The 224846-nt window shown below is 68.4% G+C and carries 223 protein-coding genes and 3 tRNA genes (1 of these 226 running past the window's edge); 135 read left to right on the top strand and 91 right to left on the bottom strand.

From position 1 onward, the window contains the following. Nucleotides 1–91, top strand: the 3' portion of a protein-coding gene (locus tag ACFCYE_RS10510) for an ABC transporter permease (RefSeq protein ID WP_376178520.1). Its footprint begins 644 nt before the window's first position; 91 of the gene's 735 nt are visible here — the last part of the coding sequence; the start codon falls outside the window, past its left edge; its stop codon occupies nucleotides 89–91. A 46-nt stretch (nucleotides 92–137) separates the two neighbouring features. Here the strand turns inward: ACFCYE_RS10510 and ACFCYE_RS10505 are convergent, their stop codons facing one another. From ACFCYE_RS10505 to ACFCYE_RS10490, 4 genes are all read right to left on the bottom strand, one after another. Next, nucleotides 138–1760, bottom strand: a complete 1623-nt coding sequence (locus ACFCYE_RS10505) for an SPFH domain-containing protein (protein ID WP_376178519.1) — start codon at nucleotides 1758–1760, stop codon at nucleotides 138–140. A 137-nt stretch (nucleotides 1761–1897) separates the two neighbouring features. Beyond that, a complete protein-coding gene (locus tag ACFCYE_RS10500; RefSeq protein WP_376178517.1) occupies nucleotides 1898–3247 on the bottom strand; it encodes a DUF222 domain-containing protein in 1350 nt (449 codons plus the stop codon). Between the two features lie 73 nt (nucleotides 3248–3320). Further along, nucleotides 3321–3749, bottom strand: a complete 429-nt coding sequence (locus ACFCYE_RS10495; RefSeq protein WP_376178516.1) for a MarR family winged helix-turn-helix transcriptional regulator — start codon at nucleotides 3747–3749, stop codon at nucleotides 3321–3323. A gap of 222 nt (nucleotides 3750–3971) precedes the next feature. After that, nucleotides 3972–4526, bottom strand: coding sequence for a TetR family transcriptional regulator (locus ACFCYE_RS10490; RefSeq protein ID WP_376178515.1), 555 nt, complete (start codon nucleotides 4524–4526; stop codon nucleotides 3972–3974). Between the two features lie 83 nt (nucleotides 4527–4609). Between ACFCYE_RS10490 and ACFCYE_RS10485 the strand changes: the two genes are divergently transcribed. After that, nucleotides 4610–5368, top strand: coding sequence for an SDR family NAD(P)-dependent oxidoreductase (locus tag ACFCYE_RS10485; protein ID WP_376178513.1), 759 nt, complete (start codon nucleotides 4610–4612; stop codon nucleotides 5366–5368). Next, the gene (locus tag ACFCYE_RS10480; RefSeq protein WP_376178511.1) at nucleotides 5365–6015 is read left to right on the top strand and encodes an NAD(P)H-binding protein; all 651 of its coding nucleotides are present in this window, start codon (nucleotides 5365–5367) and stop codon (nucleotides 6013–6015) included. The genes ACFCYE_RS10485 and ACFCYE_RS10480 overlap by 4 nt, the downstream gene beginning before the upstream one ends. A 6-nt stretch (nucleotides 6016–6021) precedes the next feature. Here ACFCYE_RS10480 and ACFCYE_RS10475 read toward each other — a convergent pair whose 3' ends face one another. Then, entirely contained in the window at nucleotides 6022–6726 is a 705-nt protein-coding gene (locus ACFCYE_RS10475; protein WP_376178510.1) for a GDSL-type esterase/lipase family protein, read from the bottom strand. A gap of 106 nt (nucleotides 6727–6832) precedes the next feature. Here ACFCYE_RS10475 and ACFCYE_RS10470 point away from each other — a divergent pair, with 106 nt between their 5' ends. Both ACFCYE_RS10470 and ACFCYE_RS10465 read left to right on the top strand, forming a co-directional pair. Continuing rightward, nucleotides 6833–7408 carry a TetR family transcriptional regulator gene (locus ACFCYE_RS10470; protein WP_376178508.1) on the top strand — a complete coding sequence of 192 codons (576 nt, stop codon included), beginning with the start codon at nucleotides 6833–6835 and terminating at the stop codon, nucleotides 7406–7408. Nucleotides 7409–7426: 18 nt separating this feature from the next. After that, on the top strand, nucleotides 7427–7777 hold the full coding sequence (locus tag ACFCYE_RS10465; RefSeq protein WP_376178506.1) for a MarR family winged helix-turn-helix transcriptional regulator: 351 nt from the start codon (nucleotides 7427–7429) through the stop codon (nucleotides 7775–7777). Nucleotides 7778–7892: 115 nt separating this feature from the next. Here ACFCYE_RS10465 and ACFCYE_RS10460 read toward each other — a convergent pair whose 3' ends face one another. After that, the gene (locus ACFCYE_RS10460; protein WP_376178504.1) at nucleotides 7893–8270 is read right to left on the bottom strand and encodes a hypothetical protein; all 378 of its coding nucleotides are present in this window, start codon (nucleotides 8268–8270) and stop codon (nucleotides 7893–7895) included. A 32-nt stretch (nucleotides 8271–8302) separates the two neighbouring features. On the opposite strand from ACFCYE_RS10460, the gene ACFCYE_RS10455 reads away from it, so the two are divergent. Next, on the top strand, nucleotides 8303–9535 hold the full coding sequence (locus ACFCYE_RS10455) for a winged helix DNA-binding domain-containing protein (RefSeq protein ID WP_376178502.1): 1233 nt from the start codon (nucleotides 8303–8305) through the stop codon (nucleotides 9533–9535). 86 nt (nucleotides 9536–9621) lie between these two features. Further along, nucleotides 9622–10656, top strand: coding sequence for a MerR family transcriptional regulator (locus tag ACFCYE_RS10450; RefSeq protein ID WP_376178500.1), 1035 nt, complete (start codon nucleotides 9622–9624; stop codon nucleotides 10654–10656). Nucleotides 10657–10707: 51 nt separating this feature from the next. On the opposite strand, the gene ACFCYE_RS10445 is transcribed toward ACFCYE_RS10450, so the two are convergent. Beyond that, nucleotides 10708–11445: a phosphotransferase family protein gene (locus ACFCYE_RS10445; RefSeq protein ID WP_376178499.1), complete on the bottom strand. Its 738-nt coding sequence runs from the start codon at nucleotides 11443–11445 to the stop codon at nucleotides 10708–10710. A gap of 75 nt (nucleotides 11446–11520) precedes the next feature. On the opposite strand from ACFCYE_RS10445, the gene ACFCYE_RS10440 reads away from it, so the two are divergent. Next, the gene (locus ACFCYE_RS10440; RefSeq protein ID WP_376178497.1) at nucleotides 11521–12252 is read left to right on the top strand and encodes an alpha/beta fold hydrolase; all 732 of its coding nucleotides are present in this window, start codon (nucleotides 11521–11523) and stop codon (nucleotides 12250–12252) included. A gap of 92 nt (nucleotides 12253–12344) precedes the next feature. On the opposite strand, the gene ACFCYE_RS10435 is transcribed toward ACFCYE_RS10440, so the two are convergent. Then, entirely contained in the window at nucleotides 12345–13946 is a 1602-nt protein-coding gene (locus ACFCYE_RS10435) for a DUF5060 domain-containing protein (protein ID WP_376178495.1), read from the bottom strand. Nucleotides 13947–14165: 219 nt separating this feature from the next. On the opposite strand from ACFCYE_RS10435, the gene ACFCYE_RS10430 reads away from it, so the two are divergent. Further along, on the top strand, nucleotides 14166–15368 hold the full coding sequence (locus tag ACFCYE_RS10430) for a phosphatase PAP2 family protein (RefSeq protein ID WP_376178494.1): 1203 nt from the start codon (nucleotides 14166–14168) through the stop codon (nucleotides 15366–15368). 57 nt (nucleotides 15369–15425) lie between these two features. Here the strand turns inward: ACFCYE_RS10430 and ACFCYE_RS10425 are convergent, their stop codons facing one another. Beyond that, complete coding sequence (locus ACFCYE_RS10425; RefSeq protein ID WP_376178492.1) at nucleotides 15426–16958, bottom strand: alpha-N-arabinofuranosidase; 1533 nt, start codon at nucleotides 16956–16958, stop codon at nucleotides 15426–15428. 16 nt (nucleotides 16959–16974) lie between these two features. After that, nucleotides 16975–19809: a glycoside hydrolase family 2 TIM barrel-domain containing protein gene (locus tag ACFCYE_RS10420; protein WP_376178490.1), complete on the bottom strand. Its 2835-nt coding sequence runs from the start codon at nucleotides 19807–19809 to the stop codon at nucleotides 16975–16977. Between the two features lie 253 nt (nucleotides 19810–20062). On the opposite strand from ACFCYE_RS10420, the gene ACFCYE_RS10415 reads away from it, so the two are divergent. The 4 genes from ACFCYE_RS10415 to ACFCYE_RS10400 are packed head-to-tail and all read left to right on the top strand — an operon-like array spanning nucleotide 20063 to nucleotide 24822. Then, complete coding sequence (locus tag ACFCYE_RS10415; RefSeq protein WP_376178488.1) at nucleotides 20063–21337, top strand: ABC transporter substrate-binding protein; 1275 nt, start codon at nucleotides 20063–20065, stop codon at nucleotides 21335–21337. Between the two features lie 2 nt (nucleotides 21338–21339). Continuing rightward, complete coding sequence (locus ACFCYE_RS10410) at nucleotides 21340–22305, top strand: carbohydrate ABC transporter permease (RefSeq protein ID WP_376178486.1); 966 nt, start codon at nucleotides 21340–21342, stop codon at nucleotides 22303–22305. Next, on the top strand, nucleotides 22302–23123 hold the full coding sequence (locus ACFCYE_RS10405; protein WP_376178485.1) for a carbohydrate ABC transporter permease: 822 nt from the start codon (nucleotides 22302–22304) through the stop codon (nucleotides 23121–23123). Before ACFCYE_RS10410 ends, ACFCYE_RS10405 begins: the two co-directional genes overlap by 4 nt. A gap of 1 nt (nucleotide 23124) precedes the next feature. Next, entirely contained in the window at nucleotides 23125–24822 is a 1698-nt protein-coding gene (locus ACFCYE_RS10400; protein WP_376178483.1) for a hypothetical protein, read from the top strand. Between the two features lie 7 nt (nucleotides 24823–24829). Here the strand turns inward: ACFCYE_RS10400 and ACFCYE_RS10395 are convergent, their stop codons facing one another. Continuing rightward, complete coding sequence (locus ACFCYE_RS10395; protein WP_376178995.1) at nucleotides 24830–25594, bottom strand: GntR family transcriptional regulator; 765 nt, start codon at nucleotides 25592–25594, stop codon at nucleotides 24830–24832. A gap of 104 nt (nucleotides 25595–25698) precedes the next feature. Here ACFCYE_RS10395 and iolC point away from each other — a divergent pair, with 104 nt between their 5' ends. From iolC to ACFCYE_RS10335, 12 genes are all read left to right on the top strand, one after another. Beyond that, nucleotides 25699–26646 carry a 5-dehydro-2-deoxygluconokinase gene (gene iolC, locus ACFCYE_RS10390; RefSeq protein WP_376178993.1) on the top strand — a complete coding sequence of 316 codons (948 nt, stop codon included), beginning with the start codon at nucleotides 25699–25701 and terminating at the stop codon, nucleotides 26644–26646. Nucleotide 26647: 1 nt separating this feature from the next. Continuing rightward, nucleotides 26648–27538: a deoxyribose-phosphate aldolase gene (locus ACFCYE_RS10385; protein WP_376178481.1), complete on the top strand. Its 891-nt coding sequence runs from the start codon at nucleotides 26648–26650 to the stop codon at nucleotides 27536–27538. Between the two features lie 22 nt (nucleotides 27539–27560). After that, entirely contained in the window at nucleotides 27561–29129 is a 1569-nt protein-coding gene (locus ACFCYE_RS10380; RefSeq protein ID WP_376178479.1) for a CoA-acylating methylmalonate-semialdehyde dehydrogenase, read from the top strand. Continuing rightward, the gene (gene iolB / locus ACFCYE_RS10375) at nucleotides 29129–30046 is read left to right on the top strand and encodes a 5-deoxy-glucuronate isomerase (RefSeq protein WP_376178477.1); all 918 of its coding nucleotides are present in this window, start codon (nucleotides 29129–29131) and stop codon (nucleotides 30044–30046) included. The genes ACFCYE_RS10380 and iolB overlap by 1 nt, the downstream gene beginning before the upstream one ends. Next, complete coding sequence (iolD, locus tag ACFCYE_RS10370) at nucleotides 30043–31965, top strand: 3D-(3,5/4)-trihydroxycyclohexane-1,2-dione acylhydrolase (decyclizing) (protein WP_376178475.1); 1923 nt, start codon at nucleotides 30043–30045, stop codon at nucleotides 31963–31965. The genes iolB and iolD overlap by 4 nt, the downstream gene beginning before the upstream one ends. A gap of 2 nt (nucleotides 31966–31967) precedes the next feature. Beyond that, entirely contained in the window at nucleotides 31968–32885 is a 918-nt protein-coding gene (locus ACFCYE_RS10365; protein WP_376178474.1) for a sugar phosphate isomerase/epimerase family protein, read from the top strand. 27 nt (nucleotides 32886–32912) lie between these two features. Further along, entirely contained in the window at nucleotides 32913–33923 is a 1011-nt protein-coding gene (gene iolG / locus ACFCYE_RS10360; protein ID WP_376178472.1) for an inositol 2-dehydrogenase, read from the top strand. 33 nt (nucleotides 33924–33956) lie between these two features. Then, complete coding sequence (locus tag ACFCYE_RS10355) at nucleotides 33957–35432, top strand: deoxyguanosinetriphosphate triphosphohydrolase family protein (RefSeq protein ID WP_376178470.1); 1476 nt, start codon at nucleotides 33957–33959, stop codon at nucleotides 35430–35432. Between the two features lie 18 nt (nucleotides 35433–35450). Continuing rightward, nucleotides 35451–35945 carry a methylated-DNA--[protein]-cysteine S-methyltransferase gene (locus ACFCYE_RS10350; RefSeq protein WP_376178468.1) on the top strand — a complete coding sequence of 165 codons (495 nt, stop codon included), beginning with the start codon at nucleotides 35451–35453 and terminating at the stop codon, nucleotides 35943–35945. A 71-nt stretch (nucleotides 35946–36016) separates the two neighbouring features. Then, nucleotides 36017–37420 carry a threonine synthase gene (gene thrC / locus ACFCYE_RS10345; RefSeq protein WP_376178467.1) on the top strand — a complete coding sequence of 468 codons (1404 nt, stop codon included), beginning with the start codon at nucleotides 36017–36019 and terminating at the stop codon, nucleotides 37418–37420. A gap of 38 nt (nucleotides 37421–37458) precedes the next feature. Further along, nucleotides 37459–37914: an NUDIX hydrolase gene (locus ACFCYE_RS10340; protein ID WP_376178466.1), complete on the top strand. Its 456-nt coding sequence runs from the start codon at nucleotides 37459–37461 to the stop codon at nucleotides 37912–37914. A gap of 55 nt (nucleotides 37915–37969) precedes the next feature. Then, complete coding sequence (locus tag ACFCYE_RS10335; protein WP_376178464.1) at nucleotides 37970–38353, top strand: VOC family protein; 384 nt, start codon at nucleotides 37970–37972, stop codon at nucleotides 38351–38353. Nucleotides 38354–38395: 42 nt separating this feature from the next. On the opposite strand, the gene ACFCYE_RS10330 is transcribed toward ACFCYE_RS10335, so the two are convergent. Next, entirely contained in the window at nucleotides 38396–40126 is a 1731-nt protein-coding gene (locus tag ACFCYE_RS10330) for an L-aspartate oxidase (protein WP_376178462.1), read from the bottom strand. A 71-nt stretch (nucleotides 40127–40197) separates the two neighbouring features. Here ACFCYE_RS10330 and ACFCYE_RS10325 point away from each other — a divergent pair, with 71 nt between their 5' ends. Next, nucleotides 40198–41127: a LysR family transcriptional regulator gene (locus tag ACFCYE_RS10325; protein WP_376178461.1), complete on the top strand. Its 930-nt coding sequence runs from the start codon at nucleotides 40198–40200 to the stop codon at nucleotides 41125–41127. Here the strand turns inward: ACFCYE_RS10325 and ACFCYE_RS10320 are convergent, their stop codons facing one another. The 8 genes from ACFCYE_RS10320 to ACFCYE_RS10285 form a co-directional block, all read right to left on the bottom strand. Continuing rightward, entirely contained in the window at nucleotides 41128–41394 is a 267-nt protein-coding gene (locus ACFCYE_RS10320; protein WP_376178460.1) for a glutaredoxin family protein, read from the bottom strand. A 38-nt stretch (nucleotides 41395–41432) separates the two neighbouring features. Next, nucleotides 41433–41831 (bottom strand): DUF1801 domain-containing protein, encoded by a 399-nt coding sequence (locus ACFCYE_RS10315; protein ID WP_376178458.1) that lies wholly within the window; start codon nucleotides 41829–41831, stop codon nucleotides 41433–41435. Between the two features lie 43 nt (nucleotides 41832–41874). Continuing rightward, nucleotides 41875–42888: an FUSC family protein gene (locus ACFCYE_RS10310; RefSeq protein WP_376178457.1), complete on the bottom strand. Its 1014-nt coding sequence runs from the start codon at nucleotides 42886–42888 to the stop codon at nucleotides 41875–41877. Nucleotides 42889–42892: 4 nt separating this feature from the next. Further along, on the bottom strand, nucleotides 42893–43678 hold the full coding sequence (gene erm / locus ACFCYE_RS10305) for a 23S ribosomal RNA methyltransferase Erm (protein ID WP_376178456.1): 786 nt from the start codon (nucleotides 43676–43678) through the stop codon (nucleotides 42893–42895). Nucleotides 43679–43892: 214 nt separating this feature from the next. Continuing rightward, on the bottom strand, nucleotides 43893–44711 hold the full coding sequence (locus ACFCYE_RS10300; protein WP_376178455.1) for an acyl-CoA thioester hydrolase/BAAT C-terminal domain-containing protein: 819 nt from the start codon (nucleotides 44709–44711) through the stop codon (nucleotides 43893–43895). A 4-nt stretch (nucleotides 44712–44715) separates the two neighbouring features. After that, complete coding sequence (locus ACFCYE_RS10295) at nucleotides 44716–45456, bottom strand: SDR family oxidoreductase (protein ID WP_376178453.1); 741 nt, start codon at nucleotides 45454–45456, stop codon at nucleotides 44716–44718. A 12-nt stretch (nucleotides 45457–45468) separates the two neighbouring features. After that, entirely contained in the window at nucleotides 45469–45873 is a 405-nt protein-coding gene (locus ACFCYE_RS10290; RefSeq protein ID WP_376178452.1) for a VOC family protein, read from the bottom strand. 39 nt (nucleotides 45874–45912) lie between these two features. Beyond that, a complete protein-coding gene (locus tag ACFCYE_RS10285) occupies nucleotides 45913–46677 on the bottom strand; it encodes a siderophore-interacting protein (RefSeq protein WP_376178451.1) in 765 nt (254 codons plus the stop codon). An 81-nt stretch (nucleotides 46678–46758) separates the two neighbouring features. Here ACFCYE_RS10285 and ACFCYE_RS10280 point away from each other — a divergent pair, with 81 nt between their 5' ends. From ACFCYE_RS10280 to ACFCYE_RS10265, 4 genes are read left to right on the top strand one after another with little or no spacing between them, the layout of a single operon-like run. Further along, a complete protein-coding gene (locus tag ACFCYE_RS10280; RefSeq protein WP_376178450.1) occupies nucleotides 46759–47775 on the top strand; it encodes a siderophore ABC transporter substrate-binding protein in 1017 nt (338 codons plus the stop codon). A 16-nt stretch (nucleotides 47776–47791) separates the two neighbouring features. Continuing rightward, complete coding sequence (locus tag ACFCYE_RS10275; protein ID WP_376178449.1) at nucleotides 47792–48811, top strand: ABC transporter permease; 1020 nt, start codon at nucleotides 47792–47794, stop codon at nucleotides 48809–48811. Continuing rightward, on the top strand, nucleotides 48801–49793 hold the full coding sequence (locus ACFCYE_RS10270; RefSeq protein WP_376178447.1) for an iron chelate uptake ABC transporter family permease subunit: 993 nt from the start codon (nucleotides 48801–48803) through the stop codon (nucleotides 49791–49793). Before ACFCYE_RS10275 ends, ACFCYE_RS10270 begins: the two co-directional genes overlap by 11 nt. Then, nucleotides 49790–50545, top strand: coding sequence for an ABC transporter ATP-binding protein (locus tag ACFCYE_RS10265; protein WP_376178445.1), 756 nt, complete (start codon nucleotides 49790–49792; stop codon nucleotides 50543–50545). The genes ACFCYE_RS10270 and ACFCYE_RS10265 overlap by 4 nt, the downstream gene beginning before the upstream one ends. A 4-nt stretch (nucleotides 50546–50549) precedes the next feature. On the opposite strand, the gene ACFCYE_RS10260 is transcribed toward ACFCYE_RS10265, so the two are convergent. Further along, a complete protein-coding gene (locus ACFCYE_RS10260; protein ID WP_376178444.1) occupies nucleotides 50550–50762 on the bottom strand; it encodes a hypothetical protein in 213 nt (70 codons plus the stop codon). A 45-nt stretch (nucleotides 50763–50807) separates the two neighbouring features. Then, nucleotides 50808–51617, bottom strand: a complete 810-nt coding sequence (locus tag ACFCYE_RS10255) for a class I SAM-dependent methyltransferase (protein ID WP_376178442.1) — start codon at nucleotides 51615–51617, stop codon at nucleotides 50808–50810. Nucleotides 51618–51665: 48 nt separating this feature from the next. Between ACFCYE_RS10255 and ACFCYE_RS10250 the strand changes: the two genes are divergently transcribed. Beyond that, nucleotides 51666–52259, top strand: a complete 594-nt coding sequence (locus ACFCYE_RS10250) for a helix-turn-helix domain-containing protein (protein ID WP_376178991.1) — start codon at nucleotides 51666–51668, stop codon at nucleotides 52257–52259. Between the two features lie 4 nt (nucleotides 52260–52263). Here the strand turns inward: ACFCYE_RS10250 and ACFCYE_RS10245 are convergent, their stop codons facing one another. Together ACFCYE_RS10245 and ACFCYE_RS10240 are read right to left on the bottom strand one after the other, a co-directional pair. Then, nucleotides 52264–53208: a DNA-3-methyladenine glycosylase family protein gene (locus ACFCYE_RS10245; protein ID WP_376178441.1), complete on the bottom strand. Its 945-nt coding sequence runs from the start codon at nucleotides 53206–53208 to the stop codon at nucleotides 52264–52266. A gap of 50 nt (nucleotides 53209–53258) precedes the next feature. Beyond that, nucleotides 53259–53945, bottom strand: a complete 687-nt coding sequence (locus ACFCYE_RS10240) for a winged helix-turn-helix domain-containing protein (protein WP_376178440.1) — start codon at nucleotides 53943–53945, stop codon at nucleotides 53259–53261. Nucleotides 53946–54271: 326 nt separating this feature from the next. Between ACFCYE_RS10240 and ACFCYE_RS10235 the strand changes: the two genes are divergently transcribed. From ACFCYE_RS10235 to ACFCYE_RS10220, 4 genes are all read left to right on the top strand, one after another. After that, nucleotides 54272–54580 carry a GNAT family N-acetyltransferase gene (locus tag ACFCYE_RS10235; RefSeq protein ID WP_376178439.1) on the top strand — a complete coding sequence of 103 codons (309 nt, stop codon included), beginning with the start codon at nucleotides 54272–54274 and terminating at the stop codon, nucleotides 54578–54580. A gap of 86 nt (nucleotides 54581–54666) precedes the next feature. Next, the gene (locus ACFCYE_RS10230) at nucleotides 54667–55134 is read left to right on the top strand and encodes a DIP1984 family protein (protein ID WP_376178437.1); all 468 of its coding nucleotides are present in this window, start codon (nucleotides 54667–54669) and stop codon (nucleotides 55132–55134) included. A gap of 255 nt (nucleotides 55135–55389) precedes the next feature. Beyond that, nucleotides 55390–56544 carry an exonuclease SbcCD subunit D gene (locus ACFCYE_RS10225; protein ID WP_376178436.1) on the top strand — a complete coding sequence of 385 codons (1155 nt, stop codon included), beginning with the start codon at nucleotides 55390–55392 and terminating at the stop codon, nucleotides 56542–56544. Beyond that, nucleotides 56544–59564 (top strand): AAA family ATPase, encoded by a 3021-nt coding sequence (locus tag ACFCYE_RS10220; protein WP_376178435.1) that lies wholly within the window; start codon nucleotides 56544–56546, stop codon nucleotides 59562–59564. Before ACFCYE_RS10225 ends, ACFCYE_RS10220 begins: the two co-directional genes overlap by 1 nt. A gap of 3 nt (nucleotides 59565–59567) precedes the next feature. On the opposite strand, the gene ACFCYE_RS10215 is transcribed toward ACFCYE_RS10220, so the two are convergent. After that, nucleotides 59568–60518, bottom strand: coding sequence for an aldo/keto reductase (locus tag ACFCYE_RS10215; protein WP_376178433.1), 951 nt, complete (start codon nucleotides 60516–60518; stop codon nucleotides 59568–59570). Nucleotides 60519–60639: 121 nt separating this feature from the next. Here ACFCYE_RS10215 and nadE point away from each other — a divergent pair, with 121 nt between their 5' ends. Together nadE and ACFCYE_RS10205 are read left to right on the top strand one after the other, a co-directional pair. Next, on the top strand, nucleotides 60640–61458 hold the full coding sequence (nadE, locus tag ACFCYE_RS10210) for an ammonia-dependent NAD(+) synthetase (protein WP_376178432.1): 819 nt from the start codon (nucleotides 60640–60642) through the stop codon (nucleotides 61456–61458). Nucleotides 61459–61519: 61 nt separating this feature from the next. Continuing rightward, nucleotides 61520–64999 carry a TM0106 family RecB-like putative nuclease gene (locus tag ACFCYE_RS10205; RefSeq protein ID WP_376178430.1) on the top strand — a complete coding sequence of 1160 codons (3480 nt, stop codon included), beginning with the start codon at nucleotides 61520–61522 and terminating at the stop codon, nucleotides 64997–64999. Between the two features lie 24 nt (nucleotides 65000–65023). Here the strand turns inward: ACFCYE_RS10205 and upp are convergent, their stop codons facing one another. Then, nucleotides 65024–65656: a uracil phosphoribosyltransferase gene (upp, locus tag ACFCYE_RS10200; RefSeq protein ID WP_376178429.1), complete on the bottom strand. Its 633-nt coding sequence runs from the start codon at nucleotides 65654–65656 to the stop codon at nucleotides 65024–65026. A 44-nt stretch (nucleotides 65657–65700) separates the two neighbouring features. On the opposite strand from upp, the gene tadA reads away from it, so the two are divergent. Further along, entirely contained in the window at nucleotides 65701–66156 is a 456-nt protein-coding gene (tadA, locus tag ACFCYE_RS10195; RefSeq protein ID WP_376178427.1) for a tRNA adenosine(34) deaminase TadA, read from the top strand. 16 nt (nucleotides 66157–66172) lie between these two features. On the opposite strand, the gene ACFCYE_RS10190 is transcribed toward tadA, so the two are convergent. After that, nucleotides 66173–67144 (bottom strand): cation diffusion facilitator family transporter, encoded by a 972-nt coding sequence (locus tag ACFCYE_RS10190; RefSeq protein WP_376178425.1) that lies wholly within the window; start codon nucleotides 67142–67144, stop codon nucleotides 66173–66175. A gap of 80 nt (nucleotides 67145–67224) precedes the next feature. On the opposite strand from ACFCYE_RS10190, the gene proC reads away from it, so the two are divergent. Both proC and ACFCYE_RS10180 read left to right on the top strand, forming a co-directional pair. Continuing rightward, entirely contained in the window at nucleotides 67225–68064 is an 840-nt protein-coding gene (gene proC, locus ACFCYE_RS10185) for a pyrroline-5-carboxylate reductase (protein WP_376178423.1), read from the top strand. 1 nt (nucleotide 68065) lies between these two features. Continuing rightward, a complete protein-coding gene (locus ACFCYE_RS10180) occupies nucleotides 68066–68353 on the top strand; it encodes a DUF1905 domain-containing protein (RefSeq protein ID WP_376178421.1) in 288 nt (95 codons plus the stop codon). A gap of 21 nt (nucleotides 68354–68374) precedes the next feature. Here the strand turns inward: ACFCYE_RS10180 and ACFCYE_RS10175 are convergent, their stop codons facing one another. Both ACFCYE_RS10175 and ACFCYE_RS10170 read right to left on the bottom strand, forming a co-directional pair. Next, nucleotides 68375–69046: a TrkA family potassium uptake protein gene (locus tag ACFCYE_RS10175; RefSeq protein WP_243232707.1), complete on the bottom strand. Its 672-nt coding sequence runs from the start codon at nucleotides 69044–69046 to the stop codon at nucleotides 68375–68377. Next, nucleotides 69039–70469, bottom strand: a complete 1431-nt coding sequence (locus tag ACFCYE_RS10170) for a TrkH family potassium uptake protein (protein WP_376178419.1) — start codon at nucleotides 70467–70469, stop codon at nucleotides 69039–69041. The genes ACFCYE_RS10175 and ACFCYE_RS10170 overlap by 8 nt, the downstream gene beginning before the upstream one ends. 86 nt (nucleotides 70470–70555) lie before the next feature. On the opposite strand from ACFCYE_RS10170, the gene ACFCYE_RS10165 reads away from it, so the two are divergent. After that, entirely contained in the window at nucleotides 70556–70963 is a 408-nt protein-coding gene (locus tag ACFCYE_RS10165; RefSeq protein ID WP_376178417.1) for an ArsR/SmtB family transcription factor, read from the top strand. A gap of 57 nt (nucleotides 70964–71020) precedes the next feature. Here the strand turns inward: ACFCYE_RS10165 and ACFCYE_RS10160 are convergent, their stop codons facing one another. Both ACFCYE_RS10160 and ACFCYE_RS10155 read right to left on the bottom strand, forming a co-directional pair. After that, nucleotides 71021–71836, bottom strand: coding sequence for an ABC transporter permease (locus ACFCYE_RS10160; protein WP_376178416.1), 816 nt, complete (start codon nucleotides 71834–71836; stop codon nucleotides 71021–71023). Then, nucleotides 71833–72753 carry an ATP-binding cassette domain-containing protein gene (locus tag ACFCYE_RS10155; RefSeq protein WP_376178415.1) on the bottom strand — a complete coding sequence of 307 codons (921 nt, stop codon included), beginning with the start codon at nucleotides 72751–72753 and terminating at the stop codon, nucleotides 71833–71835. The genes ACFCYE_RS10160 and ACFCYE_RS10155 overlap by 4 nt, the downstream gene beginning before the upstream one ends. A 104-nt stretch (nucleotides 72754–72857) precedes the next feature. On the opposite strand from ACFCYE_RS10155, the gene ACFCYE_RS10150 reads away from it, so the two are divergent. The 9 genes from ACFCYE_RS10150 (at nucleotide 72858) to ACFCYE_RS10110 (ending at nucleotide 77790) form a co-directional block, all read left to right on the top strand. Then, nucleotides 72858–73778, top strand: coding sequence for a TetR/AcrR family transcriptional regulator (locus ACFCYE_RS10150; protein ID WP_376178413.1), 921 nt, complete (start codon nucleotides 72858–72860; stop codon nucleotides 73776–73778). Nucleotides 73779–73874: 96 nt separating this feature from the next. After that, nucleotides 73875–74066, top strand: coding sequence for a helix-turn-helix domain-containing protein (locus ACFCYE_RS10145; RefSeq protein ID WP_376178412.1), 192 nt, complete (start codon nucleotides 73875–73877; stop codon nucleotides 74064–74066). Between the two features lie 123 nt (nucleotides 74067–74189). Beyond that, the gene (locus ACFCYE_RS10140; protein WP_003792170.1) at nucleotides 74190–74288 is read left to right on the top strand and encodes a 30S ribosomal protein bS22; all 99 of its coding nucleotides are present in this window, start codon (nucleotides 74190–74192) and stop codon (nucleotides 74286–74288) included. Nucleotides 74289–74396: 108 nt separating this feature from the next. Continuing rightward, nucleotides 74397–74699 (top strand): rhodanese-like domain-containing protein, encoded by a 303-nt coding sequence (locus tag ACFCYE_RS10135; protein ID WP_376178410.1) that lies wholly within the window; start codon nucleotides 74397–74399, stop codon nucleotides 74697–74699. After that, on the top strand, nucleotides 74696–74953 hold the full coding sequence (locus tag ACFCYE_RS10130) for a glutaredoxin family protein (protein ID WP_376178409.1): 258 nt from the start codon (nucleotides 74696–74698) through the stop codon (nucleotides 74951–74953). The genes ACFCYE_RS10135 and ACFCYE_RS10130 overlap by 4 nt, the downstream gene beginning before the upstream one ends. Further along, nucleotides 74950–75252 (top strand): Dabb family protein, encoded by a 303-nt coding sequence (locus ACFCYE_RS10125; protein WP_376178407.1) that lies wholly within the window; start codon nucleotides 74950–74952, stop codon nucleotides 75250–75252. The genes ACFCYE_RS10130 and ACFCYE_RS10125 overlap by 4 nt, the downstream gene beginning before the upstream one ends. A 144-nt stretch (nucleotides 75253–75396) precedes the next feature. Next, entirely contained in the window at nucleotides 75397–76215 is an 819-nt protein-coding gene (locus ACFCYE_RS10120) for a transporter substrate-binding domain-containing protein (RefSeq protein WP_376178406.1), read from the top strand. 31 nt (nucleotides 76216–76246) lie between these two features. After that, nucleotides 76247–77038: an amino acid ABC transporter permease gene (locus ACFCYE_RS10115; RefSeq protein ID WP_376178404.1), complete on the top strand. Its 792-nt coding sequence runs from the start codon at nucleotides 76247–76249 to the stop codon at nucleotides 77036–77038. After that, complete coding sequence (locus tag ACFCYE_RS10110) at nucleotides 77035–77790, top strand: amino acid ABC transporter ATP-binding protein (protein WP_376178403.1); 756 nt, start codon at nucleotides 77035–77037, stop codon at nucleotides 77788–77790. Before ACFCYE_RS10115 ends, ACFCYE_RS10110 begins: the two co-directional genes overlap by 4 nt. A gap of 25 nt (nucleotides 77791–77815) precedes the next feature. Here ACFCYE_RS10110 and ACFCYE_RS10105 read toward each other — a convergent pair whose 3' ends face one another. The 6 genes from ACFCYE_RS10105 to ACFCYE_RS10080 form a co-directional block, all read right to left on the bottom strand. Beyond that, nucleotides 77816–78850: a LacI family DNA-binding transcriptional regulator gene (locus ACFCYE_RS10105; RefSeq protein WP_376178401.1), complete on the bottom strand. Its 1035-nt coding sequence runs from the start codon at nucleotides 78848–78850 to the stop codon at nucleotides 77816–77818. Continuing rightward, a complete protein-coding gene (locus ACFCYE_RS10100; protein WP_376178399.1) occupies nucleotides 78829–80844 on the bottom strand; it encodes an aldo/keto reductase in 2016 nt (671 codons plus the stop codon). The genes ACFCYE_RS10105 and ACFCYE_RS10100 overlap by 22 nt, the downstream gene beginning before the upstream one ends. Before the next feature lie 163 nt (nucleotides 80845–81007). After that, entirely contained in the window at nucleotides 81008–82099 is a 1092-nt protein-coding gene (locus ACFCYE_RS10095) for an ABC transporter ATP-binding protein (protein WP_376178398.1), read from the bottom strand. Next, entirely contained in the window at nucleotides 82096–82890 is a 795-nt protein-coding gene (locus ACFCYE_RS10090) for an ABC transporter permease (protein ID WP_376178396.1), read from the bottom strand. Before ACFCYE_RS10090 ends, ACFCYE_RS10095 begins: the two co-directional genes overlap by 4 nt. After that, nucleotides 82887–83813, bottom strand: coding sequence for an ABC transporter permease (locus ACFCYE_RS10085; protein WP_376178395.1), 927 nt, complete (start codon nucleotides 83811–83813; stop codon nucleotides 82887–82889). Before ACFCYE_RS10085 ends, ACFCYE_RS10090 begins: the two co-directional genes overlap by 4 nt. After that, nucleotides 83810–84952 (bottom strand): ABC transporter substrate-binding protein, encoded by a 1143-nt coding sequence (locus ACFCYE_RS10080; protein ID WP_376178393.1) that lies wholly within the window; start codon nucleotides 84950–84952, stop codon nucleotides 83810–83812. Before ACFCYE_RS10080 ends, ACFCYE_RS10085 begins: the two co-directional genes overlap by 4 nt. 248 nt (nucleotides 84953–85200) lie before the next feature. On the opposite strand from ACFCYE_RS10080, the gene ACFCYE_RS10075 reads away from it, so the two are divergent. Further along, nucleotides 85201–85650 (top strand): hypothetical protein, encoded by a 450-nt coding sequence (locus tag ACFCYE_RS10075; protein ID WP_376178392.1) that lies wholly within the window; start codon nucleotides 85201–85203, stop codon nucleotides 85648–85650. Between the two features lie 84 nt (nucleotides 85651–85734). Here the strand turns inward: ACFCYE_RS10075 and aspS are convergent, their stop codons facing one another. Then, on the bottom strand, nucleotides 85735–87516 hold the full coding sequence (aspS, locus tag ACFCYE_RS10070) for an aspartate--tRNA ligase (protein ID WP_376178390.1): 1782 nt from the start codon (nucleotides 87514–87516) through the stop codon (nucleotides 85735–85737). Between the two features lie 108 nt (nucleotides 87517–87624). Between aspS and ACFCYE_RS10065 the strand changes: the two genes are divergently transcribed. The 4 genes from ACFCYE_RS10065 to ACFCYE_RS10050 are packed head-to-tail and all read left to right on the top strand — an operon-like array spanning nucleotide 87625 to nucleotide 89778. After that, nucleotides 87625–88485, top strand: coding sequence for a hypothetical protein (locus ACFCYE_RS10065; RefSeq protein WP_376178389.1), 861 nt, complete (start codon nucleotides 87625–87627; stop codon nucleotides 88483–88485). After that, the gene (locus ACFCYE_RS10060) at nucleotides 88466–88762 is read left to right on the top strand and encodes a winged helix-turn-helix domain-containing protein (protein WP_376178387.1); all 297 of its coding nucleotides are present in this window, start codon (nucleotides 88466–88468) and stop codon (nucleotides 88760–88762) included. Before ACFCYE_RS10065 ends, ACFCYE_RS10060 begins: the two co-directional genes overlap by 20 nt. A gap of 22 nt (nucleotides 88763–88784) precedes the next feature. Continuing rightward, nucleotides 88785–89150 (top strand): DUF5684 domain-containing protein, encoded by a 366-nt coding sequence (locus tag ACFCYE_RS10055; RefSeq protein ID WP_376178386.1) that lies wholly within the window; start codon nucleotides 88785–88787, stop codon nucleotides 89148–89150. Nucleotides 89151–89154: 4 nt separating this feature from the next. Further along, nucleotides 89155–89778: a histidine phosphatase family protein gene (locus tag ACFCYE_RS10050; protein ID WP_376178385.1), complete on the top strand. Its 624-nt coding sequence runs from the start codon at nucleotides 89155–89157 to the stop codon at nucleotides 89776–89778. Between the two features lie 16 nt (nucleotides 89779–89794). Here the strand turns inward: ACFCYE_RS10050 and ACFCYE_RS10045 are convergent, their stop codons facing one another. Beyond that, on the bottom strand, nucleotides 89795–90700 hold the full coding sequence (locus ACFCYE_RS10045) for an NAD(P)/FAD-dependent oxidoreductase (RefSeq protein ID WP_376178383.1): 906 nt from the start codon (nucleotides 90698–90700) through the stop codon (nucleotides 89795–89797). A gap of 52 nt (nucleotides 90701–90752) precedes the next feature. Between ACFCYE_RS10045 and ACFCYE_RS10040 the strand changes: the two genes are divergently transcribed. The 5 genes from ACFCYE_RS10040 to ccsB all read left to right on the top strand — a co-directional run bounded on the left by ACFCYE_RS10040 (nucleotide 90753) and on the right by ccsB (nucleotide 95328). Further along, nucleotides 90753–91157, top strand: a complete 405-nt coding sequence (locus tag ACFCYE_RS10040) for a MerR family transcriptional regulator (protein ID WP_376178382.1) — start codon at nucleotides 90753–90755, stop codon at nucleotides 91155–91157. 115 nt (nucleotides 91158–91272) lie between these two features. Further along, nucleotides 91273–91857: a TlpA family protein disulfide reductase gene (locus ACFCYE_RS10035; RefSeq protein WP_376178989.1), complete on the top strand. Its 585-nt coding sequence runs from the start codon at nucleotides 91273–91275 to the stop codon at nucleotides 91855–91857. Further along, complete coding sequence (locus ACFCYE_RS10030; protein WP_376178381.1) at nucleotides 91854–92627, top strand: cytochrome c biogenesis CcdA family protein; 774 nt, start codon at nucleotides 91854–91856, stop codon at nucleotides 92625–92627. The genes ACFCYE_RS10035 and ACFCYE_RS10030 overlap by 4 nt, the downstream gene beginning before the upstream one ends. Then, nucleotides 92608–94338, top strand: a complete 1731-nt coding sequence (locus ACFCYE_RS10025; protein ID WP_376178380.1) for a cytochrome c biogenesis protein ResB — start codon at nucleotides 92608–92610, stop codon at nucleotides 94336–94338. The genes ACFCYE_RS10030 and ACFCYE_RS10025 overlap by 20 nt, the downstream gene beginning before the upstream one ends. Nucleotides 94339–94347: 9 nt before the next feature. Continuing rightward, nucleotides 94348–95328 carry a c-type cytochrome biogenesis protein CcsB gene (gene ccsB / locus ACFCYE_RS10020; RefSeq protein ID WP_376178379.1) on the top strand — a complete coding sequence of 327 codons (981 nt, stop codon included), beginning with the start codon at nucleotides 94348–94350 and terminating at the stop codon, nucleotides 95326–95328. Between the two features lie 12 nt (nucleotides 95329–95340). On the opposite strand, the gene ACFCYE_RS10015 is transcribed toward ccsB, so the two are convergent. The 3 genes from ACFCYE_RS10015 to ACFCYE_RS10005 all read right to left on the bottom strand — a co-directional run bounded on the left by ACFCYE_RS10015 (nucleotide 95341) and on the right by ACFCYE_RS10005 (nucleotide 100947). Further along, on the bottom strand, nucleotides 95341–95928 hold the full coding sequence (locus ACFCYE_RS10015; RefSeq protein ID WP_376178378.1) for a 2'-5' RNA ligase family protein: 588 nt from the start codon (nucleotides 95926–95928) through the stop codon (nucleotides 95341–95343). A 109-nt stretch (nucleotides 95929–96037) separates the two neighbouring features. Beyond that, nucleotides 96038–98194: a YhgE/Pip family protein gene (locus tag ACFCYE_RS10010; RefSeq protein WP_376178377.1), complete on the bottom strand. Its 2157-nt coding sequence runs from the start codon at nucleotides 98192–98194 to the stop codon at nucleotides 96038–96040. Then, nucleotides 98191–100947: an efflux RND transporter permease subunit gene (locus ACFCYE_RS10005; protein WP_376178376.1), complete on the bottom strand. Its 2757-nt coding sequence runs from the start codon at nucleotides 100945–100947 to the stop codon at nucleotides 98191–98193. Before ACFCYE_RS10005 ends, ACFCYE_RS10010 begins: the two co-directional genes overlap by 4 nt. Before the next feature lie 127 nt (nucleotides 100948–101074). Between ACFCYE_RS10005 and ACFCYE_RS10000 the strand changes: the two genes are divergently transcribed. After that, a complete protein-coding gene (locus tag ACFCYE_RS10000) occupies nucleotides 101075–101704 on the top strand; it encodes a TetR/AcrR family transcriptional regulator (protein ID WP_376178374.1) in 630 nt (209 codons plus the stop codon). A 9-nt stretch (nucleotides 101705–101713) separates the two neighbouring features. Here the strand turns inward: ACFCYE_RS10000 and ACFCYE_RS09995 are convergent, their stop codons facing one another. Both ACFCYE_RS09995 and ACFCYE_RS09990 read right to left on the bottom strand, forming a co-directional pair. After that, complete coding sequence (locus tag ACFCYE_RS09995) at nucleotides 101714–102694, bottom strand: o-succinylbenzoate synthase (protein WP_376178372.1); 981 nt, start codon at nucleotides 102692–102694, stop codon at nucleotides 101714–101716. Between the two features lie 93 nt (nucleotides 102695–102787). Continuing rightward, nucleotides 102788–103807 carry a GNAT family N-acetyltransferase gene (locus ACFCYE_RS09990; protein WP_376178371.1) on the bottom strand — a complete coding sequence of 340 codons (1020 nt, stop codon included), beginning with the start codon at nucleotides 103805–103807 and terminating at the stop codon, nucleotides 102788–102790. A 76-nt stretch (nucleotides 103808–103883) separates the two neighbouring features. Here ACFCYE_RS09990 and ACFCYE_RS09985 point away from each other — a divergent pair, with 76 nt between their 5' ends. The 10 genes from ACFCYE_RS09985 (at nucleotide 103884) to ACFCYE_RS09940 (ending at nucleotide 113180) form a co-directional block, all read left to right on the top strand. Continuing rightward, nucleotides 103884–104216, top strand: a complete 333-nt coding sequence (locus ACFCYE_RS09985) for a PadR family transcriptional regulator (protein ID WP_376178369.1) — start codon at nucleotides 103884–103886, stop codon at nucleotides 104214–104216. Between the two features lies 1 nt (nucleotide 104217). Beyond that, entirely contained in the window at nucleotides 104218–105213 is a 996-nt protein-coding gene (locus ACFCYE_RS09980; protein WP_376178367.1) for a permease prefix domain 1-containing protein, read from the top strand. A gap of 70 nt (nucleotides 105214–105283) precedes the next feature. Then, complete coding sequence (locus ACFCYE_RS09975; protein ID WP_376178365.1) at nucleotides 105284–106195, top strand: 1,4-dihydroxy-2-naphthoyl-CoA synthase; 912 nt, start codon at nucleotides 105284–105286, stop codon at nucleotides 106193–106195. Nucleotides 106196–106231: 36 nt separating this feature from the next. Then, nucleotides 106232–107377: an AMP-binding protein gene (locus ACFCYE_RS09970; RefSeq protein ID WP_376178364.1), complete on the top strand. Its 1146-nt coding sequence runs from the start codon at nucleotides 106232–106234 to the stop codon at nucleotides 107375–107377. Between the two features lie 19 nt (nucleotides 107378–107396). Beyond that, entirely contained in the window at nucleotides 107397–108188 is a 792-nt protein-coding gene (locus tag ACFCYE_RS09965) for a class I SAM-dependent methyltransferase (protein ID WP_376178363.1), read from the top strand. Nucleotides 108189–108255: 67 nt separating this feature from the next. Continuing rightward, nucleotides 108256–109488 (top strand): histidine kinase, encoded by a 1233-nt coding sequence (locus tag ACFCYE_RS09960; protein WP_376178361.1) that lies wholly within the window; start codon nucleotides 108256–108258, stop codon nucleotides 109486–109488. Continuing rightward, nucleotides 109485–110120, top strand: coding sequence for a response regulator (locus ACFCYE_RS09955; protein ID WP_376178360.1), 636 nt, complete (start codon nucleotides 109485–109487; stop codon nucleotides 110118–110120). Before ACFCYE_RS09960 ends, ACFCYE_RS09955 begins: the two co-directional genes overlap by 4 nt. 82 nt (nucleotides 110121–110202) lie before the next feature. Next, complete coding sequence (locus ACFCYE_RS09950; protein ID WP_376178358.1) at nucleotides 110203–110964, top strand: ABC transporter ATP-binding protein; 762 nt, start codon at nucleotides 110203–110205, stop codon at nucleotides 110962–110964. Next, nucleotides 110961–112415 (top strand): FtsX-like permease family protein, encoded by a 1455-nt coding sequence (locus ACFCYE_RS09945; RefSeq protein WP_376178357.1) that lies wholly within the window; start codon nucleotides 110961–110963, stop codon nucleotides 112413–112415. The genes ACFCYE_RS09950 and ACFCYE_RS09945 overlap by 4 nt, the downstream gene beginning before the upstream one ends. 108 nt (nucleotides 112416–112523) lie before the next feature. Next, on the top strand, nucleotides 112524–113180 hold the full coding sequence (locus ACFCYE_RS09940) for a 2-phosphosulfolactate phosphatase (protein WP_376178355.1): 657 nt from the start codon (nucleotides 112524–112526) through the stop codon (nucleotides 113178–113180). Between the two features lie 7 nt (nucleotides 113181–113187). Here ACFCYE_RS09940 and ACFCYE_RS09935 read toward each other — a convergent pair whose 3' ends face one another. The 3 genes from ACFCYE_RS09935 to ACFCYE_RS09925 all read right to left on the bottom strand — a co-directional run bounded on the left by ACFCYE_RS09935 (nucleotide 113188) and on the right by ACFCYE_RS09925 (nucleotide 115215). Further along, nucleotides 113188–113676 carry a SprT-like domain-containing protein gene (locus tag ACFCYE_RS09935; RefSeq protein WP_376178354.1) on the bottom strand — a complete coding sequence of 163 codons (489 nt, stop codon included), beginning with the start codon at nucleotides 113674–113676 and terminating at the stop codon, nucleotides 113188–113190. 47 nt (nucleotides 113677–113723) lie between these two features. Beyond that, nucleotides 113724–114251, bottom strand: coding sequence for a hypothetical protein (locus ACFCYE_RS09930; RefSeq protein WP_376178353.1), 528 nt, complete (start codon nucleotides 114249–114251; stop codon nucleotides 113724–113726). A gap of 103 nt (nucleotides 114252–114354) precedes the next feature. Next, on the bottom strand, nucleotides 114355–115215 hold the full coding sequence (locus tag ACFCYE_RS09925) for a spermidine synthase (protein WP_376178351.1): 861 nt from the start codon (nucleotides 115213–115215) through the stop codon (nucleotides 114355–114357). Between the two features lie 137 nt (nucleotides 115216–115352). Here ACFCYE_RS09925 and ACFCYE_RS09920 point away from each other — a divergent pair, with 137 nt between their 5' ends. From ACFCYE_RS09920 to ACFCYE_RS09905, 4 genes are read left to right on the top strand one after another with little or no spacing between them, the layout of a single operon-like run. Then, nucleotides 115353–116648 (top strand): sugar ABC transporter substrate-binding protein, encoded by a 1296-nt coding sequence (locus ACFCYE_RS09920; protein ID WP_376178349.1) that lies wholly within the window; start codon nucleotides 115353–115355, stop codon nucleotides 116646–116648. A 24-nt stretch (nucleotides 116649–116672) separates the two neighbouring features. Continuing rightward, complete coding sequence (locus tag ACFCYE_RS09915) at nucleotides 116673–117650, top strand: carbohydrate ABC transporter permease (RefSeq protein ID WP_376178347.1); 978 nt, start codon at nucleotides 116673–116675, stop codon at nucleotides 117648–117650. Then, nucleotides 117647–118480 (top strand): carbohydrate ABC transporter permease, encoded by an 834-nt coding sequence (locus tag ACFCYE_RS09910; protein ID WP_376178345.1) that lies wholly within the window; start codon nucleotides 117647–117649, stop codon nucleotides 118478–118480. Before ACFCYE_RS09915 ends, ACFCYE_RS09910 begins: the two co-directional genes overlap by 4 nt. After that, nucleotides 118477–119943 carry a glycoside hydrolase family 3 protein gene (locus ACFCYE_RS09905; protein ID WP_376178343.1) on the top strand — a complete coding sequence of 489 codons (1467 nt, stop codon included), beginning with the start codon at nucleotides 118477–118479 and terminating at the stop codon, nucleotides 119941–119943. Before ACFCYE_RS09910 ends, ACFCYE_RS09905 begins: the two co-directional genes overlap by 4 nt. Here ACFCYE_RS09905 and ACFCYE_RS09900 read toward each other — a convergent pair. Further along, nucleotides 119933–120820 carry a TIGR01777 family oxidoreductase gene (locus ACFCYE_RS09900; protein ID WP_376178342.1) on the bottom strand — a complete coding sequence of 296 codons (888 nt, stop codon included), beginning with the start codon at nucleotides 120818–120820 and terminating at the stop codon, nucleotides 119933–119935. The genes ACFCYE_RS09905 and ACFCYE_RS09900 overlap by 11 nt on opposite strands. 186 nt (nucleotides 120821–121006) lie before the next feature. On the opposite strand from ACFCYE_RS09900, the gene ACFCYE_RS09895 reads away from it, so the two are divergent. From ACFCYE_RS09895 to rpoC, 6 genes are all read left to right on the top strand, one after another. After that, nucleotides 121007–122680 (top strand): ABC transporter substrate-binding protein, encoded by a 1674-nt coding sequence (locus ACFCYE_RS09895; protein ID WP_376178340.1) that lies wholly within the window; start codon nucleotides 121007–121009, stop codon nucleotides 122678–122680. Nucleotides 122681–122768: 88 nt separating this feature from the next. Next, nucleotides 122769–123773: an ABC transporter permease gene (locus tag ACFCYE_RS09890; RefSeq protein ID WP_376178338.1), complete on the top strand. Its 1005-nt coding sequence runs from the start codon at nucleotides 122769–122771 to the stop codon at nucleotides 123771–123773. Continuing rightward, nucleotides 123770–124720, top strand: a complete 951-nt coding sequence (locus tag ACFCYE_RS09885; RefSeq protein ID WP_376178336.1) for an ABC transporter permease — start codon at nucleotides 123770–123772, stop codon at nucleotides 124718–124720. The genes ACFCYE_RS09890 and ACFCYE_RS09885 overlap by 4 nt, the downstream gene beginning before the upstream one ends. 5 nt (nucleotides 124721–124725) lie before the next feature. Beyond that, complete coding sequence (locus tag ACFCYE_RS09880; protein WP_376178335.1) at nucleotides 124726–126420, top strand: ABC transporter ATP-binding protein; 1695 nt, start codon at nucleotides 124726–124728, stop codon at nucleotides 126418–126420. Between the two features lie 209 nt (nucleotides 126421–126629). Beyond that, a complete protein-coding gene (locus ACFCYE_RS09875; protein WP_376178333.1) occupies nucleotides 126630–130127 on the top strand; it encodes a DNA-directed RNA polymerase subunit beta in 3498 nt (1165 codons plus the stop codon). 48 nt (nucleotides 130128–130175) lie between these two features. After that, nucleotides 130176–134051 (top strand): DNA-directed RNA polymerase subunit beta', encoded by a 3876-nt coding sequence (gene rpoC, locus ACFCYE_RS09870; RefSeq protein WP_376178331.1) that lies wholly within the window; start codon nucleotides 130176–130178, stop codon nucleotides 134049–134051. Between the two features lie 150 nt (nucleotides 134052–134201). On the opposite strand, the gene ACFCYE_RS09865 is transcribed toward rpoC, so the two are convergent. Continuing rightward, a complete protein-coding gene (locus ACFCYE_RS09865) occupies nucleotides 134202–134849 on the bottom strand; it encodes a hypothetical protein (RefSeq protein ID WP_376178330.1) in 648 nt (215 codons plus the stop codon). A gap of 72 nt (nucleotides 134850–134921) precedes the next feature. On the opposite strand from ACFCYE_RS09865, the gene ACFCYE_RS09860 reads away from it, so the two are divergent. The 3 genes from ACFCYE_RS09860 (at nucleotide 134922) to ACFCYE_RS09850 (ending at nucleotide 136715) form a co-directional block, all read left to right on the top strand. Further along, nucleotides 134922–135845 (top strand): PfkB family carbohydrate kinase, encoded by a 924-nt coding sequence (locus ACFCYE_RS09860; RefSeq protein ID WP_376178329.1) that lies wholly within the window; start codon nucleotides 134922–134924, stop codon nucleotides 135843–135845. Nucleotides 135846–135931: 86 nt separating this feature from the next. Beyond that, a tRNA-Tyr gene (locus tag ACFCYE_RS09855) sits at nucleotides 135932–136013 on the top strand. Nucleotides 136014–136109: 96 nt separating this feature from the next. Continuing rightward, nucleotides 136110–136715, top strand: coding sequence for a hypothetical protein (locus ACFCYE_RS09850; RefSeq protein WP_376178327.1), 606 nt, complete (start codon nucleotides 136110–136112; stop codon nucleotides 136713–136715). A 23-nt stretch (nucleotides 136716–136738) separates the two neighbouring features. Here ACFCYE_RS09850 and ACFCYE_RS09845 read toward each other — a convergent pair whose 3' ends face one another. Continuing rightward, entirely contained in the window at nucleotides 136739–137401 is a 663-nt protein-coding gene (locus tag ACFCYE_RS09845; RefSeq protein WP_376178325.1) for a cation transporter, read from the bottom strand. Then, a complete protein-coding gene (locus ACFCYE_RS09840) occupies nucleotides 137398–137751 on the bottom strand; it encodes an ArsR/SmtB family transcription factor (protein ID WP_376178323.1) in 354 nt (117 codons plus the stop codon). The genes ACFCYE_RS09845 and ACFCYE_RS09840 overlap by 4 nt, the downstream gene beginning before the upstream one ends. Nucleotides 137752–137823: 72 nt before the next feature. Between ACFCYE_RS09840 and ACFCYE_RS09835 the strand changes: the two genes are divergently transcribed. From ACFCYE_RS09835 to ACFCYE_RS09805, 7 genes are all read left to right on the top strand, one after another. Next, on the top strand, nucleotides 137824–138315 hold the full coding sequence (locus ACFCYE_RS09835; RefSeq protein ID WP_376178321.1) for an FBP domain-containing protein: 492 nt from the start codon (nucleotides 137824–137826) through the stop codon (nucleotides 138313–138315). 63 nt (nucleotides 138316–138378) lie between these two features. After that, entirely contained in the window at nucleotides 138379–139173 is a 795-nt protein-coding gene (locus ACFCYE_RS09830) for an enoyl-CoA hydratase/isomerase family protein (RefSeq protein WP_376178319.1), read from the top strand. Nucleotides 139174–139261: 88 nt separating this feature from the next. Continuing rightward, nucleotides 139262–140410: a hypothetical protein gene (locus ACFCYE_RS09825; protein WP_376178317.1), complete on the top strand. Its 1149-nt coding sequence runs from the start codon at nucleotides 139262–139264 to the stop codon at nucleotides 140408–140410. An 11-nt stretch (nucleotides 140411–140421) separates the two neighbouring features. Then, nucleotides 140422–141204, top strand: coding sequence for an inositol monophosphatase family protein (locus ACFCYE_RS09820; RefSeq protein ID WP_376178988.1), 783 nt, complete (start codon nucleotides 140422–140424; stop codon nucleotides 141202–141204). Between the two features lie 154 nt (nucleotides 141205–141358). Then, nucleotides 141359–142687, top strand: a complete 1329-nt coding sequence (locus ACFCYE_RS09815; protein ID WP_376178316.1) for a M23 family metallopeptidase — start codon at nucleotides 141359–141361, stop codon at nucleotides 142685–142687. Nucleotides 142688–142738: 51 nt separating this feature from the next. After that, nucleotides 142739–142810: transfer RNA gene (locus ACFCYE_RS09810), tRNA-Thr, on the top strand. A 34-nt stretch (nucleotides 142811–142844) separates the two neighbouring features. Continuing rightward, a tRNA-Met gene (locus tag ACFCYE_RS09805) sits at nucleotides 142845–142918 on the top strand. A gap of 54 nt (nucleotides 142919–142972) precedes the next feature. On the opposite strand, the gene ACFCYE_RS09800 is transcribed toward ACFCYE_RS09805, so the two are convergent. Beyond that, complete coding sequence (locus ACFCYE_RS09800) at nucleotides 142973–143710, bottom strand: hypothetical protein (RefSeq protein ID WP_376178314.1); 738 nt, start codon at nucleotides 143708–143710, stop codon at nucleotides 142973–142975. A 101-nt stretch (nucleotides 143711–143811) separates the two neighbouring features. Here ACFCYE_RS09800 and ACFCYE_RS09795 point away from each other — a divergent pair, with 101 nt between their 5' ends. Then, nucleotides 143812–144786, top strand: a complete 975-nt coding sequence (locus ACFCYE_RS09795) for an NAD-dependent epimerase/dehydratase family protein (RefSeq protein ID WP_376178312.1) — start codon at nucleotides 143812–143814, stop codon at nucleotides 144784–144786. Nucleotides 144787–144838: 52 nt separating this feature from the next. Here ACFCYE_RS09795 and hxlA read toward each other — a convergent pair whose 3' ends face one another. Together hxlA and hxlB are read right to left on the bottom strand one after the other, a co-directional pair. Continuing rightward, the gene (gene hxlA, locus ACFCYE_RS09790; RefSeq protein WP_376178311.1) at nucleotides 144839–145462 is read right to left on the bottom strand and encodes a 3-hexulose-6-phosphate synthase; all 624 of its coding nucleotides are present in this window, start codon (nucleotides 145460–145462) and stop codon (nucleotides 144839–144841) included. 22 nt (nucleotides 145463–145484) lie between these two features. After that, nucleotides 145485–146066 carry a 6-phospho-3-hexuloisomerase gene (hxlB, locus tag ACFCYE_RS09785; RefSeq protein ID WP_376178309.1) on the bottom strand — a complete coding sequence of 194 codons (582 nt, stop codon included), beginning with the start codon at nucleotides 146064–146066 and terminating at the stop codon, nucleotides 145485–145487. A 91-nt stretch (nucleotides 146067–146157) separates the two neighbouring features. On the opposite strand from hxlB, the gene ACFCYE_RS09780 reads away from it, so the two are divergent. The 8 genes from ACFCYE_RS09780 to ACFCYE_RS09745 all read left to right on the top strand — a co-directional run bounded on the left by ACFCYE_RS09780 (nucleotide 146158) and on the right by ACFCYE_RS09745 (nucleotide 154823). Further along, nucleotides 146158–146991 carry a LuxR C-terminal-related transcriptional regulator gene (locus ACFCYE_RS09780; protein WP_376178307.1) on the top strand — a complete coding sequence of 278 codons (834 nt, stop codon included), beginning with the start codon at nucleotides 146158–146160 and terminating at the stop codon, nucleotides 146989–146991. 139 nt (nucleotides 146992–147130) lie between these two features. Beyond that, nucleotides 147131–148795 (top strand): extracellular solute-binding protein, encoded by a 1665-nt coding sequence (locus ACFCYE_RS09775; protein ID WP_376178305.1) that lies wholly within the window; start codon nucleotides 147131–147133, stop codon nucleotides 148793–148795. 58 nt (nucleotides 148796–148853) lie between these two features. Next, nucleotides 148854–149882: an ABC transporter permease gene (locus tag ACFCYE_RS09770; RefSeq protein ID WP_376178304.1), complete on the top strand. Its 1029-nt coding sequence runs from the start codon at nucleotides 148854–148856 to the stop codon at nucleotides 149880–149882. A 2-nt stretch (nucleotides 149883–149884) separates the two neighbouring features. Next, nucleotides 149885–150796: a carbohydrate ABC transporter permease gene (locus tag ACFCYE_RS09765; RefSeq protein ID WP_376178986.1), complete on the top strand. Its 912-nt coding sequence runs from the start codon at nucleotides 149885–149887 to the stop codon at nucleotides 150794–150796. Beyond that, nucleotides 150793–151482 carry a hypothetical protein gene (locus tag ACFCYE_RS09760; protein WP_376178303.1) on the top strand — a complete coding sequence of 230 codons (690 nt, stop codon included), beginning with the start codon at nucleotides 150793–150795 and terminating at the stop codon, nucleotides 151480–151482. Before ACFCYE_RS09765 ends, ACFCYE_RS09760 begins: the two co-directional genes overlap by 4 nt. Then, a complete protein-coding gene (locus ACFCYE_RS09755) occupies nucleotides 151479–152693 on the top strand; it encodes an endo-1,4-beta-xylanase (protein WP_376178302.1) in 1215 nt (404 codons plus the stop codon). Before ACFCYE_RS09760 ends, ACFCYE_RS09755 begins: the two co-directional genes overlap by 4 nt. A gap of 68 nt (nucleotides 152694–152761) precedes the next feature. After that, on the top strand, nucleotides 152762–153784 hold the full coding sequence (locus ACFCYE_RS09750; protein WP_376178300.1) for a LacI family DNA-binding transcriptional regulator: 1023 nt from the start codon (nucleotides 152762–152764) through the stop codon (nucleotides 153782–153784). A gap of 34 nt (nucleotides 153785–153818) precedes the next feature. Then, a complete protein-coding gene (locus ACFCYE_RS09745; protein ID WP_376178298.1) occupies nucleotides 153819–154823 on the top strand; it encodes a sugar phosphate isomerase/epimerase family protein in 1005 nt (334 codons plus the stop codon). Nucleotides 154824–154865: 42 nt separating this feature from the next. Here the strand turns inward: ACFCYE_RS09745 and ACFCYE_RS09740 are convergent, their stop codons facing one another. Next, nucleotides 154866–155684, bottom strand: a complete 819-nt coding sequence (locus tag ACFCYE_RS09740) for an SDR family oxidoreductase (protein ID WP_376178296.1) — start codon at nucleotides 155682–155684, stop codon at nucleotides 154866–154868. A gap of 134 nt (nucleotides 155685–155818) precedes the next feature. Here ACFCYE_RS09740 and ACFCYE_RS09735 point away from each other — a divergent pair, with 134 nt between their 5' ends. Beyond that, on the top strand, nucleotides 155819–158260 hold the full coding sequence (locus tag ACFCYE_RS09735; protein ID WP_376178295.1) for a beta-L-arabinofuranosidase domain-containing protein: 2442 nt from the start codon (nucleotides 155819–155821) through the stop codon (nucleotides 158258–158260). An 11-nt stretch (nucleotides 158261–158271) separates the two neighbouring features. Here the strand turns inward: ACFCYE_RS09735 and ACFCYE_RS09730 are convergent, their stop codons facing one another. Beyond that, nucleotides 158272–159126, bottom strand: a complete 855-nt coding sequence (locus ACFCYE_RS09730) for an SDR family oxidoreductase (protein WP_376178293.1) — start codon at nucleotides 159124–159126, stop codon at nucleotides 158272–158274. 92 nt (nucleotides 159127–159218) lie between these two features. Here ACFCYE_RS09730 and ACFCYE_RS09725 point away from each other — a divergent pair, with 92 nt between their 5' ends. From ACFCYE_RS09725 to glmM, 9 genes are all read left to right on the top strand, one after another. Beyond that, nucleotides 159219–159584, top strand: coding sequence for a winged helix-turn-helix transcriptional regulator (locus ACFCYE_RS09725; protein ID WP_376178292.1), 366 nt, complete (start codon nucleotides 159219–159221; stop codon nucleotides 159582–159584). Between the two features lie 91 nt (nucleotides 159585–159675). Beyond that, the gene (locus tag ACFCYE_RS09720) at nucleotides 159676–160596 is read left to right on the top strand and encodes a MetQ/NlpA family ABC transporter substrate-binding protein (RefSeq protein ID WP_376178291.1); all 921 of its coding nucleotides are present in this window, start codon (nucleotides 159676–159678) and stop codon (nucleotides 160594–160596) included. 52 nt (nucleotides 160597–160648) lie between these two features. Then, entirely contained in the window at nucleotides 160649–161698 is a 1050-nt protein-coding gene (locus ACFCYE_RS09715) for a methionine ABC transporter ATP-binding protein (protein ID WP_376178289.1), read from the top strand. Next, nucleotides 161695–162372 carry a methionine ABC transporter permease gene (locus ACFCYE_RS09710; protein ID WP_376178287.1) on the top strand — a complete coding sequence of 226 codons (678 nt, stop codon included), beginning with the start codon at nucleotides 161695–161697 and terminating at the stop codon, nucleotides 162370–162372. The genes ACFCYE_RS09715 and ACFCYE_RS09710 overlap by 4 nt, the downstream gene beginning before the upstream one ends. Before the next feature lie 50 nt (nucleotides 162373–162422). Beyond that, a complete protein-coding gene (truA, locus tag ACFCYE_RS09705; RefSeq protein WP_376178285.1) occupies nucleotides 162423–163298 on the top strand; it encodes a tRNA pseudouridine(38-40) synthase TruA in 876 nt (291 codons plus the stop codon). A gap of 70 nt (nucleotides 163299–163368) precedes the next feature. Beyond that, nucleotides 163369–164037, top strand: a complete 669-nt coding sequence (locus tag ACFCYE_RS09700; protein ID WP_376178283.1) for an endonuclease/exonuclease/phosphatase family protein — start codon at nucleotides 163369–163371, stop codon at nucleotides 164035–164037. A gap of 171 nt (nucleotides 164038–164208) precedes the next feature. Further along, on the top strand, nucleotides 164209–164655 hold the full coding sequence (gene rplM, locus ACFCYE_RS09695; RefSeq protein ID WP_264155549.1) for a 50S ribosomal protein L13: 447 nt from the start codon (nucleotides 164209–164211) through the stop codon (nucleotides 164653–164655). A gap of 26 nt (nucleotides 164656–164681) precedes the next feature. Further along, nucleotides 164682–165170, top strand: coding sequence for a 30S ribosomal protein S9 (gene rpsI / locus ACFCYE_RS09690; protein ID WP_376178281.1), 489 nt, complete (start codon nucleotides 164682–164684; stop codon nucleotides 165168–165170). 15 nt (nucleotides 165171–165185) lie between these two features. After that, entirely contained in the window at nucleotides 165186–166544 is a 1359-nt protein-coding gene (gene glmM / locus ACFCYE_RS09685) for a phosphoglucosamine mutase (RefSeq protein WP_376178279.1), read from the top strand. A gap of 19 nt (nucleotides 166545–166563) precedes the next feature. Here the strand turns inward: glmM and ACFCYE_RS09680 are convergent, their stop codons facing one another. Both ACFCYE_RS09680 and ACFCYE_RS09675 read right to left on the bottom strand, forming a co-directional pair. Further along, the gene (locus tag ACFCYE_RS09680; RefSeq protein ID WP_376178277.1) at nucleotides 166564–167508 is read right to left on the bottom strand and encodes a Ppx/GppA phosphatase family protein; all 945 of its coding nucleotides are present in this window, start codon (nucleotides 167506–167508) and stop codon (nucleotides 166564–166566) included. A gap of 41 nt (nucleotides 167509–167549) precedes the next feature. After that, nucleotides 167550–168515, bottom strand: coding sequence for an acetylxylan esterase (locus ACFCYE_RS09675; protein ID WP_376178275.1), 966 nt, complete (start codon nucleotides 168513–168515; stop codon nucleotides 167550–167552). Nucleotides 168516–168831: 316 nt separating this feature from the next. Here ACFCYE_RS09675 and ACFCYE_RS09670 point away from each other — a divergent pair, with 316 nt between their 5' ends. Genes ACFCYE_RS09670 through ACFCYE_RS09660 form a run of 3 tightly spaced genes read left to right on the top strand, consistent with a single transcriptional unit; the run spans nucleotide 168832 to nucleotide 172604 of the window. Continuing rightward, a complete protein-coding gene (locus ACFCYE_RS09670) occupies nucleotides 168832–169830 on the top strand; it encodes an ABC transporter permease (RefSeq protein WP_376178273.1) in 999 nt (332 codons plus the stop codon). Nucleotides 169831–169840: 10 nt separating this feature from the next. Then, nucleotides 169841–170806 carry a carbohydrate ABC transporter permease gene (locus ACFCYE_RS09665; protein ID WP_376178272.1) on the top strand — a complete coding sequence of 322 codons (966 nt, stop codon included), beginning with the start codon at nucleotides 169841–169843 and terminating at the stop codon, nucleotides 170804–170806. Nucleotides 170807–170849: 43 nt separating this feature from the next. After that, nucleotides 170850–172604 (top strand): ABC transporter substrate-binding protein, encoded by a 1755-nt coding sequence (locus tag ACFCYE_RS09660; RefSeq protein ID WP_376178270.1) that lies wholly within the window; start codon nucleotides 170850–170852, stop codon nucleotides 172602–172604. A 185-nt stretch (nucleotides 172605–172789) separates the two neighbouring features. Here ACFCYE_RS09660 and ACFCYE_RS09655 read toward each other — a convergent pair whose 3' ends face one another. The 3 genes from ACFCYE_RS09655 to ACFCYE_RS09645 are packed head-to-tail and all read right to left on the bottom strand — an operon-like array spanning nucleotide 172790 to nucleotide 176741. Next, nucleotides 172790–173356 carry a YesL family protein gene (locus ACFCYE_RS09655; RefSeq protein WP_376178268.1) on the bottom strand — a complete coding sequence of 189 codons (567 nt, stop codon included), beginning with the start codon at nucleotides 173354–173356 and terminating at the stop codon, nucleotides 172790–172792. 32 nt (nucleotides 173357–173388) lie between these two features. Then, entirely contained in the window at nucleotides 173389–174390 is a 1002-nt protein-coding gene (locus tag ACFCYE_RS09650; RefSeq protein ID WP_376178266.1) for a LacI family DNA-binding transcriptional regulator, read from the bottom strand. After that, nucleotides 174384–176741: a glycoside hydrolase N-terminal domain-containing protein gene (locus tag ACFCYE_RS09645; protein WP_376178264.1), complete on the bottom strand. Its 2358-nt coding sequence runs from the start codon at nucleotides 176739–176741 to the stop codon at nucleotides 174384–174386. Before ACFCYE_RS09645 ends, ACFCYE_RS09650 begins: the two co-directional genes overlap by 7 nt. A gap of 68 nt (nucleotides 176742–176809) precedes the next feature. On the opposite strand from ACFCYE_RS09645, the gene ACFCYE_RS09640 reads away from it, so the two are divergent. The 8 genes from ACFCYE_RS09640 (at nucleotide 176810) to tsaE (ending at nucleotide 188684) form a co-directional block, all read left to right on the top strand. After that, entirely contained in the window at nucleotides 176810–178858 is a 2049-nt protein-coding gene (locus ACFCYE_RS09640) for a beta-galactosidase (protein WP_376178262.1), read from the top strand. Further along, nucleotides 178855–181176 (top strand): alpha-xylosidase, encoded by a 2322-nt coding sequence (gene yicI / locus ACFCYE_RS09635; protein WP_376178260.1) that lies wholly within the window; start codon nucleotides 178855–178857, stop codon nucleotides 181174–181176. Before ACFCYE_RS09640 ends, yicI begins: the two co-directional genes overlap by 4 nt. Further along, nucleotides 181176–183665, top strand: a complete 2490-nt coding sequence (locus ACFCYE_RS09630; RefSeq protein WP_376178258.1) for a glycoside hydrolase family 3 C-terminal domain-containing protein — start codon at nucleotides 181176–181178, stop codon at nucleotides 183663–183665. The genes yicI and ACFCYE_RS09630 overlap by 1 nt, the downstream gene beginning before the upstream one ends. A gap of 26 nt (nucleotides 183666–183691) precedes the next feature. Beyond that, a complete protein-coding gene (gene coaA, locus ACFCYE_RS09625; RefSeq protein ID WP_376178256.1) occupies nucleotides 183692–184645 on the top strand; it encodes a type I pantothenate kinase in 954 nt (317 codons plus the stop codon). A gap of 77 nt (nucleotides 184646–184722) precedes the next feature. Then, nucleotides 184723–186570 (top strand): glutamine--fructose-6-phosphate transaminase (isomerizing), encoded by a 1848-nt coding sequence (glmS, locus tag ACFCYE_RS09620; RefSeq protein ID WP_376178254.1) that lies wholly within the window; start codon nucleotides 184723–184725, stop codon nucleotides 186568–186570. A 169-nt stretch (nucleotides 186571–186739) separates the two neighbouring features. Then, nucleotides 186740–187099 (top strand): holo-ACP synthase, encoded by a 360-nt coding sequence (locus tag ACFCYE_RS09615; RefSeq protein ID WP_376178253.1) that lies wholly within the window; start codon nucleotides 186740–186742, stop codon nucleotides 187097–187099. Further along, a complete protein-coding gene (gene alr, locus ACFCYE_RS09610; RefSeq protein WP_376178251.1) occupies nucleotides 187096–188202 on the top strand; it encodes an alanine racemase in 1107 nt (368 codons plus the stop codon). Before ACFCYE_RS09615 ends, alr begins: the two co-directional genes overlap by 4 nt. Continuing rightward, complete coding sequence (gene tsaE, locus ACFCYE_RS09605) at nucleotides 188199–188684, top strand: tRNA (adenosine(37)-N6)-threonylcarbamoyltransferase complex ATPase subunit type 1 TsaE (protein WP_376178250.1); 486 nt, start codon at nucleotides 188199–188201, stop codon at nucleotides 188682–188684. Before alr ends, tsaE begins: the two co-directional genes overlap by 4 nt. Here the strand turns inward: tsaE and csrA are convergent. From csrA to ACFCYE_RS09460, 29 genes are all read right to left on the bottom strand, one after another. Next, a complete protein-coding gene (csrA, locus tag ACFCYE_RS09600) occupies nucleotides 188662–188907 on the bottom strand; it encodes a carbon storage regulator CsrA (protein WP_376178249.1) in 246 nt (81 codons plus the stop codon). The two genes, tsaE and csrA, sit on opposite strands and share 23 nt — an antisense overlap. Nucleotides 188908–188916: 9 nt before the next feature. Next, nucleotides 188917–190998 (bottom strand): flagellar biosynthesis protein FlhA, encoded by a 2082-nt coding sequence (locus ACFCYE_RS09595; protein ID WP_376178247.1) that lies wholly within the window; start codon nucleotides 190996–190998, stop codon nucleotides 188917–188919. Then, nucleotides 190995–192086 carry a flagellar biosynthesis protein FlhB gene (locus ACFCYE_RS09590; RefSeq protein WP_376178245.1) on the bottom strand — a complete coding sequence of 364 codons (1092 nt, stop codon included), beginning with the start codon at nucleotides 192084–192086 and terminating at the stop codon, nucleotides 190995–190997. The genes ACFCYE_RS09595 and ACFCYE_RS09590 overlap by 4 nt, the downstream gene beginning before the upstream one ends. Then, the gene (locus ACFCYE_RS09585; RefSeq protein ID WP_376178244.1) at nucleotides 192083–192844 is read right to left on the bottom strand and encodes a flagellar biosynthetic protein FliR; all 762 of its coding nucleotides are present in this window, start codon (nucleotides 192842–192844) and stop codon (nucleotides 192083–192085) included. Before ACFCYE_RS09585 ends, ACFCYE_RS09590 begins: the two co-directional genes overlap by 4 nt. 1 nt (nucleotide 192845) lies before the next feature. Further along, nucleotides 192846–193121 carry a flagellar biosynthesis protein FliQ gene (gene fliQ / locus ACFCYE_RS09580; protein ID WP_376178242.1) on the bottom strand — a complete coding sequence of 92 codons (276 nt, stop codon included), beginning with the start codon at nucleotides 193119–193121 and terminating at the stop codon, nucleotides 192846–192848. After that, complete coding sequence (gene fliP, locus ACFCYE_RS09575; protein WP_376178240.1) at nucleotides 193118–193948, bottom strand: flagellar type III secretion system pore protein FliP; 831 nt, start codon at nucleotides 193946–193948, stop codon at nucleotides 193118–193120. Before fliP ends, fliQ begins: the two co-directional genes overlap by 4 nt. Nucleotides 193949–193977: 29 nt before the next feature. Further along, complete coding sequence (locus tag ACFCYE_RS09570) at nucleotides 193978–194448, bottom strand: FliO/MopB family protein (RefSeq protein ID WP_376178239.1); 471 nt, start codon at nucleotides 194446–194448, stop codon at nucleotides 193978–193980. Between the two features lie 20 nt (nucleotides 194449–194468). Then, nucleotides 194469–195128: a flagellar motor switch protein FliN gene (gene fliN / locus ACFCYE_RS09565; RefSeq protein WP_376178237.1), complete on the bottom strand. Its 660-nt coding sequence runs from the start codon at nucleotides 195126–195128 to the stop codon at nucleotides 194469–194471. Continuing rightward, the gene (locus tag ACFCYE_RS09560; RefSeq protein WP_376178236.1) at nucleotides 195125–196045 is read right to left on the bottom strand and encodes a flagellar motor switch protein FliM; all 921 of its coding nucleotides are present in this window, start codon (nucleotides 196043–196045) and stop codon (nucleotides 195125–195127) included. Before ACFCYE_RS09560 ends, fliN begins: the two co-directional genes overlap by 4 nt. Nucleotides 196046–196093: 48 nt before the next feature. Next, nucleotides 196094–196906, bottom strand: coding sequence for a flagellar motor protein MotB (locus ACFCYE_RS09555; protein ID WP_376178234.1), 813 nt, complete (start codon nucleotides 196904–196906; stop codon nucleotides 196094–196096). Further along, nucleotides 196903–197700, bottom strand: coding sequence for a motility protein A (locus ACFCYE_RS09550; protein WP_376178232.1), 798 nt, complete (start codon nucleotides 197698–197700; stop codon nucleotides 196903–196905). The genes ACFCYE_RS09555 and ACFCYE_RS09550 overlap by 4 nt, the downstream gene beginning before the upstream one ends. Beyond that, nucleotides 197700–197957 carry a flagellar FlbD family protein gene (locus ACFCYE_RS09545; protein WP_376178231.1) on the bottom strand — a complete coding sequence of 86 codons (258 nt, stop codon included), beginning with the start codon at nucleotides 197955–197957 and terminating at the stop codon, nucleotides 197700–197702. Before ACFCYE_RS09545 ends, ACFCYE_RS09550 begins: the two co-directional genes overlap by 1 nt. A 135-nt stretch (nucleotides 197958–198092) precedes the next feature. After that, nucleotides 198093–198785: a GntR family transcriptional regulator gene (locus ACFCYE_RS09540; protein WP_376178229.1), complete on the bottom strand. Its 693-nt coding sequence runs from the start codon at nucleotides 198783–198785 to the stop codon at nucleotides 198093–198095. A gap of 200 nt (nucleotides 198786–198985) precedes the next feature. Beyond that, nucleotides 198986–200143, bottom strand: coding sequence for a flagellar hook protein FlgE (locus tag ACFCYE_RS09535; protein ID WP_376178227.1), 1158 nt, complete (start codon nucleotides 200141–200143; stop codon nucleotides 198986–198988). A 21-nt stretch (nucleotides 200144–200164) separates the two neighbouring features. Then, complete coding sequence (locus ACFCYE_RS09530) at nucleotides 200165–200587, bottom strand: flagellar hook assembly protein FlgD (RefSeq protein ID WP_376178225.1); 423 nt, start codon at nucleotides 200585–200587, stop codon at nucleotides 200165–200167. A 15-nt stretch (nucleotides 200588–200602) separates the two neighbouring features. Continuing rightward, a complete protein-coding gene (locus tag ACFCYE_RS09525; RefSeq protein ID WP_376178223.1) occupies nucleotides 200603–202006 on the bottom strand; it encodes a flagellar hook-length control protein FliK in 1404 nt (467 codons plus the stop codon). Beyond that, a complete protein-coding gene (locus tag ACFCYE_RS09520) occupies nucleotides 202003–202425 on the bottom strand; it encodes a hypothetical protein (RefSeq protein ID WP_376178221.1) in 423 nt (140 codons plus the stop codon). The genes ACFCYE_RS09525 and ACFCYE_RS09520 overlap by 4 nt, the downstream gene beginning before the upstream one ends. Further along, nucleotides 202422–203717, bottom strand: coding sequence for a FliI/YscN family ATPase (locus tag ACFCYE_RS09515; protein ID WP_376178219.1), 1296 nt, complete (start codon nucleotides 203715–203717; stop codon nucleotides 202422–202424). The genes ACFCYE_RS09520 and ACFCYE_RS09515 overlap by 4 nt, the downstream gene beginning before the upstream one ends. Beyond that, nucleotides 203714–204319, bottom strand: coding sequence for a FliH/SctL family protein (locus ACFCYE_RS09510; protein ID WP_376178218.1), 606 nt, complete (start codon nucleotides 204317–204319; stop codon nucleotides 203714–203716). The genes ACFCYE_RS09515 and ACFCYE_RS09510 overlap by 4 nt, the downstream gene beginning before the upstream one ends. Then, the gene (gene fliG, locus ACFCYE_RS09505; protein WP_376178217.1) at nucleotides 204309–205313 is read right to left on the bottom strand and encodes a flagellar motor switch protein FliG; all 1005 of its coding nucleotides are present in this window, start codon (nucleotides 205311–205313) and stop codon (nucleotides 204309–204311) included. Before fliG ends, ACFCYE_RS09510 begins: the two co-directional genes overlap by 11 nt. Next, nucleotides 205310–206953 (bottom strand): flagellar basal-body MS-ring/collar protein FliF, encoded by a 1644-nt coding sequence (gene fliF / locus ACFCYE_RS09500; protein ID WP_376178216.1) that lies wholly within the window; start codon nucleotides 206951–206953, stop codon nucleotides 205310–205312. Before fliF ends, fliG begins: the two co-directional genes overlap by 4 nt. Then, nucleotides 206953–207276 carry a flagellar hook-basal body complex protein FliE gene (gene fliE, locus ACFCYE_RS09495; protein WP_376178215.1) on the bottom strand — a complete coding sequence of 108 codons (324 nt, stop codon included), beginning with the start codon at nucleotides 207274–207276 and terminating at the stop codon, nucleotides 206953–206955. The genes fliF and fliE overlap by 1 nt, the downstream gene beginning before the upstream one ends. After that, a complete protein-coding gene (locus ACFCYE_RS09490; protein WP_376178213.1) occupies nucleotides 207276–207668 on the bottom strand; it encodes a flagellar basal body rod protein FlgC in 393 nt (130 codons plus the stop codon). The genes fliE and ACFCYE_RS09490 overlap by 1 nt, the downstream gene beginning before the upstream one ends. Further along, nucleotides 207665–208009: a flagellar basal body rod protein FlgB gene (locus ACFCYE_RS09485; RefSeq protein WP_376178212.1), complete on the bottom strand. Its 345-nt coding sequence runs from the start codon at nucleotides 208007–208009 to the stop codon at nucleotides 207665–207667. Before ACFCYE_RS09485 ends, ACFCYE_RS09490 begins: the two co-directional genes overlap by 4 nt. 109 nt (nucleotides 208010–208118) lie before the next feature. Further along, nucleotides 208119–208406: a hypothetical protein gene (locus ACFCYE_RS09480; RefSeq protein ID WP_376178210.1), complete on the bottom strand. Its 288-nt coding sequence runs from the start codon at nucleotides 208404–208406 to the stop codon at nucleotides 208119–208121. Next, on the bottom strand, nucleotides 208403–208795 hold the full coding sequence (gene fliS / locus ACFCYE_RS09475; protein WP_376178209.1) for a flagellar export chaperone FliS: 393 nt from the start codon (nucleotides 208793–208795) through the stop codon (nucleotides 208403–208405). The genes ACFCYE_RS09480 and fliS overlap by 4 nt, the downstream gene beginning before the upstream one ends. 2 nt (nucleotides 208796–208797) lie before the next feature. Next, nucleotides 208798–210183, bottom strand: coding sequence for a flagellar filament capping protein FliD (fliD, locus tag ACFCYE_RS09470; protein WP_376178208.1), 1386 nt, complete (start codon nucleotides 210181–210183; stop codon nucleotides 208798–208800). A 65-nt stretch (nucleotides 210184–210248) separates the two neighbouring features. Next, nucleotides 210249–211124 carry a flagellin gene (locus tag ACFCYE_RS09465; protein ID WP_376178206.1) on the bottom strand — a complete coding sequence of 292 codons (876 nt, stop codon included), beginning with the start codon at nucleotides 211122–211124 and terminating at the stop codon, nucleotides 210249–210251. Between the two features lie 97 nt (nucleotides 211125–211221). After that, nucleotides 211222–212046, bottom strand: a complete 825-nt coding sequence (locus tag ACFCYE_RS09460) for a sigma-70 family RNA polymerase sigma factor (protein ID WP_376178204.1) — start codon at nucleotides 212044–212046, stop codon at nucleotides 211222–211224. A gap of 195 nt (nucleotides 212047–212241) precedes the next feature. Here ACFCYE_RS09460 and flgN point away from each other — a divergent pair, with 195 nt between their 5' ends. The 11 genes from flgN to ACFCYE_RS09405 are packed head-to-tail and all read left to right on the top strand — an operon-like array spanning nucleotide 212242 to nucleotide 220510. Continuing rightward, nucleotides 212242–212724, top strand: a complete 483-nt coding sequence (gene flgN, locus ACFCYE_RS09455) for a flagellar export chaperone FlgN (RefSeq protein WP_376178202.1) — start codon at nucleotides 212242–212244, stop codon at nucleotides 212722–212724. 11 nt (nucleotides 212725–212735) lie between these two features. After that, entirely contained in the window at nucleotides 212736–214142 is a 1407-nt protein-coding gene (gene flgK / locus ACFCYE_RS09450) for a flagellar hook-associated protein FlgK (RefSeq protein ID WP_376178201.1), read from the top strand. A gap of 26 nt (nucleotides 214143–214168) precedes the next feature. Next, complete coding sequence (flgL, locus tag ACFCYE_RS09445) at nucleotides 214169–215038, top strand: flagellar hook-associated protein FlgL (protein ID WP_376178200.1); 870 nt, start codon at nucleotides 214169–214171, stop codon at nucleotides 215036–215038. Further along, nucleotides 215035–215406 carry a flagellar assembly protein FliW gene (gene fliW / locus ACFCYE_RS09440; protein WP_376178199.1) on the top strand — a complete coding sequence of 124 codons (372 nt, stop codon included), beginning with the start codon at nucleotides 215035–215037 and terminating at the stop codon, nucleotides 215404–215406. The genes flgL and fliW overlap by 4 nt, the downstream gene beginning before the upstream one ends. Nucleotides 215407–215430: 24 nt before the next feature. After that, nucleotides 215431–216054: a tRNA (adenosine(37)-N6)-threonylcarbamoyltransferase complex dimerization subunit type 1 TsaB gene (tsaB, locus tag ACFCYE_RS09435; protein ID WP_376178198.1), complete on the top strand. Its 624-nt coding sequence runs from the start codon at nucleotides 215431–215433 to the stop codon at nucleotides 216052–216054. Next, nucleotides 216051–216626, top strand: coding sequence for a ribosomal protein S18-alanine N-acetyltransferase (gene rimI / locus ACFCYE_RS09430; protein WP_376178196.1), 576 nt, complete (start codon nucleotides 216051–216053; stop codon nucleotides 216624–216626). Before tsaB ends, rimI begins: the two co-directional genes overlap by 4 nt. After that, the gene (gene tsaD / locus ACFCYE_RS09425; protein WP_376178194.1) at nucleotides 216623–217696 is read left to right on the top strand and encodes a tRNA (adenosine(37)-N6)-threonylcarbamoyltransferase complex transferase subunit TsaD; all 1074 of its coding nucleotides are present in this window, start codon (nucleotides 216623–216625) and stop codon (nucleotides 217694–217696) included. The genes rimI and tsaD overlap by 4 nt, the downstream gene beginning before the upstream one ends. Next, entirely contained in the window at nucleotides 217693–218145 is a 453-nt protein-coding gene (locus tag ACFCYE_RS09420; RefSeq protein WP_376178193.1) for a hypothetical protein, read from the top strand. Before tsaD ends, ACFCYE_RS09420 begins: the two co-directional genes overlap by 4 nt. Nucleotides 218146–218149: 4 nt before the next feature. Further along, complete coding sequence (locus tag ACFCYE_RS09415) at nucleotides 218150–218299, top strand: hypothetical protein (protein WP_376178191.1); 150 nt, start codon at nucleotides 218150–218152, stop codon at nucleotides 218297–218299. Nucleotides 218300–218312: 13 nt separating this feature from the next. Beyond that, complete coding sequence (locus ACFCYE_RS09410; protein ID WP_376178189.1) at nucleotides 218313–219425, top strand: hypothetical protein; 1113 nt, start codon at nucleotides 218313–218315, stop codon at nucleotides 219423–219425. Beyond that, nucleotides 219422–220510, top strand: coding sequence for a hypothetical protein (locus ACFCYE_RS09405; protein ID WP_376178187.1), 1089 nt, complete (start codon nucleotides 219422–219424; stop codon nucleotides 220508–220510). Before ACFCYE_RS09410 ends, ACFCYE_RS09405 begins: the two co-directional genes overlap by 4 nt. Nucleotides 220511–220516: 6 nt before the next feature. Here ACFCYE_RS09405 and ACFCYE_RS09400 read toward each other — a convergent pair whose 3' ends face one another. Continuing rightward, nucleotides 220517–221728, bottom strand: a complete 1212-nt coding sequence (locus tag ACFCYE_RS09400; RefSeq protein WP_376178186.1) for an SAM-dependent methyltransferase — start codon at nucleotides 221726–221728, stop codon at nucleotides 220517–220519. A 159-nt stretch (nucleotides 221729–221887) separates the two neighbouring features. Here ACFCYE_RS09400 and groES point away from each other — a divergent pair, with 159 nt between their 5' ends. From groES to ACFCYE_RS09385, 3 genes are all read left to right on the top strand, one after another. Then, nucleotides 221888–222184, top strand: a complete 297-nt coding sequence (gene groES, locus ACFCYE_RS09395) for a co-chaperone GroES (protein WP_017203655.1) — start codon at nucleotides 221888–221890, stop codon at nucleotides 222182–222184. 184 nt (nucleotides 222185–222368) lie between these two features. Continuing rightward, entirely contained in the window at nucleotides 222369–223256 is an 888-nt protein-coding gene (gene rarD, locus ACFCYE_RS09390) for an EamA family transporter RarD (protein WP_376178984.1), read from the top strand. A 133-nt stretch (nucleotides 223257–223389) separates the two neighbouring features. After that, entirely contained in the window at nucleotides 223390–224646 is a 1257-nt protein-coding gene (locus ACFCYE_RS09385) for an ABC transporter substrate-binding protein (protein ID WP_376178184.1), read from the top strand. Nucleotides 224647–224846: the final 200 nt, after the last annotated feature.

The following is a 224846-nucleotide window of genomic DNA, read 5'->3' as shown; positions in this document are numbered from 1 at the left end:
GGATGTGTTCGCTCCGCTGCTGATCGTCGTGGCGTTCGCCGTCGGAGCGCTGGTGCTGGCATCCCTCACGCTCCGTCGCCGGACGCCGTGAGACGACGGAGGCGCCGGCCGCTTTCGCGACCGGCGCCTCCGGATGCTCACTCCGCCGACGCGGGCGGCGGGGGAGTGACGGGCGAATCGACCGCCTTCACCCTCTTCTTGGTCGCGGTGGGTGCGGTGGCGGGGGCCTGCGCTTGCGCCTGGGCGACGCCTTCGCCGATGCCGCGACCGACGGCCTGGCCCTGGATGATCGCGGCGAGATCGAGGCCGGTGGCCGCGCTCACGCTGTCGAACACGGACTTCAGCGCCTTGGCGCTGTCGCCGCCGATGACGCTGGATGCGCCGTCTTCGCCCGAGGTGCCGCCGATGATCGAGACGTTGCCGATCGCCGCGTAGCCCTTGGAGAACTCGCCCATGATGGTCGGCAGCACGTCGATCACGCGCTGCGAGAGGAACGCGTCCTGGTTGGAGGCGATGGCCTTCGCTTCGGCCTCGACCGCGGCCGCGCGGGCTTCACCCTCGGCGCGGATGGCGTCGGCTTCCGCGTTGGCGCGCAGACGGCGGGCCTCTGCCTCAGCTTCGGCGAGGGCGCGAAGCGCGGCTGCTTCACCCTCTGCCTTGGCCTGGGCCGCGGTCGCTTCACCCTGGGCGCGGGCCTCGTCGGCCTGCGCCTGCTGCTCGGCGATGCGCGTTCGTGCCTCGGCCTGCTTGACCTGCTCGATCGCGGCGGCCTCCGCGGCGCGTTCACGTGTGTAGAGCTCGGCCTGCGCGCGGGTCTCGGCCTCGTAGCGCTGCGCGTCGGCGACGCGCTTGACGTCGGCATCCAGCTGGGCCTGCTTGTTCTCGGCCTGCTGCTGCAGGACGGCCTGTTCCGCCTGAGCCCTGGCCAGGTACTCTGCCTGCTCGGCTTCGGCGCGGGCGCGGCCGATGCCGGCGTCCGCGTTGGCGGTGTTCGTGTCGAGCGCGGTCTGCTCGATCAGGTTGGCTTCCTTGTTGGCGATGTTCTTCTGGTTGATCGCGCGGTCGGCGTTGGTCTGCGAGATCTCGGCGGCCTGGCGCTTGGCCTGGATCTCGGGGGCGCCGAGGGACTGGATGTAGCCGACGGCGTCGGTGATGCCCTTGATCTGGAAAGAATCGAGGATCAGCCCCTGCTCGGCGAGCTCCTGCGAGACGTCGGCTGCGATCTGGTCGGAGAACTTCTTTCGCTCTCGCATGAGCTCCACGACCGACAGGGTGGCGACGATACCGCGGAGGGCGCCCTCGAGCTGCTCCGTGGTGAACTGCTCGATCGCGGCATCCTGCGATGCGAAGCGTTCGGCGGCGCGGCGGACGTAGAGGGGGTCGGAGCCGATCTTCACGATCGCGACGCCGTCGACGTTGAGCGTGACGCTGTCGAGCGACTGCGCTTCGGCGTTGAGCGAGACCTGGCGCGAGCGCAGCGAGATGATCTCGTGGCGCTGGGTGATCGGGTTGACCAGCGACTTTCCGTTCACGATGACCGTGACGGGGGACTCGGACATCTCCGAGCTGCTGGTGCCGTCGGCGGCGACGACCGCGCGCTGCACCTTCTGCTTGCGTCCCGAGATGACGAGCGCTTCGTCGGCGCGTGCGACCTTGATCCAGCTGCGTGCGAACAGCAGCGCGATCAGCGCGAAGACGATCAGGATCACAACCCCGATGCCGACGAGAACGAGGATGCCGACGATTCCGGCGAGCTCCATGTTGTATGTCCCTCCCAGCCGATCGCGGTCGTCGCGATGGCTACATATGGTGTCGACTATGCCAGATGGCTCGTCGGGGTGTTGCCTTCGGGCTGCTGCCAGCTGTCGCATGCGGGTGCACGCGTGCGGGTGTGTGGTCAGGCGGCGAGGGTGTAGCGGGCGGTGCCGCCGAGGCGTGGGGTGCGGGTGGGGTCGACGTGTGGGGGTGGGATGAACCAGACGCGCGCGGCCGCGCCGGTGCCGGTGGTGCGGATGTCCCATCCGTTGTCGTGGATGCGGTGGTGGCAGTTTTCGCAGAGCAGCACGCCGCGATTGAGGTCGGTGGTGCCGTTGTCTCGGTGCCACCAGTCGATGTGGTGGGCGCGGGTCATGGAGGGTGGGAGGGTGCACATGGCGCATCCGCCGTCTCGTTCGACGAGGGCGAGGCGTTGCGCCCGGGTGAAGAAGCGTTTCTCGCGTCCCCAGTCGAGGGGTTCGCTGTCGGTGCCGAGGACGGCGGGGATGACGCCACCGGAGGCGGCCATCCGCCTCACGGTGCCGATGCTGATGGGCTGATCGACCCCGTCGATGGTGGCGTATCCGGTGCCGGTGGTGAGGTCGTCGAGTCCGACCCGGACGATGACGGTCGCTCCGGCGAGGGCGGGGGCGTTGTTATCGCAGCCGAGGCCGTGTGCGCAGAGGGCGGCGAGTCCGTCGGCCTGGAGTTGCGCGATCGTGCGCCGGTCGGCGTCGGGGGCGTCGGGGTCGAGTGCCCGCGCGCGGGCGTTGAACACGGCGGTGACGTACCCCTCGAGCGCTGCTTTGATGGGGGCCCCGGTGGCGATGTCGATGTCGCCGTCGAGGTGCAGGCGTCCGTCGCGCTCGTACATCACGAGGGAATTCTGCGCCCTGGCGGCTTCTTCCCGCGGGGCGACACCGTCCGGATCCAGGAAAGCTTCCGCACGGGTGGTGAGGGTGCGCACCTCGTTGAGCGACAACCCCGCCGCTTTCTCCGCCAGCAATGCTTCGGCCTGACCGATCCGGTCGGCGTCGATCTTCATCCGGACCCGGTCCAGCAGGTCGATGATCAGCCCGGCCGCGGGTGCTCCGATCGAGCCCGCACCCAATGCCGCCTGCACGGCGGGGTACTTCGCCGGCAAAGGGGCCCCGAGCAGATCGCTGCGCGGCGCGGTCGCCTCCCCGACTTTCACCAGCCGCGACGCGTCCCCGGCCGAACGTCCTGTCACGGTCGCGACAAGCTGGGTGGCGTTGCGGAACCCCTGCTCCTTCGCCAATGACTCCGCGCCGAGCTCACGGCGCGACTCGTACGCGATCCGGGCGGCGACCTCCGCCTCCAGCCCGTCCACGACCCGGTGAAGAACCCCGAGCATGGTGTTCGCCGCGACCAGCCCCGCCCGGTCGAGATCCCCCGCATGCCCAGCATCCGCCCACACTCCATCGAGGCGGGAAACAGCCTCGTGCAGAGCATCCAGATGCGTCGTCGACATGCCTCCAGAATACCAACCCGCCGTCGGAAAGGGAAGATATGTTCGAAAGAAATCTTCGAAGCCGAAGCTGGTCTCACTGGCGTCGCAAGCGCTCCGTCAGTTCGAGGAGGGTGCGCAGCTCGTCTTCGTCGAGCGTGGACATGCGCTCTGCGATGGATCGTCCATGGATGGTGGCGATGCGGCGGAACGCCCGTGCGCCGGCATCCGTCGCGCGGATCAGGGCGCCGCGTCCGTCCTCGGGGTCGGGGTGCTTGGTCACGAGGCCTCTGGTCACCATGCGGTCGATCAGCCGAGACACGCTGGGCTGGCTGATGAGCATGTTCTGCGTGACGTCGCGCAGCCGCGCCGTCATCTCGGGCCCGCGGGTGACGGTGAGGAGCACGTCGTACTCACCCTGGGCGAGATCCGATCCATCGAAGTCCGCGGCCATCTCGGAGAACAGTTCGTGCTGGGCGCGAAAGAGGCTCTCCCACGCGGCGATGGCGAGGTTCCGGTCGGTCACGATCTCAGCGTAGCGGCAACGTGAAGGGCCGGTCGGAGAGGCTTCCGACCGGCCCTTGTCCCTTGCACCAAGAGTGTCCTGCAATCACATGCGGTGGATGCCACAGCAAACATTCACCGTGTGATCACTGTATAACGGGGCGGTAACGAATGCAACGGTTTGATTACGGAAATCTTGTGGCGTATTCGGTGGGAGGTGCGTCAAGCTCTGCAGCTCAGGACATCATGCGCAGTGCAGGATCCCCTGCACCGCGGCGACAACCGCGCGCCGGTGGGCGGCGATTCTGCGCGGGTCTTCGCTGTCGCCCTCCAAGCCCGTGAGACCGGTGGGTGACAGTTGCCAGGCTTGGGCGATCGCGTAGATGAAGATGAGGATGTCGACGGGCGTCAGCGGTTCGGGTGTGGCCGCTCGGACACCGGCGACCTTGTCGGCGTATACGTCGACCGGCTCGCCCAGGGCCGACGGTCGCTCGAGTCTCGCCCACATGCTCAAGCGAAGGATGTCGGGGTGACGTTGGTGATGGTCGAAGACTTCGCCCGCCCACCCGGGAAGGTCATCCGGGTTCGGCGGTGCGTCGTGCGCGAGCTTGCGCAGTGCTGTCTCGAGTGCGGCGTCGAACAGGCCGCTTTTGCCACCGAAGTAGGCGTAGATCATCCGCACGTTGCTCTTCGCGTTCTGGGCGATGCGATCCACCCGCGATCCCGCGAGGCCGTGTTCTGCGAACTCGCTCACCGCTGCCGCGAGAATCCGCGCCCGCGTCGCCTCGGCATCCCTCATGCGCGTTCCTTTCCGACTTGACGGCTCAGTGCTGCCTCTCTAGCTTAAAAGTAAGTAGTTATTTACTTAGAAAGGACGACACCATGGGCGGTCCAGGTATCGCGATCGTCACGGGCGCCGGGCGGGGATTGGGGCACGCGACTGCCCTCGCTCTCGCCGAGCGCGGATATCGCGTGGTCGCGGCAGCTCGGTCCGCAGAGGCGGGCGAAGCTGCGGTCGGCCTCATCGAGGATGCCGGGGGTGAGGCGCTGGCTCTGCATCTGGACGTCAGCGATCCGCGGTCGATCAGCGAAGGGTGTGCGGGACTACTTCCCGCAATCGCCGAGAAATGGGCGGGCTCCACCATTGATGTTCTGGTCAATAACGCCGGTGTGGGACAGTTCGCGCCATTACACGAGGTGAGCGCGGCCGACTTCGATCTCACGTTCGCGGTGAACGTCAGGGGCCTGCTCCTGCTGATCCAGGCCCTCGCCCCCCACCTTTCGGACGGTGCCCGCATCGTCAACGTCTCGAGCTCGCTGAGCCGACACGTCAGCCCGGCCACCGCCGTATACGCGGCCTCGAAAGCGGCGATCGAGGCACTCTCGCGCAGCCTCGCCGTCGAGCTCGGTCCACGCGGAATCCGGATCAACACGATCGCGCCAGGACCGACAGCCACGGACTTCAACGGCGGTGCGATGCGCGACGATGCGGAACTCAGGCACGGGTTGGGCCAGCAGACAGCACTTGGACGAGTCGGAGAGCCGTCCGAGATCGCCGATGCCGTTGTGGCTCTCGTCTCACCCGGCATGCGATGGGTCACGGGTGAGCGGATTGAAGTATCCGGCGGAGTGCTCCTGTGAGCGTGGTCGCAGTCTTCGGAGCCTCCGGGCAAACCGGCCGGTGCATCGTCGAGCGACTCGCGACACAGGGCAAGAAAGTGCTTGCGATCGGCCGTCGTGCAGGCATCGAGAACGCGAATCCCGGTGTGATGTCCGCTATTGCGGACCTCACGCTATCGACCGTGAGCGAGCTGGAACTTCTGCTCAAGGGCGTGGATGCGGTGGTGTTCGCCGCAGCCGGAGACCCCATTCGTGTCGATCGTGACGGCGCGTTGCGCGTGATGGCAGCCGCGGAGGGCGCCGGCGTGAGACGTTTCGTGCTCATCACGGGGATGGGCGTCGGGCGGGCCCGTCCGCCCGAGTTGCATGGCGGTTTCTGGGACACGTATTTCGGTGCGAAGGAGGCCTCGGAACGAGGCCTGCGGGCAAGCGGCCTTGTGTGGACGATTCTGCAACCCGGCGAGCTCCTCAACGCCGCGGGGACGAACCAGGTGCAACTCGCTCCCACCGGGACACTTCCCATCGGGAGGATCGCGCGCGACGATGTCTCCGCGGTGGTCGCCGCTGTTCTCGAACGAGACCGGTCAGCGGGGCACACCTGGGAGCTCGTCGAAGGTCGTTCGACCGCTGACGACGCGGTCGATGACGCGGTACTCGCAGGTGCCTGAGATGACTCATCTGCTCGTGTGGTTCCGTTCGCTGATGATGGTGGCCGCGATCGTTTCCGCGACCAGTCTGCTCGCGGCGGCGTCAAGGTGGATGCCGTCGCGGTGACCCGTGACGCCTCGTTCCGTGACGTCGAAGATATCGATGAGCGGGAGGTTCTCCTGTTCGGCGACGCGACGCACGACCGGTGCGACTTCTTCCGCAACGATGCGCTCGGAAACTCCGCGGCGGTTGGGGAACGCGACCGGCGGTGTCAGGAGGTAGACGGTCGATGTGTCGTCCGCGCTGTAGTGGGCGGCGAAATCGGCGAGTTCGGACTCGTACGCCTCTGCGTTCCAGTCGTCGCCTCGGGCGTCGTTCGTTCCCAGCATGATGAGCACGATGTCAGCGCGTGCCCGGACGGACGCCTCGGCGAATCGGTTCGCGGCATACGGCCAATCGCCGTCGCGCTGAAGCGTGCGCCGATTCAGTCCGTAGTTGAGCACCTGGTACCGGTCGCCGAGCATGAGGGCGAGCTGGGCGGGATATGACCACCTGCTGCGGCCCCTGAGCAGTACACCTGCGCCATAGGTGTTGCTGTCACCGATCGCGGCGACGGTGATCTTGCCGGGGACCGGGCGCGGGACAGGAGGATGCATCGTCCGCCGGGCGACGACGGCGATGCCCCCGACGAGGAGGAGGAGTACGGCGACAACGGTGATGAAGATGGGCATGAGGCTCCCGGTGGTGTGTGTCATTCACGATACTGGCAGTCACTGTCAATTGCCAGTAACTGTCAAAAAGCTGTCGCACCCATGCAGATCCCGCTACATTGGAGAGGTGGCAACCGGTCTGCGGGCTCTCAAACGGACGCGAACACGTATGGCGATTGCCGATTCCGCATTGCGCTTGTTCATCGAGCGCGGATTCGACGCCGTCACCGTTGCCCAGGTGGCTGCTTCGGCGGAGGTCAGCGAGCGCACTGTCTTCCGCTACTTCATCGGTAAAGAGGACCTCCTCTTCGCTGAGGATGATGATTTCCGCGAGCTCCTCACTCGAGAACTCGCGGCACGAGACCTGACGAAGGATCCCATCGTCGCCCTGTGCGAAGCGACGACCGCTATAGCGTTGAGTGTCGAGGATCGCCGTGCGGAGTTGATCGAACGCTGGAAACTGGTGGAATCGTCTTCGGCCCTGCAGGCCCGAGAGCGAGCGCGGCATCAGGAGTACGAGAAGTCGATTTATTCCGCGTATGTCGAGGCGGGTGTCGCGGTGCCCACTGCCCGTCTGACGGCACGATTCGGAATGGTCGGATACGCCGAGTCGCTCCAGCGATGGTTGGAGGGGAACTCGAAGGCGCACTTCCGGACTCACGTCGAGGCCACCTACGCAGAGATGCGCCAGCTCTTGTCCTGACGGCGACGAGGCGGACGGATGGGGCGTCGCTGCGGCTCACCGGTGTGGGGGAGATCCGCCCTCCGCCCCACGGATCTCGCCGAACGGCTCGAGACTGGACGACCCAACGCCACCAAGATCGTGGAGCGCCTCCAGGATGAGGGACTCGCGCTCCGACTCGCCGACCCAGACGACGCCCATGGCGTGATCGTCGCGCTGTCCGACGCGGGCAGAGAAGTCGCTCAGCGGCTCCTGCACACGCACGAAGCGTGGATTGCGAGATTGAGCACCGAATGGGCGCCTGAGGACGTCCCCGCGCTCGTGCGCCTGCTCTCTCAACTCATCACGGCGTACGAGGGGTCGCGTGGCGACCTTCCTGAGATGCGATGAAGAATCCTGACCTCCGCAGTCGACGCTCCCGCATCGGGCGACTCTGTGGATGGGGTCGGGCGACGACGGAGGCCAGGACGACGGGGTAGCAGTCGTCCTCTTCCTCCGTCGGCCGTCATTCGGCGGGGCCGGTCCCGTCCGCTCCGCGGGTGCGGGCGATGGCGGCGTCGAGGCCCTCACCGATACTGGTCATCGTCTCGCCGTACGCCTCGTCCAGGTCGATGCCGAGCCTGTCGGCGAGGACGAACGCCCACCACACCGACTCGGCGAGCTTGTGCGTGAGCTCGGCGCGCGGATCGCCATCGATATCCCAGGTTCCGTCGTGAGCGAGCAGAAGGCGGCCGATGTGGCCGACGTCGTTGGAGAACCCGATCATCAGCTCATGCAGCGACCAGGTCCGCCCGTTGAGGCGCTCTTCGAGCACCTCGTACCGGGCACGGACCGCGAGGGCCTGCTCGCGAGCGGTGGAAAGTGAGGGTGTGTGCTCAGGCATGATCGGATTCCTTCGAGTCGGCGGTTCGGTGATTGCTGCGGGCGAGGGATGGGGGAAAGCCGGACGTCGCGCGCTGCACGAGGGCCAGCTGCGATCTCATAGTGAACGTACCCCGGGCGTCCGTTCTTCCACGGTCTGCAAGACTGACGCCCATGATGGAGATGCTCGGCCAGCGCGCGCTCAATCGCGCCACACTGACGCGACAGCTGTTGATGCAGAGATCGGACCGAACCGTTCAGGACGCGGTGGAGCACCTGGTCGGGCTGCAGGCGCAGACCCCGCACAGCTGGTACGTCGGGTTGTGGAGTCGTCTGGCTGATTTTCGCCCCGAGCATGCGGCTGAGTTGCTCATCGACCGACGGCTGGTGCGCATCGCACTGATGCGTTCCACCATCCACCTGGTCACGGCGCCCGACGCGATGGCGCTGCGCCCGCTGGTGCAACCCGCCCTCGACCGCGACCTGTACGCCAACGGTACGCACGGTCGTCCGATACGCGGGGTGGACGTCGCATCGCTCACCGCCGCCGGGCGTGCGGTACTCGCCGAGCGGCCGATGACCGCGAAGGAAGTCGGCGAACGGCTGGGCACGCGATGGCCGGACGTGCCGCCTGCCACGCTCGCGTACGCCCTGCGCAACCTGGTTCCACTGGTGCAGGTGCCTCCCCGCGGCTTGTGGGGTCGCAGCGGTCCGATCGCGCATACGACGGCTGAGGCATGGCTCGGCTCGATCTCCGCGCCCGAACTGACGCTGCCCCAGCTGGTCCTGCGCTACCTGGCATCGTTCGGACCCGCGACGGTCGCCGACATGCAACGGTGGTCCGGTCTGACCCGCCTGCGCGAAATCGTCGACGGGATGCCGCAGCTGAAGGTCTTCCGTGGTGAAGAAGGTCAGGAGCTGTTCGATCTGCCGGACGCGCCCCGGCCCGATCCGGAGACGCCAGTGCCGCCGCGCTTCCTCTACGACTTCGACAATCTTCTCCTCTCGCACGCCGACCGCACCCGCATCATCACCGACGACTTCCATCGTCATTCCCATCGACCGCACGGACCGGTGCCCTCCGTTCTGCTCATCGACGGCGTCACCGGCGGTGACTGGACGATCACCCGCAGTTCCGGCGCGGCCACTCTGCGCATCCGCACCTATGCGCAGCCATCCGAATCGCTCGCCTCACAGATCGCAGCCGAGGGCCGCCGACTTCTCGCGTTCACCGATCCCGAAGCGGAGGACCCACGAGTCGAGTTCGCTCGAGACCTGTTCGATTAGACGCGGCGGAGGACGCGGTCACGTCTGCGGATCCCGTTTGCGAGAGGGCTTGCATCTCAAGCCGCTTGAGGTCGCAAGGTGGGGACATGAACACTTCAGAAGACACGCTCTACTCCATCGGCGACGTCGCGCATCGCACCGGACTCAGCGTCAGCGCCATCCGCTACTACTCCGATGAAGGACTCGTCCGCCCGACGGACGCGACCGATGGTGGCCATCGGCTCTACGACCTGGATGCGATCGCTCGCCTGGAGTTCGTCCGCACGCTGCGCGACCTGGAGACCGGTCTGGATCAGGTGCGCCGTGTCCTCTCAGGCACGACCTCGCTGAGCGACATCCTCGCCGAGCATCTCGATGTCATCGAGACACGCACGACGGATCTGCAGGCGAAGCGAGCAGTGCTCCGTGCGCTCGTGCGGCAGGAAAGCACGGTAGAGCGTGCGAATCTCCTCAGGAAACTGGTGACGATGTCCGACATGGAACGACAGCGACTGGTGGATGACTTCCTCGACGAGGTCACCGCAGATCTTCCGAGCGAGGCGATCAGACGGATCGGTGAAGACCGGCCGGTGCTCGCTGCTGACCCCGCGCCGGAGCAGCTCGACGCCTGGGTCAGCTTGGCGGAGCTGCTGCGGGACGACCGGTTCCGCGACGCTACTCGCTCGTATCTGCACGCGACCTATGCCGCGTTCCCGGGCTCGGAGATATCAACGCCTCGCGTGCAGGAGTTCATCCAGTCGCCCGGTGCGGATCTGACCCGCAGACTGATGGCTGCGCATCAGGCGGGATTCTCCGCTGACGACGCCCAGGTGGTCGGCCTCGCCGCACAGCTGGTCGAACAGCTCGCGCAGGTCTTCGGAGTCGCGGCCGACGCCGATCTCAGGCAGCGACTCGCCGCTCGCTATCGCGATGCGGACAGCCTCACCCTCGAGGCATTCGAGGATGCGGAGTACAACGCGACCGAAGGGCGGTACCTCGAACTGGTCTCCGTCATCAACGACCGGCCGCATCCGGATGCGGCCCTGCTGGCCAGCGCTCGCCGGGAGACGGGCGATGCGGACGGGCCCGCTTTCGGACAGCTCGGACCCTGGCTGGCCGCCGCGATCCTCGCCTCGCAGTGATGCTCGCGGGAGCGGGCGGTCACACGTGCGCAACGACCTGGCACCGCGCGCTCACATCCGAGCTCGGAGCACGTCGAACTCGGCCCCCGGAGAGTCCGGATCGAACCCGTGCTCGATCAGCCAGCGCGAGGCGACCAGGCTGCGCAGCGACCACCACGCCCTGATCACGTCCCGGTCCACGTCGGCGCCGTATCCGACGAGCAGGTCCTCCAGACGCTCTTCATGACCGAGCGTGAGGATGGCGAGATCGAACATGGCGTCGCCCGGGGCGGCTTCGGACCAATCGATCACGCCGGTCACCTCGTCGCCGTCGACGAACACGTGAGTGATCTGCAGGTCGCCATGCGTGAACACCGGCTTCCACGGCCGAAGCGCGACCTCGGCGATGGCACGGTTATGCGCGATCACGTCGGCGGACAGCGGAGCGTGGGCGAGCAGCCAGGCGCATTCGGTCTCGAGTTCCGCCCGCAGATCCTCGACGCGAGGGCCCGGCCATGGCGGCAGTGGCGCATCGTGCAGCTTTCGAATCGCGGCGCCCGCCGCCGCCCAGGCCGCAGCGGATGCCGTGGAAGGCTCGCCCAGGACGCCGAGCGCTCTGCCGGGGACAGCGGATATCGCGAGCACAGGCGGCTCATGCCAGCGGATCGCCGGGGTCGGTATCGGAGCCAGGGCCATCGCCTTCATCTCGATGTCGGCGTGCGCTCGGTCGCCATCGACCTTGAGGAAGACGTCGCCGACGCGCAGCGTCGCGCGTTGGCTGTGAGCGACGATGACTTCGACGGCGTCCATGGCGCCGAATCTAACAGGCCGACGGCGTCTCGGCACTGGCGCTGAATCGACGCGCGCGTCCTGCAGAATGTCCAGATGCGACTCCACACCAGCACGACCGGTTCCGGCCCTGTCCACGTCGGATTGATCCATGGACTCGGTGCGGCCGGCACCACGTGGCAGCCGCTCGTCGATCGGATGCGGGATGCCGGCCGTTACACCGTGACGACGGTCGACATGCGCGGGCACGGCGAGAGCGAACGCGCATCGTCCTACCTGCTCGAGGACCTCGCAGCCGACGTCGCGGAGACGCTCCCTCGCGGGCTGCACAGCGTCGTCGGGCACTCGCTCGGAGGATCGGTGCTGGTGCGAGCCGTCGGACGCCTTCAGCCGGAGCACGCGATCTACCTCGACCCGGGTTTCGGGCTCTCCCTCCCGACCACGGGCTTCGCGGGACGGGCATTCTGGGCGGTCCCGCCCCTTTCGCTGGGCGTGATGGGACTGCTCCAGGCCCGCCGAAGCTCCGCGCAGCGCGCTGCTTACGACCCGAGCGTCCGCGACCTCTTGACCCAGAGCCGCCAGCAGTTCGACGCCACGATGGCCACGGGCGTCTTCCGTGAGGTGGCCTTCCATCCGATCTCCATCGCGCCGCCGGAGGTCCCGTCGACCATCGTCCTCTCCGACGACTCGCCTGCCGTGCTGTCGGACTCGATGGCAGCAGCTCTCGAACGCGAAGGGTGGGGGATCCGCCGCCTCGCCGGCATCCATCACGATATGCACCTCGAGGACCCGGACCGGACGTTCGCGACGATCGCCGACGTGCTGTAGCACGGCACGCGAGCCGGCTGCACCCGAGGTCTCTGACGCCGCGCGCCGGGACGCCGGGGCGGGCCCTCCGGGCGACCCACCCCGACGGTCGATCAGATCCGAGTGAATCTCACCGCGATCCAAGGACTTCCTGGCAGTTGGATCTTCGGACGCGCCGGATCCTGCGCGCCACCGGTGGCCTTGGCCAGCGAGAAGACGCCGATCGGGGTGACGGTCATGTTCCAGGTGTCGATGACGTCCACGTTGTAGGACGCCCCGGCACCGCTCGGCAGCAACGCGTTCCATTCCGTCGGGGTGCTCGCGCCGAAGTACTTCATGTAGTACTGACTGTCGACACCGCCGATGTCGTAGCCCCAATCCGGCTGGAGCGCGTTGATCCCCGTGGCCGGTCCGTCGGCCATGATCTGTTTCAGGAAGGCGAGACGCGGAGCGCTGGTGCCGTTCAGGGTGCCGCCCTGCCCGAGCCACGAGGTGCTCGGGCTCTGGGCCTCGTTGAGCGTCTCGCCGTGGCCGCAGTACGTGCCGCCGACGAACGTGTTCCAGAACCGACTCGTCATCACCTCGCCCGACAGCTGGCCCCAGCGCGCGTCGATGTTGCCCTCGTAGGCGACTTCGTCGAACACCACCGGCTTGAGCGCGAACTGGCGGTGCAGATGCGCCCGGATGCCGTCCATGGCAGCACCTGAGCTCTGAATGCTGGCGTGCGTGACCCAGTCCTTGCGGGCGTCGTAGTAGATGTTCTTGTTGTGGATCGAGCGCAGGCGCCCGTGCGGATCGACGCTCTTGAGGAAGTCGCCCAGGTGATTCCAGTCGTCCAGCGTCTTGGTCTCGTTGTCGTCGTATTCGTTGGCCATCGACCACCACACGTTCCGGAATGCGCCGAAACGCGCTGTGATGTAGCGGATGTACCTCTCGTCGTCCGCGCGGGCCATATCGGAGAACCCGATGTCGGCCTTGTAGGGCTGGAAGAGGACGACGTCGGCCTGGATGCCGAGCTGCAGCAGGCTCGCGATCCGGCTCTCGTACCGGCGGAAGTATGCGGGGTCGAAGCGTGTCGGGTCCCAGTCCCTCGGCCCGGGGCCGGTGCGCACGAACGGGTCGACCGATTCGGAGGGGACGTTCGGGAAGAACAGCATCCGGATCTTGTTGAACGGCGACGTGCTCAGCGTCTCGAGCGTCTTCTGGACCTTGTCCTCGGGTTGCTGCGCCCAGGAGTACGAGGTGGTGCCGATCTGGTGGTAGGCAGAGCCGTCCGCATGGATGAAGTGGTATCCGTCCTGCGACACCTGCACCGGGCCGTGGTTGCCTTCCGAAGGGTCGACGACCGTGACCTTGCCGGACTTGCGCATCGCGCGGACGTTGCTCTCGATGCTCCACTTCCACTCGCCGGTCTCGGGCGGTGAGAACCGGATGCGGTACGTGCCACCGCCGTCGTAGAAGCCGGGCACCGTGATCGCCTGGTCCGCTCGGCGGAAGACGGCAGCGAGTGTGACATCGACGAAGGGGTTCCCCTTGTCGGGGCCGCTGAGCACGATCTCGTGCATTCCCCAGCGTTCGACCGGTGCCGGCTTCTCCGCCGGCTGCGCCTGCCCGGCGGTCGTCGTGGATGCCTGCGCGCCGGTCGGGATTCCCACCGCAGCCGCGGCGCTGAGCACTGCGGCTCCGGTCAGTACGGTTCGTCGTGTGATCTCCATCGATCATCCTCCAGATGATTTCTGCGTCGGTGACTTCTGTCCCGGACACCCTACAAAGCGCTGACTATTCTCGCTAGGCCGAATGGATATGCACGAATAGCCTCCTGCGCAACAGTGTCTCGATCTTGCCCGTTCTATGTATGGACAATAAGATGTGCAAGCAATTTAAGGATCTACGGGCCGATGCCCCATGAAAGGCAGGACATGCAGCACTCGAAGATGAGGACCACCGCCCGCAACCGCCCCGCCACGGCGCTGGCCGTCGTGCTCGCGGCATCCGTCGCGCTGACGGGATGCGCACCGTGGAACGAGCAAGGCACGGGCGGGCGTCCGCCCGTGACGGCATCTCCCGTCCCTGAGGCATTCACTGCCGAGCAGCTCGAGACGGCGTACGAATCGGATCGCACCGTCGACTACGTTCCGCTCCTCGCCGGATTCGCCACGCTGGAGTCGAGCCACCCCGAGGTGCTCGAAGAGAATCTCGCCCAGACGCTCGATATCAATCAGAACGCGGGCCAGGAGGAATCTGCCGCAGCGATCATCGATGAGTACGGCGACATGTCGTACACCATGGGCGATGCGCTCGGGGAGCACCTCGGTGCGATCTACCAAGCAGCCTGGGAGGAGGGGCGCCTCCCCAAGACCGTGGAATTGATCCACAAGGACGGCGGCCGCGCACAGAGCGAGTCGACGAATCCGTCAAAGGAATACTTCGACTACGACCGCCCGTACATCGTCGCGCCGGATGAGGTCGTCTACCGGGACAAGGAAGGCGGTGACGCCTACAGCTCGACCAGCGGCTCCTATCCGAGTGGTCACACGAACCAGGCGTACTGGCAGGGGACCCTGCTCGCGACGCTGCTTCCCGAGCTCTCGGCGCAGATCCTGGCGCGCACGTCCGAGTCAGGCAACTATCGCGTCGTCATGGCGATGCACTATCCGCTCGACGTCATCGGCGGACGGATGATGGGCCAAGCGGCCATCGCCAAGCGATGGGCCGATCCGGAGTTCCGCGAGTTGCTGGAGGCGGCGAGTCTCGAGCTCCACTCAGTGCTCGAGGACGAGTGCGGGGCCGCGCTGAAGACCTGCATCGCCAGGGACACTCCCTACCTGAAGGCGAAGGACGCGAAGGAGCTCTACCGCGATCGCCTCACCTACGGCTTCGAGCAGATCGGTCAGGGCGGTGTGGACATGGATGTACCGCGCGTCGCGGCCGCCCTGCTCATCTCCAGTCATCCGACCCTCACCGAGGGGCAGCGCATCCAGGTGCTCGAGCAGACCGCGATCGACTCCGGCTATCCGCTCGACCTCAGCGTGCATTCGACGGCATCGTGGCAGCGTATCGACCTCGCGGCGGCGATGAACGCCAAGGTCGCCATCGACGGCAAGGGCGGCGTGCACGTGAACGGGGGCAAGGGCTGAGGTGATCCGCGCACGATGGGGGGCCGCGGGCAGTGTCCGCGGCCCCTCATCGTCCTCTCACGCCAGACGGATCGCGATCCAGGACACGGCGGGCAGATCGATCGTCAGGATGCCGTCGGCGACTGCCGCATCGGCTGCCCGGACGCCGACGCGCTCGACATCGCCCAGGACGTTGCGCGCGTACATGTCGTCCTCATGGAGCAGGTGGGACTCGATGATCGACACGTCCCTGCCCAATTGGGGCGAGAGGGGCGCAAGATCCACGCGCAGGGCGGCCGCCGTCGTCAGCGAACGGTTCACCGCGAACAGCGAGACGCCATCGCCGTCGATCGTCGCCACGGCATTCACCGCGGCCACGTCGCCGAGCTTCTTCGAAGCGACGGTGCCGCACTCCACCGGCACGTGCACGGCTGTCCCGTCGGCGAGGCGAGAGGTGATCGAGAAGGGGTAGAACGTCGTCTGTCGCCACGCCGGTCCGCCCGGTTCGGTCATGATGGGCGCGATGACGTTCACCAGCTGCGCGAGCGACGCGCTGCGCACCCGGTCGGCGTGCTGCAGCAGCGTGATGAGCAGATCGCCGAAGACCACGGCATCCAGCGCGCTGTACTGATCTTCGAGCAGACGAGGGGCGACCGGCCACGCACCGCCCTTGAACTCGTGCCCCGACTCCGTGCCGTCCTCCTTGAAGAGATACCAGACGTTCCATTCGTCGAAGGAGATCATGATGCGCTTGTCGCTCTTCTTCGTGGCCGCGACGCTGTCCACGATGGCGACGACGGATTCGATGAACAGCGCCATGTCGGCACCGGACGTGAGGAACTCCTGTGCATCGCCCCCGCGCTCCTGGTAATAGGAGTGGCAGGAGATGAAGTCGACATCGTCGAACGTGTGATCCAGAACCTGGCGCTCCCACGAGCCGAACGTCGGCATGTCGCGTCCTGATGAGCCGCAGGCGACCAGTTCGACTCCCGGATCCAGCATGCGCATCGCCTTCGCCGTGCGCGAGGCGAGTTTGCCGTAGTCGTCGGCGTTGCGGTGGCCGACCTGCCACGGCCCGTCCATCTCATTGCCGAGGCACCACATCTTCACGCCGAACGGCGTCGAGCGTCCGTTCCGGGCGCGCTGCTCCGTCCAGCGGGTCCTGGTGTCCGCGTTCGCGTATTCGAGCAGGTCCAGCGCCTCCTCCGTGCCCCGAGTCCCGAGGTTGACGGCGAGCATCAGATCGCTGCCGACACGATCCAACCACGCTTGGAATTCGTGAAGTCCGACCTCGTTCGTCTCGGTCGAGTGCCATGCGAGATCGAGGCGGGTGGGGCGTTGATCCTTCGGGCCGATCCCGTCCTCCCACCGATACGCCGAAACGAAGTTGCCTCCGGGGTAGCGGATCGTCGAGACGCCGAGCTCCTTGACGAGGTCGATCACGTCGGTGCGGAAGCCCTCCTCGTCGGCACTCGGGTGCTCCGGCTCGAAGATGCCGTCGTAGATGTGGCGTCCGAGGTGTTCGACGAAGCCGCCGAACAGGCGACGATCGATGTCGGCGATCTCGCGGCTCGGGTCGAGGCGCGCTTGGGCGGTGTTCTCAGCGGTCATGGCGTGTCCTTCGAGATCAGGCCGGTTCGTGGCGAAGCAGAAGCGAGAGCCTCCCCGACCGGGCGGGCAGGCGGTAGTGGGGCAGCACGCCCGGCCCGCAGGTCGCGGTGCCGACGCCCGATTGGGCGAGGTCGAGCGACACGAAAGTGCGATGCTCGTCCGGCAGCTCCCAGTTGTGCGCGGTGCGGGCCAGAGTCTCGCGGCTGTGCTTCGACACGGTGAGCGCGAACGGCTGATCCAGCGTCGACATGTGCAGGATGCCGTGGTCGGTGCGGATCCGCGCCTCGCGAACGCCCATGCGCGACCCGCTCTCCTGCGGACGCACGTTGTCGACGGTGAGCTCGTCGGCGCCGATGCTCCACCACCCGAACCGCGCGCCCGAGCGCAGGTCCGGATAGCTGGGCATCGGTCCGTACCCGGCTATCTCCGCGCCGAGCGGCCTGGCGGCGAGCACGAGATCGAGGCCCAACCGTGCCCACTCGGTCGTCCAGGTCCTGTTCGGATCGATCTGCACGTCCAGTCGTACGGCGTCCCCGGCAGCGGTCCAGGAGAACACGGTATCGACGGAGCTGTCCAGGATCGGCGTGCCCGTCCGTGCGCGCACGACCAAGGCGGACCCCGACACGTCGACATCCTGCAGCCGCGTCATGAGGCGGTCGATGCCCGCGGCGCGCCATCGCTCGGCGTACGGGGGGAGGTCGGGTTCGTCATCGCCGAGGTCGCGATCGTTGTCCGTCGGCGCGCGCCAGAGCCCGACCGTGGGGCCGCTGAGCTCGAGTGCGCCGAGGCGGATCAACTGCCCCGTGTGCGGATCGAAACGAGCGGACCCCACTCGGTCCGTCCTGGCCGCGTCCGTCACCACGACAGCCGCCGGTCGTCCAGCTCGCACGTCCTGGCCGCTCGCGAGCACGTGGCCGGCCGCGGCCCAGGGGGAATCCGCTCGCGTCACAGCCTCCACAGTGATGACGTCCGCGACGAGGGAAGCCTCGTCCGCACGGCATGCATCGGGAAGATCGACGACGACGCTCGTCCTGGCGGGGCAGGCGACGATATCCAGCGAGCCGGACGCTCGCACGTCGCCGTCGACGACACGGGAGAAGCGCACTGAGACATGATCGAGACCGAGCACGTCGTACCTGTTCTCGATGCGAACCGTTCGCCGCTGCGCATCGATCGTGAACACCACCGGCGCGATCACAGCGGCGTAATGCAGCAACCCCGGACGAGGGTTTCTCTCGGCATCAACCAGCCCGTCGATCACGAAGTTGCCGTCGTGGACGATCTCGCCGAAGTCGCCGCCGTACAGGATGCGACTCGTGCCGTCCGGGTCGTCGACCGCGATTCCGTGCTCGATCCACTCCCACACGAACCCGCCCGCCAGACGCGGGTACTCCTCGAAGAGATCCCAGTACTCCTGCAGGCCACCGGGTCCCGTTCCCATGGCGTGCGCGAACTCGCACTGGAGGAACGGCAGCGAGCGGCGGTGGAGCTCCGACGCCGTCGCGTTCAGAGGAGCGGGCTCGAGCGTCTCCTCGCCGATCTCGCGGACCTCGTCGTGCGGGGCGTACATGCGCGAGTACACGTCGACGTAGCGGCTGTCCCGGTCGCCCTCGTAGTGGATCAACCGGCTCGGGTCAGCAGCCTTGGCCCAGCCGGCCATCGCCTCGAGGTTCTCGCCGACGTGCGCTTCGTTGCCCAGCGACCACATGATCACGCTCGGGTGGTTCTGGTCGCGCCGGACAGTCCGCACGATCCGGTCGAGGAACGCCTCTTTCCAGATCGGGTTCGCGCTCGGGTTGGCCCGCCAGCCGACGTGCTCGAAGCCGTGCGTCTCGAGGTCGCACTCGTCGATGATCCAGAATCCGAGTTCATCGAACAGGTCGAGCACTTCGGGGTGCGGCGGGTAGTGCGAGGTGCGGACAGCGTTGATGTTGTGCCGCTTCATCAGCAGCAGTTCCTCGCGTGCGACGTCGTGATCGAACACGCGGCCGTGACGCGCGCGGTGCTCATGACGGTTGACGCCGCGCAGCATGATCGGCACTCCGTTCACGAGCAGCTCGGCGTCGCGCACCTCCACCCGTCGGAATCCCAGACGCAGCGCCACCGATTCGGCCTCCGTGGCGATGACCGCGTCGTAGAGGCGCGGCTGCTCGGCGGACCACGGGTGGACCGCGCCGACCGGGATGGCTCCGGCTGCCGCCTGATCGATCCCCAGCTCAGGGATGCTCAAGCGGGCGCTCGCGGTGGCATCCACGTCCAGCATCACCGTGCCCGTCCCCGTCAGCGGGTCGAAGTCGGCGCGGGCGAACACATCGCGGATGCCGCCGGCGGGACGGGCGAGCAGGGTGACGTCGCGGAAGATCCCGGGCAGCCACCACATGTCCTGGTTCTCGAGGTAGGTGGCGTCACTGAACTGTGCCACCCGGATCGCCAGTCTGTTCGTCTCCGGTGTCAGGATGCCGGTGACATCGAACTCGTGCGTCAGGCGGCTTCCTCGGGTCGTGCCGAGCAGTACGTCGTTCAGCCAGATCTCCGCGGCCGACTCGATACCGTCGAACCGCAGCCACTGCACCGGGTGCGCCAGTACTTCGGCAGAGGCTGCGAACTCCCGCCGGTAGTCGCCGATGGGGTTCTTGTCAGGCGCGAACGGCGGATCGACAGGGAACGGCATCTGCACGTTGGAGTAGGCGGGGGAGCCGTATCCCTGCAGGTTCCAGTGCCCGGGAACCTCGATGTTCCCCCACGCGTCGGTGTCGGCCGTGCGCCAGTCGTCCGGTGCACTGCGCAGCGACGGCGAGACCCGGAAGCGCCAGACGCCCGCGAGAGACTGCTGCGGCGCGTCAGAGTGCATCCGCGCTCGTGCGGGCAACGATCCGGCCCCGGGCCGAGTGGTCGAGATGTCCATGGTCTCCTCGTCAGAGAGCGGGGGACGAGCGTCATTGGAGAACGCTCTCCAAGATGTCGTTGTCAACTTTGCATTAATGTCCTAACATCATATCAGCGCCGGTTGCCGAACCCGTTGCATCGGGCGCCTTCACAGCACCCGAAACGTTCGTGAACTCGACGATGACGTTGGCCCGGTCGTCCGGGCGAAAGGAACCACAATGAAGCGTTCAGGAAAGACCCCCTTGCGGTCCGCCGTCGCACTCGCCGCTGTGGCCGCGGCAGCGGTCTCGCTCGCGGGCTGCAGCAGCTCGACGGACGCCGGCTCATCGGATGAGCCGATCCAGTTCTTCCTCTCGGGAGATGCGAACCAGGGCGGCGGATACGCCCATATGGCTGAGAAGTACGAGGAGGAGACCGGAGTCGAGGTCGAGATCGTCGACATCGCCAACGACGACCTCGCCACCAAGCTCCGCAACTCCGCGCAGGCGAACGATCTCCCGGCCATCGCCAGGGTCGGTGCCGTCGATCCTGTGTGGCGCGGCGCCACGGTGGATCTGACCGACATCACCGAGGGCAGCGAGATCCGAACCGAGTTGAGCGATTGGGACGGCGACAAGGTCATCTCCCTCCCGTCGGACATCACCGCGGTCGGCCTGTTCATCAACAAGACCCTCTTCGACGAGGCGGGCGTGGCGTATCCGACCAGCGAGGACGACATCTGGACCTGGGAGGAGTACGTCGCAGCGGTCAAGCAGGTGCAGGCGGCGACCGGTACCAGCTACGGCATGGTGATGGACAAGTCGTCGCACCGCCTGAAGGCGCTGATGTACGAGTTCGGCTCGGACTACTTCCAGCCGAACGATGACGGCGAATTCAGCACGAACGACGACACCACGCGCGCCCTGGAGTTCTTCAACGATCTGAACGACGATTCGTTCATGCCGCGCTCCGTCTGGCTGTCGGATGCCGACGGCAACGCACTGTTCAAGAGCGGTGATGTCGTGTCGTACGTGTCGGGCTCCTGGCAGATCGCCGACTTCGCGGTCAACATCGCCGACTTCGAGTGGGCATCCGTCTACATGCCGACCGAGAAGGAGCGGGCGACGAACTACGGCAATGCAGCGTCGATCGTCGTCTTCGAAGGGCCGCAGCAGGAAGCGGCGCACGACTTCATCGAGTGGCTGTACGAGCCGGAGAACTACACGGAGCTCTCCGAGACGTCGTCGTTCATCCCTGCGATCGATGGGCTGGACATCGAATACGCGGCGCATGCCGATGCGTTCGACATCTACAACCAGGACATCGCGGCATCTCCCGCCATCGTCGGGGACATCAAGGCCATGGAGCTGCAGTACGGCGCCCAGGGAGTGACCACCGAAGGTGACCCGGTCCGCGACGAGACGGTCAAGTACCTCAACGGCGAGCAGGACGTGACCGCGACGATCGACAGCATCAACGCGCAGTTCAGCGACCAGCTGGGCGCTCTGGAGTGACCGTGTCCACCACCAAGACCGTCGATGGGCGCAGCGCCGAGACCTCTGCGCTCATCACCCCGGGGCGGCGAACGCGACGCGTTCGCCGCCCCGGGCGGCGCTCCACGACGTTCATCGTGGCTCCGCTCTCCTTCATCGCGATCGCGGTGGTGCTGTTCGCGCTCTTCTTCGTCTGGCCGGGCGCATTGGGCCTCTGGTACTCCTTCACGGACTACACCGGTGTCGGGACGCCGGAGTTCATCGGCGCCGACAACTATGTCGAGCTCGCACAGGATCCCGATTTCTATGCCGTCCTCGGGCGGACATTCCTGTACACCGTGCTCTCGGTTCCGCTCCATTTCATCGCGGCGCTCGGCATCGCCGTTCTGCTGACGAGCACGCTCGCCAAGGGCAAGTCCGTCGCCCGGATCATCTTCTTCCTCCCGTGGCTGATCTCGCCGATCGTCGCAGGTGTCATCTGGAAGTGGCTGTTCGGCGAGAACTTCGGGATGGTCAACTTCCTCATCGAGGCGTTCGGCGGCAACGGACTCAACTGGGAGACCGATCCGACCCTCGCGCTCCTGCTGATCCTCGTCGTCAGCACCTGGGGCGGAACGGCATTCAACATGCTGCTGTTCATCGCGGCGATCCGGAACATCCCGCAGTCCTACCTCGAGGCGGCTCAGCTCGACGGCGCCAATGGCTGGCAGCGGTTCTACCGCATCGTCCTGCCGCTGCTGCGCCCGACCTCGTTCATGGTGATCCTTCTGACGACCATCGGCTCGATGAAGGAGTTCGCCATGGTGCAGGCGCTGAACGGCGGAGGGCCAGGCACGTCGAACATGTTCATGGTCCAGTACATCTATCGCACCGGATTCGAACGGGCCGATGTCGGCTACGCCAGTGCGGCGTCCATGGTCCTCATGGTGATCCTCATCATCATCGCGATCATCCAGTTGCGCTTCGACAAGAGGAACGATCTCGCATGAAAGCGAAACGACTCGGCATCACCAGCACGGTGGTGCTCTGGCTCCTGGCGCTCGGCTTCCTCATCCCCGTGGCCTGGTTCCTGCTCAGTTCCTTCAAGCCGGGGTCCGAGCTCTTCAGCCTTCCGCTCACCCTGTTCCCCGAGAACTGGACGGTGAGCGGATACGTGACGGCGTGGAATCGCTTCGATTTCGCGCGGTACTTCCTGAACACGTCGATCGTCGCGGTCGTGACGACCGCGCTCACGGTGGCCGTCAGCGCCATGACCGGCTACGCGTTCGCGAAGTATCACTCCTGGTGGCTGAAGGCGTTCTTCATCTGCGTCCTCGCAACGACCATGCTCCCCACCGAGGTGATCATGCCGAGCTCGTTCGCTGTCGTGCGCGACCTCGGTCTGTACAACACCCTTGCCGGCATCATCGTGCCGTCGATCATCACCGCGACCGGCATCTTCATGTTCCGGCAGTACTTCAAGACGATCCCCGACGAACTGCTGGAAGCGGCGCGTATCGACGGCGTGAGCGAGTTCGGCGCATTCTGGCGGATCATGCTTCCGCTGGCGAAGCCGATCGCCGTGGTTCTGGCCATCTTCTCCTTCCAGTGGCGGTGGAACGACTACATCTGGCCGTTGATCGTGCTGCGCGATCCGTCGCAGTACACCCTGCAGGTGGCACTGCGTTCGATCGTCGGTGCGGACAACGTCGACTGGTCGGTGCTGCTCTCCGCCTCCGTCATCTCCCTCATCCCGATGGTGATCCTGTTCGCGATCTTCCAGCGGCAGATCATGAATGCCGACATCAACTCGGGTCTGAAGGACTGACATGGCGGCGGACATCATCTTCGAGGAAGAGTTGCGCCGGGCCGTGGATGCCGAGGTGAACCGCGCGCTCGCGAGCGGGCTCGACGCGGACCTCACCCACCGGCAACTGATGGATCGCGCCAAACTCCTCGTCGTGGCGGCGCTCTGGTCGCGTTCGTCGCGGGCGGGTGACCTGAAGCTCATCGAGACGGCGACCGAGAGCGTCCTCGCCTTGCGACGTCGGCAGGGCCCGCGCGGACTGTTCATCGGTGGGGGCAACGTCGACTCGCCACCGGACTCCGCTTTCACGGTCAACGATCTGTGCGACACGCTCCACCTGTTGCGGTCCACCCGGTCTGCCATGTCGATCGCCGGGGCCTCGGCACTGGCGGGCGAGCTGGACGCGATCGCTGATGCGGTCGAGCCGGCACTGCTCGTCGGCGGCGTCCATACGCCCAACCATCGCTGGGAGATCACGGCGGCGCTGGCACGACTGCACCGGCGTCGACCATCGCCGGCGCTGGCCGCACGCGCATCGGAATGGCTCGCCGAGGGAGTGGACCTCACAGCCGACGGCGTCTACTCCGAGCGCAGCGCGAATTACGCCGCGTACGTCTCCAATCCGTCGTTGACGGTGATCGCAGACGTGTTCGACAGTGCGGAGGCGCGGGCTGCGGTCGTCCGCAATCTCGAGAGCACGCTGGGGCTCATCCACCCGGACGGCACGGTGGAGACCGTGCATTCACGACGTCAGGATCAGCTCTCGCGCTTCGCGCTGTCGCCGTACCTGATGATGTATCGCCGATTCGCGGTTCTGCTCGACCGTGGAGACTTCGCCTGGGCGGCCGAGCGCGCCAGGGAACAGGGCATCGTGCACCCGGCATCCGTGCTGGCCGATCTCCTGCTGGAGCCGCGCAGCGGCGAACAGCTCCCTGAAGCGATCGAACCAGAGGCGGCTGCGGATTGGGCCCAGAGTGCGCTCGCGATCGATGCGACCCCGCGACGGCGACTCGTCGTCTTCGGAGGTTCCGACTACCCGCGGTTCCGGCGCGTCCGTTCGGGGCTGTCGACCAATCCGACCTTCCTGCGACTGTTCGCCGGCGCAGCGGTCCTCGACTCGATGCGGCTCTCGAGGGACTTCTTCGGACTCGGTCCGTTCCGTGCCGACCGAGCGGCGGCGGATCACGTCGATGGTGTCCGCCACTATCGGCTGAGCGAGACCGCATCCGCCAACTATTACCAGCCCATGGACCCCGTGCGGCGCAACGCATCGGGGGAGTACGCCCTGACCGACGACGGCCGTTTCTTCGGGTCTATGTCGTTCGCGGACCGCGCCGCGGACGCCGTGGCACTGCGGACCGACGTGGACGTGGTCGCCACGGATGACGGTGCTTCGGTCGCCATCGCATTCGACGGGCCGGAGTGCACATGGGCGCTGGAGCTGTCGTTCCGTGGTGGCGCCTTCGAAGGCGTCGATCTGCAGAGCGACGGAACAGCCCTCCTCACGGCCGGCGCCGGTTCGTATCGCTGCGGTGACAGCCGGATCGTGTTCGAGGCCGACGCGGACTATCGGGCGGACGGGGTGGGCCGATATCGGCCGGGGGAGGACTACACGTTCCTCGGTGCGACGGATGCCGCGACCGGCGACCGGGTCTACCTCACGGGACGATCGCCTGGGCGGGTGACGCTCACGCTGCGCGCGGAGAGCGCGCGCTCGTGATCCGTCGTCACTTCGCGACGAGCGTGGTCTCGAAGCTGTACATGTCCGGTCGGTAGCAGTGCAGGCCGTATTCGAACGCCCGACCGGAGTCGTCGAAAGCGATGCGCTCGACCGTGAGAACGGGGCCGCCCTTGTCGATGTCGAGGAGTGTGTTCTCGTCTCCAGCGGCTCGGCGGGCGCCGATCTTCTGTTTGGCGACCCGGATCGCCACGCCCCGTGCTCGCAGCACCTGGTAGAGGCCGCGTGTCTCGAGCAGTTCGGTCGTGATGTCGGCGAAGTCCGACGGCAGGTAGTTCTCGAGCACGGCGACCGGGATCCCATCGGTCGAGCGTTGGCGGCGGATGTAGACGACATCGGTGCCGGGGTCGACGCCGAGCCCGGCGGCGACCGCGTCCGTCGCGGGGACGATCTCATGTGCCAGCACCCGGGTGCCCGGGGTGTGATGCGTGCTGGCGAGGTCCTCGTAGAGGCTGGTGAGTTCGACCTGACGCGTCACCGCCTGGCCTTGGACGACCTGCGTCCCGATGCCGCGCCGGCGGACGAGCAGTCCCTTGTCCACGAGCTCCTGGATGGCGCGCCGGATCGTGGGTCGGGACAAGCCGAGCTTCTGCGCGATGGCGATCTCGTTCTCGAGGCGAGCGCCGGCGGGAATCGTGCCGGACTGGATGGCCTTCTCCAGACGGGTCGACACCTGGTAATACAGGGGCACCGGGCCCGTCCGGTCCAGATCGGCGAACAGCTCTGCCGGCCAGTAGGTCTCGTCGCCGGCCATCGTTCCTCTTCCCATGCGTCATCGCTTCCGTGTCGCCAATGCTACATATCCTCTACACAGTCTAAAGCCAAAACATCTGTATGTGTTATTGTTAGGACATGGCAATGATCTCGGCACCAGAAGTGCTCGCGATGGGGCGGCTCGGTGTGGACCTCTACCCCTTGCAGGACGGCGTCGGCCTCGAGGACGTCTCGACGTTCGGCAAGTATCTCGGCGGAAGCGCCGCCAATGTGACGGTGGCGGCAGCTCGTCACGGTCGTCGAGCTGGGCTGGTGTCGAGGGTCGGCGACGATCCGTTCGGGCGGTATCTTCTGCGAGAGCTCGACCGTTTGGGCGTGTCCACCGGCCTCGTCGCCACGGACCCGGAGCTTCCGACGCCGATCACGTTCTGCGAGATCTTCCCGCCCGACGACTTTCCTCTCTACTTCTATCGCGCGCCCAAAGCCCCCGATCTGAATGTGGACACGGCGCAGCTCGACCTCGACGCCGTCCGACGAGCCGATCTGCTCTGGCTCACGGTCACAGGGCTGAGCCAGGAGCCCAGCCGGGCCGCGCATCATGCCGCGCTCGAAGCGCGCGCAGGGCGCAGGCACACCGTTCTCGATCTCGACTACCGTCCGATGTTCTGGGAGTCGGCCGAGGAAGCCTCTGCGCAGATCCGGCCTCTGCTCGAATCGGTGACGGTCGTCGTCGGAAATCGCGAGGAGTGCGAGGTCGCTGTGGGCGAGACGGATCCGCGCGCGGCGGCGGATGCGCTGCTGGAGCGCGGAGCCGAGCTGGCGATCGTCAAGCAGGGGCCGAAGGGGGTGCTGGCGAAGACCCGCGATGAAGAGGTCGAATTGCCGCCGCACCCGGTCGATGTCGTCAATGGGCTGGGGGCAGGCGACGCCTTCGGCGGGGCGCTCTGCCACGGCCTTCTCGCCGGGTGGGATCTCGATCGCACGCTGCGCTTCGCCAACGTCGCGGGTGCCATCGTCGCTTCGCGGCGCGAATGCTCCACGGCCATGCCGACGACGGCAGAGGTCGTTCACGCTCTCGGATCGGATGCCTGAGATGCCTGCGCCCGCTCTGGACTTCACCGAACTGCGACGTGTTCGTGCGGAGGACCCGCAGTCGGTCGCGGCCGCCTACGCCGCGCGAGTCCGCCGTCCGCTTGTGCGCGGGGACGGCCGGCTGTTCATCATCGCGGCTGATCATCCGGCCCGCGGCGCCCTCGCCGTCAGCGACCGGAAAGATGCGATGGCCGATCGCTACCGGCTGCTGGAGCGGCTCGCCATCGCGCTCAGCCATCCAGGGGTGGATGGTGTGCTCGGCACGCCGGACATCCTCGACGATCTCGCGCTGCTCGGGCTCCTGGACGACAAGGTTCTCGTCGGATCGATGAACCGAGGCGGTCTGCGTGCATCGACGTTCGAGATGGACGACCGCTTCACGGGCTTCGACGTGCCGTCGATCAACGCCGCCGGCATCGACTTCGCCAAGGTGCTGCTCCGCCTGAACCTGGATGACCCGGCGACCGTGCGCACGATGGAATCCACGGCACGAGCGGTCTCGCAGGCGGCGTCGTCCCAACTGCCGATCATGCTCGAGCCGTTCATGAGCCGATGGGTCGATGGGCGCGTCGTCAACGATCTGACGCCGGAGGCGGTCGTTCTCTCCGTCGCGATCGCCGCCGGCATCGGGGGCAGCAGCGCATACACCTGGATGAAGCTGCCTGTCGTCCCGGACATGGAGCGGGTGATGGCGGCCACGACGATGCCGACTCTGCTGCTGGGCGGCGACGGCGGCGACGACCAGGAGGAGACCTTCGCCTCCTGGGAGGACGCGCTCGCTCTCCCCGGGGTGCGCGGGCTGACCGTCGGGCGAACCCTGCTGTACCCCCAGGACGACGATGTTGCCGGTGCCGTAGACACCGCGGCGCGACTGGTTCACCTCGATCTCTGATCCCCTGACGAAAGAGACCCTCATGAGCGTTGCCGACACCGAGGCAAACCCCCGCACCATCGACTCCGGTGCGCGATCGATCTCGCACTGGATCGACGGCGCCGAGCACCCGTCCACGAGCGGACGCACGGCGCCGGTGTTCAACCCGGCGACAGGTGAGATCACCGCGCACGTCGCGCTCGCGGACGAGGACGAGATCGCACGGGCGATCGCCTCGGCCGAACGCGGATTCCGCGTGTGGTCGGCGTACTCGGCCGCCAAGCGTCAGGCCGTGCTGTTCTCATTCCGCGAGCTGCTGAACGCCCGCAAGCAGGAGCTGGCGGAGATCATCACCGCGGAGCACGGAAAGGTCGTCTCGGACGCACTCGGCGAGATCCTGCGCGGTCAGGAGGTCGTCGAGCTCGCCTGCGGGTTCCCGACCCTCATCAAGGGCGCGTACTCCGAGTCCGTGTCGACGGGTGTCGACGTCTACTCGATCAAGCAGCCCCTGGGCGTCGTCGGCATCATCAGCCCGTTCAACTTCCCCGCCATGGTGCCGATGTGGTTCTTCCCGATCGCGATCGCCGCCGGCAACGCCGTGATTCTCAAGCCCAGTGAGAAGGATCCTTCTGCGGCACTGTGGATGGCGGCGCTGTGGAGGGAAGCAGGGCTTCCGGATGGCGTGTTCACGGTGCTGCAGGGCGACAAGGCGGCTGTGGACGGTCTGCTGACCTCGCCGGTGGTCGAGTCGATCAGTTTCGTCGGGTCGACGCCGATCGCCCAGTACATCTACGAGTCCGCTTCGCGGCACGGCAAGCGCGTGCAGGCGCTGGGGGGCGCGAAGAATCACATGCTCGTGCTGCCCGACGCGGACTTGGATCTCGTCGCGGATTCCGCGATCAACGCCGGATACGGCGCGGCGGGTGAACGCTGCATGGCCGTCTCGGTGGTCCTGGCAGTCGAGCCGGTCGCGGACGACCTCGTCGCGAAGGTCCGTGAGCGCATCGGCCGCCTGCGCGTCGGCGACGGCGCGGGCGCCGACGGCGTGGAGCCCGACATGGGGCCGCTGATCTCCCAGGCGCACAGGGACAAGGTCTCGCAGTACGTCGACATCGCCGAGGCCGACGGCGCCGAGGTCGTCGTCGACGGGCGCGGGTTCTGCGTCGACGGACGAGAAGAGGGCTTCTTCTTCGGCCCGACGCTGCTCGACCGGGTACCCACCGACAGCCGCGCGTACACCGAGGAGATCTTCGGCCCTGTGCTGTCGGTCGTGCGCGTCGAGACCTACGATGAAGGACTCGCGCTGATCAACTCCGGACAGTTCGGCAACGGCACCGCGATCTTCACCAACGACGGCGGGGCGGCCCGCCGCTTCCAGAGCGAGGTCCAGGTCGGGATGGTCGGCATCAATGTGCCGATCCCCGTGCCGGTCGCGTACCACTCGTTCGGTGGCTGGAAGAAGTCGCTGTTCGGCGACGCGAAGGCCTACGGTGTGCACGGCTTCGACTTCTTCACGCGGGAGAAGGCGGTCACGGCGCGCTGGATCGACCCGGCCAAGCGCGACTCCGGCGAGCACGGCGGCATCAACCTCGGCTTCCCCCGGAACGCCTGATGTCCACCGGGTCCGGATCGCAGTGGTTCCACCGCCGCGGCGCCCTCGCCGCCGACGGCTGGGAGAGCATCGTCGACGATCGGATGCCTGGGTGGCAGCACACCGGCATCCGCATCGCCGAACTCGCCGACGGCGAGACGCTCGTTCTGCCGTACGGTGGCGTCGAGCAGCTCATCGTGCCGCTCTCCGGGGCCTTCGCGGTGAGGTACGACACCGGAAAGGGCGAGGGCACGATTGCGCTGACCGGGCGATCCTCTGTCTTCGCCGGACCGACAGATGTGCTCTACCTCCCGCCGCGTGCCAGGGCGACGATCACCGGTCTCGGCCGGTTCGCGGTGGCGACCTCTCCGTCGGGGGTCGCCCGTCCGGTGCAGCACATCCTCGCGGATGCTGCACCGGCCGAACTGCGCGGCGGCGGTGCAGCCAGCCGCGAGGTGCACAACTTCGGCACACCCGGCGTGCTGGACGCGGCCCGGCTGATCGTGTGCGAGGTCATCACGCCGGCTTCGAACTGGTCCTCGTATCCGCCGCACAAGCACGACGAGCACGTTCCGGGCGCGGAGACGCGACTCGAGGAGATCTACTACTTCGAATCCGCGCCGACGCGCGGCGCGGCCGGTGGCACGGCTGATGGAGCGTTCGGCCTGTTCAGCGCGTACTCGTCGCCTGCGGGGGAGATCGACATTGATGCGATGGTGCGCACGGGTGACATCGCGCTGATCCCCTACGGGTACCATGGTCCGGCCGTAGCCGCCCCCGGTTACGACCTGTACTACCTCAACGTGATGGCAGGACCCGACCCGGAACGTGCGTGGCTCATCACCGACGACCCTGCGCACACATGGACCAGGGCGTCCTGGCCGAGTGAAGGCATCGACCCGCGGCTGCCCCTCGCGGACGAAGGAGCGAACCGATGACAGCGACGAAGCGCATGACGGTGAGCCAGGCGCTCATCGAGTTCCTCGCGCATCAGTGGACCGTCGACGGCGATATCCGCGAGCGCACCATCCCCGGAGTCTTCGGCATCTTCGGGCACGGCAACGTCGCAGGCATCGGCCAGGCGCTGCGGCAGCTCAACGTGCAGCAGCCCGATCTCATGCCGTACCACCAGGCCCGCAACGAACAGGCCATGGTGCACCAGTCCGTCGGATACGCGCGAATCCACCGTCGCCGGTCCACGTTCGCGTCCGCCGCATCCGTCGGGCCGGGCGCGACCAACATGCTCACCGGCGCCGCGCTCGCGACGACGAATCGCCTTCCGGCGCTGCTTCTCCCCAGCGACACCTTCGCCACGCGGGTCGCCGACCCCGTGCTGCAGCAGCTGGAGCAGCCGTGGGATACCGGGCTGACGGTCAACGACGCCTTCCGGCCGCTGTCGAAGTTCTTCGACCGCGTGCAGCGGCCCGAACAGCTCTTCTCCACGGCGCTGGCCGCGATGCGTGTGCTCACGGATCCGGTCGAGACCGGCGCGGTGACGATCGCGCTGCCCGAGGACGTCCAGGCCGAGAGCATCGAAGTCCCGCTCGCGTTCCTGGAAGAGCGCGAATGGCACATCCGCCGTCCTGTGCCGGAGCGCCAGGCGCTCGGACGCGCCGTCGCGGCGATCCGCACGGCTGAGCGTCCGCTGCTCGTCGCCGGCGGCGGAGTCATCTACTCCGGGGCCGAGGATGCGCTGCGCACCCTCGTTGAGGCCACCGGCATCCCGGTCGGCACGACGCAGGCCGGAGGCGGCGCCCTGCCGTGGGACCACCCGCAGAACGTGGGCGCCGTCGGGGCGACCGGCACGGCCGCCGCGAACCGATTGGCAGCCGAAGCGGACCTCGTGATCGGCATCGGCACACGCTACAGCGACTTCACGACCGCATCCCGCACGGCGTTCCAGGACCCTGCGGTCCGCTTCGTCAACGTCAACATCGCGCCCTTCGACGCCTATAAGCACGGCACGCAGATCCCGGTGATCGCCGATGCGCGCGAGACCGTCGACGCGCTGAGGGCGGGCCTGGACGGGTGGTCGGTGCGCCCCGCGCACGCCGAACGCGTGGCCAGGGAGAAGTCGGAATGGGATGCCGTGGTCGACGCGGCCTTCGCGCCGTCCGGCCTCGATCGACCAGGGCAGTCCGAGATCATCGGGGCCGTGCAGTCGACCACGGCCCCCGAGGACGTCATCGTCCAGGCAGCGGGGTCGCTGCCCGGCGACCTGCACAAGCTGTGGAGGGTTCGCGACGCGCTCGGCTACCACGTGGAGTACGCGTTCTCCTGCATGGGCTACGAGATCGCCGGCGGGCTCGGCGTCAAGCGCGGCCTGGAAGCGCTCGGCGATGACCGGGACGTCGTCGTCATGGTCGGCGACGGTTCATATCTGATGCTGAACTCCGAACTCGTCACGGCGGTCGCCGAGGGCATCAAGATCATCGTGATCCTGATCCAGAACCACGGCTACGCGTCGATCGGCCACCTCTCGGAGACCGTCGGGTCCGATCGATTCGGCACCGCGTACCGCTCCTATGACCCCGCAGCCCGCAGTTTCCGGGGCGACGTGCTGCCGGTCGACCTCGCCATGAACGCGCGCAGCTACGGAATCGATGTCATCGAGGTCGCGCCCGGGACCGGGGCGATCGACGATCTGAAAGCCGCGGTCGCTGCGGCGAAGGCCTCCGACAGTGCGACCTTGATCCACATCGAGAGCGATCCGCTGCTGTACTCGCCGGACGGCGAGGGGTGGTGGGATGTGCCGGTTCCCGCCGTATCGGAGTTGGAGTCCACGCAACGCGCGCGAGTGGCATACGAGCAGGAGCGTGCGGCTCAGCGACCGCTCCTCGGCGACGAAGAGGAGTGACGATGAAGGCCACGATCGCCGGTGCGCCGGTCAGCTACGGAGTCTTCGAGATGACACCGGAGGGAGCAACGACGGTCTCCGCCGACGAGATGCTCGTCTCACTCGCCGACGCAGGCTACGCCGGAGTCGATCTCGGACCGGTCGGATTCCTCGGTCGGGACGGCGCGCTGCGCGCACGGCTTGCCGCGCACGGGCTCGAGCTCGCCGGGGGCTGGGTACAGCTTCCGCTGTCCGACGATGAGGCCTTCGCAGCGTCGCTTCCGGTGCTGGAGGACGCGCTACGCGTATTCTCGGATGCTGCCGAAGCAGGCCCGGCGCGACTGCCGCTCCCGACGCTCGCCGATGACGGCTCTCTCGTGCGTCGTGCCCACCCCGGGCGCGGAGCCGAGGTCGACCCGCTCGACGCCGACGCCTGGAAGCGGCTGATGGCCAACACGGAGCGCTCGGCGGCGCTGATCCGCGCCGCAGGCTTCGAGCCGACCTTCCACCACCATGCAGGCACGTTCGTGGAGTCGCCCGACGAAGTGGACCGATTCCTCGCCGGTGTCGACGTGGACCTCACCCTCGACACCGGGCACCTGCTCATCGCGGGTGGGGACCCGGTCGATGCGGTGACCCGGTGGGGCGACAGGATCAACCACCTCCACCTCAAGGACGTGAATCGAGCGGAACTGGCTCGCGTGCTGGCGAGCGGTGGCGGCATGGCGGAGGTATGGATGTCCGGGGCGTTCGTCGCTTTCGGCGAGGGCGATCTCGAGCTCGACCGTGTCATGTCGACGATCGACGAGCGCGGCTTCGATGGCTGGATCGTCGTCGAGCAGGACGTTCTGAACGCTCCGGACGTCGCGATCGATGCGTTCCGCCGAGCTCGCAGCGCTGACCAGAAGACCAACCGTGAGGCGCTGCGCGCCTGGGCGTGAGCGGACCCGTCAGACAAGGAATCCAGAGTGACCGAGAACTCCCTGCGCATCGGCCTGATCGGCACCGGCCGGATCGGCCAGGTCCATGCCGCGAACATCGCAGCGAATCCCGATGCGTCGCTGTCCAGAGTCGCCGATCCGTTCATCGATGGAGCCCGCGGCGTCGCGGAGCGTTTCGGCGGCCGTGCCACGGCCGATCCGGACGAGATCTTCGCGGCGGACGACGTGGATGCTGTGCTCATCGCCTCTCCTACTCCGACGCACGTCGGTCTGATCGAGAAGGCGGTCGACCGCGGCATCCCCGTCCTGTGCGAGAAGCCGATCGACCTGGACATCGCGCGCGTCGAGGCCCTGCGACCGAAGATCACCGCTGCCGGCGTCCCCGTCGCCCTCGGCTTCAACCGCCGATTCGACCCGGCCTTCGCCGAGGTCCGCGCGCGCGTCGCCGCCGGTGAGATCGGTGCCCTGGAGCAGCTCACGATCATCAGCAGGGACCCCGCGGCGCCGCCTGCCGACTACATCGCGCTGTCCGGCGGCATCTTCCGCGACATGACGATCCACGATTTCGACATGGCGCGGTTCTTCCTCCCAGACATCGTCGAGGTGTCCGCTGTCGGAACCACCATGTTCGACGCCGGTGCCCGCGCGCACGGCGACTTCGACACCGCGGTCGTCACGCTCACGGCCGCAACCGGAGCCGTGGTCACGATCATCAATTCGCGTCACAGCGCCGTCGGATACGACCAGCGGATCGAGGCCTTCGGCAGCGGCGGTTCCCTGCAGGTCGCGAACCGCTCGACGAGCCTGGTCAGCCACTCGTCTGCCGCCAGGGTCGAGGCGCGGGCGCCGTATGAGGATTTCTTCCTGCAGCGCTACGCCGAGGCTTACGCCGCTGAGCTCACCAGCTTCATCGCCCTGGCGCGCGGCGGGGCGTCGGACAGTTCGAGCTTCGAGGACGGGCGCGCCGCCCTGATCCTCGCTGACGCCGCACAGCGCTCTGCGCAGGAGCACGCCGCGGTCACGGTGCGGTTCGCCTGAGCCGGCGCACGCGTCCCGTGCCACACTGGGCCTATGCCGCAGACGACCGAGGATCCACGACAGCTGCGCCGGGTCCCCGAGACGCTCAACGCCTTTCAACTGACGGAAGGGCACCCACACTTCCGCGTCGACGTGGAGCGCCTTCGGTTCTCCCCGTACTATTCTCGTCTCTCGGCTGTCACGCAGGTGATCTCGCAGACCGGCGCGGGGCTGGCGGTGCACAACCGGCTCACGCATTCCATCAAGGTCGCCGCCATCGCACGGGCGATCGCCAGCCAGCTGTCCACCCGCACCGATGAGGCCGGCCGCATCGTTGAGGAGCTCGGCGGCGCGCATCCGGTCGTCGTGCAGGCTGCGGCGGCTGCCCACGATCTGGGGCATCCGCCGTTCGGACACCTCGGCGAGCAGACCCTGGATCGCGTGGCGCGCAGCCGATTCGGCCTGACGGAGGGTTTCGAGGGGAACGCGCAGACTTTCCGCATCATCACTCGCCTCGATGAGCACGACCGACCCGGCGTGGGGCTCAACCTCACTGCCGCGGTGCGCTCAGCCGTGCTGAAGTACCCGTGGCGGCGCGGCGAGGGCGGACCCAGCCGCGGGGGCGCGAGCAAGTTCAACTTCTACGCGATCGACGAGTCGGATGCCAGGGAGGCTCTGTCCGCGTACCCGCTGATCGAACGCGGGCAGCAGACGGTCGAGTGTTCGATCATGGACATTTCCGATGACATCGCGTACTCGCTGCACGATCTCGACGATTTCTACCGGGCCGGGCTCCTCAACGCCGCGACGTTGTCGGCCGAGTTTCGCAATTGGCATCGCGATCTCGCGCACCTCCGGACGCTCGACGATGACGTGCTGATGACCGACACCCGGACACCGGGGCATTCGCTCGAGCTGCTCTGGCGTCGGCTGCAGAGCAAGGATGCCTGGATCGCCGATGCGGACGCTTTCGGAGAGGCTGTCGCCCGCGTCAAGGCGGAGGTGATCGACGGACTGCTCGCCGAACCGTTCGACGGCTCTCTCGCCAGTGAGCGCGCGCTGGCCGGGTTCACCACGGCCTGGATCTCTCGGCTGCAGTCGTCCGTGGAAGTGCGCAGGCATCCTGACACCCGTTCCGGTCACGTCAATCTCGATCGCCGGGCATGGCACGAAGTCGCTGTGCTGAAGTTCCTGCACGAGAGGTTCATCCTCGAGCGCCCGGATCTCACGGTCTACCAGCGCGGGCAGGCCAGCGTGCTGGAACGGCTCGTCGATGGTTTCGCCGACTGGCTCGATGACCCGCGCGATGCCCGTCGCGCCCCGCGTCGGCTCATCGATCTGGTCGAGCTCGCGACCGACGACCACCGCCGCCTGGGTGGCGCCTGGTCGAATGCCGATCGGGACCGGCTGGCTCGCGGCCGCGGGATCATCGACTACGTGGCGTCGCTCACCGACGCCCAGGCCGGATCGCTCGACGCCCTGCTCGCCGGCCAGACCGAACGACTGTGGGAAGCCGGACAGGGCCTCTAGTCGCGATAACCTCGCCCCATGGTCGCCTTCGGAACGCTGAGCACCCCGGTCGGGACCATCGGTGTCGTCAGCGACGGCACGGCGATCACCCGGGTCGCGTGGCGCTCGGCGCCGCCGGACGGAGTGGATGCCGCGCCGGACCCGCTCCTGGAGGAGGCACTGGCACAGCTGAGCGCCTACTTCGACGGCATCCTGACCCGATTCGACCTGCCGGTGGATCTCGGGCGACAGACGGAGACGACCCGCGCCGTTCTGCTGACGCTTCGCCGGACGGTGGCTCACGGCGAGACCATCACCTACGGCGGACTCGCCGCCCGCAGCGGCACCGACGTCCCCGCTCGCGGGATAGGAGCGATCATGGGCGCGAACCCCGTCCCGATCATCGTGCCCTGCCATCGCGTGGTGGCCGGCGACGGGCTCGGCGGTTACTCCGGCGGAGACCACGGGCAGGGCCTGGCGACCAAGCGCCGGCTGCTCGAGCACGAGGGGGCTCTGCCGACAAGCCTGTTCTGACTCGTGCGTCATCTGCTCCGACGCACCTGCGAGAATGGAGGCCCGTGCCGAATCCAGACCGAGGAGCCGAAGTGCAGTACATCTCCACCCGAGGCGGCATGCAGCCGCTGCCGTACTGCGAGACGTTGCTCGAAGGCCTCGCGCCGGACGGCGGACTCGCCGTCCCCGAGACGATGCCGACGGTCGACGGGGAGACGCTCGAGCGCTGGCGCGCGCTGACGTACCCGCAGCTCGCGACCGAGGTGCTCGGCCTCTTCGCCACGGACATCCCGCGCGAGGACCTCGCACGCATGACGGATGCCGCCTACGCCGATTTCCCCGGCGAAGTCGTGCCGCTGCGCCGGATCGATGACGAGCTCACGCTCGTCGGCCTGTCGGAAGGGCCGACGCTGGCCTTCAAGGACATGGCGATGCAGTTCCTCGGCCAGGTCGTCGAATACGCGCTGGAGCGCAAGGGATCGGTCCTCAACATCCTCGGCGCCACGTCGGGCGACACCGGCTCGGCCGCCGAGCACGCCCTCCGCGGCAAGGAGCGCATCTCGGTCTTCATGCTGTCGCCGCAAGGGCGGATGAGCGCGTTCCAGCGTGCGCAGATGTTCTCGCTCGACGACGCGAACGTCCACAACATCACCGTGGACGGCGTCTTCGACGACTGCCAGAACCTGGTCAAGGCGCTCGCCGGGGATCTCGACTTCAAGCGCGCACAGCACCTGGGCGCGGTCAACTCGATCAACCTCGCCCGCATCACCGCTCAGGTCGTGTACTACTTCTGGGCCTGGCTGCGCGCGACGGATGCCGGGGGCTGGGCCGAGCTCAGCTTCACCGTGCCGTCTGGCAACTTCGGCAACATCCTTTCCGGCTTCTATGCGAAGCAGATGGGGTTGCCGATCCACCGTCTCGTGCTCGCGGCCAATGAGAACAACGTGCTGGACGAGTTCTTCCGCACGGGCATCTACCGGCCCCGCAGCGCCGCTCAGACTCTCGCGACCTCGAGCCCGTCGATGGACATCTCGAAGGCGTCGAACCTCGAGCGCTTCATCTTCGAGCTCGTCGGCCGCGATGCCTCCCGCGTCGTCGGCGCCTGGAACGAACTCGGCGAGCAGGGCTTCTTCGACTTCTCCGCCGACCTGTCGCGGTTCACGGAGGAGTTCGGCATCGTCAGCGGCACCTCGACGCACGCGGATCGACTGGAGACCATCCGGGGCGTGTACGAGGCATCCGGCGACATCATCGACCCGCACACCGCGGACGGCGTGAGAGTCGCCAGGGACTTCGTCGAGTCCGGCGTGCCGATGCTCGTGCTCGAGACCGCCAAGCCGCAGAAGTTCGCCGAGACGATCCTCGAGGCCATCGGCGTACAGCTCGAGTACTCGCCCGAGCTGCAGGCGATGCTCGACGCGCCGCAGCACGTGACCGAGCTGCCCGACGACGCTCAGGCTCTCCGCGCCTTCATCGAGCAGCACGCGCTGCGCTGAGCATCCGTCGCCGAGGCTGCTTTCGCTATGGTGGCCGGGTGAGCGGAAGCATCAGGAACATCGCCGTCGGATTGCTGATCCGTGAGGGGCGGGTTCTCGCCGAGGAATATCGCGAGACCGAACGTCATCCACACTTCCTGCGCGCCATCGGCGGCGGGATCGACTTCGGCGAGCGCGCCGAGGATGCCGTCCGACGAGAATTCCTGGAAGAGCTCGGCGTGACTCTCACCGAAGTCCGGCTGCTGGCCGTCACGGAGAACCTGTTCGCGCTCGCGGGGAAGGCAGGCCACGAAGTGGTCCATGTCTTCGCGGTGCGTTCACCCGAGCTCGAGGAGACGGCGTTCGACGCACGGATGCCGATCCTCGACAACACCACGACGGCCGGCTGGTTCCCGCTGTCGGATCTCGGGATGCCGTTCAACCCGGACGGCATCGTCGCGATCGCCGCCGAACTCGCGGACGATCCCGCTTCGCTCGCCGATCCTCTGCACTGACCCTTGTCCCCGGCACCGCCCGGTGGAAGGGTGGGGTTCGACCGAAGGGGCAATGATGTTCGAGAACTCCGATGCGTTCAGCGGCATGTCATCCAACGACCTGGCGGCCTCCCGTGCCTTCTACGAGGGCGTGCTCGGCCTCACCGTCGAGGAAGGCGGGGGAGGCCTGATCTCGGTGCAGCTGCCGAAGGGCGGCGCCGTGCTCATCTATCCGAAGGACGACCACCAGCCCGCGACGTTCACCATCCTGAACTTCCCGGTCGCGGACATCGACGCCGTCGTGGACGAGCTCGTCGCGAAGGGCGTCACGATGCAGCGCTACGACGGCATGGGCCAGGACGACAAGGGCATCCTGCGTGGCAAGGCCTCCGGCCAGGGACCTGACATCGCCTGGTTCACGGACCCGGCGGGGAACATCCTCTCGGTGCTCTCGGACTGACGCAGCGCGTCAGTCCTCCTCGCGCGGCGGGGTGACGCCCCCTCACTCCACGAGCTTGCCGGCCGTGTCGACGTCCCGCATGAGGGCGGCGATCTCGGCGGGGACTTCAGAGATCTCCTCGCGGGTCACGCCGGTCGACGGCGACCAGACGAGATTCACCTGAAGCGTGGGGTCCATGTCCGGGAAATCGCTGCGGTTGTGGCATCCGCGGGTCTCGCGGCGCTCGCGCGCGGCCTCCAGCGTCGCGCGCGCCGCCAGTGCCGAAGCCTTCAGATCGAAGGCGTGGGCGAGATCCTGGAATCCCGCGATATCCGGATGGATGCCGATGTCCGCCATCCGCCCCTCGATCATGTCGAGCTCGGCGAGTCCGGCGCGCAGACCCTCTTCCGAGCGGACCACGCCGGCGTGCTCGGTCATGGTGTTGCGGATCGCGCGCTGCAGGGCCCGCACGTTCTCCCGTCCATCGGCGGCGAGCAGGTCGTCGATCTCCGCGCGTGCGTGCGCCACGGCATCCGACGACCGGCGCTGCGCGTCCAGACCGACCGCGTGCGCGATCGCGGCCTGACCGACCAGCCGGCCGTAGACGAGCAGCTCGATCAGCGAGTTGCCGCCGAGTCGGTTCGCGCCGTGCAGGCCGCTGGACGCCTCGCCGATCGCGTACAGGCCGTCGACGTCGGTGCTGTGATCGTCGGGCCGCACCCAGACGCCGCCCATCGAGTAGTGGGCGGTCGGTGCGATCTCGATCGGCTCCGTGGTGATGTCGAGCATCTGCAGCTCGAGCATCGTCTGGTAGACGCGGGGCAGGCGCGTCATGATCGTCTCGCGCGGAAGGTGCGAGACATCCAGCCATACGCCTCCGTTCGGAGTGCCCCGGCCCTCCTGGATCTCGGTGTAGGCGGCCAGAGCGACGCGGTCCCGCGTCGACAGCTCCATGCGCTCGGGGTCGTAGGTCGCCATGAAGCGCTCGCCGAGGGCGTTGCGGAGGATTCCGCCCTCGCCTCGTGCCGCCTCGGAGATGAGGGTCCCCGCGGCGTTCTCCGGCTCGATGATGCCGGACGGGTGGAACTGCACGAGCTCCGGGTCGCGCAGGCGCGCGCCGGCATCGACCGCGAGGCGGAAGGAATCGCCGGTGTTCTCATCGCGGCGCGATGACGTGCGCCGCCAGATGCGATTGTGGCCGCCGGCGGCCAGGATCACGGCATCCGCGTGGATCAGGTAGCGAGTGCCGTCGGCCTGATCGAAACCGTAGGCGCCGAAGACCACGTTGTCCTTCACGAGGATGCGGGTGATGTAGATGCCGTCCAGGATCGGGACGTCCAGTTGTTCGGCGCGGCGCACGAGCGTGCGCTGGATCTCGAGCCCGGTGTAGTCGCCGGCGAACGCCGTGCGTCGGAAGGTGTGCGCGCCGAAGAAGCGCTGCGAGATACGGCCGTCGTCCTCGCGCGCGAAGTCCATGCCCCAGCGCTCCAGATCCCGGATGCCGCGCTCCGCGCCGCGCGTGACGACCTCGACCGTGTGCGGGTTGGCGAGCAGGTAGCTCTCGGTGATCGTGTCGGCCGCGTGCTGCTGCCAGCTGTCCTCGGCATCCATCGTTCTGAGGGCCGCGTTGATCCCGCCGGCCGCCAGCGACGTGTGCGCATCGCTACGAGGGCGCTTGCCGACCGCGAGGACGTCGACGCCCTGTTCGGCGACCTCGATCGCGGCGCGCAGGCCGGAGCCGCCGGTGCCGATGACGAGGACGGTGGTGGAGATCTGGCGTTCGCGAGTGCTCATGCCTTCCACGCTAAGAACTCAGCGTCGATAACTCCAATGAATAGTTTTCATGATCGCGATAGCCTGAGTACATGAAACTGGAGCAGCTGCGCGGCTTCGTCGCGATCGCCGAGATCGGCCACTTCACCAGGGCGGCCGAGACGCTCCACGTCGCCCAGCCGTCGTTGAGCCGCCAGATCGCGACCCTCGAGCACGAGGTGGGCAGCGAGCTGTTCCACCGCGCCCGTGGCAACATCACCCTGACGGCCGCCGGCGAGACGCTGCTTCCTCGCGCTCGCCGGATGCTGGCCGATGCCGACGCGATCCGCGTCGAGATGGGCGAGATCGCCGGGCTGCAACGTGGACGGGTGCGCCTCGGGGCGACGCCGACGCTGTGCGTGAGTCTGGTCGCCGAGGCGATGAGCGCGTTCCACCCCGCGCACCCAGGCATCGGCCTGCAGCTAACAGAGGCCGGTTCGCGCCTGCTCATCGAACGCCTCGCGGCCGGAGAGCTCGACATGGCGCTCATCACACTGTCCGAAGGGCTTCCGGCCGGAGAGCCGACGCTCGTGCGCACGCCGCTGCTCACGGAGGAGCTCGTCGTGGCCTCTGCATCCGCCGCGCCGCCGGTCGCCGACGCCGCGATCGACCTCGCACGGCTGGCGACCCTGCCGTTGGTCGCGTTCGCGGAGAGCTACGATCTGCGCGCCGCGACGGATGCCGCGTTCCGCGCGGCCGGCCTGGCGCCGACGATCGTCGTCGAAGGCGCCGAGATGGATGCCGTCCTGCGCTTCGTCGAACGAGGACTCGGCGTCGCGGTCGTCCCGGCGACCGTTCTCGTGGATCGGCCGAACCTGCGCGCCGTCCGGCTGACCGACCCGCAGCTGACGCGGACGATCAGCCTCGCGCATCGATCGGATGTGAATCCGACCAGAGCCGCGGCGGCGATGCGCGAGGTGATCGTGTCCACCGCCGCCGCTCTCGCGTCGGCGTCTCCGGAGACCCTGCGGCTGGTGCGCTGATCAGGAGGGCAGCGCGGTGACGGCAGCGGCGAGCATCTGAGGCACGGTCGGCACGCCCTCCGCACGGAACGTCTGCTCGCCGGACGCATTGCGGACGATCACGGTCGGGGTGAACGTGATGTCGAGCGCCTCTGCGGCATCCGGATCGGTCGCGACGTCGATCTCGGTCACCGTCGCATCCGGCAGGAAACGCGCGGCGTCGGCGATCACCGCCCTGGTGCGCGCGCAGGCACCGCAGAAGGCGGAGGTGACGAGCGTGATCTCCATGCTGGAGCGAACCGCGAACGAGGCCGCGCTGTTCCCGATCAGAAGTCGGTGCGCGTGACCAGGCCGCGATTCGTGCGGATGTGCTCGTAATCCCACTGCACGTCGCGCGCGGCCGCCAGCCAGCGCACGAGGTCGTCGACGTCGACCTGCTCGACATCGGTGTACCGCACCTCGCCGGCCTGGAACGTCCCGGTCGGGGTGAGGCCCGGCTCGTCGAAGGATCGACCGCTCCAGAACATCAGACGAACGGCGTCCTTCAGCCGGTTGTATCCGACGATCGGGTTGCCGTCGAGGAACCACACGGGGTGCGCATGCCAGATCCTTCCGACGGCTTCGGGCAGCCCGCGTTCGATCACCTCGGCCAGCGCGACGAAGATCGCGCGATCCGATGCGGGATGCCGTGCGTGGAAGTCGTCGATCTCTCGGGCGCGTGCCATGCAGCGAGTATCGCCGATCTGCGCGAACCGGTCCAGGCCAGGGCTAGGAAACCGCGCGAGGAATCCGGCGCGGATGCAGGAAGCCCGATGCCGCGCCCAGCGCAGCGCCGACGATGGTGTCGACGATCCGCTCGAGCGCGATCGACATGTCGCCGATGTCTCCCGTCGCCGCTCCTGTGAGCAGCAGCACGAGCGGTGTGATGAACACCAGTGCCAGGGCGTAATGACGAACGACGACGAGTTCGATGAGGAACTGCAGGATGCCGAGCAGCAGCGCCAGCCACAGCCCCGCAGGATGCAGCAGCGCCAGCAGCGCGTACAGGCCGGCACCGACGATCGTGCCGAGCATCCGATGCAGACCGCGCTGCAGCGCGGCCGCGCGGTCGGCGGCGACGCCGATCACGGCGACCGCCGCTCCCACCACCCAGTAGCTGCGCGCCGGGTCGACGACGAGCGCCGACAGCACGCCGATCACCGAGACGATCGCGACCCGCAGCAGGAGCATCCTTCCGTCCGCATCCAGGGCGGGGCCGGGGAGCAGATCCCGCAGCGGCCGTGCCGTGACCGATCGCGGACGCGGCAGCAGCAGGGGCGAGACGGCGACGAGGTACGAGAACGCGCAGCCGGCCGCGAACGCCGCAAGATAGACGGGGCTCGCGATCGGCGCGCTCGTGACGACGTGCGCCGACAATCCGAAGACGAGCACGAAGAACAGCGGCCCCGGTGGACCGAGCCGGAAACCGAACGACAGCGCGGCGCTGCCGATGGCCACGATCACGACGCCCTCGAGCACGAGCCACGTACTCGGCGCCGCCAGCACGCCCAGGGCCGCGCTGACGATGAGCCCCGCCGCGACGAACGGCAGGACTCTGGCGCGTTCGACGACGGGCGATGAGCCGACGAAGAGCACCGTGAACGCACCCGAGGCGGCGATGTACCCGAGAGCGGGCAGCCCGAGCAGGGTCATGACGGCGATCGGCCCCGCGAGGCCGATCGCCGCCTGCAGCCCGATCGGCCACCGCGGACCACGCGACGGGCCGAACGCGAACAGACTCACCCGACTATTGTCTCGCGCGGCGTCGCTCCTCCGCGCTGAGCCTCGCCCACAGGGTCGCCCACTGCTCGGGTCGCAGATCCCGCGGAAGCGCCCGGTGTGCGACACCTGCATCGCTCAGGGCGCCCTGCGCGTGCGAGGGCGGATGCCCCGTGTTCCGCAGCACCTGGAGCATGCCGTGCCCACGGCCGCGGAACACCGCGGAGATGAATGACTCGTACCGTCGCCTGTCCCGCGTCGCGACGAGCGCGCGCCGACGGCGGGACACCGTGAGGATGCCGCCGTCCACGGCGGGCATGGGCCGGAAATGGGCGGCCGGGACCCGATCGTGCAGCCGGAACGTGAACCACGGCGCGGCCTGAGCGGTCATCATGGTCGCCCCGCCGACGCCCGCCCGCTTGCGCGCGACCTCCCACTGCGTGAGGAGCACGGCGTGCTGCCATCCGTCCTGCTCGAGCAGTCGACGCAGGATCGGCGTCGTGAGGTGGAACGGGATGTTCCCCACGACGACCGGTCGATCCAGCGGCTCGTGCAGGGCGTCGGCCAGCTGGACGGATGCCGCGGGCAGACGCGCCCTGAGCCGGTCGACGCGGCGTGCATCGATGTCGATCGCTCGCAGGTCGCGGCCGAGGGGGATGAGGTGCTCGGTGAGGGCGCCGTCACCGGCGCCGAGCTCGAGGATCGGTCCGTCGGTGTCGGCGACGAGGTCGGCGATCCGTCTCAGGGTCGGGCGATGGGTGAGGAAGTTCTGGCCGAGTTCGTGGCGGCCGCCGGTGTGGGAATGAGGTCGCATGGTGCGCTCCGGTCGAAGGAAGGGAGCACCCGCGAGCGGGCGTGCGAAGGCACGGCGAACGCGCTACCGGGTGCAGGACATCCGGGAACGACGCGCAGAGCGAAGGCGAAGAGAGCGACCGTCAGCGCGCCGTCAGGCGCGGCGGTCGCGGAAGGTGAAGCAGCGCGCGTCGAACGTCGCGCCAGAAATGATCGAACCCATGTCGGTGAGCTTATCAGCTCGGGCGTGTCGCCTTGAGGGTCAGCGCGAGGACGGCATCCCAGGCCAGTGCGCCCAGCTCGGCATCCGCCTCTGGCGAGCCGCCGCGCGCCATCCGATGCCCACCCGACGCGATGGCCTCCCCGGGGAACGGCACGCGGTGGCCCGCACGGGAGTGCCGCAGCACGTCCGTCGGCAGGCCCGCGGACGATCGGCGCCCGACGATCTCGTCCGCGAAGCGGCCGCTCGGCCATACCCGGTCGTCCTCACCGACCACGAGAAGCAGTTCGCCCGTGATCCGCTCGACGGGGATCGCGGCGGCCTCGGCCTCGAGGGGATGCCGATCGAGACTCTCCGCGTACAGCCCCCGGAACTCGGGCGGGTCCGTGGGGGCTGTCCAGTCTTCGACGAACGGCACCCACGGCAGCGCCGCACCGGCCTCGGTCCAGTGCGAAGACCAGGAGCCGTCGAGGATGCCCGGCCACACCACGCTCGTCGGTGCGATCGCGATCACGGCATCCACGGGGGTCCTGGTGGCGGTCAGCAGCGCCGCTTCCGCACCGAACGATGTGCCGAGGATCGCGACCCGGTCGCAGGAATCGCGCAGCAGGGCGACCTCGTCGACGAACAGCTCCAGCGGCACCTCATGCGGAACCGGGCGCTGCCCCTGTCCGCCGAACCAGCGGATCGCGTGCGCGCGCACCCCATGCCGAGCGAGCAGGTCGGCGCGCTCCGACTCGATCCGTCCGCTCGATCCGGCGAGCACGAGGATCCCGGAACCCGTCGGGTTCGCCGGCGCGGCGACATGCCGGTCCGTCTCGTCGATCCGTGTCATCGCGTCAACGCTGGCCGAGCCAGTCGGCGAAGGTCTGCGTCGTGAGCTCGGCATCCGGACCCGGCAGCGCCAAACCGGCGCGCATGCCCTTCATCTGTGCGGTCGGCATGCTCACCCGAGGGATCCAGCCGTGGTGGCCGTTCGCGCGCGCGAACGCGATGATCATGTCGTCCAGCGCCTCCTCGCGCGGGCCGGCGAGATCGCGCGCCCGGCCCTGCGCGGGTCCCGTGGCCAGGGCGGTCAGGCGCTCTGCGACGTCCCGTGCGGCGACGGGCTGGGTGCGTGCGCGCAGGGCGAGATGCAGCGGACCCAGTTTCGCTCGATCGTAGATCTGGCCCGCGAATTCGTGGAACTGCGTGGCGCGCTGGATCGTCCACGGCACGGCCGATGTCTCGACGATCTTCTCCTGAGCGAGCTTGCCGGCGTAGTAGTCGACCGGCATGCGGTCGATGCCGACGATCGACAGCAGCACGACGTGCGCGACGCCCGCGTCAGCGGCCGCGGTGATGAGATTGCCCGTCGCCGCGGTGAAGAACTCCACAGCCTCGGTGGCCTTCACCGTCGTGATGTTCGCGACGTCGATCACGGCGTCGGCGCCCGCCAGCGCGGCATCCAGTCCGCGGGCGCTCACGAGATCGACACCGGCCGCGCGGCTCAGAACGACGGCCTCGTGCCCGGCTCGCTGCACGGCATCGACCGTGTGACGTCCGACGACTCCCGTGCCTCCTGCGACGGCGATCCTCATGCGGACATCTTCTCAGTCCCACCCCGCCGGGTTGTGCATGAACTCGAGACGGATGCCGTTGTCGTCCTCCACGAATGAAGCGTAGTAGCGCTCGGTGAAGCGGGGGTACTCCTTCGGCTCGCGAACGGCGACCCAGCCGGCTTCGAGAGCGACCGCGTGCAGACGATCGACCTCGTCACGGGAGTCGACCGCGAAGGCGAGGTGCTGCCACCCGACCCGCCCGTGCTCGTGGGGTTCGGTGCCGTCGGCGCGAGCGGGATACAGCAGCACCTCCGGCTGCCCCGACTGCCGCCAGTAGGCGCAGTCGTCGGCATCGTGCGAGCGGATGTAGCCGAGCGCCTCCATCACCGGATTGAACTGCGCCGACGCCCGCGGGACGCTGTCGACGGTGATGCCGAGGTGGTCGAGTATCGCCATGCGCCCAGTGTGGCAGGCGGCACCGACACCCCGCGAGGGTCAATGCGGCGCGTGGTACTCGGCCTCGCCACGCTTCCAATAGCCCTTGACCACGGCCTGCGCCGTGTCGACGCCCCACCGCTCGAGCAGCGCACGGCCGGGCTTGACGATGGCCTGCTCGGCGGCGATGAAGACGAAGGGGTGCTCGCCCACGGCATCCTCCGCCCGCAGCGATTCCAGGAAGGCGATCAACGCCGATCCGGACGATGCATCCCCCCGATGCAGCCACTCGACGTCGACGGGGGCGTCGATCGTGATCTCGTCCTCGCGAGTGCGGACCTCGATCACGATGCGAGCCGGGGCCTCGTCGATGCGTGCGGCGAACCGGCGGATCGCCGGGATCGCGGTCTCGTCCCCCACCAGCATCCAGCTGCCGGGGGTACCTGTCAGCACGGCGGACCCCCGAGGACCGCCGACGCCGATCCGTGCGCCGAGCGGCGCTGTCGCGGCCCACGGGGCGGCGACCCCCTCACCGCCGTGCACGGCGAACTCGACCTCGAGCCAGCCATCGCCCCAGAACAGCGGCGTGTACTCGCGGCTCGGAGCCGCACGGAGCTCCTCGACCGTGTCGGGGATCTCCGCGGGGAAGAACAGACGCATGTGGTCATCGGCGCCGGGGGATTCGAACCCCGCCAGATCCTCGCCTTCCAGCCGCACCCGCACGTAGTTCGGTGCCAACCGCTCCCGGGATGCGAGGGCGACGGTGCGGAAGCGCAGGTCGTTCATGCGGCGCTCGATGGTGAAGGGCGGGTTCGACGAGGTCATGAAGTTAGGCTAGCCTACATCTGAACAGGTGAGGCTTACCTTACCTTCACTCTATTTTCGTCCATCGTCTCAGGGAGAACCATGTCCTCGCGCCGGCCGTTCGCCGCAGCATCCTTCGTCCTCATCTCAGCGCTCGCGCTCGCCGGCTGCGCGAGTGCGGAATCCGCACCGGCGGCCGAGGAGGAATCGTCCGAGACGAGCACCGTCACCTACTCGTGGGAGCGCAACACCGCAGGCGAGGACGAGGACCCGGCGTATGAGACCGAGACCGTCGAGGTGCCGAAGGATCCGCAGAAGATCGTCGCCTTCGAGATGGCCACGGTCGACACGATCGGCGCACTGGGGGGCGAGGTGGCGGGTGCGCCGCTGGACTTCGTCCCGGCGTACCTGCAGGACAGCCTCGCCGAGGATGCGTTCAACTCCGGCACCCTGTTCGAGGCGGACCTCATCGCGATCGAGGCGCAGCAACCGGATCTGATCGTCATCGGCGGCCGGTCATCGGCGCTTTACGACGACCTCAGCCAGATCGCTCCGACGATCGACCTCGGCATCAGCGGCAGCTACCTCGAGACGCTCGAACGCAACGTGACGTTCCTCGGCGAGGTGCTCGGCGCCGAGGACAAGGCCGCCGAAGCGCTCGCCGACCTCGAAGTCGGCATCGACGAGGCCAAGGAGGCCACCGCCGCGGCAGGCAACGGCCTGGCGGTGATCGTCTCCGGCGGCGAGCTCAGCGCGATGGCGCCGACCGGTGCCGAGGCCGGCAGCTCCAACGTGCGCGGCGGTCTCATCTACGACGTGTTCGGCGTCGAGCCGGTCGTCCAGGACGTCGCATCCGCGACGCACGGTGAGCCGATCTCGTTCGAGTTCCTGCTCGAGCACGACCCCGACACGCTCTGGATCGTCGACCGGGACGCGGCCACGGGCGAAGGGGAGGCCGGCGCCGCAGCGCAGGTCCTCGACAACGACATCGTGAAGCAGACCACCGCGTCGGAGAACGACGCGATCGTCTACCTCGACCCGGTGGCGTGGTACATCGTGTACGGCGGCATCGAGACGACCCGACTGCTCATCGACGACGTGATGCAGATCACGGAGTGACCTCCCCCGCGCACGCGTGACACTCACCGCAACCGCCTCGACGAGCGCCCCCGCTCCGGCCCGCCATCGGTGCAGCCGGGTGGGGGTCCTCATCGGCGTCCTCTTCGTGCTGCTCGCCGTCGCGAGCCTGTTCATCGGCGCCTCGGACGTGTCGCCGGTCGCGCTGTTCGCCGGAGGGCCGGACAGCGCGGCATCATTCCTCCTGCTGGCCAGTCGCGTGCCCCGCACGATCGCCGTGATCCTCGTCGGCGCTTCGCTGGGCATCGCGGGTCTGATCATGCAGATGCTGGTGCGCAACCGCTTCGTCGAACCGTCGACGACGGGCGTCAGCGAGTTCGCCACGCTCGGGATGCTGGTGACGACCGTCGTGTGGCCAGGACTCGCCGTGGTCGGCAAGATGGGCGTCGCGGCCGTGTTCGGGCTCGCCGGCACCTGGGTGTTCCTGCGGATCGTGCGCGCGATCCCGGTGCGCCAGCTCGTGCTCGTGCCGCTGGTCGGCATCATGCTGGGGGGGATCGTGGCGTCCGTCACGACGTTCTTCGCCTACCGGCTCGACCTGCTGCAGTCGCTCGGCCAGTGGTCCCAGGGCAGTTTCGCGACGGTCATGCAGGGTCGTTACGAGTTCCTGTGGATCGCGGCCGCCATGGTCGTCATCGCGTGGATCGCGGCCGACCGGTTCAGCGTGATCGGGCTCGGCGAGGAGTTCGCCACGAACCTCGGGCTGAACTACCGCCGCGTCGTCGCGATCGGGATGGTCATCATCGCGATGATCACGGCGGCGGTGCTCGTGACCGCAGGCATGATCCCATTCCTCGGCCTCGTGGTCCCGAACATCGTCAGCCTGATCATCGGCGACAACGTGCGCCGGTCGATCCCGTGGGTCGCCGGGCTCGGCGCCGTCGTCGTGCTCGGGTGCGACATCCTCGCGCGCGTGGTGCGCTTCCCGTACGAGATCCCGCTGTCGGTCATCGTCGGGATCGTCGGCGCTGCCCTGTTCCTCTGGCTGCTGCTGCGAAGGGGGAGCCGTGCCCACTGACACCCTCACCCGTACTCGGCTGCAGGCGCTGCGCAGCCGTCCGTCGGTGCGACTGAGCGCACTGGGCGTTGCTGTGCTCGTCCTCGTGGCCGTCTATCTCCTCACCGACGTGCCCGGTTCGCTCGCCTTCGCGCTGCGGATCCGCTCTCTGACCGTCCTCGCGATGCTCGTCGTCGCGGTCGCGGTCGGCGTCTCGACGGTCGTCTTCCACACGATCACGCAGAACCGCATCCTGACGCCGTCGATCATGGGGTTCGACGCGTTCTACGTGCTGATCGCGACGACGATCGTGTTCTTCTTCGGATCGGCATCCTTCCTGCGGACGAACGAGTTGCTGCTGTGGGCGGTGCAGGTGGTGGTCATGGTCGCGTTCAGCGTCTTCCTGTTCACCTGGATGTTCGGCGGCAGGCGACGATCCCTGCACCTCATGCTGCTGGTCGGCATCGTGCTGGGGACGTTCTTCCGCAGCTTCTCGGAGTGGATGCAGCGGATGCTGGATCCCCTCGACTTCCAGGTGCTCACCGACGCCATGTTCGCATCCCTCACCCGCCCCGATCCGGCGCTTCTGGTCTTCACAGGCGTGCTGGTGGCGGCATCCTGCATCGCGATCGTCCCGCTGGTGCGCAAGCTGGATGTCCTGACCCTCGGCGAGCCTGCGGCGATCGGACTCGGCATCGACCATCGTCGCCTGGTCATGCTGCTGTTCACCCTGATCTCGGTGATGATCGCGGCCTCCACCGCGCTGGTCGGACCCATCCTGTTCTTCGGTCTCATCGTCGCCAACCTCGCCTACTCGTGGGCCGGGACATTCCGGCACGTGTGGACGCTGCCGACGGCGGCCCTCATCGGCATGCTGTGCCTGCTGGGCGGGCAGGTCGTCCTTGAGCAGATCCTCGGGTTCGGGGGGAGCATCTCGATGATCATCGAGTTCGCCGGCGGCCTCTTCTTCCTGTTCCTCGTCCTCAGAAAGGGGGCGCGATGATCGCGCTCGAGAAGGTCACGAAACGCTACGGGAAGACGGTCGTGCTCGATGACGTCTCGATCGAGTTCGGCGGCGAAGGGGTGACGGCGCTGATCGGGCCGAACGGGGCGGGCAAATCCACCCTGTTCGGCCTCGTCGGAAGGCTCATCGCCGCCGATGAGGGGAGGGTCACCGTCGACGGCGCTGATGTCACCACGGCGTCATCGAGCGAGCTGGCCAAGGTCCTGGCGGTGCTCCGGCAGGACAACCACATCGCGGCGCGCCTCACCGTCCACGATCTGGTCGAGTTCGGACGCTTCCCGCACTCGAGGGGCCGCTTCACGATCGACGACCGTGCGCACATCGATCGAGCGATCGAGTACCTCGACCTGACACCGTTTCGGAAGCGCTTCCTGGACGAGCTGTCCGGCGGCCAACGGCAACGGGCATTCATCGCGATGGTGCTCGCACAGGACACCCGTTACGTGCTGCTGGATGAACCGCTCAACAACCTCGACCTCCGCCACGCCGCCGAGATCATGCAGCTGATCCGCCGCATGGCCGACGAACTGGGCAAGAAGGTCATCGTCGTCCTGCACGACATCAACGTCGCCGGACATCACGCGGATCGGATCGTCGCGATGCGCGGCGGACGGGTCGTCGCCGATGCCGAACCGGGCGACATCGTCCGCACCGATGTGCTGCGCGAGATCTACGACCATCCGGTGGACGTCAGGATGATCGACGGACGACCGGTCGCCCTGACGTTCTGAGGACTCAGATCTCGATGCCGTGGGTCTCGTCGTTGACGCCGGTGTTGTTGTTGCCCTTGCGGGACTCGACGAGCATGAGCCAGCCGATCGAGACGATCGCCGCCAGCAGGATGCCGAGCCACACGTTCTGCAGGATCAGACCGATCACCACTCCCAGCACGAGCAGCAGAATCGTGCCGCCGAGCCAGGTCCACCGCTGCTTCTTCGTCGCTGCCATGCGCTCCAGCGTACGGTGATGCGCCGGTCGCCGCTGGTCGATCCCTCAGATGCGGCGCCCGAGCCAGACCGTTCGGGCGCTGCGGACGACGAGATCGTCGCGTGCGACCAGCGATCCGTGAGCATCGCCGTCGAGCAGCCGGTCGATCGCGTCGAGGTCCTGCGAATCCAGCATGTCGGTCAGATGCGTGCGCACGTTGGCGAAGATCTGTCGCGCGTAGCGGCGCGCATCGGAGGAGGGCTCCCTCCGATAGGTGAACGTGCGCTCGTCCTCGAGCACGAAACCGGCGGCCTGCAGGTGCGGTCCCCAGTCCGGATGGGCGTTCCAGCCGCGCGCGTCCATGGCCTCGTGGCACCGCTGCTCCAGTCCGGGACGCCCGAACCCGAGGTCGGTCGGGAGGAATCGGGGGAGGCCGTCCATCTCGACGGCGGCGATCACGCCGCCCTGTCTCAGCACCGTGCGCGCCGCACGCAGGACTCGGGCGGGATCCTGCATGTGGTGAAGCGATGAGGACGCCCACACCAGATCGAACGCGCCGATCTCCGGCCAGTCCTCCTCCGCGTCGGCGTGCACCGGGGTCACGCGATCACCGAGACCCGCCGCTCGTGCGGCATCCGCCAGATGGGCGAGCATCTCCGGGGACTGATCCAGCGCGACGACCGAGGCCCGAGGGAAGCGGCGAGCCAACGCGAGCGTGCCCGTTCCACCTCCGGATCCGAGATCGAGCACCGTCGACGGTTCGGTACGAAGGCGGGTGCCCACCCACTGCGTCAGTTCATCGAGGTGCCCGACGACGTGGGCGTCGAGATCGAGAACGTCCGCGTGGCCCGTACCGTGTGCGTGGTGATGATCCATGAGGATCACGGTATCCTCGCCATGCGTTATGCGCATACCATTTTGCCTATGGAGCAAAAATACGATGTGGATCGTCTCGTCGGGCAGCGGATCCGCGCTCTGCGCCTCGCCAGAGACTGGACTCTCGACGCGCTGGCACGGCGCTGCCACCTGAGTCCGTCCAACCTGAGCCGCATCGAGACCGGCGAGCGCCGCATCGCTCTGGACCAGCTCGTGTCGATCGCGCGGGCGCTGGGAACAACGCTGGACGAGCTGATCGAATCGGAAGAGGATGAGGACGTCGTCATCCGTCCTCAGGCCACCGCCGCCGGTGACGTCACGATCTGGCTCCTGTCGCATGAGCGCGGGATGAACGGCGTCACAGTGGCGAAGATGCGCATCACCCCGGGTCGCGGCACGCGACCGGAGGACATGGTCGTGCATCCGGGCCGCGACTGGTTCACGGTCCTGTCCGGAACCGCGCGTCTTCATCTCGGCGACCGCACCATCCTGGTCGCGGAAGGCGAGGCTGCGGAGTTCGCCACCACTACTCCGCACGTCATCGGCGCGCACGGCGGACCGGTGGAGATCCTCACCATCGTCACTCACGACGGTGAGCGCAGCCACCTGCCGAACGGCGGCATCACGCATTCGGCGGCGTGACGCGTCAGTGGCGACGGTGGTCCTGGGGAGCGAGCCTCGGACCTCGACGCGCTTCGCGAGGACCGCCGGCGAGGATCAGGCGGATCACGCGCTGGCGGTGACCGGTCCACGGGGCCAGGAGCTCCAGCATCCCGTCGTCGTCGACGCGCGAGCCGGTCAGCGCATACCCGACCTGATGGGCGAGGTGGTAGTCGCCGACGCTCACGGCGTCGGGGTCGCCGAGCGCCCTGATGCGCGTCTCGGAGGCCGTCCAGGCGCCGATCCCGGGCAGGCTGGTGAGGATGCGGTCACGGTCGGACCCGGTCGGCGCCGCCAGCAACGCATCGGCGATGCGCTGTCCGCGTGCGGCTGCTGTCACGATGGCGCGCGACTGGGGAGGCTCCAGTCCTGCACGATGCCACGCCCAGGACGGTATGCCGCGCCATCCGTCGACGGTCGGCGGCGCGAACATCGGCCGCGGCGTCGGGCCGGGAGCCGGCTCGCCGAAGCGGCTCACCAGGACGCGCCACGCACCGAACGCCTGGAACGAGGTGACCTTCTGCTCGATCACGGAGCTCGCCAGCGCGTCGAACACCAGGTCGGTGCGGGTGAGGCGGGTACCGGCCGTTCGGCGGGCGATCTCGGCGAGCATCGGGACCGCCGTGACGTCGAAGCCCGTGGCGTCGTCATCGGCTCCGCATAACGACGGCAGCTGCTCGAGCGCCCAGCCGGCGCCTGGGCCCCATGCGCTCGCGTGCACGCCTCCGGATGCGGCGCGCAGTGCGAGCGTCGCGACGCCGTGCGGGGTGCGGCTCGCGCGCCACAGGGTGGTGCCGTCGACCAGCATGGTCGGGTCCTTCGGGCCTCGCATCAGCACGCGGACCGTTCGGATCGCATCGAGCGGATGCGCAGGGCGGTAGACGGTCGACAGCGGCACGGCCGGAGCCGCGGCATCCGCTGTCATGGTCATGCGAACACCCTACGCCGCGAGGCTGACATCGACCGCGGAAGGGCCGCGGGTCAGAAGCGGTCGGGCGACGGGGTGCCGTGGCCGTAGCGGATCACGACGTCCGCGTGACGGTCGAAGCGGTAGCCGACGCCGCGCACGGTGCGCACGATGTCCTCGTAGCGGCCGAGCTTGGCCCGGAGCCGTCGCACGTGCACATCGATCGTGCGCTCGCCGGGTGTCTCGTCCTCCGGCGACTGCCACAGCGCGCCGACGAGTTCAGTCCGCTCGATCGTGCGGCCCTCGCGGAGCACGAGGTACTGCAGCAGTTCGAATTCCTTGTAGGTGAAAGCGGCCGAGTCGCCATCGATGAGCACGCGCTTGCGCGAGATGTCGACGACCACGCCCTCGTCCTCTTCGGAGGCCTCTTCCTCGGCTGCCCTGGTGCGGGCGATGGCGCCGGGCTCCTGAAGGGCGAGGCGGACGACGTCGAGGTCGCGGCCGCCGGCGCCGTGCGGCGAGAGCGCGACGGTGGCGTGGGTCTCGGCGCCGGGCGCGAGTTCGGCCAGTGTGCGCCGCAGGGCGTCGACGAGCAGCGGCAGGCTGACTCCGGCCTCAGCGGCCTTGATCTCGTCGAGTCCGACGTAGAGGGCGAAGCCGCGGGGCGACCGGGTGGCCGGCAGATCGGCGGCCGGCGCGTCTGCGACGGGGCGGAGACGGGCGGCGGTGGCGGGGCGGTCGAGGGTAGCGGTGTTCGACATGATGATGAAGTCCTTGGGAGGGTGAGCCGACGGGCTCTGATGCGTTGCGAGAGTGACCTTGAGGGCCGGTGGCGAGCACGCAGGTGGGTGCTCGGGAGCTCAGGCGTCGCAGATCGCGAAGGCCGAGCCGGGCAGGGTGGGCTGAAGTGTCAGCTGCACATTCGGCAACACATGGCAACGCGGCCGGGCATCATCATCCCGGCAGTCCCGTTCGCCTCCTGGGCGGACAAAGGGCGTGCGTTGGTGGTCATGGGTGGATTATGTCGGATCGTGTCGCTCCGTGTCAAAACGGAGCCTTTGTCCGTCGCCGGGCGTAACGTGGGGACGTGACCGATTCGACCCTCGCAGACGGCTTCGTCCTCACCGATGAGAAGGACGCGTCCCGCTACACGCTGCTGCACGACGGGCAGCTGGTCAGCGTCCTCGACTACCGGGATGACGGCAGCACGATCGCCCTGACGAGAGCGTTCACAGTCCCGACTTTCCGGGGGCAGGGGCACGCCGCGCGCGTCGTCGAGGGAGCCGTCGCCGACATCCTCGAGCGGGGCGATCGAAAGGTCGACGCGGTCTGCTGGTACGTCTCGGATTGGTTCGAAGCGCACCCGGAGCACCACGCTCTGCTGCGCCGTCGCTGACGTCTAGCAGATTTCGGCGCGTGTGACGCTTTGTTACGGCGCGGATCGGCCACCGCGGTCGCGCGTCGGTCTGCAAGGATGGCGCTATGAGACTCGCCGAGGCACTCGCGGCCCGCGCTGACCTGCAACGACGGATCGAGCAGTTGCGCGCACGGATCACCGCGAGCGCGCGCTACCAGGAGGGCGAGGAGCCGGCAGAGGATCCCGCGGCGCTGCTGGTCGAAGCGGAGGCGGCCTTCGCCCAGCTGCGCGACCTCATCCGCCGCATCAACAGGACCAACGCCGGGCTCGACCTCGGCGACGACGGCACCATGACCGACGCTCTCGCCAGCCGTGACGTGCTGCGACTGCAGCACTCCGTGCTGACGGATGCCGCCGCGGCGGCATCCGGGGCGAATCAGGTCGGGCTGCGCCAGATGCGCTCGGAGCTGCGGCAGATCGCGGCGCTGCCGGTGGCACCGCTGCGCGCGGCGGCGGATGACGTCGCCCACCGCCTGCGCGAGCTGGACAACCGGATCCAGCAGGCCAACTGGACTCACGATCTGGAGGGATGACGCGGAAGTCGGTAGTCAGGCGAGGCGGACACAACCCCTGCCGGAGGGGCAATTCCGGCACTGTCGGGTGGTGGGCAGCCCTGATCCTGCATCGCGCAGCCCCGCACACCGCACAGGAGACCGCGCACAACGCATCGTGCATCACCGCGTGTCGATCGTCCTGACGAGGGTGGGAACGGGGACCTTCCGCAGGCGCTCACGCACAATGCGGCACGCCTCTCGGGCGATGTCGGAGGCCATCCGTAGCGTGTGAGTATGCGCATCCTGCACACCTCCGACTGGCACATCGGTCGCACGTTCCACGGGAACTCCACCCTGGACGCACTGGCCGACGTGCTCACGGCGCTGGTCGCACAGGTGCGCGAGCACGGGGTCGACGCGGTCGTCGTCGCCGGCGACGTCTTCGACTCGGCCACCCCGGCCGGCCCGGCCTATACGCTTCTGGGCGACACGCTCGCGGCGCTGCACGACGTCGGCGCCGCCGTCATCGTCACGAGCGGCAACCACGATTCCGCGGCCCGGCTCGGCTTCCAGGCGCGGCTGCTGCGCGAGGGCATCCACGTGCTCACGGATCCGGTCGCGGTCGGTCAGCCCATCACGATCGCGGATGTCGATGGTCCGGTGCACTTCTACGGCATCCCGTACCTCGAGCCTGCGATCGTCCGGCAGCACTGGCCGGAAGCCGTGCTCCGCACGCAGGCACAGACCATGGCCCACGCCATGGGGCTTGTACGGGAGGGCATGGCTGCGAACGCCGGCCGCTCCGTCGCCATCGCGCACTGCTTCGCGGCCGGAGTGGATGCGACCGCGGGGCTCGAGCGCGAGGTCCGTCAGGGCGGGTTGGACGTCGTGCCGCTGTCGGTGTTCGACGGGCCGGACTACGTCGCGCTCGGGCACATCCACGGCCGCCAGCGGCTGAGCGATCGCGTCCGCTACGCCGGGGCGCCGCTGCACTACAGCTTCGGAGAGCAGGACAAGCCGCGCGGCTCCTGGCTCGTCGACCTCGACGCCGATGGACTCGCCGCCGTCGAGTGGCTCGAGCTTCCCGTGCCGCGCCGGCTCGTGACGCTCACCGGCGCGCTGGATGACATCCTCGCGGCCGACAACGTCGCAGCCCACAGCGCCGACTGGGTCTGCGCTGTCTACACCGATGCCCTGCCCCAGGCCGAGCCCATGCGCCGCCTGAAGGAGCGGTTCCCGTTCTGCGCGATGGTGCAGCACGAGCCCGAGAACACGGTCGCGCGCATCGAGAGCTCGTATGCGCAGCGCCTGCGCTCGGCGGTCACGGACACCGATCGCATCGAGGCGTTCCTCGTGCACGTCCGCGAGGGGCAGGGACCGACCGACGATGAGCGCGAGCTGATCCGCGAGGTGCTCGACGAGCGGGTGGCCGCAGAGGCACTGGTCTAGTGCGCCTGCATCGCCTCGAGGTCGAGGGGTTCGGCCCGTTCCGCGAACGACAGACGGTCGACTTCGATGCGTTCGCGGCAGACGGGATCTTCCTCATCGCCGGCCGCACCGGGGCGGGCAAGTCCAGCATCCTCGACGCCGTATGCTTCGGTCTCTACGGGGCGGTGCCGCGTTACGACGGCGGCGAGAAGCGGCTGCGCAGCGACCACTGCGAGCCCGACGATCCCAGCGAGGTGGTCGTCGAGTTCAGCACGACGGCCGGACGCTTCCGGGTCACGCGGTCACCCGAGTATCCGAGGCCGGCCAAGCGCGGCGGAGGCATGACCAAGCAGCCGGCGGCTGTCGCGCTCGACGAGTGGAGCGGTGAGGGGTGGGTCGGGCGCGCGGCGCGAGCGGTCGACGTGGCGCACGAGCTGGAAGCGATCCTGCAGCTGAGCCAGTCGCAGTTCCTCCAGGTGATTCTGCTGGCGCAGAACCGGTTCGCCCGCTTCCTGCTGGCCGACAGCAGAGAGCGGCAGGCGCTGCTGCGCCGGCTGTTCGGCACCGAGCGCTTCGAGGACATCCAGACCCGCTTCGAGGAGCGTCGGAAGGTTTCGGACGATCGGTTGAGCGCGAGCCTCATGACTGTCACGACTCGACTGGAAGAGGCCGAGTCCGTCGTCGTGGCCGCGGCGTTGGCAGGGTCGCCGTCGGAGGCCGCTGATGCCGACGGCGAGGTGTCTGCGCGAGGGGACGCACCCGCCGGCTCGCCGGACGAGCGGCTGGCGGCGCTGCGGCGTGCGCTCGCACGGGCGCAGTACCGCGCCGAGCGCGCGCAGGCGGATCGCGACGACGCCGAGCGGCTGTCGACGACAGCGGACGCCGCGCTCGCCACGTGCCGCGAGGATCAGGCGGCGCAGCGCGAGCGGGATCGCGCCCGCGCCGCGCTGAACGTTCTCGACGCGGAGGAGCCGCAGATCTCGGCGGCCAGGGGCGAGCTCGAGCGCGCCCGCAGCGCGGAAGCGCTCCGGCCAGCCCTCGCCGCAGCGGTGAAGGCGCAGCGCGCGCTGGACGCAGCCGTCGAGAGCGAAACGGAGGCGCGCGAACGGTGGGAGGCCCTCGGGATCTCTCTGCCGGAGATCACCGCGACGACCCTCGAACGATGGGCCGCCGAGCGCATCGAAGAGCGCGGAGGCTGGCAGCACGCAGCGGCGCACGAGGCGCAGAGGGCGGAGCGCGCCGCGGAGCTGGCGGACGCACGGGAGCGGGTCGCGACGGCATCCGCGCGGATCCAGGCCGACGAGGCCGAGCACGCGTCACTTCCGGCGCTGCGCACCGAATCGACGACCGAACGGGATGCGGCGCGTCGGATCGCAGACCGGGCCGACGACCTCGCCCGCGATCGTGATCGCGCGGCGGCTCGCCGCGCCGCGGCCGCCGAGGTCGAGCGGCTCACCGCTTCCGTCACGACGGGCGACGCCGAATTCGCCGCGGCCAATGCGGCGCTCACGCAGACGCAGACGCGGCTGTCCGATCTTCTGCAGCGCCGACTCGACGGCATGGCCGGCGAGCTCGCCGGGGCGCTGGTGCCGGGCGAGCCCTGCGCGGTGTGCGGCTCCACCGCGCATCCGGCGCCCGCCGCGCACATCGACCCGGTGTCCGCGGACGACGTCGCCGAGGCGCAGCAGGAGCGCGACGCCGCCGCTCGCACCGAGCGCGACGCCGCCGAACGGTTGACGGGCCTGAGGGCTCAGCTCGCCACTGCCACCGCGCTGGCGGAAGGACGCAGCCTCGCGCAGGCCGAGACGGAACTCTCCGAGGCGGATTCCGCGTACGCAGAGGCTGCGGCAGCGGGCAGCCGGGTTGCGGAGGCGGAGGCACGGCTGGCCGAGCTCGACGAGCGCGTCACCGAGCTGGAACGCGAACGGGCCGAATCCGGCCAGGCGCTCGCATCGGCCAGGGAAGCCCTTGCGGTTATCGAGGAGCGCGAACGGGAGGCTGTCGCCCTCATCGCAGAGGCTCGTGGCAGCTTCGACTCGGTCGCCGAACGGGTCGAAGCTGCGGCCGCCGGGATCAGCGCTGCCCAGAGCCTCGCTGAGGCGCTCGCAGAGATCGCGCGTCGTGCCGACGCCGTCGAAGAAGCTTCCACGGAACGCGATGCCGCGATCGAGCGCTCCGATTTCGACGAGCCGGATGCGGTGGAGACCGCCCTGCGATCCGCGAGCGAGCAGGATCAGCTCGACACGCGGATCACCGCGCACGCCGTCCAGCGCGAGAAGGAGAAGTCGATCCTCCTGCCGCTCGAGATGCGCGCGTTCCCCGAGGAGCCGATCGACCTCGCGCCGGTCGAAGACGCGGCCGTTCGTGCGCGCGCGGCGTGGAAGGAGCAGATGGATTCCGCGGCGCGCGCCGCCGGCGTCGCCGAGCGTCTCGGCGGCCTGATCGACAAGGCTGCGGCCGTGCACGCTCGCAGCGCCGATCAGGCGCACGAGCACGAGGTGCTCAAGGGCCTCGCCGACGCGATCGCGGGCCGCGCGGGCAACACCCACCGGATGACGCTGGAGACGTTCGTGCTCGCCGCCGAGCTCGAGGAGATCGTCGATGCCGCGAACCGGCGCCTCAGCGACATGTCGACCGGGCGCTATCAGCTGCGCCACTCCGACGCGCTCGCCGCTCGCGGCGCCGCATCCGGCCTCGGCATCGTCGTCTTCGACGCCTTCACCGGCCAGACCCGGCCTGCGCAGTCGCTCTCCGGCGGGGAGACGTTCCTCTCCTCACTCGCCCTCGCTCTCGGGCTCGCGGAGGTCGTCACGGCCCGCGCCGGGGGTATCACTCTCGACACGCTGTTCATCGACGAGGGGTTCGGCTCGCTCGACGCCGACACGCTCGACGTCGCGATGCGCACGCTCGACGAACTGCGCGCGGGCGGGCGCACGGTCGGAGTGATCAGTCACGTCGAGGCGATGCAGGAGCAGATCCCCGCTCAGCTGCGCGTCGAGCAGACCGATGCCGGGCCGAGCCGGATCATCGCGCCGGCGTGACGCTCAGTTCGCGTACGACCAGGCCGACACGGCGCTGAGCGACGCGATCTCCTCCGCGCTCAGCTGCACCCGTGCGCTCGCCAGCAGATCCGGCACCTGCTCCACGCGCGACGCGCTGGCGATGGGGGCGACGACCGTGGGCTGCGACCGCAGCCAGGCGAGCGCGACGGACGCGATCGATGCGCCGTGCGCCGTGCCGATGCGCTCTAGTTCGTCGATGATGCGCAGGCCATGAGACGTGGCGTACTTCGACGCTCCGCCGGCGCGAGCGGACGCCACCGCCGAAGCATCCTCCGACCGGTACTTCCCCGTGAGGAAGCCGCTGGCCAGCGCGTAGTACGGAACGAGGTCGAGGCCGAACTCCTCGGCGACCGGGATGATGTCGTCCTCGACGTCGTTGCGATGCACGAGGTTGTAGTGCGGCTGCACAGCCACGGGCAGCGCCGTCCCGGCATCCTGTGCGATCGATATCCAGGACCGGATGCGGTCGGCGGAGTAATTCGAGACCGCCGTGTGGCGCACGAGGCCGTCCGTCACAAGCTGCCCGAAGGCTGCGACGGTCTCCTCCAGCGGAACGGATTCGTCGTCGAAGTGCGCGTAGTAGAGATCGATCGTCTCGAGGCCCAGACGCTTCAGCGAGGCCTCGGCGGCGGCGCGGATGTTCTTCGCCGACAGACCGCGGAATTCGGGATGCGTGCTCACCTTCGTCGCGACGACGACATCGCGCGGCTTGCGTGACGCCAGCCATTCGCCGATGATCGTCTCGCTCTCGCCGCCCGAGTTCCCCGGAACCCACGCGCTGTACCCGTCCGCCGTGTCGATGAAATCGCCGCCGCCGTCCGTGAAGGCGTCGAGGATCGCGAACGAGGCATCGCGATCGGCGGTCCAGCCGAAGACGTTGCCACCGAGGGCGAGGGGGAACACGTCGAGGTCGCTGCGGCCGATCAGGGTCATGGGGTCTCACTTTCGTCGTCTGCTGAAGACAAGTCCGCCGTGTGGCGGGGTATTCCGCCGCGATGTCATCCGCTCGTAATGAGTGCGCGCGATACTGGACGCAGACAGAGTGGAGGATTCCGTGTCGCTTCAGCATCAGATCGCCGCCGCCCTCGGTGTGCAGCCCGAGATCGACCCGAGGGCGGAGATCGACCGACGGGTGCAGTTCCTCGTGAACTATCTCGTGACCACGGGTGCGCACGGGTTCGTGCTCGGCATCTCGGGCGGGCAGGACTCGACGCTCGCGGGTCGGCTCGCCCAGCTCGCCGTCGAGAAGGCGCGCGCGCAGGGGGCCAGAGCATCGTTCATCGCGGTGCGGCTCCCGTATCGGGTCCAGCTGGACGCGGATGACGCGGCCGCCGCCCTGCAGTTCATCGCGGCTGATCGCGCCATCGAGGTCAACATCCAGCACGGCGTCGACGGTGTGGAGAAGGACATCGAGCAGGCCGCCGGAGCCGACATCTCCGACTTCAACCGCGGCAACATCAAGGCCCGCGTCCGCATGGTCACGCAGTACGCACTGGCCGGACACGACAGGATGCTGGTCATCGGAACCGACCACGCGGCCGAGGCGGTCACCGGCTTCTACACGAAGTTCGGCGATGGTGCGGCTGATCTGCTTCCCCTCTCCGGCCTGACCAAGCGCCAGGGAAAGACGTTGCTGCGCGAGCTCGGCGCTCCGGACCGGCTGTGGCTCAAGGTGCCGACCGCCGATCTGCTGGACGGTCAGCCCGGTCGTGCAGACGAGGACGAGCTCGGTCTCACCTACGAGCAGATCGACGACTACCTGGAAGGCGTGCCGGTGGATGCCGAGGTCGCAGCGCGCATCGAGGGCAAGTACCTCGCCAGCGAGCACAAGCGACAACTGCCTGTGACTCCGACCGACACCTGGTGGCGCTGACCGCTTCCGCCCTGCGGGGTGCACGGGATGCCGTGTCCGACCCCGGAACTAGTCTCGAAGCATGAGGATCGACACCGAGGCGCAGCGCGTCATCTGGAGCGCCAGCGACCTGAAGCTGGCCGCCGAGTGCGAGTTCGCCTGGTGCCGTGCGATCGACGCGAAGCTCGGTCGGATCCCGGCTGTGGAAGAACCGGAAGACGCCACGCTGCGCCGTGCCGCCGAGCTCGGAGACGTGCACGAGCAGAACGTGCTGCAGGCGTATCGCGACCGCTACGGCGCCGCCGTCCACGAGGTGGCCAAAGTGTCCTCCCGCGACGCAGCCGCTCTCACTGCGGCCGTCGTCGAGACGAACGAAGCGCTCCGTTCCGACGCGCTGGTGCTGTTCCAGGCGGCGTTCTCGACGGATGAGTTCGTCGGGTTCGCCGACTTCCTGCTGCGTGAGGATGACGGGCGCTGGCGTGTGCAGGATTCGAAGCTCGCCCGTACGGCCAGGGTCACCGCGCTCATGCAGCTCGCGGCATATGTCGATCAGCTGGACGGGCTCGGTGTCCCTCGCTCGCACCACGTCGATCTCATCCTCGGTGACGGCACGCTCAGCACGCACGCGGTCGATGACCTCCTGCCGCTGTTCCGAGTCCGCAGGGCGAGACTGCGCGCGCTCATCGCCGATCGCCGTGTCGGCGACGGCGGCACCGGCTCGCCGCTCGCGTGGGGCGACGACCGTGGCGATCTGCAGGTGAGGGCCTGCGGCCGGTGCGCGACCTGCGACGAACAGGTTCTCGCGCACCGCGACCTGCTGATGGTGGCGCGGATGCGCCCGGTGCAACGGCAGAAGCTGCGGGCAGCCGGAATCCGGACCATAGACGATCTCGCGCTCGCTGACGAGGTCCCGGAGGGCATGAACGCGGACGTTTTCGCCGGACTGCGCGCCCAGGCGCGTCTGCAGGCCGGTGCGCCGCTCGATGCGGCCGATGCGCCGCCTTTCGAACTCGTCTCGGCGCATGCGATCGGGCTCATGCCGCGCCCGAGCCATGGTGACATCTTCTTCGACTTCGAGGGGGATCCGCTGTACACGGAGCCAGTCGATGACGCCGTGCGAAGCGGCAGGCCCGACTGGGGCATCGACTACCTGTTCGGCTGGATCGACAACGCTGAGCAGTACACCGCGCTGTGGGCGCACACCTTCGCCGACGAGAAGCAGGCGCTGCTCGACTTCCTGGCGTTCGTGAAGCTGCGCCGTCAGACGCATCCCGACATGCACATCTATCACTACGCACCGTACGAGACCTCGCACCTGTCAGCGATGGCGGCCCGGCACGGGGTGGGGGAGGCCGACGTCGACCGGCTCCTCCGCGAAGGCGTGTTCGTGGACCTCTACCCGCTGGTCCTGCGTTCCGTGCGCGTCGGCTCGCGATCGTACTCCATCAAGAAGCTCGAGCCGCTCTACATGGGCGACCAGGTCCGCACGAGCGACGTGCAGAAGGGCGACGATTCGATCGTCCAGTACGTGCAGGCACGCGAGCTGAGAGCCGCCGGCCAGGTGTCGGAGGCCGAGGCGGTCCTGACCGACCTCGCCGACTACAACCGCTATGACTGCGTCTCCACGCGTCGACTGCGCGACTGGCTGATCGGGCTCGCGAAGCAGGAGGGCGTGCTCCCCGCGCCGCCCGATGAGCTGCAGACACGCGCGTACGAGCCGTCCGCCCTCTCGTTGGCGCTCCTCGCAGATGGCGAGGCGGCGGTCCGTGGCGGGGGAGACGGCGAGGTGCATCGGGTCGCCGCGGCCGCGATCGATTACTACCCGCGTGAGGCGAAGAGCTTCTGGCAGGGGCACTTCCAGCGACTGCGTGAACCGGTCTCGGTCTGGGAGCAGACCCGTGATGTTCTGCGCATCGACATCGGCCGCTGCCGAACGCTCGAGGACTGGGGCGTCGCCGAGGGGAACCGCAGCCTGACCCGGCTCCTCGAGCTGCGCGGAGAGGTGGCACCCGGCAGCACCCTCGGTGCGGGAGGGCGCCCGTTCGCGCTCTACGAGACGCCGGCGCCATTCCAGGTCGACAATCTGTCGCGGGTCATCCACGTCCCGCATGAGGTCGAGATCGTCGAAGTGCTGGACGACGGCTACATCGTGCGCGAGCGCGCCGTGCAGGGGGAGACGTGGCATGATCTGCCGCTCGCGCTCGCGCCGGCGTCCCCGCCGAACGTCGTATCCCAGCAGAAGGCGATCGAGGAATGGGCGCAGTCGGTGCATCTCGCTGCTCCCGACTTCCCGCGAGACGCTGCGAGCGACATCCTCCGACGAGCGGTGCCGCGCACGACATCGGGTGCGGCGCTGCCGCAGGCCGGCGACGACACGATCGACGCGATCATCCACGGGATCCTCGACCTCGACCGCAGCTATATCGCGGTTCAGGGCCCGCCTGGCACAGGCAAGACCTTCACCGGCTCCCAGGTGATCTCGCGCCTGGTCCGCGATCACGGTTTCAAGATCGGCGTCGTCGCGCAATCGCACGCGATCGTCGAGACGCTCCTCGGCCGCGTCATCGAGGACGGTGTGCCATCGGCCCAGGTCGCCAAGCATCCGAAGGATCCCGGCGTCGAGCCGCCCTACACGGTGATCCCCAAGGACGGCATGGCGTCGTTCATCGGCGAGCATCCCGAGGGCTTCGTCGTCGGCGGCACCGCGTGGGACTTCAGCAATACGCGACGCGTCGACCGAGACGGTCTCGATCTGCTCGTGATCGACGAGGCGGGGCAGTTCTCGCTCGCCTCCACGATCGCGGTGGCGGCCGGAGCGAAGAACCTCCTTCTGCTGGGCGACCCGCAGCAGCTGCCGCAGGTGAGTCAGGGCACCCACCCTGAGCCGGTCGACACATCAGCGCTGGGGTGGGTCATGGCCGGACAGCAGGTGCTGGATCCGGCGTACGGCTACTTCCTCGCGACATCCTGGCGGATGCATCCCGCCGTCGCGGAACCCGTCTCGCAACTGGCGTACGCAGGACGACTGGCGTCGGCACCGGGCACGGAAGGGCGCCTTGTCGAGGGCAGGGAACCCGGCCTGCACGTCGTACCCGTCCGTCACCGCGGCAACGCGACGCAATCGCCTGAAGAGGCGGCCGAGGTGCTGCGGATCGTGCGCGACCTGCTCGGCCGCACCTACTCCGATGCCATGGCGGGGGCGTCGCCGCGCCCCCTCGATCAGGAGGACATCATCGTGGTCGCGCCGTACAACGCGCAGAAGCAACTGATCCACGAGATCCTGACGGATGCCGGCTTCGACCGGGTCCCGGTCGGCACGGTCGACAACTTCCAGGGGAAGGAGGCGGTCGTCTCGATCACCTCGCTCGCGGCATCCAGCGGGAGGGACGCGCCGCGCGGTCCGGAGTTCCTGCTGCTGCAGAACCGGCTCAACGTCGCGATCTCCCGCGCCAAGAGCGTCGCCTACCTCGTGCATTCGCCGGCGCTGCTCGACGATCTCCCGTGGTCGGCCGAGGGCGTCGCCCGTCTCAGCGCGTTCGCGCGGCTGGTCGATGCAGCCTGAGCGCGCAACCCCGCGCGTCGGCGGTCAGACCGTGCCGTAGAGCCGGTCGCCGGCGTCGCCGAGACCGGGCACGATGTAGCCCTTCTCATTGAGGCGCTCGTCGAGCGCACCCAGCACGAGGGTCACGTCCTGGTCGCCGACGAGCTTCTCGATCGCGGCGACGCCCTCAGGGGTGCCGAGCAGGCAGATCGCCGTGACGTCCTTGGCCCCACGGTCGAACAGGAACTGGATCGCCGCCCCCAGAGAGCCGCCGGTGGCGAGCATCGGGTCGATCGCGAAGCACTGGCGGTCGCTGAGGTCGTCCGGAAGACGCTCGGCGTACGTGGTCGGCTCGAACGTCTCCTCATCGCGGACCATGCCGAGGAACCCGACCTCGGCGGTCGGAAGCAGCTTGACCATGCCCTCGAGCATCCCGAGTCCGGCGCGCAGGATGGGCACGACGATCGGCCGAGGCTCGGAGATCTTCACACCCATCGTGGTCGTCACAGGGGTGGTGATCTCGATGGGGGACACCCGCACGTTCCGCGTCGCTTCGTAGGCGAGCAGCGTCACGAGTTCCTCGGTGAGCTGGCGGAAAACCGGCGAGGGCGTGCGCGCGTCGCGCAGCACCGAGAGCTTGTGGGTGATGAGGGGGTGGTCTGCCACGTGAACACGCATGGATCAAGGGTAATGCCCACAGCCCTCGGCAATAGAGTCGAGATATGTCCGGATCCGATGAGCAGGGGATGCTGCGTGCGCTCGACCTCGCTCGAGACGCGGCGGCGACCGGCGACGTGCCCGTCGGCGCGGTCGTGCTGGACTCGTCAGGCCGCATCGTCGCGGAGGGCCGGAACACCCGTGAGGAGACGCACGATCCCACCGGGCACGCCGAGATCGTGGCGCTGCGCGGCGCCGCGGCATCCCTGGGCTCCTGGAACCTGGAGGGTCACACACTCGTGGTGACGCTCGAGCCGTGCGTGATGTGCGCCGGAGCGATCCTGCAGGCGCGGATCGGGCGGGTCGTGTTCGGCGCGTGGGACGAGAAGGCCGGCGCCGCGGGCTCCATGTACGACGTGCTGCGCGACCGGCGACTGCCGTACCGGGCCGAGGTCGTCGGCGGTCTCCTCGAGGAGGACGCCTCCGGCCTGCTGCGCGACTTCTTCGAAGCTCGGCGCTGAACTCGGTACCGGCGGGTCAGTCCGCTGACTTCAGCACGAACACATCGGTCGACGGCTCTGGATCGAGCGAGGGACGGTAGATGTCGGGCTCGATGTAGATCGCGCGGGCGACGGGCACGGCCTCGCGGATCCGCTTCTCGATGTCATTGATGTCGTCTGCGGCCTCGCGGACGGTCTTGTCCGAAGGCAGCGCGATCTTCGCCGCGACCAGCAGCTCGTCGGGGCCCAGGTACAGCGTCTTGAGGTGGATGAGCTTCTCGACCTCCGGGCCGTAGACGATCGCGTCGACGATGCGGTCGTGATCGGCCTGGTTCGCCCCCTCGCCGACGAGCAGACTCTTCGTCTCCGCACCGAGGATGATCGCGATCAGCACGAGCAGCGTGCCGATCATGAGCGTGCCGAGGGCATCGAACAGCGGGTCTCCGGTGATCACGGTCAGCCCGACGCCGAGCAGGGCGAAGGTCAGACCCGTCAGGGCCCCGATGTCCTCGAGCAGGACGACGGGCAACTCCGGTGCCTTCGCTCGACGCACGAACGACACCCATGACTGGCCCTTCTCACGCACCAGGTTGCTCTCGCGCACGGCCGTGCGCAGCGAGAAGGACTCCAACCCGATCGCGACGACCAGGACGACGATCGGCAGCCACCACCACGTATCGTCGAGCGCGTGCGGATGCGTGAGCTTGTCGATGCCCTCGTAGATGGCGAACACGCCACCGACGGAGAACAGGATGATCGAGACGACGAAAGCGTAGACGTAGCGCTCCCGGCCATAGCCGAACGGATGCTCGCGGTCGGCGACGCGCTTCGCCTTGCGTCCGCCGAGCATGAGCAGCAGCTGATTGCCGGAGTCGGCGACCGAGTGGATGGCCTCGGCGAGCATGGATGCCGAGCCCGATAGCGCCCATGCGATGAACTTCGCCAGAGCGATGCCCAGGTTCGCCAGGAACGCCGCGAGGATGGCCTTGCCGCCGCCGGTTGCACTCATGGCCCGAGTCTAGTTCCGGCGTTCGGCCGGCGCAGGAGCCGCGTCGGGGCGTCCGCCATCGGCCGCCATAGGATGACGTCATGGCTGACTCCCTTCCTTCTCTGGCGTTCCTCGGTGCGGGTTCGATGGGGGGTGCGATCCTGCAGGGCGTGGTCGCCTCCGGCATCCCCGTCGAGGGTGGGATCGTCGCGACGAACCGCACGAAGGAGAAGGCCGCCGGCCTCGCGGACTTCGCCGGCGTCACCGCGATCGCGCTCGACGAACGGCCGGACGGGAACACGGATGCCGCGGCAGACGCACGCGTCATCCTCGTCGGCGTGAAGCCGGCGATGGTGCCCGACCTGCTCCGGGAGATCGCCCCTGTGCTGCGCCAGGACGCGATCATCGTCAGCCTCGCGGCCGGCGTCACCCTGGCCACGTTCGCCGAGCACCTCGGCGACGGCGTGCGCGTGATCCGGTCGATGCCGAACACCCCGGCGACGGTCGGGAAGGCGGTCACCGGACTCGCGCCCGGCGCTGCGGTCTCCACGGAGGACCTGGCCGTCGTGCGTCGTCTGTTCGAACTCGTCGGCGCGGTCGTCGAGGTCCCAGAGGACAGGATCGACGCCCTCTCGACGATCTCAGGTTCCGGCCCCGCCTACGTGTTCCTCCTCATCGAGGAGCTCACCAAGGCGGCGATCGGCAAGGGGTTCAGCGAGTCGGATGCGCGCCTCATGGCGGAGCAGACGTTCATCGGCGCAGCGGCGCTGCTGGATGCGTCCGGCGAGAACCCCGTGGAGCTCCGCCGCCGCGTGACGAGCCCGAAGGGCACCACCGAGCGGGCGGTCGCCGTGCTGCAGGACGCGCACCTCGAAACGGTCTTCGCCGAAGCGACCGATGCGGCACTGGCGCGCGCCAGGGAGATCGCCGCCGGGGCCTGACATGGAGCTGCGCTTCGCGGGGAAGGTCTGGTACTGGCGGGGGCCCGCGCCCTTCCATTTCGTCACAGTGCCGCCCGTCGAGAGCGAGATGATCCACGACGTGTCCGGCATCGTGACGTACGGCTGGGGAATGATCCCGGTCCGGGTCACGGTCGGCGGCACGACTCTGCCGACGTCGCTGTGGCCGAAGGACGGCGGCTACATCGTGCCGATAAAGAAGGCGCTGCAGGATGCCGAGTCCATCGCCGTCGACGACGAGATCGAGATCGCGCTCGACATCGACGCCTGAGCGGCGGCTCCGGGCCGGACTTCAGCGGTCGAGGCTGGCGAAGCGCTCGATGTCGACGTTCGTGCCCGAGACGATGATGAGGTCGTGGTTCGTCACGACCGTGTCCGCCTCGGCGTAGCGGAACGGCTTGCCGGGGCTCTTCACGCCGACCACGGTGACGTTGTACTTCGTCCGGACTCCCGACTGATTCAGGCCGACGCCGCGGATGAACTTCGGCGGGTACATCTTCGCCAGTACGAAGTCGTCGTCGAAGCGGATGAAGTCCAGCATCCGGCCGCTGACGAGGTGCGCGACGCGCTCGCCGGCCTCGCGTTCGGGATAGATGACGTGGTTGGCGCCCACGCGGGCGAGGATCTTGCCGTGCGACTGGGAGACGGCCTTCGCCCAGATCTGCGGGACCTTGAGGTCGACGAGGTTCGCGGTGATGAGCACCGATGCCTCGATGAGCGATCCGACGGCGACGACCGCGACCTGGAAGTCCTGCGCGCCGATCTGGCGCAGCGCGTCGATGTTGCGCGCATCCGCCTGCACGGTGTGGGTGACCCGATCGGACCACTTCTGCACGAGCTCGAGGCTCTCGTCGATCGCGAGCACTTCGCGGTCCAGTCGATCCAGTTCGCCCGCGCACGCGGCGCCGAAGCGTCCGAGCCCGATCACGAGAACGGGGGCATCGCCCCGGATGACGTCAACCAACGATCGGCCTTTCCACGGGCAGCGAGTAGAGCTGCGTGCGCGATGTCGCGGCGACCGCCGCGGCGAGAGTCACTGTACCAACGCGCCCCATGAAGATCGTCAATGCCATGACGTAGGACGCGGAATCCGGGAGCTCCCCGGTGAGGCCGGTCGACAATCCGACCGTGCCGAACGCGGAGATCACATCGAACAGGACGTGACTGATGTCCGCCTTGGTGATCTGCGCGATCACGATGGTCGACAGGGCGACGATGGTCGCGCCCCAGGCGACGACCGAGAGCGCGACGCGCTGCACATCGCTCGGGATGCGGCGGCCGAAGACCTCGACCGACTGACGTCCCTTGGCCTCCGACCAGACGGCGATCGCGAGGACGGCGAGCGTGGTCACCTTGATGCCGCCTGCGGTGGACGCAGAGCCGCCGCCGACGAACATCAGCATGGAGCCGGCGACCAGCGACGAGCCGTTGAGCTCGCCGATCTCTACGACGCTGAACCCGCCGGAGCGGGTCATGGCGGACAGGAAGAACGCCTGGAACGTCGTGTCCACGGCATCCATCGACCCGAACGTTCCCGGGTTGTCGTACTCCAGGATCAGGAAGACGGCCGCACCGGAGAAGAACAGGATGACCGTCGTGATGAGCGTCAGCTTGGCGTGCAGCGACCACCGGGCGACATGCCAGTGATGCTTGGCGAGCGTGTAGATCACGGGGAACCCGATGCTGCCGAGGAAGACGCTCACCATCAGGACGGTCAGGACGAAGTAGTCGTCCGCGAAGACGCCGACGCCGCCGACATTCGGGGTGAAGCCGGTGTTCGTGAACGACATCGCGGCGTAATACGGGGCCTCCCACAGGGCCACCAGCGGGTCGATGCCCGCCATGACGAGGCCGGGGTAGAGAAGGATCGCCACGACCCCCTCGATGACCAGGGTGGACAGTGCCACGGTCGTCAGCAGCTGGCCGACCTCACCGAGGCGGACGGTCTGCCCTTCGTTGACGGGGCCGCCGTGCGCGCGCAGGGGATTCGTGTCGCCGGCGGCGATGAGCTTGGCGCGCAGACCGAGGCGCTTCGAGATCACCATCCCCATCAGCGAAGCGAGCGTCAGCACGCCCATGCCGCCGATGTTGACGCCGATGAAGATGACGACGTGCCCGAACCCGGACCAGTGCGTCGCCATGTCGACGGTCGCGAGTCCGGTGACGCAGATCGTGGACACCGCGGTGAACAGCGCGTCGGCGAGCGGAGTGACCGTCCGGGACGCCGAGGCGATCGGCAACGACAGCAGCGCGGTGAACACGAGGATCAGCGAAGCGAAGATGACGATCGCGAATCGCGACGGCGATGAGGTGATCACGTGCTTCACGAACTGGAGAGCGCGCTGCAGCCCACGTCGGGGAGAGACGACAGAGCGGATTGCCGACATCGTTCCCTTCCTGTTCGACCGCTGGACTCGCTCGTTGCGAAGCCTTCGTCATGGTACTCCGCGCGGCGGACGACTACCCTGATCACATGACCGACATCTTCGACGTGATCGCGGACGGCACGAGGCGAGACATCCTCCAGCTCCTGCTCCGGCGGTCCTCCGATGGGGATGCCGGCACCAGCGTGACCCAGATCGTCAGCGAGCTGGGCATCAGCCAGCCGACCGTCTCGAAGCACCTCAAGGTGCTGCGCGAGGCGGATCTCGTCACGGTGCGAGAAGACGGCCAGCGCCGGTACTACAGCCTGGCCATCGAGCCGCTCGAGGTCGTGGACGACTGGCTCATGCCGTTCCTCGTCGACGCGTTCGACGAGCGCACGGATCTGGACCTCGTCCCGCTGCCGGACAGCGCAGCGCACGCGGCCGAAGCGGTCGGTCGCGCCGCAGCATCCGCAAAGCACGTGGTTCAGAGCGCGCTCAAGCGACTCGGCGGCTGAGACGGCGAACCCGCCCGACGCCTGATGCGCCGGACGGGTTCGGATCGGATGCCGAGGTCAGCGGCGTCCGGCCTTGCGACGGAACAGCCACGCGCCCCAGGCCACGGCGATCGCGAGGATCACGAGGCACCAGATCACGGCCCAGATCGGTTCCGAGCCGACCGACGTGCCCATGAGCAGCGACCGGATGGTCTCGATGATCGGGGTGATCGGCTGATACTGCGCGATCGGCTGCAGCCACTCGGGCATGCTCGCGACCGGTACGAACGCACTCGACAGGTAGGGCAGGAACAGCAGGATGAATCCGTAGCCGTTCGCGCCTTCAGGGGAGCCGGCGGCCAGCCCGATCGCGGCGAACAGGTAGGTGATGGCGAGGATGTAGAGCGCGATGAGTGCCGCGGTCGCGATCCAGTCGCCGAGGTCGGCGGTCGGCCGGAAGCCGACGAGCACACCGACCCCGATGACGAGGGCAGTCGCGACGAGGTTGCGGATAAGGCTCGCCACCACATGACCGGTGAGCACGGCTCCGGCACGCAGCGGCATTGTCCGGAACCGGTCGATGATGCCGGTGCGCATGTCGTTCGCGACGTACACGGCGGTCGACGACGCGCCGAATCCGGCGCACGTCAGGATGATGCCGGGGACGACGTAGTCGACGTAGGCCCCTGACGGATCGATCGCGCCGCCGAACACCCACGTGAACATCAGCATGAGGATGACGGGGAGCATGATCGCCATGAGCAGCGACTCCCCGTCGCGCAGGGAATGACGCATGCTGCGTCCGACGAAGATCAACTCGGCGGTCGCGCCGCGCAGGCGGGGGCGCAGAGCGGGCGCGGTGGGTGCCGCAGGCGCGGCGGTCAGGCTGGTCATGCGGACTCCTTCGTGGATGCGGCGTCGACGAGCGCGTCGGCACCCCGGACGGTGGCGGCTCCTGTGAGGGCGAGGAAGACATCGTCGAGGGTCGGACGGCGCAGCGTCACCGTGCCCTCGGCACCCTGCTCGTCCAGCTGATCCAGAGCGCGGCGAAGCCCGGGCAGCGTGCCGTCGGTCGCGATCTCGCGGATCAGTTCTCCGTGCGCGTCGTGCACCTCCACGGTGTCGCCGCCGACCCGGGACTTCAGCTGGTCGGCGGTGCCGAGCGCGGCGATGCGTCCGTCGTTCAGGACGGCGATCCGATCGGCGAGCTGATCGGCCTCTTCCAGGTACTGCGTGGTGAGGAACACGGTGGTCCCGGCATCCGCCATCGCACGGATGATGTCCCACAGATCGCGCCGGCTGCGGGTGTCGAGCCCGGTCGTCGGCTCGTCGAGGAAGAGGATCTCAGGGGTGATGACGAAGCTCAGCGCCAGGTCGAGTCGTCGGCGCATGCCGCCGGAGTACGTCCGGACGGTGCGCGAGGCGGCATCCGTCAGGCCGAACCGCTCGAGAAGCTCGGCGCAGCGGCGGCGGGCGGCGGATCGGCTGAGGCCGGAGAGCCGACCGAACATGACGACGTTCTCGGTGGCCGTGAGGGCGTCGTCGACGGCGGCGGACTGCCCGGTCAGGCTGATGCGCTGCTGGACGGCGATCGGCTGGGAGCGGACGTCGAATCCGCCGACGACGACGCGACCGGTGTCCGGCTTCGTGAGGGTCGTGAGGATGTTGATCGCCGTCGTCTTGCCGGCGCCGTTTGGTCCGAGCAGAGCGAACACCTCACCGCGTTGGACGGAGAGATCGATGCCGTCGAGGACGACGTGATCGCCGAAGCGCTTATGCAGAGCTTCGACCTCGATCGCGGGTGCGGTCATGATCGTGATTCCTTTCTGTGCAGCACGTAAACTGTGTATGTCCGATACAACCGTGTATGACCATAACACACGGTTTAGTAAATAAACAGAAGTAGGATGGCGGCATGACGGACGAGGAACTGCCAGAGCTGCCTCGCGGCATCGCACTCGCGTGGGGCGTCGCTGCGAACCCGCAACGCGGGCCGAAACGCGAGATGAGCGTCGAGCGGATCGTGGAAGCCGCGGTCGAACTGGCCGACGCCGAAGGGATCGGTGCCGTCTCGATGGCCGCCGTGGCGGCCAAGCTCGGGTTCACGCCGATGTCGCTGTACCGGTACGTGAGCGCGAAGGACGATCTCCTGCTGCTCATGCAGGAGGAGGCGACCGGCGTTCCGCCGGAGGATGCGCGGGAGCACGAGGGCTGGCGGAACACGCTCCGTGCGTTGTTCGAGGCGCAGGTGCTCATCTATCTGCGCCACCCGTGGATCCTGTCGCTGCCCATCACGGGGTCGCCGATCACCCCGAACAGCTCGGCGTGGATCGAGGCGGGGCTCGAGGCGCTCGCCGAGACGCCGCTGAGCGAGACGGAGCGACTGGCCGTCGCGCTGGCGATGACCGGTCAGGCGCGGTGGTACGGGATGGTCATCGCCGGCTACTCCGAGCAGGCGCGCAGCACCGGACTCACGCCGGATGAAGTGACGGCCAGAGAGGCGGCGCTGTTCGATCGGGTCATCGCTGCGGAGGAGTACCCCCATCTTCGCCGGGCGATCGATGCCGGTGTCTTCATGGATGAGCGGGATCCGTTCCGATTCGCGACGGAACGTGTTCTCGACGGCATCGGGATGTACATCGAGGGTCTCGCGAACGGACAGGAGCCCGGCCCCGCGCAGGATTGGCTCGGTATCGACCCGGCCGAAGCCGCGGGGGACAAGCGGTATCGCGAGGCGCAGAAGACGGTGCGCGAGGCCGAGAAGGCGCTTCGCGCGGCGCGCAAGGTGGAACGGCAGGCGTTGCGCGATGCTCACGAGCGCATCGCCAGGGGCTGACGATCACAGGCGTCCCAGGGGTCACAGCAGTCACGCGGGTTTACAGGCGTGACACCTTCGGCCTAGAGTGTGCTTCAGCAGAAAGGGGTACAGGGGATGCCCGAAGTTCCAGACGTTCGCTTCCTGACGGTCGCCGAGGTCGCCGAGATCATGCGCGTTTCGAAGATGACCGTGTACCGGCTCGTGCACTCCGGAGAGCTTCCGGCGATCCGGTTCGGCCGCAGTTATCGCGTACCCGAGTCGGCCGTGGCCGAGGCGCTGCGGCGTCCGATCGCCGACGCTGGCTGATCCACCGCCGCGTGATCAGCGCGGCCCCAACCGTTTGCTAGACTGATCCGAGGCATTTTTCCGTGCCCGTACCCGGGTGTCCCGAATTGTGCGACATCCAGCCCCTGACGTAGTGAGGTTTCCGTGGGTTCTGTCATCAAGAAGCGCCGCAAGCGCATGGCGAAGAAGAAGCACCGCAAGCTGCTTCGCAAGACTCGCCACCAGCGCCGCAACAAGAAGTAAGCGGCCCAGACACGAGCGCCCCCGACTGCTCCTCGAGCGAGTCGACAGGGGGCGCTTTGTGTCTCTCCCGTGAGCCCTGATCTCTGCGATCCTGCCCGTGAGGAAGCAATGAAGTCAATCACCGTCGCCGAACTCGCCGCGCGTTCCGGCACTCCGCTCATCGACGTCCGTGAACGCGATGAGTTCGCCCGCGGGTACGTTCCCGGTGCCGTGAACATCCCGATGTCCGAGATCGGAAGCCGCTTGGACGAGCTGCCGGACGAGGCGTTCGATGTGATCTGCCAGGTCGGCGGACGCTCTGCGCGCGTCGTCGAGGCGCTCGAGTCGCGCGGCTACGACGTCACGAACGTCGACGGGGGCACGGGGGAGTGGATCGCGCAGGGGCGCGAGATCGAGACCCCGGCAGCGTGACCGCGCTCACCCTCATCGGCAAATCCGACTGCCACTTGTGCGATGTCGCGCGTGACGTCGTCGAAGCCGTGATCGCCGAGCTCCCCGACGACGCCGCCGACCGCATCGAGGTCACCGAGGCCTCGATCAACGACGATCCCGCCCTGTACGAGCTGTGGTGGGAGAAGATCCCCGTCGTCCTCATCGACGGCGAACTCCACGCGCACTGGCGGGTCTCTCCCGACCGGCTGCGCGAGAGGCTGGAGAGAGCATGACCGTCCGTCACGTCGTCACATGGAAGCTCGCGAGCGAGGATGCTGCAGAGCGCGCCGGCCAGGCCGCCGAGGTCGCGCGGCGACTGAACGCCCTCGACGGCGTCGTCCCCGGGCTGCTGACGATCTCAGCCGGGGCGAACACTCTGTATCCGGACGCGAACTGGGACGTCACGCTCGTCGCCGACTTCGCGGACGCCGCGGCACTCGAGACGTATCAGGTGCATCCGGCGCACGAAGAGGCGGCCGGCTACATCCGATCGGTCGTGTCCGGACGCGTCGCTGTCGACTTCGAGGTCTGAACCCGGTACCCGGTACCACGACTGCTGAAACCGAAACGTAACCTCGTGACGGCGATTATCCACGGTCGTCGGCGCCGCGACGTGTTTAGATGTGTTCACCCACCCCGTCAGAGGGCGCCATCGCCCCGGAACACAGGAGCGATCATGACCCGTCGTCGCACCATCGCCACCGGACTCGCCCTCGCGGCGACGTCCGTGCTCGTCCTCACCGGCTGCGCCGGCGGCTCAGATCCCGGAGCGGAAGCACCAGAGGGCGGCGCGGATTACGGCCTCGTCGAAGCGGGCACGCTGACCGTCTGCTCGGACGTGCCTTACCCGCCGTTCGAGGACTTCGACGACAGCACCGAGAGCGGATTCACGGGCTTCGACATCGACCTGCTGACGGCGATCGCTGAGAAGCTCGACCTGAAGATCGCGGTGCAGGACACCGGCTTCGACGCGCTGCAGTCCGGCACGACCCTGCTCGCGGGCACGTGCGACATCGGCGCCTCCGCCATGACCATCACGGACGAGCGCAAGGCGAACATCGACTTCTCCGACCCGTACTACGACTCGCTGCAGTCGCTGATGGTTCCGGCCGATTCGGGCATCGAGTCGATCGACGACCTGGCGGGCAAGACGGTGGGCGTCCAGCAGGGCACGACGGGCGAGGCCTACACGACCGAGAACGCGCCGGAGGGCACCGAGATCCTCCGTCTGCCGTCCGACGGTGAGCTGTGGCCGGCCATCCAGGCGGGACAGATCGACGCGATCCTGCAGGACCTGCCGGTGAACGTCGAGCACGTGCGCGCCGATGACACGTACACGATCGTCGAGGAGTACGAGACGGATGAGTCCTACGGCTTCGCCTTCGCGAAGGACGAGAAGGCCGAGCTCCTCGAGGCCGTGAACGGCGCACTCGCCGAGCTGCAGGAGGATGGCACCTACCAGGAGATCTACGACTCCTACTTCGCCGCCGAGTGACCCGTATCTTCCCGTACGACGAGGTGCGACGATGGCGATGAAACGCAGAACACGGCAGCGGTTGTACCGGGTCGCGATGTACGCGATCTTCATCATCATCTTCGGGTGGGCGATCCTGGCGACCGACTGGCCACGGTTCAGCAAGCAGTTCCTGAACCCCGAGGTCGCTGCCGGCCTGTTCCCTGACATCATCACGGTCGCGCTGGCGAACACCCTGATGTACACCCTGATCGGATTCGCGGGCGGTGCGCTGCTCGGCATCCTGCTGGCGATCCTCAAGCTCTCCAGCATCCTGCCGTTCCGCTGGTTCGCCACCGCGTGGATCGAGCTCTTCCGTGGGCTGCCCGCCCTGCTGACGATCTTCGCCGTGGCGTTCATGCTGCCCATCGGGCTCGGGATCAAGATTCCCGGCGGCCCGGCGGCGCAGGGCGTGGTCGGGCTGATCATGGTCGCCTCGGCGTACATGGCCGAGGTCATCCGCGCCGGCATCCAGGCGGTTCCGAAGGGCCAGACCGAGGCATCCCGATCGCTGGGCATGTCGCCGACCAAGACGATGTTCTGGATCGTGCTGCCGCAGGGGTTCCGCATCATCATCCCGCCGCTGACCAACGAGTTCGTCCTGCTGCTCAAGGACACATCGCTGGTCTACATCGCCGGCACGACGATCATGTCGCGCGAGCTGACCACGTTCGCCCGCGACAGCTCGTCGGCGACAGCGAACGGCACGGCTCTCGTCGTGGCGGCGGCGCTCTACCTGATCGTGACCATCCCGCTCACGCGCTTGGCCGCGTGGCTCGAACGACGACTGGCGAGGCAGCGATGAGCACGGATCTGATCGACATCCACGCTCCGGCGATCGAGGCCCGCGGCCTGGTGAAGTCGTTCGGAGACAACGAGGTGCTCAAGGGCATCGACCTGACCGTGTCCGCAGGCGAGGTCGTCTGCGTGATCGGGCCCTCCGGCTCCGGCAAGTCGACGCTGCTGCGATCGGTGAACCTGCTCGAGGAGCCGACCGGCGGCCAGATCCTCATCGAGGGGATCGACATCCTCGATGAGGACACCGACATCGACAGGGTCCGCACGCGGATCGGCATGGTGTTCCAGAGCTTCAATCTCTTTCCGCATCTGAGCGTGCTCGGGAACCTCACGCTCGCGCAGCGTCGGGTGCTGAAGAGGTCCAAGACGGATGCCGAGAAGGTCGCCCGCGAGATGCTGGCTCGGGTCGGCCTGGCCGAGAAGGTCGACGCGTATCCCGGGCACCTGTCCGGCGGTCAGCAGCAGCGCGTGGCGATCGCCAGGGCGCTGTGCATGAATCCGGACATGATGCTGTTCGACGAGCCGACGTCCGCGCTCGACCCCGAACTGGTCGGCGAAGTGCTGCAGGTCATGCGCTCGCTCGCCGAGGAGGGCATGACGATGCTCGTCGTGACCCACGAGATGGGCTTCGCGCGCGAGGTCGGATCTCGATTGATCTTCATGGACGGCGGCGTCATCGTCGAAGAGGGCGACCCGAGGGCCGTGCTCGCCGACCCGCAGCATCAGCGCACGAAGGACTTCCTTTCGCGCGTGCTGTAGCGGACCGTCTCGGCCGGGAGCGTTCCTAGGCGGACTCGCGCAGGACGAGGCGATGGGTCGCGATGCGGTGCCGATCGACCGCGGAGTCGCCGTCACGCAGCGCCACGGACAGTTCGAGCGCGTGCCGGGCGACCTCGTCGAAGTCGACCGCGAGCGTCGTGAGCGTCGGCGCCACGAGGGTGCCGATCGCGAGGCCGTCGACGCCTGCGACGCGGATGTCGTTCGGAACGTCGAGGCCCGCGTGACGACACGCGGACAGGATGCCGAACGCCATGAGGTCATTGAACGCCACGATCGCGTCCGGCGGAGTCGCCCTGCGGATGATCTGGGCGGCGACGGCCGAGGCGTGCTCCGGGGTGGAGGCTTCGGCGTGGACCAGCTCGGGTGCCAGGCCGTGGCGCTCGAGGGCCGCCATCATCGAGCGCCCCCGCGCGCTGGTCGCGTGCCGTGCCGAAGCATCCAGTACGACCGGGCGACGGGTGCCGACGGCGACGAGGTGGGCGGCGAGATCCTCGATCGCGACCGACGGATCCAGACGCACGCCGGGGTGCGCCGTGTCGTCATCGGCATCCAGAAGGATGAGCGGAGTGGCACCGAACCGGCTCTCCCATTCGAGCGCCCACTCGCCGAGGTAGCCGACGACGACGTCCACCTGGGCGTGCAGCGAGTGCAGGAGTCGATCCGCGGCGCCCGCCAGCCGGATGTCGACAAGGGAGACGCTCCATCCCTCGATGGCCGCGCGGCGGACGATGGCCGCCGCGAGCTCCGGGGAGTACGGATTGCGCAGGTCATCGACGACGAGGCCGAGCTGCGGGTCGCCGCCGGTGACCAGGCCTCGTCCGAAGCGCGACGGGCGGTAGGAGAGCGCGCCGGCGGCGTCGAGCACTCTGCGTCGGGTCTCGACGCTGATACCGGGCATGTCGTTGATCGCCCGCGTCACTGTCTGGCGCGAGACACCGGCTGCGGCGGCGACGTCGTGGATGGTCGCGCGTCGGCGACCGGCGGGTGCCCCCGGGGTGTCGGGGGCACCCGTGCCGCTCAGCTTCGCAGATTCAGCCATGCCACCTCTTCGGGCGTCAGATCGACGGTGAGTCCCCGCATCGACGAGCGGGTCTCCTCGATCGTACGGGGTCCGAAGAGCGGGAATGTGGGGAACGGCTGCGCCAGAACGTACGCGAGTGCGATCGCCGTGGTCGGCACGCCGCGGTCCTTGCCGAGGTGCTCTGCACGGCGGAGTCGCTCGAAGTTGTCGTCGCTGTAGTAGCAGCGCACGAGCTCCTCGTCGCTGCGGTCGTCAGGGCGGGCACGACCGGTGAAGAAGCCGCGCGCCTGCGATGACCAGGGCAGCAGGGGGATCTGCCGCTCTTCGAGCCAGCGTCGGGATGCTTCGTCGGTCACGTGCACGCATCCCGCCCAGGGCACGTCGTACGCCTCGGCGAGCCCGAAGTGATCGCTGACGACGCCGAACCCCTGGCGTCCGTTCGCGGCCGCGTAGGCGTTCGCCTCATCGATGCGCTCGGGAGTCCAGTTCGATCCTCCGAAGACCCGGATGCGGCCGGCACGCGCGTGCTCGTCCAGGACGTCCACGAATTCGCCGACGGGGATGTCCGGGTTGTCTCGATGGAGCATGTAGATGTCGGCGTAGTCGGTGCCCTGCCGCTCCAGGCTCTCGAGCAACTGGCGCGAAACGGACTCGGGATCGCAGTGCGGGGTGTGCCCGCCCTTCGTGATGACGACCACCTCCTCGCGGATGCCGCGGTTCGCGATCCACCGTCCGAGGCGCTTCTCGAGATCGCCGTCGCCGTAGATGTACGCCGTGTCGAAGACGTTTCCGCCCGCCTCGGCGTAGGCGTCGAAGACCGCAGAGGCATGCGCGAGATCGGGCTGGTTGTCCACGCCCATCACGAGGCGGGAGACGCGCTTGTCGATTCCGGCGATCTCCCCGTATCGCATCTGACTGCGATCGCCTCCGGACGATCCGCTCCGCACCGGCGGAATGTTCGCGTCCTCGGCTTCGAAGGCGTAGCGCAGACCGACCGCAGCCCGCCAGCGGTCGAGGGTCCTCGCGGTCGCGAGCGTCTCCGCCGAGGTCATCTCCGCCGCATCCGCACGGCCGTCGCGCACCGTCGCGATGGTCGCGTCGGCCTCCAGCCCGTAGGCGTCGGTGGACTCGATCGTGATGTTCTGCACGCCGTCGGTCGTCGTGACCTCGATCGTCGTGTCGCCGGAGGGGATCCACGGATCGACGATCCGGATGCTTCCCTTCTCGCCGAGGATCGTCACGGAGTTCTCCGCAGGCGCCATGATGCCGGTCGTCAGCGTCGCGGTGATTCCGCTGCGGTAGGTCGCCGTGGCGACCGTCCACTCGTCGACGCCCGTCGGTCCGAGCACGCCGCCCGCGGTCAGCTCGACCGGCTCGGAGGCGTGCACGCCGTCTGCCGCGTCGACGATCGCCGCCACCATCGTGACGGGGTAGCCGCCGACGTCGAGGATGCCGCCACCGGCGACGGCCGGGTCGAAGAGGCGTCCTCGACGCTCACCGACGCGGAAGGCGAACGACGCATCGATGTGGAGGACGCGGCCGATGGCTCCGTCGCGGACGAGAGCGAGCACCGTCCTCGTCTGCGGGTGGAAGCGGTACATGTACGCCTCGACCAGCGGCACCCCCGCCTGTCGGGCGGCGTCGACCAGCGCCATCGCGGTGCCGTGGTTCACCGCGAGCGGCTTCTCGCACAGGACGGCCTTGCCGGCGGCGATGGCCGCGAGCACGAGGTCCGCGTGGGCGGTGTGCACGCTGGAGACGTAGACCGCGTCGACGCGCGGGTCGGCGAGCGCCCCCGCGTAGTCGTCCGCCGTGACGTCGGTGGCGCCCTGCTGCTGGGCCTCATCGGCGAACGCGCGGGCGCGTGAGGCGTCGGAGCTGCCGACCGCGACGAGTTCTCCAGTGCTGGAGCCGAGTCCGGCGAGGAAGCGCCGGGCGATGTTCCCCGGGCCGAGCACGGCCCATCCGCCGGTACGGGTCTGTGTCTCTTCGACTGCGAGCTGAGGGGTCACCATCGTCCTTTCGAGCAGGTCCGTGAACGTTCACGAGCTTGTCACGTTAGTCTCGTCGCGAGAAGCCGTCAAGCCCTTCGTGAACGCTCACGATGATGGTCCGAGCATCGCCTCCAGCCAGGAGGCCTCCCGCAGCCGGGACAGGGCATCGGGCGGCCGGTGCTCAGCCTCGCGCGTCCACGGCGACGGGTTCCGGTGCGATGCTGATGAGCACGCGCTCGCCGAAGAAGGGACGAATGTCGGGGGAGTGCTGGAGCCGCACGAGCTCTCCGGACTCCGTGCGTACGAGCGTTCGACGTATGCTGCCGAGGAACGTGCTCTCCTCGACATGCGCTGTCGTGGCGGCAGCCGCGTCAGAGGCGAAACGGATGTTCTCCGGACGCAGATACACGTCGACCGGGCCGTCAGCCGGCGACTGCAGCGGCAGTCGCTGTCCCCAGACGACGACATGATCGCCTTCCGCGACGCCCGAGACCACGCTGGAGAGGCCGACGAACGCGGCGACTCCGGCTGTCGCGGGCGTCGTGTACAGCTGCTCGGGAGAGCCGATCTGCTCGATGCGACCGGCATTCATCACCGCGATTCGGTCGGACACCGCGAGGGCCTCCTCCTGATCGTGAGTCACGAACACCGTCGTGATGCCCAGGCGCAGCTGAATACGGCGGATCTCGTCCCGCAGCTGCACGCGCACCTTCGCGTCGAGAGCTGAAAGCGGTTCGTCCAGCAGCAGCACCTTCGGCTCGGTGACGAGCGCACGGGCCAGCGCGACGCGCTGCTGCTGTCCGCCGGAGAGTTCGTGAGGGTACCGGTCGGAGAAGCCGTCGAGTCCGACGAGGGCCAGGGCGTCGAGCGCGCGCCGTGCGGATGCTGCCTTGCCGACGCCTCGCCTGCGCAGACCGAAAGCGGCGTTCTCGACGATCCGCAGATGCGGGAACAGCGAATACGACTGGAACACCATGCCGATGTCTCGCTTGTTCGTCGGCACGCGGGATACATCCTGACCGCCCAGCAGCACCGCACCGGCGTCGGCGCGCTCGAGTCCGGCGAGCACTCGCAGCGCCGTGGTCTTGCCGCATCCGGACGGGCCCAGCAGCGAGACGAACTCGCCGGGGGCGATGTCGAGGTCGACGCCGTGCAGCACGCGGTTCGACCCGTAGTCCTTCACGACGCTCTGGAGCTGAACGCGAGTGCCATCGCCGGCCTCCGCGAGCAGGAGGTTGTCGGCAGTGGCCGGCAGAGCGTTGTCGGTGGTCATGAGTGCGCCTTTCGGGTGCCGCGGGCGAGGCGGCCGATGACGAGCAGAAGCAGGAAGCAGAACAGCAGGGCGAGGAGCGTGAAGATGGCCGGCGCGTACGGGTCCTGCTTCTGCACGACGACCATGGCCGTCTGGAACACCTGCCGGTTCAGCAAGGAGGCGATGGTGAACTCGCCGAGGACGACGGCGATCGAGATGAGGGACGCCGCCAGCAGCCCCTGCCGGATGTTCGGCATGAGGGCCTTCAGCACGACGGCGGTCCATCCCGCGCCGAGCGAGCGGGCGGCTTCGGCGAGGGTGCGCAGGTCGACGGCATCCATCGACGCCTGGATCGAGCGGTAGGCGAACGGCAGCACCGTGACCCCGTACGCGAATGCGAGCGTCCACGCGCCGGTGCCGAGCATCCGCCCGACCTGCAGATAGATCGGGGCGAGCCCGACGACCAGGACGATCGCGGGGATCGAGATCGGCAGCAGCACCACGAACTCGAAGAGCGGCTTCAGACGCTCGAAACGCAGGTTGACCAGGATCATGGTGGGCGTCAGCACGAGCAGGACGATGGCGACCGTGACGACGGCGAGGAGCAGCGAGTTGCCCAGGCCGGTCCAGATCGGTCGGAGCGTCGCGGTCATGCTCGGATCGGCGAGGCCGGCCCAGCGTTCGAACGAGTACGTGCCGTCCGGCATCCGCAGGGTGTAGAGCAGGGTCGAGATCAGCGGGATCGCGAAGAACCCGCCCACGAGGATGCCGAGGATCCATCGTGTCGCGCCTCGGGGCGCCAGCGAGTTCACGACTGCCACCGCGCCGCGCGCCGCTGGATCAGGGAGTACAGGAACATCACGACGCCGACGACGACGATCATGCCGAGCGCGAGTGCTCCGGCGAGATTCTCGCGGCCGAGCACGGTCTCGCTGGTCAGGGCCGCGCGGATCTGCAGCGGCACGATCTGCGAACCCTGGCTGGCCAGCGCAGCGGCAGTGGCGTAGGACGAGAAGGCGTTCGCGAACAGCAGGAGGAGGCTGGCGAGGAACGACGGCGCGAGCACGGGGAGGCCGACGCGCATCCAGAAACTGGCGCGGGTCCCGCCGAGGGTGAGATTCGCCTCCGCCCACTGCGGCTTGAGCCCGGCGAGTGCGGGCATGAACGTGATGACCATGAGAGGCACCTGGAAGTAGATGTACGGGAGGATGAGCCCGGGCAGCGCGTAGAGCCAGTTGCCGTTCGCGAAGATGTCGAGCCCGAAGGCGTCACGCAGGAACACGGTGACGACGCCCTGGGTGCCGATCGTCGCGATGAACGCGAACGCCAGCATGACGCCGCCGAATTGAGCGAGGACGCCGGCCGCGGCATCCACTGTCGTGCGGATACCCCCCTGTGGATTCATGCCGAGCAGGGCGTAGCAGACGAGCGCGCCGACGACGGCGCCGACGACCGCGGTCAGCAGCGACAGCCAGGCCGAGTTCGCGAAGGTGGTCAGCACGACCGGATCGCCGAGCGCGGCGACGTTCGCCCACGTGAAGGAGCCGTCGTCGGTGAAGAATCCGGAACCGATCGCGAGCACGGTCGGCACGGCGAGGAACAGCAGCACGTAGGCGGTGAAGGGGACCAGCCCCAGCCACGACAACGACATGCCAGGACGCTTGCGTCCCGGCGTCGGAGCGGGCGCGGGGGCGGATGCCGCGGCATCCGCCCCCGCCGTGGCGACGAGCGTCACTGGACGGCCGCTGCCCACTTCTCGCCGAGCAGCGTGCCGGCGTTCTCGGACTGCTCCTCGGTCGGGACGACCGTCTCGGCGGGCGCCTCGGGCAGCGCATCGGCGAGGTCGGTGTCGATGGTGCCGGCCTCGATCATGGCCTCCATGCGCACCGGGCGCGCACCGCCCTTCAGCCACAGGTTCTGCACCTCGTCGCTGTAGAGGAACTCCTGCCACAGTCGTGCTGCCGCCGGGTGCGGGGCGTCCACGTTGATGGCCTGGTTGTAATAGCCGGCGTAGCCGACGCCGTCGAGGACGACGACCTCCCAGTTCTCGTTGTCGGCGGTGTGCGCGGCGTTGAGGTAGTCCCAGTCGAAGACGACCGGGGTCTCGCCGCTGGCGACCGTCGCCGTGGTCACGTCGACCTTGAGGAGGTTGCCTGCGGTCTGCAGCTCGCCGAAGAAGTCGATGCCGGGCTGGAAGTCGTCCAGGGTGCCGTCGGACTGCACTGTCGCGAGGCCGACGGCCGCGAAGGCGGCGCCGGCCTGCGTCGGGTCGCCGTTGATCGCGACGGATCCCTTGTAGTCCGCGCCGAGCAGGTCGTCCAGCGCGGCCGGTGCCGGGAACTTCGACGAGTCGTATCCGATGGACATGTACCCGCCGTAGTCGCCGACGAACAGGCCGGTGGGCTCCTTGAGCTCCTCGGGGATGTCGTCCCACGTCTCCACCTGGTAGGGCGCGAACTGGTCGGTGCTCTGCAGCGCGACGGTCAGGCCGAGGTCGAACACATCCGGAGCGGTGTCCAGGCCCTTGTTGGTCTCGGCGGCCTGGATCTCCTCCGCGCTGGACACATCCGGCGACTGCTCGTTGATCGTGATCTCGGGGTACTTCTCGGCGAACAGGTCGAGGATCTCGCCGTAGTTCGCCCAGTCGCGGGGGAGCGCGATGACGTTGAGCTGACCTTCCGCCTTCGCGGCGGTCTCGAGGTCGGCCAGGGTTCCGAAGTCCGCGAGCGACGTGGCCGTCGCGGCGTCGGTCGAGTCGCCGGAACCTTCTGAGGTTCCGGATGCCTCCGCGGCGCAGGAAGTGAGCATCAGCGCCGCGGCGGCGGTCAGGGCGATGCCGGTAGCGAAGCGGGCGCGACGGATGACGGGTGCCATGGGGGTTCCTCTCGGGTGTCCGGCGCAGGGTTGCCGGGTTCGCGAGGAACGTACTCGCGCTCGATGACGCACAGAGGCGAGCCGAATGAACACGAAGTGTCGCGTTGGTGGCGGCGCTGCGTCCCGACGACGAGACCCCCGGCTGCGGATATCGACAGCGGGGGTCTGGGAGAGCACATCGGCCCTCGACTTCGACGACCTCGCCGTTGCCCGACTCGAGGCCGAGCAGGACCTGCTTGACTGTGCCCATGACACAACTGCCGCAGACGATCGACGTGACGGGAATCTCCCTCGACCGGCTGGACGCACCCGAAAACATCGCCTGCTGGAGCGGCACGTTCGACGGCGGCGAGATCACCCTGCTGATCGAGCCGGCGGCCGAGCCGTCCGCTCAGGCTCTGGATGCCGCGGTCGGCGCCATCTCGGACTTCGATGAGCTTCGGGCCGCCGCCGAGCAGTTCCTCGCCAGCGAGCTCGCCGGGGACTCTTGGGGGCTCGCGGACGATCAGCGTGCGCTGCTCGCCAGGCGACCGGCGCCGTTCGACGAGCCGGAGGTCGTCGTGTGGCAGGACGGCACCTGGATGATCCGGTTCGCCGAGAGCCCGCTCGCGATGGCAGAGGAGTACGGCATCGGCGTGCTCTTCGCCGGTCACGTGCCGGTCTCGGTGGAGGACCTGTCCGACGCCGACGAGGCATGACCTCCGGCCTGCGAAGCCTCTCCTGAACGACGAGACCCCGTCGTATCCACCTGGATACGACGGGGTCTCGCAGACAGGACGGGGTCAGGCCTCGGCATCCTCCGGGACGAAGTCGACGCCGGCCTCGGCGCGCTGCTGATCCGTGATGGGTGCCGGAGCCGAGGTCAGCGGGTCGAAGCCGTTGCCGGTCTTCGGGAACGCGATGACCTCGCGGATCGACTCGGTCTTGGTGAGGTGCTGCAGCACGCGGTCCATGCCGAGTGCGATCCCGCCGTGCGGCGGAGCGCCGAACTTGAATGCGTCCAGCAGGAAGCCGAACTGCTCGTCGGCCACCTCATCGCTGATGCCCATGACCTCGAACACGCGCTTCTGCACGTCCTCGCGGTGGATGCGGATCGAGCCGCCGCCCAGCTCGGAGCCGTTGCAGACGATGTCGTACGCATACGCGAGCGCCGACCCGGGATCGGTGTCGAAGGTGTCCTCGAACTCCGGCTTCGGGCCGGTGAACGCGTGGTGCACGGCCGTCCAGGCTCCGGCTCCGACGGCGACGTCACCGGATGCCACGGCATCCGCTGCCGGCTCGAACATCGGGGCGTCGACCACCCAGGTGAAGGCGAACGTGTCGGGGTCCAGCAGGCCGAGGCGGCGTCCGATTTCGACACGCGCGGCGCCGAGCAGCGCACGGGAGTCCTTCGCCGAGCCGGCGGCGAAGAACGCGCAGTCGCCGGCTTTCGCGCCCACGAGCTCGGCGAGTCCGGCCTGCTCGGCCTCGGACAGGTTCTTGGCGACGGGGCCGCCCAGCGTGCCGTCCTCGTTGAACAGGACGTACGCGAGGCCGCGTGCGCCGCGCTGCTTGGCCCAGTCCTGCCAGGCGTCCAGCACCTTGCGCGGCTGCGATGCGCCACCGGGCATGAGCACGGCGCCGACGTAGTCGGACTGGAACACGCGGAACGGGGTCTCTGCGAAGTACTCCGTCGCCTCGACGAGCTCCAGGCCGAAGCGGAGGTCCGGCTTGTCGGAGCCGTACTTCGCCATGGCGTCGGCGTAGGTGATGCGCGGCAGCGGCGTCTGCACCTCGACGCCGATGGTGGCCCACATCGCCGGGATGAGCTCCTCCATCAGGGAGATGACGTCCTCCTGGTCGACGAAGCTCATCTCGATGTCGAGCTGCGTGAACTCGGGCTGACGGTCGGCGCGGAAGTCCTCATCGCGGTAGCAGCGAGCCATCTGGTAGTACTTCTCGACGCCGCCGACCATGAGCAGCTGCTTGAACAGCTGCGGGCTCTGCGGCAGCGCGTACCAGCTGCCCGGGTGCAGGCGCGCGGGCACGACGAAGTCGCGGGCGCCCTCCGGGGTCGACTTCGTCAGCGTCGGGGTCTCGACCTCGAGGAAGTCGCGCGTGTGCAGCACGTCGCGGATCGCCTTGTTCACGTCGGAGCGCAGACGAAGAGCGGATGCCGACGACGGGCGCCGCAGGTCGAGGTAGCGGTGCTTGAAGCGCACGTCCTCGCCGATCGGGTCGCCGCCTTCGAGGCCGGTGGACACCTGGAACGGCAGGGGAGCGGACTCGTTGAGGACGATCACCTCGGCGGCGATGACCTCGACCTCTCCGGTCGGCAGGTTCGGGTTCTCGTTCCCGGCCGGACGCGCAGAGACGGTGCCGGTGACCTTGAGGACGAACTCGCTGCGCAGCGGGTGCGCGATCTCCTCGTCGCGGATGACCACCTGGGCGATGCCGGACGCATCGCGGAGATCGATGAACGCGACTCCTCCGTGATCACGACGACGATCGACCCAACCCGTGAGGGTGACGGTCTGACCGATGTGCTCGGCTCGCAGGGAGCCGGTCGTGTGAGTGCGAAGCACGGAAGATTCCTCCAGTTCGGAAAAGGGAACCCGCCCATTCTACGGGCGCGCGCGGGAAGCGCCGGCGGAGGGGTTGCAGACGCTTGACATCTGGCAGATACTTTCCAGATGGAAAGTGGACAAGAAGCGCAGGAGCTGCGTCGCATCGACGAACTTCGCGCGCAGGTGAAGCGGATGCCGCGCGAGCACGCTGTGCTGCAAATCGCGATCGCCGCGCTGTTCGCCGGCTACATCGGGGTGTTCGCCTTCACCGGTTCCGCCGAGGGAGGAGTACAGGCGTTCGGCGGGACGACGGCGACCCTCATCCTGCCGCCCGTGATCATCTCCTCCGCACTCGTGAGCGGCGCGAACGAGCGTTTCGGGAAGAGGGTTCTCCTCACGCGGGCGGATTGGATCGCGGTGGCGCTGTTCGTCGTCATGGTCGCCGCCGTCTTCGTCTGGGGCATCGTTGCAGATCGCCACCCCGACACGATCGACCGCTACCCGTGGTGGGTCGCGCTCGTGCTCGCGGTCGTGGCGCTGGTGGTGTTCAGCGCGCGACCACTCGCTGTCATTCTGCGCACCGATGCGCCGACCGCTGACCGTGCGGAAGAACGATCGGTCGGATTGTCCCTTCCTGTGCGCCTCACCACGGCATTCCTCGGAGTGTTCTTCGGTCTGGTCTGCGCGGTCGTGTTCGTGCCGGCGCTCGGCTGGCTCGTAATGATGCTCGGCATGATGATCGTCGTGATCGGACTGGCGGTCCGGAACGAGCCGTGGGGCTTCGCCAACGTCGGCTACGAGTGGCGGTTCCCCCAGTGGATCGCCTTCGGCATCGCGTCGATGATCATGTTCCTGCTTTCCGTGCTGATCGCAGCGACCCACGTCGTCACCCCCGGCATCGCCGTCGGCGCCGGTGCGCTCGTCGCAGCATCCCTCGTCATCTCCGCTTTGCTCCCCGGGCGCAGCCGTGGCTCATCCGCGGCATGACCTCGACGAGGCGCTCCTCACGCCGGTGCGCCTCTCGGCCATGGCGGCGCTCAGCGGCGACGTCGAACTCGATTTCGCGAGCCTGCGCGACCTGATCGAGGCCGACGACTCGGCGCTGAGCAAGGGCATCTCCCACCTGGAGAAGCTCGGGTACGTGAAGGTGACGAAGGGGTACGTCGGCGCGCGCCCTCGCACCTGGGTGCGCTCCACGGTCAAAGGCCGGCGCGCGCTCGAGCGTCACGTCGCGGCGCTGCGAGCGATCACGGGGCACGCGTGACGGACTCGCTAGACTCGCGGCCATGGACTCGAATCTGATCACCGAGCAGCTCTTCTCAACCGGTTCGGTGGTGACGGGCATCGTGCTGTACGTGCTGTACGCGGTGACGATGTGGAAGGTGTTCGTCAAGGCCGGGTATCCCGGCATCCTGGCGCTGATCCCGATCGTCAACTGGGTCTTCCTGGTCAAGATCGCCGGCATGTCCGGATGGCTCGCGCTGCTCTACCTCGTCCCGGTCGTGAACTTCGTCTTCGCGATCGTCGTGGCCATCAAGGAGGGTGCGAACTTCGGCAAGGGCGGCGCCTTCTCCTTCTTCCTGCTCTGGCTGTTCCCCTTCATCGGACACCTGATCATCGGGTTCGGGTCAGCCCAGTACCGGAAGGTCTGACCGGGTGCCGGCCGAGCGACTGCATCTCGTTCGCCATGGCGAGGTGCACAACCCCGACCGCGTGCTCTACGGGCGGCTGCCGAATTTCCGCCTGAGCGACGCAGGGCGTGCCATGGCGCGCGCCGCCGCGGAGTACGTCGTCGGCCTCGACCACCCCGTGGTCGACCTGCGCTGCTCACCGCTGCAGCGCGCCCGCGAGTCGGCTGAGCCGTTCACCGAGATGCTCGGTCTTCCCGCCGCGAAGGACGAGCGGATCATCGAGCCGACGAACGTCTTCGAAGGAACCCGCATGCGCCGGGCGCTCCGCGACCCGCGCAACTGGTGGCACCTGCGCCGGCCGTCCGCGCCCAGTTGGGGGGAGGCGTACGTCTCGATCGCCGAGCGCATGCGCCAGGCCATGAACGACGCCTGGGACGGGACGGATGCCGGTGACATCGTGTTCGTCTCGCACCAGGCGCCGATCTGGATCACGCATCTGTCGGTCGCCGGCCTGCGGCTTCAGCACGACCCGCGGACGCGGCGCTGCTCGCTCTCCAGCGTCACCTCGTTCGAGCGCGTCGGTGACGTCTGGCGCGAGGTCGGCTATGCGGAGCCCGCTGCGGCCGGTGTCGACCTCGGTGCGGTCTGACGCGCCGACTCGACTGTCAGCGCGGTGACGCCATGAGCTCCTGGATCACGCCGACGGCGGCGAGCTGACCCGCTGCCGCCGCTGCGACGACCGACGCCATGATCCCTGGCAGTGCTGCGCGGTGGGCGAGGTCGCCTGCGGCGCTCACACCAGGAAGCGAGGTGCGCCCGAAGTCGTCGACCTCGATCGCACCAGACGGCAGCATCCGCAGACCCAACTGATCGGAGAACGGTGCCCGCTGGCTCGCGGAGCCCGCAGCCACGAAGAGCCCGGCGACGGTGACGTCACCGTCGGCGGTGCGCACGGTGATCTCGGCATCCGCTCCGCTCACGCTCGCGACGGGAGCCGAGTGCACGACCGCACCGGCCTGGGCGAGCTGGGCCGCCGCAGCGGGGTCGGCCGGGACGTCGAGCGGGAACACGACGATCTCATCCGCGATGCGTCCCAGCAGGCCGATGAGATGCGAGGTGCGCTCGGCGGCGCCGAGGATGCCGATGCGCGCGCCGCTGAACTCGTGACCGTCGCAGAACGGGCAGGTGTAGGCGCCTCGACCCCACAGCTCGTCGAGCCCTGGCACGGCGGGCAGCACGTCGGCCATGCCTGTCGCCAGGACGATCCGGCGGGCGCTCTCGGAGCTGCCGTCGGCGAACTCGACCGTGAAGTCGTCGGCGGCACCGACGATGCGGGTCGCGGTGGCATCCCGCGTCTCCACATCGGAGTAGGCGGCCAGCTGGCCACTGGCGGTGGTGCGGAACTCCGCCGGCGGTGTGCCGTCGTTGGCGATGACGTTGTGCATGTGGGCCACCGGCCCGTTGCGGTATTCGCCCGAGTCGAGCACCAGTGCGGAGCGGTGCATCCTGCCCAGTGTCAGAGCAGCCTGCAGGCCGGCGGGGCCTGCGCCGATCACGATGACGTCGTACATGAGATCTCCTCCCGATCTTGCTTTCGGGATCAGTCTGTGACTTCATGTCAACATGAAGTCAAGTCCTTCGCGCCCGTGGTCCGTCGGCGAGGTCGCCGAGCGCTTCGATCTCCCCACGAACGTCCTCCGTCATTGGGAGAGCGTCGGCCTGCTCCGGCCCGAGCGCGATGACGCCGGCCGCCGACGGTACGGCCAGGACGACATCGTCCGCATCGCGGTGATCCAGCGCAGCAAGGCTGCCGGCATGACTCTCGAGCAGATCGCCGTGCTGCTGGATGACGGACGCTCGGGTCGGCACGAGGTTCTGCATGCGCATCTGGATGACCTGGATCAGCGCATGGAGGAGATGCGCCGATCCCGCGAGATGACCGAGCACGCCCTGCGCTGCACCGCCCACGACATCACCACCTGCCCGAGGTTCCGGGCCGGCGTCGAAGACGTTCTGGCGCGGTTCTGAGACTGGCAGAAGGCTCAGAGTACCCATAGAATCCGCCACGTAGACTGGGGCCGTGCCCGATCACACGGTTCTCTCCGACCGCGCCGGCCAGATCTCCCGTTCCCGCTCGCGGGGAATGCTCGGAGCCGCGCTCGCCGCGGTGCTCGCCGTCGGCCTCGTCGCGTGTGCGCCGGATCCTGTCGCAGAGCAGTATCTGAACGGCGAGGACAAGGGCTACATCGCCGCCAACGGGTTTACCGTGCTCGAGATCGCGCCCGAAGACCGGGAAGATCCGATCGAGTTCGCCGGTGTCACGGAAGACGGCGAGGAGTTCGACAGCGCCGACCTCGCCGGCGATGTCACGGTCGTCAACTTCTGGTACGCGGGCTGCCCGCCGTGCCGGGTGGAGGCGCCGGATCTCGAGGCGGTCTGGCAGGACTATCAGGACGAGGGCGTGGCGTTCATCGGCGTGAACACGCTGGACGAGCCCGATACGGCCAAGGCTTTCGCGGAGACCTACGGCATCACCTACCCGAGCCTGATGGACGCGCAGACGGGCGAGGCCAAGCTCGCGTTCGCGCGCGTCATCTCCATCCAGGCGACCCCGACGACACTCGTGCTCGACAAGCAGGGGCGGGTCGCCGCACGAGTCCTCGGCGAGCTCGAGAGCGCATCGATCCTGGAGACGCTGGTCAAGGACGCGCTCGCGGAGAGCGCGTGAACATCCAAGCGCTGATCGGGGACGGCAGCCTGCTGCTCGCGATTCCGGTCGCGATGCTCGCCGGGCTCATCTCGTTCCTCTCCCCGTGCGTGCTGCCGCTCGTGCCCGGGTATCTCGGATTCCTCGGTGCGGCCGTGCCGCAGCGGGCAGGCTCGACGTCTGCGCCGGGGGCGACGACGACGGCCGTGACCACCCGCAGCCGTCTCGTGCTCGGCGTGCTCCTCTTCATCCTCGGTTTCACGGTCGTCTTCGTCGCGTTCACCGTGCTCGGCGGCGCGGCCGGCGTCTTCTTCCTGCAGTGGGGCGACCTGCTCACCCGCATCCTCGGCGTCGTGATCATCCTGATGGGGCTGGTCTTCCTCGGCCTGTTCGGGTTCGCGCAGCGCGAGTGGCGCTTCCACGTCGACTCCAGGGCCGGCATCATCGGCGCTCCGCTGCTCGGCGTCGCTCTCGGCATCGGGTGGGCGCCGTGCATGGGCCCGACCCTCGCCGCGATCGTCGCGCTCTCGATCAACGTCGGCGATCCTGTGCGCGCCGGATTCCTCGGCATCGCGTATTCGATCGGCCTCGGCATCCCCTTCCTGCTCGCGGCACTCGGATTCGGCTGGGCGGCCCGCACCATCGGGTTCCTCCGGCGCCACATCCGCACGCTCAACATCATCGGCGGCGCGATGCTCATCGTCCTCGGCATCCTGATGGTGTCGGGCGTCTGGACGACCATCATGTCGCGACTGCAGGCGGTGATGGGCAGTGTCTACCTCCCGCTCTAGTTCGACCGAGAAGGATGCCGTGAGCTCCGAGTCCGCAGACCCCTTGCGCCCGTCCGACCACATCGACGGCGACGACTCCGCCGTCAACCAACCCAAGCTCGGCTTCGTCGGCTGGCTGCGCTGGGGCTGGCGGCAGCTGACGTCGATGCGCACCGCGCTCGTGCTGCTGCTGATCCTCGCGATCGCAGCGATCCCCGGTTCGGTGTTCCCGCAGCGCATGGCCGATCCGAACGGCGTGACGCAGTGGCAGGCCGACAACCCCGACATGTTCCCCGTGCTCGACGCGATGAGCATGTTCGACGTGTATCTGTCGCCGTGGTTCTCGGCGATCTATCTGCTGCTGTTCACGTCGCTCGTCGGCTGCGTCATCCCACGGATCAGGCACCATGCCAAGGCGCTGCGCACCCGCCCGCCCCGGACGCCGGCGCGACTGAAGCGCCTGGCCGACCACGCCGAGGTCGACCGCGCGGTCGCCGGATCAGCCGAGGATGCCGAGACCGAAGCATCCCGTGCCGCAGATGTGGCGCAGAAGCAGCTGAAGGCACTCGGCTACCGGGTCGAGCGCTACGACGCAGGCAGGACGTTCTCCGTTTCCGCCGAGCGCGGCTACTGGCGCGAGACAGGCAATCTGCTGTTCCACATCGCGCTGGTCGGAGTGCTCGTGACGGTGGGCATCGGCGGCGGATTCGCGTACACGGGGCAGAAGGTCGTCGTCGAGGGAGAGACGTTCGTCAACTCCCTGGTCGATTACAACTCCATGAACCGCGGCCGTTTCGTCGGCGACGACGCCCTGGCGCCGTACGCGATGACCCTGGACTCCTTCGACGTCACCTACCAGGAGTTCGGTTCGACCGCCTCCGGGCAGGCGGGCGATTTCGCCGCCAACGTGTCCGTGCGCGACACGAACGGCACCGAGTGGGATGGTGCGGTCCGGGTGAACCACCCGCTGGAGATCTCCGGCGACAAGATCTACCTGCTCGGCAACGGCTACGCTCCCACGATCACCGTGCGCGATGCGGAAGGCACCGTGGTGTTCCGTGACTCGGTCGAGTTCCTGCCGCAGGACACGAACATGACCTCGTTGGGGGTCGTCAAGGTGACGGACGGGATGCCAGAGCAGCTGGGCATGCTCGGGTTCTTCTACCCGACCCAGGTCCAGCTCGAATCCGGTGCCTACTCGTCCGTATACGGAGACACCTACTCGCCGCTGCTGACGCTGCGGGTGTACCAGGGCGACCTCGGAATCGACGACGGAACGCCGCGGTCGGTCTACACGCTGGACACCACGGATCTCACCGAGATCGCCGGTGGCGACTCCGGCGTCGAATCGCTCGAGCTCATGCCCGGCGAGACCGCCGACCTGCCGAACGGCCTCGGAACCGTCACGTTCGAGGACGAATCGCCGGCGGGAACGGCCGAGGGGGACTTCACGCAGTCGGTCAAGCGCTTCGCGTCGCTGCAGGTCCACCACGATGCCTCGGCGGTCTGGGTGCTCGTGTTCGCACTGCTCGCCCTCGGCGGCCTCGGGCTGGCGCTCTTCGTGCCTCGTCGACGCATGTGGGTGAAGGCGACCGCGAGCGACGGCGCCGTCCACCTGGAGTACGCCGGTCTCGCGCGCGGCGAGGACCCGACGCTCGCCAAGGCCGTCGCCGATCTCGCGGCCGGGCACGAACGACTGCTCGACGATTCCCGTAACGACTCCCGAAAGTAGACTGACACCATGGAAGCGCTGGCGCTCGACGATTACTCGCTGCTGTGCATCTGGACAGCCATCGCGATCTACGCTGCGGCGTTCGTCGCGTACGCCTTCGACCTCGCCGGTCGTTCTGCGGCCACCGCTGATGCGAAGGCGGAGCGAGAGCTCGTTCATGCGGGCGCCGGTGCGTCGGCGGATGCGGTCGCCGCGGCATCAGCGGCCGAGGCGCCGAAGAAGCCCCGCTTCGTCATGGCGCGGATCGGAACGGCGCTGACCGTCCTCGCGTTCCTGCTCCACGTCGCGGCCCTCGTCATGCGCGGCGTCGCGGCCGGACGTGTTCCGTGGGCGAACCTCTACGAGTTCGCGATGATCGGCACGGCGCTGATCGTCCTCGTCTACCTCGTCGTGCTGACCCGCGTCGATCTGCGCTACCTGGGCACATTCATCATCGGTCTCGTCGTCGTGCTGCTGGGACTCGCCGCCACGAACTTCTACGTCGAGGTCGTCCCGCTGATGGATCCCCTCAAGAGCGTGTGGCTCGTCATCCACGTGTTCGTCGCCTCGCTCTCCACGGCGTTCCTGGCGCTGGCGTGCTCGCTGTCCGTGCTGCAGCTGCTGCAGGCACGGCGCGAGCGCAAGATCGTGGAGCAGGCGGAGAAGACCGGTCCGCGCTTCCTCGGGACCCTGCCGACGGCGGAGCGCCTGGAAGGGCTCGCCTACCGGTTCGCGATCATCGGCTTCATCTTCTGGACGTTCACCCTCATCGCCGGTGCGATCTGGGCACAGGACGCGTGGGGCCGCTACTGGGGCTTCGACGTCAAGGAGACCTGGACGTTCATCATCTGGGTGCTCTACGCGGGCTACATCCACGCCCGCGCGACCCGAGGTTGGCGCGGAAGCCCGTCCGCGTGGTTGTCGATCGTCGGCTTCGCCGCGGTGATCTTCAACTTCACGATCGTCAACGTGTTCTTCAAGGGCCTGCACGCCTACTCCGGCCTGAGCTGAGCTGAGGGCGTCTCAACCGAGCGGGATGACCTCGGCGTGCTCCGCGCCGTTCTCGTACCAGACGAACTCGACCTCGGAGACCGTCTCGGTCACGCCAGCGGGCAGGCCCCGCACTGACGCGCGCTCAAGGTCGGACCAGGCGTCTTCGTCGAGGTGCTTGCCGTAGACGACGGACAGGTGGAAGGTCCAGTCGTCCAGTGCCAGTTCGCCCAGTCGCCGGAAGTCCGTCGCGTCGAGAGCCGCCGTCAGACCCGCGTAGGCCGTCACGAGAGCAGGCGTGCGGGCCAGACGGAGGATGACGATCTGCCACGGCGCAGGGAAGACGTCTACCGCCTCGACGGTCAGCTCGATCGGGTGCTGGTCGGCGGCCCACTCGCGGATCAGCGCATGCAGCAGGTGACGCCGTTCCGGCTCGGAGAAGCCGCGCAGCGTGACGTGCCCGGTATGCGGATGCGTGACGGCATCGCGGAGTCCGCCGAGCGCCGCGACCTGCACCTCGCTGTAGGCATCGGCCACCACCGCGGTCGGGCGCAGCACGAGGTACTGCTGCCCCTCCAACGAGGTGAGCTGGGCGGGCGTACTCATGAACGGACGGCGCATCGACCGAGCGTATCCGCGTTCGCGTCGCCGTCGCGAGAAATGACGAACGCGGGTTCTCTCGAAGGCGAGAACCCGCGTTCGTCTTCCTGCTCGGCGCAGGGCGCGCGCCTCAGCTGGCGAGCACAGCCTTCGCGGACGTCGTCCGGCGCAGTGCGACCGTGAGCGTCGTGACGCCCAGCGCCAGGACACCCCACACGATCAGCCCCGCGAGAGCAGCCCCGTTCCCGGCGATCAGGCCGGTGTACGCCGGCTGTGTCGGCAGCGCCGCCCCGAGCGAGGCGAGCCACGCGGGCACGGTCGAGATGAGTCCGGTCGCGATGGCCAGTACACCGACGAGCGCACTGATCCAGCGCCCGGCACCGCCGAGCACCGCCACCAGCGCCTGATTCACCGCCGTGAACGAGACACCGGCGAGCACGGCGGTACCGGCGAACACCCACCAGCTCGCGGCGTCGTACTGCGCCACGATCTGGACGATGACCGAGACGAGCACGCCCTGCCCCGCGCCGATGAGCGCCGCAGGCGCGAACGCCCGCAGCGCGAGCGAGATCGAGGGCCGCCGTGAGGTGAGGGTGCGCGCCGTGTGCGGCCGCAGCACGAGGAAGGTCGCGAGAGCGCCGAACCACAGCACGACGGCCGTGAGCAGCGGAATCGCCGTCGGCCCGAAGATCGTCGAGGCGGAGCCGTTCGACGATACAGGGTCGGCGATGACCGAGGCCAGCGACGAGGATTCGTCCTCCGTGAAGGACGGGATCGAATCGACGGCGGTATCGAGACCGCCTGCGAGCTCATCGGTACCGGTGGCGAGTTCGCCGAGTCCATCGACGAGCTCGGTCGCGCCGTCGGCGAGTTGGGTCGCGCCGTCGCCGAGCTGTCCTGCACCCGAACTCAGCTCGTCGGCGCCGGCTGCGAGCTGCCCTGCTCCCTCGCCGAGGCCCGATGCGCCGGTCGAGAGGCCCGTTGCGCCGTTCGCGAGCTCACGCGCGCCGGCAGCGGACTGGTCGACGCCTCCGGCGAGCTGACCCAGTCCGTCGCCCAGCGCGACCGCGCCGTTGCCGGCTTCGGAGAGCTGAGCGGAGAGGGTCTGCGGCAATGCGCCGATGCCGTCGGCGAGCCCCGCGGCGTAGCCCGATGCCGTGCCGGCCGCCGTTGCGGCGTCGCCGGCCGAAGCGGCGGCAGTCCCGGCATCCGCCGCGGCCGTAGCGAGCTGTGCGCAGAGATCGCCGGACACTGCCGGATCGCACTGTCCGGCCAGAGCGCCCAGCGTCGCCGCGAGTTCACCGACCCGCGTCGCCGTCGCGACGGTCGACTCGGCGGCGGCGCCGGACTCCGAGGCGACGGTCCCGGCCGCACCGACGAGCTGACTCAGCTCGCCGGCCGGGTCCGTCATCGCAGCGGCACCGGCGAGAAGCCCCTGTCCGAGGGTGGTCGCGCCTGCGCCTGCTTCACGGGTCTGGGCGGCGATCGTGTCCAGCCCTGTCCCGAGCGAGTTCGCGCCGCCGCTCAGCTGGGTCGCCCCGTCGGCCAGCTGCGTCGCCCCGTTCGAGATCTCGGATGCGCCGTCTCCGAGCTGGGAGGCGCCGTCGCCGAGCTGGCTCACCCCGTCTGCGAGTTGCGTCGCACCGTCGGGCAGAGCGGTCGCGCCGTCGGCGGCCTGCGATGCTCCGTCGGCCAGCTGCGTCGCGCCATCAGCTGCTTCGCCGAGCTGCTCGCCGAGGGTCGAGAATCCGACCAGCACATTCTCCATGGTCGCTTCGCTGAGCATTGTGCCCATCGTCGAGGTCGCGGCGGCCGCGATCTGCGAGGTGATGAGGTCATCCGCCACACGCCCGTCCTCTGGCGTGGTGACGCTGATCATCGCCTGCTCGGCCTCCCCGCCGCCGTCCGCGATGGCCTGGCCGGATGAGGTCGCCGCAGACGAGAAGTTCTCCGGGATCGTGATGACGGCCTGGTAGGTGCCGTCCTCGAGGCCCTCGGTGGCGTCGTCTTCGTTGGAGATGACCCACGTCAGGTTGGAATCCAGCTCATCCGAGCCCTCGACGAGTCCGGAGGCGAGCTGACGGCCGAGCGGGGTGTACTGGTCGTCGATCGTGACCGGTTCGTCGAGATTGACGATCGCCGCGGTCATGGTGTCGAGCCGCTCGGTCGGGTTCTGCAGCGCCGCCACCAGCAGACCGCCGATGATCGCGGGCAGCAGCAGCACACCCAGCACCGTCAGCCAGGTGACCGACCTGCGCGAGCGCGTCCGTTCGAAGGAGAGGGTCATGCGGTCACCTCGGTGCTCTCGGTGCGGTGGGGGAAGCGGGTGTCGATCACGTCGGCGTCCGGCCATCCGGCGTCCGCCAGGATCGCGCGGGCGACGTACGCATCGGATGCCGTGGCGAACACGGCCAGCGGCCGGGATGCCGCGGCATCCCTGAGCATCGCCGTCGCCTGGTCGCGCTGAGCGCCGGCCAGCAGGTCGATGCCGTCGATGACGACGAGTTCAGACCGACCGCGCAGTGCCTCGCGCAGGTCGGTGAGGGCGGCATCCGCGTCGTCGACGAGGACGCAGCCGACGTGGGCTCGCACCCAGGCCGCCCGCCCTGGCAGCAGGTGCCCGGCGACGCGCAGGCGTCCGCCGTCGGGATTCACGCGGCCGGCGATGGCGAGCGCCAGCGCCCGGCGAACGCGGGCGTCGGGAGCCGTGGCGACCAGTGCCTCACCCGGTGCGACGCGCAGGGTGATGTCTTCCAGGATCGGCGCGTCCGCGACGAGAGACAGATCATCCGCCGCGACGACCGAGTCATCGCCCGGCCAGGAAGCGAGGTGCCGCTCGCGTTCGACGGCCTCGCCCTCGATGTCGACGCTGGGCAGGATCCGCTCCAGCCAGCGCGGCAGCTCCCACGCGCGCTGGCCCAGGATGGCCATGAGCGCGGGGATGAGCGTCATCCGCACGAGGAACGCGTCGATCGCGATGCCGGCGGCGAGGCCGAGCGCGATCGGCTTGAGAGACGAATCGCCCTCGGGGACGAATGCGACGAAGACGGCGAACATGATGAGTCCTGCGGCGGTGACGACCTTCGCCGACCCGCTGAACCCGGTGCGGACGGCGCGGATCGCCGCGTCCCGACGCTCGGCGCGGTCCGTGCTCTTGGAGGCCTTGTCATGCACGAAGTCTTCGCGCATGCGGGAGACCAGGAACACCTGGTAGTCCATCGCCAGACCGAACAGCACGCCCATCAGAACGATGGGCATGAAGCTGATGATGGGTCCCACCTTCGCCACGTGCAGCGCATCGGCGAACCAGCCCCATTCGAAGACCGCGCCCACGACGCCGAACGCGGCGATGATCGACAGCAGATAGCCGAGCGCGGCGGTGATCGGCACCCACAGCGAGCGGAACACGATCGTCAGCAGGATGAGCGACAGCCCGATCACGAAGATCCCGAACGGCAGCAGCGCGGCGCCGAGCTGGTCGGAGATGTCGATCGCGACCGCGGTGAACCCGGTGACTTTCACGTCGATGCCGAATTCGTCCAGCCACTCGTCGTGGTGCGAGCGCAGCTCGCGCACGAGATCGCTCGTGGCGGGGTCGTCCGGAGCGGTCTCGGGGATCACCTGGACGATACCGGTGTCGGCGGTCTCGTTGGGGGTCGCGAGAGCGACCTCCTTGACGCCGTCGATGTCCGCCACGGCATCGCCCAGGTCCTCCATCAGCGTCAGCGGGTCCGTCGAGGTGACGATCGTGCTGGTGAGGATGAGGGGCCCGTTGAAGCCGGGGCCGAACTCTTCGGCGACGAGATCGTAGCTGTGGCGGGCCTCGGAGTCCTTGGGCAGTACGCCGGCGTTGGGGAGCGCGAGATTCAGGCTGAGTGCCGGGATGGCGATGACGCCGAGCCCGACGATGACCGCGAGCGAGGTGAGGACGGGCCGCTTCGTGATGCCGCCGACCCAGCGCTGGCTGAACGTGCGGGCCGGCTCGCTCGAGGCCTTCGCGGGGCGCGGCCTGCGCTTCCAGCCGATCACGCGCCCCTTCATGAATCCGAGCAGCGCCGGCGTCAGGGTCACGGCGATCGCGACGGCGACGGCGACGGCCACGGATGCCGCGATGCCCATGGTCGTCAGGAACGGGATGCCGGCGAAGCCGAGACCGATCAGGGCGATGAGCACGGTGATGCCGGCGAACACCACGGCGGACCCCGCCGTCCCGACCGCGCGGGCGGCCGACTCCTCCGGTTCGACGCCGTCGCGCACCTGATCCTGATGCCTGGCCATGATGAACAGCGCGTAGTCGATGCCGACGGCGAGGCCGAGCATGAGCGCCAGCAGCGGGGTGGTCGAGGACACCGTGGCGAAGGCGGTCGCCGCGAAGATGCCGGCCATCGAGATCCCGACGCCGAGGATCGCCGTCGCCAGCGGCAGACCGGCGAGGGCGAAGGAGCGGAATGTGACGACCAGCACAGCCAGTGCGATGAGCAGACCGATCGCCTCGGTGATCGTGACCCCGGGAATCGACGTCGCGAAGAGGTCGCCGCCGAGCGCGGTCTCGGCACCCTCGGGCAGCGCGGCCGACAGCTCGTCCACGACTGCCGCGAGCTCGTCCTTGGTCTCCTCCGAGACGTCCGTGGACTGCCCGTCGAACTGCAGCTGGACGATCGCGGCGGTCTCATCGTCGTTGATCATGCCGTCGACCATCTCGTCGTACGGGGAAGTGGCGGCGAGCACGCCCTCGAGGCCCTCGAGATCGCCCACCGCATCCTCGATGTCGTTGCGATACGCGTCATCCGTGATGCTGTCGCCGTCCGCCGCCACGACGATGAATTGCGCATTCGTCCCGCTGACCTGGGGGAACGAGCGAGACAGTTGCTCCAGACCGGCCTGGGATTCGGTGCCAGGGATCGAGAAGGTGTTGTCCGTGCCGCTGCCGAGGACCAGCGCGCCTCCGCCCGCGATGCCGAGAACCAGCAGCCACGAGACGAGCACCCGCCACGGGTGGCGGAACGACCAGCGTCCGAGGGACGACAGGAGTGTGGACACGAGGATCCTCCGTGGGTGCCGACGCGGATTGGATACACAAGTGTATCCGATACAACTCTGTATCCTACGGTGAGTCGACGGTGCGAAACTGTGCGCAGGATGTGAGAGTGGGAGCAAGGAGGGTCCGATGACGATTCCGGTGACCAGACGCCGCGAGAACACCAGGGCGCGCCTGCTGGATGCGGCGGCGCAGGTGTTCGCGGAGGTCGGCCTCGAGGGGGCCAGCGTCGAGGCGATCTGCGAGCGCGCCGGCTTCACCCGGGGGGCGTTCTACTCGAACTTCGAGTCCAAGGATCAGCTGTTCCTGGCGCTCGCATCCTCGGTCGCCGAGCAGCGGCTCTCCTCGGTCAGGGGGCGCATCGACGAGTTCGTCGCATCCGGTGTGCTCGCCGGCGACGCGGAGCCGACCGCATTGGTGCAGCGGATCATGGACTCGGGGCTCGATGACCGCCTCGGCGTGCTCATGATGAGCGAGATCCGCATCCGTGCGCTGCGCGACGAGGCGTTCGGCACGGCCTACCTCGAACAGGACCGCGCGATGGTCGCGAGCATCGAGGCGATCATTCAGGGCCTCATCGACACCGGGCTCTTCGCCCTGCGGATCGATGTTCCGTCGGCTGCGCGGATGCTGATGATCCAGTGGGAGGGGTGCATGGCGCGCGCCGCGCTCGACGGGCTGGACGGCGAGCGTCTGCATCACGTGGGGGCCGAGGCGCTCGGTCAGCTCGTCGACCTCATCATCGCGCCCGCCGAGTGATCCGCTCGGTCAGTCGGATGCCGACAGCAGCGCGTGGCAGCGCGTGAGCCGGTCGATCCACCACTGCGTGCGCTCGGGGGATGCGGCGAACCGATCGAGTCGTTCGGCGTCGGGGCTGATGCGGCCCACCGGGATCCCGCCGTCGCGCGGGACGAGCTCGGCGACGTCCTCGACGAAGAGTGCTCCGGTGCCCAGGCCGCAGTCGTAGTCCAGCTCCGGGAGGGATGCCGCGAGCAGCGCCCCCTGGGCGAGGCCGACCGCGGTGTCCAGCGCGCTGGAGACGACGGCGGGCAGCCCCGCCTCTGCCACGATGTCGAGCGCCCGGCGAATGCCGCCCAGCGGTTGCGCCTTGATCACCAGAAGATCGGCGGCGCCCGCGCGGGCGACCGCGATCGGGTCAGAGGCCTTGCGGACGCTCTCGTCCGCGGCGATCGGGATGCCCATGTACTTCACGCGGGTGCGCAGCTCGGCGAGTTCGTCGACGCTCGCGCACGGCTGCTCGACGTACTCGAGATCGAACTCGGCCAAGGCATGGATCGCGTGTTCGGCCTCGTCGATGTTGCAGGCACCGTTCGCATCGATCCGGATGCGTCCCTCCGGGCCCATCGCCTCCCGAACGGCGCGCACCCGGGCGACATCGTCCGCGAGCAGCTGCCCCGGCTCGGCCACCTTCACCTTCGCGGTGCGGCAGCCGGGGAAGCGCGCCAGGACGGCTGCGACCTGCGCAGGGGGAACGGCCGGCACCGTCGCGTTCACGCCGATGGTCGTTCGTCGTGGCGTCGGCTGCGGCATCCACCCGAAGTCGATCGCTGCGGCGAGCCAGACGGATGCCTCGGCATCCGAATACTCGACGAACGGCGAGAACTCCGCCCAGCCCTCAGGCCCCTCCAGCAGCAGCGCCTCTCGGACGTCGACGCCGCGGAACCGGGTCGTCATCGGGAGTGCGACCACCCTGGCGGTGGAGAGGATGTCGGCAAGCGGCGGCGTCATCCCCCCATCATGCCCGCGAGAAACCATCTCCGGCGCGAGAATCACCTCGCGAGTGGTTTCTCTTCACGAAGTGGTTTCTCGATGGGCGAGCACTCAGCCCAGCCGCTTCTGGAGCTCGGCCATGAGAGCGGTCGTGCGGAAACCCAGGCGCGTGTTGACGGCGAGCATGTGCGCGTTCGAGTCCGCGTTGAACGTGTAGATGCGCGTGGTGTCAGGGGAGTGCTGCTGCAGCATCCGCAGGTTCTCGAGCTTGACCCGCAGTCCGAGTCGGTGACCGCGGTCTTCGCGGCGGACCAGCGTGCCCCACTGATAGGCGTTGCCGTCATCGCGTGACACGACGATCTGCGTGTACGCCGCGACATGCCCGTCTGCCGTGAGCGCGGCGGTCCCGAACGAGGTGCGTCCCTGCCGCGCGACGAGCTCTTCGTCGGCGCGGAAGTCCGCGACGTCGGCGGATGCCGCCTCGATGTCGAGGTCGCCGGTGGGAGCTTCGGTGTCGAGCACGGCATCCAGCGCCGCCCACTCGGCGACGATGTCCTCGGGCACAGCACCGTTCCAGCTGCGGATCGTGTAGCCGGGAGCGGGCGCTTCGGCGACGAGTTCTTCGATCACGGCATCCGTGACCGGCAGATCGAGGCGCCCCTGCAGGTCTCCCAGGGCGACGGAGTAGCCGTGACGGCGCGCGAACTCGCGACCCGGTTCGCCGGAGCCGTCGGCCGGGGCGGATGCCGGCCAGAAGATGTCCGCCCGGATCGTCGTGCGTCCGGCGGCCGCCGCCTCCGCCTCCACATGAGCGAGCAGGGCGGACCCGACCCCGCGGCGGCGATGCTGCGGAGGCACGTTCACGCCGATCCCGGCGAGATGCACGTTGTCTTTGAGGGACAGGCCGATCGAGGCGGATCCGACGACTATGCCGTCCTCGACTGCGACGAACGCGCGGCGTTCGGTGGTCGCCGACGGCTGCTGCAACTCCGCTCGACTCTCATCGCGGGACCAGATCACGGCGTTCTCGCCCATGCCGACCCGGCGGGCCGCGGCGTACGCCTCCCACCAGGCGTCGTAGGCGGAATCGTCGAACGGGTCGACGCGAGAGATCGTGAGCGGTCCTGGCATCTTCCCAACCTATCTCCCACGTGCAACATCGATGCGTGATTGACAATAGTGTGCGTCACACAGTAATGTGGTCGACATGGACGAGACGTTCGACACACACCTGCAGGAGCTGCGGCGCGGCACCATCGTGCTCGCCTGCCTGCAGTTGCTGCGCCATGCCGGGTACGGCTACAGCCTGCTCGAGCAGCTCGAAGGGCACGGCTTCACCACCGATGCCAACACCCTGTATCCGCTGCTGCGGCGGCTGGAGAAGCAGGGATACCTCACCAGCGAGTGGAACACCGAGGAGGCGAGGCCCCGCAAGTTCTATCGGACCTCGGACGCCGGAATCCGTCTCGCTGACACCCTGACCCTGGAATGGCGATCGCTCACCGCGGCGATCACATCGCTCACCGAAGAGGAGCACTGACATGACCGCCACACTGACCGAGCGCTACATCTCGGCCACGATCCGCAGCCTCAAGCCCGAGACGCAGGACGACGTCCGCGCCGAGCTCGAGGCCTCCATCGCCGACGCCGTGGAGGCGCGCGTGGAACAGGGCGAGTCGCCGGCCGACGCCGAGCGCGCCGTCCTGACCGAACTCGGCGACCCCGGCATTCTGGCCGCCGGCTATGCCGATCGCCCATTGCACCTGATCGGGCCGAAGTACTACCTGACGTGGTGGCGACTGCTGAAGCTGCTGCTGTGGATCGTGCCGGTGAGCGTCGTCGGCGCCATGGTTCTCGGGCTGCTGCTCTCCGGTGCGACGGTCGGCGAGACGATCGGGCAGTCGGTGGCGGTCGGGATGACGGTGCTCGTGCACCTGGGATTCTGGACCACCCTCGTCTTCGTCGTGCTGGAGCGCACCGGAGCGGACACCGGCATGAAGTGGGATGTCGACCAGCTCCCCGAGGTCCAGGAGGACGGGGCCGGGCGCAGCGAGCTGATCGCCTCGCTCGTGTTCCTGGGCATCGCGGCCATCGCCGTGATCTGGGATCGCGTCCGCGGATTCTTCCCCACCGGCGGCGACCCGATCCCGATCCTCAACCCGGAGCTGTGGCCGTGGGGGATCGGAGCGCTGTTCGTGCTCATCGTCCTTGAGGCGGGCTTCGCCATCGCGCTGTTCCGCCAGCGCCGCTGGACGACCACGATGGCGGTGGTGAACACCGTGCTCGCGCTGGCGTTCGCGGCCTGGGTGCTGGTGCTGATGCTGCGTGGTGAACTGGTCAACCCGGACTTCCTCGCACACATCGTCCAGGCTGGTGGCGACGGCTTCGCCGCCGGAGATGCCGAGGCGGCGGAGAACGGCGGCATCTTCCGCATCCTCGCCGTGCTGCTCGGATTCGGCATCGCGGTCGGCGTCGTCTGGGACATCGTCGACGGATGGCGCAAGGCCGGACGAGCGCGGCACGCGATTCAGGTCTGATCGTCCGCACTTCCCCGGGGAGCAGCGTGCTCCTCGGGGAAGTGCGTTGCCGGGGAATAGGCTGGATGCCGTGGACAACGCATTCGTCTCCGACCTTTTCGACCCCGCCGAGTGGACGCTCGCACCGGGTGCCGAGGCCTACACCGACATCACCGCGCACGTGTCGGTGGACGGCGGTGTCGCTCGCATCGCGTTCAACCGTCCGGAGGTGCGCAACGCCTTCCGCCCGCACACGGTCGATGAGCTCTACCGCGCGCTCGACCTCGCACGTCAGGACCCGCGGATCGGTGCCGTGCTGCTCACCGGCAACGGTCCGAGCGCGAAGGACGGAGGCTGGGCGTTCTGCTCCGGCGGAGACCAGCGCATCCGCGGCCGCGACGGCTACAAGTACTCCGACTCCGAGGCCGTCGTGGCGGACCCGGCGCGCGCCGGGCGCCTGCACATCCTCGAGGTCCAACGGCTCATCCGGTTCATGCCGAAGGTCGTCATCGCCGTCGTTCCTGGCTGGGCGGCCGGTGGGGGGCACTCGCTGCACGTCGTGTGCGACCTGACCATCGCGTCTGCGGAGCACGGGAAGTTCAAGCAGACCGATGCCGACGTCGGCTCGTTCGACGCCGGATACGGTTCGGCGTACATGGCGCGTCAGACCGGACAGAAGTTCGCCCGCGAAGTGTTCTTCCTCGCCGAGGAGTACTCCGCGCAGCGCGCCTACGAGATGGGTGCCGTGAACCGCGTCGTGCCGCATGCCGAGCTCGAGCGCGAGGCGCTGAAGATGGCGCGGACCGTCCTGACCAAATCGCCGACGGCCATCCGGATGCTGAAGTTCGCGTTCAATGCGGTCGACGACGGGCTCGTCGGTCAGCAGGTGTTCGCCGGAGAGGCCACGCGGCTCGCCTACGGGACGGACGAGGCCGTCGAAGGGCGCGATTCGTTCCTCGAGAAGCGCGAACCGAACTGGAGCTCATTCCCATGGCACTTCTGAGCCTCCCGCTCCCCGGGCACGACTGAGCGCCGACGCATGACACGCCTGGTCCCCACCCCCGCGGATGACCCCGTCGTCCTCAGCGAGCAGCTCCGGCGCGCGCTCGACGCCGGTCCGGCTCTCGGTCTCGGGATGCTGGGGGACGAGCCGGATGAGGTCCCCGACGGCACGGCGGTGGTGATCGGGACCTCCGGATCCACCGGCATCCCGAAACGGGTCGCGCTCAGCGGCGAGGCGCTGCGCGCCGGCGCCGAGGCGACGGCCGCGCGCATCGGTGAGGGGCGCTGGCTGCTCGCACTGCCGGGTGGGTACGTCGCCGGACTCCAGGTCCTCGTGCGCTCGATCCTCGCGGGGACGGAGCCCGTGGTGCTCTCCGGCGCATTCTCGCCGACCGCATTCGCCGAGGCGACGCTGACGAATCTGCGCACCGGTTCGGTCGATCAGCTGTACACCTCGTTGGTCCCGGCGCAGATCGCCGCCCTGCTCGGAGCGATCGACGAGCCGGGTGTGCGCGCCGCGCTGCAGGTGTACCGCGCGATCCTCGTCGGTGGTCAGGCGCTTCCCGAGGTGCTGCGCGAACGCGCTGCGGATGCCGGGGCGAACCTCGTGCGCACCTACGGGTCGACCGAGACGAGCGGAGGGTGCGTGTACGACGGCGTCCCGCTGGACACCGTGAACGTCCACGCGGTCGACGGCGAACTGCGCATCGCCGGGCCCATGCTCGCCGACGGATACCTCGGCGACCCGACACTCACGGATCTCACGTTCGAACGGGACGAGCGCGGCATCCGCTGGTATCGGACCGGAGATCTCGGCATCGTCGAGAACGGCGTCGTCCGCGTGCACGGTCGAGCCGACAACGTCATCGTGTCCGGCGGGATCAACGTCTCTCTGGACCGCGTCGAGACCATCGTGCGACGAGTGCCGGGGCTGACATCGGCCGTCGTCGTGGGCGTCGACGACGAGCGCTGGGGCGAAGCCTCGGTCATCGTCGCGGTCCGAGGAGAGGCGCTGCGGCGCAGCGAGGCCGAGCAGCTCGAGCACGCGCGGGAGGCGGTCGCCGCGGAGATCGGCAAGCATGCGCGCCCCGCGCGGCTGGTGCTGGTCGATGAACTGGCGACGCTGCCGAGCGGCAAGCCGGACCGTGACGCGATCGGTCATCTGGCGGCGCTGCTGCGCTGAGCGGTGCCACACTGGGGCGATGGCGACCTACACCCACGGGCATCACGAATCGGTGCTGCGCTCCCACAACAACAGGACCATCGCGAACTCCGCCGAGTACCTGCGGACGCACCTCGCCGCCGACGCCTCGCTGCTCGACGTCGGGGCCGGTCCTGGAACGATCACGGTCGAGTTCGCCGAGCGGGTCGCGCACGTCACCGCCACCGAGATCGGCGAGACGGAGCTCGCCCTCTCGCGGCGCGCGGCGGCCGATCGCGGACTGACGAACCTCGACTTCTCGGTCGAGGACGTGCACGCGCTGAGCTTCGCCGACGACAGCTTCGATGTCGTGCACGCGCACCAGGTGCTGCAGCACGTCGCCGACCCCGTGCAGGCGCTGCGCGAGATGGGCCGCGTCGCGAAACCCGGCGGAATCGTCGCGGCACGCGATGCCGACTACGCCGGCTTCCTCTGGTTCCCTCTGATCCCCGAACTGGATGAGTGGCTGCGCCTGTACCGCAGCGCGGCCCGCGCCAACGGCGGGGAACCCGATGCCGGGCGCCGGCTGCTGTCGTGGGCGAAGGCCGCCGGGTTCGAGGACGTCGCGGCCACGGCATCGACGTGGTGCTACGCGAACGCGGAGGACCGTGCCTGGTGGGGCGGCATGTGGGCTGACCGCATCCTGGAATCCGCGCTCGCCCGGCAGGCCGTCGACTCGGGGCTCGCCACGCGGGCGGATCTCGAACGCATGAGCGCCGGCTGGCGGCAGTGGGCTGATGCCGAGGACGGCTGGTACCTCGTGCCGCACGGCGAGATCATCGCCCGCGCCTGACGCCGCCCGCGGACGGATACATCCCGCGACGGATGCCCTGGTGGACGCCCTCGCGTAGCGTGAGAGGGTGATCCGTCCGCTGTCCCGCACCGCACTCGTCCTCGACATCGCCGGGGCCGCGCTGCTGTTCGTGACCCTGATGCCGATGTCGTTGGCGTTCTACGGGCCGGGGACGCTGAGCTTCATCGGCATATCCGAAGCCGCCGGCATCGCCGCGATGGTGATCGCCGGACTGATCCAGTGCGGCGCGGTGGCGATCGGGCGCCTCGCGCCGGGCATCGCGCTCGCTGCGGCGTGGGTCGGTGCGATCGTGCAGATGGTCGCGGGGCTGTCGCCGCTGCCGTTCAACATCGCGATCCTCATGGTGCTGTACGCCACGGCGGCCTGGGGTTCGCGGCGCGTCATGTGGGCCGGGCTCATCTCCGCCGGTGCCGGCGCCGTCGTCGCAGGGCTCTACATCTCGTTCTTCAACGGTGCCTCATACGGCGGGTTCGGCATCACCTTCGCTGCGGCGACGCTGCTCGTGCTGGCATCGGTGCTCGCGCTGGGGTTCGCGTGGGTCGCCGGGTTCGGCTGGCGCATGGTGCTGCGGTCCCGTCGCATCCGTGCGGCGCAGATGCGGGCCGAAGCGGCCACGGCGGAGGAGCAGGAGCGCGTGCGCATCGCCCGCGACATGCACGATATCGTCGCGCACTCGCTCGCCGTCGTGATCGCGCAGGCAGACGGCGCCCGGTACGCGTCGGCGGTGGACCCGGATGCCGCACCCGCGGCGCTCACCACGATCGCGCAGACCGCCCGTGGCGCCCTGTCGGACGTCCGGATGCTGCTCACCCAACTGCGCCACCGGCAGGGCGACGGCCCTCAACCCACGCTCGCGGACCTCGAGACACTGTTCGCCCAGGTGCGACAGGCGGGCATCGAGCCGCGCGTGACGGTCGACCCGATGCCGCCGGGCGACATACCGGGCGGGCTCCAACTCGCGGTGTACCGGATCCTCCAGGAGGCGTTGACCAATGCGCTGCGCCACGGCGACCGGCAGTCGGTAGAGATCCATCTGGCCTGGCATCCGGCGTTCGTCGATGTCACCGTCGCGAACCTCGTCGACGAGTCGTCGCCGCCGGGTCCCGGCGGCGGGCACGGGATCATCGGGATGCGTGAGCGCGCCCAGTTGGTCGGCGGCGTCCTGCGCGCCGAACGAGAGGGCGGACAGTTCGTCGTCCGGGCGCGCTTGCCGATCGATGCGGACCACGAAGGGCAGGATGGGATGGGCGGATCCGCCGCCGGGGGAGGGGACGCATGATCCGCGTCGTGCTGGTCGACGATCAGTCGCTGTTCCGCGCAGGGATCCGCATGCTCATCGACTCGCAGCCCGACCTCGAGGTGGCAGGCGAAGCCGGAGACGGACGGGAGGCGCTGGCCGTCATCGCCTCGACCCGCCCGGACGTGGTCCTGATGGACATCCGGATGCCGGTGATGGACGGTCTCACGGCCACGGGCGAGCTGCTCGCCCAGCCGGACCCGCCCAAGGTCGTCATGCTCACGACCTTCGACCTCGACGAGGCCGCCGCTCGCGCGATCCGACAGGGCGCCAGCGGGTTCCTGCTCAAGGACGCCGATCCGGAGTTCCTGCTCGCGGCGATCCGGACCGTGCACGCCGGATCCAGTGTGATCGCGGCATCCGCCACGCGCGACCTGTTCGCGCACTTCGCCGACGAGACCAAGCCCGTCCCGGCATCGTACGGCGGGCTGACCGACCGCGAGCGCGAGATCTTCGCGCTCGCCGCCCGCGGACTGTCCAACGCCGAGATCGCGGCGCGCGAGTTCCTCAGCGAGGCGACCGTGAAAACGCACATCAGCCGCATCCTCACCAAGCTCGGCCTCCGTGACCGCGTGCAGCTGGTCGTGTTCGCCTTCGAGCACGGACTCAACTGAGCCCAGATCATCCTCCCGATGTACGGAGGATGATCCTGGTGGGCGATGCTTCCGACGTGCCGGCGGAAATAGCGTCGAAGGCATGGAGATCACGACCACCGACCTGGGGCTCGCCGCCCGCGTCCAGCATCTGAAGAAGTCCTACGGATCCGGCGACGCCGCGGTCCACGCGCTCGACAACGTGAGCGTCGGAATCCGCCGTGGCCAGTTCACGGCCATCATGGGGCCCTCTGGTTCGGGCAAGTCGACCCTGATGCACATCATGGCCGGACTCGACGCCCCGACCGAGGGGCGCGCGTGGATCGGCGACACCGAGATCACGGGACTCGGCGACCTCGAGCTGACGATCCTGCGCCGCCGTCGCGTGGGCTTCATCTTCCAGGCCTTCAACCTCGTCCCGACGCTCGACGCGATCGGCAACATCATGCTGCCGTTCGAACTCGACGGTCGGCGCCCGAGCGCGATCGAGCGCGCTCGTATCGACGGGCTGGTCCAGACGCTCGGACTCGGCTCGCGCCTGCGCCACCGACCGCACGAGCTCTCCGGTGGCCAGCAGCAGCGCGTCGCGATCGCGCGAGCGCTCGCCACCGCTCCGGACCTCGTCTTCGCCGACGAGCCGACCGGCAACCTCGACTCCAGGACCGGGCGCGAGGTGCTGCAGCTGCTCTCGGACGCGAGCCGCGAGCACGGACAGTCGATCGCGATGGTGACGCACGACGCGATCGCGGCCAGCCACGCCGACCGCGTGCTCTACCTCGGGGACGGCCGGATCGTCGCCGATCACCCCCGCCAGAGCGCCGAGCAGATCGCGGCCTACATGCTGGCCGCCGAGGTGGCGGCATGAGCGCCGCCGTCGCGATCGCCGACACGGCGAGGACCGGCCCTCGCCTGGCCTGGCTGCGCGACAGGGGGATGGGGGCAAGCGTCCTGGTCGCCGGCCTCGCCTCGGCGTTCGGCGTCGTCCTGGTGGAAGCCACCGCCTACATCGGCGTCATGCTGAAGGCGGACCCGTACATCGGAGACAGCGGCACGCTCGCCGTCGTGGTCGCGATCCTCACGGTCCTGCTGATCGGTGTCGCGCTCTACGTCGCCGCCATCGTGACGGCCAACACGTTCTCGACGATCATCGCCGGACGCACCCGCCGGATCGCGCTCATGCGGCTGATCGGCGCCTCGGCGCGTTCGCAGCGCGCCGAGGTCGCCAGGCAGGGACTCATCGTCGGCGTCATCGGCGCCGTGATCGGGCTCGCTGCCGGGATGCTGGTGTGCGTGCTCGGACTCGTCGTCGCCGACCGCCTGCTCGGGGCTCTGCCGGAGTTCTCCCTCGCCCAGTACGCGATCATCGTGCCGGCCGTCGGAGTCGCGCTCACGACGTGGGCGGCTGCGTGGGCAGGTTCGCGGCGCGTGCTGTCCGTGACGCCGCTGCAGGCGATCGGCGGCTCGATCGAGCGGACCCATGAGGATGCCGCGGCACGCCCTGCGCGCCACGTCGGCGCCCTGATCCTGCTGATCGTCGGCGTCGCGCTCCTCGTCTTCGGCGTCCTGGTGGGCCTGGTGAGTCCGCTCGGCGTGGTCATCGCCTTCTTCGGCGGGCTGCTGTCGTTCACCGGGCTGTCACTGGGCGCCGTGCTGTTCATGCCGCCGCTGCTGCGCGTGGTCGGTCGTCTGTTCGGCGAGTCGGCCACGGCGCGGCTCGCCGCCGAGAACGCGCTGCGCTACCCGGAGCGATCCAGCCGCATGTCGATCGGCGTCGTGATGGGGGTCACCCTGGTGACGATGTTCGCCGTGGCGCTGGAATCGGTGAAGGCACTGCTGATCAAGGCCGCCGGCGGCGCACTGGACGCCCAGTTCACGATCATCATGGACAGCTTCGCCGCCGTCATGATGGTGCTGGTGGGCATCTCGGCGGTCATCGCCGCCGTCGGGCTGGTGAACCTGCTGACGATCGGCGTCGTGCAGCGCCGACGTGAGTTGGGCCTGCTGCGGGCGATCGGACTGTCGAACCGACAGGTGCGGCGGATGATCCTGCTCGAGGCCGCGCACATCACGATCACGGCGACGCTGACGGGGCTGGTGCTCGGTGTGCTGTACGGCTGGATCGCCGCGCAGTCGCTCCTTGCTTCGGTGCGGATGCCGCCCGACTTCGGAACGGCCGGTCTCGTCGCTCCTGCGGTGCCGTGGATCCCGCTGGTCGTGATCGTCGTCGCGACCGCCGTCCTCACACTCGTGGCCGCAGCGACACCCACGCGCCTCGCGACGCGTGTCGCGCCGGTGGAGGCGCTCGCCGTCGAGTGAGGCGCCCGTTCACCCCTCCGCGAGACGTGCTCTGCAGCGTGAGACGCGGCCTGCCCAGGTCGGTCTCATCCCGCAGAGTACGTCTCGCGGCGCGCATAGGCTGGAGGGATGCCTCAGCCGTTCGACCAGTCCACGTATCAGGTCCGCCTCGAGTGGGGAGTCGCCGGTCTCGAGCGGCTGGCTCCGGCGGATGTCGTCGTGGTGGTCGACGTGCTGCGCTTCTCGTCCACGGTCACGGACACCGTGGCGGCCGGAGAGTCCGTCGATCTCGAGACGGCGATCGGCTGGTCGGCCAACGGCGCAGCAGTGACAAGGGCTGCGGGCGCCGAGACAGTGCTGATCGGCTGTCTGCGCAACGCCTCGGCTGTGGCGCGCGCCGTGGCCGCACTTCAGGATCGCCGACAGCGGCGCACGTCCGTCGCGGTGATCGCGGCGGGGGAGCGCGCATCGGATGGCGGTCTGCGCTTCGCCGTCGAGGATCATCTCGGCGCCGGCGCGATCATCGCCGCACTCAGCGACCTCGGCATCGATCACACGTCGCCCGAGGCCGCCGCGGCCTGCGAGTCGGCCCGAGGACTGCGCCGCGCCCTGCGCCACCTGTTGGCGGCATCGGGCTCGGGGCGGGAGCTGACGGACGGCGTCGCCGTCACGGCGCGTATTGCAGCATCCGGGCTCACACCGACGACCACGCAGCAGGCCGCCGAGATCGACGCGACCGACGTCGTCCCTGTGCTCCGCGACGGCGGGTTCGTCCCGTTCGTCTGAAGGCGCGTCAGCGCGGCGTCTGCGCGGCGAGCTTCGTCGCCGCCGTGATCTCGCGGCGCGTCCATTCGAACTGGAACCGCGGGTCGTAGCTGCGCGAGCACTTCGCGCAGCTCGTGGCACGGGACGGGCGGCGATGCCGGTAGGTCACGTGTCCGGCAGGGCAGCGTCCGACCCAGGGGGCCAGCTCGGTGGCCGTCTCGCCGTGATGCGTGGTGCCGCCGACGTAGCCCAGCTCGCGTGCGACGCGCTGCCATCCGGCGCCGTGACCGGCCTGGTGGCCTGCGAGAGCGTGCGCGACCTCGTGCAGCAGCACCTGATGGACTTCGTCGTCGTCGAAGCGGGCCGCGAGGTAGCGCGATACCGAGATGCGCTTGGTGCGGTAGTCGCACTGCCCTGCACGGCGCTTGGCATTGTCGAATCCGAACGTCCAGCTCTCATCCAGATGCATTCGGATCAGCGCCTCGCCCCAGATGCGCACACGGTCCAATTCGGCCATACGATCAGGCTAGATCACCCCGCCGACATCGGCGTGGGCGCAACGCGTCAGATCGCGACCGGGGACTCCACGCGACGTCGCTCGACCGTCTCGATGGCGAGCAGCACGGTCTCCAGATCGCGATCCTCGGCTCCGGTCTCACGGCGCAGGAACAACGATCGCTTGAAGCTCTCCTTGGCCTGCTCGAAGTCGCCGGCATCGAGCGCATTCTTGCCCCGGTGCTGATGGGCGAACGCCGCGATCGACGCCCAGCGCTGGCCCTCGGCCTCATCCGCGCAGGTCGCCAGCTCCTGATCCGCAGCGGCGTGCGCCCCGCGGTACTGCAGGACCGTGGCGTGGAGCACTCGGGCTCGCAGCACATCCTTGCGGGTGCCGGCCATACGCGCCTGACGCACGGTCTCGTCCGCCAGGGAGAGTGATTCGTCCAGGCGATCGAGCACTTTCAGCAGCCAGACCCGCTCCAGCATCGCCGGCAGACTCCGTTGCGATTCGATCTCCGCGAGCCGGCGTGCGCACTCGGTCTCATCGACCAGTTCCCGAAGGGTGTCGGAGTCATAACCCCGGATGTAACTCATGTGATCTCCCTTCCGCAGCGCCGCCATCCAGTCTGCCCGGAGGTCGCGATACCGGCGAGGCGGCACGCCCCGGATGCTCAGATCGGAACCCGATCGGGGCGGATCAGCGCAGGAAGATGGACGCGTCCGGCTTCGGGGACGCGGTCGCATCGGCATCCGTGACGATCCGGGCACCCTGTGCGAACGCCGACACCTCTGCGCCCTGCGCGATCTTGGCCGGATGCGGGCCGGCCGCCAGCATCCTCGGCAGCCATTCCGTCGGCAGACGGGCAGCGGATGCCGCGATCACCAGGTTCCCGAACCGGCGTCCCTTGAGCACCTGGGTGTCGGCGAGGAGCGCCACTTCCGGCAGGACAGCAGCGATCGTGGCGACCTGCCGCCGCGCGAACGCGAGCCCTGGGCCGTCCGCCACGTTCACGAGCAGGACACCGGCCGGCGCCAGCAGGGTCGACAGTTCGCGGTAGAACTCGACGCTCGTCAGGTGCGCCGGTGTCTGCGCACCGGAGTAGACGTCGGAGACGACCAGGTCGCAGGCTCCGGTCAGAGCGGGCGGCAGGCGCTTCGCCCCGTCGCGCGCATCGCCGATCCGGATGCGGATCGAGGCGCCCCGGGGGAGCGGGAGGCGTTCACGGACCAGAGCGGCCAGCGGTGCTTCGAGCTCGATCACCTGCTGTCGCGACCCTGGCCGCGTTGCCTCGATGTAACGCGGTATCGTCAGCGCACCAGCGCCCAGGTGCACAGCCGTCAGCGCCGAACCGGGGAGCTGATCGATCACGGCGCCCATGCGCACGATGTACTCGAAATGCAGGTGCGTCGGGTCGTCCAGATCGACGTGCGATTGCGGCGTCCCGTCGACGATGAGTTCGAATCCGCTGGTGAACTCACTGGGCTCGATCGTGGCGATCCCGCCGTGGTCGAGGCGCGCCGTCGGATGCTCCACATCCCGTGCGCGCGACCGTCCCATGTGTCCCAGCGTACGTGTTACGTCTCTATGACGATCTCGGCGAGAAGTTGCAGGGAGTTTGTTAGTCGTGAATACTTTTTCCTGATCGACATGCATCCCGGCGTGGCGAGGAAGTTTTCAATGAGGAGATTCACCCGATGAAGAAGCGCATTCTTCCCGTCGTGGCGCTGGGCGTCACGGCGACGCTGGGCCTGGCGGCCTGCTCCGGCGACAGCGGCAATGGCGGCGGTGGCAGCGCCGACGGCGAGGGCAAGACCCTCACCGTCTGGATCATGCAGGGCACGAACCCGGATTCCACCGCGTTCCTCGATGGGGTCGCCGCGGAGTTCAAGGATGAGACCGGCGCGACCGTCGAGTTCGAAGAGGTCCAGTGGGCCGACGCGCACGACCGCTTCGTGACGTCGATCGCCGGTGGCACCACCCCCGACATCGCCGAGACGGGCACCACCTGGACGGCCGAGTTCGCCGACGCCGGCGCTCTGCTGCCGATCGACGAGTACGTCGACGCCGAGGACGGCCTGCGCGACGACCTCGTCGAGGGCCTCGAGGTCGCAGGCACGTACGACGACGAGCTGTACGGCATGCCCTGGTACGCCGGTGTCCGCTCGATCATCTACCGCGCCGACATCTTCGAGGAGCTCGGACTCGAGGCCCCGAAGACGTGGGATGACATCATCACCGCCGGCGAGGCGATCAAGGCCGCGCACCCGGAGATCATGCCGTTCCCGGTTCCCGGTGACGCCGAGTTCCAGGTCTACCCCTGGGTCTGGGGCGCAGACGGTGAGATCGCCACGCTCGACGGCGACACCTGGACCAGTGAGCTGGACAGCGCCGAGTCCCAGGAGGGCATCCAGTTCTACACGGACCTGGCCACGAAGCACGCGTTCTCGTCCGCGGGCGCCACGACGTGGAAGGAGACGGACCTGCGTGACGCGTTCGTCGCCGGCAACGTCGCCATGATGCTCTCGGGCTCGTGGACCCCGAACGCCATCCTCGAGGCCAACCCCGACCTCGAGGGCAAGCTCGGCGCGGCGGTCATCCCCGGCAAGGACGGCGGCATCGCGCCCTCGGTCCTGGGCGGATCGCACCTGTCGGTCTTCAACACGACCGAGAACGCCGACCTGGCGTGGCAGCTGGTCGAGCTCATGACCACCGGTGAGTTCGCCGAGCAGTGGGCCGACGAGACCGGCTACTTCCCCGGCGTCCAGTCCGCGATGGAGGAGGCTCTCGCCTCGACCGACCCGCTGGTCGCTCCGTTCGCCGAGCAGATGGTCGAAGGCGGCGCATCCGTGCCGGTGACGCCGAACTTCGGCGCCGTCCAGGCGAAGAAGACCACCAACGCGATGATGCAGTCGATCCTCAGCGGACAGAAGGACGTCGAGACCGCGGCGAAGGATGCCGCGGCCGAGATGACCGAACTGCTCAACCAGTAATAGCAACTAAGGACGTATTCCTTCATGTCGATGGTGCAAGCACCAGTGCCGACCACCACGGAGGCGGGGCACACCCCCGCCTCCGTGGCCGGCGGCCGAAAGAGCCGAGTCCTCACCTGGGCGAAAGCGCGACCGTGGGTGCTGCTGGCGCCCGGGTTGATCATCCTGGCCGGACTGATGCTCTGGCCGCTGGTGCAGGTGTTCCTGTACTCGCTGCAGGACTACGGCCTTCGCGAGATCAACACCGGTGAGCCGAACTTCATCGGGTTCGACAACTACATCGAGGCCCTGACGAACTCCACGCTGTGGAGCGTCGTCCTTCCGAACACGGTCGGTTTCGCTGCCGTCGCCGTGTTCACCACCGTCGCCCTCGGCACGCTCGTCGCCCTTCTGCTGGCCCGCCTCGGCACACTCTGGCGCACCATCGTCTCCAGCTGCATCATGATCGCGTGGGCGATGCCCGCCGTGACCGGAACGTACGTCTGGACCTTCATCTTCGATGCCGACAAGGGCATCTTCAACGCCATGCTTCTGGACCTGGGCCTCATCGACGGCCCGGTCAACTGGTTCACGAACCAGTGGTCGTTCTACGCCATCGTGCTGCTGAACGTCGTGCACCACGGCTTCCCGTTCGTCGCCGTCACGGTGCTGGCCGGACTCCTCGGTGTCTCCAAGGAGATGCTGGAAGCGGCGGCCCTCGACGGCGCAGGCGCCTGGCGCCGCTTCTGGCAGATCATCTTCCCGACGCTGCGTCCGGTCTTCTCCGTGGTGATCATCCTGTCCACGATCTGGGACTTCAAGGTCTTCGCGCAGGTCTACCTGATGCCCGGCGGATCCGGATCCAACCGCACCGTGCTCAACCTCGGAGTGTGGTCGTACGTCGAATCGTTCGGACAGAACCGTTACGGCTTCGGCGCTGCGCTCGCCGTGCTGCTGACCCTCGTGCTGATCGGCATCACGATCGTGTACATCCGCTCGCTCATGAAGGAGGACGAACTGTGAGCACCCGTCCGTCCGTCCTCTCCCGCATCGGCATCGGCGTCGCGATCGCCGCATTGCTGATCTTCACCCTGTTCCCGGTGTACTGGATGATCTCCAGCGCCTTCGACGCCAAGGCATCCAGCGGTGGGCAGTCGTTCCTCCCGCAGGAGTTCACCTGGGACAACTTCGCCTACGTCCTCACCGACGGCGGCTTCGGGGTGTACCTGCGCAACTCCGCGATCGTCGCGATCGCGACCGTGCTGATCAGCGCCCTGGTGTGCCTTCTCGCCGCCGTGGCCGTCGCCCGATTCCGCTTCAAGTTCCGCACCACGATCCTCATGATGATCCTGGTCGTGCAGATGGTGCCGCTCGAGGCGCTCGTGATCCCGCTGTTCCTTCAGGTGAAGAGCTTCGGTCTGCTGAACACCCTCCTCGGACTCGTCATCGTCTACATCGCGCTCTCCCTCGCGTTCGGCATCTGGATGCTGCGCGGGTTCGTCGCTGCGGTGCCGGTGGAGCTCGAGGAAGCGGCCTACATCGACGGCGCGAGCTGGTGGCGGATGTTCCGTTCCGTGCTGCTGCCGCTCGTGATGCCGGGACTCGTCGCGACGAGCGTGTTCAGCTTCATCACGGCGTGGAACGAGTTCATCTTCGCCATGACGATGCTGGGCGGCGCGACCGACCAGTACACCGTCGCGATCGGTCTGAAGTCCTTCTTCGGTCTGCACTCGAACGACTGGGGCAGCATCATGGCGGCCTCGACGATCATCACGATCCCGGTCATGATCTTCTTCGTCATCGTCCAGCGGCGTCTGTCCGCCGGCCTCGTGTCCGGAGCGGTGAAGGGATGAGCGACGAGCTCACCCGACTCGCCAACTCCGTTCTCTGGCCCGGCTTCCTCGGCACGAGGGCGCCCGAGTGGCTGCTCGCGGAGCTGCGCGACGGTCTCGCGGGCGTGGTCTACTTCGGGCAGAACATCTCCGAGAACCTGCCCGAGCTCAGCACCGCGCTGCGCGAGGCGGCTCCTGACGCCCTCATCGGCATCGACGAGGAGGGCGGCAGCGTCACCCGCCTCGAAGCCGCGACGGGTTCCACTCTCCCCGGCGCCGCCCAGCTCGGTCGCGTCGATGACGTCGCGGCGAGCCGTGCGACAGGCGCAGAACTGGCCAGGCGCGCACGCGCCGCCGGCGTCGACGTCATCCTCGGCCCTGTGGCCGACGTCAACACCGATCCTCGCAACCCCGTGATCGGCGTGCGGGCCTTCGGCGCCGACGCGGCGCTCGTGGCCCGCCACGTCGCGGCGACCGTCGACGGCATCCAATCGGGCGGCGTGGCGGCGTGCGTCAAGCACTTCCCCGGACACGGCGACACGCATCTGGATTCGCACCACGCGCTGCCGGAGATCACGCTCGATACGGCAGTGATCGAAGACGTGCACCTCGAGCCCTTCCGCGCCGCGATCGCCGCCGGCGTCGACACGATCATGACCGCGCACATCGTCGTTCCGGCGTGGGGCGAGAAGCCCGCGACGCTGAACCCGCTCGTGCTCGGAAAGCTGCGTGCGCTCGGCTTCGACGGCGTGATCATCACGGATGCCCTGGACATGGCGGCCGTCCGCGAGAGCGTCGGGATCGGCGGGGGAGCGGTGCAGGCGCTCGCGGCCGGCGCCGATCTGCTGTGCATCGGCAATCCGACGAACCCGGGTGCCGCGGCGCTCTCCGACCAGGACGAACGCGACTTCTTCACCGCCCGCGAGGCGATCGTGGCAGCTCTGCGCGACGGGTCGCTCCCGCGGGAGCGTGTCGAACAGGCCAGGGACCGCGTCCTCGCGCTCTCCGCGAAGCTGCGCGCTGCGACGCCGGAGACCGCCGAGCCCTACGATGCGATCGGGATCGTGCGCCGTGCGCTGCGCGTGACCGGCGATCAGGGTGCCCCGGCATCCGCCGTAGCGGTCATCGATGCGCGCCGGCGGTCGACGCTCGCGGTCGACAGCGCCGCGGGCTACGTCGCCGCGGCGCTGGCCGGCGACGGTTTCCGCGTGCGGCTGGATGTCGAGCGGGCCTCGGATGCCGAGCGGGATGCCGCGCTCGAGGACGCGTCCGCCCACGGAGGTCGGGTCGTGCTGCTCGTTGATCGGCCGGAGGTCGAACTTGCGCAGCGCACACTCGTGGAGCACGTCGCCGCCCGGCGTGCCGACGCGATCGTCGTCAACGTGGGTCTGCCCGTTCAGGGCGAACTGCCGTTGCCGGTCGTCGACGCCGGGGCCGCGAGTCGGATCTCCGCCGAGGTCGCTCGAGAGCTCCTCACCCGCTGAGCGCGGCGGCGATCGCGGCATCCGCTGCGGTGCGGTGGAACGCGAACCCGTCCTGGAGCAGCCGAGCGGGCGTCGCGCGCTGATCGGCCAGCAGCAGCTCCTCGGCGGCCAGGCCCATCCCGGCCCGCAGCGCGAAGGCGGGCAGCCGCAGCACGTGCGGACGGTGCAGGGTCCTGGCGAGCGTCGCGGTGATCTCCCGCGACGTGGCCGGCGTCGGAGCGACGAGGTTCACGGGGCCTGCGAGATTCGAGGCGGTCGCGAGGTGCAGCAGCGCGCGCGCCTCGTCCTCGAGCGCGATCCAGGGCCAGTGCTGCGCGCCGGTGCCGATCGTCGAACCCAGACCGGCGCGGGTGGCCAGCATGAGCGGTGCGAGCGCACCGCCCGCGGCGAGCACCAGGCCCGTCCGCGCGTGCACGACCCGCGTGCGCGCCTGCGCCGGGGTGGTCGCCCCCTCCCAGGCCGTGACGACGTCGGCGAGGAATCCCGCTCCACGACCGGCATCCTCGTCGAGCTCCTCCCCGGGGCGGTCGCCGTAGATCCCCACGGCGGATGCCGATACCCACGCCGCCGGCGGGTCCTCCGACTCGGCGATCGCATCGGCGAGGGCGGAGGTCGCGTCGACCCTGCTGCTGAGGATCTCCGCGCGGTAGCGGGCGGTCCACGGCAGGTGCGACAGGCTCGCCCCCGAAAGGCTGATGACGGCATCCGCCCACGCGATCGGCTCCGCCGGAGCCGCGCCGGATGAGGGATCCCAGCGGTGCTCGGCCTCGTCGACCAGGTCCCGCCGCACGAGGGTGCGCACCTCATGCGCATCGCGGGCGAGCGAGGCCGTGGCCGAGCCGATCAGACCCGATGCGCCGGTGAGGAGGATCCGCATGGCTCGAACATACCTGCCGTTCGCTCGGGTGGTGTGTTGCACCTGTTACACAGCCGATACCCGATCGCAATGCGTGTGGGATTGGATTCCTCGTGCGGGCTGGGTAGCGTCGAAGGATCACCGTATCCGGGAGTGACGACGCTCCCGGTGCGCGCAACGAAGCGCTATACAGGGAAGGCATCACCCATGCACCAGACACCTCTGCGACGGCGGGGAATCCTCGCCGTCACCGGCACGGCAGTCGCGGCACTGCTGCTCGCGGGCTGCGTGGCCAGCGAACGCGGCGACGACACCGGCGAAGGATCGGCGGAGGTCGATTCGACCTTCATCTTCGCGGCATCCTCCGACCCGGCCAGCCTCGACCCCGCCTTCGCGCAGGACGGCGAGACCTTCCGCGTCTCCCGGCAGATCTTCGAGGGTCTCGTCGGAACGGAACCCGGCACGGCCGACCCGGCACCGCTGCTCGCCGAGGAGTGGGACTCGGCAGAAGACGGCATGTCGCACACCTTCACCCTCAAGGAAGGCGTGACCTTCCACGACGGCACCCCCTTCAACGCAGAGGCCGTGTGCGCCAACTTCGACCGCTGGTACAACTGGACCGGACTCGCCGCCAGCGAGGCGTTCGGGTACTACTACAACAAGCTCTTCAAGGGATACGCCTCCGCACCGGAGAATGCGGTCTACAAGTCCTGCTCAGCCGATGACGAGTACACCGCGACGATCATGCTGAACAAGCCGTTCGCCGGTTTCATCCCCGCACTGTCGCTGCCGGCGTTCTCCATGCAGAGCCCGACCGCGATGGCGGAGTTCGGCGCTGACGAGGTCGGCGGTTCGGCCGAAGCCCCGCAGATGTCGGAGTACGCCATGGGGCATCCGGCCGGCACCGGTCCGTTCCAGTTCGATGAGTGGGCTCCGGGTGAGCAGGTCACGCTGACCGCGTACGAGGACTACTGGGGCGAGCCCGGTCAGATCGAGGAGATCATCTTCCGCACGATCGACGACCCGACCGCCCGGCGCCAGTCGCTCGAGGCCGGCGACATCGACGGCTACGACCTGGTCGGCCCCGCCGACACGGCCGCCCTCGAGGAGAAGGACTTCACGATGGTGTCCCGTCCGCCGTTCACGATCCTGTACCTGGCGTTCAACCAGGCCATCCCGGAACTGCAGGACATCAAGGTCCGTCAGGCGCTGTCCCACGCGATCGACAAGGACGCCCTGATCACGCAGGTGCTCCCGGACGGCACCGAGAAGGCGACCCAGTTCATGCCGGACACCGTCAACGGCTACAACGCGGACGTCACGACGTACGACTACGACCCCGACATGGCCAAGACGATGCTGGAGGAGGCCGGCTACACCGAGGCGAACCCGCTGAAGCTGACCTTCAACTACCCGGTCAACGTCTCGCGTCCGTACATGCCGGACCCCGAGCAGATCTTCACGGTGCTGTCGTCCCAGCTCGCTGAGGTCGGCGTCGAGACCACCCCCGTGTCGGAGGAGTGGGTCGAATACCTCGATCGCACCACGGGAACGGCCGATCACGGCATCCACCTGCTGGGATGGACCGGCGACTACAACGACACCGACAACTTCGTCGGCGTCTTCTTCGGCGCGCAGAGCTCGGAGTGGGGCTTCGACAACCCGGAGCTGTTCCAGAAGCTCGCCGAGGCCCGTGGCGTCTCGAACCTCGAGGAGCAGACGCCGCTGTACGAGGAGATCAACGAGGATGTGGCGCAGTTCATCCCCGGTGTCCCGCTCGCGCACCCGGCTCCGACCCTGGCGTTCGACTCTCGTGTCGAGAGCTATCCGGCCAGCCCGGTGAACGACGAGGTCTTCACGGACATCGTCCTGACCGAGTGACACTCTGCGCCGGGTACCCGTCTGCTCCCTGAGTTAATCGAAGGGGGCGGGCGGGAACCCGGCGCACCCGGAAATCGGAGACCTATCCGTGCTGCGCACCATCGGCAGGCGACTGCTGCTACTCATTCCCACCCTGTTCGGGCTGAGCATCCTGCTCTTCGCCTGGGTCAGGGCCCTTCCCGGCGGCCCAGCGGTCGCCCTCCTCGGCGAGAAGGCGACGCCGGAGGCGATCGAACGCGTCAACGAGCTCTACGGGTTCAACGAGCCACTGATCCAGCAGTACTTCACCTGGATCGGCCGTCTCCTGCAGGGTGACTTCGGAACCTCGATCCAGACGAACCGCCCTGTCACCGAGGAGTTCCTGCGGCGCTTCCCGGCGACCATCGAGCTGTCCATCGCTGCGTTGATCATCGCGATCGGCATCGGCATCCCGCTCGGCTACTGGGCCGCCCGCCGCCACGGCAAGCTCACCGACCACGCCTCGGTCGTCCTGAGTCTTGTCGGCATCACCATCCCGGTGTTCTTCCTGGCCTTCATCCTGAAGTACATCTTCGCGGTCCAGCTGGGCTGGCTGCCGGCGGACGGCAGGCAGAACCCGCGAATAGACGCGACGCACCCCACCGGCTTCTACGTGTGGGACGGCATCATCACCGGCGAGCTGGATGCCTCGTGGGACGCCATCCTCCACCTGATCCTTCCCGCGCTGGCGCTCGGGACGATCCCGCTCGCGATCATCGTGCGCATCACACGGGCCAGCGTCCTGGAGGTGCAGAACGCCGACTACGTGCGGACGGGACGTGCCAAGGGCGTGGCCCCGGGCATCCTGCGCAACAGATTCATCCTGCGCAACGCCATGCTGCCGGTGATCACCACGATCGGACTGCAGGCCGGTCTGCTGATCTCCGGTGCCGTCCTGACCGAGACCGTGTTCGCCTTCCCAGGGATCGGTTCGTTCCTGGCGAGGGCGATCTTCACGCGCGACTTCCCCGTGCTGCAGGGCTTCATCATCTTCATCGCGATCGCCTATGCGCTGATCAACCTCGCGGTGGATGTCTCCTACAGCGTGATCGACCCGAGAGTGAGGGTCCAATGACTTCGCCCATCCTTCCCCCGGCGCAGGGCGCCGGACTGATCGACACCGTCGCCGTCGCCCAGGAGGGGCTGAAGAGCAGCGGCGGGTTCTGGCAGGACGTCTTCCGCAGGCTCCGGCGCAACCCCACCGCCTGGATCGGCGCGGCCATCGTGCTGCTCTTCCTGCTCGTCGCCGCGCTCGCACCGATCCTGGCGCCGTACCCCGAGACGGCGCTTCCCGGCGCGAAGTACATCACGCCGACGCACATCCCGGGGCCGGGGGAGCTGCCGGAGTTCCCGCTGGGGCTGGACCGGTTCGGCGGCGACGTGCTGTCCAAGCTGATCTGGGGTGCGCAGGCGTCTCTGATGGTCGGCATCATCTCGACGGCGCTCGGACTCGTCGGCGGCATGATCCTCGGACTCGTCGCGGGTACGTTCGGCGGCTGGGTGGACACGCTGATCATGCGCATCGTGGACATCATCCTCTCCGTGCCGAACCTGCTGCTCGCCGTCTCGATCGCTGCGATCCTGGGGCAGACGCCCTACGCGGTGATGATCGCGATCGGTGCGTCGCAGGTGCCGATCTTCGCCCGGCTGCTCCGGGCGTCGATGCTGCAGCAGCGCTCCAGCGACTACGTGCTCTCCGCGCAGACGCTCGGGCTGGGTCGCGGCTCGATCACGATGTCGCACGTGCTCCCGAACGCGATCGGTCCTGTCATCGTGCAGGGGACTCTCACGCTGGCCACGGCGGTCATCGACGCGGCCGCGCTGTCGTTCCTCGGCCTCGGCGGTGGGCGGCCGGAGACGGCTGAATGGGGCCGGATGCTGACATACGCGCAGGCCGAACTCGCGATCGCCCCGTGGCTGGCGTTCCTGCCCGGTATCTGCATCGCTGTCACCGCGCTCGGCTTCACGCTCTTCGGCGAGGCGCTGCGCGAGGCGATGGACCCGAGGACGAGGGCACGGTGAGTGCCATGAAGGACACGAACATGAACGCGCAGCCGCTGCTGCAGGTCGAGGGCCTCACCGTCGACTTCACCACGATGGACGGGGTCGTGCACGCCGTCGAAGGCGTGGACCTCGAGATCGCCGCCGGACAGACGGTCGCGATCGTCGGCGAGTCCGGTTCCGGCAAGTCGACGACGGCGATGGCGATCATCCGCCTGCTCGCCGGCGGCGGGCGCGTCACCGAGGGGAGCATCCGCCTGGACGGGCGCGAGATCGCCCATGCGCCGGAGCACGAGATGCGCGCCATCCGCGGCCGGCACATCGGGCTCGTGCCGCAGGATCCGATGTCGAACCTCAATCCGGTGGCCAAGATCGGCACTCAGGTCGCCGAGACGCTGCTCGCGCATGGCCTGGCCAACCGGCAGAACGTGTCGGCCAAGGTCGTCGAGGCGCTCGCGGCCGCGGGTCTCCCCGACCCGGAGCGGCGCGCGAAGCAGTACCCGCACGAGTTCTCGGGCGGCATGCGTCAGCGCGCGCTGATCGCGATCGGACTCGCGTGCAAGCCGCGCCTGCTGATCGCGGACGAGCCGACGAGTGCTCTGGACGTGACGGTGCAGCAGACGATCCTCGACCAGATCGGGGCGATGACCCGTGAGCTCGGCACAGCCGTGCTGCTGATCACGCACGATCTCGGCCTCGCAGCGGAGCGCGCCGAGCGGGTGATGGTGATGCACAGGGGGAAGGTCGTCGAGCAGGGCCCGGCGATGCAGATCCTCGAGAATCCGCAGCATCCGTACACCCGGTCGCTCGTGAAGGCCGCGCCGTCGGTCGCCGCGGTGCGGTTGATCCCGCAGGCAGCGCCCGCCTCCGTCAGCGAGCGAGCCGAGGGCGAGCCGGAACGCGTTCTCGACGGCGGTGCGGCGGCGGTCGCGCCCGACCACATCGTCGAGATCGAGAACCTGACCAAGGTGTACCCGGTCCGAGGGCGACGGGAGGATTTCGTCGCCGTGAACGACGTCTCCCTCGCGATCCCCCGGGGTGAGACGGTCGCGATCGTGGGGGAGTCGGGGTCCGGAAAGACCACGACGGCGCGGATGCTGCTCAAAGTCGTCGAGCCGACCAGCGGCGTGATCCGCTTCGACGGCAAGGACATCGCGAGCATGGACCGTGCAGAAGCCCGCTCTTTCCGTCAGCGCGTGCAGCCGATCTTCCAGGATCCGTACTCGAGTCTGAACCCGATGTTCACGATCGAGCGGCTGATCGGGGAGCCGCTGGACGTCTACAAGCGCGGCAGTCGCGCCGAGCGCCGGGCCAGGGTGCGAAAGCTCCTCGACGACGTCGCGCTGCCGCAGTCGATGCTGCGGCGGTATCCGTCCGAGCTGTCAGGGGGGCAGCGCCAGCGCGTCGCGATCGCCCGTGCCCTCGCGCTGTCCCCGGACCTCGTCGTGTGCGATGAGCCGGTGTCCGCGCTGGACGTGCTGGTGCAGGACCAGATCCTGACGCTGCTGGGCGACCTGCAGCGGGAGTACGGCCTGAGCTATCTGTTCATCTCGCACGATCTCGCCGTCGTCCGATTGATCAGCGACTACGTCTGCGTCATGAAGGACGGTGCGCTGGTCGAGGCCGCGAGCTCTGAGGAGATCTTCACCAACCCGCGCGACCCGTACACGCGGCGGTTGCTCGCGTCGATTCCGGGAAACGAACTGAACATCGCGTCCTGACCAGGCTCGGATGCTGCGGGCTTTTACCGCAGCATCCGAAATTGGTCAAGGACCGACTGGACATGTCGCGAAATCCGACGTATAGTTGATCTTTGCGTTCGTATCTCCCTGCCCTCATATGGTGGTCGGCAGATGTTGAGCTCTCGAACGCACTCCACCTGACGACAAAGGAATCGAGAAGCCCTGCGGGGCTCACGGAGGTTATTCCCTTGGCTGCTGCTCGCAACGCATCCACATCCACCACCACCAAGAACGGACGCGGAGCATCCCGCCTCTCGTTCGCGAAGATCTCCGACACGCTGACGGTCCCTGACCTTCTTGCGCTGCAGACCGAGTCGTTCGACTGGCTTGTCGGCAACGAGGCCTGGAAGGCGCGCGTCGCCGAGGCCCGCGAGGCCGGCCGCAAGGACGTCAACGAGGTCTCCGGACTCGAGGAGATCTTCGAGGAGATCTCTCCGATCGAAGACCTCAGCGAGACCATGCAGCTGAGCTTCACGAACCCGTACCTCGAGCCCGAGAAGTACTCGATCGACGAGTGCAAGGAGCGCGGCAAGACGTATGCAGCCCCGCTGTACGTCGAGGCCGAGTTCATGAACCACCAGACCGGTGAGATCAAGACTCAGACGGTCTTCATGGGCGACTTCCCGCTGCAGACCGGCAAGGGAACGTTCATCATCAACGGCACCGAGCGCGTCGTCGTCTCGCAGCTGGTCCGCTCGCCCGGTGTCTACTTCGACAAGACGCCCGACAAGACCAGTGACAAGGACATCGTCTCCGCGCGCGTCATCCCCAGCCGCGGCGCATGGCTCGAGTTCGAGATCGACAAGCGCGACCAGGTCGGCGTGCGCATCGACCGCAAGCGCAAGCAGTCCGTCACCGTGTTCCTCAAGGCCCTCGGCCTGTCGAGCGAGGACATCCTCGCCGAGTTCGCCGGCTTCCCCTCCATCGAGGAGACCCTGGCCAAGGACACGATCCTCACCAAGGAAGACGCGCTGCGCGACATCTACCGCAAGCTGCGTCCGGGCGAGCAGGTCGCCGCCGAGGCCGCCCGCGCGCTGCTGGACAACTTCTACTTCAACGCCAAGCGCTACGACCTGGCGAAGGTCGGTCGGTACAAGATCAACCAGAAGCTCGGTCTGGATGCCGCGCTGAACGAGTCGGTCCTGACCGTCGACGACATCGTCGCGACCATCAAGTACCTCGTCCGCCTGCACCGCGGCGACGAGTCCTTCGAGGGCACCCGCGCCGGCAAGAAGGCCGAGATCCGTCTGGCCACGGACGACATCGACAACTTCGGCAACCGCCGCATCCGCGCGGTCGGCGAGCTGATCCAGAACCAGGTCCGCACGGGTCTGTCCCGCATGGAGCGCGTCGTCCGCGAGCGCATGACCACGCAGGACATCGAGGCCATCACGCCGCAGACGCTGATCAACGTGCGCCCCGTCGTCGCCGCGATCAAGGAGTTCTTCGGAACCTCGCAGCTGTCGCAGTTCATGGACCAGAACAACCCGCTCGCGGGTCTGACCCACAAGCGCCGCCTCTCGGCGCTGGGCCCCGGTGGTCTCTCGCGTGACCGCGCCGGTGTCGAGGTCCGTGACGTCCACCCGTCGCACTACGGCCGCATGTGCCCCATCGAGACCCCTGAAGGCCCGAACATCGGTCTGATCGGCTCGCTGGCGACCTTCGCGCGCATCAACTCGTTCGGCTTCATCGAGACCCCGTACCGCAAGGTCGTCGCCGGTCGCGTGACCGAGGAGATCGTGTACCTCACGGCATCCGAAGAGGCCGAGCACGTCGTCGCTCAGGCGAACGCGATCCTGAAGAAGGATGGCCACTTCGCCGACGAGCGCGTTCTCGCCCGTCGTGGTCGCGATGGTGAGGTGGACCTGTTCCACCCCGAGGAGATCGGCTTCATGGACGTCTCGCCGCGCCAGATGGTGTCGGTCGCGACCTCCCTCGTGCCGTTCCTCGAGCACGATGACGCTCAGCGCGCGCTCATGGGCGCCAACATGCAGCGTCAGGCTGTGCCGCTGCTGCGCAGCGACTCCCCGCTGGTCGGAACCGGTATGGAGGGCTTCGCGGCCATCGATGCCGGTGACGTCCTCACCGCCGAGAAGGCCGGTGTGGTCACCGAGGTCTCCGCGGACCGCGTCGTCGTCATGCTCGACGAGGGCGGGACGCAGGAGTACTACCTGCGCAAGTTCGACCGCTCCAACCAGGGCACGTCGTACAACCAGAAGGTCGTCGTCTCCGCCGGTGAGCGCGTGGAGAAGGGCGAGGTCATCGCCGATGGTCCCGCGACCGAGAACGGCGAGCTGGCCCTCGGAAAGAACCTCCTCGTCGCGTTCATGACGTGGGAGGGCTACAACTTCGAGGACGCCATCATCCTGAGCCAGGATCTGGTGAAGGACGACACCCTCTCGTCGATCCACATCGAGGAGTACGAGGTCGACTCGCGCGACACGAAGCTCGGCAAGGAGGAGATCACCCGTGACCTCCCCAACGTCAGCCCCGAACTGCTGAAGGACCTGGACGAGCGCGGCATCATCCGCATCGGTGCCGAGGTCCGCCCCGGCGACATCCTGGTCGGCAAGGTCACGCCGAAGGGCGAGACCGAGCTGAGCGCCGAGGAGCGCCTGCTCCGCGCGATCTTCAACGAGAAGAGCCGCGAGGTCCGCGACACGTCGCTGAAGGTGCCTCACGGTGAGCAGGGCACGATCATCGCGGTCAAGGAGTTCAACGCCGAGGACGGCGATGACGAGCTCGGCTCCGGCGTCAACCGCCGCGTCGTGGTCTACATCGCCCAGAAGCGCAAGATCACCGAGGGCGACAAGCTCGCCGGCCGCCACGGCAACAAGGGTGTCATCGCGAAGATCCTCCCGATCGAGGACATGCCGTTCCTTTCGGACGGAACCCCGGTCGACATCGTCCTGAACCCGCTCGGAATCCCGGGTCGAATGAACTTCGGCCAGGTGCTGGAGACCCACCTCGGGTGGATCGCCAAGCAGGGCTGGAAGGTCGAGGGCACTCCGGAGTGGGCTGTCAACCTGCCGAAGGACGCCTTCGAGGCGGCCCCCGGTACGAAGGTCGCCACCCCGGTGTTCGATGGTGCCGAAGAGCAGGAGATCGCTGGTCTGCTCGACTCGACGCTGCCGACGCGCGACGGTGTCCGCCTGATCGACCGCTCCGGTAAGACGCAGCTGTTCGACGGTCGCTCGGGTGAGCCTTTCCCGATGCCGATCTCGGTGGGCTACATGTACATCCTGAAGCTCCACCACCTCGTCGACGACAAGATCCACGCGCGTTCGACCGGTCCGTACTCGATGATCACCCAGCAGCCGCTCGGTGGTAAGGCGCAGTTCGGTGGACAGCGCTTCGGTGAGATGGAGGTGTGGGCCCTCGAGGCCTATGGCGCCGCCTACGCACTGCAGGAGCTCCTCACGATCAAGTCCGACGACATCCTCGGCCGCGTCAAGGTGTACGAGGCCATCGTCAAGGGCGAGAACATCCAGGAGCCGGGCATTCCGGAGTCGTTCAAGGTGCTCATGAAGGAGATGCAGTCGCTCTGCCTGAACGTCGAGGTCCTCTCGGCAGACGGCACGGCGGTCAACCTCCGCGACACCGACGACGAGGCCTTCCGCGCAGCAGAGGAGCTGGGAATCAACATCTCCAGCCGCTTCGAGTCCGCTTCGATCGACGAGATCTGATCTCGTCGGATCACCTGATTCCTTAAGAATTTCGACACAGGAGAACTAGTGCTCGACGCAACAACCTTCGATGAGCTTCGCATCGGCCTCGCCACCGCAGACGACATCCGCGGATGGTCGTACGGTGAGGTCAAGAAGCCTGAAACCATCAACTACCGCACGCTCAAGCCCGAGAAGGACGGCCTCTTCGGCGAGCAGATCTTCGGACCCAGCCGCGACTGGGAGTGCGCCTGCGGCAAGTACAAGCGCGTCCGCTTCAAGGGCATCGTCTGCGAGCGCTGCGGCGTGGAGGTCACCAAGAGCTCCGTCCGCCGTGAGCGCATGGGCCACATCGAGCTGGCGGCGCCCGTCACTCACATCTGGTACTTCAAGGGCGTCCCGTCGCGCCTCGGGTACCTGCTGGACATGGCGCCCAAGGACCTCGAGAAGGTCATCTACTTCGCGGCCTACATGGTCATCTCGGTCGACGAGGATGCTCGTCACCGCGACCTGGCCACGCAGGAGAACAACATCCGTCTCGAGCTGAAGACGCTCGCAGACCGTCGCGACTCCAAGATCGCCGCTCGTCTGGCAAAGCTGGAGGAGGAGCTCGCCGCACTCGAGGCGGAGGGCGCCAAGGCCGACGCCAAGAAGAAGGTCAAGGACGCCGCCGAGAAGGAGATGGGTCTCGTCCGCAAGGGCACCGACGAGCAGATCGCCAAGCTCGAGCGCGTGTGGGAGGACTTCCGCACGCTCGAGGTCGGCGCGCTCCGCCCGGAGGACGACGTCTTCCACGAGCTGCAGGACCGGTTCGGACAGTACTTCGAGGCCTACATGGGCGCCGAGTCGATCCAGCGCCGCCTGCGCGACTTCGACCTGGCCGCCGAGGCGGAGAACCTGCGTCTGCAGATCTCCGAGGGCAAGGGCCAGCGCAAGATCCGTGCGATCAAGCGCCTGAAGGTCGTCAGCTCGTTCCTCGAGACCGGCATGAGCCCGGCCGCGATGGTGCTGGATGTCGTCCCGGTGATCCCGCCGGAGCTGCGTCCGATGGTGCAGCTGGACGGTGGCCGCTTCGCGACCAGCGACCTGAACGACCTGTACCGCCGCGTGATCAACCGCAACAACCGTCTTCGTCGTCTGATCGACCTCGGTGCCCCCGAGATCATCGTCAACAACGAGAAGCGGATGCTGCAGGAGGCCGTCGACGCACTGTTCGACAACGGCCGCCGCGGTCGTCCCGTCACGGGTACCGGCAACCGCGCCCTGAAGTCCCTGAGCGACATGCTCAAGGGAAAGCAGGGTCGCTTCCGCCAGAACCTGCTCGGAAAGCGCGTCGACTACTCCGGCCGTTCGGTCATCGTCGTCGGCCCGCAGCTGAACCTGCACCAGTGCGGTCTGCCCAAGCAGATGGCGCTCGAGCTGTTCAAGCCGTTCGTGATCAAGCGCCTGATCGACCTCGGTCACTCGCAGAACATCAAGGCGGCCAAGCGTGCCGTCGAGCGCACGCGTCCCGAGGTCTGGGACGTGCTCGAGGAGATCATCCGCGAGCGCCCGGTGCTGCTGAACCGTGCACCCACCCTGCACCGTCTGGGCATCCAGGCGTTCGAGCCGCAGCTCGTCGAGGGCAAGGCGATCCAGCTGCACCCGCTCGTCTGCGCCGCCTTCAACGCGGACTTCGACGGTGACCAGATGGCCGTGCACCTGCCGCTGTCGGTCGAGGCTCAGGCCGAGGCCCGCGTGCTGATGCTCGCGTCGAACAACATCCTGAAGCCGTCGGACGGCCGTCCGGTCACCCTGCCCTCGCAGGACATGATCATCGGCCTCCACCACCTGACCACGGTCAAGGATGGTGCCGCCGGTGAGGGTCGTGCGTTCGGTTCGGTGGCCGAGGCGCTGCTCGCGAAGGACGAGGGGTCCCTCGACCTGCAGGCGAAGGTCCGCATCCGCATCCCGGGTCTGACCTTCCTCGAGGGCGAAGCCCCCGAGGGCTACGAGCGTCACGGCCTCGTGGACGCGTCGCTGGGTCAGGCGATCTTCAACGACACGCTCCCCAAGGGCTACCCGTTCGTGCGCGAGCAGGCCGACAAGGGCAAGCTGTCGCAGATCGTCAACAAGCTGGCCGAGGAGTACCCCAAGGTCGAGACGGCTGCCACGCTGGACCGCATCAAGAACGCCGGTTTCTACTGGGCCACGCGCTCGGGTGTGACCGTCGCGCTGAGCGACATCCTCACGCCGCCGAACAAGGCGGAGATCGTCGCGGGCTACGAGAAGCAGGCCGCCAAGGTCCAGTCCCAGTTCGAGAAGGGTCTCACCACCGACGCCGAGCGTCGTCAGGAGCTCATCAAGATCTGGACCGAGGCCACCGACGAGGTCCAGGCCGCGATGCGCGCCAACTTCCCGGAGGACAACACCATCAACCGCATGGTGTCCTCGGGCGCACGTGGTAACTGGCTGCAGATCCGTAACATCGCGGGTATGCGAGGCCTGGTGAACAACCCGAAGGGTGAGATCATCCCTCGTCCGATCATCTCCTCGTACCGCGAGGGGCTGTCGGTCGCCGAGTACTTCATCGCGACGCACGGTACCCGTAAGGGTCTGGCCGACACCGCTCTGCGTACCGCCGACTCGGGTTACCTGACCCGTCGTCTGGTGGATGTCTCGCAGGACGTCATCATCCGCGAAGAGGACTGCGGCACGTCGAAGGGCCTCGAGCTCCCGATCGCGGCGCCGAACTCGGCCGGCGAGCTGGTGCGCGACTCGAACGTGGAGAACTCCGTGTTCGCCCGTACACTCGCCTCCGACGTCGTCGACGCGAAGGGCGAGGTCGTCGCGACTGCTGGTGAGGACGTCGGAGACGTCCTGATCGACAAGCTCGTCGGACTCGGAGTCGAGGCGATCAAGGTCCGCTCGGTTCTGACCTGCGACTCGGCTGTCGGTGTCTGCGCGCAGTGCTACGGCCGTTCGCTCGCGACGGGCAAGACCGTGGACATCGGCGAGGCCGTCGGCATCATCGCCGCCCAGTCGATCGGTGAGCCCGGTACCCAGCTGACGATGCGCACGTTCCACACCGGTGGTTCGGCATCGGCGGATGACATCACCCAGGGTCTGCCCCGTGTGCAGGAGCTGTTCGAGGCGCGTACCCCCAAGGGTGCCTCCCCGATCGCCGAGGCCGACGGTCGCATCACGATCGACGAGACGGACAAGGCCAAGAAGGTCATCCTCACGCCGGACAACGGCGACGAGGCAGTGATCTACCCGGTCCTGAAGCGTGCCACGCTTCTCGTCGAGGACGGCCAGCACGTCACGGTCGGTCAGCCCCTGCAGGTCGGCACGCTCGACCCCAAGGAGGTCATGCGCGTCCTCGGTGCTCGCGAGGTGCAGCGTTACCTCGTCGGCGGCGTCCAGGGCGTCTACCGGTCGCAGGGTGTGCCGATCCACGACAAGCACATCGAGGTCATCGTTCGCCAGATGCTGCGCAAGGTCACCGTGGTCGACCACGGCGACACGACGCTGCTGCCCGGTGAGATGGTGGACCTCAAGCGCTACCAGAACATCAACCGCGAGACGGTCGGAGAGGGCAAGCGCCCCGCGTCCGGTCGTCCCGAGCTGATGGGTATCACCAAGGCGTCGCTCGCCACGGAGTCCTGGCTGTCGGCCGCTTCCTTTCAGGAGACGACCCGCGTGCTCACGCAGGCCGCCATGGAGGGCAAGCGCGACCCGCTGGTCGGTCTCAAGGAGAACGTCATCATCGGTAAGCTCATCCCGGCCGGTACGGGTCTGTCCAAGTACCGCAACATCACGGTGGAGGCCACCGAGGAAGCCAAGAGCGAGCGCTACCCGAACCGGATCTTCGCGTCCGACGGTGCGTACGCCGACGGTGACTTCGGCTACGTCGACTTCGACGCGTTCTCGACCGACGACATCACGCCCGGCACCTATAACTGAGCCGAGCTGAGTCACTGACAAGGCCCCGATCCCGCAAGGGATCGGGGCCTTGTCATGCTCCGTCCAAGAGCACCGGCACGTGGGTCGTCCTGTCACGCGTGGCGCGGGTCCGGCGGGGCAGGCTGGAGCTCCGGATGCCGCGGCATCCGCTCAGGCGGCCGGCGTGGTCGTGGGGGTGGGCGTGCTCGTCGGCGCCGGCGTCGGCGTGGAGGCGCCGAACAGATGCAGGACGATGTCGGCGGTGTAGCCGGGAGGGGCCAGGTTCGAGTACTTCGTATCGATCAGCACGTCGCCGCGCCAGTACAGCGTCCGGCCGTCGGTGACCGGATAGTCCTTGTTCTCCCACGTCTTCTCGCAGCGGACACCGGCATCCGGCTGGTAGCAGGTGAAGCCGTCCTCGTCGGCGAGCTCGTTGAGGTCCGCCATCGCCTCTTCGCGAGGGACCACGGAGATGGTCGTCACAAGACTCGTGGTGTCGGCCTTCGGGTCGCCCCAGGCGCAGATCAGCGAGCCGTCGTCCTGAACGCCGGTCGGTGCGAAGGCCTTGTCGTTCAGCGGCACGTCGCCGAGCAGATCCAGGAGCGGGTCGGACAGGATGGCGCGGCAATCCGTGGGCATCGTGATCGTCGGCGGAGTGCGGATCGGGCCCGGCGTGGCCGACGGGTTCGTCGATGACTCGGACGACGGGGTGTCACCCGGGGCGGGGTCGTCGCCGGTCGACGGGCCGGCCGGTGTGCATCCGGCGAGCAGGGCCGTCAGCAGAAGGGCCGCCGCGATCGGGGTGGTGCGCGCGTTCATGACGTCACGGTATCGCGGGGCGTGCGCGACGCGGCTCCGGCGCGCGGTCTGCCGACGCGGTAGGTTCGTGACGTGAAAGCTGTGGATGCAGGAGACGTCGTCGTGATCGGCGATGCTCTGATCGATGAGATCCGTGACGACGCCGGCATCCGGGAGCTGGTCGGCGGCGCGGCCCTGAACGTGGCGGTCGGTCTGCGCAGGCTGGGTGTCGCCACGTCGCTGATCGCGATGGTGGGCGACGACGAGGCCGGGGCGCACATCCGCGAGTACCTCGACGACCATGACGTGCGGCTGATCGAGACGCCGGCGCCGCACGGCTCGTCGCGTGCGGTCGTCACGCGATCCGCTGCCGGTGAGCCCCGCTACGAGTTCAATCGTGCAGCCCGTCAGCGCACCATCCGATACAGCCAGGAAGCACGGGAAGCGATCGGCCGGGCGTCTCTCGTGGCGATCAGCTGCTTCCCTTTCGACGTCGCGGTGGAGGTCGACGCTCTGCGTTCGGCGCTGCAGGGCGCGCGGGTCGCGATCGATCCGAATCCGCGCTCCGGGATGCTGAGCGACCGAGATGCGTTCGTGAGCGGATTCGAGTCCCTGGTGGCCGAGGCCGAACTCATCAAGGTCGGCGCCGACGATGCGACGCTGCTCTACGACGGCGACCTCGACGCGCTGCGGGGACGACTGCGCGAACTCGGCGCGAGGGCGGTGCTCGCGACGGCCGGCTCCGACGGCGCCGCGCTCGATTCGGATGCCGGGACGTTCCACGCTCCGATCGCCGTGCTCCCCGGGGCGATCGTGGACACCGTCGGGGCGGGCGACGCGACGCTCGCGGCCGTGGCTGCTGGCCTGGTCGGGGCGATGCCGGATGACGGCGCAGGATGGCAGGACCTGCTCGACCGGGCCATGTCGGTCGCCGCTGCGACCTGTCGTTTCGAAGGCGGTCTGCTGCGCACACCGGAATCGTTGACGGCGCGCGACGGCGCCGGTCTGAGCACCTGACCGCTCGATTTCTCCCGCTCGCCTCGCGCAGGTATGATGGATTTTCGCGCCCCCGGTTGGCTGGACAAGCCGGACGGGTGCGCATTGGCGAGTTACCCAAGCGGCCAAAGGGATCTGACTGTAAATCAGACTGCATTGCATTCGGGGGTTCGAATCCCTCACTCGCCACCGAGATCATCGAAGGGCTCCGCGCTGCGGAGCCCTTCGTCGTTCATCGGTCAGCAACCTCGCACGGGTAGATTGATCCCTGTCGGAGGGGGCCGTGTGGTCGACCAGGGGGAAGCGCCGATCGGGCATGTCGTGCACCTGGTCAGGACGATGGAGGCCGACGTGCCGCCACCCGCGAGGATGGGGTTCCCGATCCGCTTGGGGGTGAGCGCGCGCATCATCGTCTGGCTGCTCGTGGGGCTGGGAGCTGTCGGCTGCGGGATCCTGGTGTTCCACCTGTGGACCGGGGATTCGCCGTGGTGGTTCAATCTGATCTTCACGTTCATGCCCGGATTCGTCGTCGTCGGCTTCGGTGCGGCCCTGGCGGACTCGAATCGGCGGTTGCGCAGAGAAGGCGTGCTGTCCCGACGTTGGGACGAGACGTGGAAGCGCGCCTCGTCGACGGAAGGGCGGGTCACCGATCGCAGCGTGGCGCTCCTGGACAACGGAGGGGTGTCGTCGTTCACCCTCACGGTCACGAGCACGGCAGGATCCGTCATCCGTGCTCGCTGGTTCCGCAACAATCCCGATGTCGGGGATGTCACGCTGCTGCAGACGCAGGTTCCCGCCGTGGGTTCCCGTGTGCGCATCTGGCAGGTCGGCGGCCTGGTCGAGGATGCTCCGGTCATCGTCCAGGCGCTCGACCCGAGCATCGTGATCTGAGCGGCGCGCGGAGCGAGCTCGAACTAGTGGTCGTGCTCGTCGTGGTCGTCGTCCTCGAGGAGCATCCCGACGGACGTCGCGCAGGCGTCTCCTCGCCATGCCTCGACGCCCTCATGGATCGCGAACCCCGCGATGACGAGGGCTGCCAGGGCATCCGCCCACCACCATCCGAACCACACGTTCAGCAGGAGCCCGACGAGGACCGCTGCACTGAGATACGTGCAGATCAGCGTCTGCTTCGAATCGGCGACCGCGCTCGCCGAGCCGAGTTCGTGTCCGGTGCGACGCTCCCACAGCGACAGGAACGGCATCACGATGACGCTGACGACGGCGACGCCGATGCCGAGAGGCGAGTGGGTGGGTTCTTCCCAGGCGCCGACGAGGGTCAGCACCGCGCTGGCGGTCACCCAGGCCGCCAGCGCGAAGAAGGCGACGGAGATGACCCGCAGCGTCGGTTTCTCCCAGCGCTCCGGCTCGCGCCTGGTGAACTGCCAGGCCACCGCGCCCGCGGACAGCACCTCGATCGTGGAGTCGAGGCCGAAGCCGATCAGGGCCGCGGACGACGCTGCAGCTCCCGCCGTCAGCGCCACGATCGCCTCGACCAGGTTGTAGCCGATCGTGATCGCGACAATGAGTCGGATGCGGCGGTGCAGCACGAGCCGACGGCTGTCGGTGAGCGCGATCATGCGGCCTGCTCGCAGCAACCGGGCACCGTGCAGGATGCATCGCCGCACGGCTCGTTCTCGGCGACGGCCAGGGTCACGCGCAGCAGTTCGCGGATGGCGGCGACGAGGTGCGGATCGACCACCTCGTAGCGGGTCTGTCGCCCGCGCTGCTCGCCGACGACGAGTCCGCACCCCCGGAGGCACGCGAGGTGGTTGGAGACGTTCTGCTTGGAGACGCCCAGCTCGCGGGCGAGGTCTGCCGGATGCGTCCCGCCGTCGAGGAGGCGTACGAGGATGCGTGCGCGCGTGCGATCGGACATGGCGCGCCCGACCCTGGTCATCACGTCCGTCATCGCGTCGAGAGCATGCATGCCTCAACAGTACAGTGCCCACTGTACTGTTCTGTGCGCGATCGTGGCGTGTGCGCTTCATAGACTGGAGGGATGCGAGCGCTCACCGAAGCAGACGTCCGTGCCAGCCTCGTCAACGCCGATGCCGACGAGCTGCGTGTCATGGAGATGCCGCACGACTTCGTGCTCACGGATTGGGACTACCTCGACTTCTTCGCCTGGCGCGACCCGTCCGTGGCGCGGCGCGGCTACGTGCTCGCGCAGATCGACGGCGGCATCGTCGGAGTCGTACTGCGCGCGACGGATCCCGGAAGGACGCGCTCGGGCATGTGCAACATCTGCCACTCGCTCCAGCCGGGCAATCAGGTCGCGCTCTTCTCCGCCAGAAGGGCAGGTGGGGCGGGTGCTCGAGGCGACAGCGTCGGCACCTACATCTGCGCCGACCTGTCCTGTCACGAGAACGTGCGTCTGGCCCATCCGCTCGCGCCCAACGAGATCCGCGCATCCGGTCAGGTCGACATGCGGCTGGACGGCACGCGTCGTCGCATGGAGGGGTTCGTGGCGAGCGTCGTCTCGGACGCCTGATCTCGCGCGGCCGCTCGCGCGATTACGCTGGACGGAACTGTCCTGCGCATCGAAGGAGACGCCATGAGCGACGCCATTCTGCTGTCCGTGTCCGAGGGGATGGCGCGGCTGACGCTCAACCGTCCGAGCCGGCTCAACGCGTTCAACGCCGACCTCGCGCACGCGTGGCGCGACGCGACCGTCGAGGCCACGACGCGGGAGGACGTGCGCGCGATCCTCGTCGATGCGGCCGGGCCGGCATTCTGCGCCGGGGGCGATGTCCTCGACATGGCGACCACGATGGGTTCGGGTGCGGACATCACCGCCCTGGCGGAGGTCATCAACGCCGGCATCCGCGCGCTCGTCGAATCGCACGTTCCCGTCGTGACGGCAGCGCACGGCACGACGGCGGGCGGCGGGCTGGGTATCCTGCTCAGCGGCGACTACGCGGTGGTCGGCGGCCGATCGAAGCTCGGCAGTCTGTACGCGAACATCGGACTCACGCCCGACCTGTCCGTCTCCGCCCAGCTCGCCCGTGCCGTCGGCGAGCGGCGCGCGCTGCAGCTGATCCTCCAGGACCGCCTGCTCTCGGCGCGCGAGGCTCTCGAATGGGGTCTCGTGGCCGAGATCGTCGAGGGCGCGGATGCCGCGGACGAGGCCGACCGGGTACGAACGCGTGCGGAGGAGATCGCCCGCTTCTGGCTCGCCGGTGCCGCAACCGCCTACGGGCAGGCCAAGCGACTCGTGCGGTCGCAGCCCTCGCGGACGTTCGCGGAGCAGCTCAGCGAGGAGGCGCGCTCGATCGGAGCCTCCTTCGATACGGCGGATGCGAAGGCGCGGGTCGCCGCGTTCGCGGCTGCGTCGGCCACGCGGGCCTGAGCCGGACGGCATCCCGCGCGGGTGGTTTCTCCCGCGCGTCGGACCGGCATGGCAGGATGAGAGCACGCAGGCCGACGAGAGGAACGCCATGTCGCAACCGGAGGAAGTCGCAGTCGCGAAGCCCAACGCATCGCTGCTGATCAGAGGGGCCATCTGGATCGCCATCGGCGCGCTGATCGCAGCTGCGCTGGTGTGCGTGGTGTGGGTGCTGATCGGGGATCAGGATGGTCTGATCGGCCGCGCCTTCCTGACGATCCTCCTGCTCGCCGGTTTCGCCGGGATCGCGATCCTGGAGGCGGGGCTCGCGCCCAACCGTCCGGATTGGCTGGCGCTGACCAGCATGATCACGTGGATCATCGCGCTGCTCGTCGGGGCGGTGAAGATCTGGCTGCCGGACGACACCGGCTACTTCGGCGGCGGTGCCGAGCGCTTCTTCCAGCTGCTGCTCGTGGTGGGCATCCTGCAGCTCGCGCTGCTGCACGTTCGCCTGTTCAAGCCCGCTGCCGAACGCTACGTCACCGTCTTCACACGGGTCATCTACTACCTCACGCTGGTGTTCCTCATCGCACTCGTTGGCATGCTGGTCTTCTTCCTGACCTTCCCGCACACGTTCACCTACAACGACCTCTACTGGCGGATCGTGGTGGCGCTCGCCATCCTCGCGGCGGTCGGGACCACACTGATCCCGCTGCTGAACGCGCTGTTCGCGCCGAAGAAGCAGAAGGCTCCTGTTCCCTCCCCGGCACAGCAATGGCCGACCTACGGCGACGGTGCGACCCCGCTGCCGGCGCTCGCCGACGGCACGCCGGATTGGAACGCGTACTACACCGGATACCCCACGGTGCAGGCTCAGCCGGCGCTCCCGGCGACGGCCTACGCGCAGGGATACTCGGAAGCGCAGGCGCCGGTCTGGCCCACGCAGGCTCAGGCGCCGGTCTGGCCCGTTCAGGAGCCGGCTCAGGCCTGGCCGGTTCAGGATGCCTCGGCATCGGCATCGGCGTCGGCGCCGCAGTGGTCGGCCGACCCGGACCAGGCCGGACATGCGCAGCCGGTCGCCGAGCAGGAGGTGCCGCAGGCACAGCCGCAGGCGCCCGAAGAGCTCGAGCAGCCGGTCGAGCCCGCACCCCCGCAGGCTCCGGCGCACGTCGATGAACCGCAGCAGCCGAGCGCATTCGCGCCGCCGCCCCCGGCGCCGCCCGCGCCACCTGTCGTTCCGCCCGCGGCCCCTCAGCAGTGAGCGCCGCGGGAATCGACGCCGCGCAGCTGCATGCGCTCGCGGTGGACATCGCCCGGGAGGCGGGCGAACTCGCGAAGATGCGTCGATCGGCCGGCGTCGCTCTCGCCGCGACGAAATCGACGCTGGCCGACATCGTCACCGAGGCCGATCGCGAGGTCGAGGAACTCATCCGCAAGCGTGTGGCCGCTGCACGTCCTGACGACGGCTTTCTCGGGGAGGAGTCCGGAGCCGATGCCGGTGGAACGGGTGTGACCTGGGTGGTCGACCCGATCGATGGCACCGTGAACTACGCCTACGGCATCCCGTCGTACAGCGTGAGCATCGCCGCAGTGCACGGATCCACAGAGCCGGGTCAATGGCAGGCTTTGGCCGCCGCGGTCTGCGCACCTGCGCTCGGTGAACTGTTCTCCGCGGAGCGTGGGGGAGGAGCCTGGCAGGACGGGCATGCTCTGCGCGTCACGTCGGAGGTTCCCGCCGGCGCGCTGCTGTCCACCGGATTCGGATACGACCCCGCGACGCACGACGGGGACCTGCAGACCGTCCGCGCCGTCATGCCGATCGCGCGCGACCTGCGCCGCGGAGGCTCCGCCGCTCTCGATCTCGCGTATGTCGCCGCCGGTCGCCTCGACGGTTATTTCGAGCGAGGGCTCAACGCCTGGGACTTCGCCGCCGGTGCGCTGCTCGTCGAAGAGGCGGGTGGTCGGGTGAGCCGACTCGACACCCAATCACCGCGCCCGATGCTGATCGCTGCGGGCATCGAGGTCCACGACCGCCTGAGCGCGATACTCGGCTGACGAAACCGGGATTCGCTCATGGCATTCTCAGCGACCACGTTGTAGTGTTTATCTATTCGTTACCTTCGTCCCCGAAGACGCAGGTGAGTAAGCGCCCCCGAGCTTGACCGAAAGATTCCCCGCTTTGCCCTTCGATACTTCCCCGGCTGAAAGTGTGCCCACGCGCCGCTCGAGCCGCCACCGCATCGCGGCTTCCGCGACCCCGGTGGACGAGGTGACCGCCGGTGAGATCCGAGTCGCTCCGGTTGAAGCAGCCGTCGCCGCGCCGCTTTCGCGACGAGCCGCCCGCCAACGCGCGACGCAACCGGTGCCGGTCCGATCCGCAGACGCTGAGACGCTCGCGCCCCCGGCGATCGATCTCTCCCCGATGCCGGCGAGCCGTCGATCGGCCCAGAACGCAGATGCGCCTGCCGTCCCCGCCGCCGACGTCCCCGTCGAGGCCATCCTGGCGGAATCCGTGGTCATCGTGACATCGCAGACCGGCCCGGTCGATGTGCCGGAACAGGTTCAGCCCGAGTCCGAGGCAGCCAGCGCCGCGGAGTCGGCAGGCGAGAGTCCGGTGGCGACCGAGGCGGCAGCGGACGAGGACCTCTTCACTGCGGCATCCCAGACCTTCCGCACCCAGACGAGCCCGATCGAAACGGCGCCCGAGCATCGCGAGGCGGACGCCGCTTCTGCGGAGCCTGCGGGCGAACTGCACGTCGCACCTCGTCGGGTTCGCCGATCGAAGGCGCGCAAGCTGGCTGCCGCCGGCGCGACGATCGGTGTGATGGGGATCGCCGGTCTGCTCGCCGTGTCGATGACTCTTCCTGCCGAGGCCGTCGCCGCGGCGCAAGGACTTCAGTCGACTTCGGCCATGTCGCTGGTGGCGCCGGGGACCGACGTCCCCGGGGGCGGTGCGTCCGACGAAGAGATCCAGGCGTATGTCGCATCCTCGGATGTCGCCGTCCCGAACCTGCAGCGCAGCGAGGACTACTCCACGGTCTCGCTCGTCGAGGTCGCGGCACAAGAGGGCATCCAGTACTCGGACTCGCTGTACACGAACGACCCCGAGGCCGCGATCCAGTGGCCGTTCAAGGTCGGTGTGGCCATGAGCTCGGGATACGGCCCGCGCAGGGGCCGTCTGCATGCCGGCATCGACCTGGTGCCGGGCAACGGCGCGCCCATCCAGGTGATCGCGGACGGCACGGTCCGCATCGCGACGGAGTCGGGCGGCGCCTACGGCGTGACCGTCTACGTCGACCACGTCATCGACGGCGAGCTCGTGACGAGCCATTACGCGCACATGCAGTTCGGTTCGTTGCGGGTCAAGGCGGGCGACAAGGTCGAGGTCGGGGACATCGTCGGGCTGGTCGGGAACACCGGCCGTTCGTACGGTGCGCACCTGCATTTCGAGATCATCATCAACGGCTCGACGGTCAATCCGCTGCCGTGGATGCAGGAGCACGCCGGACGCTACGACGGGGTCACCCCCGTTTCGTGAGAAGGCGCGAGATCTGGTATTCTCGTGTGGTTGCCTGAACACGGCGACAACGCCCCGATAGCTCAGTGGCAGAGCACTTCCATGGTAAGGAAGGGGTCGTCAGTTCAATCCTGACTCGGGGCTCGCAGCATTCGCTTTCGCGAGATGAATGCCTTGCGGCAGGGTAGCTCAGTTGGTGAGAGCGCACGACTCATAATCGTGAGGTCGCGGGTTCAAGCCCCGCTCCTGCTACAGATGAAAACCCCCGGTGAAGCCGGGGGTTTCGTCGTTTCCTGGCTCCCTCGGTCAGCCCGCTGCTGTCGCGATGATCGGTGGGTGCGTCCCGGCATCCTCGGGGTCGAACTCGGCGCCTCCGACCATGAAGATCCCGCGCTGAGGCATCCAGAAGTCTCCGAGCCGGGTCTGCTCGCTCAGGGGCGAGACCGCGCCGAGATCCTCACCGCGCAGGGAAGCGGACGCATCCTCGACGATCCACATCCGCTGCACGCGTGCCCTGAACAGTTGGCGGTTGGGGGTGCGACCGGTCATTCCGACTCGTCCCGCGCGCAGCGAAGGGCCGGCGACGGCGCCCAAGGCCGAGAGGAACACGCCGTTCCGCCAGAAACCCTCGGGAAGGGCGCTCGCCATACCGGACATCATGCGCGTCATTCCGGTCTCGGCGAGAACGACGTCCCAGCGCAGGTCGATGTCGTCCGCGATGCGCACCGTGAAGGCGAGGTCTCCTGTCCAGCCCACGGCGATCGAATGGACGGACGTGGACCGCAGCGCACTCCCGAAGTACCGGGGGCACGACAACTGCGGATCGATCGTCGTGTAGATCGTCCACGAGTCGTCTGGCGTACGCAACCACACGGATGTGTATCCGGGGCCGACAGAGGTGACGGGGAACCGTCGCAGGCCGAGAACGTACCCGGAACGGAACGGGAGGCTCATCAGTGCATAGCCGGAGAATCTCTCGGACGCACCGGGAGCGAGTTCGTCTTGCTGTTCGGCGACGGCTGCGGATTCGCGGGCGCTGGGCATGATGCCTCCGGTGCTGACGTTACTCCCGAACCGGCGCGGAGCACAGGGGATGTGTGCGCCTTTTCGCCGAGCCGTGCCCGCCGCTCGGTAGAGTTCTGAGCATGTCTGCGACAAAGGTGTTGTTCATCGGCGGAACCGGGATCATCTCCTCGGCGGCGAGTGCGCTCGCGGCCGAGCGGGGCATGGAGGTGACGCTGCTGAACCGCGGGCAGTCCCGACGCGCGCCGGCCGAAGGCGTCGAGGTGCTGACTGCGGACATCTCGGATGCCGCGGCCGTCGATGCCGCACTCGCCGGCCGTGAGTTCGACGTCGTGGCCGACATGATCGCGTTCACGCCGGAGCAGGTGCAGCGGGACATCGACCGCTTCGAGGGGCGCACAGGGCAGTACGTCTTCATCAGCTCGGCGTCGGCGTACCAGAAGCCGGTCGCGCGCCTCCCGATCACCGAATCCACGCCGCTGCGCAACCCGTATTGGCAGTACTCGCGCGACAAGATCGCCTGCGAAGACCTGCTCGCCGCCGCGTACCGGGACCGTGGTTTCCCCGTGACCGTGCTGCGGCCCTCGCACACCTACGACAAGTGGACGATTCCCGCCTTCGGCGGGTGGACGGCGATCGACCGCATCCGCCGAGGCGAGGAGATCGTCGTCCATGGTGACGGCACATCCCTGTGGACGCTCACGCACTCCCGGGACTTCGCCGTGGGGTTCGTCGGTCTGCTCGGAAACCCGCTCGCGTTCGGGGACACGTTCCAGATCACCAGCGACTTCGTCTACACCTGGAACGAGATCTACTCGATCCTCGGACGCGCCGCCGGCGCCGCGCCGCGGATCCGCTACGCGACCAGTGCCGCGATCGAGCAGGCCGCGCCGAACCGCGCCGGTCAGCTCACCGGCGACATGGCGCATTCCGTCGTATTCGACAACACGAAGATCCGAAGCGTGGTGCCCGACTACAACCCGACGACCGCGCTGCATCAGTCAGCACGAGAGATCATCGACTGGCACGATGCTCATCCCGAGCTGCAACGGGTCGACCCGGGGATGGACGCGCTGTTCGAACGGCTGCTCGCGTAAGAGCACGCGGGCGAGCAGCGCTGCCAGGGGCAGCGCTGCTCGAAGTGTCGCCTCAGACGATCGCCGCGCGGAGCGCCGCTGCCGCGGCCCCGACATCGGGCGCGCTGTAGATCGCGCTGCCGGCGACGGCGATGCGAGCACCCGATTCCTGGACGGCGGCGATGCTCGAGCTGTTGACGCCACCCGCGACCGAGAACGGCACGCCGGATGCCTCGCCGTCGCGGAGCAGCGTCTCGAACGTGAACCCGGCCTCGGCCTGCTCGTCCAGACCGGCATGCATCTCGACGAATTCGGCGCCGAGGCCGACGACCTGCTTCGCGCGGGTGGGCTTGTCGGCCACCCCGATCAGGTCGACGACGATCCCGCCGCCGTGCTTCTTCGCGGCCTTCACCGCCCCGATGATGGTGCTGTCACCGGCGCTGCCGAGCACGGTGACGAGGTCCGCACCTGCGGCGAAGGCGATCTCGGCCTCCAGCTCACCGGCATCCATCGTCTTCAGATCGGCTAACACGATCTTGTCCGGATGCGCCCGCTTGACGGCTGTGATGACGCTCAGCCCAGCGCTCTTGATCAGTGGCGTGCCGAGTTCGAGGATGTCGACGTACGGCGCCGCTGCAGCGGCGAGTTCGAGGGCGGCCTCGGTGGACAGCGTGTCCATGGCGAATTGGAGTTTCATGGGGTCCTTTCATCTTCTGCGGTCATTCGAGGTTCGAGTGTCGAGACCAGAGGACGTCTGCGTCCTGGCCCCTTCGGGCCCAGAGAGCATGGAAGAGCGCGTCGCCGATCACCATCACGGCCTGTTCGAAGAGGCTGCCCGCGTACTGCGCTGATGCCTTCCCTGAGCGGTCGAGCTTGCCCGCGGCGGGGACGACGATGGTGGTGCCGCCGGCAAGATGCGCCAGCGGAGAGTCGGCGTCGGTCGTGATCGCAACCACGCGGGCGCCGGTTTCCACGGCGGTCGCCGCGGCGCGAACGACGCCCGAAGTCGTGCCGGAACCGCTCGCCACCAGCAGCAGATCTCCCGACGCGATCGCCGGTGTCGTGACCTCTCCGACCACATGCACGGAGAGCCCGAGATGCATCAGGCGCATCGCCGTCATCCGCAGCGCAAGCCCGGAACGTCCGGCGCCGAGCGTGAAGATCCGCGGAGACTCGGCTACCAGATCGGAGACTCTCCCGAGCACCATCGGGTCGTCGCGGACGATGCGGGCGGTTATGGCGGTCAGCTCGCCCGCGATCAGATCGAGGGAGTGACCCATGCCTGCTTCCATCACGTCCATGCTGCAATCCTGGGCGGTGGCCGTCGCCGATGCCCCCACCCGACGGCATCGTTCGACCCACCCGAACCGGTGGGTAGGTCATGCTGGGTAGGTGACCGACTTCGAACAGCACTCGCTGTCCTCCTCGAGCATCCGCCGCCTGCATCAGGACCACACTCGCGCTCTCTCCGAACTGTCCGACCGCCACGCGGTCACGCTCGAGTCCCTGCTCGCGATCCTCCGCTCGTCGCGACTCGACGACCGCGCCGCGCGCACGATGGCGATCGACGCCGCGGCTGCTGCGCTGGTGCAGCTGCGGGTGACGAACGATCAGCAGCGGGACACTGTTCTGGAGCCGGTGGTCGGGGCGTTCGCGCGTCTGCAGTCGGACCTGCGGCCCCTCGAGCGGTTCGGCGACCTCGATGTGCAGTTCGTCGAGCCTCCCGCCACCGGCCGAGCGCTACCGGGCGAGGTGGCGCGAGCCGCCAGGGCGATCGTGCGGAATTCGGTTCTCGCGATCGTCGGCGACGGTGCCGCACGGCGCGTGCGCATCCAGTGGGACTGCGATGGATTGAATCTCCTGATCGGAATCAGGGATGACGGTCGCGGGCATCTCTCCGCTCGAGATGAGGTGCTGAGGCCGGCGGCGGAGCACGTGGTGTCTTTGAATGGCGAGCTCAGCGTCTCCTCGACCGAAGGCTGGGGCTCGGCCATCGAGATCCGGCTTCCGCTCGACCCGCCCGCAGTCCCGGAGCCCCTCGCCGAAGTCACCGAGCTCTCGGCCCGTGAGCGGGAGGTCCTGCGGCTGCTGGCGACGGGGTCTCGCAATCAGGAGATCGCGACATCACTGGGCATCAGTGCGAACACGGTCAAGTTCCACGTGTCCAATCTGCTGCGGAAGACGGGGACCCGCAGCCGGGCAGAACTGGCCGCGCTCGTGCGGTGACCACCCCGTAATTGTCGCTCTTGACAACTTATTCTTCTCGCGTCTACGCTTCAGAAAGTCTCGATCGGCGTTACGAAACTTTTAGCGCGGACGGGTGTACACAGCCACCATCTCGAAGAGGAGAATCATGGTTCGTTCTATGCGGAGGACAGCGTGGGTCCGCACGGCCGCGGCAGCGGGGGTGGTCGCGGCGCTCATCTCGACGAGCGCGTGCACCGCAGAGAGCAGCGATGCGGATGAGGTCGACATCGACGCGCAGTCGGTCGGCGCGATGGAGGACTTCACGGCAGATGAGCAGTTCACGGCCACCGAGCCCATCGACGTCTCGATGCTCTGGACCGACTGGCCCGAGGTCCCCGTCACGGACGACTGGGAGATCTTCGACGTCATCGAGGAGCGCACCGGCGTCACGATCGATCTGACCCACATCCCATTCAGCGACGCGACCGAGAAGCGGAGTCTGCTCATCTCGGCCGGCGATGCGCCGACCGTCATCCCGCTCGTCTACACGGGCGAAGAGGCGCCGTTCGTCTCCTCGGGCGCCGTGCTGCCGATGAGCGACTACGTCGAGCACATGCCGAACTTCCGGAAGTACGTCGAGGAGTGGGACCTCGGCGACATGATGGAGCGCCTCAAGCAGGCGGACGGCAAGTACTACATGCTCCCCGGCCTTCAGGAGGTATCGGTTCCGACCTTCTCCCTCATCATCCGCAAGGACGTCTTCGACGAGGTCGGCGCTCCGGAGCCGGAGACCTGGGAGGACCTGCGCACCGGCCTCGAGCTCATCAAGGCGAAGTACCCGGACTCCATGCCGCTGGCGGACGGATTCGAAGGCCAGTCGATGCTCAACTTCGCCGCGCACGCCTTCGGGACGCAGGCCGGATGGGGCTTCGGCGAAGGCACGATCTGGAACGAGGAGAAGGGCGAGCTCGAGTACGCGGGGACCAATGAGGGCTACCACGACATGGTCGAGTTCTTCCACGGTCTCGTCGAAGACGGTCTGCTCGACACCGAGTCGTTCACGGCATCCGATGCCGGTGGCGGAGCCGCCAACGTCGCCGAGAAGATGGCGAACGGCCAGGTCTTCGCGGCCTCGGGAGCGAGTGGCACGGTCAACGAGTTCGCGACCGCACTGGATGCCACGGAGGGGGCCGGCAACTATGAGCTCGTCCAGATCGCGCCTCCTGGTGGCGAGGCCGGGATGCTCGTGGAGCCGCGCAACTTCTGGAACGGCTTCATGCTGAGCTCCGACGTGGCGAAGTCGCCGAACTTCCTCGCGACGCTGCAGTTCCTCGACTGGCTGTACTACAACCCGGACGCCAACGAGCTGATCCGCTGGGGAGTCGAAGGCGAGACGTACGAGAAGGCCGCCGACGGCACCATCACGCTGAAGCCCGAGTTCTCCCTGGACGCCTTCAACATCAACCGCGGTGCTCCGACCGACATCAAGACGGACCTGGGCTGGTCCAGTGATGTGCTGGCCGGCTCCACCGAGTCGCGAGCGCTCAAGGAGTCGTACAACTCGCCGCAGTTCGTCGACTACGTCGACACGGTGCTCGAGAGCCGTACGCCGCGCGACCCGAGCCCGCCGGCGCCGCTCGACGAAGGCGAACTGGAGCAGGCTTCGCTGATGTCGACTCCGCTGTCGGATGCCGTGCGCACCGCCACCTTGCAGTTCATCCTCGGTGATCGTGACCTTTCCGAGTGGGACGCGTACGTGTCCGAGCTCGAGGCCGCAGGGCTGCCGAGCTACCTCGACCTCATCAACGGCGCCCGCGAGCGGTTCGCGGAGGAGAACGGCTGAGGCGCTTCCGGGCTGCCGACCAACGTCGGCGGCCCGGAACCCGTCGAGGACGACGACCATGACTTCAACGACGACTGACACGGCCGCGCCCGCGCAGCCGCACGACGATTCGCCACCGGGTGCGACCACCACCCGTGTCATCACCACCGCAGGGAAGCCATCGCGGCGTGCACGTCGTCAGGCGCGCACGCCGTGGCGCAAGGCTCTGCGCCGAGACTGGCAGCTCTACGCGCTCGCGCTGCTGCCGGTGATCTTCCTGTTGATCTTCCGCTACATCCCGATGCTCGGAAACGTCATCGCCTTCCGGAAGTTCCGCCCCGGCGGCAGCATCTTCGGCGAGGAGTGGGTGGGCCTGCGCTACGTGCAGATGTTCATCAACGATCCGGCGTTCTGGCACGTCTTCTGGAACACCGTCATCCTCGGCGGACTGACGCTGATCGTGACCTTCCCGTTGCCGATCATCCTGGCCTTGCTGCTGAACGAGGTGCGCAAGCGCTCGTTCAAGCGCATCGTGCAGTCGATCTCCTACCTGCCGCACTTCTTGTCCGTCGTGATCGTCGTCGGCATGGTGATGCAGCTGCTGTCGCTGCAGGGCACTGTGAACCAGGTCATCGAGGCGATGGGCGGCGAGGCGATCCCGTTCCTGCAGCGCCCCGAGTGGTTCCGGACGATCTACGTCGGATCCGAGGTCTGGCAGACGGTCGGCTGGGGGACCATCCTCTATCTCGCGGCTCTGACGACCATCGACGAGTCGCTGTACGAGGCCGCGCGCATCGATGGCGCGAACCGGATGCAGCAGATCTGGCACGTCACTCTTCCCGGCATCCGGCCGACGATGATCACGCTGCTCATCCTCAACATCGGCGCGTTCCTCAACGTCGGGTTCGAGAAGGTGCTGCTGCTGTACAACCCGCTCACCTACGAGACGGCCGATGTCATCTCGACGTACCTCTACCGAGTCGGCCTCGTGTCGAACAATCTCAGTTACGCCGCCGCGATCGGACTCTTCCAGGCCCTCATCGGTCTCGTCATGGTCCTCGGCGCGAACTTTCTATCCAGGAAGATGGTGGGAACGAGCCTGTGGTGACCATGACAGAGCGGCCGCCGACGCCGCCGAGAACCGTCGGCGTGAGGGACTCGGCCGGGTACCGCGCCTTCACGATCATCAACACGACGCTGCTCGTCGTGGTGTGCCTCACGATGCTCTATCCGTTCGTCACGGTGCTCGCCCAGTCGTTCAGCTCGCCGGGCGCGATCAAAGCGGGTCAGGTGAGCTTCTGGCCTGTCGAGTTCAACGTCGACACCTACGCGGCCGTGATGGGCAACGGCATGTTCTGGCGCAACTACGGCAACACCGTGCTCTACACCGTCGTCGGCACCGCCATCGCGATGGCGCTCACGACCACGTACGCGTACGTGCTGTCGAAGCATCATCTCCGCGGACGCGGAGTGCTCATCGGTGCGGCCGTCTTCACGATGTTCTTCAACGGCGGGCTCGTGCCGAACTATGTGCTGATCTCGTCGCTGGGGATGAAGAACACGATGTGGGCGATCGTGCTGCCCGGTGCGATCTCGGTGTTCAACCTGCTGGTGATGAAGTCGTTCTTCGAGAACCTCCCGCACGAACTCGAGGAGGCCGCCCAGATCGACGGCCTCGGTTGGTTCGGGATCTTCACGCGCATCGTTCTGCCGCTTTCGAAAGCCGTGATCGCGACCATGATCCTCTTCTACTCGGTGGCGTACTGGAACGACTGGTTCGGCGCGTTCCTCTATCTCGACAAGAACGAGCTGTTCCCGGTGACGCTGTTCCTGCGCAACATCATCGCGGGGGCTTCCACCGCGGCGACCGAGAGCGCGGCGGCGGGGGGCAGCGCCGCCGATCTGAATCCCAACATCCAGTCGGTCACGATGATCCTCACGGTGATTCCGATCCTGTGCATCTACCCGTTCGTGCAGCGCTTCTTCGTGTCCGGTGTCATGCTCGGCTCGGTGAAGGGATGACCGTGACCAACCGATTCGTCGATGAGGTCGGCACCGGCCACCTTTCTCGGGCGGCTGCGACCATCTACCGCTGGATGGTCCTGGCGGCCTTCCTCGCCCTGTGCGGTGCGCCGACCGTGCTGGCGTGGGTGGCGCTCGGTCTGACGGAGGGGGCGTCGCCGGTGCTCTACGTGGCTGCACTGCTCGCCGTCGCGCCAGCGCTGTCCGCCGCCCTGTTCGGTCAGCGCGCGTGGGCGGAGGAACCCGATCTCCGCCCCGCGCGTCCGCTGTGGCGCGGACTCGTGCGGAATGCGAAGGACGTGCTCGTCTGGTGGGCCCCGGTGCTCGCCGCCGCGGCCGTCCTCGTCGTGAACGTGCTCGCAGGTGATGCCGCTCCCGGCGGGGCGATCCTGCGGCCGATCGCCGTGGTCCTGCTGGTCGTCCTCCTGCTGTGGGCGGGCCATCTGCTCGTCGTGACGTCGTACTTCGCGTTCCGCACACGCGATGCGATGCGCATCGCCGCGGCCGAGTTCTTCACGCAGTGGCGCACGACCCTGGGCTTCGCGTCGCTGATGTTCGTGGCGGCCACGGTCGTGACACTCGCCTCCGAAGCCGTCCTCCTGCTGTGCGCGTGGGCGTTCGCACTCGTGCTGCGCGTGATCTCCAGGCCTGTCGAAACCGATGTGAAATCGAGGTTCACCCGATGACCGATGCCCTCACCGCTTCCCGCTATCGCCACCGCGAAGCGGATGCCAGCATTCTCGTCCTGGACGCCGACGGGCAGCCGTTGCGCGACCAGGACATCACCGTCGCCCAGGTCCGCCACGCGTTCGGGTTCGGCTGCACCGCTCCGGGAGCACCCGGTCTGGAGCAGGAGTGGCTCGATGTCTTCGACACCGCCACGCTCGCCTTCTACTGGGGGCGATACGAGCCCGAACCAGGGCGACCTGACGTCGCCGCGCTCACGCGCCGTGCCCGTGCGCTCGCCGAGCACGGCGTGCGGCTCAAGGGGCATCCGCTGGTCTGGCACACCGTCAAGGCGCCCTGGGTCGACCGGCTCCCGCTCGACGAGGCCGAGCGTGCGCTTCGTGGGCGGATCCGTCGTGAGGTCGGCGACTTCGCGGGGCTCATCGACTCGTGGGACATCGTCAACGAAGCAGTCATCATGCCCCGCTTCGAGAACGAACCGGACGGTGTGCGCAACGCGATCACGCGCCTGTGCGAGCAATACGGCCAGGTGGAGTTCATCCGGATGGCCGTCGACGAGGCGCGCTCCGTGAATCCCGATGCCGCACTCGTCCTCAACGACTTCGACCTCGGGCCGAAGTACGAGCGGTTGATCGAGCAGGTTCTGGACGCCGGCGTCCGTATCGACGCGATCGGGCTGCAGTCGCACATGCACAAGGGCTACCGCGGTGAGGAGTACGTGCACGAGGTGTGCGAGCGCTTCTCGCGTTTCGGTCTTCCGCTGCACTGGACCGAGACGTCGCTGCTGTCCGGCGACCTCATGCCGAAGCACATCGTCGACCTCAACGACCATGTCGTCGACGAATGGCCGTCGACGCCCGAGGGAGAAGCGCGGCAGGCCGACGAGATCGTCCGGCACTATCGCACTCTCGTCGAGCATCCGGCCGTCGCCGCGGTCACCTACTGGGGCTTCGACGACGCCACGGCGTGGCTGAACGCGCCGAGCGGACTCGTCCGCCGCGACGGCTCGCCGAAACCCGCCTACGACGCACTGCGCGACCTCGTGCGCGGGGAATGGTGGTACGGGGCGGTCGACGCCCGCACCGACGCGGATGGTCGCGTCGCGCTGCGCGCCTTCGCCGGCGATTTCGAGATCTCGGCTCATGAGGGCCGCGCCGTCGTGTCCGTGGGGGCGGGGGACTCGTCCGTCCGGGCTGTTCTGAACGGATGAGGATGCCGAGGAGCCGCGGTGTTTCGCGCGTAGGATGGGACGCATATTCCGGCGGGGAGAGAGACACAATGCCACGAGGCGGCGCGACGATCGCGACGATCGCGAAAGAAGTCGGCGTCTCGGTACCCACCGTCTCCCGTGTGCTCAACGGTCGCAGTGACGTCGCACCCGCGACGCGACGACGCGTCGAAGAGGCGCTGGCACGCCACGACTACCGCAAGCCGGTCGGAGCGTCCTCGCCGACCAAGGCGGACGGCCTGCTCGACCTCGTCTTCCACGAGTTCGGCAGCGCGTGGGCTCAGGAGATCATCGTCGGCGTCGAGAAGGCCGCCGCACCGCGAGGCGTCGGTGTGGTCCTCAGCGAGCTCGGCGGTTCGCACCGCCCACCGCAGGAGTGGATCGACAGCATCACATCCCGCGGTACCCGCGGCGTGCTGCTCGTGCTCTCGCGTCTCGACGACACGCAGCAGCGCCAGCTCACCGCGCGATCCATTCCCTTCGTCGTGCTCGACACCGACGGCGAGACGCCGGCAGGAGTCCCTACCGTCGGTTCGAACAACTGGAGCGGTGCGCTCTCGGCGACGCGGCATCTGATCGAACTCGGGCATCGCCGCATCGCCGTCATCTCGGGCCCCGAGGCGGTGCTGTGCAGCCGCGCCCGGGTCGACGGCTTCCGCAGCGCCCATGGCGAATCCGATCTCGAGGTCGACCCGTCGCTCGTCAAGTGGGGCACGTTCGAAGTCGCTGCCGGGTATGAGCACGGACTCGACCTCCTCGGCCGACCGGACCGCCCGACCGCGGTGTTCGCCGGCTCGGATTCGCAGGCGCTCGGTCTCATCCGCGCGGCGCATGAACTCGGGCTGCGGGTGCCGGCCGACCTCTCGATCGTCGGGTACGACGATCTGCCGCTGGCATCCTGGCTCGCGCCGTCCCTCACCACTGTGCGCCAGCCGCTCTCCGAGATGGCTGCCCTTGCGACGCAGATGCTCATCACGCTGTCGGACGGCGGAACGCTGGCGTCGCAGAAGGTGGAACTCGGCACCGAGCTGATCGTCCGTGAGTCGACGGCGCCGCCGGCGATGCAGCGATGAGAATCCGAAAACGAATCGAGCGAAGGAGCTGGATATGACGCGTCCGATCACCTTGTTCACGGGACAGTGGGCCGACCTGCCGTTCGAGGAGGTGGCACGGCTCGCGGGGGAGTGGGGCTACGACGGTCTCGAGATCGCCTGCTGGGGCGATCATCTCGACGTCTCCCGCTGGGACGACCAGGAGTACGTCCAAGGCCGGCTCGACATCCTGGCCCGCAACGGGTTGAAGGTGTGGACGATCTCGAATCACCTCGCCGGCCAGGCGGTGTGCGATGACCCGATCGATCAGCGCCACCGAGACGTCCTCAGCGACCGCGTGTGGGGCGACGGCGATCCGGAGGGCGTGCGTCAGCGCGCTGCCGAGGAGATCACGATGACGGCGCGCATGGCGGCGGCGCTCGGTGTGAAGACCGTCGTCGGATTCAGCGGCTCGTCGATCTGGAAGGGTGTGGCGATGTTCCCGCCGGCATCCGACGAGTGGATCGCCGCGGGCTACCAGGACTTCGCCGATCGCTTCCACCCGATTCTCGACGTGTTCGAGGAGGTCGGCGTGCGATTCGCGCTCGAGGTGCACCCGTCCGAGATCGCATACGACTACTGGACCGCCAAGGCGACCCTGGAGGCGATCGGCCACAGAGAGAGCTTCGGCATCAACTTCGACCCGTCGCACTTCATGTGGCAGCAGCTGGACCCGGTGGCGTTCGTACTGGACTTCGCCCCGCACATCTTCCATGTGCATGTGAAGGAGTCGATCACCAACCTGGACGGCCGCAACGGCGTACTCGGTTCGCACCTGCCGTGGGCGAATCCGCGGCGCGGGTGGACGTTCGTGTCGACCGCGCACGGCGAGGTGCCGTGGAACCCGCTGTTCCGTGCGCTCAACGCGATCGGCTACGACGGGCCGACGAGCGTCGAGTGGGAGGATGCCGGGATGGACCGCCTGCACGGCGCGCCCCAGGCGCTCGAGTTCGTGCGCGAGCTGAACGCGATCACGCCCCCGTCCGCGGCGTTCGACGCCGCCTTCTCGAGCAAGGACTGACGCGCACCGGCGGGCCGGGCAGCCCAGGCCCGCCGGTCGTCGTCATCCTCGGAACGCGTCGGCGTTCTCTCGAGCCCACTGCGCGAACGTGCGCCCCGGCTGACCGGTGAGGCGCGTGACCGTGTCCTGGACGATCTGACCGACCTGCGGCGGGTTCTTCGCCAGCTCGACGCCGAAGGCGACGTACTCCTCGCCATAGTCGAGTGAACGCAGCCGCTCCCGTTCCTCGTCCTCGGTGAGATGGATCCACTCGACCGTCTCGCCCAGCGCCGCTCCGATGCGCGCAGCACGCTCGGCCGGCGTCAGCGCCTCAGGCCCGGTCAGATAGTAGACCTGGCCGTCGTGCCCGTCCTGCGTGAGCAGGACGATCGCGACCGCAGCGATGTCATCGGCGTGGATCATCGCGCTCGGCCAGTCGGCGAGGGTTCGGACCCGCCGATGCTGCGCGACCTCCGGAGTCCAATCGAAGGTGTTCGTCATGTACTCGACCGGCGCGAGCTGAGCCCACGGGATGCTTCCCGCGCGCAATGCCGGCTCGAGCGTGCTCTCGAACCAGCCGCCGAGCACGCTGATGCGCCGGACCCCGGATGCCTCGGCCAGGGCCACGAGCTCCGTGCCGTTGTGCAGCGGCGCGCCGGTCGCCCCGTCGAAGGTGATGAAGTGCACTGCCTCGCACCCGTCCATGGCAGCGCGCATGCTGTCGAGGTCGGTCAGGTCGCCCTGTACGGCGACGACGCCCTCGGGGAACTGCGCCTGCTCGGGGTGGCGCGTCAGCGCGCGGACGCTCTCGCCTCGTTCGGCCAGCTGCGCCACGATGCGTCGCCCCACGTTCCCCGTAGCTCCGGTCACCAGAATCGTCATGAGGAGTCCTTTCGTTGGTTGAGGACTTCAGTCTTTCGCGCATTCAGGACACATCCTGTCCGCAATGAAAATCGGCCTCAGATGATCTCGACCGCACGTCCGTGACCGGTCACAACCATGGCAGGATCGGACCCATGACTCTCGCGCCTGCCCGTCTCGAAGATGTGACCGTTCAGGATCCGTACCTGCGCAATGCCGCCGACCGGACGCTCGGGTACGTCCTGAGCCTGGACCCCGAGCGGCTGCTGTTCTCCTTCTACCGTCTCGCCGGTCTGCCGCCGACGACGGCCGAGGGCTACGGCGGCTGGGAGCGCGAAGAAGGGACCCGCTTCCAGGGGCACTTCTTCGGACACGTCATCTCCGCGCTGGCGCAGGCATACGCCTCGAGCGAGGATGTCGAGACCCGCGACGAGATCCTCGATCGTCTCGGAGCGGCCGTCCTCGGCCTCGATCGATGCCAGCAGGCCTATGCCGCAGCCCACCCGGATGCCGTCGGCTACGTCTCCCCGTTCCCGCCTGAGCTGCTGCCCAGCGGCGGAGACGGGCTGCTCGTGCCGTTCTACAACCTGCACAAGGTGCTCGCCGGACTGCTCGACGCCCACCGCTACGCTCCGGCCCGGATCGGCGACGTCGCGCTGCGCGTCGCGAGCGGTTTCGGCACCTGGGTCGAGACGTACGCCACGTCGCTGGAAGACCCGACCCTCATCCTCGACACAGAGTACGGCGGGATGAACGAGGCTCTCTACCGGCTTCATGCGATCACCGGGGATCCGGTTCATCGCCGCGCGGCCGAGCGGTTCGACGCGACGGAACTGTTCCGTCGGCTCGCAGCCGGCGACGACGTGCTGGCCGGACGGCACGCGAACACGACCATCCCGAAGCTGGTCGGCGCGCTCAAGCGATACACCGTCCTGGCCGCCGATGACCTGAACGACGTCGAGCGCGCGCAGCTCGACATGCACCGCGCCGCCGCCGAGAACTTCTGGCGGATCGTCGTCGACGACCACACCTACGCCAACGGCGCGAACAGCCAGTCCGAGCATTTCCACGCCGCCGGCACCCTGTTCGAACGCGCCAACAACGGCGCCGTCACGGGGTACGGCGAGAACTCCACGGCCGAGGGCTGCAACGAGTACAACATGCTCAAGCTCAGTCGCGCGCTGTTCGCGCTGACGGGCGAGGTCCGTTATGCGGATTACGACGAGGTCGCGTTCGTCAACAGCATCCTGGCGTCCCAGAATCCGGAGACGGGCATGGTGACGTACTTCCAGCCGCAGCGTGCCGGCTACGCGAAGGTGTTCGGTGAGCCGTACGACCAGTTCTGGTGCGACCACGGCACCGGTATCGAGAGCTTCACCAAGCTGGGCGATGGCATCTATGCATTCGCGGAGGACGCCGTCGTCGTCAATCAGTTCCGCTCGAGCGAGCTGCGCTGGCTCGAGCGCAACCTTCGCCTCACGCAGGTGGCCGATGTGCCGCGTGCGGAGTCGGTGCGCGTGCGGATCGACCGTCTCGACGAGGCGGGTCCGTCGGCGCAGGTGATGCTGCGCCTGCGTGTGCCGTCCTGGATCGCCGATGCGCCGACGCTGAAGGTCAACGGTCGACTCACCCCGGCAGAGGCCGAGAACGGGTACCTCGCCGTCGCGGTGTCGGCGGGCGATGAGGTCGAGTACACGCTGCCGGCCGCGGTGCGCATCTCGGACGGGACGGAGAACGAGAACTGGGTCGCCTTCGCGTACGGGCCGGTGCTGCTCGCGACCGCACTCAGTCGCGAGAACGTCGATGCGAGCTACACCGCCGGCGTGCTGGTGCAGATGGGCGTCGCGGATCCCTCGCTCACGGGCGAGGTCGTCGTCGAAGACCCCGCCGACTGGAAGCGCTCGATCACCGAGAACCTCGTGCGTCTCCCCGACGGACCGGGGGCGACCGGCGCCTCGACCATGCGCTTCGCCCTGCGCAATACCGACGAGACGTCGGCCGCCCTCATCTGGGAGCCGTACTTCAGCCTCCACGGCGTCCGATACGCCACCTACGTGACGCTGGTGGAGCGCGGAGCCCGCGGAGCCGAATCGGATGCCGCGGCGACCGGCTCCGCCGTGATCGACGCCCTGACCTCCTTCGACAACAACAACTCGGAGGCGGACAAGAATCACCGTTTCCACCGCTCGTCCGTGGGCGTCCGGGACGGCGCGCAGTACCGGGAGGCGGCCGCCGGGACGGACGCGTTCTTCGAGTACGACCTGATCGTCGACCCGACCGCCGCGAGCAATCGGCTCGGCATCCGGTACAGCGGTCAGGATGCCGGCCGCACCTTCGACGTGCTGCTGAACGGGGTGCTGTGGCGGAGGGAGACCGTCGAGGACCCGCGCGGCGACGGCACGCTGTACGAGCGGATCGACGAGGTCCCTCGGGAGCTCCTCGCGGCCGGCGGCTTCAAACGCGACCAGCACGGCGGGTTCGCCCTGGATGCCGACGGACACCGCATCCCGACCGTCACCGTTCGGTTCCAGAGCGCCGGCACGTCACCGGTCGGCGGCGTCTTCGGGGTCTGGACGGAGCGTCTCCTCGCTCGCTGAGCGCCCGAGGCTCAGGCGACCGCGCGCAGACCCTCGACGAGCGGAGTCGTCGGGCGGCCGATCAGGCGCGCGAGCGTCCCGTCGGTCTCGGCCAGGGCGCCATCGCGGATGCCGGCATCCAACGCCGTGACGAAGCCGATCGTGCCGGCATCCAACCCGGCGTTCTCGAGCGCCGAAGCGTGCTCCTCGGTCGACAGGGCGCGGTACTCGACGGGGCGTCCCGAGACTTCCGCGATGGCGGAGGCGAGGTCCGCGTAGTTCCACGCGACATCGCCACCGAGCTCGTACACCTCGCCGAGGTGGCCGTCCTCGAGCAGCGCGACGGCCGCGGCATCCGCGAAGTCCGCCCGGCTCGCCGCAGCGACCCGTCCGTCGCCGACGCTCGCGACGAGCACTCCGGTCGCGGCGGCCTGTGCCAGGTCACCGGCGTAGTTCTCGATGTACCAGTTGTTGCGCAGGATCACGGCGGGCACACCCGATGCGGCGATGAGCTCCTCGGTCGCCTTGTGCTCGGGGGCGAGGACGAGGTCGCTCGTGGTCGCCTTCGGCGCGCTGGTGTAGACGAGCTTCGCGACGCCGGCATCCTTCGCGGCGTCGATGACGGCCTTGTGCTGGTCGACGCGTCGGCCGACCTCGGAACCGGAGATGAGCAGCACGGCGTCGACGCCGGCGACGGCAGCGGTGACGGTGTCAGGACGGTCGTAGTCGAGTTCGGTGACGCGCACGCCGAGGTCCGCGAAGGCCGAGGCCTTCGCGGTGTCGCGCGCACCGGCGACGATCGACGCAGGATCGGCGCCGCGGGCGATGAGGCTGTCGATGACGAGACGACCGAGGTTTCCGGTGGAGGCGGTGACGAGGATGGTCATGAGGTGTCCTTTCGTGATGACCCTCTGCACAACTCACCCGTGGCCCGGAGCCTTCCCGATCGCGGGTACCCACTTTGAAGTAAGGTACCCACATGACGGTTAGTTTTGCGCAGATCAGGGCGGCAACACCCGGTGTCTTCGAAGAGGGATGCGGCACGCGGGTCGTCCTCGACCACGTCATGAGCAAGTGGGGCGTCCTCGTGCTGTCCGCCCTCTCCGATGGGACGCTGCGGTGGGGCGAGCTGCGGCGCACCGTTGTGGGCATCAGCGAGAAGATGCTCGGTTCGACTCTGCGCACGCTCACCGAGGACGGACTCGTGCATCGCGAATCGCTGCCGACCGTGCCGCCGCACGTCGAGTACAGCCTCACTCCGCTCGGGCGCGACCTGATGGAGCGGATGCTGCCGCTGGTCGAGTGGGTGGCCGAGAACTCGGATCGGATGCTCGGGCGGTCCTGAACGGGTGGTCGACCGTTGACTCGGGTCTGCGCATTACGCGTCATTACCGTGCGAATCGGCTTCAGCATCGCCACGTGATTCACTCGCTCTCGTGATTGATTCCCGTGCGAAGAGCAAGTTCCTGTCCGTCCTCGGCATCCTGGCAGCCGGTGCGCTGACGCTGTCGATGTCGGCGTGCGCCGGATCATCCGATCCCGCAGGCGGCGGCGACGCGGACAGCAGCACGATCGTCATCGGCGCCGACGACGGCACCGAGGCGCACTGGACGATCCTCAAGGACAAGCTGGCCGACGAGGGCATCACGCTCGAGGTGCGGACCATCAACGACGGCGTGCAGCTGAACCAGGGCGTGCAGGACGGCGAGCTGGACGTCAACCTCTTCCAGCACCTGATCTTCCTGTCCGAGTTCAACGTCAACAGCGAAGGAACGCTCGTGCCGGTCGGCGCGACCGCCCTCTATCCGCTGGCGCTCTACTCCGAGGAGTACTCGAGCATCGAAGAGCTCCCCGATGGGGCGACGGTCGCCGTGCCGAACAACCCCACCAACCTCGCTCGTGCCCTGCTGAACCTGCAGAAGGCCGGTCTGCTCGAGCTGAAGGACGGCGGCAACAGCCTGTCCGGTCCCGAGGACATCGTCGAAGGCGCCGTCGAAGTGCTCCCTGTCGACACGAACCAGACCGTCGCCGCGCTCAAGGACGGCAGCGCGCAGGCCGCCGTCGTGAACAACACCCAGGCGCAGAAGGGTGGTCTCGGCGACGACCTGATCATCTTCAAGGAGGACCTCGACGACCCGGAGCTCGCGCCGTACATCAACGCGTTCGTGGTCCGCGAGGATCAGGCCGACGACCCGCGGTGGGCAAAGCTCGTCGAGGCGTACCACAGCCCCGAGGTCGAGGAAGCGGTGACCGAGCTGAACCAGGGCAACCTGCAGTTCAAGGGCGACTGGTCCGCCGAGGACCTGCAGGCCGAGCTGACGTCGCTCGAGGACCAGCTGCGAGCGACCGACGAGTGACGTCGCAGACGGGCGTCTCCGAGCGGCTTCGACGCAAGAGCGGCAGCATCCGATGAGCATCATCACGTTCGACCATGTCTCCAAGGCGTTCCCCGGGACGCGCAAGGGAGCACCCGTCGCGGCGCTCGATGACGTCGACCTCGAGATCCAGCCCGGATCCATCGTCGGCGTCATCGGGTACTCCGGCGCCGGAAAATCCACCCTCGTCCGCCTGATCAACGGGCTGGAGAAGCCGTCGTCGGGTGCGGTGACGGTGCTGGGCACCGACGTCGGCACCGCGTCGGCGAACGAACTGCGCTCGCTGCGCGGACGCATCGGCATGATCTTCCAGCAGTTCAATCTGTTCACATCGCGCACCGTTCGCGGGAACGTGGCGTACCCGCTCAAGGTCGCCGGCTGGAAGAAAGCCGACATCGGCCCTCGCGTGACCGAGCTGCTGGACTTCGTGGGCATCGGCGACAAGGCCGACCGGTATCCGCGCGCGCTGTCGGGTGGACAGAAGCAGCGTGTCGGCATCGCCAGAGCGATCGCCGCGAACCCTGAGCTGCTGCTGGCGGACGAGGCCACGAGCGCACTGGACCCTCAGACCACCGGTGAGGTGCTCGCACTGCTCAAGGAGATCAATCGTCGCCTCGGGATCACGATCGTCGTCATCACGCACCAGATCTCGGTCGTGCACGAGCTGTGCGATCAGGTCGTCGTGATGGACGGTGGCAGAGTCGTCGACAGCGGTGACACCTATCGGGTCTTCGCGCACCCACGAGCGGTGCTGACCGAGCGCTTCGTCGCGGCCGTCACGCAGGGCGTGCCCACCGGCGACACCCTCGCCGCGCTGCGCACCGGCGGCGGCCGTCTCATCAGCGTCGACGTCAACGAGTTCACGAGCGAGGACATCGCCGCCGTGTTCGAGGAGCACGGCGTGCGGCACACCGTCGTCTTCGGCGGGGTCACGGACATCCAGGGCCGCCAGCTGGGCACGCTCACGTACCGCCTGCAGGCCGATGCGGCGGCGGTCGAGGCCGCGGCATCCGAACTCGCCACGCGGACGCGGGCGGAACTGCTCGCCGACACCGCGAAGACCGGGACGGAGGCGGCATCATGATCGGCATCCGCACGGCGACCGACTGGACGAGCCTGACGCCTGTGCTCCTGCAGTCGATCCAGGAGACGGTCTACATGGTCGTCGTGACCATGCTGATCGGCGGTGCGGCCGGCCTGCTCATCGGCGCCCTGCTCTACGCCACGCGGCCGGGCAACCTGTTCGCGAATCGTGCGGTCTTCACGGTCCTCAACTTCGTGATCAATGTCATCCGGCCGATTCCCTTCATCATCTTCCTCACGGCGGTCGGGCCGGTGACGAAGCTCATCGCCGGCACGACCCTCGGCACGGAGGCGGCGATCGTCCCGATGACGATCATGGCCGCCGTCGTGATCGGACGCGTCGTCGAGCAGAATCTCGTGGCGGTGGACCCCGGCGTCGTGGAGGCGGCGCTGGCGATCGGCGCCAAGCGTTTCGCGATCCTGTTCGGCCTCGTGATCCCTGAGGCGCTCGCGCCGCTGATCCTCGGCTACACCTTCATGTTCATCGCCGTGGTGGACATGTCCGCGATGGCCGGGTACATCGGCGGCGGAGGACTCGGAAACTTCGCGATCATCTACGGCTACCAGCAGTTCAACCAGGAAGCCACCTGGGTGACCGTCGCGATCATCATCGTCATCGTGCAGGTCGGACAGCTCTTCGGCAACTGGCTGGCGCAGCGCGTTCTGCGCCGATAGCGCGGGTCGCGGCTCCGTCGTGCGTACGGCGCCCCGGCTAGGCTGGTGGGGTGAGAATCCGCCTCGACATCGCCTACGACGGCACGCATTTCCGGGGGTGGGCCAGGCAGCCGGAGCATCGCACCGTTCAGGGGACGCTCGAGGCGGCGCTGGGGCGCATCGTCGGCTCGGACGTGCAGTTCGTGGTCGCCGGCCGCACGGATGCCGGGGTGCACGCCCGCGGGCAGGTCGCGCACGTCGATCTGGACGAGACGCAGTGGGCGCGCATCGTGACCCGTCATGGGCGAGCAGCGCACGATCCGGCGGGGTCGATCGCCGGCCGCATGCGCGGAGTCCTCGGCGCCTATCCCGATGCCACCGTCGCCTCGTCCTCGATCGCGCCTGACGGTTTCGACGCACGCTTCTCCGCCGTCTGGCGCCGCTATCGCTACCGTCTTGCCGACGACGTCTCCGGCTTCGACCCGCTGCGCAGGAACGACACCGCCAGCACGCGGGGGATTCTCGACGTCGAGGCGATGGATGCCGCTGCGCAGACGCTCATCGGACTCCACGACTTCGCCGCGTACTGCAAGGCGCGACCGGAGGCGACGACCATCCGGACTCTTCTCGATTACCGCTGGCGGCGCGATGAGGAGGCCGTCCTCGTCGCCGAGGTCAGGGCGGATGCGTTCTGTCACAGCATGGTCAGGGCGCTCGTTGGCGCATGCGCAGCCGTGGGGGAGGGGCGTCTGGACCCGGCGGATCTCGTCGTGCTGCGCGACGCACGCGTACGCACCAGCGAATTCAAGGTGCTCGCCGCCCGCGGGCTCACCCTGACCGAGGTCGGCTATCCCGCCGACGACCTGCTCGCGACGCGCGCCGAACAGACCAGAGCACGGCGGGACCGTGGCGGATCAGGGCACGGAGCGCCGGTCGACGACGAGTGACACCGCCGTTCGGCATCCGTACCCCGGTTCGCTACCTCGCACACAGCCGCAGGGTCTAGCGTGAGAGGAGATGAAGGTGATCTCCTACAACTTGCGCAAGCATCGGGCGGCCGGTGAACTCGATGCGCTCGTCGACGAGCACGGCGCAGACGTGCTCTGCCTGCAGGAATGCGATGTGTCCGCCCTCCCCGATCGCGTCGGCGACCTGGTGCTGGCACAGGCGACCCAGGGCAATCGCCTGGGGCTCGCTGTCTACTACCGCGAGAACACCTTCCGGTTGCACTCGCTGCGCGCCATCGAACTCAAGAAGTCGTTGCACGATCGGATGCTGAAGCCTGCCCACGAACGCGTCATGGGCGTGCGGCTGTACGACATCGACGACGGGCGCGAGATGATCGTCGCGTCGTTCCACGCAGCGCCGCTGACCGCTCTCAACTCGCTGCGCCGCAACCAGATCCGCAGCGCGCTGACCGAGCTGGAGCGTTTCGGCCCGGGGATCCCGATCCTCATGGTCGGCGACTACAACTATCCGGTGTTCAAGGAGAACCTCGGGCAGACCGTGCGCGACCACGGGTACACCCTGACGCTGTCCGACGAGCGCACCTACACGCGCTATCGCGTGTTCAAGGGGCACTACGACTTCGCCACCTCTGAGGGTTTCGACATCGAGAGCATCCGGACGCTCCCGCAGCGCGCGAGCGATCACCGCCCGATCCTCATCACCGCGCGCCTGGAGTAGGCGCTGTCGGTTTGGGAATCGGTCTCGGATGCCGTAGGCTAACCCTTTGGTGCCTTACTGCGGCACCGCGAACGTGAGCCCTCCACTGGCGTGTTCCCCGTCTTCGACAGCGGAACCACCCCGGAGTGGGATTCACGAACTCCTCCGTTCGAACAAGAAAGCAGCACTATCGTGACGCGCACATACACCCCGAAGGCCGGGCAGATCCAGCGTGACTGGGTCGTCATCGACGCCACCGACGTCGTTCTCGGTCGCCTCGCCTCGCACGCCGCAGCGCTCCTGCGCGGCAAGCACAAGCCGACCTTCGCGAACCACCTCGACTCGGGTGACTTCGTCATCATCGTGAACGCCGACAAGGTCGCGCTCACCGGTCAGAAGCTTCAGAAGAAGATGGCTTACCGCCACTCCGGCTACCCGGGCGGCCTGAAGAAGGTCTCCTACGAAGAGCTGCTGGAGAAGAACCCCGTCCGCGCCGTCGAGAAGGCCATCCGCGGGATGCTCCCGAAGAACAGCCTCGGCCGCCAGCAGCTGGGCAAGCTGAAGGTCTACGTGGGCGCAGAGCACCCGCACGCCGCTCAGCAGCCCCAGACGTACACCCTCGACCAGGTCGCCCAGTAAGCGCCGCAACGACTAAGGACATACTCGTGGCTGACATCCAGGACTCCACCGAATTCCCGCAGAACTTCTCGACCGCTACGCCTGAGACCGAAGCAGCAGCGGAGACGGCTCCCCGTCCCGTGCTGAGCGTTCCCGGCGCCGCTGTCGGCCGTCGCAAGCAGGCCATCGCCCGCGTGCGCCTCGTCCCCGGCTCGGGCACGATCACGGTCAACGGCCGCACGCTCGAGGACTACTTCCCGAACAAGCTGCACCAGCAGCTGATCAACGACCCGTTCACCGTGCTGAACCTGCAGGGTGCTTACGACGTCATCGCCCGCATCTCGGGTGGCGGCGACTCCGGCCAGGCCGGTGCGCTGCGCCTCGGCATCGCTCGTGCGCTGAACGGCATCGACGTCGAGAACAACCGTCCGACCCTGAAGAAGGCCGGCTTCCTCTCGCGTGACGCCCGCGTCATCGAGCGCAAGAAGGCTGGTCTCAAGAAGGCCCGCAAGGCGCCTCAGTACTCCAAGCGTTAAGCCCGACAGCCCTTCATGGCACTGTTCGGCACGGACGGCGTGCGAGGTCTTGCCAATGGCATCCTCACCGCCGACCTGGCGCTCTCCCTGGCCCAGGCGACTGCAGTCGTCCTGGGCCAGGGCCGTACTGCCGAGGCGCGCAAGGCGCAGGGGAAGCGGCTCACCGCCGTCGTCGCCCGCGATCCGCGCGTCTCCGGTGAGTTCCTGGCCGCTGCGGTCTCCGCAGGCCTCGCCTCCTCCGGCGTCGACGTGCTCGACGCGGGAGTGATCCCCACACCGGCTCTGGCGTTCCTCGTCGCCGACCGCGATGCCGACTTCGGCGTCATGGTCTCGGCGTCGCACAATCCTGCACCGGACAACGGCATCAAGATCTTCGCCCGTGGCGGCGTGAAGCTGCCCGACGTCGTCGAGCAGCGGATCGAATCCGCCATGTCCGGTGAGAAGCTGCTTCCCACTGGCGCATCCGTCGGCCGCATCCAGCGCTTCTCGGATGCCGAGGACCGCTATGTCGTGCACCTGCTCGGCTCGCTGCCGAATCGTCTCGAGGGCCTTCATGTCGTCCTCGACTGCGCGAACGGCGCAGCCGCCGGCGTCTCGCCGGAGACGTTCAGGGATGCCGGGGCAGAGGTCACCGTGATCGGTGCCGACCCCGACGGCATGAACATCAACGACGGCGTAGGGTCGACGCATCTCGATCAGCTCGCCGAGGCCGTCGTGCGACTCGGCGCGGATGTCGGCATCGCCCACGACGGCGATGCGGACCGCTGTCTCGCGGTGGACGCCGACGGCAACGCGATCGACGGCGACCAGATCATGGCCATCCTCGCGATCGCCATGAAGGACCGAGGACACCTCGCCGAGGACACGCTCGTCGCGACCGTCATGAGCAACCTCGGCCTGCACATCGCGATGCGCGAGCACGGCATCACCGTGCGGCAGACGGCGGTCGGCGACCGCTACGTCCTCGAGGACATGAACGCGAACGGCTACGCCCTCGGCGGCGAGCAGTCCGGTCACGTCATCATGAGCGAATTCGCGACGACGGGCGACGGCCTGCTGACCGGGCTGCACCTGGTGGCCGAGATGGCGCGCCAGAAGAAGACGCTCGCCGAGCTCGCGAGCGTGATGACGGTGTATCCGCAGGTGCTCACGAACGTCCGCGACGTCGACAAGGACCGCGTGGCCGACGACGAGGGCGTGCAGGACGCCGTCCGCGCCGTCGAGAAGGCCCTCGGAAGCACCGGGCGCGTTCTGCTGCGCAAGTCGGGCACCGAAGCGCTCGTGCGCGTCATGGTGGAGGCGGCGGACGCCGAATCCGCGCAGGCGTACGCGCAGCAGCTGGCTGACGTCGTGAAGGACCGTCTGGCCCTCTGAGCCGCAGAGCGGCGCCGGCTCACGTGCCGGTGCCGCTCCAGCTCATCGACTCGATGTAGCGCACCAGGACGCCCTCGCGCAGCGCCCACGGCGACACCTCGAGCTCTTTCACGTTCAGCATCCGCATCGCGGTGTGCAGCGCGACCGCTGCGGCGACGATCTGGAACGTGCGATCCGGTGTGATGCCCGGCAGCTCCTGTCGGGCGGATGCGGGCAGGCGCGCGAGGCGGGGGATCCACGACCCGAGCTCTTCGCGCGGCAGGAGCATGCGGTCGATTCCCGACCATCCGGGCACGGGGTAGCCGACCAGACGCGCCAGCGAGCGGATCGCCTTCGACGAGCCGACCACGTGGTCCGGGCGGGGGAGCGCGGTGAACGTCGGCATCACCTCCGACAGGACCGAGACGGCGTGGGCACGCAGACGCTCGACGGCGTCCTCACCCGGCGGATCCTCCGGCAGGAACTCCACCGTCGTACGGCCGGCTCCGAGCGGGACGGATGCCGCGGCATCCGGGATCTCGTCAGAGCCCGCGGCGATCTCCAGCGACCCGCCACCGATGTCGAGGAGCAGCAGTTGCCCCGCCGACCAGCCGAACCAGCGCCGCACGGCGAGGAACGTGAGCTCTGCTTCGGTCTCGCCGTCGAGCACCTGCAACGGCTGGCCGAGCGCCGCCTCGATGCGGGCGATGACCTCGGCGCCGTTCGTCGCCTCGCGGACCGCGCTCGTCGCGGTGGCGAGCAGGGCGTCGACGTTCTCCGAAGCGGCGACGGTCCGTGCGCGCGTGACGGCATCCTCGAGAGCGCGCACGCCCTCCTCCGAGATCGAGCCGTCCGGCGTGAGATGGCGCATGAGGCGCAGGACCGTCCTGTCGCTCGTCGTCGCCAGCGGCCGCCCTCCGGGGCGGACATCGGCGGCGAGCAGATGGACGGTGTTCGACCCGATGTCGATGACTCCCAAGCGCACGGGGAAAGCGTACCCGCGCGCGGGCCCAGCCGTGACGGTGATTACACGCGCTCTGCGAGCCAGCGCGCCTGCCGCACCCACTGCGCGATCTGACCGCCCTCATGGCCGTTGAACAGGTACGGCTCGATCTCGGCATCCTTCGAGGCCAGGTGGTTGTACGCGGCGTACACGCTCGAGGGCAGCACGATGCCGTCCATGAGCGCGGCGGAGAACAGGGCCGGCTGGTGGATGCGGCGCGCGAAGTTCACACCATCGAAGTACGACAGCGTTTCGAAGACCTGATCCACGCGGCTCCTGTGCACGGCGAGGTATCGCTCGATCTCGGCGTAGGGGTGATCGGGGGTCCGCTCGACGGATCGACGGAAATGGCACAGGAACGGCACGTCGGGCATCACGGCGAAGACGTCGGGGTGCAGTGCGCCCGCGGCGATCGAGATGCCGCCGCCCTGGCTGGCGCCGGTCACGCTGACGCGATCCCGGCGCACGAAGGGCAGCTCGCGGACGGTGTCGATCGCCCGCACCGCATCCGTGAACACCCGGCGGTAGTAGTAGGTCTCCGGCGCTTCGATCCCGCGGGTCATGAAGCCGCTCGACGCGGACGCCGAGCCGTGCGGGTCAGGAGTGTCGCCGCCGCTGCCCCAGTTCGATCCCTGGCCGCGCGTGTCCATCAGCACATGGACGTATCCGGATGCCGCCCACTGCAGGCGCTCACCGGGGATGCCGCGGCCCCCGCCGTAGCCGATGTACTCGACGATCGCAGGCAGCGGCTCATGGGTGTGCGGACGCGTGACCCATGCGCGGATGGGATCGCCGCCGAACCCGTCGAACGTCAGGTCCTCCACGATCAGCCGGGTCACCGGAGTATCCGCCGGGACGAGCGTCGGCGGCGTCGCCGCAGCGCGAGCCTCCTCGATCGTGCGCTGCCAGAAGGCATCGAAATCAGCGGGCTCCGCCACGTCGGGGCGGAAGGTCTCGAGCTCCTCGAGGGAGAGATCAGTCAGTGCCACCCGCATCACGGTAGCGGACGTCCGCCGCACGTGTCGAAGCGTTTCCCCGCCTCGCTTGCGCAGAGCCGAGGAAAGGCCTATGGTTTGTGTCGAAGCGTTTCGATGGAGATTCGACACTCGGGTTCGATCGCATGCGAGACGAGATCCGACAGCGAGTGGAGACATCGATGGTGACGCGACGTGAGAGCGCTCTCAATCGTTACGCGGGTGTGACGCCGCCCGCATTGACGGATACGCGACCGTCGTGGTTAATTCAATCGAAGCGATTCGACAACTCCGCGGGCGAGGACGCCCCCGACGCGCAAGGCATGGCACGATGACGACCACGACCCTGACCGAGACCATGGTCACGCAGCTCGACCACGTCGAGAACCCGTCGCGCAGACGACGCCGGCGCCGCGACAGGCAGCAGGCGGGCGGGCGCAAGTCCTACGGCATGTTCCTCGTCATCCTGCCGTTCATCGTCCTGGCCTTCCTGTTCTCCTACTTCCCGCTGTACGGCTGGATCTACTCGCTGTACGACTACAAGCCGGCCCTCGGCCTCTCCGGAAGCGAGTTCGTCGGCCTGCAGTGGTTCCAGATGCTCGTGAGCTCGCCGACGCAGGTCGCGCAGATCACGCAGGTCATGGCGAACACCCTCGCGATCAGCTTCCTCGGCATCGCCACCAGCGTTCTGCCGCTGGCCTTCGCGATCTTCCTCAACGAGATCAGGGCGCCGTGGTTCCGCAACGCGGTGCAGACGCTGACCACGCTGCCCAACTTCATCTCCTGGGTGCTGGTCTACATGATCGCGTTCTCGTTGTTCTCCAGCTCCGGGCTGGTGAACAACGTCCTGGGTGACTGGGGGATCATCACCGCCCCGATCAAGTTCCTCGACACCGACCAGAACGTCTGGCTCACCATGACGCTCTGGAGCATCTGGAAGGGTCTGGGCTGGGGTGCGATCATCTACCTCGCCGCGATCGCCGGCATCGACCAGTCGCTGTACGAGTCGGCCGAGATCGACGGCGCCGGGCGCTTCCAGAAGATGTGGTACATCACGATCCCGCAGCTGATGCCGACGTACCTCGTGCTGCTGCTGCTGTCGATCGCGAATCTGCTGAACAACGGGATGGAGCAGTACTACGTGTTCCAGAACGCGTTCAACAAGGAGTGGATCCAGGTGCTCGACCTGTACGTCTACAACATCGGCATGACGGGAAACAGTCTGTCGATGGCCACGGCGATCGGGATGCTGAAGAGCATCGTCTCGGTCATCCTCCTGTTCACCGTCAACGCCATCGCCAAGCGCGTGCGCGGCGAATCGATCGTCTGAGAGGCGCGCCATGACCGCTCTGACCGCACCCCCCAAGCGTCCTGTCCGCCCGACCAGGCCGCACAACCGCAAGCCGGAACCCGAACGCCACGGCGGCGACGTGATGTTCGCGATCATCAACTACACCGTCTTCGCATTGCTCGTCGTGCTGTGCGCCTACCCGTTCTACTACCTGATCATCAACTCGATCAGCGCGAACGACGTCTCGGCGCTCGGCGACGTCCGACTCTGGCCGATCGATGTGCACCTCGACAACTACAAAGAGGTGTTCAAGCTCAACGGGCTGCCGCTGGCCGCGGTCGTGAGCATCGCCCGCACGGTGATCGGAACGGTGTTCACCGTTCTGGCATCCGCTTTCCTCGGCTTCATGTTCACGCAGAAGAAGATGTGGGCCCGTCAGTTCTGGTACCGCTTCATCATCATCACGATGTACTTCAGCGCCGGTCTCATCCCGGTCTTCATCATCATGAAGAACCTCGGCCTGACCAACAACTTCTGGGTGTACGTGCTGCCCTTCATCGTGCAGCCGTTCTTCATCATCCTCGTGAAGACCTTCGTCGAGTCGATGCCGGAGTCGCTGCAGGAGGCCGCGGAGCTGGACGGCGCGAACATCGTGCAGATCTTCTTCCGGGTCTACCTGCCGAACATGACACCGATCCTCGCGACCGTCGCCATCTTCTCCGCCGTGGCGCAGTGGAACAGCTTCCAGGACACCCTGATCTACATCACCGATCAGAGTCTGTACACGCTGCAGTACCTGCTCTACATGTTCATCAACCAGGCATCCAGCCTCGCCCAGGCCGCGCAGAACGCCGGTGGCGACCTCTCGGGCATCGTCTCAGCCGCGACGTCCCAGACGCCGACGTCCATCCGGATGACCGTGTCCGTGATCGTCGTCCTGCCGATCATCTTCATCTACCCCCTGTTCCAGCGCTTCTTCGTGAAGGGCATCATGCTGGGCGCCGTCAAGGGCTGACGGCGACGCCCCGATAGTCGCGCACACCCAAGAAAGGAAAGCAATGAAGCTGAAGAGGAAAGCCGCGCTCGGAGTGGTCGCACTCCTGGCGGTCGGGTCCCTGGCCGCGTGCAGCGGTGACCCGGCCGAGACCGAGGAGTCGCAGGTCGACGCCTTCCCGACCGAGTGGGAGGAGGAGATCACGATCGACGTGTTCGACGGCCTCGCCAACTACATGGGCATCCAGGAAGGGTGGTTCGGCGAGCTGGTCAAAGAGAAGTTCAACATGAAGCTGAACATCATCGCGCCGAACGTCGCCGGTGGCGGCGACACTCTCTACAACACCCGCGTGTCCGCCGGAGACCTCGGCGACCTCATCATCACGGACAAGGGCAAGCGCCTCGACGAGCTGGTCGAGGGCGGGCTCGTGATGGACACCGCGAAGTACTACCCGGCGATGCAGAACCTGGAGCGGTTCGACAAGGCCGTCGACAAGCTCAACGACGGCAAGGACGGCATCTACGGCTATCCGACCTCCGTCTCCAGCATCCAGCCGACGCAGCCCAGCGAGGGACTCGAGCCGACCTTCGGCGCCTACCTGCGCTGGGACCTCTACTCCCAGCTCGGCTACCCCGAGATCGGAACGCTGGAAGACCTGCTCCCGGTTCTGAAGGACATGCAGGACCTGCAGCCGACCGCGCCCAACGGCAAGAAGGTGTACGCGCTGTCGCTGTTCAAGGACTGGGACGGCAACATGATGAACAACGCCAAGCAGCCGATCACGTACTACGGCTACGACGAGCTCGGCTTCGCGCTCGCCAAGGCGGACGGCTCCGACTATCAGGGCATCCTCGACGACGACGGCGAGTACCACCGGGTGCTGGAGTTCTACAACGAGGCCTACCGCATGGGTCTGGTCGACCCGGAGTCGACCACGCAGAACTACGACACGCTGTGGTCGAAGTTCCAGAACGGTCAGGTGCTGTACTCGTGGTGGCCGTGGCTCGGCCAGTCCGCGTACAACACCGACGAGAACATGAAGGCCGGCACCGGCTTCATGCTGGTGCCGATCGAGGACCAGACGATCTTCTCGTACGGCGCCGAGGCGTACGGCGGCAAGCAGGTCTTCTCGATCGGCTCGCAGGCGGAGGACCCCGAGCGCATCGCGGCCTTCATCGACTGGCTGTACTCGACCGAGGGCACGTACACGAACAACAGCCAGACGCAGGGCGCAGCCGGCCCTGAAGGCCTGACCTGGGAGATGGGCGACGACGGACAGCCGACGCTGACCGAATTCGGCCAGGAGGTCTTCCTCACCGGTGACGCGACGGTGCCGGAGGAATGGGGCGGCGGCAGCTACATCGACGGCACGTCGACCCTGAACGTCAGCGCAGTGCTCCCGAACGACATCGACGAGAACACCGGGCTGCAGTACAACTACCAGTTCTGGCCGCACTACCAGGAGCTCACCCAGAACGACCTCAAGGCCGACTGGACCTCGCACATGGACGACGCGACGTCGACCATGGAGTACCTGAAGGCGAACGACGAGCTGCTCGTCGCCCCGGGTGCCAGCTACACGGCGCCGGCCGACGACTCGCAGACCGAGACCCTGCGCAACCAGGTCAAGGCGCTCGTCGTGCAGTACTCATGGCAGGCGACGTTCGCCGAGAGCGAGGCGGACTTCGACAAGCTGTGGTCCGAGCTGCAGGAGACCGCGAAGGGGCTCGGCTACGACGACGTCCTCGAGGTCGACCTCGATCGAGCCAAGGAGCAGAACGACGCTCGCGTCGCCGTGGCGGAGGAGTTCGCGGAGTAAGGACGCGCGTGTGCAAAGGGGGTCCGGCTTCGGCCGGGCCCCCTTTCGTGTGCGCGGGGCGGGGGAGGGGACGCGTGCGGTCGACTCCGGGCGGCGGACGCGGTGATCGGTGACACCTCGAAGTGGTGCGGGTGGGCTGCGGTCACCGCGCGAGCAGTGCGGTGCGCACCGCGGTGCGCCGTGCGTCAGGCGCGGCGTGCGAAGACGCTGCGGAACAGGAACGCCGTCGTGTAGGCGCCGACCGAGAAGCCGATCGTGACCAGGATGACGCCGAACATCGGGAACACGATCGTGATGCACACCAGCGCGATCGGGATGAGCAGAATCCCCAGGGTGCGCACGGGCTCGGCGGCCGGCAGCAGCAGCGCGTTCTTCAGCGCCTGCCGGAAGGGCGTGGTGAACGCGGCGGTGAGCGCCATCGCGAACAGGAACGCGGCGAACAGATAGATGGCGGCCACCGTCGCGATGACCGTCGCCGCGCCGGCCAGCAGGCTCGGGTGCGATGCCCAGAACACGGCGCTCGCCGCCAGCAGCAGCATCGGTACCGCCAGGCACAGACCGAGCAGCGTCGCCCGCACGAAGTTCCGCCCGAACGCGGGGAAGTAGTCCTTGACCGGCCGACCGCTCTCGTCGTCGGAGTAGCGGATCGTCACCTCGTACAGTGCGCTCGTCGCCGCCGGGATCGTCACGACGGGGATGCACGTGGCGAGGTACATCAGGTTCAACGCGACGAATCCGAGGAAGGAGGACATCCCCTGCAGGGTCCGGCTCTCCGGATCGATCTTCATGATGCGGGGACGGATGCCGCGGCATCCGCTGTCGATTCCCACCGGGGAGCGAGCAGCTGGACCGGCGGCAGCTCGAGGCCCTCGAGCAGCTGCAGGATCGCGCGCGTCGCGCTGGCACCGAGCTCCTCGGCCGGCACGTCGATGCTGTCCGCGAGGGAGGGCACGGTACGCGCGACATCGGCCGGGCACAGGGCGATCACGTCCAGATCGCGCCCGTAGGACCCCGTGCCGAGGCGCCCGGCCACGTGCGGCAGCGCGCCCTCGTTGTGGAACAGGATTCCGGTGACCTCGGCGCGTTCGGCGAGGATCTCCTCGACGGTCGCGACGGACTCCTGGGCGCTCGGACACGCGTGCACGCTGGCATCCAGTCCGAGTTCCTCCGCCGCCGTGAGGAAGCCGCGATTCAGGCGGTCGACGTACGAGGTGCGTCGGGCGATGACCTCCAGCGGAGCCCCGATCAGGGCGACGTGCGTGTGCCCGAGTTCGGCGAGACGCGTCGCGGCCAGACGCCCGGCCGCCTCGAAGTCGAAGTCCACGCACGCGATGCCGTCCGCGCCGGCGGGGAGCCCGATGAGCACAGAGGGCGTCGACAGGTCCTCGAGCGTGGCGATGCGCGGGTCGTCGGATTCGACATCCATCACGAGCAGCGCATCGACCATGGATGCCCGCGCGGCGCGGCTGAGACCAGCCGCATCGTCGCTGGTGAGCAGCAGGATGTCGTATTGATTGGCGCGGGCCTCGCGGACGACGCCGGCCACGATCTCCATCACCACGTGCACATCGACACCCGAGCGCAACGGCGCCTGAAGGCCGATGACGTTCGTCGATCGAGATGCGAGCGAGCGGGCGCTGGCGTGCGGGCTGTACTTCAGATCGGCGATGGCCTGTTCGACGCGATCCCTGGTCTCCTGCGAGATGGTCCGCTTGCCGCTCATCACGTAGGACACGGTGGATATCGACACGCCGGCGGCGCGTGCGACCTCAGCGATCGTCACCATCTCGGCTCCTTCGGCTCGATGATCGTCTCTTCTCCCGGCTGCAGCTCTCGAACGGTCTCGTCGAGCCCCGGCCCCGAGATCACGACCGCACGCGCGGTGTCAGAGCGCAATCGTACCCGGGCGACGCGGTGCTCCTGCCACGTCACGTCGACGGCCACGGCGCCGCGAGCCCGCAGCCCGCGGATGGTTCCGTCGGGCCAGGCGGGTGGCAGCGCCGGCAGCAGTCGGATGCGGGTGTGCGCCTCGTCCGTGCCGTGCGACTGCAGCAGTGCCTCGGCGATGCCGGCCGTGAGCCCGAGATTGCCGTCGATCTGGAACGGCGGATGCGCGCTGAAGAGGTTCTCGTAGACGCCGCCGCGCTGACCAGCGGCATCCTGTGCGGGCCGCAACGACAGCCGGATCTGGTCGTGCACGCGCGTGCCGTCGCCGAGACGCGCCCACATCGCAAGCCGCCATGCCAGCGCCCATCCGGTGGATTCAGGGCCACGGGCGAGGATCGCGGCCGCGGCCGCATCCGCCAGCTCCGGCGTGCTCTCCGGGGTGATCATCGCCAGGGGGTACAGTCCGACCAGATGAGACAGATGGCGATGCAGCGGCTCGGCATCCGCGACGTCGCGATCCCACTCCGCGAGGCGCCCGTCCGGCATCGCGCGCAGTTCGGGAAGCAGCCCTGTCACGCGCACGAGCTCGTCGAGCCAGTCCGGGGAGACATCGAGTGCACTCGCCGCCTGCACGCAGGTGTCGGCCAGCTCGCGCAGCAGAGCCACGTCCATCGTGGTCGACTCGCCCAGCGCGCGCGGTACGCCGCCGTCGTCGAGGTGACGGTTCTCGGGTGACGTGGACGGACTCGTCCAGGCGCGGGAGCCGTCGGTGCGGATCCAGCTCAGCGCGAACAGCGCGGACCCCTCCAGCACCGGCCAGATCTCGGATCGCAGGCGATCGGCGTCCCCGTCGAACCTGAAAGCGTCCCACAGCTGCAGGCTGAGCCAGACGCCGCCCATGGGCCAGAACGCCCAGGCCGCGTCGCCCGAACCGCCTCCGACCGGTGCGGCGTGCCCCCAGGCATCCGAGTTGTGATGCATCGCCCAGCCGTCGGCGCCGTGCAGGTCACGGGCGACGACGCGTCCGGTGGTCGCGGCGACCCGGCCCACGAAGGCACGCAGCGGATCGAGGCATTCCGGCAGGCCCGTCACGTCGGCCGGCCAGTACGCCATCTCGAGGTTGATGTTCGAGGTGTACGCGCTCGACCACGGTCCAGGGAGCTCGGCGTTCCACAGGCCCTGCAGCGTCAGCGGGATCGTCGCGCGGCGCGAGGACGAGATCAGCAGGTAGCGCCCGTAGTGGAAGGCGAGCGCGGCCAGACCCTCATCGGGGCGCACCTGCGCCAGGGCCACGCGTTCGTCGACGGGAAGCTCGTCAGCGCCGGGTGCCGACGGCAGCTCCAGCGCGCAGCGCGCGTACAGCTCCTGATGGGTGCGGATGTGCGCGTCCCGCAGCGCCTCGGCGTCGTAGTCGCGTGCCGTCACCGCGGCCCGCTCGATCGCGCCGCGAGCATCGGCCGGTTCGCCGGGCAGTCCCGCGGCGGTGGCGGTTCCGATCAGCAGGACGTGCTCGCGGGCGGGGGCGGTGGTGAGGATGCCGTCTTCCACGGTCGCGGCGACCGTCGAGCGGACCGACACCGCCGCGGTGCGCCCTCGCGTCTCGTCGTACCGGATTGGCTCTGCAGCGTGCGCGTGCCCTGGTGCGACATCGATCGGCAGGTGCCATTCGAGGCTCAGCACGTCGTCGGACTCGTCGATCCGACGGGGCCGCAGCTGACTCTCGACGGCGACGCGCAGACGAATGGGCCGCTCGGCGACGATGCGATGCACGATCGCGCCGGCCGCGGCATCCGCCCAGGTCTCGTGCCGGATGGCACCGGCATCCGAGGCGTACTCGTGTGCCGCGATGGCGGTGCGCAGATCGAGAGTGCGCCGCAGGGACGCCCCATCGGCCGTGATGCCCACGATCTCGATGTCGACGTGCCCGAGCGGCAGGAAGGCCTGCCCCCACGGGGTCTGCTGTCGCTGCACCAGACGCTCTGCTTCGTCGCCGTCGCCGCGTGCCACTGCGGCGCTCGCCGCGTTCAGGTTGTCAGGGCCGCGCTCGACGATGCCGTCCAGCGGGTCGGCATCGGGGATGCCCGACCACGCCGTGATGTCGTTGAGATGCAGCCGCTCGCCCGCGAGGCGGCCCTCGCACATCGCGCCGCGGATGCTGTCGCCGACGGGGAACGCGGCTGTCCAGCGCTCGGCCGGGCGATGGAGACGGAGGAGGTGGAGGGCGTCTGCGACCTCGATGGACTTCGGCACGTGGCTAGTATATGTTCTCGTTGTTGAAACGCTTCGACAACTCGAGTCAGAACCGGAAGACCATGTCAATGACGACCGCACCCCGCCGCGCATTCGATGCGCTCATCACCGAGCGCGGCCTCGGCTTCGGCGGTGATTACAACCCCGAGCAGTGGAGCCCCGACGTGTGGCGCGAGGATGTCGAGCTCATGCGACAGGCGGGCGTGAACCTCGTCACCGTCGGCGTCTTCAGCTGGGCGATGATCGAGCCGACCCCGGGCGCTCGCGAGTGGGGGTGGCTGGACGAGGTGCTCGATCTGCTGCACGCAGGCGGCATCGCCGTCGACCTCGCAGCGCCGGTCGCGTCTCCGCCGCCGTGGCTCGGCATCCGCCACCCCGAGACTCTGCCGGTGGACCGGGACGGCGTGCGCCTGATCCCCGGATCGCGCAATCAGTTCTCTCCGGCATCGCGCGTGTACCGCGAGCATGCGGCGGCGATCACGCGCGATCTCGCCGAGCGCTACGCGCAGCACCCGGCCGTGCGGATGTGGCACGTCGGCAACGAGTACGGCCAGGTCGATCACGGCGACGAGGCCGCGCGCGAGTTCCGGCTCTGGCTGCGTCGCCGCCACGGCACGATCGACGCTCTCAACGACGCATGGGGGACCGCCTTCTGGTCGCAGCGCTACGCCGATTTCGACGAGATCCTGCCGCCGCGGCGCATGCCGTATCTGGTGAACCCGACCCAGTCCCTCGACTTCCGCCGATACACCTCCGACCAGCTGCTGCAGTGCTACCGCGAACTGCGCGACGTCATCCGCGAGACGGGCGCCACGCAGCCCATCACCACGAACTTCATGGGATTCCACGCCCTCACCGACTACTGGGCCTGGGCGGACGACGTCGACGTCGTCGCGGATGATCAGTACCCCGACCCGGCGTCTCCCGAGTCGCCGTCGGACATCGCGCTCGTGCAGGACCTCATGCGCTCGCTCGGCGGCGGACGCTCGTGGGTGCTCATGGAGCAGGCGATCAGCGCGACATCCTGGCGCGAGCACAATGTGCCGAAGTCTCCGCTGCGCGCACGCCGCGACTCGCTGCAGGCCGTCGCCCGCGGCGCGGACGCGGTCTGCTACTTCCAGTGGCGTCAGGCCAGGGCCGGCGCGGAGCGCTTCCACTCCGCGATGCTCCCGCACGCCGGCGCCGACTCCGATGTGTTCCGGGGCGTCTGCCGACAGGGCGAGGACCTGACGAGGCTGTCATCGGTCGCCGGTGCCTCCGTTCCGGCCGAAGTCGCGATCCTGTTCGACTGGTCGTCCTGGTGGGCGGGTGAGGAGCCGGCGCGGCCGACCGAACGGCTGCGCACCATGACCGAGGTGAACCGCTGGTACCGCGAGCTGTGGCGGCGCGGCGTGGCCGCGGACGTCGTGTCGACGACATCCGATCTGTCCGAGTACCGGACGATCCTCGTGCCGCACGCCTACATCGTCGAGCCCGACACCGCGACAGCGCTGCGCGCGGCGGTCGAGTCCGGAGCGCACGTCGTCATCGGGCCCTTCAGCGGGGTCGCGGACGCGAACGCTCAGGTGCTCACCGGCCGCTCGCCCGTGCTGCTGCGGGATCTGCTCGGCGCGAGCTCCGAGGAGTGGGGTGCGGTCCCCGAGGCAGGCAGCCCGCTGACCGCGGATGCCCGATGGGATGCCGGACGCGCCGTCGCCCAGCCGCAGGCCGAGATCCTCGCCGAACGCCTGCGCACCGAGGGGGCTGATGTCCTCGCCAGGCACACCGGGGGAGACCTCGACGGGATCCCTGCCCTCACCCGGCACGCCGTCGGCGACGGAGCGGCGTGGTACGTGGGCGCGGTCGTCGACCAGGCGACCCTGTCGGCGGTGATCGGCGGCGCCCTCGCGGATGCCGGTGTCACCGACGCGTTCGGCGGACCGGCCGGCGTTCTCCCGGAGGGACTCGAGGCCGTCCGCCGCGGAGACGTCCTGTTCCTGCTCAACCACGCGGACACCCGCACAGACATCGCGGTGGACGGGTCGTACGTCGACCTGCTCACCGGAGAAGAGACGATCGACGGCGTCGGCATCGCGCCCGGCGAAGTGCGAGCACTGACAGAAAGGCGCACCTGGTGAAGTTCACCGATGGCTACTGGCTGACCCGACCGGGTCTGACCCCGCTCTACGCGGCGCAGGTCGACGACATCCGCATCGACGCGGATGCCGGGACCATGACGGTCTACGCACCGACGACGGTGATCCGCCAGCGCGGTGACACCCTCAACCGGCCGATGCTGACGGTCACGTTCTCGTCACCGGCATCCGGCGTCGTGAAGGTCAGGGTGCAGCGTCACGCCGGCCGGGTCCGGATCGGACCCGACTTCGAGACGTTCCCCGAGGAGGGGTTCGTGCCGACGGTCTCGGTCGACGACCGGCAGGGCGTGCTGGAGACCGGTGGCCTGCGGGTGGTCGTGTCCCGAGACGGCGCGTGGGACGTGCGCTTCGAGCAAGACGGCAGGGTGCTCACCCGATCGCTGCCCCGCTCGATCGGGCACCTCACGGCCGACGACTCGTTCCACGCCGACGGCGGACCGCAGACCCGCGCCGGCGACACCTGGGTGCATCAGCAGCTCTCGATCGAACCCGGCGAGCGCGTGTTCGGATTCGGTGAGCGCTTCGGCGCGTTCGTGAAGAACGGCCAGGTCGTGGACTCATGGAATGCCGACGGCGGCACCTCCAGCGAGCAGTCGTACAAGTCGGTGCCGTTCTACCTCACCAGCCGCGGCTACGGCGTGCTCGTCGACAGCCCGGACCGGGTGTCGTTCGAGGTCGGCAGCGAGGTCAACTCCCGCGTGCAGTTCTCGGTGCCGGGGGAGACGCTGGACTACTACGTGTTCGCCGGCCCCACCCCGAAGGATGTGCTCGGCCGCTACACCGCGTTCACCGGGCGTCCGGCCCGCGTACCGGCCTGGTCGTTCGGCCTCTGGCTGACGACGTCGTTCACCGCCGACTACGACGAGGCCACCGTGAACGGCTTCATCGACGGATTCGCCGAGCGCGACCTGCCGCTGAGCGTCTTCCACTACGACTGCTTCTGGATGCGCGAGTTCCAGTGGACCGACTTCGAATGGGACCCGCGGATGTTCCCCGACCCCGAGGGTCAGCTCGCGCGCCTGCACGAACGCGGTCTGAAGGTCTCGGCATGGATCAACCCCTACATCGCGCAGCGTTCGAAGCTGTTCGACGAGGCGGCCGAGAGGGGGTATCTGCTCAAGCGCACCGACGGGGGCGTCTGGCAGTGGGACCTCTGGCAGGCCGGCATGGGCATCGTCGACTTCACGAATCCAGAGGCAGCTGACTGGTACGTGGGCCACATCGAGCGCCTGATGGACCAGGGCGTCGACACGTTCAAGACCGACTTCGGCGAGCGGATCCCCGCCGAGGGCGTCGCCTGGCACGACGGATCCGACCCCGTCCGCATGCACAACCACTACCCGCGGCTGTACAACGAGGTCGTGTTCCGGGCGCTCGAGCGGCGCCGCGGCACGGGTGAGGCGGTGCTGTTCGCCCGCTCGGCCACCGCAGGAACGCAGCAGTTCCCTGTGCACTGGGGCGGCGACAGCGACTCGACGTTCCTGTCGATGGCGGAGTCGCTGCGCGGCGGGCTCTCGCTCGCGATGAGCGGCTTCGGATACTGGAGCCACGACATCGGCGGCTTCGAGGGCACACCGGATGCCGGACTCTTCAAGCGCTGGCTCGCCTTCGGGCTGCTGTCGTCGCACTCACGGCTGCACGGGTCGTCGAGCTTCCGTGTGCCGTGGCAGTTCGACGACGAGGCGGTGGATGTGACGCGCCGGTTCACGAAGCTGAAGATGCGTCTCATGCCGTATCTGGGCGGTGCGGCCGAGCAGGCGGCGTCTTCCGGCATCCCGATGATGCGTCCGATGGCGCTGGAGTTCCCCGACGACCGCAGCGGGTTCGACGCCGACGCGCAGTACATGCTCGGTGACGCTCTGCTCGTCGCGCCGGTCTTCGACGCCGACGGCACCGCCGAGTACTACGTGCCTGCCGGTGCGTGGACCTCGTTGCTGGACGGCTCGGAGGTGGACGGGCGCCGCTGGGTGCGGGAGCGGCACGACTACCTGTCCGTGCCGCTGCGCGTGCGTCCCGGCACCGTGCTGCCGTGGGGAAGCGTGGACGACCGGCCGGACTACGACTGGGCGGACGGCGTCACGCTGCGCTGCTTCGCGCTGCCGGACGGCTACGACGAGGCCACCACGGTGCCGGGTCACGACGGTGCAGCCGCGACGACGTTCCGGGTTCGCCGCGACGGCGACCGCATCATCGCGTCCAGCACGGATGCCGCGGCAACCTGGTCGCTGTCCTCCGGCGACGTGTCGGCGACCGCCCAGGGCGCCGGCGAACTGCAGATCACGATCGAGGAGAACAACTGATGCTGTTCCGTGACGTCTCGGCATCCGTGGCCGACCGCGCCGCCGACCTGCTGTCCCGATTGACGTTCGACGAGCGTCTCGCGCTGCTCCACCAGGCTGCCCCTGCGATCGAGCACCTCGGCGTCGCCGAGTACCGCACCGGCTGCGAGGCGCTGCACGGCGCCGCGTGGCTCGGGACGGCGACGGTGTTCCCGCAGCCGGTCGGCCTCGCCGCGACCTGGGACACGGATCTCATCGAACGCGTCGGCGACGTCGCCTCGACCGAGGTGCGGGCCAAGCGCGCCGAGAACCCGCTGGTGAGCCTGAACGTGTGGGCACCGGTCGTGAACACCCTGCGTCACCCCGCGTGGGGACGCAACGAGGAGGGCTACTCGGAGGACCCGCACCTGACCGCCGCGTTCGGCACGGCGTATGCGCGAGGCCTCCGCGGTCGCCACGAACGCGTCTGGAAGACGGTGCCCGCGCTGAAGCACTTCCTCGCGTACAGCAACGAGACCGACCGGTCGGCGACCTCGTCGAACATGTCGCTGCGGACGCTGCACGAGGAGGAGCTGCCCGCCTTCCGCGGGCCGATCGAGTCCGAAGCGGCGGGCAGCATCATGCTCGCCTACAACCAGGTCAACGGCTCGCCGGCGCACACCCAGCCCGAGCTCACCGACGAGGCGCGCAGGTGGGCACCCGGCTCGCTGGCGATCGTGTCGGATGCCGGAGCACCCACGTTCGTCGTGTCCATCCAGGGCGCGCAGCCGGATATGGCGCACGCCGCCGCGGCGCTGGTGCGCGGCGGCATGGACTCGTTCACCGACAACGATGCGGATGCGACGCCCACGCTGACCCACCTGCGCGCCGCGCTGGATGCCGGTCTCCTCGACGAGGCCGACATCGACCGCGCGGCGCTGCGTCTGCTCGAGATGCGGGTGCGCAGCGGCGAGTTCGACGGCGACGCCGACCCGTATGCCGAGATCGGCATAGACGCGATCGACGCGCCTTCCGCCAGGGAACTCGCCCGTGACGCTGCCGGCGCGGGCGTCGTCGTGCTGCGCAATGACGACGGCATCCTTCCGCTCGCGGAGCCGCGATCGATCGCGGTGCTCGGGCCCCTGGCCGATGCCGTCCTCACGGACTGGTACTCCGGGACTCCGCCGTATTCCGTCGGGGTGGCGCGAGGCCTCGCCGAGCGCTACCCGCATGCCGAGGTGCGCATCGAGACCGGCGCCGACACCGTCGCGCTGCGGTCGACGAGCAACGGGTCCTACCTGCGCTCCGATGCGTCGGGGGCGCAGGTCGCGGCGACCGGTTCTTCGGCTGCGGACGACGCGCTGTGGGATGTGACCGACTGGGGCGACGGCATCCTGACCCTGCGGTCGCACGCGTCAGGTCGACTGCTCACCGGCGGTGCGTGGCCCATGCGCGCCGACGCCGAGCGGGTCGGCGGCTGGGTCGTGCAGGAGAGCTTCCGCACGCACGTCCACGAGGACGGCACGTGGTCTCTGCTGCACCTCGGCTCCGGTCGCTGGGTGCGCATCTCGCGTGAGGTCGGCATAGTGCTGGCCGAGGGCGTCACGATCGATCGCGCCGAGCGCTTCGCCGTGCGGACGGTGCGTTCGGGGGCGCAGGCCGTCGCGGATGCCGCGGCCTCCGCCGATCTCGCCGTCGTGGTCGTCGGCAACGACCCGCACCTGGCGGGCCGCGAGACCGAGGACCGGCCGCATCTTCACCTGCCGGAGGCGGCGACGGGGATCTGGCGCACCGCGCACGAGACGGGGACACCGACCGTCCTCACGATCGTCTCGAGCTACCCGTACGTGCTGGGTGATGCGGCGAAGGCCTCGACGGTGGTGTGGTCGAGTCACGCGGGCCAGGAGCTGGGCCGCGGCATCGCCGACGTCTTCAGCGGCGATCGCGAGCCCACCGGGCGACTGGCGCAGTCCTGGCCGGCGGATCCGGCACAGGCCGGTGATCTGTTCGACTACGACACGCAGCGCCAGCAGGCGACGTACCGTCACCAGCCCGCGCCCTACGCGTTCGCGTTCGGCCACGGGCTGACCTACTCGGACGTCGCCTATGAGAGCGTGTCCGTGTCTGCCTCCGAGGTCGTCGCCGCGGAGCCGTCGCACCGGCATCCGGCGTTCGGCGAAGCCGGCGAGGTGACCGCGATCGTGCGGGTGACCAACCGCGGCGAGCGGGCGGTCGACGAGCTCGTGCAGCTCTACGGGCTCGCACCGGACGGCCTGCCGATCCCGCCGGCGCGGCGTCTGCTGCTCGGTTACCGTCGGGTGCGACTGGAGCCGGGGGAGTCCGGCGAGGTCGAGATCTCGTTCCAGAGCGCGCGGTTCGCCGTGTGGGATGAGGATGCTCGGATCGACGGTGCCGTCGACGACTGGCTGCACCGGGGCGCGCTGCGTGTGCAGCCGGGCGAGTACCGGATCGCGGCGGGATCGTCTGCGGACGCACTGGAGGTCGTCGCGGAGCTCCGGATCGTCGACTGAGCGGCACCCGCCTGGCCGCGGATACGATGGATGCCGTGACCACCGTCGACCCAACGCTGCCGCTGTCCCCCTACCGGGAGATCGATCGAGCGGAGTGGGCGCGGCTCGCCGCCGATCTCGATCAGCCGCTCAGCGAGACCGAGGTCGTGGAGATCCGCGGTATCGGAGATCGCCTGGACCTCACCGAGGTGCGCGAGGTGTACCTGCCGCTCAGCCGCCTGCTGAGCCTGTACGCCACCTCGACCAAGCGTCTGGGGGCGGCCACGAGCGACTTCCTCCAGGAGGAGGACACGACGACGCCGTTCGTCGTCGGCGTGGCCGGTTCGGTCGCGGTCGGCAAGTCGACCATCGCGCGCCTGCTGCGCGAGCTGATGAGCCGGTGGCCAGGGACACCGCGCGTGGAGCTGGTGACGACCGACGGATTCCTCTATCCGAACGCCGAGCTCGAGCGCCGAGGGCTGATGGAGCGCAAGGGCTTCCCCGAGTCCTACGACCGCCGAGCGCTGCTGTCCTTCCTCACCGAGGTGAAATCGGGCGCCCCCGAAGTCCGCGCGCCGTTCTACTCCCACATGCGGTACGACATCGTTCCCGACGCCCACGTCGTCGTCCGCCGTCCGGACGTCGTGATCGTCGAAGGGCTCAACGTGCTGCAGCCGCCGCCCGTGCCCAACGACGTCGCGGTGAGCGACCTGTTCGACTTCTCGATCTTCGTCGACGCCGACACCGCGCACATCGCGAGCTGGTACGTCGATCGCTTCCTCGCGCTGCGGCAGGGCGCGTTCAGCAATCCGTCGTCGTACTTCAACGTCTTCGCGCATCTCACGGACGAGGAAGCCGTGCAGACCGCGATGGGCTACTGGAACGACATCAACATGCCCAACCTCGTCGAGAACGTCATGCCGACCAAGCACCGCGCATCCCTGGTGCTGAACAAGGGCGCCGACCACGCCGTCGAGAGCGTGCTGCTGCGCAAGCTCTGAGGCGCGACGGCCGAGGGCGCACGGGGTCCGCATATTGTTCGGAACCCTCGCAAAAATCCGCGCTTACCCTTGTGAGCATGTGTGGAATCGTCGGATACGTGGGCCCGCGGCCCAGCCAGGACATCCTTCTCGCCGGCCTCGCCCGACTCGAGTACCGCGGCTACGACTCCGCCGGGATCGCCGTCATCGATGAGAACGGCAAGCTCGGCATGCGCAAGAAGGCCGGCAAGCTCGGCATGCTGCGCGACTCCCTGGGTGAGAGCCCGCTCGCGGACGGCACCACGGGCATCGGTCACACCCGCTGGGCGACGCACGGCGGTCCGACCGATGTCAACGCGCACCCGCATCTCGCCGACGACGACAAGCTGGCCGTCATCCACAACGGCATCATCGAGAACTTCTCGGTGCTGCGGGACGAGCTCCTCGCCGACGGCGTGAGCTTCCGCAGCGAGACGGACACCGAAGTCGCGGCCGCACTCCTCGGCCGCGAGTACGCGAACAACGGCGGCGACCTGCAGCTCGCGTTCCGCAACGTCGTGAACCGACTCGAGGGCGCGTTCACTCTGCTCGCGATGCACGAGGACCAGCCCGGCCTCGTGGTCGGCGCTCGCCGCAACTCCCCGCTGGTCATCGGGCTGGGCGAGGGCGAGAACTTCCTCGGCTCCGACGTCGCCGCGTTCGTCGAGCACACCCGCAAGGCGCTCGCGATCGGTCAGGACCAGATCGTCTCGATCACCCCCTCCGAGGTGACCGTCACCGACTTCGTCGGCACCCCCGTCGAGGCCGAGCCGTTCGAGGTGTCGTGGGACGCCGCCGCCGCCGAGAAGGGCGGCTGGTCGTCGTTCATGGCCAAGGAGGTCGCCGAGCAGCCAGAGGCCGTCGCGAAGACGATCCTCGGACGCATCCAGGACGGGCAGGTCGTCATTCCCGAGCTCGACGGTCTGGACGAGCTCTTCACCGGCATCAACCGCGTGATCATCACCGCGTGCGGCACGGCATCCTATGCGGCCCTCGTCGGCAAGTACGCGATCGAGCAGTGGGCGCGCGTCGCGGTCGACGTCGAGCTCGCGCACGAGTTCCGCTACCGCGACCCGGTGATCGGCGCGGACACCCTCGTCGTCTCGATCAGCCAGTCCGGCGAGACCATGGACACGCTCATGGCGGTCAAATACGCCCGTGAGCGCGGTGCGCGCACCCTGTCGATCTGCAACACGCAGGGCGCGACGATCCCGCGCGAGTCGGATGCCGTCGTCTATACGCACGCCGGTCCGGAGGTCGCGGTCGCATCGACCAAGGCCTTCTCGGCGCAGATCACCGCGCTGCTGCTGCTCGGCCTGCACATGGGGCGCGTCCGCGGCACGGTGGCGGACGCCTCCTCCGAGGTCGCCGAGCTCCAGTCGCTGCCGGACAAGGTCGCGAAGGTGCTCGCCGAAGAGCAGGAGCACGTCGCGCAGCTGGCCGGATGGATGGCCGACACCCGTTCGGTGCTGTTCCTGGGTCGCCACGTGGGGTACCCGATCGCGCTCGAGGGCGCGCTCAAGCTCAAGGAGATCTCCTACATCCATGCCGAGGGCTTCGCGGCGGGCGAGCTCAAGCACGGACCGATCGCCCTGATCGAGCCCGGTCAGCCGGTCTTCGTGCTGGTGCCGTCGCCTCGCCACTCGGCGCTGGTGCACGCCAAGGTCGTCTCCAACATCCAGGAGATCCGTGCCCGCGGAGCACGCGTGATCGTCGTGGCCGAAGAGGGCGACGCCGCCGTGCTGCCCTTCGCCGACGAGGTCATCCGCATCCCGCTCGCCGGCGCGCTGTTCGAGCCGCTGCTCGCGGTCGTCCCGCTGCAGATCTTCGCGATGGCCCTGGCCACGGCCAAGGGCCTCGACGTCGACCAGCCGCGCAACCTGGCCAAGTCCGTCACCGTGGAGTGATCCCGGTCGGATGCGGCCGGTTCGTCCGCACCGCTCTGGGGGCCGACACGCCACCTGTCGGACGTTTTTCGCGAAAGCGTCCGACACCTGGCGTGTCGGCCCCCGTTTCGGAGTGGCAGCGCGGCCCCGGCATCCGTACCGCGAGCCAACGCCCCGGTAGGCTGAATCGGTGATCATCGGGACGGGCATCGACATCGTCGACATCGCGCGCTTCGAGCGCACGATGACCCGCACACCGCGTCTGATGGAGCGCCTGTTCGCCCCGGCCGAGCGGACTCTGCGCCTGCCGTCGCTGGCCGCGCGGTATGCCGCGAAGGAGGCGCTGATCAAGGCGCTCGGCGGCTCGGATGGCGTGCGGTGGATCGACATCGAGGTGGCCTCGGAGGCCTCCGGTCGTCCGCGTTTCGATCTCAGCGGCAGCACGGCCGAGGTCGTCGCCGATCGCGGCATCCTGACCCTCCACCTGTCCCTGAGTCACGATGCCGGCCTCGCAGCCGCCTTCGTCGTGGCGGAAGGAGTGCCGCTGTGACCGCTCCGTTCCGCGAAGCGAGGATCGACCTCGATGCGATCGCCGACAACGTGCGGCACCTCCGCGCCCTCACCGGTGTCGAGGTCATCGCCGTCGTCAAGGCGGACGGCTACGGGCACGGCGCTGCCACCGCGGCCGTCGCAGCGCTCTCGGGCGGCGCGTCCAGACTCGGCGTCGCGGAGATCGCCGAGGCGCTGAACCTGCGGCGGCAGGGCATCCACGCGCCGATCATGGCCTGGCTGCATCAGCCGGGGGAGACGTTCGTCGAAGCCGCCGCGGCCGATGTCGAGGTCGGCATCTCCTCGTTCGACCAGCTCGAGGCCGCCGGCAACGCGGCTTCCGTCGACCGTCCCGTCGGCATCCACCTCAAGCTCGAGACCGGCCTGAGCCGCAACGGAGTCGCACCGCGGGACTGGCAGCGGGTGTTCGCCGAGGCCGCCCGTCTGGAGCGCATCGGACGCGTGCGGATCGTCGGGCTCTTCAGCCACCTCTCCAACACGTCCCCGCAGGATGATCGCGCCGCCCTGGCGCGGTTCGAGCAGGGCGTCCAGGCCGCCGCATCCTTCGGCATCCATCCGGAGATCCGGCACGTCGCCGCCACCGCTGCGGCGATCGATCTGCCGGAGACGCGCCTGGATGCCGTCCGGATCGGCATCGGTCTCTACGGACTGTCTCCGTTCGACGACCGCTCGTCCGGCGAGCTGGGCCTGCGCCCGGCGATGACGCTGCGCGCGACCGTCGCGGCCGTCCGTCGCGTGCCGTCCGGCACCGGAGTCTCCTACGGCTACGTCCACCGCACCGACCGGGAGACGACGCTCGCGCTCGTCCCGCTCGGCTACGCCGACGGCGTGCCGCGCCAGGCATCCGACCGCGGGCCCGTGACCATCGGCGGACGACGGTTCACCGTCGCCGGTCGCATCGCGATGGACCAGTTCGTCGTGGATGTCGGTGACACCCACATCGCCGTCGGCGACGAGGTCGTACTGTTCGGCGACCCCACGCTCGGCGTGCCGTCTGCGACCGAATGGGCCAACGCCGCCGGCACCATCAACTACGAGATCGTGACCCGCATCGGCCCCCGCGTTCCGAGGAGGGGTGCGTGAGCGTCGACCCCGCGTTCCTCGGCCGTCGTGAGATCGCGACGGCCGACGAGATGGAGCAGCTCGGACTCCGCATCGGAGAACAGCTGGAGGCCGGTGATCTGCTGGTGCTCACCGGCCCGCTCGGTGCGGGGAAGACCACGTTCACGCGCGGTCTCGCCGAGGGCCTCGGCGTCCGCGGGCCGGTGCAGAGCCCGACCTTCGTGATCGCGCGGACGCATCCGTCGCTCGTCGGACGCGCTCCGCTCGTGCACGTGGACGCCTACCGCCTGGGCTCCGCCGCCGAGCTGGACGACCTCGACATCGACTTCGCGAGGTCGGTCGTCGTCATCGAGTGGGGCAGGGGCATGGCGGATGCCGTGGCCGATGCCTGGTGGGACATCGAACTGTCTCGGCCGATCGGCGGCGCCGACGGCGTCGCGGACGAGGACCTGGATGCCGACGCGCCGCGTCTGATGGAGATCACTCGCGTCGAGCGTGCCTGATGGCCTCCGCCAACGAGGTCTCGACATCGGCACCGCCGGCATCGGCTGCGGCGGAAGCGTTCTCCACGCCGACCAGGTCCACGATCTCGGCCCGTTGGATACGGGTCTCCCTCGGTGCCCGGATGCCGATGCGAATGCTGTCGCCCTTCACATCGAGAACCGTGACTTCGATCTCGTCGCCGATGAGCACGCTCTCGCCGATCCGCCTCGTCAACACCAGCATCAGATCAGCCTAGTCCGACCCGGCGCGGTCGACGTCGGCGACGGGTGGCACCGGCGTCGCTGCGAGGACAGGGTGATCACGGACGACGCCGATGGTCTCGATGCGCAGCGACGCCGATGTCGCCTCGGTGTACGACAGCACTGGCAGGCCATCGGTCTGCGCCGAGACCAGCCGTCGCACGGCCGAGCGCAGGTTCGGTGCGCAGACGAGTACGGCTTCGCCGCCATCGCCGGCCTCGGCGACCGCCTGCTTCACGGATTCGATGACCGCTTCCAACCGCTGCGGTTCGAGAACGATCTGCGGGCCCTCCTCGCTCGCGCGCAGGCTCTCGAGCATCGACTGCTCCAGCAGCGGGTTGATCATGATGACGCGCAGCCGACCGTTCTCGGCGAAGCGAGCGGCTACAGCGGGTCCGAGTGCGGCCCTGGCGGCTTCGATCAGTCCGTCCGCATCCGTCGATACCCTGGAGCGCAGCGCCAGTGCCTCATAGATCCTGCTGAGGTCGTTGATCGGAATGCGCTCGGCCAGGAGCGCCTGCAGCACGCGCTGGATCTCCGCCAAGGACAGCAGCGCGGGGGTCAGTTCCTCCACGGCGGCCGGTGAGACCTGCTTCAGTGCGTCGGTGAGCTGGCGGACATCCTCGCGGCTGAGAAGTCGTGCGGCGCCGGAGTGGATCACGCTCGACAGGTGGGTGATGATCACGCTCGCCCGGTCGATGACGGTCGCGCCGCCGAACTCGGCGCTGTGCCGCATCTCCCCGGGGATCCACTTGCCTTCCAGACCGAACACGGGGTCGACTCCGGTCGGGCCGGGGAGGGAGTCGAGGCCCTGGCCCAGGGCCAGCACGGCGCCGGAAGGCGCGGTTCCCCGTCCGACTTCGACGCCGGCCAGCCGGATCGCGTACGTGGACCGTGGCAGCTCGAGGCTGTCTCGGGTGCGCACCGGCGGGATGACCAGGCCGAGGTCGAGCGCGACGCGGCTCCGCAGCGTTCGCACGCGTGCCAGCAGATCATCCGTGCCACCAGTGACGAGATCGACGATGTCCGGTGCGAGGAGGATCTCGAGCGCGTGCACGCGCATCTTCTCGATCAGCTCGTCCGGGTTCTCGGCGGCGGGTCCGGATGGCTGCGGGGCCTGGAGCGCTTCGGACCGCGCTTCGGCGGCCTTGATCCGCTGCGACGCGAAGATCAGCAGCGCTCCCACCACCAGGAACGGCAGCATCGGCATCCCCGGGATCAGCGACATGACGATCGCGGCGCAGCCGGCGATCATCAGCGCCGTACGACTCTGCCCCAGCTGGCGCGACGCGGCCAACCCCATCTCCGTCTCGGCGCCGGACCGTGTGACGATCATTCCGGTGGACACGGCCATCAGCAGAGCGGGGATCTGGGTGACCAGTCCATCGCCGATCGTGAGCAGGCTGTATGTGCTCGCGGCGTCGTCGATCGTCATGCCGTGCTGCACCATGCCGATGGCGATGCCGCCGACGAGGTTGATGATGATGATGACGATGCCCGCGATGGCGTCGCCTTTGACGAATTTGGATGCGCCGTCCATGGCGCCGTAGAAATCCGCCTCCGCAGCGACTTCGGCCCGCCGCTCCCGTGCCTGCACGTCGGTGATGAGCCCCGCGTTGAGGTCGGCGTCGATCGCCATCTGCTTACCGGGCATGGCGTCCAGCGTGAAGCGGGCACCGACCTCGGCGACCCGTTCGGCGCCCTTGGTGACGACGACGAACTGGATGACGACCAGGATGAGGAACACGACGGCGCCGATGATGATCGACCCGCCGACCGCGATGTCACCGAAGGCTTCGATGACCTGTCCGGCGTAGGCATCGCCGAGCACGAGCCGCGTCGAGGCGACGTTGAGACCGAGCCGGAACAGGGTCGCCACCAGCAGCAGCGACGGGAACACCGAGAAGTCCAGCGGCTTCTTCACGAACATCGTCGTCAGCAGGATCACGAGCGCGAACAGGATGTTGACGATGATCAGCACGTCCAACAGCCCGGGGGGCACGGGGACCACCAGCAGCAGCAGGATCCCTACGACGCCGACGGGGACGGTCAGTTTGCTCAACACGCTCTTCATACCGGCGTCCTCACGGGAAGGGAATGGATGCCGCGCGCGGCGCCTCTTCGGCGCAGCGCATCGACGAACACCAGCACGCGGGCCACGGCGGTGTACAGGTCTTCGGGGATCTCGTGTCCGAGTTCGCACGCGGCATACACCGCACGCGTCAGCGGGATGTCGCGCACCATCGGCACCCCGGCGTCTGCGGCCTTCTCGCGGATGCGCTCGGCGATCAGCGCGCTGCCCTTCGCCACGACACGCGGTGCCGAGCGTCCGGGCTCGTAGCGCAGCGCCACGGCGACGTGGGTGGGGTTGACGAGCACCACATCGCTGTCGGCGACGGCTGCGATCATGCGATTCCGACTCATCGCGAGCTGTCGTGAACGACGCTGCTGACGGATGAGCGGGTCGCCCTCTGTGTTCTTGCTCTCGTCGCGGACCTCGCGCTTGGTCATCCGCGTGTGCTTGCGGTTGCGGCGCATGACGACCGAGACATCGATCACCGCGAGCACGATGCCCACGATGACGGCCGTCCGGATCAGGGCGGCTGTGCTGTCCTGCGCAGTGCCGAGAATCCAGGTGAGCGAGTGCGAGCCGCTCGCGGACAGGACGGGAACGAGCCCTGCGACGACGATCCACAGGGCGATCCCGATCGCCGCGGTCTTCAGCAGCGCCTTGGCCCCCTCCCACAACGCCTGCAGGCCGAAAACCCGGCGCAGCCCGTTGACGATGTTGAACTGCTCGTATCGGCCGGCCGGCTTGCGCAGATGCACGCCGCCCTGGACGACGGCACCGAGAAGAGTCACGACGGTCACCGTGGCGAGCAGGGCTCCGATCGTCGGCAGGACGGAACCGAGGCCGATCCCGAGTGCGTCGACGGCACCGTCCGCAGTGGGGGACGCGGTCGCACCGGCCACGGCGATCATCTGCTCGATGCCGGCGCCGGTCCCCAGCGCGATGGCGGTCGGCATCGCGACGGCGGCCGCGCCGATGGCCAGCCAGGCGGTCAGATCCTGACTGCGCGACAGGCGGCCCTTTCGGCGGGCCTCGCTCAGGTGGCGGTCGGTGGCCTTTTCGCTGCGCTCGCCGCTGTCGGTGCTGCTCACTCGCTCACCTCTCGCATCATCCGGAAGGCGAGCCCCGCGAGCGCATCCACCACACCGGGCAGCGTCGCGTACACGAAGCCGGCCAGCAGGAGCGTGAGCAGGATCTTCACCGGGAAGCCCATGGCGAAGGCATTGAGCGCGGGCGCGACGCGGGTGATCAGGCCGAGCCCCGCATCGGCGAGGAACAGGACGAGGATGAGCGGACCGGCGATCTGCACCGCGGCCAGCATCATCTGCGACACGCCTTCGACGAGCGCTTGGGCCGGCGCGGCGATCTCGAACATCCCGTCCACGGGCACAGCCACGAAGCTGCGCGCGAGGCCGGCGATGATCAGCTGATATCCGCCGGATGCGAACAGCAGCGCCAGGACGGTCATGTGGAACAGCCGGGTGAACTGGGCGCCGTTGATGAGCGACTGCGGATCGAACGCCTGCGCGAGCTGGAAGCCGCCGAACACGTCGATCAGGCTTCCTGCCGCCTGCACCGCTGAGAAGCACAGCAGCACGAGGAAGCCCAGCAGCGCCCCCGTGAGAACCTGGATCATCAGCGCCCCGAGGAACGGTCCGGTGTCCAACGGCTGGTATCCGGGGGACACCGCGGCGCCCATGGCCAGCGACAGCGCGACCGCGAGCATGGCCTTGATGCGCATGGGGATCGCGCCGTACGAGAACGGCGGGGCGAACACGAGGAATGCGGCGATGCGCACACCGGCCAGCGCCGTCGCCTCGAGCCAGACGAAGTCCACGGGGATGTGCACGTCACCCTCCGCCCAGCAGCTGGGGGATCCGGTCGAACATCTCGTTCGTGAACGCGATGATCTCGGACATCATCCAGTTGCCGGCGATGAGCAGCGCGATGCCCACTGCGACGAACTTCGGCACGAACGACAGCGTCACCTCCTGCACCTGGGTGATGGACTGCAGCAGCGAGATCGCGAACCCGACGACGAGAGCGGTCACGAGTACGGGAGCCGCGAGCTTGGCGGCGATGAGCAGACCCTGGGCGCCGATGTCCAGGACCGCCTCGGGGGTCATCCGACGCCTCCGTAGCTCTCCAGCAACGAGGTGATGACCAGGCCCCAGCCATCCACGAGCACGAACAGCAGGATCTTGAACGGGAGCGAGATCATCACCGGCGGGAGCATCATCATGCCCATCGACATCAGCGCCGCAGCCACCACGATGTCGATGACCAGGAAGGGGACGAAGATCACGAAACCGATGATGAACGCGGCACGCAGCTCCGAGATCATGAAGGCAGGGATGAGCATGTACATGGGCACGCTCTCCGGGTCGCTCGGGTTGTCCTGCGCGGACGCGCGCGCCATGAGGGCGAGGTCCTCCTCGCGCGTGAACGCCAGCATCCACTCGTGCAGAGGGACCTGTCCGACCTCGACCGCCTGGACGAACGTGAGCGAGCCGTCGATGTACGGCTGCACGGCGACGGTGTTGATGTCGGTCAGCACCGGCCACATGATGAAAAGGGACAGGAAGAGGGCGAGGCCGGCGAGGACCTGATTCGGCGGGATCGTGGGGAGCGAGAGCGCATTGCGGGTCATCGCGAGCACGACGAAGATCTTCGTGAACGAGGACATCATCAGCAGCAGCGCCGGTGCGACCGAGAGCAGCGTGATGCCGAGAAGCGTGAGGATCGAGGCCGACGGCGATCCGTCGACGCCGTTGATGTCGATCGTCACGCCCATGTCGTCGGTGCGGTCGTCGCCGCCTGGAGCGGCCGGAGCAGTGGGTGAGACGGGCGCGTCCGGCTCGACGGGATCGGCGTGGGCCGCCATCGGGATCAGCACGATGAGCGCTGCGACGACGAGCGCGATCGCGAGGATGAGGACGACGCGCCGCAGCATGCGACGTGGCTCCGAGGGTGCCCCGGCGCTCATCGGACGCGTCGCAGGGCCTCGGCCGTCTGCCGCCAGGTGCTCGGGGAGAGGATCGAGCCGTTGAGCGGATCGTTGCGGTGACGCACGCGGAGGCGCGTCGCCGGCGGGGCAGCGGCATCCTCGGCGACGGGAAGGTCGGACGCGGTGGTGACGGCATCCGTCCGGCGCCCCCGCGCGTCGTCGGCGAGTGCCGATGCGAGCAGACGATCGAACTCGTCTGCCGTCGGAGCCGCAGCGTCGGGGGTGAGCTTGTCGATCACGCTCACGCCGTGTTCGGTGACGCCGAGCACATAGCGCGCGTCCTCCGTGCGCACGATCACGACTTGCGCCTTCGCGCCGACGCCCTGACGTCCGAGCACCGTGATCGCCTGCGGTTCCCGAGTGCGATTCGTGCTGCGGGAGATCCGCCGGTGCAGGAACCAGAGCAGCCCGAGCACCGCCGCGAGCGAGACCGCCACGCGGAGCATCAGGAGGATGTCGTCCAGGATCAGACCTCGGCGTTCTCGAGGATCCGAGTGATGCGCACCGCGTAGTCCTGGTCGACCACGACGATCTCACCGTGCGCGATGATGCGGCCGTTCAGCTTCACATCGGCGGGAGCTCCGGCCGAGCGATCGAGCTCGACGATGCGGCCCGGCTCGAGGTCGAGCACGTCGCGCACCGCCATGCGGGTGCGGCCGACCTCGACGGTCAGATCCATCTCGACCCCGGCGATCCGGTGCAGTCGATCCGACGACCTGCCCGTCGCTGCGGGCGCGCGAGTGATCCGCACCGCGAGGCGCCCGATGGCGCGACCGGATTCGTCCTGCAGATCGAAGAGCTGGGCGCGCGGATCGGAGAAGATCGACGCCGCGTCCTGCACGGTCGCCTCGCCCAGGGTTCCGGCGCCGAGGGCGCTCGCGGCCGCCTCCAGAGCACCGCGAAGCCGCTGCGGCAGGGGAGCGTCGGCGAGCCCGTCGACGAGGATCAGCGGATCGAGGATCTGGACGGCCAGGCGCCCGCTCGTCTCGCCGACGTACGACGCGACGACGGCGTCGCCGTTGTCGCCGGAAGGCTGCGATGCGCGCGTGACGGTGATCCCGGCCGTGGGCAGAGTGGCCGCGAAGGCGGCGGCGACGGCGGATTCGTGGGCTGGTGTCAGGGTCACGAGTGTTCCTCTGAAGGGGTGTCGGGGATGGTGGCGGTCACGACGCAGGCGAGTCGCGCGCCGCTGGTGCCGACGGCGGCGGTCGCGACCGTCCAGCCGTCGACCACGAGATCGAGCGGCCGGTCGGCCGCGTGAGGGAGCGCGATGATGTCGCCGACCGACAGCCCGAGCACATCGGCAGGGCGAACCGCGTGCGCGGCCAGCCGCAGGGCGACGTCGACGGGAGCCGACTCCACCTGGCGCCGCATGAGGTCGGCTCTGGCGGCCGGGGTCGTTCCCGAGTCGCGTGTCGAGAACGCATCGATGATGACGTCGGCGGGCAGCATGACGCTGGCCGGGATCGTCCGCCCGCCCAGCCGCATCGACAGCCGCGCGACGATGACGAGTTCCGGATCCGCGGCGACCTGGGCGAACTGGGAGCTCTGTTGGATGCCGATGACATCCAGCCCCGGGGGCAGCAGATCACCGAGCGCCGCGCCGAGCTGCGCGATGGCCTCGAGCATGAGCGCGCGGACGAGGGCCTGGTCGATGGCGCTGAGGGCCCGGTCGTCGACGGCGGTCAGCGGGCGGCCTCCGACCATCTGCACGATCCATCCGTTGGCGACGGAGAGGGGGAACTGCACCACGACCCGCTGGTCGGTGTCGGGGAGGGCGCAGATGACCATCGCCGTCGCCGCGGGCAGCGAGTTCGCATATTCCGCGTACGTCTCCGTCGTCACCTCTTCCACGGTGACGTGCGCTCTGCCTCGGATGCGCGCGGACAGTTCGGGCGCCCACTGACGCGCGAAGGTCTCGAACGCGACCTCGAGCGTGCGCTCATGCTCCCGCGACAGAGAGGCGGAGCGACCGAAGTCGTACACCGCGACATCGCCAACGGGACGCTCGTCACGTGAGCGCGCGCTGTCCTGGATCACCACGATCTCGACTATCGGGCGATGTCAGGTCGGCGTAAGCAACGCTGATGCTCAGAGCTCCGGTCGCTCCTGCTGGAGCTCGGGCAGCAGCTGACGCACCTCCTCATCGGCGGACGACAGCACGACGACATCGACCCTTCTGTTCTGCGCCATCGCTTCCGCCGTGGTCCCGGCCGCGGTCGGCCTGGCGTCTCCGAAACCGACCGATTTGATCTGCGCAGGGTCGATGCCGTCGACTTCGACGAAATGCCTGAGCACCTGGGTGGAACGGCCGACCGACAGCTCCCAGTTGGTCGCGTACGGAGCGACCGCCGCGCGCGGGTCGGCGTGCCCCTCGATCGAGATCTCGTTCGGGACGTCGACCAGCACACCGCCCAGAGCGTTCAGCAGGGTGGCGGCTTCGGGAGTCAGCTGCGCACTGTTGGTGGCGAAGTAGGTCTCGGCGCTGACGAGGCCGACGGTGAGACCGCGCTCGTCGATCGTGAACGTCGCGGCGTCCTCGAGGTCGTTCTCGATCAGGGCCTGACGCAACCGCTCGCGCAGCTTCGTCAGTTCGTCCAGCTCGGTCTGCGCGGCGTCGAGTTCGAGCTCCAGGAAACCCTGGCCGTTCTCGTCCAGGAGCTCGGACGGGACGACGACGCCCTCCGTGATGTCGCGGACCTCCGACTCGTCCTGGCCGAACCCCGTCGCGAGGGACGCGCTGAGCTGCTCGAACTTCTCCTGGTCGACCGTGGACATCGCGAAGAGCACGATGAACATGCACATGAGCACGGTGATCATGTCGAGGTAGGACGCCATCCACCGCTCGTCGGGGCCCTCATCGTCTTCGGCGGATGCGAGGTGGCGACGCGCTCGGACGCTCATGAGTCGAGCGCCGGTTCTTCGGCGGCGGCGCGCCGCCGGCGCGGCGGTCGCCGGTCGGAGGCGAGGGCGCTCAGACGCTCACCGACGAAGTGCGGGGGAGAGCCCGCCTGGACCGCGAGCATCCCCTCCATCATCAGGGTCATCCGCTCGAGTTCGAGCTCGCCGAGTCGACGGAGGCGACCGCCGATGGGGAGCCAGATGAAGTTCGCGGACAACAGGCCCCACAGCGTGGCGACGAACGCCGCGGCGATGAGCGGCCCGAGCGTGGACGGCTCGTCCAGCTTCTCCAGAACATGGGTGAGCGAGACGACCGTTCCGATGATGCCGACGGTCGGCGCGAAGCCGCCCAGGGTGGTGTAGAAACGTGCGGCGGTGCGATTGCGGGCGGCCGCCGAGGCGATCTCGTCCTCCATCACGAGGCGGAGTTCTTCGGCATCCGTGCCGTCGGCGATGCTCTGCAGCGCCTGCTTCAGGAAGGGATCCTGTTCGTCCGCGACGGATCGCTCCAGGGCCAGCAGGCCTTCTGCGCGCGCCGTCTCGGCGTAGCCGACGATCGCTTCGATCACGGTCTGGCCGGTGTTGCGCTCGCCACGGAACGCTCGCGGCAGCGCCTTCACCGCCAGCAGCGCATCGCGCATCGTTCCGCTGGCGATGCCCACCGCGATGGTGCCGCCGAAGACGAGCACCATGGGCGCGGGGAGCAGGAGTGCGGTGAACGATGCGCCTTCCATGCTGATCATGGCGAGGAGTGCGCCGAACGCCAGGACGAGGCCGAGCAGCAGTGCGGGATCCATCAGACATCCTCCCCGGAGTGCGGCGTCGCATCGATCGTCGTCGTCCCGGATCCGGGTGCCGTCCAGCGGTGCGCTGCAGCGAGCACGCGCGCACGGAGGTCGACGATCTGGTCGATCACCTCGTCCATCGTCTCCGTGATGACGAAGGTGGCGCCGTCGACCATGATCAGCGTGGTATCGGGGGTCGCCTGGATCCGCTCGATGAGGTCGGGATTCACCGCGAACCGGGTACGGTTCAGGCGCGTGACGACGATCATGTGCGGTTCCGTCCTGGAAGGTGCTGCCCTGGCGTGGCGACGCCGGACCAGACGGCCCGTCCTGGGCCGTCGGTGATGACTGTCGGCATTCGGGCGCGCGGCGTTAGTCGAGCGGCCGTCCAGGACGTCCGCGACTCAGGCTGCGGCTGCGACTCCCACGCCAGCGGCGCCGAGGAGACGGCACTGCACGCGGAACCAGTGCTCCGCCGCATCCGCATCCCGCGTCACCATCGCCATGCGCATGCGGCGATAGGGCCCGCGGCGCTGATCCGGGGTCCCGAGGTCGAACGGCGACTGCCGGAGGTTGCGTTCCAGGACCGCGTTCTCGTTGCGCAGGACGCGGACGAGATCCGGGCTTCCGGCGTGGCGGATGATGAAGACGACGAACTCGCGCGAGCTCTGCAGGAGCTCCTCGACGGCGTCCTCCTCGGATGCCTCGGTCACACGATCCAGCAGAGCGATCGCGTCCTCCAGCTCCGAGTCGCTCATCCTGCCAACGGCGAGCTGCAGAGCGTTGCCCGCTTGCAGCACGGCGTACTCGAGCGTGCTCGCGGCCATCGCCTCCGTGACCTCGGTCACCCGGGTGTATCGGCTGGCCGACACTTCGAGGAGTCCTGCCAGTGTCAGTCGCTGGATCGCCTCGCGCACCGGAGTCCGCGAGATCCCGAGGGTCTCGGCGATCGCTTTGTCGTTGATCCGCTCGCCCGGCGCGAGGCGACCATCGATGATGGCCGCGCTGAGTGCTTCGTGCACGAGATCGCCCAGTGATTGCTGGCTGCTCGTCGGCAGACGGAGGATCTGCTCCAACTGCACGTGTTCTTCTCCCATGTCCTCGGCTTTCCCGCTCGCCGCGAACCCCCCAGTTCGTCTTCCGCTGCAATCCTATGCTTCGGACCTGACCTGGCCGAAGTGACGCATCTCCTACTGTCGGTGTCCCGGGCGCGCTCGTTAGACGAGCGGGCTCCCGCGGATGTGCGGGAGCCCGCTTCGGGCGCTCGATCAGAGGAACGTTCGAGCGCCCCGAATCCTCAGCGCTTGAGGTTGGTCAGCTCCTGCAGCACCTCGTCGCTCGTCGTGATGATCCGAGCGTTCGCCTGGAATCCGCGTTGCGCCACGATGAGGTTGGTGAACTCCTGGGAAAGATCGACATTGGACATCTCCAGAGCGCCGCTGACGATGCCGCCCAACCCGTCCTGACCGGCGGCGCCGATCACCGGTTCGCCGGAGTTCGTGCTGGGACGGTAGTGCGAGGAGCCCGCCTTCTCCAGGCCTCCGGGATTGACGAAGCCGGCGAGGGCGAGGCGGGCGAGCACCGCGGTGTCGCCGTTGCTGAACGTGCCCACCAGGCTGCCGTCATCGGTCAGGGCGTACGCGACCAGCGTTCCGGCCGCCGCACCGTTCTGCTCGCCCAGGGCTGCCGTGCTGAGTTCCGCGAAACCCGTGAGTGCGGACAGGTCGACGGCGACCCCATCCGAGACGATCGAACTAGCCCCGGCCTGCTCGCCGTCCACGAAGGCGAGGGATGTCGTGCTGGTGCCGTCCGTGACGTCCCAGCCGGTCGCCGTGCGCGTGAAGGTCAGCTGCAGCTGACGCGCGGCGCCGTCCGCGTCGAAGACCTGCAGGTCGCGGACGATCGAGTCACCGACGGCGGTGTCCGAGGGCAGGTTTCCGGTGGCGGATGCCGCGGTGGTGGCGCGCCCCGGCGCGATGGCGCCGACGGGGAGCGTGATCGCTCCGACGCCCTGGCCGGGGTTGATCACGCCGTTCTGGGCGGTCCAGCCCTGCACGAGCGCGCCGTCGGCGGTGACGAGCCGACCCGCGGCGTCGAACGCGAAGGCTCCGTTGCGGGTGTAGAGGTTCTCTCCTCCGGCGCTCACCATGAAGAAGCCGTCCCCGGCGATCATGAGATCCGTGGGAACACCGGTGGCCTGAGTCGATCCGGAGGCGAAGTTCGTGCTGATCGCGGAGATCTGGACGCCCAGCCCGACCTGGGCAGGGTTCGATCCGCCGGCGTTGGCCTGCGGCAGCGTGGAGTTCTGCACGAGTTGCGCCAGCGATTCCTGGAACTGCACGGACGAGCCCTTGAAGCCCACGGTGTTGACGTTGGCGATGTTGTTTCCCGTGACATCGAGCATGGTCTGGTGCGAGCGCAGGCCCGAGATGCCGGCATAGAGGGAGCGGAGCATGGTGGTGCCTTTCTGATGGGTTCAGGACTTCAGAGCGAGGCCCGACACGGCGTCGAGCGGGATTTCGGCATCGCCGATCGTGACGATGGGGACTGGTCCGGCGAAGGACACGGAACTGACGGTGCCGGACTGCGTGACGCCGTCGGCGTCGACGTACTGGGCCTCTTGGCCGATGAGGGCGGCAGCGGTCTGACGCATGCTGAGCGCGAAGCTCTCGGTCGTCGTCGCGGTCAGCGCGGTCAACTGCTCCATCGAGGCGAGCTGGGTGGTCTGCGCGATCATCTCGTTCGTGTCCATCGGCGAACTCGGATCCTGGTTGGTCAGCTGCGTGACGAGCAGCTTCATGAAGACGTCGGCGTCGAGGGTCTGTGTGGGCGCCGGCGTCGCCGTCGGCGGGATCGCGGGGGTGCCGACGGTTCCGGAGATCGGGGGAACGGTGGTCATGGAGCTCCTCTGAGGTCAGGCGTAGACATCGATGCCGCCGTCGGGCGATGCCGTGTGGAAGGGGGTGGGGATGGCGTCCTGCGCGGTCGCGATGCCGTCGGTCAGCTCCGCCTGCGCGGGAGAGGCGCCGCGGCCTCCTGGCGTCCCCGTTCCCTGTGCGCCGGCTCCGGCGTTCTGACCGGTGGATCCGCTGCTCGTGGCGCCGTCCTGGCCGGCGAGGGACAGCGACGACGACGGCATCGCCGCGGCGAGGTCCCGACGCAGGTCCGTGAGAATCGATCGCAGGGCCTCGCGCCCGGCATCCGTCGCCGACACGAGCTCCATGTGCACAGCGCCGGCGGCCAGGTGCGCACGGATCGTGACGGGCCCGAGGTTCTCGGGTGAGACCGTCAGGGTGATGGTGTGCTCGCCTTCCGGGGCCCGGGCGAGGGAGATGATCGGGGCGGACACCTGCGGGTGCAGTGCCGCGCGCAGCTGGCCGGTGACCGCCGACGCGGAGACCGGGGCGAGCGCGGGTCCGACGGGTTCGACGGTCGCCGCCGGGGCGGCGTGCGTCACGGACGTCGTCGAGAGATCCGCCGTCACCGGTCGCGGGACGGTTGCGTGCTCGGATGCGGAGAACGGCGGTCGTGGCGGCTCCGACGCGCTTGCCGGTGGAATTCCGGCATTCGGGTTCGCAGGCGGTGCCTCGACCGAGGCGGGTGCCGGAGCGGGGTCCGGGAGGTCGGACGCCGGGACGTCGACTGCGGCGGAGGGCGCGGCGATCGGCGCCGCGACGGATGCCGCGGTGGCGGCTCCTCGGACCCCGGCGATCGTCGTGGTCGCCGCGTCCGAACGGACCGGAGCAACGGATTCCGCGGCGGGTACTCCGGCGGCTGCGAGACGCGATGCGCCATCGGCCGAGGCTGCGCCCGTCGGCGTCGGCGTCGGCGCCGGCGTTGGCATCAGTGTCGGCATCGGTGTCGGTGTGGTCGTCCCGGCTCCGCGCTCAGCCACGGCCGCATCGATCGCCGCGATCGATGCGGTGCGGGTCGAAGACGACTGCTCCGACGGAGCTTCCGCAGGCAGAGCCTGCTCTGCGGTCGGCAGGCTGCCGGTCGACGGGTTGTCGACAGGCGGCTCGGTCACGCGGCCGACGAGCGCCGGCGCGGGGGACAGGACGGCGGCGTCGGGGTGATCGGCGATGGCCGGGCGACCGGTGAGCGGATCGCTCTCATCCGTCGCGTCATCCGAGATTCCGACACCGTTCGGGGAGGCCGGCGGGTCGCAGGGCGGCGTCGCAGTCGGCCCGGTGCCCTCGGCCAGGGTCTGGCGCAGAGCTTCGGCGAACGCGCCGGCCCGCATACCGGCCGTGGGGCCGGCGGGCGCGCCCGCGGAGGAGGGGGCGGCGACTCCGGTGAGCAGCCCGAGCATCGTCATGTCGCGTCATCCCTTCGCGTCCGTCCGGCGATCTCGTCGATCTCGTTCTGCTCGGCTTTCAGAAATGCGGCCTGCTCGCGCAGCGCATGTGCATCGGCGAGGCGGTCGAGCGCACGGATCTCGCGCCGCGCCTCACGGTGCGCTTCGCGGGCTTCGTCGACGGCCTCGGCCTGCAGCTGCGCGAGCGATTCGAATTCACTCAGCTGCCGGCGCGCGGCGACACGGGCAGCGGCGATCGCCGCCAGCGTGCGAACATCGACGGCTTCGGATCCGGCGGCGTCGAGGGCGGCGCGCGCGTGCCGTTCCCTCGCATCGGACTGCTCCGCGTCGATGACCGCTCTGGAGAGGCGCTGCGCGGCGGCGCGCTCCTGGATGCCGCGCACACGCATGAGTCCGGACAGCGAGAATCCCCGGCTCACGCGATGTCTCCGAACGCGGCCACGATGCTGTCGAGTCGTCGCCAGGACTCGTCGTAGCCGCTCGTCTCGTCCAGGTCCTGTGTCAGGAACGCGGAGATCGCCCGCTCGTGCTCCAGTGCGGCGTCCACGCGCGGATTCGCCCCCGCGTGGTATGCCCCGATGTCGATGAGGTCATCGGCGTCGCGACGGGCGGCCAGCACCGCACGCAGCCTCATCGCCTGCTGCCGCTGTGCGGCTGACGTGACCTTTCCCGCGACGCGTGAGACCGACGAGAGCACATCGATCGCGGGGTGGTGACCCGACACGGCCAGACGCCGGTCGAGGACGACGTGACCGTCGAGGATCGACCGGGCCGCGTCGGCGATCGGCTCGTTGTGGTCGTCGCCGTCCACGAGCACCGTGTAGATGCCGGTCACCGAGCCGCCGTGAGCGGTTCCCGCGCGTTCGAGCAACCGGGCGAGAGTCGAGAACGTCGACGGCGGGTACCCGCGTGTGGCCGGCGGCTCTCCCGCGGAGAGCCCGATCTCGCGCTGAGCCATGGCCACGCGCGTCAGCGAGTCCATCATCAGCACCGCATGCGCTCCGTCGTCGCGGAAGGACTCGGCGATACGAGTCGCGGTGATGGCGGCACGCAGCCGCACGATCGCCGGCTGGTCCGAGGTCGACACGATCACCACCGACCGTTCCAGCCCTGCCGCGCCGAGGTCGTCCTCCAGGAACTCTCGCACCTCGCGGCCACGCTCCCCGATGAGGGCGATCACCGCGGCATCAGCCTGCATGCCGCGGGCGATCATCGACAGCAGCGAGGATTTTCCGACCCCCGAGCCGGCGAACAGGCCGATGCGCTGGCCGCGGCCGACGGTCGTGAGCGTGTCGAGGACGCGGATACCCATCGGCAGAGGGTCGGTGATGCGGTCGCGATCCACGGGCGACGGTGCGGCGTTGGTCGCGCTCACCCTGGGCGCGCGGATCGGCCCCTTGCCGTCGATCGGCCGGCCCAGTCCGTCCAGGACCCGGCCGAGCAGGCCCGATCCGGTGGGTACCAGCGGCGCACCGCCGCGTCGCCGTACCGGTGCGTCCAGCACCAGTCCGTCGACGGGTGCCAGCGGCATGCAGCGGGCACCGCCGTGGTCCAGGGCGACGACCTCGGCCTCCACGACATCGCCGAGCTGCACCACGTCTCCGACCGCGCATCTTACGCCGCGCACCTGCACACTGAGGCCGCGCACCTGGGAGATGCGCCCTACCCGTTCCGGCCCCGCCGCCTCCAGCGCACTCGCCCAGGTGCTCATGGGACGTCCTCCCGCAGCGTGCGGCGGACGCGATCGAATGCTCCGCCGACACGGGCATCGATGACGCCGTCGGGCACGGCGAGGACCGCATCACCGGGGGAGAGCTCGTCGTCGGCGCGCACGGGGATACCGGATGGCTGCAGCCCTGAGGTCTCGAGAACCGCGACGTCCGCGGGGTGCAGACGGATCTCCAGAACCTCCGGATCGCCGACCGCGCTCATCGCGCGATGCAGCGCCACGGTCGCCGCTCGGCCCGCATCGGTCAGTTCGCCGGCGATGATCAGCTCGGCCAGCTCGACCGCGTGCTCCAGGATCCGCTGCTCATCGAGCGCCGCCATCTCGTCGATGCGGGCGACGAAGCGGGCGGCGGCGAGATCGACTGCGGCTACCGCCCGCCCGAGCGCTGCTTCGGCCTCGGCCGCCTGAACGCTCTGTTCGGAAGCCCGTCGCCGTGCTGCCTCCTCGACGGCCACGGTGGCGATGCGGAAGCCCTCGGCATGGCCCGCCGCATACCCGCGCAGGCGAGCCTGTTCGCGCTCGCGTTCGGAGCCCTGGCCGAGAAGGCGGGGGAATACGGACTCCGCGAAGGCGTCAGTAGACATACTCGTCCTCGTCGCTGCGCTGGACGGTGATGTCGCCTGATGCCTCGAGGGCGCGGATGAGGCGCACGATCTCGGCGCGCGCCTCTTCGACCTGCGACATGCGCACCGGTCCGATCGCCACGGCCTCCTCGGCGAGGTTCTCGCGATTGCGCTCGGAGATGTTCCGGCTGATCACCTCCAGGATGGGCTGATGCGCCCCCTTCAGGGCGATGGCCAGTGACCGGATGTCGATTCCGCGCAGGACGCGCTGGGCGTCCCGGTCTTCGAGCTTGACGATGTCGGCGAAGGTGAACATCCGCGCGCGGATGTCTTCCGCCAGCGCGCTGTCGCGGTCCTCGATACTGGCGAGCAGCGCCTTCTCTATGGCCGCATCCGAACGGTTGATGATCTCCACGAGCGGCTGGACGCCGCCGAGGGCGTCGGGGCTGTCCTTGCTGGAGAAGACGCCAGTGCGCGCCTTGAGCGCCTCGGCGACGATCGTGATCGCCTCCTGCGTCGCCGTTCCCATCGTGGCGATGGCGTGTGCGACGTCGGTGCGTGCGGCATCCGGAAGGGTCGCGAGGACCGCGGCGGCCTGGTCCACCGGCAGATGAGCGAGCACCAGAGCGACCGTCTGCGGGAGCTCGCCGTCCAGCAGCGTCGCCAGCTGAGCGGGCTCGGCCGTTCCGAGGAAGTCGAACGCCGAGTTCGACAGGGTCGCGTTGACGCGGCCCAGCACGGCGGCCGCGCGCTCGGTTCCGAACGACGCCTGCAGCAGGCCCTCGGCGACGTCGCGCCCGCCGCGCGCCGGGGGAAGATGTCCAGACGCGACCTTCTGGAAGTCGGCGAGCGCGCGTGCCGTGGTCGCCGCGTCGAGATTCTGCAGGCCGATGATCTCGGCAGCGACGGCTTCGGCCTCCGCCTCCGACAGATGCTTCATCACCTCGATCGCGTGTGCGCGGTCGAGGTTCATGAGGACGATCGCAGCCGTCTGGGGACCCGTGAGACCCGTCATACCGCGGCCTTGTCTTCGAGGAAGCTGCGCACCAGCTCGGCGGTGCGCTGCGGATCGTGGCGGGTCAGGGCATCCAGCTCGGCGCGGCGGCGCTCGAGGCTGACCTGCGCCGGTTCGGAAGCGAGCTCCTGCTCGAGATCGGGATCGGGCTCGGGCGGGGTGAACTCGAGCGCGGCCGTCGGAGTCTGCTGCTCCAGCTGCGCTGTCTGGAACGGGTCGCCCGAGGGGGGCAGCGCGGAGAGCTGCGGCGGGCGCTCTCCGAAGAGCGCGTCGAACTCGTCCTGCTTCTTGGTGCGTCGCCTGGTCCTGATGAGGTAGGCGATGACGGCCGCGAGCAGTGGAAGGGCGATCGCGGCGGCGATGATCAACGCGGTCAGCAGCGACGTCATCCGCTCCGCGTCAGCGGCTTCCCTCGCCGCCTGGAGAGCCGCCTGTGCCGCGTCGGCGTCGGTCTGGTTGAAGGCGACGAACTCGACCGACAGCCCGTCGCCGCGTTCGTCGTCGATCCCCGCCGCTGCGGCGACGAGATCTTCGAGCTGCGCGATGCTGATCTCCGCCGCAGCATCCGCATCGACCGCGACCGACACGGACTGCCGTGTGATCGACCCTGGCGGCGTCGTGGTCGACTCCACGACCTTGTTCACGACATTGTTCGTCGTCTGCTCGGTCGACTCGTACGTGCCGTCGCCCGCGCCGCCGGGGACGGCGATGTTGTCCGGGCCGAGCACTCCCGCCTCCGTCTCGCCGCCGTTGCTCGTCTCGGTCCTGGTCTGCTCCGACAGCGGCGGTGCGCCTTCCGCCGGAGTGAAGGTCTCCTCGAGACGCTCGTTGACGGAGCTGTCGATCTCGGCCGCGACCGAGACCTTCGAGTTCCCGGCTCCGACGACGGCGTCCAGCATCTGCTGCACGGCGGACGCGACGCGCAGCTCATGCGCGCCGGACTGCTGGTCGGCTCCGCCCACGGTGCCGGCTCCGACGGCGGACAGGGTCTTGCCCGTCTGATCGATCACCGCGACGTTCTCGGCTTTCAAGCCCGAGACGGATGCCGAGGTGAGGTGCACGATGGCCTCGACCTGGTCGGTGGTCACCGAACTGCGGGCATCGGTCTCGACGAACACCGACGCCGTCGGATCGATCGTCTCCGAGACGAAGACGGTCTCCTCGGGGATCGCGAGCTGGACCGAGGCGGCCGTCACGCCGTCCACAGCGGCGATGGTCGCGGCGAGTTCGCCCTCGATCGCGCGCTTGTACGTGACGGACTGCTGGAACTCCGACGACGTCACGCCCATCTCGTCCAGCAGCGTGTAGCCGCCGGAACTGGCGCTGGGGATGCCGGCCGCGGCGGCCGTGAGGCGCTGGTCGTACACATCGGCCTCGGGCACGAGCACGGTGGATCCGCCTTCGGTGAGCTCGTAGGAGACCCCGGACGAACGAAGCTGCTCGACGACGCTGTTGGCGTCGGACGCGCTCAACCCCGAGAACAGCGGTGTCATGTTGGGCTTGCTCAGCCAGCCGAACAGGGCGATGGCGCCGAGGAGCACCGCGGCGATCCCGATGATGGCGAACGTCCGCTGGGCGAGTGTGAAGCCGGCGACGGCGCGGCCCATGCGCTGGAAGACGTTCGTGACGGCGGTGGGCATCAGGCCTGCATCCGCATGATCTCGTTGAAGGCGTCGACGCCCTTGTTGCGCACCGCGGCGACGAGCTCGAGGGTGACGGCGGCGCGGGTGGAGGCGATCATCGCCGCGTGGATGTCCTCGAGATCTCCCGTGACGGCGGCGACTTTCAGAGCGTCCGACTCCTTCTGCAGGCCCTGCAGCTCGTCGATCGCGGACGTCATGCTGGTGGCGAACCGTGAACCGCCCTCTGCGCTCTCGGGAGCATTCGAGACGACGCCGCCGGGGGCGACGGAAGTGACGGCGGAGAGCGCGGACTCGATCCCCTCGACACCGGTGATCGCCATCAGCTGCGTCCGATCTGGAGAGCCGCCTCGTATGTGCCGCGCGCGCGGTCGATGACGGCAGCACTGGCCTCGTACCCTCGCTGGGCGAGGATCAACTGGCTCATCTGATCGCCGAGGTCGATGTCCGGGTAGCGCACGAAGCCCTCGGCATCGGCGAGTGGATGATTCGGCTGGTAGGCGAGTCTGCCCTCCCCGTCCCCGAGTACCGTGCCGGCCACGTACACGCCGGGCGACACGTCGCTGTTCTGCACGAGAACGTAGCGCTCGCGGAACGCGGCCCCGTCGGTCGCGGACACCGTGTTGATGTTCGCGATGTTGTCGCTGAGGGCATCGAGCCATTTGCGGTGGACCGTCAGGCCGGTGCCGGCGATTCCGATCGCGTCGAAGGTCATGATGCCGTCCGCATCGCCGCGCGTACGGAGGAGAACGAGCCGTTGATCGCCTGAGTCGCGAATTGGTAGCGCAGCATCGTGTCGATGCTGGACAGCGTCTCGGTGTCGAGATTGACGTTGTTGCCGTCCAGGCGCGTCGGCTCGAGCGATTCTGCCGTCGTCGCCGTGGCCCGGCCGTCGCCGGCCGCGACCGATTCGGCCAGTGCCTGTTCGAACAGCACACGCTTCGCGTGATAGTCCGGGGTGTTGATGTTGGCGATGTTGTCGGCGATGGCGCGCTGCCGCAGCGACAGTCCGTCCAGCGCGCTGGAGAGCGCCGTCATGGTCAAAGAGTCGAACACGAGCTCGGTTCCCGTCGGTGGCGAAGTGGCCGATCCCTGGCCGCATCTGTCGAGCGATCCCTGCTCGGAATGCTCTATCGGACAGCGGCGCCGATCCGTAAGCGGCCGCTCACGCCCGGATGTCGAGGTAGGCCGATCCGTCGCGAGACACCGGGATGCGGTCGAGCGCATCCCGGTGCCCGCGGAGTTCGATCAGGGTCGCGCGCGCGACGTCAGCCTGCTGCCGCTGGCGAGCGACCAGTCGGCGGGCACGGTCCGCGAGCTCGGCGGGCAGCGGGGTCGCAGGGCGCTCCCACGGCTCGATCGAACCATGGTCGGAGCCGTCGCAGGCGGCGGCGAGCGTCTGCAGATCCTGTTCCCAGCGGTCGAGCAGGGCGGACCAGGCAGCCTCGCTCATGCGGAGGCGGAGGCGGCGGCGAGACGGGACGCGGCCTCGTGCCAGGCGTCGCACAGCGGTGCGACGAGTTTTCGACACTCGTGAGCGCTCTCCGCATCACGGCCGATGTTCGCCGCGATGAGCGTGCGGTTCAGGAAGGCGTAGATGTCGCGGAGCCCCTGGCTCCCCGACCACTCGTCCGTGAGCGTCGCAGAGAGTTCGGCGACGATGGCCTGGGCGTGCTGGAGATGACCGTTCGCCGCCGTCCAGTCCTCGGCGCGCAGAGCCGCCTCGCCGCGATCGATATCCAGTAGAAGCCGGTGGTACAGCATCGTGACGAGACGCTGGGGTGTGGCCGAGAGCACGGCCTCCTCCTGGTAGCGCTGCTGGGCGCGGGCCGCGGCGTTCATCTTCAGGCTCCCGATTTCGACGACGGCGACAGGCTCGCGAGCTGCGAGCTCAGGTAGTCCGATTGGGACTGCATCTGGGACAGCATGGTCTCCAGCCGGGCGTAGGTCCGCTCCAGGGTGGCCCGCCGCTGTTCGAGGCGGACGTCCCATCGCTCGATCTGGTCGCCGAGCGTTGCGACCTCGCTCTCCTGGCCGAGTATCCGGGCCGTCAGCAGTCCGTCGTACCGATCCGAGTAGGTCTGGGACGTGTCCTGCACGCGCGTGGCGATCGCGGAGACCATTCCGTGGACCGCCTCCGGATCCTTCGCGAGAGCTGCCGCGAACTTCTCCTCGTCGAACGCGAGTGCGCCGTAGCGATCGATCGTGATCCCGATGGTCGACGGCGAGGTTCCGTCGATCGGATGCTGCACGGCGTCGGCAAGCGCCTGACGCAGCGCACGAACGGTGCTGTCGCCGGTGAACACCCCCAAGGTGGTTGCTTCGCCCGTTGCGCTGCCCACGGTCGCCTTCGAGCCGTTGTCGATCCGCGTGAGGATCCCGGCGAGCAGCGAGACGAAGTCAGCGGCGGCCTTCGTGCGTCCTTCGGTGTCGGTTTCGACACGGACGGACACCGGGTCCGCGGATGCTCGAGAGACCGTGACGTCCACGCCGGTGAACAGCTCGGTGAAGGTGTTCGTCGTGCTGGTGATCACCTGCTCGGCCGCCGTCCCGGCCCAGAGTCGGATTCGGGCGTCCGTACCCGTGGCGATGACGGCGCCGCCTGGTTCGGCGGCGAGATCGACGGCGGCGCCGGACGTCACGGCTGCGGCGTCTCCGCGGAGCACCCGGAAGGCGCCGGCCGCCCCGGTATCGGTCGCCGTGAACTGGAGGCGCTGCAGGGGGTTGCCGTCGGCGTCGAGACCAGCCGAGACGGCCACGGCGGAGATCCCTGCATTCGCCTGGGTGATGGCGCGTGCGATGTCGGCCGCGCTGTTCGAGGATGCCGTGATCTCGGTGAGCTCGCCGTCGGCGTTCTCGATCGTGAGGACGGCAGGGGCATCGGGCCACTGCGCGAAGGCGGGAGTCACGATCGAATGTCGACTGGCGAGCCGGTCGACGACGAGGTCCGTGGCGAGGGGGGATGCCTCAGGTCGCGCGGTGACCGTGATGACGTCCGACGAGGACGTCGCGCGCATCGCACCGAGCGCTGATCCGGTCGCGGCAGCCTTCGCACGGGTGGCGAGATCCTGGATCGAGCCGTTGAGCGTCTGCAGCTGCGAGATGATGAGGCCCTTGTCGTCCGACTTGGCCTTGAGCAGCGCCCGCGGGATGGCGTGCACGTCCATCAGGGCATCGATGAGCGCGGTGGTGTCCAGACCCGAGACGAGCCCGTCGAGCGAGAGTGCCATGGCGACCTTTCGGATCAGGAGTCAGACGGTGCCGGGGCGTCTGAGCGCCCCGGCACCGGGCTGGATCAACGCAGGAGCTGCAGCACGCCCTGGTTGACCTGGTTCGCCTGGGCCAGCATGGCCGTCCCCGCCTGCGACAGGATGTTCGCAGCCGTGAACTTGACCATCTCGGACGCCATGTCGGTGTCGCGGATCCGGCTCTCGGCCGCCGCGAGGTTCTCCGACGACACGTGGAGCGAGTTGATCGTCGACTCGAAGCGGTTCTGCACCGCACCGAGACCCGCGCGAGCTTCCGAGACGCTCGTGATCTGCGTGTCGATCGTCGCGATCGCCGCGAGACGAGCAGCCACTGCGGCGTCCGCGTCGGCCGCGCCGGCCTGCTCGAGGTCGAGGCCGTTGATCGCCGCGGCGACGGCTGTGATGTCGGCGCCGGTCAGGTCCACCACGATCTGGTCGTTGGCTGCCGTCGCGCCGGCGCCGACCTGGAAGGTGAGCTTGCCCATGCCATCACCGGCCGCCGCACCCGTCAGCAGGTCGATGCCGTTGAAGTTGGTGCTCGTCGCGATGCGGCCCAGCTCCTCGCCGAGGGCTGCGACCTCGGTCTGGATCGCGGTGCGCGACTCGGCGTTGTTCGAGTCCGAACCGGCCTGGACGGCGAGGTCGCGGACCCGCTGCAGGATCGAGTGGACCTCGGTCAGGGCGCCTTCTGCGGTCTGGATGACCGAGATGCCGTCCTGGGCGTTTCGTGCGGCGACGTTCAGGCCGTTGACCTGCGAACGCAGGCCCTCGGAGATCGCGAGGCCGGCGGCGTCGTCCGCTGCGCGGTTGATGCGCAGGCCGCTGGAGAGCTTCTCCAGCGACTTGGACAGGTCGTTCTGCGTGTTGGACAGGTTGCGGTAGGCGTTGAGCGCCGACACGTTGGTGTTGATCTGCATACCCATGGTGTTCTCCTCCGTGACTGGGTCGAGCAGGAGCCCGTCCGTGGGCTCCGATCTCACCTATCGGCACGGGACAGGGCCGCGTTAGACGCGGCCCTGATCAGAGCATGGCCGGTACCGCGTCGGGTGCGACCGCGGCGAACACGCGCGCAAAGCGCGGGCCGCCGATCTCGGCGATGCGGCTGTAGTAGCCCTCGCGCACCGATGCGGAGACCCGGGCGACGGGTTCGGGTGCGGTGTCGGTGTCCTCGGCGAAGTACCGGGCCAGGGCGTCACGCAGCATCCGAACCGCCTCGGCGCGCTGCTGCGAGACGGCGGAATGGGAGACACCGAGTTCCTCGGCGATCTCCTTCACGGGACGCTCTTCGAAGTAGACCGCGAACACGATCCGGCGCATCCGATCCGGAAGCGCTGCGACCGCGTACTCGAGGACGCGACGCCGCTCGCCGAGGGCCGCGGATTCCTCCGGCAGAAGGAGATCCGTGGCGAGATCGGCGGCGGCCGGATCCTCCAGTGTGGTCACCGTGCGTGCCGCGTCGGTGAGTGCGCCGGATACGGCATCCTCACCGACGCCCATCGCCGTGGCGATCTCGGAGACCGTCGGGATGCGCCCGAGCGAGGCGGCGAGTGCGTCCCGGACGGTCACGGTCTCCTTGATGCGGGTGCGCGTGCCGCGCGACGCCCAGTCCATCGAACGCATCTCGTCGGCGAAGGCTCCGAGGATGCGGCGTCGCGCATAGGCGCCGAAGGGGACACCCAGCGTCGGGTCGAAGGCGTCGGCCGCCGTGACGAGAGCGAGCGCTCCGACGGCGGCGAGTTCTTCGCGGGGGATGTGTGTGGCTCTGGCATGTGTTTCGGATGCGAGGTAGCCGACAAGGGGGAGATTGTCTTCAACCAGGCGGTTGCGTTGGGCGCGCGGTGGCACGGGGGGACTTCCACCTCTCTGGAATTCCGACCGGGGGATCGGGAAAGATGCGGGCAGATGCACATATCATGAGGATCACGATCTGTCCATGGGGAGAACTACCCATCACCAGTCCACATAGTAACCATAGGGTGACGATGGCCGACAGTGATTCATGGATTCTTGATCGAGAGTCGAAGTGGGGATTGGGGAACCATGGGAGCCAATGAGCTGTCGATGCAGCTGTGGCGCGAGCGCGAGCTGCTGGAGATGCTGTTGTTCAAACTGGACGAGCAGCAACTGCTGCTCGCGGCGGGCAAAGCGCGGTGGATCCACCTCGCTGCGCGTGAGATCGAGCAGGTGCTCGATCGTCTTCGCGCGACGGGCATGGCTCGGGTGGTCGAGTCCGACATCGTGGCGTCGGAATGGGGAGCAGCCGAAGGAGCAACGCTCCGGGAACTCATCGCGCTTGCGCCGCAGGAGACCTGGCGCGACCTGTTCGAGGATCATCTTCGTGCGCTGACCCGTCTCACCGGCGAGATCGGTCAGCTGCGCGACGCGAACGATCAGCAGCTGCGCGCCGCCTTGCGTGCGACGCAGGAGACGATCGCGGATCTCTCCGGTGACACCGGTGAGTACACCACCACGGGCGACCGCGCCCGCAACGATGCAGCGCGCATCATCGACACCGAGATGTGATCGAAGGAAGAATGTCGACTTTCAGTGGGTTGAACACCGCAGCCAGTGCGCTCACGGCAGCCAGGCGCGGTATGGACGTCGTCGGTCAGAACCTGGCCAACGAACGGACTGAGGGCTACACGCGTCAGCGCGTGACGCAGTCGGCGGTCGCCGCGGTGGCGCAGTCCGGCCGTTTCTCGACCGGGGTGGTGCCCGGCGGCGGGGTCGCCGTCACCGGAATCGCCAGGCTCGGCGATGCGCTTCTGGACGCCAGGGTTCGCGATTCCCTCGCCGCCTCAGGCTTCTGGTCGACGCGCGCCGTCATCGGCGCCACCGCGGAGGCCGCTCTCGCCGAGCCCACCGAGAACGGACTCGCCGCAGGGCTGTCGCAGTTCTGGGCCGGCTGGCAGGATCTCGCGAACACCCCGGACTCGGGCGCGGCCGCCGCTGTCGTGCTCCAGTCCGCCGCGCAGCTGACCGGCCAGATCGCCGAGGGATACCGCACCGTCGCGGGCACCTGGACGGATGCCAGGGCGACGGCAGAGCGCACGGTGACCCAGGTCAATGCGAGTGCCGATCAGATCGCCTCGCTCAACCGCGCGATCCGTGATGCCCAAGCATCCGGGCGGTCGGCGAACGAATTGATCGATCAGCGTTCGGTTCTCGCCCAGAAAGTCGCGCGCGCGGCGGGCGGTGTCGCGACGGTCGAGCCCGACGGCACGATGACGGTGCGCGTCGACGGCAACGCACTGGTCTCGGGGACCACCGCCAGGCATCTCGAGATCGACGGGCCGCGCGGCATCGACGCAGGCGGACGGATGTCGGTCACCTGGGCGGGCAGCGGCGCCTCGGTGGCCATCACGGGCGGGGAACTCGGCGGGACGCTGTCCGTCCTCGCGCCTGCCGACGAGGGCGGAACACTGGCACAGCTGGCTGCGGCCTACAACGCCGTCGCGGAGTCGCTTGCGAGCGCCCTGAACAGCCAGCACCGGGCCGGTGTCACCTCGGCCGGGACGGCGGGTGGGGACTTCTTCGCCCTGTCGGGCACCGGGCCCGCGGCACTGGGCATCAGCGTCGCAGTGACCTCGGCATCCGACCTGGCGCTCGCCGCGCCTGGCGCGGGGACCTGGGACTCGACCAATGCCGACGCGATCTCGCAGATCGGCGGGCGAGACGGCTCACCGGACGCGATCTGGGTCGATCAGGTCACGCGATCGGGGGTCGCGGTGGCGGCGGATGCGCAGCGCGCGCGCCTGGCCGACGCGTCCGCTGTGTCCGCCGTGGCGGCGCAGCAGTCCGTCGCCGCTGTCGAAGGCGACGAGGAGACGATCAACCTGCTCACCTACCAGACCGCGTATCAGGCGGCTGCTCGCGTCATGACCGCGGTCGACGAGGCGCTCGACGTCCTGATCAACCGCACGGGCGTCGTGGGACGCTGACCGGAGGACCCCTCATGATCTCCCGCGTGACCTCATCCACGATGACGCAGACCAGCCTGCGTCATCTGCAGGCGAATCTTTCCGAGCTGGCTCGACTCCAGGAGCAGGCGTCGTCGCAGCGTGCGTTCGCGAGCGTGTCGGATGATCCGGCAGCCGCGGCGACGGCACTGGGCCTGCATGCCGCGCAGCGCCGCGGCGACCAGTACGCGCGCAACATCGACGATGCGCTGGCCTGGGTGACCACGGCAGATACCGCCCTCACCTCGGCGGGAGCCCTGCTCAACAGGGTCCGAGACCTCACGGTGCAGGGAGCCAATGACGGTGCGCTCGATCCCATCGCCAAGGAGGCGATCGCGGTCGAGCTGGAGGGGATCCGCGACGAGCTGCTCGCGGTGGCGAACACGACCTTCCTCGGCCGTTCGATCTTCGCCGGCACATCGGACGCCGCGGCGTTCGACGCGACCTACGCGCACTCGGGCATCGCAGGCTCCGAGGTCGTCCGCAGGATTTCGGACGGCGGGTCGGTACGGGTGGACGTGGACGGCGCCGAAGCCTTCGGCACCGGGGCGGCATCCGCGTTCGCACTGGTCGACTCGGTCATCGCCGACCTGCGATCCGGCACGAACGCGGGCGGGCGACTCGCGGAGATCGACGAGCGTCTCACGGCCATGCGCGGCGCGCAGGCCGCGGTCGGAAGCCGTCAGGCGCAGGTCGAACGCGCCAAGGAAGTCGCCGTGCACAGCGCGGTGTCGTTGGAGGCTCGGAGGGCCGCTGTGGAGGACGTGGATTCGGTCGAAGTGCTCGTGCAGCTGCAGGCTCAGGAGCTCGTCTATCGCTCGGCGCTGTCCGTGACCGCTCGGGTGCTGCAGCCCTCGCTGATGGACTTCCTGGCATGAGCGTCGCGCTGAGCTTCATCGCAGCACCGCCGGGCCTGGCGCCGCACACCAGCTTCGCGCTCACCGCGATCGCCGACGCGGAAGGGCTGTTCTCGTTGAGAGCCGTCGAGGATCCGGATCTGCGGCTGTACGTGCTCGATCCGGGGACGGTGATCGCAGACTATGCGCCGCTGCTGAACGACGGCCAGGTCGCCGAGCTCGGACTGACATCGCCCGAGGACGCGATGCTTCTGGTCATCGCGCATCCTGGCTCCGAGGGCGTGAGCGTCAACCTGCTCGCTCCGGTCGTCGTGAACCGCACGACGGGCCGAGCGGCGCAGATCATCCTGGACGGCCAGGGTTTCGATGTGCGCACCCCGCTGAGGTGATCGCGAGGAAGTAGCCTGGGAAGCGTGATCCTCGCTGTCGACACCTCGTTGGGCTCGGCCGTCGCCATCGTCGACGGCGACGGAGCGCGCCTCTCGGATGCCTCCAGTCCCGACCCGCTCGGCCATGCCGAGGTCATCGGCGATCTGCTGGTGCGAGCGGTCCACGACGCAGGCCCCGGCCGCATCGACCACGTCGTCGCGGGTATGGGGCCAGGACCCTTCACCGGACTGCGCATCGGCATCGCCACGGCGCGCACGTTCGCGCTCGGACGCGGTGTCGACGTCATCCCCGTTCCGAGCCACTTCGCGCCAGCGCTCACCGAGCTGGAGCGGGATGCCGTGGCCGGCCGCTTCGCGATCGTGACCGATGCCCGTCGCCGGGAGGTCGCGATCACGGTGTTCGAGGGGCTCGATGCCGACGGCATCCCGACGGTCGTCGCCGACACGGTCCTCGTGCCGCGGGTGGATGCCGAGACGCACCTCGACGGCATCCGATCCATCGAGACGACCGTGCTGGATGCTGCCGCCCTCGCCGGTGTCGGCCTGCGCGCGGCCCGTGCCGGACGAACCCTCGCCGGCCAGGAGCCGCTCTACCTGCGCCAGCCGGACGTCACGCTGCCCGGCGCGCCGAAGAAGGTCGGCTCATGATCCGCCGCGCGACGTCGGACGATCTCGACGCGATCATGGCGATCGAGAACGCGTCCTTCCCGACCGATGCGTGGAGCACCGAGACGATGACGGCCGAGCTCGCCGGGGAGTACAGTCACTACCTCGTCGACGAGCAGGACGGACTCGTCGTCGGCTATGCGGGGCTGCGCTCGGTGCGCGGCGCGTCGGATGCCGACATCCAGACGATCGCCCTGCTCGAGACGCACCGCGGTGCAGGACGAGGGCGCGCTCTTCTCGCGGCGCTGTTGGCCGAAGCAGCCAGCAGGGGCAACCGCGAGGTGTTCCTCGAGGTCCGAGCCGACAATCCGGGTGCCGAGGGGCTCTATCTCTCCGAGGGCTTCACCGAGCTCGGGCGCCGGCCGCGCTACTACCAGCCGGACGGCGTCGACGCGATCGTGATGCGCCTGGATCTCGGCGCGCAGCATGCGCGGCAACCGAACGGGAGGACATCGCGCGAACCGGAGGATCCGAACGGTCCGATCGCGCCGTCGGATCGTGCGGCCTCCTCCGGATCGGGCGACACGCAGGCGGCGAAGGAGTCCACGGCATGAGCGAGCCCCTTGTCCTCGGGATCGAGACGAGCTGCGACGAGACCGGTATCGGCATCGTCCGCGGCCGTACCCTGCTGTCGAACACGATCGCCTCGAGCATGGATGCGCATGCGCGCTACGGCGGCGTCGTGCCCGAGGTCGCGGCACGAGCGCACCTCGAGGCGCTGCAGCCGTCGATCGAGGCGGCGCTCGCCGAGGCGCAGGTGCGCCTGGAAGACCTGGATGCCGTTGCGGTCACCTCAGGCCCAGGACTCGCCGGCGCGCTCATGGTCGGAGTCGGCGCGGCGAAGGGCCTCGCGGTCTCGCTCGACAAGCCCCTGTACGCCGTCAATCACCTCGTCGGGCACATCGCCGCCGACATCCTGACCCCGGATGCCGAGCCGCTGGAGTATCCGACGATCGCGCTGCTCGTGTCCGGCGGCCACACGTCGCTGCTGCACGTGCGCGATCTGACCACGGACGTCGAACTGCTTGGCGAGACGATGGACGACGCAGCGGGCGAGGCCTTCGACAAGGTCGCGCGTCTGCTGGCGCTCCCGTATCCCGGCGGACCGGAGATCGATCGGGCGGCCGTGGACGGCGACCCGAAGGCGATCCGCTTCCCGCGGGGGCTGTCCCGAGCATCCGATATGGCGAAGCATCGGTACGACTTCTCGTTCTCCGGGTTGAAGACCGCGGTGGCAAGGTGGGTGGAGCGCTGCGAGGCGGAGGGGACTCCGGTTCCCGTGGCGGATGTCGCGGCGAGCTTCCGCGAAGCGGTCGTCGACGTGCTCGTGACGAAGGCGCTCGCCGCCTGTCAGGATCTGGGCGTGCCGCGTCTGCTGCTCGGCGGAGGCGTCATCGCCAATCGACGCCTGCGCGAGGTCGCACTGGAGCGCGCGGAGGCCGCCGATGTCACCGTGCGCATCCCGCCGCTGTCGCTGTGCACGGACAACGGCGCCATGGTCGCGGCCCTCGCCGCCGAGCTGATCTCGTCCGGCCGCCGCCCCTCCACCCTCGCGTTCGGAGCGGATTCGACCCTGCCGGTGACCGAGATCCAGGTCGCCGAGCGCGCGGAGGTCGCGGCGTGAGCGGGCAGTCGGGAGAACCGCGCCTGGAGGGCGCCGGCCCCGACGTCGAGAAACCCGCCGGTGCCGCACGGCTGCCAGGGGCGCGGCGCGAGGGGTACACGAAGCTGCCGACCGGCCCGGTGGGCATCGAGCCGGTCGTGGTCAGCGGCCCGGATCCGGATGCCGTCGGATCCTGGGCGCCGAGCATCACCGAGCCGATCGAGCAGGACAACTCGCGACTCGCCCCATGGGCGCTGCTGGCTGCGATCGTCGCGCTGGTCGCTTCGTTCTTCGTCGGCTGGGGAATTCCCGTCGCCATCGTCGCGGTGGTCGCCGCGATCATGTCCTTGCGGCGGCCCTTGGAGAGCAAGGCCGTCGCGGTCTGGGCGCTCGTCCTGGGGGGCATCGCAACTCTGTACAGCGCCGGCTGGCTGATCTGGGCGGCGATGCAGCCGGGAATCTTCGGGTAGTCGGATGCTGTCGCCGGGGGAGGCCGCAGAGGACGGCGAGGTCACAGGAGCCGCGTATCTGACGATCACCGAGACCATCGGCGGCATGACCGATGTCGACGTCGATGTCGAACGCGGCGCGATCGTGGATGGCGCGGCAGGCGACGCCGGCTGACGGGGGACCGATGATGACGGACAGCATTGACGACGGCGAGCTGCGGGACCTGCGCGCCAAGGCGTACGGTCCGGGCGGCGAGCTCACGGATGCCGAGGCCCGGCGTCTCGACGAGTTGCAGGGGTCGGCGCGCCGGGCCGCCGCTGAGAGCTCGGTGACGGCCGCGGCAGAACCCGTTCCGGATCGCCACGGCGATGGCATCCCCCCGCAGCCGGTGGATGCCGCTGAGGTCCGGACGCCGGACGGCGAGCCCGGAACCGAGCCGGAATCAGGTGTCGCCGGGCCCGACGCTCGGCCGCAGCCCGCCGGGCTCCGCGGCCTCCTGAAGCGCCGGTGGTTTCCGGTTGCGGCCGTCGGCGTCGCGCTGCTGGTCGGGGTCGGGATCGGGTTCGTCGCGTTCGGCCAGGACATCGTGCGTTCGATCGCCCTGTCGCTCTCGGTCGGGGCCGAGCAGGTGGAGCTGGAGGCCGATGGGGATTACGATCCGGGATCGATCACGCCGATCGGACAGTCGCACGGGGTGACGATCTGGCATGCGACACGACAGGACGGAGAGGACCGGTGCGTCGTCCTCACGATCGGCGACCGGGTCGAGCGGACATGCATCCCGAGCTCGCAGTTCGGTGAGCAGGGTGCCGGCCTGTACGCCTCGATGAATCTGCCTGCCGACGATGCCGGCGACGCGAGCGGGCTCAACGTGAGCGTGGGTCAGGACATCGGCGGCGACCTCGTGGTGATCGCGAACGTCTGGACACCGGAGATGTGGGATTGGCGGTCGCAGTACACCGAGGACGAGCTCGCGATCATCGATCGGATCGAACGGGCGACGGGCATCGGCGGTGAAGGCCTGCAGATCGTCGGATACGACGACGACCGGCCCATCTGGTTGGAGTACACCGGTACGGGGAAATGCGTCATCGTCGCGGTGGTGGACGGCGTCGAGCGCGCCTGCACTCAGCACGCGGACGAGGACGTGACTCTGGAGATCGCGGACGCGGACCGCGGCGTCGCGCGCTATCACGTGGCGATTTCGAGCTCGCGGGGGCCGACGCTCACGATCGAGCGGGTGCCGGCGCAGGGGATCGATGTCTCGATCGACGACACGACGGAAGACGTCGAGCCGTGACGGAAGCGGAGGCCGCAGAACTCGATGAGCTGCGGGCGAAGGCGTACGGGCCGAATGGTGCACTGACGGATGCCCAGGCGCAGCGGCTGCAGGAACTGCAGGACGCGGCACGAGGGTTCTCTCCGGCCGGTGGTCTCCCGGAGGACACCGACCCGGGACGGGAGGCGCTCGAAGCCGGTGATGCCGGCGCAGCCGAATCAGCCGAGACCGGGCACCGTCAGGCCGCGTCCGACGTCGTCGCGACGGCGCGGCGTCGGCTGCGCAGCCGGCTCGTCCCCGTCGCGGTCGTCGCGCTCGCGGTCCTCGTCGGGGTCGGCGCCGGCTGGGCGCTGGCGGCCGGAACGCGGGCGTCCTCGATCGAGCTGACCGCCCAGCAGCAGGACTGGCAGGATTCGATCGCTGCGACGGGCGACTACGACGACGGCTCGCTCAGGGCACTCGCGGTCGATGCCGGTACGCAGATCGGCGGCGACGTGAGTCCCGTCGCCTGGGCTGCGACGAGGGAGCACGGCGCGGAGCGGTGCCTCATCGTCGGCGACGAGGCAGGCAGCGCAGCGACCTGCGCGACGGAATACGTCGCCCGGAGAGACTCGATGGCCGTGTCCTATCCGCGCGCCGACGACGAGAGCGGCCATGTCACGATCACGACGGCCCTGGCGATCGTGACACCGGACGGCGAAATGGCCGGTCGATTGACGACCCACTGGCTCATCCGCGAGGAGGTGGGGCGCGTATCCGAGGATGTCGTCGCGCGGGACTCCGCTGTGATCGCGAAGAACTTCGCTGCGGACGCTCTGGAGATGATCGGAGCGTTCGAGGCCTACCCGGTCTGGCTCGCGTCGGTCGCCGGTGGACAGAGCTGCCTCATCTACATCGGCGAGATCGGTATCCCTCTCGAGACGTGCGCTCCGACCCGCGGCCTGGCGGATCAGCCGTTGAGGCTCAGCATCATTTCGCACGATGCGGGCGAGCCCGATGGGGCGGGGGAGCAGACCACGTTCGAGCTCACCTTCACGGATGAGATGTCGTCGCGCCAGCTCCTGATCACCCGGACGCCGGAGGATGAGATCCAGCCGGTCGGCTGATCCGCGTCACACGCGGTCGGCCAGCACCGCCATCCGCTGGGTGCCGATGCGCGCGAGCAGCAGTGTCGCGCTCTGGGACCCGCTCAGCTTCAGCTTCCTGCGGAAGGCCGCAGGGTCGATGTCCATACCGCGCTTCTTGATCTCCAGCGTTCCGATGTCGGCACGGCGCAGCGCGGCGTTGATCGCCTTGATGTTCACGGGCATCGACTCGCGCACCCGGAAAGACTGCACGAACGGACTCGTCACCGCGGCATCGCCGGTCAGGTAGGCGATGTGCTCGTCCAGCATCCCGGCGTCCAGGCTCCGGGCGACGTCCCCGATCAGGCGGGCGCGGATCACCGCGCCGTCCGGCTCGTGCACGAAGGCGCCGAGCGGACGGACCTCGGCGTCCTCGGCATCCGCACCGGCGGTCAGTTCGTGCGACTCGTCGCCGCGGATGACGAGCGCGGCGCGGCGGACGCCGTCGCGCGCGAGCGCGCCGCTCCAGAGCACGAGCTCGACCACGCTGCCGTCCGCGCTGACCCATTGCGCCTCGGCATCCTCGGGGAGAGCCTCGCGATCGTGTCCTGGGCCGAGCTTGATTCCGGTCGGGATGCGGGCGGCGACGTCGAAGGCCCAATCGAGTGACGGGGAGTAGCCGGATGCCGTGACGCGCCGCGTCTCGCGGTGGCCCGAGGTGCGACGCGCCGGATCCATCCAGATCGCCGTGGGGCCCGCGTCCGGGCGCGCGGCGAGAACGGTGCCGAGAGCATCCTCGGCCGTGCCGTGCGACACGGAGGCATCCTCTCCGAACGCCGCCAGGTTGTATGCGGCGATCGCCGCCGTGACCTCGTCCGCGTCGACGGCGGTCACCGACAGACCCGCGCCCGCGAAAGCGAGGGCATCGCCGCCGATGCCGCAGCCCAGATCAGCGACGTGCTGGATTCCCGCGGCCCGCATCCGGCCGGCGTGCCGCGCCGCGACGCCCAATCGCGTCGCCTGCTCCAGACCCGCCTGCGTGAACAGCATCCGGTCGGCGAACGGGCCGAACTTCGCCGCGGCCTTCGTGCGCAGCCTGGCCTGACCGACGACGGCGGAGACCAGCTCGGGGGAGTGGCCGGCAGCGCGCAGTCGCGAGACGACCCTCGCGACATCGGTCGTGGAATCGATGCTCCCGACGTCGTCGAGCAGACGCAGTCCGTCCGGGGTGAGCAGGGCGGCGAGCTCGGTCATCTCCACCGGTTCAGCCTACGCGGCATGCGTTCGCCCACCGCGATACGCCTCACTGGCACTCGCATTGCGTGAGTGCCAGCCGACGTCCTACACTGGCATTAGCACTCTCGGGTTGAGAGTGCGAACGAGTCTTTCGTGTCAGCGTCAAGAAAGAAGAGGTAGACCGTGTCGGTTTCCATCAAGCCGCTCGAGGACCGCATCGTCATCAAGCAGGTCGAGGCCGAGCAGACCACCGCGAGTGGACTGGTCATCCCCGACACCGCCAAGGAGAAGCCCCAGGAGGGCGAGGTCGTGGCCGTTGGCCCCGGCCGCATCGATGACAACGGCAACCGTGTTCCGCTCGACGTCGCCGTCGGCGACCGCGTGCTCTACAGCAAGTACGGCGGCACCGAGGTGAAGTTCGGCGCAGACGAGTTCCTCGTCCTGTCGGCTCGCGACGTCCTCGCGGTCGTCGTGCGCTGATCTCAGCGACCATCGCTTCGAGGGCCCGGATGCATCACGCATCCGGGCCCTCGTGCATCCCCGGCCAGGGGTGACCCGTTTCCTGCCAACGTCACGGCCCATGGCATCCGGCGTCCGAGCCCGGTCGTAGGGTTGATCAGTGACCACGAAGACCCCGCCACGGAGCGAACAGACGACGGGCGTGATGTACGCCCTCGGCGCGTATCTGCTCTGGGGCGTCCTGCCGCTGTACTTCCTCCTGCTGGCGCCGACCGGCCCCTGGGAGATCGTCGCCTGGCGGGTGCTGTTCTCGCTCGTGTTCTGCCTCCTCCTGCTCGCGATCACGCGAGGCTGGCAGCGGATCCTGGCGATCGTCCGCCAACCGCGGCTCCTCGGTCTCACGGCCCTCGCCGGCGTGCTCATCTACGTCAATTGGCAAGCGTTCCTGATCGGCACGCTGGACGACAAGGTCGTCGAGACGGCGCTGGGCTACTTCATCAATCCGATCACCACCGTGCTGCTGGGCGTCTTCATCCTGCACGAGCGCATGCGCCGGCTGCAGTGGGTCGCCGTGGGCATCGCGGCTCTCGCCGTGATCGTGATCATCGTCGCCTACGGCTCGGTTCCGTGGATCGCACTCACCCTCACGCTCTCGTTCGGCTTCTACGGGCTCATCAAGAAGAAGATCGGACCGTCGGTGGATGCCGTCAGCGGACTGACCCTCGAATCCTTCTGGCTCGTCCCCATCGCCGTCATCCAGCTCGTCGCGGTCGGGATGACCACGGGCATCACGATCGGCAACCACGGGGTCTGGCACACGGTGCTGCTGTGCTTCGCCGGTGTCGCCACGGCCGTGCCGCTCCTGTTGTTCGCATCCGGCGCTCGACGCATCAACCTCACCGTCATCGGGATGATCCAGTTCATCACCCCGATCATGCAGTTCCTCATCGGCGTCGTCATCCTCCACGAGCCGATGCCGACCGAGCGCTGGATCGGATTCATCCTGGTCTGGGTGGCCGTCGCAGTGTTCGTCGTCGACCTCATCCTCGCTGCACGACGCCACCGGCGCGTCCCATCCGCGGAGCTGATCTGACCGCGCCGGTGGCGCCGTCACCAACGCGAAACAAGATCGTTAGCGCACCGATACCTGCCGGTATCGGGCCCGGTCGTAGGGTTAGACCACCCGAACGTGGTACCGCCACGTCCGCTGTTGTCGAAGGAGCAATATGAACGGTTTGCAGGGTTCGCGCCCCAAGCTGCTGGCAGGAATCGCACTGCTGGGAGCCACGGCGCTGGTCATCGCGGGGTGCAGCACGCCCACGCCCGCACCCGAGTCGTCCGAAGCGGCGAACGAGCGGCCCGAGAACGTAGATCTGTCGCTGACGCTGGGCTCGCTCCTGCCCGCGACGGGAACGCTGGCCTTCCTCGGCGCCCCCATGGAGGCGGGCGTCCAGCTCGCCGTCGCTCAGATCAACGAGGCGGACGCCGGCATCCAGGTCGAGCTGGTCAGTGAAGACGAGGGCGACCTCGACAACAAGGCCTACGAGACCTCGATCACCAACCTCCAGAGCGCCGGAATCAACGCCATGGTCGGTGCCGCATCCTCGAGCGTGACGAAGCTGATCCTGGACGGCAACGCCGGCGCAGGCATCCTCACCGTCTCGCCGTCGAACACGTCGCCGGACTTCTCCGGCATCAACGACCTGTACTTCCGCACCGCGCCGAGCGACCTGCTCCAGGGCGAGGTGCTGGGCAACCAGATCGCCGAGGACGGGCACAAGACGCTCGGCATCATCTACCAGAACGACCCGTACGGCACCGGTCTGTTCGAGGCCATCAAGTCGACGTTCGAGGGCACCGGTGGCGAGGTCGTCGCCGACGCTTCCTACAACCAGGGCGATGGCCAGTTCAACGCGCAGGTGCAGACGATCGCGGCCGAGAAGCCGGATGCCGTGGCCGTCGTCTCCTACGACCAGTTCGCGACCATCGCGCCGCTGCTGGGCAACGCGGGCATCGACACCGGTTCGCTGTACCTGGTCGATGGCAACCTCAAGGACTGGCCGGATCTTCCCGTCAGCCTCGAGGGCTCGAAGGGCACCCGTGCCGGCGCCGAGCTGCCGGACGACTTCATCGACCAGCTGAACGAGGTCTGGACCGCCGGTGGCAACGAGCCCATCGACGCGCTGACCTACTCGGCTGAGGCGTACGACGCAGCGACGCTCATCGCGCTGTCGGCTCTGTACGCCGTCTCGGTCGAAGGCGCCGACATCGCAGGCGCGATGCGCACGGTGTCCGGCGGTGAAGGCGAGGGCGAGGAGTGCACGAGCTTCGCCGACTGCGCCGAGATCATCAACGCCGGCGGAACGCCCGACTACAACGGATACTCCGGCGACGTCACGTTCGATGAGAACAACGACCCGGCAGGAGCCGCGATCGGTGTCTACGAGTACGACGCGGAGAACGTGCAGACCCGCCTGAAGTAGATCGCACGCGAAAGGGCTCCGGATGCTTCTGCATCCGGAGCCCTTTCGCGTGCCGGGGGTGTGGCGGGGGAGGGGGGGCGCATGTGGTGGGCGCGCGGGGGGGGGGGGCCCCACCCCCCCCCCGCGCGGCGCCCCGCCCAACGCGGCGGGGGTGCCCCGGGGGGCGCGGGTGAGGCCGCATACGCAGGGGGGGTTGTACA

Origin of the sequence: Microbacterium sp. NPDC056234 (assembly GCF_042267585.1) — a bacterium.
Taxonomy (GTDB): Bacteria; Actinomycetota; Actinomycetes; order Actinomycetales; family Microbacteriaceae; genus Microbacterium.
Note: the sequence above shows the minus strand (reverse complement) of the source record. Positions and strands in the feature narration are given on the sequence as shown.

Bases quoted from the DNA above. Each gene is read 5' to 3' on its own strand.
- ACFCYE_RS10225 (WP_376178436.1), top strand. From the start codon at position 55,390: ATGCGCATCCTGCACACCTCCGACTGGCACATCGGTCGCACGTTCCAC.
- ACFCYE_RS09540 (WP_376178229.1), bottom strand. From the start codon at position 198,785: ATGGGAGAAGAACACGTGCAGTTGGAGCAGATCCTCCGTCTGCCGACG.
- ACFCYE_RS09525 (WP_376178223.1), bottom strand. From the start codon at position 202,006: ATGACGATGCTCGGGCTGCTCACCGGAGTCGCCGCCCCCTCCTCCGCG.
- ACFCYE_RS09980 (WP_376178367.1), top strand. From the start codon at position 104,218: ATGACCGCCACACTGACCGAGCGCTACATCTCGGCCACGATCCGCAGC.
- glmM (WP_376178279.1), top strand. From the start codon at position 165,186: ATGGCACTGTTCGGCACGGACGGCGTGCGAGGTCTTGCCAATGGCATC.
- ACFCYE_RS09750 (WP_376178300.1), top strand. From the start codon at position 152,762: ATGCCACGAGGCGGCGCGACGATCGCGACGATCGCGAAAGAAGTCGGC.
- rimI (WP_376178196.1), top strand. From the start codon at position 216,051: ATGATCCGCCGCGCGACGTCGGACGATCTCGACGCGATCATGGCGATC.
- ACFCYE_RS10445 (WP_376178499.1), bottom strand. From the start codon at position 11,445: ATGGACGCCGTCGAAGTCATCGTCGCTCACAGCCAACGCGCGACGCTG.
- ACFCYE_RS10205 (WP_376178430.1), top strand. From the start codon at position 61,520: ATGAGGATCGACACCGAGGCGCAGCGCGTCATCTGGAGCGCCAGCGAC.
- ACFCYE_RS10315 (WP_376178458.1), bottom strand. From the start codon at position 41,831: ATGGCACGCGCCCGAGAGATCGACGACTTCCACGCACGGCATCCCGCA.
- ACFCYE_RS10500 (WP_376178517.1), bottom strand. From the start codon at position 3,247: ATGTCGACGACGCATCTGGATGCTCTGCACGAGGCTGTTTCCCGCCTC.
- ACFCYE_RS09490 (WP_376178213.1), bottom strand. From the start codon at position 207,668: ATGACCTTCGACGCGATCGGAATCGCCGGCACCGGCCTGACGGTCCAC.
- ACFCYE_RS09465 (WP_376178206.1), bottom strand. From the start codon at position 211,124: ATGGGTATGCAGATCAACACCAACGTGTCGGCGCTCAACGCCTACCGC.
- ACFCYE_RS10320 (WP_376178460.1), bottom strand. From the start codon at position 41,394: ATGGAGATCACGCTCGTCACCTCCGCCTTCTGCGGTGCCTGCGCGCGC.
- ACFCYE_RS09825 (WP_376178317.1), top strand. From the start codon at position 139,262: ATGTCGCAACCGGAGGAAGTCGCAGTCGCGAAGCCCAACGCATCGCTG.
- ACFCYE_RS09715 (WP_376178289.1), top strand. From the start codon at position 160,649: ATGAGCATCATCACGTTCGACCATGTCTCCAAGGCGTTCCCCGGGACG.
- ACFCYE_RS10075 (WP_376178392.1), top strand. From the start codon at position 85,201: ATGACACAACTGCCGCAGACGATCGACGTGACGGGAATCTCCCTCGAC.
- ACFCYE_RS10165 (WP_376178417.1), top strand. From the start codon at position 70,556: ATGACCGACATCTTCGACGTGATCGCGGACGGCACGAGGCGAGACATC.
- ACFCYE_RS10350 (WP_376178468.1), top strand. From the start codon at position 35,451: ATGGTCGCCTTCGGAACGCTGAGCACCCCGGTCGGGACCATCGGTGTC.
- ACFCYE_RS09745 (WP_376178298.1), top strand. From the start codon at position 153,819: ATGACGCGTCCGATCACCTTGTTCACGGGACAGTGGGCCGACCTGCCG.
- flgK (WP_376178201.1), top strand. From the start codon at position 212,736: ATGTCGACTTTCAGTGGGTTGAACACCGCAGCCAGTGCGCTCACGGCA.
- ACFCYE_RS09730 (WP_376178293.1), bottom strand. From the start codon at position 159,126: ATGACCATCCTCGTCACCGCCTCCACCGGAAACCTCGGTCGTCTCGTC.
- ACFCYE_RS09670 (WP_376178273.1), top strand. From the start codon at position 168,832: ATGACGACCACGACCCTGACCGAGACCATGGTCACGCAGCTCGACCAC.
- ACFCYE_RS09795 (WP_376178312.1), top strand. From the start codon at position 143,812: ATGTCTGCGACAAAGGTGTTGTTCATCGGCGGAACCGGGATCATCTCC.
- ACFCYE_RS10180 (WP_376178421.1), top strand. From the start codon at position 68,066: ATGGAGCTGCGCTTCGCGGGGAAGGTCTGGTACTGGCGGGGGCCCGCG.
- ACFCYE_RS09385 (WP_376178184.1), top strand. From the start codon at position 223,390: ATGAACGGTTTGCAGGGTTCGCGCCCCAAGCTGCTGGCAGGAATCGCA.
- ACFCYE_RS09640 (WP_376178262.1), top strand. From the start codon at position 176,810: ATGACGACCGCACCCCGCCGCGCATTCGATGCGCTCATCACCGAGCGC.
- ACFCYE_RS09985 (WP_376178369.1), top strand. From the start codon at position 103,884: ATGGACGAGACGTTCGACACACACCTGCAGGAGCTGCGGCGCGGCACC.
- flgN (WP_376178202.1), top strand. From the start codon at position 212,242: ATGGGAGCCAATGAGCTGTCGATGCAGCTGTGGCGCGAGCGCGAGCTG.
- ACFCYE_RS09945 (WP_376178357.1), top strand. From the start codon at position 110,961: ATGAGCGCCGCCGTCGCGATCGCCGACACGGCGAGGACCGGCCCTCGC.
- coaA (WP_376178256.1), top strand. From the start codon at position 183,692: ATGGATGCCGTGACCACCGTCGACCCAACGCTGCCGCTGTCCCCCTAC.
- ACFCYE_RS09595 (WP_376178247.1), bottom strand. From the start codon at position 190,998: ATGAAGAGCGTGTTGAGCAAACTGACCGTCCCCGTCGGCGTCGTAGGG.
- ACFCYE_RS09535 (WP_376178227.1), bottom strand. From the start codon at position 200,143: ATGCTCCGCTCCCTCTATGCCGGCATCTCGGGCCTGCGCTCGCACCAG.
- ACFCYE_RS10120 (WP_376178406.1), top strand. From the start codon at position 75,397: ATGACCCGTCGTCGCACCATCGCCACCGGACTCGCCCTCGCGGCGACG.
- ACFCYE_RS10365 (WP_376178474.1), top strand. From the start codon at position 31,968: ATGAAGGCCACGATCGCCGGTGCGCCGGTCAGCTACGGAGTCTTCGAG.
- ACFCYE_RS10485 (WP_376178513.1), top strand. From the start codon at position 4,610: ATGGGCGGTCCAGGTATCGCGATCGTCACGGGCGCCGGGCGGGGATTG.
- ACFCYE_RS10300 (WP_376178455.1), bottom strand. From the start codon at position 44,711: ATGACACGGATCGACGAGACGGACCGGCATGTCGCCGCGCCGGCGAAC.
- upp (WP_376178429.1), bottom strand. From the start codon at position 65,656: ATGCGTGTTCACGTGGCAGACCACCCCCTCATCACCCACAAGCTCTCG.
- proC (WP_376178423.1), top strand. From the start codon at position 67,225: ATGGCTGACTCCCTTCCTTCTCTGGCGTTCCTCGGTGCGGGTTCGATG.
- ACFCYE_RS09900 (WP_376178342.1), bottom strand. From the start codon at position 120,820: ATGCGGATCCTCCTCACCGGCGCATCGGGTCTGATCGGCTCGGCCACG.
- ACFCYE_RS10010 (WP_376178377.1), bottom strand. From the start codon at position 98,194: ATGACCCTCTCCTTCGAACGGACGCGCTCGCGCAGGTCGGTCACCTGG.
- ACFCYE_RS09880 (WP_376178335.1), top strand. From the start codon at position 124,726: ATGAAGGACACGAACATGAACGCGCAGCCGCTGCTGCAGGTCGAGGGC.
- ACFCYE_RS10405 (WP_376178485.1), top strand. From the start codon at position 22,302: ATGAAAGCGAAACGACTCGGCATCACCAGCACGGTGGTGCTCTGGCTC.
- ACFCYE_RS10155 (WP_376178415.1), bottom strand. From the start codon at position 72,753: ATGACCGCACCCGCGATCGAGGTCGAAGCTCTGCATAAGCGCTTCGGC.
- rarD (WP_376178984.1), top strand. From the start codon at position 222,369: ATGTACGCCCTCGGCGCGTATCTGCTCTGGGGCGTCCTGCCGCTGTAC.
- ACFCYE_RS09415 (WP_376178191.1), top strand. From the start codon at position 218,150: ATGCTGTCGCCGGGGGAGGCCGCAGAGGACGGCGAGGTCACAGGAGCC.
- ACFCYE_RS09775 (WP_376178305.1), top strand. From the start codon at position 147,131: ATGCGGAGGACAGCGTGGGTCCGCACGGCCGCGGCAGCGGGGGTGGTC.
- ACFCYE_RS10465 (WP_376178506.1), top strand. From the start codon at position 7,427: ATGGGGCGTCGCTGCGGCTCACCGGTGTGGGGGAGATCCGCCCTCCGC.
- ACFCYE_RS09965 (WP_376178363.1), top strand. From the start codon at position 107,397: ATGGCGACCTACACCCACGGGCATCACGAATCGGTGCTGCGCTCCCAC.
- ACFCYE_RS09530 (WP_376178225.1), bottom strand. From the start codon at position 200,587: ATGACCACCGTTCCCCCGATCTCCGGAACCGTCGGCACCCCCGCGATC.
- tsaD (WP_376178194.1), top strand. From the start codon at position 216,623: ATGAGCGAGCCCCTTGTCCTCGGGATCGAGACGAGCTGCGACGAGACC.
- ACFCYE_RS10250 (WP_376178991.1), top strand. From the start codon at position 51,666: ATGGAGCAAAAATACGATGTGGATCGTCTCGTCGGGCAGCGGATCCGC.
- iolD (WP_376178475.1), top strand. From the start codon at position 30,043: ATGACAGCGACGAAGCGCATGACGGTGAGCCAGGCGCTCATCGAGTTC.
- ACFCYE_RS10505 (WP_376178519.1), bottom strand. From the start codon at position 1,760: ATGGAGCTCGCCGGAATCGTCGGCATCCTCGTTCTCGTCGGCATCGGG.
- ACFCYE_RS10295 (WP_376178453.1), bottom strand. From the start codon at position 45,456: ATGAGGATCGCCGTCGCAGGAGGCACGGGAGTCGTCGGACGTCACACG.
- ACFCYE_RS10415 (WP_376178488.1), top strand. From the start codon at position 20,063: ATGAAGCGTTCAGGAAAGACCCCCTTGCGGTCCGCCGTCGCACTCGCC.
- ACFCYE_RS10040 (WP_376178382.1), top strand. From the start codon at position 90,753: ATGAAGTCAAGTCCTTCGCGCCCGTGGTCCGTCGGCGAGGTCGCCGAG.
- fliS (WP_376178209.1), bottom strand. From the start codon at position 208,795: ATGAACGCCGCGGCCCGCGCCCAGCAGCGCTACCAGGAGGAGGCCGTG.
- ACFCYE_RS10325 (WP_376178461.1), top strand. From the start codon at position 40,198: ATGAAACTGGAGCAGCTGCGCGGCTTCGTCGCGATCGCCGAGATCGGC.
- ACFCYE_RS09725 (WP_376178292.1), top strand. From the start codon at position 159,219: ATGACGGTTAGTTTTGCGCAGATCAGGGCGGCAACACCCGGTGTCTTC.
- iolC (WP_376178993.1), top strand. From the start codon at position 25,699: ATGATCTCGGCACCAGAAGTGCTCGCGATGGGGCGGCTCGGTGTGGAC.
- ACFCYE_RS10280 (WP_376178450.1), top strand. From the start codon at position 46,759: ATGTCCTCGCGCCGGCCGTTCGCCGCAGCATCCTTCGTCCTCATCTCA.
- ACFCYE_RS10125 (WP_376178407.1), top strand. From the start codon at position 74,950: ATGACCGTCCGTCACGTCGTCACATGGAAGCTCGCGAGCGAGGATGCT.
- ACFCYE_RS09510 (WP_376178218.1), bottom strand. From the start codon at position 204,319: ATGTCTACTGACGCCTTCGCGGAGTCCGTATTCCCCCGCCTTCTCGGC.
- ACFCYE_RS10000 (WP_376178374.1), top strand. From the start codon at position 101,075: ATGACGATTCCGGTGACCAGACGCCGCGAGAACACCAGGGCGCGCCTG.
- fliQ (WP_376178242.1), bottom strand. From the start codon at position 193,121: ATGACCCCCGAGGCGGTCCTGGACATCGGCGCCCAGGGTCTGCTCATC.
- erm (WP_376178456.1), bottom strand. From the start codon at position 43,678: ATGCGACCTCATTCCCACACCGGCGGCCGCCACGAACTCGGCCAGAAC.
- ACFCYE_RS09865 (WP_376178330.1), bottom strand. From the start codon at position 134,849: ATGAACGCGCGCACCACCCCGATCGCGGCGGCCCTTCTGCTGACGGCC.
- ACFCYE_RS09555 (WP_376178234.1), bottom strand. From the start codon at position 196,906: ATGAGCGTCCGAGCGCGTCGCCACCTCGCATCCGCCGAAGACGATGAG.
- ACFCYE_RS09665 (WP_376178272.1), top strand. From the start codon at position 169,841: ATGACCGCTCTGACCGCACCCCCCAAGCGTCCTGTCCGCCCGACCAGG.
- csrA (WP_376178249.1), bottom strand. From the start codon at position 188,907: ATGCTGGTGTTGACGAGGCGGATCGGCGAGAGCGTGCTCATCGGCGAC.
- ACFCYE_RS09995 (WP_376178372.1), bottom strand. From the start codon at position 102,694: ATGACGCCGCCGCTTGCCGACATCCTCTCCACCGCCAGGGTGGTCGCA.
- ACFCYE_RS10440 (WP_376178497.1), top strand. From the start codon at position 11,521: ATGCGACTCCACACCAGCACGACCGGTTCCGGCCCTGTCCACGTCGGA.
- ACFCYE_RS10110 (WP_376178403.1), top strand. From the start codon at position 77,035: ATGAGCACGGATCTGATCGACATCCACGCTCCGGCGATCGAGGCCCGC.
- ACFCYE_RS10355 (WP_376178470.1), top strand. From the start codon at position 33,957: ATGCCGCAGACGACCGAGGATCCACGACAGCTGCGCCGGGTCCCCGAG.
- ACFCYE_RS09830 (WP_376178319.1), top strand. From the start codon at position 138,379: ATGAGCGACGCCATTCTGCTGTCCGTGTCCGAGGGGATGGCGCGGCTG.
- ACFCYE_RS10240 (WP_376178440.1), bottom strand. From the start codon at position 53,945: ATGTCGAACACCGCTACCCTCGACCGCCCCGCCACCGCCGCCCGTCTC.
- hxlA (WP_376178311.1), bottom strand. From the start codon at position 145,462: ATGAAACTCCAATTCGCCATGGACACGCTGTCCACCGAGGCCGCCCTC.
- ACFCYE_RS10170 (WP_376178419.1), bottom strand. From the start codon at position 70,469: ATGTCGGCAATCCGCTCTGTCGTCTCTCCCCGACGTGGGCTGCAGCGC.
- ACFCYE_RS09770 (WP_376178304.1), top strand. From the start codon at position 148,854: ATGACTTCAACGACGACTGACACGGCCGCGCCCGCGCAGCCGCACGAC.
- ccsB (WP_376178379.1), top strand. From the start codon at position 94,348: ATGGAAGCGCTGGCGCTCGACGATTACTCGCTGCTGTGCATCTGGACA.
- ACFCYE_RS09550 (WP_376178232.1), bottom strand. From the start codon at position 197,700: ATGGATCCCGCACTGCTGCTCGGCCTCGTCCTGGCGTTCGGCGCACTC.
- ACFCYE_RS09940 (WP_376178355.1), top strand. From the start codon at position 112,524: ATGCCTCAGCCGTTCGACCAGTCCACGTATCAGGTCCGCCTCGAGTGG.
- fliF (WP_376178216.1), bottom strand. From the start codon at position 206,953: ATGCCCACCGCCGTCACGAACGTCTTCCAGCGCATGGGCCGCGCCGTC.
- ACFCYE_RS09760 (WP_376178303.1), top strand. From the start codon at position 150,793: ATGACCGTGACCAACCGATTCGTCGATGAGGTCGGCACCGGCCACCTT.
- ACFCYE_RS10425 (WP_376178492.1), bottom strand. From the start codon at position 16,958: ATGACCGCTGAGAACACCGCCCAAGCGCGCCTCGACCCGAGCCGCGAG.
- ACFCYE_RS10065 (WP_376178389.1), top strand. From the start codon at position 87,625: ATGGAAAGTGGACAAGAAGCGCAGGAGCTGCGTCGCATCGACGAACTT.
- fliG (WP_376178217.1), bottom strand. From the start codon at position 205,313: ATGACGGGTCTCACGGGTCCCCAGACGGCTGCGATCGTCCTCATGAAC.
- ACFCYE_RS10285 (WP_376178451.1), bottom strand. From the start codon at position 46,677: ATGACCTCGTCGAACCCGCCCTTCACCATCGAGCGCCGCATGAACGAC.
- ACFCYE_RS10115 (WP_376178404.1), top strand. From the start codon at position 76,247: ATGGCGATGAAACGCAGAACACGGCAGCGGTTGTACCGGGTCGCGATG.
- ACFCYE_RS09740 (WP_376178296.1), bottom strand. From the start codon at position 155,684: ATGACGATTCTGGTGACCGGAGCTACGGGGAACGTGGGGCGACGCATC.
- hxlB (WP_376178309.1), bottom strand. From the start codon at position 146,066: ATGGACGTGATGGAAGCAGGCATGGGTCACTCCCTCGATCTGATCGCG.
- ACFCYE_RS10420 (WP_376178490.1), bottom strand. From the start codon at position 19,809: ATGCACTCTGACGCGCCGCAGCAGTCTCTCGCGGGCGTCTGGCGCTTC.
- ACFCYE_RS10145 (WP_376178412.1), top strand. From the start codon at position 73,875: ATGCCCGAAGTTCCAGACGTTCGCTTCCTGACGGTCGCCGAGGTCGCC.
- ACFCYE_RS09840 (WP_376178323.1), bottom strand. From the start codon at position 137,751: ATGCATGCTCTCGACGCGATGACGGACGTGATGACCAGGGTCGGGCGC.
- ACFCYE_RS10490 (WP_376178515.1), bottom strand. From the start codon at position 4,526: ATGAGGGATGCCGAGGCGACGCGGGCGCGGATTCTCGCGGCAGCGGTG.
- glmS (WP_376178254.1), top strand. From the start codon at position 184,723: ATGTGTGGAATCGTCGGATACGTGGGCCCGCGGCCCAGCCAGGACATC.
- ACFCYE_RS10095 (WP_376178398.1), bottom strand. From the start codon at position 82,099: ATGACCACCGACAACGCTCTGCCGGCCACTGCCGACAACCTCCTGCTC.
- ACFCYE_RS10150 (WP_376178413.1), top strand. From the start codon at position 72,858: ATGACGGACGAGGAACTGCCAGAGCTGCCTCGCGGCATCGCACTCGCG.
- ACFCYE_RS10055 (WP_376178386.1), top strand. From the start codon at position 88,785: ATGGACTCGAATCTGATCACCGAGCAGCTCTTCTCAACCGGTTCGGTG.
- fliD (WP_376178208.1), bottom strand. From the start codon at position 210,183: ATGGCACTCTCGCTCGACGGGCTCGTCTCGGGTCTGGACACCACCGCG.
- ACFCYE_RS10435 (WP_376178495.1), bottom strand. From the start codon at position 13,946: ATGGAGATCACACGACGAACCGTACTGACCGGAGCCGCAGTGCTCAGC.
- ACFCYE_RS10450 (WP_376178500.1), top strand. From the start codon at position 9,622: ATGAACACTTCAGAAGACACGCTCTACTCCATCGGCGACGTCGCGCAT.
- ACFCYE_RS09915 (WP_376178347.1), top strand. From the start codon at position 116,673: ATGTCGATGGTGCAAGCACCAGTGCCGACCACCACGGAGGCGGGGCAC.
- ACFCYE_RS10395 (WP_376178995.1), bottom strand. From the start codon at position 25,594: ATGGCCGGCGACGAGACCTACTGGCCGGCAGAGCTGTTCGCCGATCTG.
- ACFCYE_RS10330 (WP_376178462.1), bottom strand. From the start codon at position 40,126: ATGAGCACTCGCGAACGCCAGATCTCCACCACCGTCCTCGTCATCGGC.
- ACFCYE_RS10265 (WP_376178445.1), top strand. From the start codon at position 49,790: ATGATCGCGCTCGAGAAGGTCACGAAACGCTACGGGAAGACGGTCGTG.
- fliP (WP_376178240.1), bottom strand. From the start codon at position 193,948: ATGCTGCGGCGCGTCGTCCTCATCCTCGCGATCGCGCTCGTCGTCGCA.
- ACFCYE_RS09800 (WP_376178314.1), bottom strand. From the start codon at position 143,710: ATGCCCAGCGCCCGCGAATCCGCAGCCGTCGCCGAACAGCAAGACGAA.
- tadA (WP_376178427.1), top strand. From the start codon at position 65,701: ATGTCCGGATCCGATGAGCAGGGGATGCTGCGTGCGCTCGACCTCGCT.
- ACFCYE_RS09955 (WP_376178360.1), top strand. From the start codon at position 109,485: ATGATCCGCGTCGTGCTGGTCGACGATCAGTCGCTGTTCCGCGCAGGG.
- ACFCYE_RS09755 (WP_376178302.1), top strand. From the start codon at position 151,479: ATGACCGATGCCCTCACCGCTTCCCGCTATCGCCACCGCGAAGCGGAT.
- ACFCYE_RS09950 (WP_376178358.1), top strand. From the start codon at position 110,203: ATGGAGATCACGACCACCGACCTGGGGCTCGCCGCCCGCGTCCAGCAT.
- ACFCYE_RS09990 (WP_376178371.1), bottom strand. From the start codon at position 103,807: ATGCCAGGACCGCTCACGATCTCTCGCGTCGACCCGTTCGACGATTCC.
- ACFCYE_RS10105 (WP_376178401.1), bottom strand. From the start codon at position 78,850: ATGGCTGAATCTGCGAAGCTGAGCGGCACGGGTGCCCCCGACACCCCG.
- ACFCYE_RS10430 (WP_376178494.1), top strand. From the start codon at position 14,166: ATGAGGACCACCGCCCGCAACCGCCCCGCCACGGCGCTGGCCGTCGTG.
- ACFCYE_RS10045 (WP_376178383.1), bottom strand. From the start codon at position 90,700: ATGTACGACGTCATCGTGATCGGCGCAGGCCCCGCCGGCCTGCAGGCT.
- ACFCYE_RS10255 (WP_376178442.1), bottom strand. From the start codon at position 51,617: ATGGATCATCACCACGCACACGGTACGGGCCACGCGGACGTTCTCGAT.
- fliW (WP_376178199.1), top strand. From the start codon at position 215,035: ATGAGCGTCGCGCTGAGCTTCATCGCAGCACCGCCGGGCCTGGCGCCG.
- ACFCYE_RS09845 (WP_376178325.1), bottom strand. From the start codon at position 137,401: ATGATCGCGCTCACCGACAGCCGTCGGCTCGTGCTGCACCGCCGCATC.
- ACFCYE_RS10290 (WP_376178452.1), bottom strand. From the start codon at position 45,873: ATGGCGATACTCGACCACCTCGGCATCACCGTCGACAGCGTCCCGCGG.
- ACFCYE_RS09935 (WP_376178354.1), bottom strand. From the start codon at position 113,676: ATGGCCGAATTGGACCGTGTGCGCATCTGGGGCGAGGCGCTGATCCGA.
- ACFCYE_RS09515 (WP_376178219.1), bottom strand. From the start codon at position 203,717: ATGAGCACCTGGGCGAGTGCGCTGGAGGCGGCGGGGCCGGAACGGGTA.
- ACFCYE_RS09765 (WP_376178986.1), top strand. From the start codon at position 149,885: ATGACAGAGCGGCCGCCGACGCCGCCGAGAACCGTCGGCGTGAGGGAC.
- ACFCYE_RS10380 (WP_376178479.1), top strand. From the start codon at position 27,561: ATGAGCGTTGCCGACACCGAGGCAAACCCCCGCACCATCGACTCCGGT.
- ACFCYE_RS10260 (WP_376178444.1), bottom strand. From the start codon at position 50,762: ATGGCAGCGACGAAGAAGCAGCGGTGGACCTGGCTCGGCGGCACGATT.
- ACFCYE_RS09885 (WP_376178336.1), top strand. From the start codon at position 123,770: ATGACTTCGCCCATCCTTCCCCCGGCGCAGGGCGCCGGACTGATCGAC.
- ACFCYE_RS10400 (WP_376178483.1), top strand. From the start codon at position 23,125: ATGGCGGCGGACATCATCTTCGAGGAAGAGTTGCGCCGGGCCGTGGAT.
- ACFCYE_RS09700 (WP_376178283.1), top strand. From the start codon at position 163,369: ATGAAGGTGATCTCCTACAACTTGCGCAAGCATCGGGCGGCCGGTGAA.
- ACFCYE_RS09895 (WP_376178340.1), top strand. From the start codon at position 121,007: ATGCACCAGACACCTCTGCGACGGCGGGGAATCCTCGCCGTCACCGGC.
- ACFCYE_RS09660 (WP_376178270.1), top strand. From the start codon at position 170,850: ATGAAGCTGAAGAGGAAAGCCGCGCTCGGAGTGGTCGCACTCCTGGCG.
- ACFCYE_RS10015 (WP_376178378.1), bottom strand. From the start codon at position 95,928: ATGCGCCGTCCGTTCATGAGTACGCCCGCCCAGCTCACCTCGTTGGAG.
- ACFCYE_RS09925 (WP_376178351.1), bottom strand. From the start codon at position 115,215: ATGGGACGGTCGCGCGCACGGGATGTGGAGCATCCGACGGCGCGCCTC.
- ACFCYE_RS09970 (WP_376178364.1), top strand. From the start codon at position 106,232: ATGACACGCCTGGTCCCCACCCCCGCGGATGACCCCGTCGTCCTCAGC.
- ACFCYE_RS10135 (WP_376178410.1), top strand. From the start codon at position 74,397: ATGAAGTCAATCACCGTCGCCGAACTCGCCGCGCGTTCCGGCACTCCG.
- iolB (WP_376178477.1), top strand. From the start codon at position 29,129: ATGTCCACCGGGTCCGGATCGCAGTGGTTCCACCGCCGCGGCGCCCTC.
- ACFCYE_RS09735 (WP_376178295.1), top strand. From the start codon at position 155,819: ATGACTCTCGCGCCTGCCCGTCTCGAAGATGTGACCGTTCAGGATCCG.
- ACFCYE_RS09630 (WP_376178258.1), top strand. From the start codon at position 181,176: ATGCTGTTCCGTGACGTCTCGGCATCCGTGGCCGACCGCGCCGCCGAC.
- ACFCYE_RS10475 (WP_376178510.1), bottom strand. From the start codon at position 6,726: ATGCCCATCTTCATCACCGTTGTCGCCGTACTCCTCCTCCTCGTCGGG.
- ACFCYE_RS09655 (WP_376178268.1), bottom strand. From the start codon at position 173,356: ATGTCCTCCTTCCTCGGATTCGTCGCGTTGAACCTGATGTACCTCGCC.
- ACFCYE_RS10385 (WP_376178481.1), top strand. From the start codon at position 26,648: ATGCCTGCGCCCGCTCTGGACTTCACCGAACTGCGACGTGTTCGTGCG.
- ACFCYE_RS10190 (WP_376178425.1), bottom strand. From the start codon at position 67,144: ATGAGTGCAACCGGCGGCGGCAAGGCCATCCTCGCGGCGTTCCTGGCG.
- fliE (WP_376178215.1), bottom strand. From the start codon at position 207,276: ATGGCGATCACCGGTGTCGAGGGGATCGAGTCCGCGCTCTCCGCCGTC.
- ACFCYE_RS09650 (WP_376178266.1), bottom strand. From the start codon at position 174,390: ATGGTGACGATCGCTGAGGTCGCACGCGCCGCCGGCGTGTCGATATCC.
- ACFCYE_RS09570 (WP_376178239.1), bottom strand. From the start codon at position 194,448: ATGCTCCGCGTGGCGGTCTCGCTCGCGGCGGTGCTCGGGCTGCTCTGG.
- ACFCYE_RS10245 (WP_376178441.1), bottom strand. From the start codon at position 53,208: ATGACCATGACAGCGGATGCCGCGGCTCCGGCCGTGCCGCTGTCGACC.
- ACFCYE_RS10035 (WP_376178989.1), top strand. From the start codon at position 91,273: ATGCTCGGAGCCGCGCTCGCCGCGGTGCTCGCCGTCGGCCTCGTCGCG.
- ACFCYE_RS10230 (WP_376178437.1), top strand. From the start codon at position 54,667: ATGAGACTCGCCGAGGCACTCGCGGCCCGCGCTGACCTGCAACGACGG.
- ACFCYE_RS09545 (WP_376178231.1), bottom strand. From the start codon at position 197,957: ATGATCGTCGTCACGCGCCTGAACCGTACCCGGTTCGCGGTGAATCCC.
- ACFCYE_RS10335 (WP_376178464.1), top strand. From the start codon at position 37,970: ATGTTCGAGAACTCCGATGCGTTCAGCGGCATGTCATCCAACGACCTG.
- ACFCYE_RS09480 (WP_376178210.1), bottom strand. From the start codon at position 208,406: ATGAGCGAGGCTGCCTGGTCCGCCCTGCTCGACCGCTGGGAACAGGAT.
- ACFCYE_RS09930 (WP_376178353.1), bottom strand. From the start codon at position 114,251: ATGAGTTACATCCGGGGTTATGACTCCGACACCCTTCGGGAACTGGTC.
- ACFCYE_RS09410 (WP_376178189.1), top strand. From the start codon at position 218,313: ATGACGGACAGCATTGACGACGGCGAGCTGCGGGACCTGCGCGCCAAG.
- ACFCYE_RS10080 (WP_376178393.1), bottom strand. From the start codon at position 84,952: ATGGCACCCGTCATCCGTCGCGCCCGCTTCGCTACCGGCATCGCCCTG.
- ACFCYE_RS09710 (WP_376178287.1), top strand. From the start codon at position 161,695: ATGATCGGCATCCGCACGGCGACCGACTGGACGAGCCTGACGCCTGTG.
- ACFCYE_RS10460 (WP_376178504.1), bottom strand. From the start codon at position 8,270: ATGCCTGAGCACACACCCTCACTTTCCACCGCTCGCGAGCAGGCCCTC.
- ACFCYE_RS09905 (WP_376178343.1), top strand. From the start codon at position 118,477: ATGAGCGACGAGCTCACCCGACTCGCCAACTCCGTTCTCTGGCCCGGC.
- ACFCYE_RS09920 (WP_376178349.1), top strand. From the start codon at position 115,353: ATGAAGAAGCGCATTCTTCCCGTCGTGGCGCTGGGCGTCACGGCGACG.
- ACFCYE_RS09835 (WP_376178321.1), top strand. From the start codon at position 137,824: ATGCGAGCGCTCACCGAAGCAGACGTCCGTGCCAGCCTCGTCAACGCC.
- ACFCYE_RS10160 (WP_376178416.1), bottom strand. From the start codon at position 71,836: ATGACCAGCCTGACCGCCGCGCCTGCGGCACCCACCGCGCCCGCTCTG.
- ACFCYE_RS10215 (WP_376178433.1), bottom strand. From the start codon at position 60,518: ATGACCCTGATCGGCCGCAGCGACCTCGACGTGTTCCCCCTCGCCCTC.